This window comes from Bradyrhizobium sp. GW821-FHT13H06 (genome assembly GCF_058803975.1).
Genome location: NZ_JBXAPN010000002.1, coordinates 559,809 through 786,113, shown reverse-complemented (window position 1 = coordinate 786,113; position 226,305 = coordinate 559,809). Strand labels below are relative to the sequence as shown.

The window sequence follows — 226,305 nt, the reverse complement described above, 5'->3', positions numbered from 1 at the left end:
TTCGCCGCATCACCGATGCTGTGCATCAGCACGGTGGCAAAGTCTGCATGCAGGTGCTGCATTCGGGTCGATATTCCAAGCAACAGGACTGCGTCGGTCCTTCCGACATCCCGACCCGCATCAATCGGTTTCCCCCGCGCGCGATGACTGGAGCAGAGATTGAACAGACGATCTCGGATTACGTGCGCTGCGCGCTGCTCGCAAAGGAGGCCGGGTTCGATGGCATTGAGATCATGGGGTCGGAAGGTTATCTCATTAATCAGTTCGCGGTGCTGCGAACCAACAACCGTACCGATGAATGGGGCGGATCGGAGGAGAACCGCCATCGGCTCGCGGTGGAACTCGTCAAACGCTCGCGAAGCGCCACCGGCGACGACTTCATCATTGTCTACCGAATCTCGGCGTTGGACCTCGTCGAAGGAGGTGCAACCGGCGAGGAGATCGATCGGCTTGCCCAACGGGTCGAGGCCGCGGGCGCCGACATTCTCAACACCGGTATCGGCTGGCATGAAGCGCGCGTTCCCACGATTGCTTACGTCATTCCGCGTGGCGCATGGCGTTTTGCGGCATCGCGTCTGAAGAAAGCGGTCAGCATTCCGGTAGTGGCATCAAATCGCATTAATACGCCGGATACCGCAGAAGAAATTCTGGCGGCGGGCGATAGCGACCTAATATCAATGGCCCGCCCGATGCTTGCCGATCCGCACTTCGCCAGGAAGGTGCGGGAGGGCAACGCCGGCAAAATCAACATCTGCATTGCCTGCAATCAGGCCTGCCTTGACCTGATCTTTTCCGAGCGGACCGCGAGTTGCCTGGTTAATCCGCGCGCCTGCCGCGAGACTGAGTTTGAGGACGGCCCGGCTCAGACCTCGCGCAGGATCGCAGTGATTGGCGCAGGCGCGGGCGGTCTCGCAGCTGCCGCGGAAGCCAGCCGACGCGGGCACAAGGTAACCCTGTTTGAGGCCGCTGATCGCATAGGCGGGCAACTCAACCTTGCCCGAGCAGTCCCGGGCAAGGTCGAGTTCGACAAAATGCTGAGTTATTACAGCGGCCAAATCGCCGATGGCGGCGTCGATCTCCGGCTGAATTCGGCGCCGGCGGTCAGTGACCTGAAAGATGCACGGTTCGATGCCGTCGTTGTCGCCTGTGGTGTCCATCCTCGCGTCCCGGAGATTCAAGGCATCAATCATTCGAAGGTGATATTTTATAACGATCTATTGAGTGGCAAACGCCACGCGGGGCGGCGAGTGGCCATCATCGGCGCTGGAGGTATCGGTTTCGATGTCGCGGAATACCTCTGCCATTCGCAGCCTGATGAACCGCCAAAATCACGGGCGATGGATATTCGTGAGTTTCAGCAGGAGTGGAATGTCGATGCCAGCCTTACGAAAGCTGGAGGGCTATCGGGCGATCCGCTGGCGCCAAAGCCAAGTCCGCGCGAAATTACGATGCTGCAGCGCAAGAAGACGCGGCCTGGCCTCGGTCTCGGCGTCTCGACTGGTTGGATCCTGCGTAGCAGTCTTGAAAAACGCGGAGTCAAGATTGTCGGAGGGGTGACCTATCAGCGAATCGATGATCTCGGGTTGCATTTCCTGGTCGACGGCGAGCCAAGTACGCTCGCCGTCGATACGATCGTAATTTGCGCCGGCCAAGTATCCAACCGCGACATGCTTGCCGAACTGCTCGAGACCGGAATCGAGACGCATGTCATCGGCGGCGCCAAGGAAGCTTTCGAACTCGACGCGATGCGCGCGGTCGAGGAGGGCGCGCGGATCGCGCAAGCGCTTTGAAGGGGGTGGGAGCCTGAGATGAGTTCGCAAAGTAGCCGGCCGAGTTACGGGTTCACCGACGACGAGCTCTCCACGATCCCGACAGTGTACCGACCCGATCTGTTCGCCGGCCAGACCATCATCGTCAGCGGCGCGGGGAGCGGACTCGGGAAGGCGATCGCATTCCTGTTTGCGAGGCTTGGCGCCAATCTGGCAATCTGCGGGCGCGATGCTGAGAAGCTCGCCCGCGTCATACCGATTCTAGAGGGCCTCGGCGCCCGCGTCTTCAGCAGAAGTCTCACGATCCGCGATCCCGATCAAGTCAACGAATTCGTCAAAGACGTCTGGGATCATTTCGGCCGTCTCGATGTGATGGTCAACAATGCTGGTGGACAGTTCGCCCAGATGGCCATTGACTTCAAGCCAAAGGGCTGGAACGCAGTGATCGACACCAATTTGAATGGATCGTGGTGGATGATGCAAGCCGCGGCGCGCGAATGGATCGATCGCGGCAAGACCGGTAATATCGTCAATATTGTCGCGTTGATCTGGCGAGGCCTGCCAGGGATGGCGCACACTGTCGCGGCGCGCGCCGGCGTGATTTATGCGTCCAAGACCGTCGCGGTCGAATGGGCGCCGCACGGCATCCGGGTGAACTGTGTCGCGCCGGGCGTCAATGAAACCACGGCATTTGGCAGCGTTAGCGATTCTGACCGCTACTACAATCCTGCATCGCCGCGTTCGCGTTTGACAAATTTAACGGCGTCGATCATGTCGCGGGCGTCGTGGGCAAGGTGTAGCGTCTCGCCGCCATCGATGTACCAGTCCTCGCCGGTGACGAATTGACCGAGCGGCGAGGACAGAAAAATGATTGCTGCAGAAATATCCTCGACGCTGCCCATGCGTCCCAGCACGTTACGGTTGAGCCTGACCCAGTCGTCCGGCGGTATCGGATAGCGGCCAAGCGCCTCAGTCTTGATGGTTCCGGGTGCGACGCAGTTTAGGCGAATACCGAACTCGGCCCACTCGTAGGCGAGCGTTCGCATCATCGCAGTAACGCCGCCGCGCGCTGCCGCAGTATGCACGAAGCCGCCAAGGCCGCTGCGGATACAGGCGGTTACGAACACAATCGATCCGCCATGCGCCAACATGAAATGGTCCGCGGCAGCCTTGGTTACCTGCCACGAGCCGATCAGGTTGTTGCGGATCACGGTCTCAAAGCCCTTGTTGCTGAGTTCGCGGGCTGGCGTCACGAATTGTCCGCCGGCATTATTGACGAGGATATTGAGCCCGCCGAACTCGGCTTTGATCTTCTGCATCGCGCGTTCGATCAGGTCGGGCTCGCGAATGTCCGCCGACACGGCAAAGGCCTCGCCACCCGCGTCGCGGATTACCTTTGCAGTGCTCTCTATCGGATCGATGCGGCGCCCGAGAACGGCGATGCGGGCCCCGCAGCGCGCCATCTCAATGGCCGTGGCGCGGCCCATTCCTGTGCCGCCGCCGGTGACGAGTGCGACCTGACCCTTGAGAAGGTCCGGCGCGAAACGCGTTTTTGAAGGACTTTCGTGCATCACCAATCCCATGCCTGAAAATGCTTTTGCGTTCGGTCAGGTTTAGGATATTCTAACATACGTTCGAATACATAAAAAGGCAGATCGATGTCAGACAATGATCCTATTCGTTACTCGGTCGAGGATGGCATCGCGACGATTACCATCGATCGGCCCGCGCGTAAAAACGCCTTGTCGGTTGAGGCGATGAACGGTTTGACCAATGCCTGGGAGCGTGTCGAAGGGGATTCCCAGGCGAGGGTGGTGATCCTGACCTCGGCTGACTGCGGCGTATTCTCCGCCGGTCTGGACCTCAGGCAGGCAGCTGAGATCAGGGCGCGTGACGGTGTCGATATACTGACCCTGATGCGCGATCCGATGCAAACGGCCATGCGCACCGTTTCAAAGCCGATCATCGCGGCGATGACTGGGTCGCTGATGGCGGGCGGGATGCTGCTGGCGCTTAAGTGCGACCTTAGGATAGGCTTACGCGGAACACGAGCCGGGATTACCGAGGTCAAGATGGGGCGGGGATCGCCGTGGGCAGTGCCGCTGCTCTGGATGTTGCCGCAACCGGTGCTGATGGAACTCGTCTTGACCGGCGAGACCCTGCCGATCGAGCGGCTCGCGGAATATGGCTTCGTCAATTATCTGGAAGAAACACCCGACGCTGTTCGTGCGAGTGCATTGCAGCTTGCGCGCAAGATTGTGGAAGGCGCACCATTGTCGGTGAGGGCGGCCAAGGCCAGCGTGTTGGCCGCGATGGACCTCGGCTGCGAGAAGGGACTCGTTGAGGCCAACAGACTTCATGTCGAAACCTACGCAAGCCTCGATGCCATTGAAGGCCCGAGAGCCTTTGCCGAGAAACGCAAACCGGTGTGGCAAGGTAAATAAGGCAAGGCAGATGAGGATTGTGCCGAATGATGTCCGCTTTCATGCTTTCAAGTCGATAGCGGATACCAATCCTTCCGACAATTTTTCCTTAGCCCGCAAGGTCAACGATGAGCACACACCACGTCGGCACCCCGAATCGCTCGGCTTATTTCGGCGAAGAACATGAATTGCTGAGAGCCCAGCTACGGCGTTTCGTTGAAGAGGAGATCAAGCCACACGCGCTTAAATGGGAACAGGACGGCATGGTGCCGCGCGAAGTGCTGCGGCGCATGGGCGAGCTTGGCTTTCTCGGTATCCGCTACCCAGCCGAATATGGCGGTTCCGATATGGATACGCTGGCGACAGTCGTGTTAGCCGAGGAGTTGGGACGATCGTCGTTCTCGGGCGTGGCGATCACGGTGCTGGTTCATACCGATATGGCGTCGGTACATCTCTACAACGCCGGCTCGCAGGCGTTGAAAGACCACTTTATGCCGGATGTCATTGCCGGAAAGAAGATCGTCGCGGTCGGGGTTACCGAGCCCGGCGCGGGCTCCGACGTGAAGGGCATTCGGACCACCGCGCGCCGCGACGGCGGCAGCTACGTGCTCAATGGCGCCAAGATGTTCATTACGAACGGCGTGCACGCGGATCTTTATTGCATCGCCGCCAATACCAATCCGGACATGCGGCCTTCCCAGCGTATCTCGATGCTGCTGGTAGAGAAAGGCACGCCCGGATTTCGTGTCGGACGTGCGCTCGACAAGCAGGGCTGGAGATCCTCGGACACGGCTGAGTTGTTGTTCGAGGATTGCCGGATTCCCGCCACGAACCTGCTTGGCGAGGAAGGGCGTGGCTTCTACGCGATCATGCGAAATTTTCAGAACGAGCGGATCGTGATCGGCGCGATGGCGATGGGCGAAGCACTAGCTGCGATTGAGATTACATTGGACTGGGTTACGCAGCGGCAGACCTTTGGCGCGCCGCTATGGTCCAGGCAAGCTATCCGTCATCGGCTGGCGATGCTGGCGGCCAAGGTCGAGGCAGGACGGCAACTTGTCTATCACGCTGCATGGCTGGTAACGCAGGGGATCGATGCCACCAAGGAAGTATCGATGGTCAAGGCTTATTGCGGCGAGCTCGTCAACGAGGTGATGTACACATGCCTGCAGTTTCATGGCGGCATGGGTTACATGCGCGAGAGTACGATCGAGCGAATGTCACGCGACGCGCGCGTTCAGTCGATCGGTGGCGGTGCCACCGAGGTGATGCTGGAGGAGGTTGCCAAGCGAATGCGTTAAAGGCGCACACAATCGGTCGTTAGTCGTCCGTTAAGAAGCCGATCTGAGCGCTGATTTTGGGGCGATGGCTGCGAAGAGTGCAGTCAGAAGGAGTCGCCAAAAATCCCTCAGCCAGGCGAGGATACGGCGGAAGTTGTGTCCGACGGCGGAGAGGACGACATTGGCGGCATCTCCTGCGCGGCCTTTGAGATAGCAGCGGCCGAGGTGGCCTTCGGCCTTCAGATGACCAATGATGGGCTCGATGGCGGATCGGCGTCGCAGCTCGCGCTTGATGACGCCGAAGACGCCGCGCTTCTGGCCTGAGATGAAGATGCGGCGCGGGTTCTCCGTGCCGTGGCCACGGTATCCCTTGTCGACATAGGCGCGCTCGATCGCGCATCCGGTAAGCCTCTCGGTGTCTTTGATGACGTCGCGGAGGGTATGGCCATCGTAGGGATTATCCGGCAACGCCCTGGCGTGCAGCACGAACACGCCGCCCGGGGCGCGGCGGTTGGTGGTGACGATGGAGGCCTTCACGCCGAACTCGTAAGGCGCGCTGGCCTTGCCCTTGCCGATGCACTCGACCTCCGGGGCATGGAAGGAATAGAGCTTCCAGCCGCGCTGGCGCTGCTGCTGGGAGCGGATTTGCGCGGCACGGCCGAGCGGAAGTGCGAACGCCTCTTCGAGTGCCATCCGTCCTTCGATCTTGCGGCGGATATCGCGGATGATCCGGCCCAGCCGACTGCGCAGGATGCGCAACTGTCGCTGATGCCGCTTGAACTGCTTGGCATGGGCATAGCGGCCCGCCATCATCGCGGCGGCCTTGGCGATCCGCAGATAGGACTGCCGCAGCTTGACGCCGTGCCTGCTCGCCAGACGGTTCAACCCCCGGATGGCCGCATGCAGCAGCTTGGCGTCGGTCGGGAAGGTGATGGCCTTCGGCTGCACCGTGGTGTCGACCGTGACCCGCTTAAGGTCGTTGCTGCGCAAGGCGCCGGTGCCGTGCGCCACTCGCAGGCTCTCGGCCAACAGCCGCTCCAGCTTGTCGCCGAGCCGCTTGCGCCAGTGGCTCAGGTCAGAGCGCTCGTGGGGGAAGGTGTGCTGGAAGAACTCCTCGCCGGTGAAGTACTGGAAATACGGGTCGTGGACCCAGCGCTCGCACACGCCCTCATCGGACAGACCGTAAATGTGCTTGAGCAGCAGAAGCCCGATCATGAAACGGGTCGCGATCCCCGGCCGGCCGTGTTCGCTGTAGAGCGGCGCGATCTCGCCATCGATCCAATCCCAATCGATCTTGCCCGCGAGCAAAACCAGCTCGTGCTTCAGATTGATGATCTGGTCGAGCCGTGCCCGGAACAGATCGTTCGATCCCGTCGTCTGCTGCTTCTTCGGCCGCATCGTCCCCTCCGATGCAGACAAGGAATCATGCTTCCCGCTTCGAGGGAATCCTGAAAGCGAAATTGCAGGGTTCTGACGCCCAAGGCATCAAGACCTTGCAATCTGCAAACGCCCCTCAGTCCAAATCGAGATTCCCGATCAGTAGCTTAGGCCTTCTTCACGGACGACTCGTTAGTGTGGCAAAATACCATCGAAGATTAACAACGTGGTGCGGTCCGCCAAGTCTTGCACCGAGCTATTTTTTCGCGCATCAAACCACTCAACTGTCCAATTCATAGCACCAAGAATAAACCTGCGTAGGGGAACAATCAATATCTCCGGGCGGATTTCGCCGGCACGCTGCGCATCCACCAGCATGTCATCCCAATATTTGCCATAGGCGCGGCGCAGTGGACGATGTCGCTTCTTGATGCGTTCGGGCAACTGCCCGTAGACACGCATATTGGCGGAGGTATAGTCGCTCTCTTGCAGCAGGGTGACGAGATGAGCTTTGATCGCGGCGCTGATCTTGTTCCGGTGCGACCCCTTGCCAAGGTCATTCACCCTTGCCTTTACTGCATCGAATATGCGTTGCAACCCGAGTTCGAGGATTTCGTCCAATATCGCGGTTTTCGAATCAAAGTGGTAATAGATGCTGCCTGCCTTCATTCCCGCCTTGTCAGCGATCTGTCGAAGTGTGGTTGCGGAATAGCCCTGCTGCCGAAAAAGCTGTGCTGCGGCCCGAAGGATAAGGTCACGTGAACCCTGCGATTTCGGCGGCACGGAAAGTGCGACTTTTTTACGCTTGGGCTCGCGCTTGGCAACCCGCTTCATTCCCGATGAAGATTTCAAATCTTGCTCGCTTAAACCCGAATGGCATCACCGTACAAAGCCCAGCTTTTGCACCAGATGAGTAATGCCCTTGTAATAGACCAACAAGGCTGTTCGGGCAACATTGCGAAGCTCTGAAACTACTTTCAATGGGCGGCCAGAGAACGACGCAAACCTCGCACGATACATCATGACGATCCGACCGTAATAGGCGGATCGGCCTCTTGCAAGCGAGCCGGGCCTTGTCCCATTGGTATGGCCGGCTACAACTCGATATCGCCGGCCAGCAGCCGCTGGGCTATGGTGCGTGCCAGGATTTCGTTGGTGCCGTCGGCAATGTTGATGATTCGCAAATCCTGCAAGGCATGGACGAGGCCCACCTCGTTGGTGAGGCCCATGGCGCCGTGGGCCTGTATCGCCTGATCGACAGCCCGATAGCCCACCTGTACGGCGTAGGCTTTGGCCATCGACAACTCCTTCACAGCCCGCTCGCCATGATCGAGCAGCATCGCGGCGTTGAGTCCCATCAGATGCGCGGCGTGAAGTTCAGTGGCGGCGCGCGCGAGCGGGAACGAGACGCCCTGATACTCGGCGATCTTGGCGCCGAATGCCTCACGCTGCTTCACATAGTCGAGCGCCTTCTCGAGCGCCCAGCGGCCCTGACCAACCGCCCGCGCCCGAAGGTCATCTCAGCCGCTGCTACCTCAAAGGCCGCGCCGGCGACGCCGCCAACGCCGTCCTCTCAGCCGTCGGTACATGTGTGGACGCCGCATCTTCTCCTGGCTCAGGGAACTCTTGAGCCTGTTCCTGGGGCTGCTGTGGCGAACGCTCGCCTCTCCAGCCGAGTTCAATCCAGCTTCTTAACGGACGACCAACAAAACGAATCTGCGCGCCTCACACGACAGATCACAATCAGACCAGCAGAAAGTGGAACAGCCCCTTTGCTACAGGATCTTCCGGCGCGGCCTGCCAACTCACGGCTTCGACGCTTGCCATCCTGCGCCCTCTTCGCAAGATCGCGGCCCGCACATTCAGCGTCTCTGCAACCGCGGGCCGCAGATAGTCAATAGTCAGATTGATCGGCTTCGGACCCCACTTCTCAATGTCTTGCCAAACGGCGACGGATGCGACCGCCTCCATGACACTAGCGACGATGCCGCCATGATAGTAGTTCATCACCGGATTTCCGATATAACTTTCGGTAAAGGGCATTCGGGCAGTGACCTGACCCTCGTCGGTATCGACGATGGTAAAGCCGAGGAACCGGAAGAAGGGCAACTTCATCAGCAAAGTGGTAGCTTCCTCGGGCGTCATTCCGGTTTCTCCGGTCTCGTCTGGACATCGAACAAGCTCCTCTCGCCTCGGGTTAGAGCAAAGGTGGCAGAGCCGCGGGCGACTTCGTCTCCCTTGCCGTCATCGAACCAGACGATGCCGGAATTGAAGGCGATGTGGCGAGTTTGGTGGTAGCATTTCGCACGCACCAGCACGTCAGCGTGGGATTGTGCTCGTCGCAGGTAATCGACGCGCAAATCGAGCGTGGCCATGGTGCTGATGTCGCCAATGGTGATGAAATTGGCCAACCCGAATACGCTATCTAGCAGCGCGGTCAGTACTCCGCCGTGCAGAAGCGTCGCCGGCTCGTCGATGCAGAACATCGGATTAAACGGCATGCGGACGGTCACGCCGTCTGGTCCGTGTCCCTCAACCCGCAAGTTCATGTGCGTGATGAACCCTTTGGCCTTGGTTATCCAGAGCGTGGTGATTTGCTCAAACCGTTGCTGTTCTTTGAGGGGCATCAGTGCGGCCTTCGTTGATAACTGGTAAAGGAGATGCTGCAATCGCAGTTTCCTGGATTCCCCGAATGACCCTGTGATTGATGAGGATTTCCCCCAACCTCGATCGTTCGGCGGAGATGCGGATCTCGCACTTGGTGCTCGCAACCCAAGTCGATCGCTGTCTCATTGAACATCGCTAAGATGGCACAGTCGAAATCGGAGAGCGTGAAAGCGATACGCTGGATGCCATGAATGCAGCTCTCAGCGGCCTTCATGCGTGACCTGCGGAACATGCCCGAGATGTCCTTCAAATCGCTGATCGCGCAGAAGGACGGTTTTGCGCCAGGGAAAATCCTGGCGTGCACCTGCTGGTCGCGATTCATGTTGTCGAAACCATTCATGAACCCCTCGATCCGCGCGGTGCCGCTGGTCAGGTTCTCCTGACCAGGATCGCTCCGCATCGCCGGCATGATTCGGTCCCCGGTGTTTAGACGGGCGACGGGATCACCCATGCCGCCGATCTCCGCGTTCGCGTTTGGCAAACATTTCGGTGCTAATCATATCTCGAGCATCGTGTCCAAGGTGAAGGGTTTCGCCACCGTCCACATACCAGTCTTCGCCGGTGATGAATTTGCCTAGCTTCGACGCAAGAAAGACGATCGCACCAGCGACGTCCTCGGATCCGCCCATGCGGTTGAGAGCGGAACGGTTAAGTTCCATCCATTTTTCCGGCGGGATCGGATAGCGGCCGAGCGCTTCCGTTTTGATCGTGCCGGGTGCTACGCAATTGAGCCGAATGCCATATTCGGCCCACTCGGCGGCGAGCGTCTTCATCAGTCCGGTCATGCCGGCACGCGCCGCGGCGGTGTGAGCGAAGCCGGCCAGGGCGGTGCGGCTGACCGTTGTCACGAAGACGATTGAGCCGCCGTGGTCGAACATGAAATGGTCGGCCACTGCGCGTGTCATCTGCCATGACCCGATCAGATTGTTACGGATCACCGCCTCAAATCCCTTGTTGGTGATATCGCGCGCGGCGGCGACATACTGCCCACCTGCGTTGTTGACCAGGACGTTGAGCCGCCCATAGTGCTCCTTGATCCGACGCATTGCGGCAGCAATACTGTCTTCCTCTCGAATGTCACCCGAAATCACGAGTGCTTCGCCGCTCCGGGCACGAATCATCTCGGCGGTCTGCTGCAGCGGCTCGTCGCGGCGGGCGAAGAGCACAAGCTTCGCCCCGCAGGATGCCATTTCGAGCGCAGTAGCGCGGCCCACGCCCGAGCCGCTTCCGGTGACGAGTGCAACCTGACCGATCATCAAGTCAGGGGCAAAGCGACGCTCGATTTCTTCTGCCATCTCCGCTCCCCAGCTCAATTCTTCAATAGCTCGCCGGAGATGATAAGCTTGCGCACCTCCTGCGTTCCGGCACCGACCTCCAGCAGCCTGCCGGTGCGGTAGAGCCGGTTCACCTCGGTGTCGCGCATAAAGCCTGAGCCGCCATGGATCTGCACCGCGCGGTCGAGAACGAAGGAGGTCGCGGCTGCTGCCTTGAAGATCGCTGCGGCCGTAAGCTTGTGAATCTCGCCACGGCCGCCTTCGCCTTGCTCGAGTCCCTCGCATTTGGCTGCCGTGCGGAAGGCCAGCGTGCGAGCGGCCTCGATCTCGGTGTACATCTCGGCCAGCATTGCCTGGACCATCTGGAAACTCGCGATCGGCTTGCCGAACTGTCGGCGCGTCTTGGCGTATTCGATGGAGATCTCCAGCGCCCGCCGCGCGATTCCGATGGCGTTAAAGGATACGATGGCGCGCTCAAGGTCGAGACCGGACATGGTGACCGCCACGCCACCGTCCAACTTACCGACGAGGTTTGCAGCCGGCACTCGGCAGTCCTCAAACACCAGTTCGCCCGTCGGTGAGCCGCGAAAGCCCATCTTGTTGAGCTTTTGCGCTACCTTGAACCCCGGCGTGTCGGTCTCGAGGATGAAGGCGGAGATGCCTTTGGCGCCCCTCTCGGGCGATGTCTTCGCATAGACGAGAACGATGTCGGCGATCGGGCCGTTGGTGATGTAGATCTTCGAGCCATTCAGGACGTAGCTGTCCTCATCCTTGCGCGCGGTGGTGCGCATGGAGCCGAGCGCGTCCGACCCCGCACCAGATTCGGTCAGGCCGAGCGCGCCAATAAGCTTGCCCGAACAAAGCCCGGGCAAATACTTACGGCGCAGAGCGTCGTTGGCATTGCGGTAGATATTGTTGACGCAGAGATTGTCGTGCGCCACCTGGCTGAGCCCGATGGCAGCCGATGCACGTGAAAGCTCCTCGGTGATGATGCAGGCAGAGGTGAAATCAAGGCCCGCGCCGCCGAATTCGGGCGCTACGTTCAGCCCGAGATATCCCATCTCTCCGAGCTTGGGAAACACCGAGGGCGGCAAGTCGTCGGTTTCGTCCATCTCCGCGTTCAGATGAAGGAATTCGGAGTAAAAGAACTTGTAGGCTTGGTCGGCCAACTCAGCCTGTTCATCGGTCACGAAATGGCTGGGAGGGCGAGAGAATTTCCGAAGGTGCTCTTTCATCTCGTCTACCTCAGTCGCGCAGAAGTTCTTCGGCGATAATGATCTTTCGCACTTCGCTGGTACCGGCGCCGATCTCCAGGAGCTTGTTGGCGCGATACAACCGGTTGATCTCGGTATCCTGCATATAGCCCGAACCACCATGGATGTGGCAGGCCTCGGTCACCGCGCGGTTGAATGCCTCTCCCGCATAAAGACAGGCAGCGGCGGTCAGTTTGTGGATTTCTCCCCGACCGCCGCCGCCTCTGGGAAGCCCGACACAAGCCGCAAGGGCCCTGTAGCCGAGGGCACGGGCGCTTTCCACATCGACATAGATCTCGGCGAGCTTCGATTGCACCATCTGGAAGCTGGCGATGGCCTTGCCGAACTGCTGGCGCAGCTTGGCGTAGTCTAGCGCCAGTTCGAGCGCCCGTTCGGCCATCCCGACGCACAGCGAGGCGACCATCGCTCGCTCGAGGTCTAACCCGCTCATCACCACCGAGACGCCCGTGTTCTCTGCGCCAATCAGGTTGGCGGCGGGAATGCGGCAGTCCTCGAACACCAATTCGCCGGTCGGGGAGCCGCGGAAACCCATCTTGTCGAGCTTCTGCGCTACCTTAAAGCCCGGTGTATCGGCTTCGAGGATGAAGGCGGAGATGCCCTTGGCTCCCTTCGACTTGTCAGTCTTGGCATAGACCAGAACCACATCGGCTATTGGGCCGTTTGTAATATACAACTTCGAGCCATTCAGAACGTAGCTGTCGCCGTCACGCACTGCGGTGGTGGCCATCGAACCGAGCGCATCCGATCCCGCGCCGGGTTCGGTGAGACCTAACGCGCCCACGAGCTTGCCCGCGCAAAGGCCGGGGACGTATTTTCTGATCTGCTGCTCCGAGCCGTTGCGCAGAATGTTGTTGAGGCACAGATTGTCATGCGCGCCGTGCGATAGGCCAACGGCTGGATTCCACTTGGATATGATTTCGGTTACCAGCGCTTGGGCAAATTCGTCTTGGCCGCTGCCGCCCAGTTCCGTAGGCGCGGTGATGCCCAGCAGACCAAGCTCGCCCATCTGGCTGAATAAATCCTCCGGCCACCACTCCTCGGCGTCCATTTTCTGTTGCAGAGGATGGAGCACGTCACGGGCCACTCTCTCCACGTGATCAACGATCGCCTGCTGTTCTTCGGTGAAGTCGTAATTTGCCCGGACAGCCGCCAGCTCACCCGGTGATGGACCGCTTGATGCATCCATAATTCGTCCCTCCCTGGCGAAGCCTGTGCAAATTCGGCCCACGCGGCGCGTAAGATGACCGCTGGCAGCATACGCACGCCGTTGACCAAAATCAAACATATGTTAGAAAAGTGTTCAAGTAGCAACCGTATGCCGCGGCGGGGGGCTGGTAGGGAGGTTTCGCCACCAGCCAGCTTTGCGACCCTGGGAGCGTAGAATGATGATCGACGTAACCGATTTGGACGACTTCGAAGAGGGGGTCGACGAATTCTCTCGCTTGGCCGACACAACGGCCGCGGCTGCCATGATGGACGATGCAGGTCAGTTCTTTCCGTATTCGCTGAGAAGAAATGTTCCGTTGGACATGAATCCGTAGGTTGGAGGGGACCATGGCTGAACGAATCGTGCGCATCGGCTGCGCTTCCGGTTTTTGGGGCGACACGCCCGAGGCGATCGGGCAGTTGGTGACCAAGGGCAATCTCGACTATCTGGTCTTCGACTATCTGGCCGAGGTCACGATGTCGCTTCTCTCGCGCGCGAGAGCGAAGACCAGCGACGCGGGCTATGCACCGGATTTTGTCCAGGCTCTCGCGCCATTCCTCGCCGAGATCAAGCGTCGCGGCATCAAGGTGGTCGCCAATGCCGGCGGGATCAATCCACGCGGATGCCGCGACGCCCTCGCCAAAGCGGCCGAAGCTGCGGGCGTGAAGATCAGTATCGGCGCCGTGCTAGGTGATGACCTGATGGACCGCGCACGCAACATGCGTGCGGCAGGGGTGACCGAGATGTATTCGGGTGAACGGGTTCCCGAAGAGCTCATGAGCATGAACGCCTATCTCGGCGCGCGGCCAATCGCAGCCGCGCTCAATGCCGGCGCCGAGATTGTGGTCACAGGGCGCTGTGTGGACAGCGCAGTCGCGCTCGGGCCCCTCATCCATGAATTCGGTTGGCGCGACGATGATTGGGATAGGCTTTCCCAAGGGTCGCTCGCGGGCCATCTCATCGAGTGCGGGCCACAGGGCACGGGTGGCAATTTTACCGACTGGGAGGATGTGCCGGGCTGGGACAATATGGGGATGCCGATCGTCGAAGTCGGGCCCGATGGCAGTTTCGTCATGACCAAGCCAGAGAATACCGGAGGGCTTGTTGTGCCGGCGTCGGTGGGCGAACAGATGCTCTACGAGATCGGCGATCCGCGGCGCTACATCCTGCCGGATGTGATCTGCGACTGGTCGCAGGTGACGCTGGATGAAGCCGGCAAGGATCGAGTACTGGTGAGAGGCGCGCGCGGACTTGGCCGCACGCACACCTACAAGGCCTCTGCAACCTACGCCGATGGTTGGCGCGCGATCACTACGATGACCCTTGCCGCAATCGACGCGCCAGCCAAGGCGGAAAGAGTAGCTGATGCAATTCTCACCCGCTGCCGACGCTTGTTTCGCCAACGCAATTTTGGCGATTTCCGCCAAGTCAGTGTCGAGATCCTGGGTACCGAGGCGGCCTATGGGCCCAATGCCCGCGCCCGCACTCGCGAAGTGGTCATGAAGATCGGTGCGGCCCACGACCAACGGGCGGCGCTGGAAATCTTCGCCCGCGAGATCGCGCCCATGGCGGTCTCCTCCGCGCAGGGACTGACCGGCTTCTTTGCCGGCCGGCCCAAGGTGCAGCCGGTTGTACGGCTATTCTCTTTCCTGCACGGCAAAGCCGAAACGTCGGTCACAGTCGAGGTGGACGGCAAGGCGGTACCGCTTTCACTCGCTGCCGATGCGGTGACGGTCGCCGCAGCGCAGGCAGCGAAGGATTTTCCCGTAGCAGATCCGGGGCCGGAAGCGGTGAAGGTGCCGCTGGTGGCGCTGGCCTGGGGGCGGTCGGGCGACAAGGGTGACATCGCCAATATCGGCGTCATCGCGCGCAGGCCTGAGTATCTTACTTTTATCCGCGCCGCGCTGACTGAAGAGAGGGTGAAGGACTACTTCGCCCATCTCTGCAATGGACGCGTCGAGCGGTTCGAGGTGCCGGGCATTCATGCACTGAACTTCTTGTTGCACGAGTCGCTGGGCGGCGGGGGCATCGCCTCGGTGCGGATCGATCCGCAGGGCAAGGGATTTGCCCAGATGCTGCTGGACATTCACATCCCCGTACCCGCTGATCTGGTCAGGGCGCATGGCCTGGTGCCAACTGCCGCCGCGGCGGCGTGAGCGATTTAGCGCCATGGGTATCATCAAGCTGCTTGTTGCGAACCGAGGGGAGATCGCTGCGCGGGTCCTGCGTACCGCCCGTGCTGAGGGTATGCAGACCGCGGTCCTGCGTCACCGAAATGAGGAAGCGGCTCCAGCCCATTTTCTTGCGGACCATGTGGTGGAGATCGACGGGCCGACGCCGATCGCCGCCTACCTCGACATCGGGCAGATAGTGGAGGCTGCGGCGGGTATCGGGGCGGATGCGGTGCATCCTGGCTACGGCTTTCTGGCCGAGAACGCCGCCTTCGTGCGGGCGCTGGACAAGGCCGGCATCATCTTCGTCGGCCCGAACGAACAGGTGATCGATCTGATGGGAGACAAGGTGCGAGCCCGCGCCTTCGTGGCCGAGCGTGGTTTTCCCGTAGCACCGTCGGCGATTGAGGACGAGGACCCGGCAACCTTTGTCGAGCGTGCCGGCGCGGTCGGCTATCCGCTACTCGTCAAGCCTTCGGCAGGGGGCGGCGGCAAAGGAATGCGCATCGTCCGCGAACGTGAGTTCCTCGAGACCGAAATTGCCACCGCCCGCCGCGAGGGCGAGCGCTATTTCGGCGACGGACGATTGTTCGTCGAACGCTACATCGAACGTCCGCGCCACATCGAAGTCCAGGTTATGGGTGACGGTCAGGGCAATGTCATCCATTTCTGGGAGCGCGAATGCTCGGTACAGCGACGGTTTCAGAAGATCATCGAGGAAACGCCCTCGCCGGCGTTGTGCCCGGAGCAGCGCGCCGAAATCTGCGAAGCTGCCACCGGAATCGCGCGGGCAGCGAACTATCGCGGAGCTGGAACCGTGGAGTTCATCTATGCCCCCGACGGCACCTTCTATTTTCTTGAGATGAATACCCGCCTTCAGGTCGAGCACCCGGTGACTGAGATGGTCACCGGCTTTGACCTGGTTGCCGAGCAGCTGCGCATCGCTGGCGGCGCGAAGCTAGGAATTGCCCAGTCCGACATCCGGCAGACCGGCCATTCGATCGAGCTGCGCATCTGCGCGGAAGATGCGTCGGCGGGTTTCCGCCCGGCGATCGGAAAAGTTCTGCTTCTGGAAGAACCGACGGGTCCGGGTGTGCGTGTCGACGGAGGCATAATGGAAGGAAGCGCGGTGACAGCCGACTTCGACCCGATGCTGGCCAAGCTGATCGTGCATGGGCGCGATCGGGCAATGGCGATCGCCCGCGCGCGCAACGCAATGAGGGACTATGTGATCCTCGGGGTGACAACGAACACCGGCTATCTCGATGCGATCCTGGCCCATCCCCGCTTTCTCTCGGGCGATGTCTCGACCGCGTTCCTGGCAGAGGAGGCCGCGGCACTGACCGCGCAGGCGGAGGGAAGCGGTGCGGCCGACGTCCTGATGGCCGCGGCCGCGCTCTCGGACGCGCGGCTGGTTCGGAGGGCTGCAAGGATTCCGGAGATCCACCGCATGATGGGGGCGTGGAGGAATTGATGCGGCGCATACTCCAGATTGGCCGGCGCGAGCAGGAGGTTTGGTTGGAGCAAACCTTGGAGGGCCACGTGCTGCATGTGGGTGAGCGGGCACTTTCCTGCTCGCTCGCGCCGGCGGGCCGCAAAGGTGCATATGTGCTGACGCTTCAGGGCCAACGCTTTCCACTACGTATCGCCGTTGGCGAGGCGGCGAGCTTCATTCATCTGGACGGCCGTGCCTACGAGATCGGACTGGTCGATCCTGTGGAGCGGCTGGTCGCAGGTAACGCCGGAGCCAGTCAGCACGAGGTGAGGGCTCCAATGCCGGGCGTCGTCGTTTCGGTCAACGTCGCGCCAGGCGACAGCGTCTTGGATGGTCAGCCGCTGATGGTGATCGAGAGTATGAAACTGGAGATGACGCTCTGCGCGCCGCGCGACGGGATAGTTGCGGAACTCCCTTTCGCAGCCGGCGACAAGTTTGGGTTGAAAGCCATCCTTGCACGTCTTGAGCCGATGGAGGAGGGCTGATGCGCCGGATCGAAAGTCAGATCAACACCAGCTCCGCAGAGTACCGTAACAACTACGCCGCCATGACCGGACGGCTCAAGGAGTTTCACGCACGGCAGAAGGCCGCGCGTTATGAACGGCCGCAGCGCGACCTGGACCGGCTCAAGCGCCAGAACAAGCTCACCGTGCGCGAGCGCCTCGAGTTGCTGCTCGATCCCGGTACTCCGTTTCTGGAGTTCTCGACGCTCGCGGCATGCCGCGCCTACGACGGCTCGGTTCCCGGCGCCGGAGTGGTCACTGGCATCGGCATCGTCTCCGGCCGCGAGGTCGCCATCCATGCCAACGATGCCAGCGTCAAGGGCGGTGCCTGGTATCCGCTCACGGTGAAGAAGATCGTGCGCCTCCTGGACGTGGCGATCGAGAACCGGTTGCCGGTCGTTCACATCTGCGACAGCGCTGGCGGCTTTCTTCCGCTCCAACACGGCGTGTTTCCGGACCGCTACCTGGGCGGGCGCATCTTCCGCAACCAAACGATCCTAAGCCGGATGAACGTGCCGCAGGTGGCCGTGGTTGGCGGCCACTGCACGGCGGGTGGGGCCTATGTCCCCGCGCTCAGCGACTACAATATCATCGTTGAAGGCAACGGTGCGATCTTCCTCGGAGGGCCTCCACTGGTGAAGGCAGCCACTGGAGAGGAGGTTGGCGTGCAGGAGCTTGGCGGCGCGGTGATGCACACCTCTGTGTCAGGCACGGGCGACTATCGCGCAACCTCCGAGCAGCACGCTTTCGCACTGGCGCGCGAGATCGTCGACCAATGGACACGACCCGAAAAGACGGCGATCGAGACTGCGCCGCCCGAGCCGCCTCACTACGATCCGACAGAGCTTTACGGGATCATACCGAAGGACCGGAAGACCCAGTTCGATATGCGGGAAGTGATCGCGCGCATCGTCGATGGCTCGCGCTTTCACGAATACCAACCGCACTACGGCACCACGATCGTGTGCGGCTTTTCCCATATATGGGGCTTCAAAGTCGGGATTCTCGCCAATAATGGCGTACTGTTCAACGACAGCTCGCTCAAGGCGGCGCATTTCATCCAGCTCTGCAATCAAAACCGCACTCCGCTGGTGTTTTTGCAGAACATCACAGGTTACATGGTGGGGCGCGAATACGAGGAGCGCGGCATCACCAAGGACGGCGCCAAGATGCTGATGGCGCAAGGTGGCTCGGTGGTGCCGAAATTCACGGTGATCGCCAATGCCTCCTACGGAGCAGGCAACTACGGCATGTGCGGACGGGCTTGGGACGCGCGCACGCTGTTCATGTGGCCGCAGGCTGAAATCGGCGTGATGGGCGCCGAGCAGGCCGCCAACACGTTGGCCGACGTAAAGATCCGCCAGTTGCACCTCGAGGGGCGGAAACTGACCGAAGAAGAGATCGCGGCGATCCGCGAACCGATTCTGGAAAGCTACAATCGCGACGTCGAGGCTTATACGTCGACCTCGGAAATCTGGGACGACGGTATCCTTGACCCGGTCGATACGCGCAACGCGCTCGGAATATCGATCTCGGTGGCGTTGAATGCGCCAATCGGAGACCCGCATTACGGCATATTCCGGCTTTAAGGCAACGGGCGATGGTTGACCGCTTCCTTCGATCAGTCTAATTCTAACAACTGTTAGATATGGCTGGTGGGATGAATCCGGACGGACCAGTAACTCCGGCGGAAAGGAGAAAGCTGTGATCACAGGAGGTCTAGGCGTCGGAGGCGTGCCCCTTCAGAAGCCACGAACTTGCGAAAAGTAGGAGGTCTCGCCGCCTGCACCGCTCCGGCAAGTTAGTAGTGCGCGCCGCGAGGCTGCGGCACGATCAATCTGCACAACGGAATCGAAGTCTAGGCAGAACCTGATCTGTGGCGACGGCTTAACAATCTGAGATGGACTAGTGGGACGGCTGGTTTCATCACTCAACACCGCTTCAGAACGCTTCGTCCGAAACCGCGCAACGCAGAAGACGCGCGTGGCGCTTCTGCGCGAGCGGATGGCCGAGGCAACAGGTGGCGGCCGGGCCGACATGGTCGAGCGTCACCGCGCTCGCGGCAAGTTGCTGGTGCGCGAGCGCATCGACCTCCTGGTCGATCCCGGCTCGGCATTTCTGGAGCTTTCCAGCCTCGCCGCTTGGGGACAGTATGGTGGCGAAGTGCCGGGTGCAGGCGTCGTCACTGGTATTGGAATCATCCACGGCCTGCCCTGCATGGTGATCGCGAACGACGCTACGGTCAAAGGCGGATCATTCTATCACGAGACAGTGCAGAAACACATTCGCGCGCAGGAGATCGCCGAGCAAAACCGGCTGCCCTGTCTCTATCTCGTTGACTGCGGCGGCGCCTATCTGCCCGAGCAGGACCGAGTATTTCCTGGAGGGCGTGATTTCGGCAACGCCTTTTACCGGCAATGCAACATGTCGGCATCGGGGCTGCCGCAGATATCGGCAGTGTTTGGCGGCTGCACGGCTGGCGGAGCTTATATTCCCGCACTCTCCGACGAGGTTATCATGGTGCGCGGCAATGCTCGCATTCATCTGGGTGGCCCCTCGATCGTCAAGGTGGCGATCAGCGAGGAAGTCGATGGCGAGACCCTCGGGGGGGCCGAGATGCATAGTCGCGTCTCGGGCGTGAGCGATCATCTTGCCGAAAACGAGCATCACGCGCTCGCACTCATGCGCGATATTGTCGCTAGTCTGGGGCTGAAACGTCCAACCGCGGCCGCAGCTCCACCGCGGCGTCCGCTTTATGATCCCGAGGAGCTTCTGGGTATCGTTAGCGCCGACCGCAAGGAGCCCTATGACGTGCGCGAGCTCCTGCTGCGCGTGATCGATGCCGGTGAATTCCACGAATTTAAACCCGATTGGGGTGCGACGCTGGTCTGCGGCACTGCGCGAATTTACGGCTATCAGGTCGGCATCCTGGGCAACAACGGCGCGCTTCTGTCGGATTCTTCGCTCAAGGGCGCGCAGTTCGTCTCAATGTGCGACCAGAGGAATCTGCCCCTTGTCTTCCTGCACAATGTCACAGGTTTCATGGTCGGCACCGAAGCCGAGCGCGGCGGCATCGCCAAGAACAGCGCCAAGCTGGTTTATGCCATGTCGGTGGCCAAGGTACCCAAACTTTCGGTGATCGTGGGCGGCTCCTATGGTGCGGGCAACTACGGAATGTGCGGCCGCGGATTTGCGCCGCGCTTTCTGTTCGCCTGGCCGACGGCAGAAGTTGCCACCATGTCAGCGGACATTGCAGCAAATGTGATGATGGAATTGCGCCTTCAAAAAGGAGGCGAAGAGAAGCAGATGCAGACGGAGCTGGAGAAGATCGAGGTCGCAGTGCGCGCGCAATATGCTGAACAATCCAATCCTTATTATGCAACCTCGCGGCTGTGGGACGATGGTCTGATTGAGCCGGGCCAGACTCGCGACGTCCTCGGGCTGTGCCTCGCCATCGTTACCTCAGTGCCCGAGGCCGGGCGCCACACGCCCGTCTTCAGAATGTGAGGCAATGCAAGCATGAGCCTTGGCATAAACAAGACCGTGACCGTGGACGTGGATACCCGCGGGGTTGCGACGCTGACGCTAAGCCGTGCGGAGAAGCACAATGCGATCAATGGCGAATTGATCGCCGACCTGGGTGCAGCAGCTCAGATACTGGCGGACGACCCCGCCGTGCGCATCGTGGTACTGACCGGTGCAGGCAAGAGTTTTTGCGCAGGCGGCGACTTCAACTGGTTCGCTTCGAATGTGGAAAAGACACGCATTGAGCGGGTGGCGCAGAGCGCATCGCTGGCCCATCTGCTGCGCAGGCTCGATGCCCTACCCAAGCCGTTGATCGGGCGGGTCAACGGTCCAGCCTATGGCGGCGGCGTTGGTCTGATCTCGGTGTGCGACTACACGATCGGCATTGAAGGTTCGAAGTTCGGTCTTACGGAGACGCGTATGGGCCTGCTGCCATCCAATATCTCGCCCTATGTGGTGGCGAGGATCGGGGTGGCTGCGGCACGCGAGACCATGCTCTCGGGAGCGCTATTCGATGCTGCTCGCGCCGAGCGGCTCGGACTTCTGACCGAGGTCGTTGCACCTGAGGCGCTGGACAAGGCGGTGGAACGCGTCGTCCATGCCCACCTGCAGGCCGCCCCCGGGGCAGTAGCCGGAACCAAGCGGCTCATCGCCTATGTCGCCCGGCATGATCTCGACGCCAACATGATCTATACCGCCGACCGGTTGGCCGACGCCTGGGAGACCGAAGAGGGAGTCGAAGGCATAAACTGCTTTTTGGGCAAGGGCACGCCCTCATGGCGCGTGAAATGAACTTCACGCGCGTCCTCATCGCCAATCGAGGCGAGATCGCACGGCGCATCCAGCGCGCCTGCGCAACACTCGGACTCGAAAGTGTCGCCATTTATTCCGAGGCCGACCGCGATGCCCCCTTCGTAGGTGAGGCCAATGACGCTATCTGCGTCGGCCCGCCGGCACCCTCGCGGAGCTATCTGAACATCGAAGCGATCTTGGAGGCCGCGCGCGCCACCGGCGCGGGCGCGGTGCACCCTGGCTACGGCTTCCTGTCGGAAAGCGCCGAATTCGCTCGCCGCGTGATCGAAGCGGGGCTCGCCTTCGTCGGCCCCTCGCCCGAGGCGATTGCGCGGATGGGTTCGAAGATCGAGGCCAAGGCGGCGGCTGAGGCGGCGGGCGTGCCAATTTTGCCCGGCTATCGCGGTGCGGACCAGTCCGAAGCGCGGCTGCACGCCGAGGCCGAGTGCCTCGGCGTGCCCTTCCTCGTCAAGGCCAGCGCCGGCGGCGGAGGGCGGGGAATGAGGCTAGTTACCGAGCCGGGCGCGGCAGCTGAGGCGATCCGCGCCGCCAAATCCGAAGCGCGCGCGGCCTTTGGCGATGCGACGGTGTTTCTGGAGCGCTACGCGCCTCGCACACGCCATGTCGAAGTGCAGATCTTGGGCGATAGCCACGGTCATGTTGTGCACCTGTGGGATCGCGACTGCTCGCTCCAACGCAACCACCAGAAGCTTATCGAGGAGGCGCCAGCTCCTGGTCTGCCTGCCCCGCTGCGTGAAGAAATGCTCGGGGCCGCCGTGAGCCTCGCCCGCGCCATCGGCTACAACTCAGCGGGCACGGTCGAATATCTCTACGATCCTGCGCGTCGCGAGTTCTATTTTCTCGAAATGAACACCCGCCTTCAGGTTGAACATCCGGTGACCGAAGCGGTCACCGGCATCGATCTCGTCGAATGGCAACTGCGAGTCGCGCGCGGCGAAGAGCTGGCCTTCGCTCAGAAGGACATCCGTTGCGCGGATCATGCGATCGAGATCCGCCTTGCAGCTGAGAATCCCGGCGAGCGCTTTCGTCCCGAAACCGGCACGATCACCCTCTGGGCGCCCCCCGGCGGCCCAGACCTTCGGCTCGACTCAGGGGTCGAGACGGGCAGTGTCGTAAGCCATCACTACGATTCGATGCTCGCCAAGCTGATCGTGCAGGCAGGCGATCGTGAAGGTGCAATCCGCCAGGCCGTTGCTGCGCTCGACAAATTCGCCGTCGGAGGCGTCGGTATGAATATCTCCTATCAGCGCGCGCTGCTCACTCACCCGGATTTCGCCGCGCTGCGCCACCACACCGCAGCGCTCGAACAGCTTTTTCCCGGCGGGTGGAAGGCGCCAGAGCCCGACAATGATAGCCGAGCGCTGGCGGCGTTAGCCCTGCATCAACATTTAGCCGGGACCGAGCATGCCAACCCGTGGCATTCCTTGGGGGCTTGGCGTGTGACCGATCTGGCGGGTCGGCGCGGTGCGGCATGCTATTGGCTAGCTAGGGACGAGCTGGAAGAGCTTTTGGTGGTCGGGCAGGATTTGCGGCTGGAGGTGCGCGGAGCAAATATGGCGCCGGTCTTGATCGATGACCTCCAGCTCCGTGACGGACGATTGACGGGGCGCGTTGCCGGGCGACCGTTTGCCCGTATCGCTTACGTGGAACGTACCGACGAAAGCTGGCGTGTTCACCTTTCGAGCCGTGATGGCATGATGCAGGTCCATTTCCTCACGCTCGAGGATCTTCATGGCAGCGGCGCCGGCGCGGGTTCAGCTGACGAGGATATTCTGAATGCGCCAATGCCCGGCACGGTCGTCGAGCTCAGCGTCAAGCAGTTCGACTTTGTCGAACGAGGTCAGACATTGGTGGTGCTGGAGGCAATGAAGCTACTGCAAAGCTTGGCCGCCCCTTTGAGCGGTACTGTGGAAGAAATCTATTGCTTGACGGGCGACACCGTAACTAGTGGCGCCCCTCTTGTCCGAATAGCGCGGAAGGAAGACACATGAATACCTTTCAAGTCCGAACTGAGGCCACCGCTTTCCCCTTCGGCGAAGAGCTGGAGATGATCCGCGCTCAACTGCGGCGGTTCATCGAGACCGAAGTTATTCCGGCCGCAGATGCGTGGGAGGAGCAAGGCCTGGTACCTCGCGAGGTCCTACGCAGAATGGGCGGGCTCGGCGTTCTGGGAATGCGCTACAATCCCGAGTATGGCGGTGCCGGGCTCGACACGATGGCGAGTGTGATGCTGGCCGAGGAACTGGGCCGCTCCACCTTCGGCGGATTTTCGGCGACGGTTCTGGTCCATACCGACATGGCGTCGCCGCATTTGGAAAACGCCGGGACGCCCGAGCAGAAGGCGCGCTGGATGCCTGCCATCACGAGCGGCGAGAAGATCACGGCAGTGGCCGTCACCGAAGCTGGCGCGGGATCTGACGTCGCAGGTATGCGTACGCGCGCCGTGAAAAGCGGTTCCGATTGGCTGCTGAACGGCACCAAGATGTTCATAACTAACGGCGTGCACGCCGACCTTTATTTTGTCGCCGCCAAGACCGATCCGGGAGCGAAGGGCTCCCGTGGGATCACGATGTTCGCCGTCGAGAAGGGTGCACACGGCTTTTCGGTAAGCCGAGCGTTGAAGAAGACGGGATGGCTGTGCTCCGACACCGCCGAGCTGGTGTTCGAGGATGTTCGCGTGCCTGCCGAAAACGTGCTGGGCGAAGTCAATCGTGGCTTCTATTCGGTGATGAAGAATTTCCAGAACGAGCGGATCGTACTGGGTACGCTGGCAGTGGCTGAAGCGCAAACCGCACTGAACTTGACCGTTGTTTATGTCAAGCAACGCAGGGCGTTCGGCGGTGTACTGTGGGATAAACAGGCTGTGCGCCAGCGCCTGGCGGATTGCCAGACCCAGGTCGAAGCGGGACGGCAGCTCATGTATCACGCTGCCCGTCTGGACTGCGAAGGCCGCGACTGCGTGCGTGAAGTTTCGATGGTCAAGGCTTATTGCGGCGAATTGGTGAACAGGGTTCTTTACGACTGCGTTCAGTTTCACGGAGGCATGGGGTACATGCGCGAACTGGCGGTGGAGCGAATGTCCCGCGACGCTCGCGTTCAGGCCATTGGCGGCGGCGCCAGCGAGGTGATGCTCGAAGAGGTCGCTAAACGAATGTAGTCGTTTGGCCTACACCTGCAACATCTCAGAACGCTCGCGCGAAGTATTTCCAGTCTGATGACAAGCTGGATGGATTACGGCGAGTGAACGAATCGGTCGCTGAGATGCCGACCGACGACGTCCCGATGGAGCGAGCGTCGTTTTCGGCGTGGCCGGGGTGCGGCATGCCGCGGCAGTGAAGGCGCCTTGCTGTTCGCGATCACGGCTGGGTACGATTGACTGCGTTTGCACGCCCGACGCAATGGGGATCACCCTAGGCGCCCATCTGCCAGCGCCGCCACGGCGGCCCTCAGCGTCGCCGCGTCGACCGAACCCGTGATCCGCATCCGAGCTCCGGCAGCAAACTCGATCTCGATCTCGATCGACCCGCCGCTGCTGACCGGCGCGACTGGACAAAGCGTCGGCCCTGATTCCGCGACTACCATCGCCGGTACGAAGCCGGGTTGATGGACAGCATCCTTCGGCTCAGGCCGAAACGACGGTCGCCATCGCAGCAGCAATAAGCGCGAAACGCCGTACCGCCGCGCTGTTGCCGCGACTTGGCGCGGTGCCTGTAAGCTCTCCAGGACGATCTTGAGCTTCTCATCCTCGGACCAGCGCCGCCGCCGGCTCGTGTCCACCACCTCAAGCCGTTCGACTTGGGCGCTGCGCCTATCACATAAGGACAATTCTCAACAACACGCCTCATTTGGCAAGGCGGCCTTCACGGTCTTTCAATTACCCACAATTTCTGACAATATCTCGGTTCTGGCGATGACGAATGAATAATGGTAGCGATTGTTCGTTGCATGGATCGTAAGGACCTGATCGGATATCCTCGGTTTTCCCGGATGGTGGCGCGTGTCCGGAAGATCGACAAGCTATACGGGATTGTCGTCCCGGAAATGGCGGAGAGAGCGGCCGACGAATGGCTCAAGCGCCTCGCCGCCGCGGACATACCGAGCGGACGGGTGAGTGATTTCCAGCTTCTATGTCGCGACGACAATCTCCGGAAGAGCGATTTTTTTTAGAGGTTTGCAGCATCTGAGGGAGTTGCGGACTTCGCGCATGCGCTGTAGTGCTCGCGAAAAATGTCCGTGGCGCTCAGCTTGAGCCTGGTTCTCTGTACCCTAGGGATCCGGAAAGTCGTCGGGCGGCGTCGGCGACCACCTTGCCCAAGACTCCACCCGGGCTTGCGTCCACCCGATTTGCTCGGCCGAAGACTGTCAAGGCCATGCAAAGGCTGTCGGTCACATCGAACACTGGAGCGCTCACCGCCCCATATCCCTCGCCGCCTCCATCAGACATGCAGGCAAATCCACGCGCCCGGGTTTCCTGGATCGCTCGAGCCAAGATGGCGCGATCGTGCGGGACGTTCAGCCTTCCCGATCGCCGATTCTGTTCGAGTTCGCGCTCGATCGCTGTATCGGTTCTGGCGGCATCTTCGAACGAACAGAACAGTAGCCCAGTTGCGGAATAGGTCATCGGGCAATGATGGGTGAGCGCAATCGTCGTAGCGAACTCGTGGCGGGCCTCGATGATGCGGATCATCGTAGGTCCTTTCTCCCCCCAAACTGCCAGCGCGGCAGTTTCGCCGACTTGGTCGACGATTTCGCGTAAGGTCGCCTCCGCGAACCGGAGCGGCTCGAATCTCGAGAACCCCTTTAGGCCCAACTGTAGTGCGATGGGACCAAGGTCGTAGCGCGCCGATACTCCGTCGCGGGTAGCAAGACCGATCCGGATCAGACTCACTAGGTAGCGATGTGCTTTGGCGGACGGCATCCCAGCGCGCTGCGCCAGTTCCGCCAGTTTCAAAGGTCCGTCGGCATGGATCAAGGCATTCAGGATGTCGCCGGCGACTTCAACGGACTGGATCCCGAGTTGAGGCGATTCCGAGGCGCTTTTCCCTGTTTGCGCGCGATTCTCTCTCAGCATGCGACCGGCCTGCCCAAACCGAAGATAATTGTCAAAACAAAAAAGCCCTTGACGTATTTCGAGGAGGAAATATGAATTACAATATAGGAGTTATATTATACAATATAAAATCTAGCTTTCGAAATGGATTGCACTTTGGGAGGGACGTCATGGTTGGAGGAGCAGTCTCCAGTCTCTTGGAAGGAGACGTCGCTTTCGTCACAGGCGCAGCCCAAGGTAACGGAGCTGCGATAGCGCGAGGAATGGCCGCCAGCGGTGCAAGCGTGATCGTTTCCGATCTGAATGCAGCAGGAGTCGCGGCAGTGGCCGAGGCTATAGTGAGCGCTGGCGGGAGAGCTGTCGGCATCGAATTGAACGTGGCGGACCGAGAGGCCTGTCAGGCGGCGGCGGCTCGCGCGGCAGAATTTTTCGGCGACATTTCGATCCTTGTGAACAATGCCGGCATCACTAGACGGACACCTCCCGACGATCCTGCTTTTCTCGACCACTTGGACGAACAGATGGCCATAAACGTCCGGGGCTGCGCCACCATGGCGATCTCGCTGCTTCCCCAACTCTTTCGCACGAAAGGTCGGATCCTCAATATCGGCTCGATCGCATCATTCGTTGCCTACCAGAATTCAGCGGCCTACGCGGCTTCGAAGGGCGCGGTGAAGCAATTGACGACGGCCCTGGCGGTCGATCTCGCCGAGCACGGCATAAGGGTCAACGGTATCGCACCGGGCGTCATCGCCACGCCGATGACCGAAACGACGCGCGCCAATCCCGATGCCATCAATCGCTTTCTCCGTCACACGCCCATGGGCCGAGTGGGCGAACCCGACGAGTTGGTAGGCCCGGCCATCTTTCTGACCTCGCGGCTCTCCTCCTACGTCACCGGCGTCATGCTCCCGGTCGACGGTGGATACCTGGCGAACTGAGCGCAGCGTTCCGATCGAAAGAACAACGCCGACAGCAGGGAAGTTCGATGCCCGAAACTCTTCTGGAATACGATCTCCTCGTCGCCGGATCGGGCGCAAGCGGACTCACGGCGGCCGTAGTCGCGGCCAAACACGGACTGAAGGTCATCGTCGTCGAGAAGGAGGCAGTCTTCGGCGGAACGACAGCCCTCTCCGGTGGCTACCTGTGGGTACCCAATAATCATCTCGATGCGGCTGAAGGCATCAAGGATTCCATGGATGCCGCACGGGCGTACATGCGTCACGAAGCTGGCAATCACTACGACGCGGAGCGGGTCGAAGCCTTCCTCGAAGCCGGGCCGAAAATGGTCTCCTTCATGCAAGACAAGACGGCCGTCCGTTTCGAGGCTTCTCCTCTTTTTTCGGACTATCACCCGGATGCCCCAGGCGGAATGCCTGGTGGCCGGTCGATACTCACGAAGCCGGTGGATGCTAAAGTTCTGGGCGAAGACATCGAGCGATTGCGGCCTCCTCGCCCCGAACTCACTCTGTTTGGTCTCGCCATCGGATCCGGTAAAGAGCTTTGGCATTTCTACAGAGCTACCCAGCGTCTGGAATCCTTCGTCTATGTGGCGCGCCGCCTTACAAAGTACGGTTTCGATCGGCTCCTCAAGGGACGAAGCCAGCTTCTGACGAATGGTAATGCTCTGGCCGCCAGGCTTTTCCGCTCCGCGCGAGATCTTGGAGTCGAGTTGTGGCTGGACAGTCCGGTCAAGGCCCTTCTTCGGGACGAGAATGGGGCCGTGACGGGTGCCGAAGTTCAGACGCCGAAAGGCTCTCGTCATATCGTCGCTCGTCGCGGTGTAGTCTTGGCTTGCGGCGGATTTCCTCTGGATATTGCACGTCGGCAAACGCTCTACGGCCACCGCGCGGATCTCGACGAGCATTGGTCTGCAGCTAGCCCGGGCAATACGGGCGATGGCATTCGTCTCGGGGAGACCGTCGGCGGAAACGCGGTGAAAGGCTATCCGAATGCGGCGGCTTGGGCTCCGACGAGCTTGGTGCCGCGCGAAGACGGCACCAAAGGACCGTTCCCCCACTTCATTGATCGCGGCAAACCCGGAGTGATCGCCGTCACGCGCGCGGGACGTCGTTTCGTTAACGAGTCGAACAGCTATCATGACTTCGTCCAAGGCATGAAACGTGCGTGTTCGTCGGAAAAGCCCGTCGAGGCATTTCTGATCGCCGATCACAAGACCATCCGAAAATACGGGTTGGGCCATGTGAAGCCGGCGCCACTGCCGGTTGGCCCGTCAATCCGTTCGGGATATCTCATCGTCGGCGAAACGCTTGCCGACCTCGCTAACAATGCCGGCATCGAGGTTGGCGAGTTCGAAAGGACCATCGCCAAATGGAACGCCGACGTTCCCACCGGAATGGATTCCGCCTTCGGAAAAGGATCGACAGCGTACAATCGCTTTCACGGAGATCCAGAAGTCAAGCCGAACCCGTGTATGGCGCCGATCGCGAACGGCCCCTTTTACGCGGTTCGCGTCCTTCCCGGTGACATCGGTACCTTCGCAGGCCTACGCACCGACGCTCACGCACGAGTCATCGACGCGAACGGACGTCCGATTCCCGGGCTCTACGCAGTCGGTAACGATATGGCGAGCGTGCTGGGAGGCAACTATTCCGGTGGCGGCATCACGCTGGGTCCCGGAATGACTTTCGGGTACATCGCGGGCCTGCATGCTGCGGGCGCAAGATATTGAACCGGGTCAATCGATAAACAAGGGGGAAATACCATGGTGATACGCAGAGCGCTTCTCGCGGCAGGTCTCATCGCGACAGTGATCCTCCCGGCTAACGCCGAGGACAAGGCGATCCGGATCGGTGCCTTGATGGCGGCAAGCGGTCCTGCAGCGTTCCTCGGCGCTTCGCAGAAAAACGTCTTCGAGATGCTCGTCGAACAGATCAATGCCCGCGGCGGCATGTCAGGCTATAAAGTCAAGCCCTTCTTCTATGACACCGAAGGCAACGGAACCCTCGCGGCACAGCAGTTCAGGCGCCTCGCAGATTCCGACAACGTCTCGGTCGTAATCGGTCCGTCGACCACGGGCGAAAGTCTCGCCATCCGGTCGGTTGCGAACGAGATGAAGGTGCCGCTGATTTCGATGGCCGGCGCCGAAACCGTTGTCGTGCCACCTACACCGTTCGTGTTCAAGACGCCGCCCACCGATCGCATCGTCGCGGAGCATCTTCTGAAATTCATGAAGAGCAAGGGCATCCATTCCATCGGTCTGCTGTCTTCGGCCGACGGATATGGTCAGGCGGGTGCCAGCGTGGTGAAGGAAGTCGCCAGCAAGACCGGAATGAAGATAGTTGCGGCCGAGGAATTCGGACCGCGCGATACGGACATGACTCCGCAAGTTCTCAAGATTCGATCGAGCGGCGCCGACGCGCTTCTCATCTGGAGCGTGAACCCCGGCCCGACGATCATCCTCAAGAACGCCGCCGCCGTCGGCTTCAACAAACCAATCTATAATTCTTATGGAGCTGCAAGCCCTCAGTTGATCGAGCAGGCCGGTGCGGCCGCGGAGAACTCGTTCGTATCTTCCATGCGTCTCCTCGCGCCGGAGAGCCTTCCCGCGGACGATCCCATGCGTGCCGTGGTCAGCAAGCTCGCGGAGGACTACAAAACCAAATACAAGTCGGACGCCACGACGTTCATCGGTCATCCGGCCGACGCGCTCAGGCTTGTAGAGGAGGCGGTGAAAAAGGCCGGCAGCGTTGATCGCGCGAAACTTGCCGAAGCGATGGCTGACGGCATTAGCTTCCCGGGGGCGAACGGCATATTCAAGTTCACGGCCGACAACCACAACGGTCTCGATGCGTCGTCTCAGTCAATGGTCATGCTCAAGATTCAGAACGGGAAGTTCGTCGTGGTGAAGTGATCGGCGCGGCCGACCGCACAGGCGTCACCCGGCTACCCTCCGAAGGATTCGATGGATATGTTTCTCCAAGTGGTGGTCTCCGGCATCGTCGTAGGCTGCGTCTACGGCATGGCGGCGTTGGGTTTCACCATCGTCTACAATGCGACTAAAATTATCAATTTTGCCAACGGCGAATTTATGATGCTTGGAGGAGTGCTTCTGGCGGGACTGGTCGCCGCCGCGAGAGTGCCGATGCCGGTCGGAATTCTGGCCGCGGTTGCCGGATGCGCGCTCGTCGGGTGGGTCCTGCAACGCGGCGTGCTCGATGTGGCGCGAAACTCAGATCCCCTCACGCTCGTCATGTTGACAATCGGGTCGGCATTGGCATTGCGCGGCCTCGCTGCTCTCGCCTTCGGCAGGGATGTCAGCTTCGTGCCGGAATTCGGCGTGCTCCCGCTCGTGCTGCTCGGCAATGTCTACATCCCTAGCCAAGGGTTATGGATCATTATGGTTCTCGTCGTCGTCAGCGCGGCGCTCTGGTACGTTTTTTCCCGGACGATGCTGGGAAAGGCCATGCGTGCCGCGAGCCAGGAACCTCGGGCGGCCGCGCTTTGCGGAATAGAACCCAGGCGGACGGCGGCTCTGTCCATGATCATGGCCGGCTCGATCGGTGGTCTCGCGGGGGCGATGCTCGCTCCGATGTCCGCGGCATTCTACGAAAACGGCATTTTTCTCGGACTGAAAGGCTTTGCGGCCGCTGTCGCCGGGGGATTAGGCAATCCGCTGGGCGCGGTCGTGGGTGGCCTGTTGATAGGCCTCGTCGAGAGCCTCACCTCGGGATTCGTGGCATCTGGCTTCAAGGATGCGGTAAGCTTTGTGCTTCTCATACTCGTGTTGATCCTGCGGCCTCAGGGGCTCGTCGGAAAAGCCGTCGTGCGCAGGGTCTGACGATGACACTGCACAAGACTTCGAGGCTGCGTCGCGACTGGCAGATTTTGGCGTTGGTCGCCGCTTTACTCGCACTCGGCGAATTCTGCGTATCGAGCCAATTTCACCGCTCGATCATCATATTGTCGATGATTCATTCGGTTGCGGCCCTGGGGCTGACTTTGCTTGTCGGCTACGCCGGCCAAGTATCGCTCGGACACGGAGCCTTCGTTGGGATCGGCGCCTACACCGTAGCGTTCTGTCTACAGAGGCTGGGATCGCCTGTCGTGTTCGCACTGGCAGCAGCGGTCGTACTGCCCGGCATCCTCGGATTTTTGATCGCTCGTCCAATCCTGAGATTGTCGGGACATAACCTCGCTCTCGGTACGTTGGCGCTGGGTGCGGTCTTCTACGTGGTAGCAGCACAGGCGCGCGATGTGACCGGCGGGCTCGATCCGGGGATCGTCGATATGCCGAGCATGGCCTTCGCGGGTCTCGCCCACGAGCGCGTGGTCTTCTGGCTGTCGATTCTCGCGCTCTGCCTTGCCGCAGCGGTAGCGGCCAACATCGTCGACGGTCGGTTCGGGCGGGGATTGATGATCCTGCGCTCGTCGGAGCTGGTCGCCGAATGCATGGGCATGAACACGGCGCAGGCGAAATCCATGATCTTCGCCGTTTCCGCCTCGCTCGCTGGCTTGTCCGGAGGGCTCCTAGCGCTCTATCTCCGCTCGTTCAATGCTTCCGCCTTCGGCGTCGGTCTTTCCATCGAGCTTCTAATGATGGTGATCGTCGGTTCATTGTCCACGATCTGGGGAGCCATCTTCGGCTCCTTCGCTATCATGGTCCTGCCAAACCTGCTCGAAGGATTTGATCAAGCCAAGCAGCTCGTCTATGGGGTCGCGATGATCTTGATCATGTTATTTGCGCCTAACGGCTTGGGCGAGACCTTGTTCCGCGTTTTCACGTTCCGGCGGAAGTCGGTATGATGCTCCAAGCGACCCTTGAAATCACTGGCGTTTCCAAAAGCTTCGGCGGCATCGATGCCGTCGCGGACATGTCGTTTTCCATGGCTCCTGGCGAGGTGACCGCCTTGATCGGTCCGAACGGGGCCGGCAAAACGACATTGATCAACCTCCTCACGGGCGTTCTCACCGCTGACCGAGGAACGATACGCCTCGACGGACGCGATCTTGCCGGAACGCCCGCATATGTGCGTGCTAGGGCCGGAATAGCCCGCACTTACCAAACGCCGCAGATGGCCCAGGGCATGAGCGTTCTGATGAACGTCATGGCGGGCGCCTATCGCTTCGGAAAGCATAGCCTGCTGGGTTCTCTGCTCCGCCCCTGGCTTGTCATGGCCGAGAACGAAGAACTTGCCGAACGCGCCCGCACATGCCTCGCGCGGGTGGGGGTCTCCGAGGAGTGGTGGGGACGGCCTGCGGCCGATCTGCCGTATGGCCATCAACGCCGGGTCGAAATCGCGCGCGCGCTCGCGCAAGATCCGAAACTTCTGCTGCTCGACGAACCGGCAGCAGGGCTCAACCGGAGTGAGGCGGACGAACTCGCTTCGCTCCTCGTGGGCATCGCCGCCGACGGCCGTGCCGTCCTGCTGGTGGAACACGATATGGGAATGGTGATGTCGATTTCGTCCCACATCGTCGTGCTGAACTTCGGGCGAAAGCTGGCCGAAGGAGCGCCAGAAACCATCAAGGCCGATAAGGATGTAATCGCTGCATATCTCGGGACGGTCGAGGAACTCGCATGACGGCGCTCATGGAGGTCGACGGCCTGCGGGCGGGATATGGATCGGTCGAAGTATTGCACGGCGTCTCGCTCTCGGTGCGAGAAGGCGAAATCCTGGCGCTCGTCGGAGCGAACGGCGCAGGGAAATCGACGCTACTGAACACTATCTCCGGCTTCATCCGCCCCAGCAACGGCGACATTCTCTGCCGCGGACACTCTATTCTCGGCAGGGCCCCGGCAGTTATCGCTCGTGCCGGGATAAGACACGTGCCGGAGGGGAGAAGGGTCTTCGCCGAACTCGCCGTCGAGGAAAACCTGATGCTCGGCGGGTACGGCCTAGACCGAGAGCGAGTCCTGGAGCGGATGAAATGGGTCTACGAGCTCTTTCCGAGGTTGATCGAACGACGCTCGCAGGCTGCGGGCACGTTGTCGGGCGGTGAACAGCAGATGCTCGCGATCGGTCGAGCCTTGATCGCAGATCCAAAGATATTGATGCTGGACGAGCCCTCGATGGGCTTGGCTCCCCTCGTCGTCGCGGGGATATTCAAGCTCATCGTTAAGCTGCGCGACGCCCACGGGCTAGGCATTCTTCTGGTTGAGCAGAACGCGCACGCGGCGTTACGCATTGCTGATCAGGCATGCGTTCTTTCCCTGGGTCGTGTCGTCAAGCAAGGCACGGGCGCGGCGCTGCTTTCGGATCATACCTTCATCGAAGCATTTTTGGGAGGACGGTCGAGCGTCTGAATGGCGCCCGATCGAACTTTCTTGCCCGGTCTAGGCCGGAAGCCGGCGGGAAAGACGTCAGTGTCCGCGATGGATAATATGTCAAGTCGGCCGTTCTTCACCGCGAAGTCGTGTACCGATGAGCGTGTCGATCATCCTGTAACAAGTCACTCCAATGGCGCCCGATGCGAACTCGATCTCATGATGGCGGACGACCATGAATAGCTCTAATCCGTCTGTGCCGTCGCGCGCGAGCATGAGTGTCGCGGCGGTCCGTGGCTTGGCAGGCTCGGTCATGCGAAGACTCCGCGGATGATGCCAGAGCGGTTAGTGATGGCCGACCGTGCGTGCCGTCGCGGGCGCCTCTTCGACAACCGTGGCGGAGAGCCGCTCCACCGCTTCGGCGAAGTCGCGCACCCGCCGGCATTCGTCGAAACGCGTATTGTCATTGCCGCTGACGCACTTCTAGCGAGTGGGGGAGGTGCCAATGTCGGTTGCTAAGCGTGTGCTCTCAGTAGGTTGTTCATTCGGCCCAAACCGAGGAAGCTGAGTTTTCGTCAGATTCAATGAAGGTTCGAGTGGACAGCTATAAGAATGCACCCTCGACATCGAAGGGGCGAGAGGCCATGGTGCGAAGTGAGAGAGGCTGCTCGCCCGTTTGTGGGCGCCGCGCGGAGCCGTGTTGCTCATGGAGGACCCAAATCGAGGGGAAATCTTATCCTTTCCCCGTATTCGAGTTGATTCTGAGACAGCGCCGTCGTTCGTGGAGATGGAGCGTCTGCACGGCCGGAGGTGACATCGTCATGCAGGGTCGGGAAAACAGCCGGCCAGCCGCCAGATACACGGCGGAGCGGGCGCTCTTTTTATTGCTGTTGTCCGCCGCCTTGAGCCCACGCTGTCGAAAACTCGCGGAAGAGTAACCCACAAAGGGGTTCTCGGGACAACCGCTTCGAAAAGTCGCACTGCCAGTAGGTCCCCTTCCTGAAAGGTCTTATACTCGCTTCGTCCAAGCGAACGCGGCAACCAGCGCGATTCCCGCGTCCATCGTGCGACTTTGCGTCGCACAGACCGGATTGACCACGACGTGACGACCCTCGTCGACTTTCCGGAGAGGGCGATCGAGAAGGCGGTGGAACATATCGACCGACTTTCTCGACAAGTCGATAGCGGGTCGGCAAGTTTGAGATATTCGACGATGCCATCCTGACATCAATGAGACGCGCGGTCCGGTTGATCAGGCTGATCGAAATGTCACCTTGGGATCGCCGCCTCGGGAAACGTTCAACATCGCGTGGCGTCGGACAGAGGCCTGCGCAGACGTCAGTCAAGACCAACGGCAAGCCCGGCTTCACGCGGACGCCGTTATTGCGCAGTGCCACAACGATAGAACCCGGTGGTGGGACCAGAACGATGAAAACGCGCCGAAAAAGAAAGCTACTTTACTTTTCCTTGCCGGCTAAGAGCGACAGCAATTCCCCGGGGCGAAGCGCCTTGCGTCACTTTCTAACACATGTTAGATAAGATCAAGCCCGCATAAACGATCGGGGAGGGAGGGAATGGACAGTTTACCGCGGGCGCCGTTCGGGTTCTCGGAATCCAAGTTGCGCAATTGCGCGACGGTTTTCAAGCCTGACCTCTTCAAAGGAAAAGCGGTCGTCGTTACGGGCGCGGGCAGCGGCCTAGGGCGGGCAATCGCCTGCCTTTTTGCGCGCCTAGGTGCGTCGTTGGCGATTTGCGGTCGCAACGAGGACAAACTGAAACGCGCTGCGGATTATTTGCGCGGCTTCGGCGGCGATGTACTGAGCTGTCAACTGAGCATTCGCGATCCAGAGCAAGTAGCTGGCTTCATCAGCGCGGTGTATGAGCGCTTCGGACGGCTGGATGTGCTGGTCAACAACGCTGGAGGGCAATTCCCGCAACCAGCGCTCGACTACTCGCCCAAGGGTTGGAATGCAGTAATCGACACGAACCTCAATGGGACATGGTGGATGATGCAAGCTGCGGCGAAGAGATGGGTCGCGGCAGGAGAGTCTGGAAACATTGTAAGCATCGTCGCGGACATCTGGCGCGGCCTGCCAGGTATCGCGCATTCCTGCGCGGCGCGCGCCGGTGTGATCTATCTATCCAAATCGGTGGCCGTGGAATGGGCGCCGCACAACATCAGGGTTAACTGCGTCGCGCCTGGATGCTGCGAAAGCAACGGATTCAGCAACTATTCGCCGGAAGGCGCGGCCACCTTCGAGGAATCCAATCCCATGCGCCGATCGGGAGACGAGTGGGATATTGCCGAGGCCGTGGTTTACCTGGCTGCGCCGTCAGGCAAGTTCATCACTGGAGAAGTCTTGACAGTCGATGGCGGTCAGCAGCTGTGGGGTGATCCGTGGCCGACGGGGCGTCCAGACTATTTCAAAATAGGCTAACCACGTTCAACGAGCCGCGAATTGAATCGAACTGGTATGATGGAAGATTGCGTGCCGAAAGAGTTTCACCAAGCGGGACCGGTCCTGCAATGCACCGGCATTGAACGACGCTTCGGCGGTCTTGTTGCCGTGACCGGTGTCGATCTGAGTATTTACCGCGGTGAAATCTTCGGTCTCGTCGGGCCGAATGGTAGCGGCAAAACCACACTGACAAACGCCATTACCGGATTTTATCCGCCTAACAAAGGCACGATCAAACTCGACGGCAAGGACATTACAGGCACGGCACCTCACAAGGTGGCTGGTTTAGGCGTTGCCCGCACGTTTCAGAATCTAGCACTTTTCAATGGCATGAGTGTGCTCGACAATATTCTGCTTGGACGACACATTCACATGCGTCCCGGTGTCATTCGTACGGCGCTGTACTGGTGGTTGGCGCGTCCGGATGAGATGCGAAACCGTGAAATCGTGGAGGAAGTGATCGAGTTCTTGCAACTCGAAAGCGTTCGTCACGAACTCGTCGACGGCATTCCGATCGGAATGAAGAAACGAGTCGAGCTTGCACGCGCGTTGGTGGCGGAGCCGCACCTCCTTATCCTCGATGAGCCGATGGCCGGAATGAACCAGGAGGAGAAGGAGTATATGGCAAGGTTCATTCTCGATGCGCGCGCGGAGCGCGGTGTGAGCGTTTTGTTGATCGAACACAGCATGGATGTGATTACCGGCATCTGTGATCGCGTGCTGGCACTGAACTACGGAGAAATGATCGCAATGGGCAAACCAAAGGAGGTTGTTAAGGATCAGCGGGTCATCGAAGCCTATATTGGTGTCGGTCATGCGGCATGAAAAAGCCGTGAGCGTGCAAATATGTGCAGCAGACGATACCTTACCGCGGCTTCTAGCTCACAACGCCGCTCAGCACGGCAACAAAATCGCGATGCGGGAAAAGCATCGCGGCATTTGGAAGGAGATGACGTGGTCGGAATATTTCAATGAAGTGCTGGTTTGCGCTGCTGGCCTTGATTGCCTCGGTGTCCGGCCGGGCGACGCGGTCATGGTCCTTGGCGATAACCGCGCTCGTCTTTACGCAGGCATGACTGCATCGTCAATGCTGGGAGCGTACGCGATGCCAGCTTACCCGGGGACGACACTGGACGAATTGCGCCATTTCGTCGGTGAAGTGAAGCTTGTGGCGGCGCTCGCCGAAGACCAGGAGCAGGTCGACAAATTTCTAGAGCTGCGAGAGGCTGGCAGTGCGATCGAATATATCGTCTACGAGGACAAGAGGGGTCTTAACTCCTATGACGCGCCGGGGCTCCTGTCGTGGGAGGAACTTCACGATAAAGGCAAGACGAACCTTAAGGCAGATCCACAACTGCGCGAGCGAATCGTCAATCGCGTAACGCCGGACGATCCGGCGATATTCCTTCATTCGTCAGGCACGACCGGTAAACCCAAGGGGATCGTGCTCAGCCACAGAAATGTCATCGCCGCAGTTCGCAATGCATATTCTGGCGGGGCATTCAATTATGGTGAAGAGGTTCTCGCTTACTTGCCGATGGCATGGGTCGGAGATTTTGCCCTGACCGTTGCTGCCGCAATCGCTTTTCGCTTCACGGTCAATGTACCGGAAAGGCAGGAAACCGTCTTGCGCGACATGCGCGAGATAGCGCCAAGCCTTTATCTCGCCGCGCCGCGCAGCTGGGACAACTTGCTGACCTCCATTCAGGTCGGAATCGAAAACTCCACTCCGTTGAAGAAATGGCTCTACCATTTTTTCACGGACAGAGCGATTGCCTGGGAAAGGCGAAAGCTCGACGGGCAAACGGGTAGCCATCTGGAATGGCTGGGCCGGTTGCTGGGCGAACGCATTGTCTTCGGACCGGTAAAAGACCTGTATGGTCTCAGCCGACTAAAGAGCGCGTTCACGGGCGGCGAGGCCATTGGGGAGGATACGTTTGTCTTCTACCGTGCGCTGGGGATCAAGCTGCGGCAGCTCTATGGCCAGACCGAGAATGCGGCCTTCAACGCCATCCAGGCGGCCGATGAAGTCAAGCTACATACCGTAGGCAGAGCGCTTCCTGGGGTTCAGGTCAAGGTGACAGGCACGGGTGAAATACTGCTGAAGGCAGAAAGCGTGTTTCGCGGGTACTACAACAATCCCATGGCAACCAAGGAAGCGCTCAAAGACGGTTGGCTGCATACAGGCGATGCCGGGTATCTGGAAGACGATGGCCACCTTGTCGTGCTGGGGCGTGTGTCAGAGGTCGTCCATACCAAGAGAGGGGAGCGTTACGTCCCCAACTACATAGAGAACCGGCTGAAGTTCAGCCCATACATAAAGGACGCAGCCGTTTTCGGAGCCGGTCGGGACGAATTGACAGCCATCGTTTGCATCGACCTGGAGGCCGCCGGGCATTGGGCTGAGACCAACGCTGTGCCCTATGTCTCGTACGCGGACCTGTCGCAACGGGCCGAAATGGCTGGTCTGCTCCGCGACGCGTTTCATCGAGTCAACAAAGCACTTCCCGAATCACTGAAGCTGCATCGGTTCGTCAGCCTTCACAAAGAATTCGACCCGGACGATGGAGAGATAACACGCACCCGCAAGCTCCGCCGCGCTGTTGTCGAAGAGCGATACGCATCGGTTATTGCCGCGCTTTATGATGGATCGAAAGAAATCCATGTCAAAGCTGCGGTGACGTACGAGAGCGGCGAGGTCGGGCTGGTGGAGCGCACGCTGGTAATCCGGGAGGTCTAATGGACATCGCATACCTCAGTGAGCTCGCTGTAAATGGCGCATTGACCGGATTGCTTTATTCGCTTTTCGCACTTGGGCTCGTGTTGATCTACAAATCTTCATCCGTTCCCAATCTTGCCCAAGGCGCATTGACGATGTTGGCCGCATACGTCGTGCTGGCCTTGTCCCGGCAGCTGGGTTTCCCATTGTGGCTGGCAATTGTCGCGACGACCATCATCATGTTTTTCGCCGGTCTTGGTGTGGAGAAGGTGGCATTGCGGCGCATGGCAGGACGTCCGATCGTCATGATCCTGATGATGACGCTCGGTCTCGACATCTTCATACGAGGTTCGACCTTGGCAGTCTGGGGCGGCACCTCCCGTTCGATGGAGCTGGGCATCAGCTACGATCCCTTGTTTCTTGGACCGATACTGCTGAGCCGCATCAATCTGGCTGGAGCCGGTGTCGCGATCGCACTTTTTGTGGCATTCCTTCTGTTCTTCCGAACACGCCACGGAATCCGATTGCGTGCAATCTCGGACGACTACATCGCTTCTTGGTCGATCGGGATCTCTGTTGAGCACGGCGTAGCTCTGTCATGGGGTATGGCTTCGGTGGTCGCCGTTGCGTCGGGTGTGATTTGGGGAGAGATCCAGGGCGTCGACCAGTCGCTTTCGCAGCTCCTCCTGAAGGGACTAACGGTGGCCGTCCTGGGCGGTCTTGACAGTATTGCCGGCGCGATTCTTGCCGGGATTTTCCTTGGGGTCGTTGAGAACGTAGGCTCCTCCTATCTCGATTCAATAGTGGGAGGAGGTAGCCGTGATCTGATCGTTGCTGCTGTGCTGATCTTCACCGTCATGTTGCGTCCGCATGGACTCTTCGGACGCCATGACATCGAAAGAGTGTGACGCATGTTCTATCCTCTCGCGGGCGTTCGTCATCAAAGCTATCTATCGGACAGCAAGCTATTCCCGGTGCCAACGGACCGGAACCTGCTTATTGTCCTTACTATCGCTGGCATCGGTGCGCCGTTCCTGTTGAGTTCGTTGTATTTGAACAGCTACCTTCAGCCTTGGTTGATCTGGACGGCGCTGGCGCTCGGCCTCAATTTGGCGACAGGATGGGCGGGGCAGCTGCATCTGGGATACGCTGCGACCATGGCGGTGGGCGCCTATGCGGCCGTCCACGCAGCCAGGTTCGGCATTCCCTGGGAATTTGCTCTTCTGATCGGTGGCCTCGCCGCATCCTTGATAGGAAGCCTGTTTGCGTTCGCGGCCCTGCGCGTGAAAGGGCTTTATCTCGCGATCGTGACGCTTGCGATGCAGTTCATCATGGATTGGGTGCTAAATCACTCGCCTGTGATATCTGGCGGCTCACATGCCTCGCTCCAGTCCCCTCGTTTTGCGCTTCTTGGGCAGGAAATCGCTTCAGGCAGAGGGTTATATTACGTGGCGCTCGGATGGTGCGCGTTGGTGACCGTTTTCATGATGAACCTGCAGCGAACCGCCTTGGGACGGGCCCTGGTTGCCGTGCGCGAAAAGGACTATGCGGCTGCAATCCTTGGCGTGAATAGCTTCTACTACAAGCTGATTGCGTTTTCGACATCCTCGTTCATCGGTGGGATTGGCGGCGCCCTTCTCGTTGCGACGTTCTTTTTCCTGGCTGCGCCTGAGCAATTCGGGGTCAATGTTTCGATTCAGGTGCTTGCCATGATCATCGTCGGAGGGCTCGGCAGCATCATCGGCACGTATTTTGGAGTGGCATTGATTCTCCTTATGCCGGGAATTGCCAACGAAATCCTTGCAAACGCTGCAGCTCTCTTTCGACTTCCACTCGGCAATGAAACGCTCGCTCATATCCCCACAGCCGTTTACGGCGCATTGATCGTCATTTTCCTGCTGGTTGAGCCTCTGGGGCTCGGAAAGCTCTACGCCAATATTAGGGACTATTTCCTGGTCTGGCCCTTCGACCAATTCAAGAAATAGGGTCAACATGAAAACAGAAGACGTTCACAAAAGCGGCCCGATCCTGTCGATGAACAGCGTGGAGGTGCTTTACAATTCGGTCATGCTTGCCATCAAGGGCGTGTCGATCGAGGTGCCGCACGGAGGAATGGTCGCGCTTCTTGGATCCAATGGAGCCGGGAAGAGTACCACATTGAAAGCCATAAGCGGCCTCCTGACCGCGGAGCGCGGAAAGGTAAGCCGGGGCGAGATCCGCTTTGATGGCAAAGTGATCGGCGACAGTCTGCCTCAGGAGCGGGTCGAACTCGGGATTTGCCATGTGATCGAGGGACGCAGGGTTTTCGAACATCTAACTCCGGATGAGAACCTCGAGGCGGCCGCTCCGATGTCATTGTCGAGAGGGCGGGTCGCCTCGGAAAAAGCTCGCATCTACAACTACTTTCCGCGGCTGGGCGAGCGAAAGTCCTCGCTTGCGGGATATCTTTCGGGTGGTGAACAGCAGATGCTCGCAATCGGGCGAGCCTTAATGACGCAACCGCGCCTGCTGATGCTGGACGAGCCAAGCCTGGGTCTGGCTCCGTTTCTGGTGGCCGAGATTTTTGAAATCATCAAACGCATCAATCGCGATCATGGCCTGTCCGTCCTGCTTGTCGAGCAAAACGCGCTCGCGGCTCTCGATATCGTCTCGCATGGCTATCTGATCGAGAACGGGCGTGTCGTCATGCACGACACAGCAGAGAGGCTCAAGGCAAACTCCGATATTCAGGAATTTTACCTTGGGGGTGGCCAGGCCAGGAGTTTTCACGACATCAAGCACTATCGCAGACGCAAACGCTGGCTCAGCTGATCAGGACGAAACGGTTCAGTTGTGAACGGAGGAGACTCGTAATGCGATTTTCGAAATGTTCTGCAGCTGCGGCAATCGCCAGCATCGTGGCGCTTTCGATAGCTCCGCAGGCCCGTGCCGAACAACCGCTGAAGCTCGGCGTCTGCTACGATTTGAGCAAGGCCTACACGTTCGCAACGCCTCAGGTATCGCAGGCGGCACAGGATCTGGTCGCGCTCACCAATCTCAAGGGTGGGATCGGCGGCACTCCGATCGAAGTCATCGTGCAAGACCACGGCAATGAGCCGCAACGCGGCATCGAATGCTACGAAAAACTCAAGCGTGAAGGTGTCTTCATTTTTGATACGCTGTCGACCCCTGTCTCAATCGCCATGTTGCCGCGAGTTATGCAGGACAAGAACATTCTCATCCAGGCACTGGTTGGCCGCGGCGACGCCGTGGATGGCGCGGTGTTCGGGTGGGTTTTCCCGCTGGGACCTACCTATTGGGGACAGGTCGCTAACGATATTGCCTACTTGAAACAAGTGCACACCGGCAACCTCCGCGGTGTCAAAATCGGCTTCGTCTATCTCGACTATCCGTTCGGTCAGGAGCCGATTCCGATTCTCCAGACGCTGGCTAAGGTGGAGGGCTTCGAGTTGAAGCTCTATCCAGTGCCGCTCCCTGGCAACGATCAGGCCGGCAGCTGGACCCAAGTGCGCCGTGACCAGCCTGACCACATCATCAGTTGGCTGTTAGCGGGAGCGCATGTCGTGGCATCCAAAGAGATGAAGCGCAACGGTATCCCGATGGACAAGTATATCTCGGTCAATTGGCTGAACGAAGTGGATATTGCCAATATCGGTCCCGAGGCAGCCAAGGGGTTGAAACGGGGCACCAACGTTGCGGGTGGGCAGGATGTTCCGGTGATTCAAGAGATCATTGCTGAACTCTATAGAAAGGGCAGGGGCAGTGGGCCAGAGAAGAACCTCAAGGATGTCTACTACAACACGGGACTAGCGATGTACTCGATGATCCTTCAAGGCGCCCGCCAAGCTGCCAAATTGCACGGCACTCCGATTACCTCTGCAGCAATGCGGGAAGGGCTGCAAAACATCACAAACTATGACGCCAACGGGCTGATGGCACCGGTAACTGTGACATCGAGCGACCACGGCGGTGGCGGGAAGACGCGCGTCGAGATGTGGGATGGTGAAAAATGGGTGCCCCAGACAGAGTGGATCGCAGCCTATACGGATCTGATCTGGGAAGTAGTGAGAAAAAGTTCCTCCGAGTATCACAACTAGGGCTTGCCGACATGACAAACGACCAACGTGTCGAACAAAAAGCCCTGAGGGAAAGCAGAGAAGGCACAATGCAAATTCGAAACCAGCAGATTGGGAGGTGAGAATGTCAATCGGAAAAGTGATAAAGGACTTGGTGGTCGCTGCCGCCTTCAGTGCCGCAGCCTCGTCGTACGCTTTGGCTCAAGATAGCACCCTTAAATTCGGCTTGTGCTTCGATCTCAGCAAATCCTACACCTTTGTTTCGCCACAGGTCGCGCAAGCTGCGCAGGACCTCGCCACCCTCACGAACATGAAAGGTGGCATTGATGGGCACAAGATCGAGATCGTGGTCCAGGACCACGGCAATGAGCCGCAACGCGGCATCGAATGCTACGAAAAGCTCAAACGTGAGGGCGTGTTCGTATTCGACATGCTGTCGACACCGGTGTCGATCGCGGTATTGCCGCGTATCATGAAGGACAAGAACATTTTGATGCAGTCGTCAGTCGGACGCGGTGATGCCGTTGACGGCTCGGTGTTCACTCAAATCTTCCCCGTGGGTGCTACCTATTGGGGGCAGGCCGCCAATGATATCGCCTACATCAAACAACAGCGCGGCGGCGATTTGAAGGGGGCCAAGATCGGATTTATCTATCTCGACTATCCCTTCGGTCAGGAGCCGATCGGTGTCCTGAAGACGCTTGCTGAACGCGAAGGCTTCGAATTGAAACTTTATCCGGTGCCCTTGCCTGGCAGCGATCAGACGAGCGCGTGGACACAGGTAAGGCGCGACCGGCCTGATTTCATGATCAGCTGGCTGCTCGCGGGTGGACATGTCGTGGCGGCCAAGGAAATGAAGCGCAACGGATATCCGATCGAAAAGTATATTTCGGTCAACTGGCTCAACGAGGTGGATATTGCCAATATCGGTCCCGACGTTGCCAAGGGCGTCAAGCGTGGCACAAACGTGGTCGGCGGTCAGGATATTCCCATCATCAAGGAAATAATGGCCGAGCTTTACGCGAAGGGTAAAGGCAGTGGCCCCGAGAAAAACCTGAAAGATGTGTATTACAATTTGGGTCTCGCCAACTACTCGGTTGCCTTTGAGGCTGCACGGAATGCCGTCAAACAAGCCGGTTGGCCGGTGACCGCCGCGTCAATGAAGGCTGGCTATGAGAGCCTTAAGAATTTCGATGCCAATGGCCTTCTCGCCCCTGTGACTGTCACTGCTCAAGATCATGGTGGCGGAGGCAAGACAAGAATCGAGATGTGGGACGGTCAGAAGTGGGTGCCGCAGACCGGCTGGCTGGCGGACTATCAGGACCTGATCTGGCAGATCGTGAAAACGAGTTCATCCGGATTTAAGGTCGAGTAATCCGGAGATCCCGTTGGCTCAAACCCTACGCGTCGGCGGGTGTAATCGCCCCTGGGCGGCGGACAAGACATCCGCCGCCGAACTGCCCATCTTCAGCGCGAAAGCCAGTGAACTCCATGATTGATAGTCCAATCGAAGTCAGCGTCGACGAGGCTATTGCTACCGTTCTTATCAATCGTCCCGACCGCAAGAACGCGTTATCTGTGGCCGCGGCCAATGGACTGACCGATGCCTGGGACCGGATCGAAGCGGACAGCAATATCCGAGCGGTAATTCTAACCTCTGCCGATTGTGGCGTCTTCAGCGCAGGGCTTGACCTCAAGGAGGCCGCCGAGGTCGCTCGCAACGAGCAGGTCGATATCCTGTCCAAGATGCGCGACCCTTTCCACGAGCGCATGTGCGCGTGCTCCAAGCCAATCATTGCCGCGATGACCGGCTCGCTGATGGCGGGCGGAATGATGCTATCGCTGATGTGCGATCTGCGCGTCGGTCTCAAAGGAACCAAGGCCGGCATCACGGAGGTCAAGATCGGTCGTGGCTCGCCGTGGGCCGCTCCAGCTCTCTATATGCTACCGCAGGCGATCCTCATGGAGATCGTTCTCACCGGTGATCTCATGCCAATCGAGCGGTTGCACGATTATGGTTTCACCAACTATCTTGAAGATACACCAGACGATGTGCGCTCTCGTGCCAAGGATTTGGCTAGGCGCATCGCCAACGGTGCGCCATTGTCTGTCATTGCGGCCAAAGCCAGCGTTCGCACGACAATGGACCTCGGATGCCGCAAGGGACTGGTAGAGGGTAAACGCCTTCACGAAGTTGTCTATGCCAGCCAAGACGCAATTGAAGGTCCTAGAGCTTTTGCCGAAAGCGGAAGCCGGTCTGGCAGGGTAGGTAAGGGCGGCCGCGATCTTGGAGCCCTATCGAGAGCTCAGAACGCAAGGTTCCTTGAGCGCGTTGCTTATTTTAGAAACTAGCGGGGGCGATCGCAGTGGGCAGTGTTGCGTTTGAACTTCCCGAACACGTCATTGAAGTGCGCGATGGCGTCCTGCGTTTTGTCGATTCGCAGGTCGTGCCGCTGATCGATCGGAATCGCACCCTTCTCGAAGATCAGCGACGGCTGTATGACGAAACCGGTCGATACTCTGCCGAAGTACGCACCTTGATCCAAAAAGTCAGGATGCTTTCGGCCGAAGCCGGCTTCTATGCGATGTGCGCACCGGCGGAAATCGGAGGAGGGGGGCTGGGGCATCTGGTCTACTACGTGGCCTGGGAGGCCATATATCGCCGGCTCGGAGGACAGGGCGTCATCATTCCCTGGGTCATTGCTCACTGGGCCTTCGGACCCAGCCGACTGCTCACTCAGGTCACGGAGGAGGCCCGCGAGAGATGCCTGGCGGGCATGATGGCCGGGAAGACATCAATGTGCTTTGGTCTCTCCGAGCCGGGAGCCGGCTCAGACGCCAGCATGATCAAGACGCGGGCTGGCAAGACCGGAACAGGCTGGAAAATCACTGGCCGCAAGCTCTGGACAACAAACGCGCCCACCGCGGAATGGTGTGTCGTTTTCGCCATCACCGACGTCGAGAAAGCCGCGCGAAAGGCTGGAGGCATCAGCGCATTTCTCGTTCCAACCGATGCACGAGGATTCCATGTTGAGAGTGTCGTGCGCTTGTTTGGTCACGCCGGGGGGCACGAGGGCGCTCTCGTGCTTGAGGATGTCGACGTGCAGCCCTGGCAATTGGTCGGCGAGATCGACCAGGGATTCAAGATCGCACTTTATGGAGTCTCGCTGGGTCGGGTCTACAACGCCGCCCGGGCTGTCGGACAGGGAAGATGGGCGCTGGAAATGGCTATCGACTATTCGCAGCAACGTGAGGCCTTCGGTGCCAAGATCGCGGAGTATCAAGCCGTCTCGTTCCCGATAGCCGAGGCAGCCACGGAATTGCATGCCGCGCACCTGATGGGATTGAATGCAGCGATGCTCCTCGACCGCGGCGATAAGGCGCCGAAGGAGCTTTCAATGGCAAAGGCCTATTCGGTACAAGCCGGATTTCGCGCCGTGGATCGCGCAATTCAGACACACGGCGGCATGGGATTGACGAACGAAATCGGTCTTGTTCACGCCTGGCAAGACCTTCGGATCGTCAACATTGCCGACGGCACCAATGAAATCCTGACGCGGATGATTGCCCAGCGATTACTGGCAGGCGACGTCGATCTCTAGGCCCAAGCGGAAGTTGACGTGTCCGCCGTCGGTTCCCGCGGCCAAACCGGTCAGGTGAACCGCAGTTGCACCTCCATGGCGATGGTTCCGCCCGATGTCATTGCCCACAGCTCGGCGCCCGCGCCACCGTCGACCGGGCGTCCGGCGACGTCGAACGGCACGGCATCGAACAAGGGTGCGCGCGCGCGTTGTGTGAACGAGGCGATAGTCCTGCTCGCATTGTTGTCGCGAGCGAGATCGATGAGACATTGCTGCGAATAAGGGCCGTGCACCACCAACCCGGGGTAACCTTCCACGGTCATCGCGTAAGTCCGATCGTAGTGAATACGATGCGGATTGAAGGTCACAGCAGAATAGCGGAAGAGCGATACCGGATCCGTCGTGATCTGCCGCGCCCACGGTAGATCGGCGGGCGGCGTGTCTCGCTTCGGTATCCCGCTTTTCTCCCCCGGCTTCACCGCGTCGCGAAACACGGTGTAACTCTCCTCCACGATCGCGAGGCCGCGTGGCGAGAATATGCGCCGCGTTTGCGTGGCAAAGAGGAGAGGGCCCGTACTGCCGGAACGCAAGGTCATGTCCGTCAGCTCCGTCTCACGTTTGAGGGCGTCTCCAACGAGGAGCGGATGATGAAATGTCAGACTCGTACCCGCGTACATGCGTCGCGGGAACGGCACGTCGGGAATGACGCCTCCCGAAGTTGGCAGGCCATCCTCGCCCAACGTCGCCCTGCGCGCGAACGAATGGAAATAGGCGAGGTGCCATCCGGGCGGAATCGCTTCACCCTTGGTGGGTACCCGATCGTCTCGATCGAAGGCAGCCACGAGCCCGAAGAGCGGCGCTCGCGTGGCTTCGTCTTCTTCCACGATCTTCGTGCCTATGTGCTTGCGCAAGCCGTCAATGTCGATTTCGGCGGCCATCATCGTTCTCCCGGGCTGGGTACAGGCATGTCAGGTCGCGGGCGCTGCGAGAACGAATCCGGGCAGCGTGAGGCCGGGTTTTGCTTTCTCGAAAACGAGGCGGACGGGCATGCCGATCTGGAGCCGTGTGTCCGCCGGCGCATGCAGTCGCGCCAGCATGCGCACGCCTTCCTCCAGATCGACCGTCACCAGCGTGCAGGGCAGGTCGGACCTGTAAGCGTCGTGAAACGGATGATGCGTAATCGTCCAGCTGTGAACTGTACCTTGCCCCGATGCCTCGACCCACCGGCCTTCGAAAGAATGGCATGCATCGCATAGCGGCCGGGGATAATGCCGGACCTTCCAGCAACGTGCGCATTCCTGGAGCAGCAGCTTCCCCTCGTTAAGGCCGTTCCAGTAGGGCATCGAGTCGGGTGTCGGCTCGGGCACGAGCTTCGAATAGGTGTCGCCGGTCATGCCGTCAGCCTCTCCTCATGATCGCGATCGACCCGTCGCCCATGTCGCCGTAGCCGGAGACGAGACCCAGCTCGGCGCCGCTTACCTGGGCCTTTCCGGCACTACCCCTGAGCTGCTTCACGAGCTCGACTACATGATTCATCCCGACCATGTGCGCTTGGGACAGCAGGCCGCCATGCGTGTTGACCGGCAGCTTGCCGCCAAGTCGTATGGCGCCGCTCTCGACGAACGGCCCGCCCTCACCCTTCTTGCAAAAGCCGATGTCTTCCAGCTGGCAGAGAACGACATAGGTGAAACAATCGTAGATCTCGGCCACCTGAATTTCCCGAGGCGTAACGCCCGCCATCGCAAACGCCTTGGGTGCGGCTTTGGCAATGCCCAAACGCGTCATGTCGGGACGCTGGGTGATCGAACTCGGAGAGTCGGGATGTCCTTCGGCGACGCCCATGACGAGGATCGGCTTCTGGCGCAAATCTCTGCTGCGCTCGGCAGCGCTGACGACGATTGCAGCACCGCCATCGCTCTCGAGACTGCAGTCCAGCAACCGCAGCGGATCGGAGATCATGCGCGAATTCTGATGATCTTCGATCGTGACAGGCTTCGTCATCATCGCATTGCCGTTCAGGGTCGCGTTGTGGCGTGTCGACACGGCGATCTCGCCGAGTTGGCGGCTTGTCGTGCCGTAGAGCTCCATATGCCGCCGTGCCATCGGGGCGTAGAGCTGCGCCGGCGCGATTGCCCCGATTGGCATCTCGAATTCGCCGACTACCTTAAACTGTGGCATCTGCTGCACGCGTGTGCCGATACGGCCTGCAGACGAGCCGTTCCGTCCGATCGGCAGCAGGACATGATTGCAAAGACCCGCACCGATCGCCAGGAGCGCGGCTTGAATTCCGGCCACACAACTCGCGCCTCCGAGAGGCGTCGTGGCCGAAAAGCGAAGATCCTCGATGCCGAAGTTCGTCACGAAATCCTCGGCGACGACCGCCGAATTCGAATAGGGAATGATCCCGTCTATGTCTCTTGGCGACAGTCCGGCATCCTCGATGGCCTTCAGGGAGGCTTCGAGCTGGAGAGCGAGCACGCTTTTTCCGGAGTTGCGGCCGTAGGCCGTCTCGCCGACGCCGGTTATGGCGACCCGTTCCTTCAATGCCATCTTTCGTCTCCTCGAATGCACTGCGGGGCAGTTGTCCTAGCGACGGGCGAATCTTGGCGCGATTTCATTCGCAAAAAGCTTCTGCGAGCCGAGAACCTGGCCGCGCTCGTGAATGCCCTGCGGAATGAGCAGGAAACACTCGTTCACCGGAATACGCCTTAGCGGTGGGCTCATTGGCGATCTCAAAGCCTTCGATCTGCAGGTGGTGCTCGGGATATCCGAAACCGGTATAACCGGCTTGTTCCGCGACCCGGACGTCCTCTGCGATCTCTTGCAACATGCACTGATAGAGCTTGGACCGTTTGCCGGCCATGCCAGCTTTGAGCTCCTGCGGCCGGCCAATCGTGCAGTACATGAATAGATTGAAATCCACGGAGCGATCTCCTTGACGCCGGTCGTGGGAAGTAAGAATATAAACCGAACAAACGTTAGAATTGTTGCGCCATGAAGTCAAATATGAGGCTGTCGGCGGCCTGCACAATCGTGAGTTGAGGCGCGGTCGGGATCGCGAATTCTTGTGCGATGTCGAGAGGGCGACGGGCAAGGTTTGTTGCAGCGCAACTAGCTTGGCGCAAAGGAGCGCGCACGGAGGAGGACGCTCATGGATTTGAGCTATGGTCCCAAATATCGAGCGCTGCAGCAGGAGGTTCGCAGCTTCGTGAGAAGCCACGGCCATTTGTCGCCGCGAACGGGTGGCGGCCGCAAACGGCCTGACAAGCGGGCGCTGGAGTGGCAGCATCTACTTCTCCAGCACGGATATTTCGCGCGCAATATCCCCAGGGAGTATGGCGGTTTTGGGTTGCCGCTGGACGTGATGGAGCTGGCGATCATAGCCGACGAGTTTTCTTCGGCCGGTGTTTCCCCTGGCATCATGAACCAAGGGATATCGATGCTCGTTCCGACCCTCCTCGAGGTCGGATCCCAAGAGCAGTGCGCGAAATGGGTCGGTCCGACCATCCGCGGCGAGGTCATCTGGTGTCAGGGTTACTCAGAGCCGGGTTCTGGCTCGGATCTCGCCGCCGCAAAGACACATGCGCGAGTCGAGGATGGTCATTTTATCATCAATGGCCAAAAAATCTGGACTAGCTCGGCTCACTTCGCCGACATGATGTTCCTGCTGTGCCGTACCGAGACAGAAAAGGGCAAGCATGGTGGACTCTCATACCTCTTGGTTCCTATGAGCAGCTCTGGCATCGACGTTCGCCCGTTGGTAACAATGACGGGGCGCGCCGAATTTAATGAGACGTTCCTGACTGATGTGCGTGTTCCAATCGACCAGATAGTGATGACGCGCGGCGACGGCTGGCACGTCGCAAATGTGACCCTAAAGTACGAGCGTCTCCTTCTCGGTGATCCCAACAAGCTTACTTATCGGCTCGCCCGGGTTATCGAGCTCATGAAGAAGACTTCTCTGGAGGGTGTGCCGACAATTCAAATTCCGGAGTATCGTGATCGGCTTCTCAGGATTCAGGGTGAAGTCCTGGCGTCGAAGTTCCACGGTCTCCGGTTGTTGAGTGAGCAGGCCAAAGGCGAAGAATCCGGCGTCAGGCGCCTGATCGTCAAGCTGAACGGCACCATGGTCGCGTATCGTCTCTCCTCGCTCGCCGTCGATGTGCTTGGCGCAGCCGGTCTGCCATATGAGCCGAAGGGCGAGGCGTTGGAGGACGATGAGGCCACGACGTGGCAGATCGACAACATGTACGATATCGGTCTTATCATCGGCGGTGGTTCGTCCAACATTCAGAGGAACATCATCGGCGAGCGCGGGCTTGGCTTGCCTCGCGAGCCCTCGGCCAATATCAGATCTGGCCCTAAGGAATGAGCCATGGAGTTTGGTCTTAGCAACGAGCAGCGGATGCTCGAGAACTCGCTGCGCGGCCTTCTCGAAGAAGAGCTTTCTATCGGAAGGTTGCGTAAGATTGCCGAGATCGGCATGGGATTTGATGCGACGCTGTGGGAGAGCTTGGTCGGGCAGGGTATCGTAGGACTTCTGGTCCCGGAGCGATTCGGCGGTAGTGGACTAGCCTTGCTGGATGCCGCCGTTGTTGCCGAAAGCCTGGGCTATCATGTGGCACCAGTGCCTTTCCCGGCGAGCGTGGTCATGGCGCCGCTGGCGCTGATGTCTGCAGGCAGCGAGGCGCAGCAAGCCGAGTGGCTTCCCAGGATGGCGAGCGGCGAAGTTAGAACAAGCGTCGCATTCGCTGGCGGAGTCGGACAAACAGGTGACGCCTCGGTGCAACTCGACGGCGATCGGATCAGCGGGCTTCTGACTGGAGCTCTTGATGCCGGGGCCGCATCTCACGTCCTCGTATTTCTGCCCGATGGTCGCGCAGCTCTCGTCGATGCCCTTGAGACGGGAGTCGCCATCGATATGCGCGGAAGCCTCGATCGCACCCGTCCGGTATCGAGCTACGCGCTCAATGATGCAAGAGCGATCATTCTGGACGCCGGCAATGATGCCCGGGTAGTCGCCGCCCGTGTGGTTGATGCAGGAAGAGTTGTCCTCGCGGCAGATACACTGGGGGCAGCGCAGTCCATGTTCGACCGAGCGCTTGCTTACTCGAAAGAGAGGGTTCAGTTCAATCGCGTCATCGGTTCCTTCCAGGGCGTCAAGCATACCCTTGCAGATCTAGTGACCATGTTGGAGCCGTGTCGAGCGTTGGTCTGGTACGCAGCGCATGCGCAAGATGCAGTGCCCGAGGAAGCTCGCATCATGGCGTTGCAAGCCAAGGCCCATCTGGGCGAGGTCGGCAGGGAAATTGCGCGTCTGACCACGGAAGTGCATGGCGGGATGGGATTCACCGACCTGCTTGGCCTGCACTATTGGTTCAAGCGCGTTGCGTTTAATCGTCAGATGTTGGGAGCGCCGGAGCACTGTCGGCAGGAGGCTGCAGCCGTGCAGGGTTGGCTGACCGTGTGAGTTAGAAATCTGGCAATTCGGTTCGGTCGGCGCTCGCCGTTGCCGGACCGCCGGACACCCTTCAGCGCCAGAGAGGCAAGATGAATATCCGTCCACCCGTCGAGGATTGGGCAACAGACTTCGATCATCTCGACCCGCGATGGATCGAGGACCCTTTTCCAATCTGGGCCGAGCTGCGCAGCTCTTGCCCCGTTGCGCATACGGATCGGTTTCAGGGGGTATACTTGCCTACCCGCTACAAAGACATTCGCAAGATCGCATATGACACCGAAGCTTTCTCGTCGCGCCGTGTGCAAGTGCGCACCACCCCGCCACCTGTAAAATCGCCGGCGCCGCCCATCACCTCCGATCCCCCACACCATCGCCTAGCGCGCATGGTACTGTTACCGCCTTTCACCCCAGCAGCCATCGACAAGCTGATTCCCGAAACGCGCGCCATTTGCAACGAGTTGATAAACCGGTTCGCCGGAAAGAACCAGTGCGACGCGGCGCTCGACTATGCCCAACATATCCCTGTGCTTGTGATCGCGCGAATGCTTGGTCTGCCGGCGGATCATGGTGAAAAATTCCGCGACTGGGTGCATGGGCTGGTCGAGGTGGCAGTTCTCGATGACGAAGCGATGGTGCGCACGCTGGAGGAAATGACCGCCTACCTCCTTGAACAGGTGCAACGGCGCCGAAAGACCCCATCTGAAGATCTCATCAGCTATCTTGTTGCTGCTCGTGTCGACGGGCAACCTCTTACGGACAATCACATTCTGGGAACTCTGCGCCTGCTCCTTATTGCCGGCATTGACACGACGTGGAGCGGGATCGGGGCCTGCTTGTGGCATCTGGCCAGAACGCCCAAAGACAGGCGCCGGCTTGCAGCGGACCCCGCCCTGATGCCTACGGCGATCGAGGAATTATTGCGAGCCTATTCGCCCGTGACGATGGCACGCATGGTAACCAAGGATACCGTTGTTGAGGGCTGTCCGTACAAGGCGGGTCAGATGGTGCTGCTTTCGTTCCCCGCTGCCAATCGCGATCCTGCAATGTTTCCTGATGCCGACAAGGTCATCATCGATCGCAAGGAAAATCGACACGCCGCCTTCGGTCTCGGCATTCATCGATGCATCGGATCGAATCTGGCGCGCATGGAGCTGACCGTGGCCGTCGAGGAGTTTCTCAAGCGCGTTCCCGAGTTTCATCTGGCGGACCCCAAGGCCGTACGATGGTCGGAAGGTGCTGTAAGAGGGCCCCGCGTGCTGCCCTTGAGGTTTGAATAGAAAGATGACCGCGAAAACGGGATGGCTTTTGGCTTGGCGTGATCGACCATAAAAGGGAAGCGCAACATGAACTCTGAATTGTGTGACAGACTCGGTATAGAGTTTCCGCTGTTTGCCTTTACCCACTGCCGCGATGTCGTTGCGGAAGTGACCAATGCCGGCGGGTTCGGCGTCCTTGGCGCGGTCGGTTTGACACCGGAAAGTCTTGAGATCGAAATGGATTGGATCGACAAGAAGGTTCGAGGCAAGCCGTATGGTATCGACCTGCTGATCCCCAACAAGATGGAGGACAAGTCAGGTGCACTGACCGACGATCAGCTTCGCGAACAGATCCCTGCGGGTCATCGCAAGTTCGTCGAAGATCTTCTCGATCGGCATGGAATCGACTCATCTGATCTATGGAAAGGCGGATACGACGGCCGCTCCTCGGACAACATGCGGGAAGCTGGTGCCCTAAAGCTCATTGACGTTGCCTTCAAACATCCGATCAAGCTCTTTGTGAACGCATTGGGTGTGCCGCCAAAATCGGTGATGGACCGCGCTCGAAAGAAGGGCGTCATGGTCGGCGCGCTGACCGGGGCAAGGGAGCACGCTGTCAAGCACGCGCAGGCAGGAGTCGATATTTTGGTGGCCGCGGGCGGAGAGGCTGGAGGCCATTGCGGAGAGGTCGCAACGATGGTGCTGATCCCCGAAGTGCTTCAGGCGATCGAGCCCTACAAGAATATCTATGTCTTGGCGGCGGGCGGCATTGCGACTGGCCGGCAGATGGCGGCTTGTATGGCCATGGGGGCTGCGGGCGCCTGGACCGGTTCCGTGTGGCTGACCACGACAGAGGCGGAGACGACACCTACTGTCAAAGAGAAAATGTTGGAGGCGACCTCGCGTAACACGGTCCGCTCTCGCAGCCGAACCGGCAAGCCAACGCGCCAGCTGCAATCAGCGTGGTCGGATGCCTGGGGTACGAAGGATGCACCTGATCCGCTTCCCATGCCGCTGCAGGGACTGCTCAGTCGCCCGCCGTTTGCGAAGATCGATAAACTTGCGGAAGGCGGCCACAGCGGCGCAAAGGAACTTGCTGCCTATTTCGTGGGCCAGGCAGTCGGTCTCATGAATGTTGAGCAGTCGACGCGATCCGTAGTTATGGATTTCAAACGAGACTTTGTAGAAGCAGTCGAGCGGTTAACGTCGACCTTGAATGATTGATTGAAACAGCATAGCCGCGTCATACAAACTGTAGCAACTGCTTTCGGCTCAATTCTGAAACACTTCATCGAAACGTGTAGAGTCAAGAGCCGTATGCTGACGATCCATCTGCCAGTCGACTTGCTTAGGAGGTTCCTTCGTGAGCGCTAATGAGGATGCTGGTCCAACCATCGAGCGGATGCGTGAACGTTTATTGATTGCGCCATTTCATCGTTGGCTTGGGCTCAACTTGGTTGGCCTAAATGCAGGCGAACTAGCGCTCGAAATGCCTTGGCGCGACGAAATAGTGTCCAATCCGAAACTCAGCGCGGCGCATGGAATAGTCTCCGCTTTAATTGACTTGACGGGACTATATGCAGTGCTGGCATTTGGGGGAACAGGGCGTGCAACCGTCAATCTGCACGTCGATTTCCATCGACCGGCTACCCCAGGCCTACTGCGCGCGATCGGCCGTCCAATTAAGTTGGGGCGTCAAATCAGCGTCGCTGAAACGCGTGTAGTTAGTGCTGAAGGCGAGCTTTTAGCTACCATAGATGAGTTGGATAATTGCGCTCAGACCGAGATGCGGATGTTGCAAGATGTCCGATCACACTTCGCCGAAACAGGAGATGGGCGATCTCCGCGTTCCCGTAGAAATTCACTCGCGAGGAGGCCCCTCCATCCACTGGTTGGGAGACAGCAGTAAACGTCGTGTCATTATTCCCATGTTCGTCAAGTGGAAGCCTACGAGATCACGCCCCGGCGTGATCGTCCTCAGCTTCCGGCGATAAACTACCGGAGCACAAAGATGGAAACCGAGATGATCGATAGAACGTCCGCGGCGGCGACGCTGGACTGGGACGTTATCATCGTTGGAGCCGGCCTGTCCGGCTTGTATCAGCTACACTGCCTGCGCGATCGGCTCGGGATGAACGTCAAGCTGTTAGAAATGGGCACTGGCGTCGGTGGGACATGGTACTGGAACCGTTATCCCGGTGCGCGCTTCGACAGTGAAAGCTACTCCTACGCCTACTCGTTCAGCCAGGAACTTCTGGACGAGTGGGACTGGAGCGAGCACTTCGCCGCCCAGCCGGAGACCGAGCGCTATTTGAATTATATGGCCGACAAGTTCGATCTGCGCCGCAGCATCAGCTTCTCGAGCAAGGTGGCCGCGTGCCATTATTGTGAGGACAGCCGCTCCTGGAATGTGATCCTTGAGGACGGTTCGCGCCATAGCTGCCGCTTCCTCGTCACGGCGGTCGGCCCGCTCTCGGCCCCGACCTATCCGAATGTGCCGGGGCGGGAGAGTTTTGCCGGCGAGGCCTACCACACAGGACTGTGGCCGAAAAATTCGGTGACCTTCGAGGGCAAGCGCGTCGCGGTGATCGGCACGGGAGCGAGTGGGGTGCAGGTGATCACCGAGATCGCCAAGACCGCCAAGACGCTGACGGTGTTCCAGCGCCGCCCCAACTGGTGCAAGCCGCTGCACAACCGGCCGATCTCGCAAGAGGAGATGCCGCGGCTGCGCGCATGGTATCCCGAGATGTTCTCGTTATGCGACCAGACCTCGGCCGGATTCCTGCATACGCCGGATGGCCGCACCACATTCGAGCTGTCACCCGAGGAGCGGGAGGCGTTTTGGGAGAAGCAATATCAGACACCCGGTTTTTCGATGTGGGTCGGCGGCTTCAAGGACATGATGACCGACCGCCGCGCGAACGACGAAGTGTCGAAATTCGTCGCCAGAAAAATCCGCGAGCGGGTGCATGATCCCAAGGTCGCCAATCTCCTGATCCCCAAGGATCATGGGTTCGGAACGCGTCGGGTGCCGCAGGAATCCTGCTATTACGAGGTGTTCAACCAGCCGAACGTGGAATTGGTCAGCATTCTCCATAACCCGATCCGGCGCATCACGCCGACGGGAATTGAACTCGCCGACCGCAGCTTGGAGGTCGACATTATCGTGTATGCGACCGGGTTCGATGCGATCACGGGCAGTTTCGACCGCATCGACATCCGTGGTCTCGGCGGCAGGAAGCTCAAAGAGAAATGGCGAGAGGCGCTCGAGACCTTCCTCGGAATGATGGTGGCGGAATTTCCGAATATGTTCATGTGCATCGGGCCGCATTCTGCCCTCGGCAACATTCCGCGCTCGGCGGAGTACAATGTTCTCTGGGTAGCCGACTTGATCCGGTTTCTCCGCGAACGCAGCTACACCTATGCGGTACCCCGCGACGAGGCGGTCGAGGATTGGACGAATTTCGTACTAAAGACCGGGGAGGGCTTGCTGTCCAATGAGGTGGATAGCTGGATGACGGCATCAACCAGAATGTCGAGGGCAAACAAAAGCGCATTGTCGCCCGCTACAGCGGCAGCGCGCCGGCCTTCCGCAAGAAGGCAAATGCGGTCGCCGACGGCGGATATAGCGAGCTTATCTTGGCCTGAACGGCAAGCCGACGCATACCAAAAGGGTTAAGCCAATGAGTTCAAGATTGTGCGGGAAGGTCTGGATTGAGCGTTCGATGTTGCATCATTTCATGCGTAACTTCGCCGAAGCAGTAGGATGGCTCTCCGCTACGGTTGTTCAAGAGACGCCCGCGATGGCACAGCCGCCCAAGACAGACCGCATTGGCATCATCCGCGGAGTCCTCGCATGACCGAGCCGGTTACGCCACGGGCCGCCGCGACGCTTATGCTCGTCCGCGATGGAGCAGACGGAGTTGAACTATTTATGGTCGTTCGCCACCATGAAATCGAGTTCGCATCGGGGGCCTTGGTGTTCCCTGGCGGTTCCGTCAATCCCTCCGACTTCGACCCGCGATGGCGCAGCCTAGCCGAAGGCGCAGATGAGGTCAGCGATGAGATGCTTGGCCTTATGGCAGCTGCGGCGCGCGAAGCTTTCGAAGAATGCGGGGTTCTATTCGCACGCACAACCCACGGTGGCCCGCTTATCGACGGTGCGCGCGTCAAGGCACTGGGCAGCGCCTACCGCCAGGCGATTGAGAAGGGGACGCTTGGCTTTGCCGACATGATCGAACGGGAAGGGTTGGTGGCGGCTTTGGACCAACTGGTGCCTTTCGCTCATTGGATCACGCCGCCGCACATGCCGAAACGCTTCGACACGCATTTCTTTCTCGCCGAAGCACCGGTTGATCATATCCTGCGGCACGATGGTCGCGAATCAGTCGACTCTGTCTGGCTCACACCCGCCCGGGCACGTGATGACGCCGAAGCGAATCGGCGGACGGTGCTTTTCCCGACGCTATTAAACCTCGAGAAGGTGGGCCGTCATCAAACCGTCACAGAAGCGATTGCCGCGGCGCGGAGTGCGAAGGTTGTGACGGTCAGACCCGAACCGCGCGCGACCGAAGAGGGGAGAATTCTGCGTATTCCGGTGGCGGCAGGATACGGTGCGGGAGAGTTCCTGATCATCGGCGACCCTGGCAAGAACGCGCGCATCTTCAGGCTAGATGCGGACAGTGAAGCATGATGCGAGATGGGCCAAGGTGTGCACGTAATGCAGGACGAGGTCTGGACCGAGGTCGTTGAAGGACGATCCCAACCGCGCCCTTCTGATGAAGAGAGCGGGGCGCTGGTGTATTCGCACCTGCGAAGGCAGTCCCAGCCGATGATCCGCTTTTACTCCGGCGACGAGTCTCACATGACCTACGAACCTTGTAACTGCTAACCAAATTCAATCGTTAGACCAGACTTTGTCTCTACTACGAACCCGCTAGCGTCGTTTCCCCCCGTCGAGGATAACGCTGGAAATGTCGTCGTCGTTGCCTCGAAGTGGGTTTTCGTGGAGCGATCAGTGGCTCGAGAGGGCTTTCTCGATTAGATCGACAAGCTGCCGGGCAACTTGTTCGCCTGTGAGGGGCCCCTCCGGCGTGAACCACCGGGTCATCCAGTTGATAGATCCCATGAAGAAAAACACCGTCAGCTTTGGATCGACGAGGCGCACCGTGCCGTCAGCGATACCCTCCGAGATCAGTTTTCGGAAGCCGCGGTCGAACTTGTCGCGACGCTTGCCAATGATGGCCTTGTTCTGCTGCTCCAGCGCATCGTATTCGCCGAGCACAGCGAAAGACCCCATCTCGCTGGTGATGGTCTTGACGTATTTGTCGATAAGCAACAGAATTTTTTCGAGGCCGGTCTTGCCATGCTCTTCGCAATACCTCATCGCCTCGTCGCCGAAGTCGAGCGACATCATGTGGCATTCAAAGAGAATTTCTTGCTTATTTTTGACATAGTAGTAGAGCGCAGCTTTCGTAACGTTTAAGGTCTTCGCCACGTCCTCGAGCGAGGTGTTGTGATAACCGCGAAGGCTGAACGCGCGGCCGGCCTCACGAAGCAGCGCACCCCGCTTGAGCGAGAACTGCTGTTCTCGGCTCAGGACGACGCTTTTCCAGGCGGAGGCATGGCGGCCGCGCCTTGCCGTCGATGCTTTCTTCATGAGAGCATGCCGAGTATCCGGGGAATATAAGAACGATTCGCGATGCTTAGGTCTCCATAGTCAAACTATTGCCTTAAAGTCAATTCTTGGAACGTCAGGCCGAAAGGCTGCGTGCGATGATTTGTTTCTGGATATCGCTGGTTCCTTCATAGATCTTGCAGACCCGAACGTCACGATAGTAGCGCTCGACCGGAAAATCCTTCAGGTAGCCATAGCCGCCGTGGATCTGCAGGGCGTCCGAGCAGACCTTCTCCGCCATCTCCGAAGCAACGAGCTTGGCAATGGCCGCTTCCTTGGCGCACGATGCTCCGGCTTCGAGAAGCCGCGCGGCGTGGATATAATATTGCCGCGCGACGTCGACCTGAGCAGCCATCTCCGCGAGATGGAAGCTCACCGCCTGTAGTTCGACGATCGGCTTGCCATAGGCCTCACGCTCGTTGGCGTAGCGGATCGCAGCGTCGAGCGCTGCCTGAGCAACGCCGACCGCCTGCGCGGCGATCGCAATCCGTCCGTCAGACAGGCCGCCCATGACGATCCGGTAGCCACCGCCGACCTCGCCGAGCACGTTCTCCGCCGGAACGCGAAGATTGTCGAGCTGGATCTGAGCGACATGGGCCGTGCGCTGGCCGAGCTTGTCCTCCACACGCGCGATATTGTAGCCAGGTGAGGTAGGGTCGACGATGAAGGTTGTGAAACCGCGTTTGCCGGCCTGCGGATCGGTGCGAGCGAGCACGATGGTGGTGCCGGCCTCGCTCCCGTTGGAGATGAACTGCTTGGTGCCGTTGAGAATGAAGTGGTCGCCGTCGCGGCGCGCGGTGGCGCGAAATGCGGAGGTATCCGATCCGGCTTGCGGCTCAGTGAGAAGAAACGCGCCGATCTTCTCGCCGCGCAGCATCGGCGGCAGATACTTCTGCTTCTGTTCTTCGTTGCCGCGCAAGGCGATCGTATAGGCGGTGACGTTGTGGACGTGGAAAATGGTGCCGACACCCGCGTCAGCCGAGGCGATCTGCTCCAGCGCCAGACAATAGGCCACAAACCCCGCGTTCGAGCCGCCATATTGTTCGGACGGAAGCATGCCCATGAAGCCAAGATTCGCGAGAGCCTTCAATTCGGCGTGCGGCCACGTCGCGGTGCGATCGCGTTCCGCTGCCGTGGGGGCGATAGCGTCGGCCGCAACATCGCGCGCGACGTCGCGAACCATCGTTTGCTGGTCCGTAAGGAACGAAAAAGATTTGCTCTCGGCCCGTGCCATCCCGGATCCCCCTTTTGCCCGTCGTCATCGGAGATTGTCAGCGTTGTTGGAGCGACGTGGCTTCGCGATCGCGCGAAACCCGTGATAGACGTTGCTCACGGAGAGCTGCAGATCTTCCGTATTCAACCACATATTAGGATATTTGACGCTGTGGTCAATTCATATTCGATGCTTTGCCTTTTCGGCTGCGTTTGGTGCCATTGCAGGTCGAAAGGTCGAAGACCGCTTCGTCGAAAGGCGCGCCTGAATGCGCCCGATCACGAGCTTCCTCCAACGCGGGAAGCGCCTGCTGCTTGCTGCAACCGGAGTCCGTGTTCTCTTGATGCGTTCGCGCCGGAGTGTTCGGTCGGCTTGGTTGCGTCGTGGTGCGTTGCAGGCTCCTGAACGGACTTGACCCAAATTGACTGTGGAGTTAAAAATAATGCTCATTGGTCATAAAATCCGCGAAGGATGGATCGATTAAGGGCGAGCGCTGCTCGGTCGAAATGCCGCATACCGTGGGGAGGATGAATGTCGCAGGATTGCGTTGGTGAAGGGGCACGCGTGTTGAGCGCTGTTTCGCCTCTCTATTCAGCATCGCGGAACTGTGCGGCGCAGAATGTCGCGGTTCTCGTCGCCGACCGTATCCGGATGGCTTTCGGTGGCGTCGTCGCGCTTGACAATGTGTCCATCGCGGTCGGGGCGGACGAGTTGCTCGCGGTGATCGGGCCGAACGGTGCCGGCAAGACCTCCCTGATGAATTGCCTCAGCGGCTTCTATCGGCCGCAGCAGGGCGAGGTGCGATTCAATGGCTCGCTGCTGTCCGGTATGGGCGTCCACCATATCGTGAAGGCCGGCCTGGCCCGAACCTTCCAGGGGACGCATATCTTTTCGAACATGACCGTGATCGAAAACATCATGGTCGGTCGTCACATTCACATGAAGAGCTCGATTCCGTCGGCGTTCTTTTACTTCGGGCCTTGCAGGCGCGAGGAGATCCGGCACCGCGAGGTCGTCGAGGAAATCATCGAACTGCTCGAAATCGAATCCATCCGCCATCAGCCGGTCGGTAGCCTCGGCTATGGCTTGCGCAAACGCGTCGATCTCGGTCGTGCCCTGGCGCAGGAGCCGAGTATCCTGCTGATGGATGAGCCGATGGCCGGGATGAATACCGAGGAGAAGGAGGACCTCGCGCGCTTCATTCTCGACGTTCGAGAGGCGCGACGGATCCCGGTGGTGCTGGTCGAGCACGACATGGGCGTCGTCATGGATCTTGCTGACCGGATCGTCGTGCTCGATTTTGGCTGCAAGATTGCGGAGGGGGCTCCGCTGGAGATTCAGCAAAATCCTGCGGTGCTCAAGGCGTATCTGGGCGAAGGAAATCGCTGATGCTGCCGATGCGTACCATTCCGCAACTGTTGCTCGAGCGTGCCAGCGCGGCACCGGACCGGCTTGTCGAGCGGCACAAGTATCGCGGCATTTGGCGCGAATACACCTATGGTGACGTCCTCGAGAAGGTGCGTTCCTTCGCCCTCGGCCTTGACGCGATGGGCATTCGCCGTGGCGAGACCGTGGCCATTATCGGCGAAAACGAGCCGGAGAACTTCTGGGGCGAGTTTGCGGCGTTCTCGATCGGATGCAAGATCGTCTCGCTCTATCCTGACATCACTGCGGACGAAATCGAATACCTCCTCAACGATAGCGATGCGGTCTGTCTGGTAGCGCAGGATCAGGAGCAGGTAGACAAAGGGTTCGCGATTCTCGATCGCGTTCCGCACCTTCGCCAGATGATCTACTGGGACGATACCGGGATGTGGTCCTATCGTCACGAGCGCCTGACGCCGTTCGAGAAGGTGGTTGAGGCCGGACGCGCGCGCCACGCCGAGGATACCGATCTGTTCCGACGCGTGGTCGAGGCAGGTCGACCCGACGACGTGGCCGTGCTGTCTTATACCTCCGGCACCACCGGGCGGCCAAAGGGCGTGGTGCTGACCCATCGCTACCTCGTCGACAACGCGCATCGCGTCATCGGGGCGACTGGCATCAAGCCCGGCATGGAATATCTGACCTATATTGCCCCGGCCTGGGCGACGGAGCAGTTCTTCGGCGTCACCATCGGCCTCCTGCTGCCGCTGGTGGTGAATTTCCCGGAAGCGCCCGAGGAGGTTCTCAACAATATCCGCGAACTCGCGGTCGAGGTGATGGTGTTCGCCCCGCGCCAGTGGGAGAGTCTCGCCGCCACGATCCAAGGCCGGATGCTCGATGCCGGCCGGATGCGTAGGGCAATCTACGCCTGGGGTGTCGATATCGGCCACAAGGTCCACGTCGCGCGTCTCGAAGGCAAGCCGATCCCCTTCGGCGCGCGGCTTGCGCTGCCGCTCGCGGAAGTGCTGGTGTTGAAGCCGCTGCGGGACAAGCTCGGCCTCACGCGCATCAAGCTCGCTTTGTGCGGCGGGTCCACGATGGCGCCGGATGTGTTCCGCCTGTTCCATGCCATCGGCGTGCCGTTGCGCAACATCTATGGCACCACAGAGATCGGGCTTCTGACCCTGCATCAGGGCGATCGATACAATCTCGAGACGGTGGGGCACTGGCTGAACGCGCACCCCGAATCCGGCGCGTCGCTGGAATGGAAGGTCTCGCAGCAGGGTGAATTGCTTATTCGCGGCGGAAGCTTCTTCCAAGGCTATCACAAGAAGCCTGACAGCGTGGCCCAGCGCGTTGAGGAAGGATGGTATCGTACGGGCGATGCGGTGTCGGTCACGGACGGCGGCGAGCTCGTATTCCTCGAGCGCCTCGATGATCTTCGACAGCTTCGCTCCGGCGAACGGTTTCCGCCTCAGTTTATCGAGACCCGGCTGCGTTTCAGCCCGTTCATCAAGGATATCATGACGCTAGGCGATGATACGCGCGACTATATCGGCGCGCTGATCAACATCGACATGAGTGTGGTGTCACGATGGGCGGAAGACCGAAACATCAGCTTCTCCACCTTTACCGATCTTTCGCAGAAGGCTGAGGTAGCCGAATTGATGCGCGGCGAGATTGCGCGCGTCAATACGTTCCTGCCCGAGCATGCGCGGGTCCGTCGGTTCGCCAACTTCCCCAAGGAGCTCGATCCGGATGAAGGCGAACTGACCCGCACACGCAAGCTGCGACGCGAATTCCTCGCCGAACGCTATGCCGTGCTGATCGAGGCGATGTACGACGGTCGGGATGATCAGAAGCTCGACATTGCAGTGACATATCAGGACGGGCGAAAGGGTACGCTGTCTGCTCACGTCGCCATCCACGACGTCGTCAAAGGGGGCAAGTCGGCAAACGCCGCTGAACCGTTGCGGGCCATCGCATGATCGATTTCGTCAACTATTTCATCAACGGCGCGCTGGTTGGACTGCTCTACGCCCTCATCGCCATGGGATTCGTGGTCATCTATCGAGCGTCGAAAGTCTTCAATTTCGCTCAAGGCGAACTTGTCGTGTTCGGCGGCTTCATCGTCTGGTGGATGGTCGCCTCGCTGGGCCTGCCACTCTCGATCGGCATTCCGCTCGCGTTCGTTGCGGCGGCGCTGTTCGGACTCCTGGTCGAGCGGGTGTTCTTTTCCCGCCTTGCCGGTGAATCGGTATTTGCCATGGTCATGGTCACCATCGGACTGTTGATCCTGATCCGCGGCTTAATCCTCGTGCTGTTCGGCCCGCAGGTGCGCTCGTTCCCAATCATCTTTCCGCTTCAGCCGGTGATCATCGGGGAGATTCTCATCCCCCGCTCGCTTCTCATCGGCGGCGCAATCACGGTCATCGTCGGCTTCGGCCTGTCGTGGTTTTTCAACCGCACGCGGGCCGGGTTGCGCATGACAGCGGTGGCCGAAGATCATCAGGTGGCATTGTCGATGGGAATTTCAGTGAAGCGCTCTATCGCGTTTGCGTGGATTCTCGGCGCCGTACTGTCGACGCTCGGCGCCATCATCTTCCTTAGCGGAAAGTCGCTGAACTTTCTTGCCTCCGACATCGGCCTTGCGGCGTTGCCGGTGGCGCTGCTGGCGGGTTTCGAGGCGATCGCCGGGGTTCTGCTGGCCGGCCTTATCGTCGGCATCATTCAGGGGCTCGTGACCGCCTACCTCGATCCGATCGTGGGCGGCGCGATCGGCACCGTGTTTCCATTCATCATCATGCTGCTCATCCTCTTTATTCGGCCGACCGGAATGTTCGGCTGGAAGACCATCGAAAGGGTCTGACCGATGGATCCGGCAGGCGTATTCGCCACCAGCTTCGAACGCGACCAGGCCTTGATCCGCACCCGAGGGCAATGGGTCGCGCTCGTTCTGTTTCTCGTCGCGCTGGTCGTTCTGCCCCATGTTCTGGGGCCGCGCCTCGTCGCCATCTCGACCAACATGCTGATCATGGCCGTGGTCGTGATCGGTCTGCAGATCAACATGGGATATGCGGGCCAGATCAATCTCGGCCAGGCTGCCTTCATGGGGGTCGGCGCCTACGCCACCGGTGCGCTGGCCATCAAATTCAATCTGCCGTTCTGGCTCAGTATTCCGCTCGGTGGCTGCGCCGCCGCCGTATTCGGGTTCATCTTTGGCCTGTCGGCGGTTCGCATCAAGGGCTTCTACCTGGCGCTCACCACCATCGCGGCGCAGACCTTGTTTCATTTCCTCATTCTCAATCTGCCGCAGTCATGGTTCGGCGGATCGAACGGGTTGACGCTGGAGCCGGCGCAGATCTTCGGCTTCAGTTTCGTCAGTGAGACCTCGATCTACTATCTCTGTCTGGCTGCGACCGCGGCGATGGTGCTCGGCGCCTACGGCATTGTGCGCAGCCGGCACGGGCGCGCCTTCGTCGCAGTCTGTGATGACGACGTTGCTTCCGGGTTGATGGGAATCAACGTCGTGCGGACCAAGGCAACCGCCTTCCTGATCGGCGCGTTCTACGCGGGGATCGGCGGGGCGCTGTGGGCTTACTACGTGCGTTTCGTCGCCGTTGATCAGTTCACGCTGTTCCATTCGATCTGGTTCATCGCCATGGTCATTGTCGGAGGCCTTGGCTCGATCACCGGAGCATTGGTCGGCGTCTTCGTCATCAAGGCAATTCAGGAAAGCTTCGTTACACTTGGTCCCAGCATCGTTGCGGAATTTCCCTCGCTTGGTGGCGACGTGGTATTCGCGCTGATGAATGTGTTTCTCGGCGGGATCATCGCCGCGTTTCTGATTTTCGAGCCGCGCGGGTTGATGCACCGCTGGAATATCCTGAAACGATCCTATCGCCTTTGGCCGTTTCCCTATTGAAGGCCAGGGCCGATCGGAGTTTTGAGAACATTCATGGGAGGAACTGAAAAGATGACAATTTCGAAGCATATCAAGATCGCCGGGGCGGCCGCCGCGCTCGGTTTGCTGACGATCTCGGCGCCGGCCAGTGCCCAGACTACCTACAATGTGGCGTCGCTTGCCGATTTCACCGGTCCCTATGCGGACGTGATGAAAGACTTGATCGGTGCGCGCCGGCCGGTCATCGACTGGTGGAATGCCGAAGTCGGCAAGAAGATCGGCGTCAAGCTCGGTATCAAGGATTACGATCATCGTTATGATGCGGCGCAGGTGGCGAGCCTGTGGCCCGGCATCAAGGCCGAGCTCAACCCGATCATCGTGCTCGGGGTCGGCGGACCCGACGTCGCCGCGCTTCAGGGGCGGCTGCCGTCCGACAAGATCCCGATGGTGATGTCGACTGCCGCGTATGGTTTTGCCTGGAAGCCAGATCCGTGGATCTTCAACCAGCGTCCGACCTACAGCCACGAAGCCGCGGCGTTCTTCGACTGGTTACGTCAGAAGCGCGGTGGCAGCGGGCCGCTGAAGGTCGCGATCATTTCGTCGGAAGCTTCGCCCGCCTATGTCGATCAGCACAAGGGCGTCCAGCGCTATGCGGCCGACAATCCCGACAAGGTCGAGGTCGTCGAGGTTGTGTTCACGGAAGTGCAGCCGACCGACCTCACTACCCAGGTCAACCGCGTGACCCGCAAGGGTGCCGAGGTGATCATGATCATGACGAACACGGCCGCTGTGGTCGCCACCAAGCGGGCGCTGCAGTCGCTTGGCAAGAATGTGCCGATTGTCGTGAGCTCGCACAACGGACTGGCGGAATCCGGTCGCGCGATCGGCGACATCAAGCAGATGGAGGGCGATTACGAGGTCTATGCGATGGCCGCGCCCACTGACGCAAAGACGCCGGGGCGTGAGTTTTTCGAAATGCTTCAGAGCAAGTACGGCCTCAAGGCGAAGTGGACGGTTTCTGCCGTGCAGGGTCTTGGTCAGGCGTTGATCGCGATGCGGGCCATCGAAGCTGCAGCCAAGAAGGTCGGTCCGGACAAGATCACCGGCGAAGCGATCCGCGAGGCGCTTCTGTCGACGACGATCTCGGCGGACGATACCTTCAAGATTCTCGGCAACACGAAGTTCTCAAACGAGGGGCCGTTCCCGACGCAGGGGCTGGTCGCGAGCATCGCCACCATCAAGGACGGCAAGTACATGGAGGCCGCGGCGGGCGTGCCGGTGCCGTCCATTAACAAGTGGTGAAGTAACGCCATCCGGCCGGGTCCCGCGGGCCCGGTCGGATCCCCTCGGGAGGCTTGCGTTTTGCTCGAACTGAACAACGTTGAAGTCATCTACAGCGATGTCATCCTGGCGGTGAAGGGCATCTCGCTCGCCGTGCCGGATGGCAAGTGCGTTGCGCTGCTCGGCGGCAACGGCGCCGGCAAGTCCACGACCCTGAAGGCGATTTCCGGCATCATACGCGTCGAGGATGGCCGGGTGACCTCCGGCAACATCAATTTCGACGGCAAGAGGATCGACAAGGCGGATCCGACCGAAGTCGTTCGAAGCGGCATCATCCACGTGATGGAGGGCCGCCGCGTGTTGCGCCATCTGACCGTTGAGCAGAATCTGCTGGTCGGCGGCCACATGGAATCGTCGGGGCGCGAGGTGCGCAAGCGCCTCGATAATGTTTACGATCGCATTCGCCGGCTTGCGGCGCTCAAGGATCGCATAACCGGCTATCTGTCCGGCGGCGAACAGCAGATGGTCGTGATTGGACGCGCGATGATGGCCAATCCAAAGCTGATCATGATCGATGAGCCATCGCTTGGTCTTGCGCCGCTGATGATCGACGAGGTCTTCGAGTTGCTGAAGGACCTCAAGGCAAGCGGAACCACGCTTCTGATCGTCGAGCAGAACACGCGGGTTGCACTTGAGATCGCCGACTATGGTTACGTCATGGAGAATGGGCGGATCGTCCTCGAAGGCGCCGCAGAAGAGCTGCGCAACAACGAGGACGTGCGGGAGTTCTATCTCGGACTTGACCTCAAAGGCGAGCGCAAGAGCTATCGCGATATCAAGCATTACCGACGTCGTAAGCGGTGGCTCGGCTGAGGCGCTGCGTGCTGTTGCCTTGCGGGGTTATCCGTCCTTCCGGTCGACCACGAATGGAGCCTCAGCCGGCAACTCATCCGTACCAACCACCTCGATACGATCGGCTTTCAGGCGCGACAGCGCGTTGAAGCGGGCCGGCACCGCAGCCAGGACGGCGTCGCGGTCCGCGTCCGGCAGCAGCGAAAGCCGCACCGTGATTTCTTCCCGCAGTTGCGGGCGCGTGACGATTGCTTGCGCGCGGCCGATTCCTGGAACGGCAATTGCGAGGTCTTCGAGCTGGCGGGGATAGATGAAGATCTCGCGCGCCTTCACGGCATGGCCGACGCGTCCTTGCAGCATACCGATCCGCCGCACCGTGCCGTCAGCATTCGTTGCCGTGGCGGCGGCGACATCGCCGGTCCCGAACCGGATCAGCGGCCAGCCCGGCGTCAGCGTGGTGACCACGATCTCGCCAGGCTCGCCCTGCGGGAGCGGGACCCCCGTCGTCGGGTCGCAGATCTGTACGATACGATCCTGATGGATCTCGTAGCCGCCGTCCTGCGCTCCATTTTCGAAGCCGATCACGCCGAAGTCCGCTGTCGCATAGACTGCGAAGGTCCGGATGCCGTACCTGGCTTCCAGGCGGCGGCGCTTGCCGAGCCAGTCGCCGAGTTCGCCGCCGAGCAACGCAGTTTTGACCTTCCAGCCTCCGGGGAGCGAGTGACCCGTCGCCTCGACGGCTTCTGCAAGCGTCATAAAGAAGGCTGTCGAGGCGCAGATGCAGGTCACGCCAAGGTCGATTGCCAGCTTCGCCTGCAATTCGCTGCCGCCCGTGCCCGCTGGAATCACCGTCGCGCCGACGGAGCGCAGTCCCTCGTCGAGCAGAAGGCCGGCCGGTACGAGATGATAGGACCAGGTATTGAGCACTCGATCGCCGGGGCCAAGGCCGGCAGCAGCAAAGGCCGTACCGAAGCCACAGCCGTCGCGATCGTGCGTCAGTTGAGGTTCGTTGATGGGGCCGGGTGAGACAAAGATGCGGACGATATCTTGGTCCTTCGCAGCGAGAAACCCGCCGAATGGTGGCCGTCGGCGCTGCAGGTCGACCAGTGCCTCCTTCTTGAATACGGGCAGCCGCGACAGATCGTCCAGGGTTTTTAGGTCGGCCGGAGCAAGGCCTGCACGATCGAATATCTCCCGGATAGTGGGTGCAAGCTGGTAGGCGGCATGTTGAATCCGCTGCAGGCGTGTGAAGCGCGTGTCCTGGCTCATTACCGCCTCCTCTTTGCGTTCCCGGCTTGCTTTTCCTATTTGCCGGTGAAGCGTGGTTTGCGTTTTTCCTCAAATGCGGCAAGTCCCTCCTTCAGGTCGTGGCTGCGGGCGTGGACTTCGCTGGCGAGAAGTTCTTGTCGCAATGCTATTGCGGAAGGTTGCTCCAGGCCATCATCGACCAGGGCCTTCATGCGACGAAGCACGAGCGGACTCTTGTTGACGAGCTTGGCGACCAGCGCTTGGGTCGTCGGGATCAGCTTATCGTCATCGACGACCTCGTTGACCAGTCCGGCGGCGACAAGCTGTTCGGCTGGCACGAACTCGCCGGTGTAGAGCAGATATTTTGCGCGGGTCGAGCCGATCTTGCGCGGCAGTCGCACCGAACTGCCGCCGCCAGGCAAGAGACCATAGTTTGCATGCGCGTCGCCGAGCTTGGCCGAGCGCGCCGCGACAACGAGATCGCAGCACAGCATCAGTTCCAGGCCGCCGGCCAACGTCAATCCGTTCAGCGACGCAATGACCGGCATCGGAAACGTCTCGAGCCGGTTCATGACGAGGAGAACAGTATCGAGAAAGCGACTCAGCGCCGTTTCGTCGTCTCCCGCTTCGCCGCGTACGAATTTGAGGTCAGCGCCGGCGCAGAACGCGCGCCCCGTTCCGGTCAGCACCACTGCGCAGACGTCCGACAGCTGAGCCTTGTCGAGCGCCGCGTTGATGCCCGAAACCACTGCGGGAGTGATGGCATTGAGTGCATCCGGCCGGTTCAGCGTGATCCACATCGCGCCGCCCCGAATTTCAGAAATCACCGATTCCACCGCGCTTCCCTCTTAATTGACTTTGAAGTTAGTTGATTATTTCTCGGGTTATGTTACAGACTGGAGGGACTAATGCAAGCCGGGTCACTGCCATAAGTGAGCATGAGATGAGCCTTCCCCTCGCTGGAATTCGGGTGATCAGTCTGGCCGAACAGTATCCGGGGCCGTACGCAACCTTGTTGCTGAGTGACCTGGGCGCGGAGGTGATCCTGGTGGAGCGGCCGGGGGCGGGCGACCCTGCACGGCAGTTTCCGGCCTTTCATGGCGCGCTCAATCGCGGCAAGCAGTCGGTGGCGCTGGATCTCAAGAGTGCCGAAGGCAAGCTGAACCTGCGCAGGCTGGTGGCTTCCGCCGACGTGCTGATGGAAGGATTTCGTCCGGGCACCATGGCGCGCCTCGGGTTCGGCCATGAAGCAATGGCGCAGCTCAATCCAGGCCTTGTCTATGTCTCGATCTCCGGCTTTGGGCAGGATGGGCCGTATCGCGATCGCCCAGCCCACGACATTTCCTATCAGGCGCTCGCCGGGTTTCTCTTTCGCCACGCCGAGCAGGGTTCGGTAGAAGACCCGGGAAGCATCGCGATCGGCGATCTGTCCTCCGGCATGTTCGCTGTGGTCGGCACGCTGGCGGCACTGTTCGAGCGGGCACGTACAGAAAAAGGCAAATACGTCGATGTCTCGATGACGGATGGCCTGGTGTCCTGGATGTCGGTGATGCTCGGTCCAGTGATGAACGGCGCGCCGCTCGCTGACATCGGCGCCGAGCCGGCCTATGGCGTCTTCAAGTGTGCCGACGGTCGTCTTCTCACACTGTCGATCGCTCACGAAGACTGGTTCTGGCGGCCGCTGTGCGAGCTGCTCGGCATGCCTGATGCGGCGGGCTTCAATCGTGGCGAGCGGGTCGCGCGCGGCGATGCGTTGCGAAGCAAAGTCGCTGGCGCGCTGGCGACGCGCGATCGAGCCGATTGGGCGGAGAGGCTGGACGCCGCTGGGATTCCGTGGGGGCCGGTGAACTCGTTGAGCGAGGTGACCGCCGATCCACACTTCCGTGCGCGCGGGCTATTCCGCGAGGTGGCGGAGGGCAATGGCGAGCGACGCTATCACGTGGCGCAGCCGCTGATTTTCTCCGGCGAACATCCTGGTCCGCGTTCCGGTGTGCCGGGCCTTGGCGAGCATACCGAGCAGGTCCTGCGCACGCTGCCGGAGCTGAAGGACTAACAGGCAGAGACAAGAGAAGATCATAATCCTCTGGGAGGGTGGGATGAGCGAGATCTATGTGGTCGGCGTTGGCATGACCCCGTTTGGACGCATGCTGGATACCGATATGAAGACTCTGTCGCGCAGTGCGGTGGATGTCGCGCTCGGCGATGCGGGATTGCAGAAAGCTGACATCGAGGCGGGGTTTTTCGCCAATGCGTCGCAAGGACACATGGAGCGCCAGCACATGATCCGCGGCGAGATCCTGCTGCGCGAAATGGGTATCGGCGGCATTCCCGTGGTCAATGTCGAAAACGCCTGCGCCAGCGGTAGCACGGCGTTCAACCTTGCCGTGACCTTCCTCAAGGCGGGTGAGGGTGATGTTGCGCTCGCGCTCGGCGCCGAGAAGATGTTTTCGACCGATCGTAAACTGATGTTCGAGGCGTTTGACAGTGCCTGGGACGTCAGCCGAGATGGTGAAATACGGGATAGGCTGCTGGCGCTCGGCGAGGGTGTCGAGGTACCGGAAGGCTCGACCTCGGACAAGCCCTACAGCGTGTTCATGGATGTCTACGCGGCGTTCTCCCGTCAGCATATGAAGCGGTTCGGCACAACGCAGCGCCAGCTTGCAGCGGTGGCGGCGAAGAACCATCGGCACTCCGTGGAGAATCCGCTGGCGCAGTTTCGCAATGCCTATTCGGTCGAAGAAGTGCTGAATGCCCCGCCGATCACCTATCCGCTGACGCTTCCGATGTGCTCGCCAATATCCGACGGTGCGGCGGCTGCGATCCTCGTCACCAAGGCCGGGTTGAAGCGGCTCGGCTTGGACGAGTCGCGGGCAATCCACGTGCTGGCATCGGTTATCCAGACCGGTAGCGATCGTGATCCGTCCGAAGTGGAGCGGCACTGTACCGCGCTCGCGGCGAAAACGGCCTATAACAAGGCCGGTATCGGCCCCGAGGACGTCTCTGTCGCCGAGGTGCATGACGCGACGGCCATGGGCGAAATCATCCAGATCGAGAACCTCGGATTCTGCGATTTTGGCGAAGGCGGCATCATTTCGGAGCGCGGTGACACTGCGCTCGGTGGACGCATACCGGTCAATCCGTCCGGCGGGCTTGAATCCAAGGGACATCCCGTCGGTGCCACCGGCATCGGGCAGGTACATGAACTGGTGGCGCAACTGCGCGGCGAGGCCGGGCCGCGACAGGTCGAGGGGTCGCGCATTGCGCTCGCCGAAAACGGCGGCGGCCTTCAGGGCATCGAAGAGGCAGTAGCCTGTATCACCATCCTTGGCCGCTGATACAGAAGATCGAGCAGGAGGGGCGCTCATGCAGTTGGATGGAAAAGTTGCGATCGTGACCGGCGCTGCGTCGGGGCTCGGGCGGGCATCGTGCGTCACACTGGCGAAAGCGGGCGTGCGCGTCGCCGCCTTCGATCGTGACGAGTCGCGGCTCGCCGATCTTTGCCGGGAACTGGGGAGCGCGGCGTTCGGGCGTGTTGTCGACGTTGCCGACGAGACCAGCGTCAGCTCCGGCGTCGACGCCGTGCTCGAAGCATTCCAGGCTGTTCATATCGCCGTCAATTGTGCCGGCGTCGCCGATGCAGCCAAGACCGTATCAAAGGGGCAGCCGTTTCCGCTGGCGACCTGGAATAAGGTTGTCGGCATCAATCTCACCGGCACCTTCAACATCATCCGCTTTGCGGCGTTGGCCATGACCCGCAACCAGCCAGAGGGCGCGAGCGGCGAACGGGGCGTCATCATCAACACCGCGTCCGGTGCAGCGTCGCAAGGGCAGGTGGGACAGGCGGCCTACAGTGCCAGCAAGGCCGGCGTGGTCGGCCTCACCTTGCCTGTCGCGCGTGATCTTGCTGAATACGGCATTCGTGTCGTCTCCATCGCGCCTGGGCTGTTCGACACCGGCATGGTCGCCGGCATGCCGCCGAAGGTTTCGCAGTCGATCGTCGACCGTATGATCCTTTATCCGAACAGGATGGGGCAACCCGACGAGTTCGCCAGTCTGGTCAACCACATTGCCGAGAATGCCTATCTCAACGCCACGACGATCAGCATTGACGCAGGCGCGCGAATGCAGCCGCGCTAGACCCGGCCGCTTCTGGCCCCTTCCCGGAAATTCCAAAGGGTTCAATGACCGCCGCCGATCACTTTTGGACAGGATGCGCAGAATTCAAAGTCGTGATGCCGGCGAACTCGAGTTGCGGTCGCAGCGCCGATGCCGCGGCTGCCGCCGGTGACAAGAATGATGCCATCAGTGCTCATCGGCGTGGTCCCCTAGCTCAGGCATGCATTTCGCGCGATGCTTCCCGCGGCCGGAGGGCTCTTGCGCCGATAAAAGGCTTCGCTAGTGATCAGCGGCTTGGATTCGCCAATTGTCATGCGCGTTTTGATCGGTTCGGGTCCGAGCGCTGAAAACAGCGGGGAGAAAACACTGCCATTCTTCAGCGTGCCGAAGGCGGCGATGTAGAGCTCCGGCACCCGTTCAAGCAGCGAGAAGACGCGTTCGCCCTTCCTTACTCCGTGCTGCACCAAAGTGTTGGCGAAGCGGTTTACCTCCGAGCCAAGCATAGCTGAGATCGCGGATCGCGCCGTCGCGCGCGATCCAGCGCAGCGCGAACTTGTCGCCTCGACCCGCCCTCACATGACGGTCGAGCGCTTCATGGGCAATGTTGAGGCCGCCGGGAAGCCCGTCGGGCAGCGCGCGCGCCCGGTCCGAAGAGAAAGTACGTGCGTAGCCGTCATAGTCGCGCAGGTTGGCCTCGCGGTAATCGTCCAGCGGTTTGCCGATTCGTGCCCATTCCCGCCTGGATTTATTGGAGCTGGAGGAGCTTGCTGATATGCCGTCGTGGTCATGGCTGGACTCTAAGTGTGGGCAGCTGGCGCACGCGCCATTCAAGATTGGCTTTCGGACATGGAGGTGTGTTGATCTGGGTCTATTCCGGGCCCAGTCGTCAGCAGCGCTGGTCCCTCGGCAGCAATGGGCGGTGCGGTCTTGACTTGAGAATCTTGAGGGGGCGACTGGACGGACGGTCATGGTGGTCCTTGCTCTCCTCTGCGAGCGGTGATCTCACCGGACTTATCATGACCGCTGCAGCCTCTCAGCTTTTGCAGAAGCTCCCGCACTACCGCGAGCGGCAGCGCAATCAAGCAGGAATGTTGAGCCTGCCGGTCCTCTGGCCCAGCCTTGGGACACGAACCGGGACCCCGCCCCGCGAAGAAATCTTCATGCCTCGCTCGGGCGATCCTGCATCTCGAAGAAGGGTGAGGCGGCTTCATCTGGGAAGATTTCATCCGCTTCCGCCGATCAGCTTTGCTGCTGGAGAAAGCGGCTCGACATCTCTCTCCCATGGGCTCGCAATAATTGATTGAGTTGAGAAATCACGGGACGATGATTACCATGCATGGTGCAAGGCATGACAGCTTCTGCGAAACACTGCCGAGCAGAAGGCCTGCGAGCTGCCCCCGCCCCCGCCGTCCGAGCACGATCGCGTCCGCATGTTCACGTTCGATGGTCTCTATAAGCACCTTCGTCGGGTCTCCGCCCCCAGTCATGGTCTTAATATTCAGTGCGCCATGATTCTGAGCGACCGCCTTTGCATTCGCCAGAATTCTGCGACTGAGTTCCTCCAATGCGTCACCCTCAGCCACCCGGAGCTGATCAAGCAGCCTGAGGTCCTTGTTGGAGAATACGTCTTCACTGACGTGCACGATCAACAATTTCGCGTTGAATGCTTTCGCAAGGCCAGCCGCAGCCAAGACAGCCCGCTCCGCGCCTTCGGAGCCGTCAGTCGCTGACATAATGAGCTTCATTGTCATGATGGCACCCTCCAAAATCGCGCGTGTGCGAACTCATTTCAGGAACTGTCTGAACCGCCGAAGCGAAAACATGAAGAGGATCGCTCCGATCGCGAACAGCGCGGCGAACTGCGGCCAGACCACGTCTAATCCGGCGCCACGGAAAAGAATCGACTGCGCCATCATGACGAAATGCGTATTCGGCGCGGCAAGCATGACGTACCGTATCAATTCGGGCATGCTTTCGCGCGGCGTCAGTGTGCCCGAGAGCACTTGCAGCGGGAGAAGCGCCAACATCAGCAGCAGACCGAATTGGGGCATGGAACCGGCCTGCGTCGCAAGGAAGATCCCAAGGCTGGCGGTCGCGAACAGATAGAGCGTCGTTCCAGCTATGAAGAGGGCAAATGAGCCCTCGATCGGAATGGCAAGCAGTCCGTGGATGACGAACATCAGCGAAAGCGCGGATGCCGCCAACACGACCAGTCCCATCGACCAGATCTTGCTGACCATGATCTCAAAGGGTGTCACCGGCATGACCAGCAAATGCTCGATGGTCCCGTGTTCTCGCTCGCGGATGAGAGCGGCGCCGGTCAGAACGATCGACAGCATGGTGATGTTCGACATGAAGTGGCTGATGGCACCAAACCATGCTTTCTTAAGTTCCTGATTGAAGCGGGCCCGCAACGACAGGTCGATCGGCAGGCTGGCGGCGCTCCGGTAGCGTTTGAGAAATTCGCTGACTTCGCTGGTCACGATCGATTGGACGTAGCCGGCACCCGTAAACGCCTGCGAGATGCGGGTGGCATCGACGTTGAGCTGGATGGTCGGCGATTTTCTGGCCAGGAGATCGCGCTGGAAGTTCGGCGGAATGTCGAGCGCGAACGTGTCGATGCCGGCGTCCATGCGACGATCCATCTCCGACTGTGTAATGAGCTTCGGGATCGAAAAGTAGGGCGGATTGAACGCGGTAATGATGCGCGAGGATGCCGGAGACTGGTCCTCATCGACAACCGCGATCGCGGCCCGGTTCAGGGTTTCCGGCAGCGCGTTCGCCCCGGTGTAGATCGACATCGAGAATGCGTAGATGATCAGCACCAGCATCATCGGATCCCTGGCGAGGCTGCGCAATTCCTTGATGCCGAGCTTGAGGATATTGGCCAGGCGCATGATCAGTTCGCCTGCTTTCTGAGGAGGGCCGCGCCCGCGCCGAGCAGCACCGGAATGGCGATCAGCAGCGGCACCAACTCTCTCCACAGGTCGGCAAAGCCGAGGGCCTTGGAGAAGGTCCCGCGCGCAATGGTCACGAAATACGTGGTCGGGTAGATCCGGCCAATGACAGCGCCTGCTCCCTGAAGCGATGATACCGGATCGATCAGTCCAGAATACTGGGTGGCCGGTATCATGGTGAGCAGCGCCGTCGCAAACATCGCCGCAATCTGGCTCTTCGTGAGGCTCGATATAACGAGCCCCATGCCTGTCGTGGCGCTCACATAAAGCAGGGCGGCCAGCATGAAAGTGAGAAAGCTGCCCGTGAATGGGACGCGAAAGATGACAACCGCGAACGCCGCCAACAGCAGCGCGTTGAGCAGGCCAATCCCGACATAGGGAAGTTGCTTGCCGGTCAGGAACTCGAGGCGGGTGACGGGCGTCACGTAAAAGTTGATGATCGATCCGAGCTCCTTCTCCCGCACCACGCTCAGGACGGCCAGCATGGCGGGTATCATCAACAGCAGAAGCGGGATCACCGCAGGCGCCATGGCCACCAGACTTTCGACGCTTGGATTATACCGGTAACGGAGCTCGAGCTGGAAGTCACCGACAGCGGCACGTCTTCCGAGAAGCTCGCGGGCCTCCTTCATGAGCCAGTCCGCATGCATGCCCTGCACGTAGCCGCGCACCGTTTCGGCCCGGGTGGGCATGGCCCCGTCAATCCAGGCGCCAACCTCGACCTTGCGGCCGCGCTCCAGATCGCGCGCGAAGCCCGGAGGAATTTCGATCGCCAGGCTGAGTTCGCCGCTGCGCATGCGTCGATCGAGCTCGGCGTAATCGGCAATCGGTGCCTTCTCGGTGAAATAACGGGAGCCAGCGATCTGTAACGTGTAATCGCGGCTGATCGTCGTATCGTCCCGATCGAGGACGGCAAAAGACAGGTTGTCGACGTCCAGGTTGAGGCCATATGCCATGACAAACATCAGGACGATGCTGCCGAGGGTGGCGAGCGCGGCACGGATAGGGTCGCGTCGCAGCTCGAGCGCCTCACGCAAGGCGTAAGCCATCATGCGCCGCAGGTCGAAGAATTGCCGCCGCCGCTCAGCGCCGCGGTTCGGGACAGGGATGCGACCGGGTTCAGCTGAGATGGCTGGCCCGGCACTGGACGACCGATCGGCCTTCGCACCCGTTACGTCTTCCAGATAGGCGACGAAGGCGTCCTCGAGCGTGGCGGCCGCGCGGCGCTTGACAATGGCAGCCGGCGTGTCGCTGACGAGCACCTTGCCGGCATGCATCAGCGCGATGCGGTCGCACCGCTCGGCCTCGTTCATGAAATGGGTGGAAACGAAGATCGTGACGTTGTCCTCACGCGAAAGGTCCGACAGGATCTGCCAAAAGCTGTCACGGGCGATCGGATCGACGCCTGAGGTCGGCTCGTCGAGAATCAGCATCTCCGGGGAATGGATCATCGCCACCGCAAGCGACAGGCGCTGGCGGATGCCGAGCGGCAACGCGTCCGGAAACGCCTCCATGACATCTGTGAGATCGAATCGCTGCGCCATCTCATTAACCCGCGCGGGAATGGCGTCCGGCGGCAGGCTGAACAGACGCGCGTGCAGATCGAGATTCTGCCGGACCGTCAGCTCGGAATAGAGCGAGAAGGTCTGTGACATGTAGCCGACGCGGCGGCGAACCGCCATGTCGGTGGGGTCGACCTCGCGGCCGAACAGCCGCGCTGTGCCGGAAGTTGCCGGCAACAGGCCGGTCAGCATCTTCATGGTCGTGGTCTTGCCGCAGCCGTTCGAACCCAGGAAGCCGAAGATCTCGCCGCGGGTGATCCGGAAGCTCACATGGTCCACCGCGGTAAAGTCGTCGAAGCGCATGGTGAGCTGCTCGGCCTCGATGGCCACCTCCTTGCCGTCCTCGGCAGGGCGCGGCGGAATGATGACCTCCTTATGTCCCCGACGCTTTTCTTCCGGCAAAAGCGCAATGAAGGCATCGTCCAGCGTGGTGGTGTTGGTGCGGTTCAACAGATCCTGGGGCGTCCCCGTGGCCAACACCCGGCCGGCATCCATCGCCACCAGCAAGTCGAAAAGGGCCGCTTCCTCCATATAGGCGGTCGAGACGACGACGCTCATGCCGGGGTGATCGGCACGGATGTCGGCGATCAGCTGCCAAAACTGGCGGCGCGACAGCGGATCGATGCCCGTCGTCGGCTCGTCGAGGATCAAGAGGTGGGGATCATGAATGAGTGCGCAGCAGAGGCCGAGCTTCTGCTTCATGCCGCCCGAAAGCTTGCCGACCGGCCGATCCGCAAAGGGGGCCAGATCGGTCCTTTGCAGAAGCTCGCCGATTCGGCGCTCCCGCTCTCGCTTGCCATGTCCGAAGAGGCGCCCGAAGAAATCAACGTTCTCGAACACCGACAGGGTCGGATAAAGATTCTTGCCCAGGCCCTGCGGCATGTAGGCGATCCGCGGACAGGTCCGCCTGCGGTGCGCAGTATCCGCCATATCGCCGCCGAGCACCTCGACATGCCCGTCTTGGATGACCCGCGCGCCAGCAACCAGCGACAGCAGGGTGGACTTGCCGACGCCGTCCGGCCCGATCAGCCCGACCAGGCACCCCGACGGCACGTCGATGGAGACGGATTCGAGCGCCCGCGTCGCACCATATGACAGCCCCACCGACGCGAGCTGCGCAACCGGCACCGTCGTTGGGGTGATAACGCGGGCTGGCTGATCACTCATGGCGCCAGCTTGCCCTGGAGAAACGCTGGCCATGTGGCCTGAGGGTCGAGTTGCACATAGGCCATCCCGGGAAGGCCTGTCTTCACGTCCCGGATGTATTTCTGCAGCAGCTCGGGTGAGATCTGAGCCTTGACCCGGAACATCAGCTTCTGACGCTCCTCCTCGGTCTCCACCGTCTTCGGGGTGAACTGGGCCACGTTGGCGACGAAGGTGACTTTGGCAGGAATGACATATTGCGGTGCGGCATCGAGCACGAGCCGCACCTCGGCTCCTATCTTGACGCGGCCGGCCTGCGCCGTTGGCAGAAAGAACGTCATGTAGACGTCGCCGAGATCGACCAGGTTGAGGACCCGCCCCCCAGCTGCGAGAACCTCACCAAGCTGAGCCACGCGGTACTGCACGCGGCCATCGCGCGGAGATTTCAGGGTGCTGTCGTCGATATCCGCCGAGATGCTGTCGATGGCGGCGCGAGCGGCGGCAGTGGCAGCCTCGGCATCGACCACTGCAGCTTTCGCGGTGCTGATGGCCGCATCGGAAGCGGCAACTTGAGCTTGTGCCGCGCTCACTGCGGCCATGGCCGTTTGCGAAGCGGCGCGGTCGTCATCGAGAACCTGCTGCGAGACAGCATTGGTCTTGATCAACTGCTCTGACCGGGCGCGCTTTTTCTCCACCTGGTCAAGTTGCGCCTCACGCATGGCGACGGTCGCTGCCGCCGCGCTGCGTTCGGCCTGCCGCTGGGTCACGAGGCTCTTGGCGGTATCGACACCGATGGTCGCGCGTTGCAGTTGCGCCTCCGCCTGGCGGCGCTGCGCTTCCAGCTGATCGGTATTCATTCGCACGAGCACTTGGCCCGCCGTAACGAAATCGCCTTCGTTGACCAGGATCTCTTTGATGCGACCGGGTATCTTGGTGGAAATGTCGATCTCGATCGCCTCGATGCGGCCGTTGCCGGCAGCGATGCCGGCGGGCAGATCGTGATTTGCGAGCTTCTGCCAGCCGTAATAACCGCCGCCGGCTACCATGATGGTCAGAAGAACCAAGCCCCAGCGTTTCACGGTGCTTGTCACGGCGACACCCTTCTTCTTTGCCTGGCCACGAAACAACGTGCTGCTGGCCTGCGGTTGGGCGGCCTCTGCAAGCCTGCTCGCAGCATCGCTTCTGCTCGCGCTCATCAGCCAACCTGTAAGGAGGGCGGCCTATTCAATAGGGGCTGAACCAGATGGCTGGTTCTTGCGCAGTGCATCGACTACATGCCAGCCTTCGCTGAAGTACCGCCACCAGGATTGCTGCACGAAATCCATCTGGCACTTCAGTGCTTCCGCAGGAGTCGCTGACTCGGCGAGCTTCTTCAGGTAATCCGCCTGATCCTGGAGACAGGAGGCCGTGAATCCCAACGCTTCCTTTGATAAGGCGCCGTAGAGGTTCCTCGGCACCCCATTGAACGATTTTACCCAGTCAGGAGTGGCGAAAGAAAATGTCGATGCTGTGTGTTCATTTTCCATAGCGGATACTCTCTCGTCCATGAGCGAAACGCGATCACCTTATGGCCTCGCGGACGGTCGGATTTTGATTTAGGTCAACAGGTGTTGACGAGATCAAATGCTATGGATTCGCTTGGACGAGGATAATGCCGAGGCTCCCCATGCCCCCCAAGGCGAGATCGTAATCCATGGTTGGATCGCGCGACCGTATCCTGAAAGCCGCAATCACGCGATTTTCGAAAAGATCGTACGAGCAGGCCAGCTTGCGCGACATCGCAGCCGATGTGGGGGTTGATGTCGCCTATGTGCACCGTTGCTTCGGCTCCAAAGAGCGTCTGTTTGCCGAAGCGCTGAAGGCGTCGGCGCAGATCGATGAGCGGTTCACAGGCCCTGCGGATGGCGTGGCGGGCTCACTCGCAAGGTACGTCGTTTCGGAGCGCCCCCGCAGGGGGCATGCACTCGATATTATCATTCGCTCGCTTGCCAGCGGGAAAGCCGCGCCGCTGCTTCGCAGATTTGTTTTGGATAGCTTTGTCGATCCGCTCGCTGAAGAGCTCGATCAATCGAATACTGTGCCAATCGCAGTGATTGCCGCCCTGTTGGCTGGCGTGTCCATCTTCAGGAACGTGCTTCGGATGGGGCCGCTACTGAATGCACCGAGCGCCGAACTCGAAGCCCTTATCGCAAATGCCATCCGGGGCATGATGGATGCCGCCGATCCGGCGACGGCGGCAACCATGAAACTGGAAAGAACTCCCTGATGATCGCCACGACCTCGCTCACTCCGGTCAACGCCGGTCAGATCGGTACCGGTCAAGTCGGGTGGGGCCTCCATGAAGCTGCGATCAAAGCCGTCGCTTCGCGAAGAAAACGCATAACAGCGCCTTTCCGGATCGATCGACGAGATGATCCGCGGGGCCCTCAGCGCGACGATGACAGGAGGTCTTTCGCCGGCCGCGCAGGCACCCGCCTTTCCACGATTGGTCGATTCATCTGGCAATGGCCCCGGGCAAGTAGGCACGCCAGCCCGCACGATGCGCGTTGCCGGGCGACCACCGCGGGGAAGAGTCAAAAGCAGCAACGCAACTTGTAGGCGCGAGCCGGAGGATTGCCGGGATCAGGAGTTGAGTGCAGTGAGGAAGAGCTCTGGTTGGTCAACGGCGTCTGGACGAACCGAAATGCCGGTTTGGCGATATCTTCTGGTCGTCGGCGGAGCATTGCTCGCGCTCCTTTTTGCCGCCGACGCCATGCTGCCGCGGCCACCGACGGAGGAGATCCATGCTTCCGGATCGCAGCTTCCCAAAATCCGGATCTACTCCGAACGCAGACGACCCGAAGCGGTCGTCGTTGATACCAGTCGGCCCACGATCGTGCCCGACGTCACGGCGACGGCAGATGCGCCTGCCGCTGCGGCGGTCCTTGGCTCGCCGAATCCTGGTATCCGCGAGAGTTTCGCACGGCTGCTCCCACCCGCACCGAAGCAGGCGGATGCTGCGCAGCCAAAGACACGGCGGACTCCTTCGCACCCTGGGCGCAAGGTCGTCACGGGCCGCTACAAGCATCCGTTAAGACACGCGACACAGCATTCCGCATTCGGGTCGCTTGAGAGCGGCTGGTGAAACGTTTTACCGTAACGCGCGTGCATGCAGATCTCTTTCGGAGGAGCCACACTATGTCGCAGATCAGCGGCGACGTCTCTGAGTATCGGGGCTACACATTGAGCTTGGTGCGGCACGCATCTGGGTGGCGGGTTCAGATCTATCCGGGTGGTCAGCTTTTGCGCACTGATCCAGACAGCGTCTCTGCGGTCGGGCGAGAAGAAGCGTTGGCAAGAGCGCGTGCAGTGATCGACCATCATCTGTCCACTTGAAGTTGCATCAGACATCCGATTGGTGGCCCTCCATTGCGTCGGTAGACGCAGGCAACTGCATGCGAAGTGCGTTGTTCGCGTCAATGAAATCAATCCAGCGCTATTTTGACGCCTTCCGCTTTGCGTGGCTCGACAAAAGGGCGCGCGATCGCTTGCAAACAGCGGGTTAACGCTCTCCATCAGTGCGACACGCGCCAGACTGCCCGACTGAGCTCGAGCTCTTCGAGCGCCTGCCCAACGGGCTTCCGCTGATGGCGCGTGCGACGGCGTTGCAGCCGAATCTGACGGCCGCCTTCGATTTGCATGCGCCGATTGTCGAGCAGGTTTCGACAATGCGCACGACGCCGGTTCTGACGATCGGCATCGGCCCTTCCTTCACGATGTGCTTGATGCTTCTGCGTTCGGGCCGCGTTTCTAGGAGCCTGTCCAAGTAGTCGCTGGTCAAGTTGGGGCGAGTCTGATTCCTTACGGGGCTATGAGCAAGGATTTTCGCCCCTGGAAGATTGACGAGGCGCAGCTTCTGCCGCCGAGCGTGCAGGACTACGTACCCAAGGATCACCTATCGCGGTTGATCGTGGCGCTGGTGCGGGAGGAGCTTGATCTTTCGGCGATTTCCAGCAGCTACCGCGGCGTGCTCGGCCAGCCGCCGTTCGACCCGCGGATGATGACGGCGGTGCTTCTGCATGGCTATGCGAGCGGCATCTACTCGTCGCGACGGATCGCCATGGCGGCGGTGGAGCGTACCGACTTCATGATGATTGTGGCCGGCGACCCGCCGGACTTCCGCACGATCTCGGAGTTCCGCAAGCGGCATCTCGAGGCCTTGGCGGGGTTGTTCGTGCAGGTGTTGAAGCTCGCCGAGAAGGCCGGTTTGGTGAAGCTCGGGCACGTTGCGCTCGACGGCACCAAGATCAAGGCGAATGCGTCGAAACACAAAGCGATGAGCTACGAGCGGATGAAGAAACGGGAAGCGGAGCTTGAAGCCGAGGTCGACCGCTGGCTGAAAGCCGCCGAGGCCGCCGATGCGGAGGAAGACAAGCTCTACGGCAACAAGATGCCAGATTGGGTGGCCGACAAGCAGAAGCGGCTTGCGAAGATCCGCGCCGCCAGGGCGGAGTTGGAGGCGGAAGCCAAAGCCGCCGCCGCCGAAGAGATGCGACGCCGCGAAGAGGCGGAAGAGCAACGCAAGAAAGAAGGCCGCAAGAGGACCGGCAAGCCACCGGCGCCGCCAAAACAGGAGCCCGGCGGCAAGGCGCAGCGCAACTTCACCGATCCGGAGAGCCGCATCCTGAAGACCAAGGACGGTTACATTCAGGGCTACAACGCGCAGGCCGCAGTCGATGCGACGGCGCAGATCATCGTCGCGCACACGCTCGACAACAACGGCAGCGACCAGGCGCAGTTCGCTCCCTTGCTCGACGGCATCAAGGCCAATCTCAAGCGCAATCCGGACGAGGTATCGGCCGATGCCGGCTACTGCTCGGCGGCCAATCTTCGCACGCTCGGCCGGCGGCGGATCAACGGCTACATCGCGACTGGGCGGCAGAAGCACGGAGCCACGTCCGCCACCACCAAGCGGCCGGCCAAGCCCGGCTCGCTGCTCGCCCGGATGAGCGCCAAGCTCAGGCGCGCCGGCCATCGCAGCCGCTATCGGTTGCGCAAGCAAGTGGTCGAGCCGGTGTTCGGCAGAGCAAGCAGGCGAGAGGCTTCCGCCAGTTCCTGCTGCGCGGAATCGAGAAGGTGAAGGCCGAATGGGCGCTGATCTGCACCGCCCACAACCTCCGAAAGCTCGCGCTGGCTGCCGCATGAGCGCCGTCATGCTATCGTCGCGGCTACACCATCACTAAACAGACAGGCTCCTAGCTCAAACAGCATCATGGAGCTCGGCAAACGAACACCGCCGGCCCGAGCCAAGCTAACCTATCGATCTGGCTCGTACACATCGTAGCCGGGCGCAAGCCGCTTCCACGAAAGGCTTGCCGGACGGAACCGCCAAGGCCGATCCCCTTCCAACCGAGATCATCTCGCCGACGGCGGCGACGGAAGAGATGGTGACGATCCGAACAGCAGAGCCGGTGGCCGGCCCGATACCGCGCTCAAACCGCCGTTTCGTCAGGAGCGGCCGATAGATTTCCGGCAAAGCGGGAAATGGCGTGTCGGATTGTCTCGGCGATCGCCAGCACCCTGTCCAGGCAGCGGAACCTGAGGGCCGGCGACGACGATCGAAAGCCGGCGCTGGCGAATCGGCAGTGGAAGCTCGACGCCCACGAGATCCTTGCTGAAATCGCCATTGCTGAAATGGTAGCCGCGCGCCGCCGAACGCCGAAGTTCCGCCTCGACGGCGTCGCTGCTCATCGGGGTCGTCGGCGAGTAACGCTCGAAGCTGATCTTGCGATAGAGCGCCTGCCGTTCGGCCGGGGTGTATTGCGCGAGGATCGCGCGGCCGCTCGACGTGGCGTGTATCGGCAGCCGGTACCCTTCGCGGGCGAAGTAGCGGATCGGCTCCTCGGACTCGACGACATGGATGAAGATCGCATGGGTTCCGGCCGGGGCCGCGATAGCCGTCGTCTCGCGCGTCTTGTGTGCTCCCCGGCCAGCTCGAAGACGAGCTGGAGCGCCGCCTCTGGCAGGGGCTCCGCCTTCGACACGGACTGCGCCATGGCCAGCCAGCGCGGGCTTCTTCACCTCCTCCAGCGGCGTGGTGCGGGCGAGCAGCACGATCTTGTCGGCGACCTGGGCGGTCGAGATCCAGACCTTCTGGCGGTCGACGACGTAGCGGTCGCCCTTCCGCACGGCGCGAGTCTTGAGCTGCGTCGTGTTGAGTCCGGTATTGGGCTCGGTCACGGCGAAGCAGGCCTTCTCCTTGCCCTGCACCATCGGCGGCAGCATCCGCCGCTTCTGCTCCCCCGTGCCATGGACGAGCACGGGGTTGAGCCCGAAGATGTTAATGTGCAGGCAGGAGGCGCCGACATGCCGGCCCCGGATTCCGCGATCGCGCGCATCATGATCGCGGCTTCGGTGACGCCGAGCCCGAGCCGCCATAGGCCTCGGGGATGCAGATGCCGAGCCAGCCATCCGCAGCGAAGGCGGCGTAGAAATCCTCGGGGAAGCCGCCTTCGCGGTCGCGCTTCAGCCAGTAATCGTCGCCGAAGCGTCGGCAGATGGCGGAAATCGCCTCGCGGATCGCTTCCTGCTCTTCACCTCCATCCCGCTTCCCAAACTGCCCGGTTGACTCGTTAATAACTTTATGCTGAAAGTTATTTCATGGATGTGAAATCAGCAAGTCGAACCCTCGACCTTTTTGAACTCTTCGCGCGTGAGCAGCAGCCGCTGTCGCTGTCCGAACTTGCGGCGGCGCTGGATGCGCCGGTGTCGAGCTGTTTCAACCTGGTGCGCGCGCTGAAAACGCGCGGCTTCCTGTTCGGGGTGGGCGGGCGGAAAGGCATCTATCCGACCCGAAAGATGTACGACGTCGCCTCCGCCATTGCGGCTGGCGAGCCCTGGCTCAAGCGGATGATGCCGCGTCTCGAGCGACTGCGTGATCTGACCGGGGAGACGGCCATCCTCGGCAAGGAGGAGGGCGGAGCGGTCATCTACCTCGCGGTGCTCGAAGGCCGACAGAACATCCGCTACACCGCTCGGCCCGGCGATCTGAAGCCGCTGCACTCCAGCTCGATCGGCAAGGCCCTGCTTGCCGCCAAGCCCCCGAAGGCGCGTGCTGAGGCGATCGCCAAGCTGCGGCTCGATGCGATGACGGAAAACACCATCATCGACCGCGCGCGCCTGGCTGACGAGATCGAGCTCACAGCGTCGCGCGGCTACTCCATCACCCGGGGTGAAAACGTAGCTGACGTCATGGCGGTTGCGAGCACGGTCAGGTTCGGCGGCGACGTGTACGGGATCGCGGTGGCCGGACCCATGCACCGCATGACCGAAGAGGTCGAGGTGCAGCAGCGTCGCCTTATGGAGATATGCCGCGACATCGAGAGGGACTCTTGAGCGATCTGGTTGTAGCCGAGTTTGCCGATGGCATGCTGCGCGTGACGCTGTCACGGCCCGAGAAACGCAATGCGTTGAGCGATGCGTTGATCGCAGCGATCGGAGCGACTTTCGAGGAATGGTCAGCACGCGAGGATGTGTCGCTCGTGGTCCTGACCGGCTCAGGCGACAAGGCGTTCGCCTCGGGCGGCGACCTCAAGGAACTGGACGCGCTACGGGGCGAGGCGGAAGCCCGCGCCTTTGCAGCGCGCACCCGCGCGGCTTTCGACTGCATCCGTCGTTTTCCCGTCCCCGTGCTCGCCGTTCTCAACGGCGATGCGCTCGGCGGCGGTGCCGAGCTCGCCATGGCCTGCGATCACCGGATAGCGCTCGCCCATGCGCGCATCGGCTTCCTGCAGGCGAAGCTCAACATCGCGACCGCCTGGGGCGGCGGCACCGACCTGTTCACGCTGGTCGGGCCGAGCCAGGCAGTGCGAATTCTTGCCTCGGCGCAGATCTTCTCCGCCGCGGAGGCACAGCACGCGGGCCTTGTCGATGCTGTCGCGCCGGCCGGTGACCAGGGTGCCCAATTCCTCGCTAGCTACATCGGTGAGATGATGCAGCGGCCTCAGGTCATGCGGGCAATCAAATCACTCGCCATCATGCATCGGTTTGGCGGCTCGCCGGACGAACGCGCAAGCCGCGAAGGCGCGCGCTTCGCAGCCGCCTGGGTTCATGACGATCATTGGGCGGCCGTCGCGAAGACGGCCTTTGGGAGACGCTGACAGGAGACCCCGTTGACCGCATTGCTCAAGCAGGCCGCCCCGCAAGAAGATCTGCCGCACACGCCGTCCGGCATCGAGTTGCCGCTCGTTGCCGTGGCAAAGGATCATTCCATCGATGACAGCCTTCCCGGCGAATATCCGTACACCCGCGGAATCTTTCCAGATGGCTTTCGTGGCCGGCTATGGACCATGCGACAATATGCCGGCTTCGGCAGCGCCGAGGATTCGAACGAGCGCTACAAGTTCCTGCTCGAGCAGGGCCAAACCGGGCTCTCGGTTGCGCTCGATCTCCCAACGCAATGCGGTTACGATCCCGATGATCCCATCGCCCGTCCCGAAGTAGGCAAGGTTGGCGTTTCTCTGTCGAACCTCTCCGAGATGGAGATCTTGTTCGACGGAATCGATCTGGCGAAGATATCGACATCCTTCACGATCAACGGCACCGCGGCGATCATCTATGCGATGTATGTCGCCTGTGCGGACAAGAAGGGCGTTCCACGTGCCAAGCTGACCGGCACAATCCAGAACGACATTCTGAAGGAATATGTCGCGCGCGGCACCTGGATCTTCCCGGTCCGCCCGTCGATGCGGCTGATCGCCGATTCGATCCTCTACGCCAACGACGTCACGCCGCGCTTCAATCCGATCTCGATCGCTGGCGCGCATGTCCGCGACGCCGGCTCGACGGCCATCGAGGAGATGGCGTACACGCTGGCGAATGGCTTCGCCTATGTGGACGAACTGATTGCGCGTGGCGGCGACGTTGCCAAATTCGCCAAGCGACTGAGCTTCTTCTTCTACGTCCATATGGACTTCTTCGAGGAGGTCTGCAAATTCCGCGCAGGCCGCAGGCTCTGGGCGAAGCTCCTGAAAGAGCGCCATGGCGTCACCGATGACAAGGCGCTGATGTTCCGCTTCGGCGTCGTCTGCGGCGGTTCGTCGTTGACCGCGGCGCAGCCCTTCAACAACGTCATGCGGGTTGCGGTCGAGACCATGGCCGCCGTATTGGGCGGTGCGCAATCTATCTTTACCGCGGCTTACGACGAAGCATTCCAGATCCCGACGGAGTTCGCGGCCGAGCTTGCGCTGCGCACGCAGCAGGTTGTGGCCTACGAAAGCGGCATCGCCAACTCCGTCGACCCCCTCGGCGGCAGCCATCTGGTTGAGTTCCTGACCGACCGGATGGAAGAGGAAATGCGCCGTGTCATGGATGAGATCGACGCCTATGGCGGCGTCGTCAAGGCGATCGAGGATGGCTGGATGCAGTCACGGATCGCCGAGCGGGCGCTGGAGCGCAAGAAGAACGTAGACGGCGGCAAGACCGTCATCGTCGGGGTCAACGCCTTCACCAAGTCGAACGAGGGCGCCTCGACCGGCGAGACATTCCAGCTCGACCCGGGCGCGGCGAAACGCGTGCTCGACAAGCTCGAAGCTGTTCGCGCCAGCAGGAACAATGCTGCGGTCGAGCGCGAACTTGATCGGCTGGCGCAGGCAGCCGAGAACGATCGCGAAAATCTGATGCCCTATCTCGTGGATTGCGCACATGCCTACGTGACCGTCGGGGAGATGGTCGAGCGGCTGAAGCGTCGGTGGGGAAACTTTCAGGAGCCAATCGGGATATGACCGAGACATCCGAAGCTGCGGTTCTAAAGGGCAAGCGGATTCTGATCGCCAAGCCCGGGCTCGACGGTCACGATGTCGGTGCCAAGGTGATTGCGCTGGCGCTGCGCGATGCAGGGGCCGAGGTGATCTACACGGGCTTACGCAAGACGCCCGACCATATCGCACGCATCGCGGTGGACGAGGACGTCGATGCGGTGGGTCTGAGCGTGTTGTCGGGCAGCCACCGCGATCTCGTCCAGCAGACCCGCGCGAGCCTCGAGGCCATCGAGGCGGGCGATATCCCGATCTTTCTCGGCGGCACCATTCCGGCCGAGGACTGGCCGGACCTCTATGCGCTTGGCGTGCAGCGCATCTACACGAGCGAGATGCCGCTTGCCGACGTGATAGCCTCCATTGCCGAGACATTGAAATGAGCGGACCTCTCGCCGGCATCAGGATCCTGGAGATCGGCCACATGCTGGCCGGTCCCTATTCGGGGTTGCTGCTGAGCGATCTGGGCGCCGACGTCATCAAGATCGAGCCGCGCGAGGGCGATATCGGACGCAAGGTCAGCCCACACTTCATCGGGCCGCACAACGAATATTTCGCCAGCCTCAACCGCAACAAGCGTAGCGTCGTGATCGACCTCGCCTGCACGGAGGGGCAGGCGCAGTTTCACGAGCTTGCGCGCAGCGCCCGGGCTCTCATCACCAACCTCCGTCCGTCCGCGATCAAGAAGCTCGGTCTCACCTACGACGCGCTGCGCTCGGTCAATCCGAGGCTGGTCTGTGTGGCGCTGACCGGTTTCGGCATCGACAGTCCCTATGCCGACCGGCCGGCCTACGACTACGTCATCCAGGCGATGACCGGCGTCATGCAGTTGACCGGCGAGCCCGAGAGCCCGCCGACCAAGACGGGCTATTCGGCGGTCGACAATTCGGCAGGCATCATGGGCGCGCTCGGTCTGGTCGCCAAGCTCGTGGAAGGAAAGGGCGGGCAGGTCGACGTCGCCATGTATGACGTCATGCTGTCGCAGCTCAATTACATCGCGTCCGCCTGGCTGAACTCGAGCGCCCGGCCGCGCCGCTATGCGCAATCGGCCCATCCCTACATGGTGCCGGCGCAGGTGTTCCCGACCGGAGAAGGCTGGCTGACGCTGTTCATCACCCATGACGATTTCTGGCGCAAGTTCAGCCTCGAATGCGGTCGGCCGCAATGGCTGACCGACGAGAGGTTCGCGACGATGGAGGCGCGTCGCGCCAATCGCGACGCCGTCGTCGCCGCCATCGCGGAGGTGCTGCGGACCTCGGGGGCGCGCGATTGGACGTCGCGGCTCGCACCGCTCGGCGTCGTCGCGGCGGAAGTGAGCACGCTGGAAGATGCGCTGGCGAGCGAGCAGGTCCAGGCGCGGCGCATGGTGGTGGACATCCCAGCCGGCGATACGACCATCCGCTCGATCGGAAACCCGCTGAAGATCGCCGGGCAAGCCGAGACGTTCCGGCCGCCACCGCTGCTCGGCGAACACAACGAGCTCCTGGCCGAGATCGTGCCGTCATGACTGCAGTCACGGGCAAGCAACGCCGCTCGATGGCGCGCGCACTGAGCCGCGCGGCGGATGCTTCCGTGGCTGAAGTGCTCGCGAGCGCGCGGGGAAGCATGGGTGTCTGCCGTTGGATCGGCGTCACCGGCCCGCCAGGTGCCGGAAAGAGCAGTCTGATTGCGGCGCTTGCCCGCCATCGTCTTGGCCGCGACGGGAATATCGCCATTCTTGCAGTCGACCCGACCAGTCCGGTCAGTGGCGGCGCGATCCTGGGCGATCGCATCCGCATGGAGGATCTCGCGCACAACCCGCGTGTGTATATCCGCTCGCTCGCGAGCCGAACCAGCCATGACGGTCTTGCCGACAACCTGCCTGACATCCTCGAGATCGTGGAGAATGCCGGCTTTGCGGAGGCCATTCTCGAAACCGTCGGCGTGGGCCAGGTCGAATACGCCGTCAGGCATGTCGTGGATACGACCTTGCTGGTGCTGATGCCTGGTGCGGGCGATCAGATCCAGGCCATGAAGAGCGGCATTCTGGAAACCGCCGACATTTTCGTCGTCAACAAGGCGGACCAGCCCGGCGCGCGACAACTCGCCGTAGTACTCGCATCGGTGCTGAAGCTCAAAGCGTCGGACGGCCAGGGCACGGGCGACGGCTGGCTGCCGCCGATCGTCTCCACCTCGGTTCAGGATCCGGCAAGCGTAGCGGCGCTCGCCGAAGCCATCGACCGCCATCAGGCCTGGCTGGCGGGTCGTCAAGACGTCGGCAAGCGTCTCGAAAAACGTCGCGCGCAGCATGTCGAAAGCCTCGTCGTGCGGCGGGTCGCCGAGGTGCTGGACCAGCTGCCGGTCGAGTTGCTGCACGCGCCTTTGGCATCGCTGTACGAAGCGGTGGTCGGGCGCCTGACCGAATCAGCGCCATCGAGCGGTGTCGCGAGGGAGCCTAAAGAAAGGACCATCCTTTCAAGATAGCAGACCAAACAAAAAGCTCAGCAATTCAAAGGGAGGAAATGACATGACTGCAAGAATAACTCGACGCGCGGCCCTTGGGTTGATCGCCGCGCCCGCCGTCCTGGGCTTGCCGCGCGTAGCGCGCGCGGACGTTCGCACCTTGAAGATCTCGCACCAGTTTCCAGGTTCGGGGCCCGAAGGCGGCGACTTCCGTGACCGGCTGTGCAAAAAGTTTGCGAAAGGCGTCGAAAAGCGCACCAACGGGGCTCTGAAGTTCGAGATCTATCCGAACTCATCCCTGATGAAGACGTTTGCGCAGTTCGATGCGCTGAAGAAGGGTGCGCTCGATCTCAGCCTCTATCCGACCACCTACGCCGGCGGCGAGATCCCCGAGTTGAACATCACATTCATGCCGGCGGTGGTGACGAGCTACGAGAAAGCCTACCAATGGAAGACGGCGCCGATCGGAAAGGAACTGACCTCCATCCTTGAAGCCAAGGGCGTCAAGCTCATCACCTGGATGTGGCAGTCCGGCGGCATCGCCTCACGCGGCAAGCCGATCACCAAGCCCGACGATGCCAAGGGACTGAAGGTCAGGGGCGGCAGCCGAGAGATGGACATGATGTTCAAGGCGGCCGGTGCGGCCACCAGCAACATGCCGTCTAACGAGATCTACATCTCCCTGCAGACCGGCACGATCGACGCGGCGGCCACGAGTTCGACCAGCCTGATTTCCTTCAAGCTCGAGGAACTCAGTAAAGGGCTGACCTCAGCCGGCGGCCGCAGTTTCTTCTTCGTCCTCGAGCCCATTCTGATGTCGAAGACGGTATTCGACTCGTTGCCGCCCGATCAGCAGAAAGCGATCGCAGAGGTCGGCGCGGAGATCGAGCCGTTTGGTCTTGACGGCTCTAAGGCTGACGATCAGCGCTTGTCCGACGTTTATGCCAAGGCGGGCGCCCAAGTCGTCGAGATGGATGCTGCCGCACTCGAAGCATGGAGAGCCGTCGCGCGCGAGAGCGCGTGGAAGGATTTCGGCGGCCGATCGGCGAACACGGCGCGCGTCCTGAAAATGGCGGAAGAGGTCTGATCGTGCATCGGCCGCCGGCGCTTACGGAGCGTCGCCCGCCGCTGCTCGGCGCGATCATCTCGGCCTGCGACATGCTCGATGTCGCGTTGGTCTGGGGCTGCGCGCTGGCGACCATCGGGGCGGGCCTGGTGCTGACCTACTCGGTCGCGGTGCGCTATCTGCTGCATTCCTCCACCGACTGGCAGGACGAGATGGCCGTGTTCCTGCTGGTCGGGGCGACCTTCCTGTCGGCCCCTTACGTGCAGGCGATGCGCGGCCATATCACGATCGAGGCCGTCGGCGAGCTCCTGCCGCGCGGCATCGAGCATGCGCGCGCCTTCGTCTCGGACATCGTCTGCTTTGCCTTCTGCGGCTTCTTCACCTGGCAGTGCTGGCTGCTGCTGCTGGAGGCGGTCGAGGACGGCCGCGTGACCGATTCGGCCTGGGCGCCGCCGCTGTGGATTCCCTATTCGTTGATGACGGCGGGGATGACGCTGCTCTGCCTGCGATTCGTCCTTCAGATCGTCGACACCCTCGTATCCAGGAAGAGACCATGAGCCCGCTTGCGATCGGCACGCTCTACGGCGGCGTGACTCTGCTCGTGCTGTTTGCGGGCGTGCCGATCGCTTTCGCGCTTGGGGCCGTGGCGATCGCCTTCATGCTTGTCTTCATGCCCTTCTCTTCACTCGGCATCGTCGCGCAAAACGTCTATCAGGAGGTCGCCAATATCACGCTCCTGACCATTCCGCTGTTCGTTCTCAAGGGAGCAGCGATCGGGCGGTCCCGTGCCGGCGCGGATCTCTACAATGCGCTCTACGTCTGGATGAACCGCATTCCGGGCGGACTCGGCGTCGCCAACGTGGTCGCCTGCATGCTGTTTGCGGCGATGGCCGGGTCGAGCGCAGCGACGTGCTCGGCCATCGGCAGCGCCGGCATTCCAGAATTGCGGCGACGTGGGTATTCGCCCGGCTTTGCAGCGGGTCTGATCGCCGCCGGTGGTACGCTCGGCATTCTGCTGCCGCCTTCGATCACGATGATCCTCTATGCGGTTGCCGCCGAGCAATCGCTCGGCCGGCTGTTCCTGGCCGGACTGCTTCCGGGTATGCTCTTGAGCGGCATGTTCGCGCTCTATGCCGTTCTGCGTTACCAGAAGGAATATCGCGATGCGGAGCACGCAGGACAGGAGCACGCGATCCTGCGCCGGGATACCTACTCCATCCGTGACCGTATCGCGGCGCTACCGCGCATCCTGCCGTTTCTCATCCTTCTGATCGGCGTGATGGGCGCGCTGTATGGCGGCTTTGCCAGCCCCGGCGAGACTGCCGGGCTCGGCGCCGTTCTCGCGCTCGTGTTGATCGCCGCGATCTATGGTGCGCGGAATATCATGGACTTCCAGCCGCTGCTGTTCGCCTCGGTCCGTGAATCGACCATGGTTATCATAATCGTCGGCATGTCCCTGCTTTATTCCATGGTGATGAGCTATCTGCACATCTCTCAAAGTGCCGCCGAATGGATCGTGGCGCAGCACTTCTCGCCATGGTTGCTGCTCCTGGCCATCCTGCTGATGGTCGTGGTGCTCGGCTTCTTCCTGCCGCCCGCCAGCATCATCCTGATGACCGCTCCGATCATCCTGCCGCCGCTCAGGAGCGCCGGCTTCGACCTGGTGTGGTTCGGTGTCGTCATGACCGTGGTCATGGAGATGGGGCTGATCCATCCGCCGGTCGGGCTCAATTTGTTCGTCATCAAGAATATTGCCCCGGACATCTCGTTCGGCGACGTCGTGTGGGGCACATTGCCGTTCGTCGCGATCATGTTTGCAGCCGTTCTTCTCATCTGTGCGTTTCCCGGCATCGCCATGTGGCTGCCGACGATCCTGATGGGCTAGAGCCATGATTTGGCTCTGACTCATGTGTGGAACGGCCCGGGCTGCAAGATCTTTCTCTGGTTGAACAAGGGATGACGGTGCAGTCATATGTTCGGCCTGTGAACGCGGCGCCTGGTCGCTGGCCACGATGGTATCCGTGGAAGCAATCGCCCAATCAATTTCTCGCGCTCGAAGCGCAGTGAGTCAGGCGGTCTGATTGCTACCGGGAATGTCGTCATTCGGGGTTCATCCAGATTTGCACCTTGCTTCCTCGGCAGCTTTCTTCTTCCGCCGGAGAGCTCTTAAGATTAGGATTTCAGCATTGCGGCCGGCGCCTGATAGATGCTGCCTCTGACCAGCAAGGCCCAGATGGTGCGCGCAATCCTATTGGCGAGCGCCACCGATACGACCTTGACCGGCCGTCTTTGCAGCATGGTCCGAATCCAGAGCGGGACTTTCAACCCTCGTTTAGCCAGCTTGATGATTGAGGTCGCACCAACAATCAAGAGCGTCCGTAGTTGCTGATTTCCACGCTTTGATATCGCCCCGAGGCTTTCTTTCCCGCCGCTCGACTGTGCCCTCGGTGTTAGCCCCGTCCAAGCCGCAAAATCTCGTGCAGTCGCAAAACCGCGAGCATCCACGACCGATGTCCGAACGGTAGCGGCGATGAGAGGGCCGACACCGGGAATGCTCATCAGACGCCTCGCATCGGGGTCCTTTCTGACGGCAACCAAAATCTCTCTGTCGAGCTTCTCTATGCGGGTTGTAAGCAGCTCAATCTGTTCAGCGAATTGGATCAGGGCAAAGCGGGCGGCGCCGGGGATCCTATTGTCTTTTTCGTCCCGGAGAAGCACCAGGAGTTTTGCGATGCTTGCCATGCCTGTGCCGGCGATAATGCCCAATTCGGCCATATGAGCACGCAGGGCATTTGCAGTCTGGCTGCGCTGCCTCATCAGCATCTCTCGCGTTCGCAAAATCATGCTGGCTGCTTGTTGTTCGGCAGTCTTCACCGGTACGAATCGCATTGTCGGGCGGGTGACCGCCTCACAAATCGCTTCTGCATCCGCCACGTCGGTCTTGTTTCTTGACGTAAGGCTTCACGTAGGCTGGCGGCATCATGCGGACAGAGTGGCCCAGCGCCGCGATCTCGCGTGCCCAGTGATGTGCACTCGCACAGGCCTCCATACCTATGGCGAAGCTGCGGCAAGAGCCCTCCCGCATGCGGTACAGGTCGCTGATCGTTGGCATTTGATGGAGAATGCCAGTCGGGCCTTCCTCAATGCCATCCGCAAATCGATGCGCCAGATCCGCAGCGCAATCGGGGCGACAACCATCAATCCCAAACTGCTCAGCGCGGCAGAGCGCCTGCAGTATGAAGGATATCTTCGCCGCGAAGAGACCAATGCGACGATCTTGGCGCTGTCGAAAGGCGGAATGCCTATCAAGCAAATCGTACGCCAGATTGGTCATAGCAGGAAGCTGGTTCGTCAGGTGATCCGCGGCGAACGCCACGATATCTTCCGGACCCGGCAGAGCTCGCTCGATCAGCACCTGCCATGGCTCGACGACCAATGGGCCGCCGGCTGCCGAAACTGCGCTGAACTTTGGCGGCGCCTAAAGGCGCGCGGCTTCCGAGGCTCTCTTCGTGTCGTCGCAGAATGGGCAACACGCAGGCGGCGGGTCGAAAAGGCCGACGCACAAAACCTTCACCGGATCCCGTCGGCCAGAACGATCGCTCGTCTCATGACGATTGGACGTCCGCTGGATTTGCGCAAGTCCTGTGGGGAGCACACTGCAGCAGTGGTTGAGGACCGCGACAGCCAACAGACAAGCCCGCCGGCAGCTTTGTCGTCCGGCTCCGAACGGCGATACCCTTCCGGAGCCATCGCCGTGATCTTCAGCGGGAAATTTCCGTCTCGTCCGGAACCCGGCAAATCACCGCGATGTGCCCCGTGCCCCTGGCTCGCGCAGGGAAAGTCCAAAACCAGCGATGGAGAGGCCGTAAAGCATCACATCGACGCAGACGACGAGGTCGGGATCGATTGCTATCTCCGTGAGCCACATGACGATCATCCAGAAGGCGCAGAACAGACCGGTCAGGCCGCCGGCCATGAGCCAGGCCCTCCTCTCGTCCTTGGCGCCGAGCGTTGCGGCGATCCATATCCGCAGGGCGGCCGAGGCAAGGAAGACGGTGCAGAACAGCAGGAAGATCTCATTCGGGATTGCGGTCGAATTCCTGTAAAGGATGGCTCCGAGGCCCATATACAGTAGTCCGCTCACGATCCAATCGAGATAGAGAGTCGGCCAGCCGATCCGGATGACGGCGATGCAAAGCATCACGCCGCCGAAAGTTGCCGAAATGCCGGGGACATAGTCGGGGAGTTTCCTTCCGGAGACCGGATCCATCAAAGCCAGTGTTGCGAGGCTCATCAGAACCACGCCGAGCACAGCTAGCCGAAGCCAGTCGGCGGGCCCTCTGAAGCGTTTGGCCGTGCGCTCCTGTCGTGCAAGCACCGCTGTGCGCACGGCGAAGAGATGCTTGACGCCGAATGGAGAGGATAATGGCCTGTCGGGCTCGGTCGTATCCGAAACGAGTTGCTGAGTGCGGCCGAATGGCGGCCGTGCACCTTGGCTGCCATATATCAATCTGAGAACCTGGCGGCGAAGAAGCGCCATCCGGGCATCGAGTTTTGCCGAGCTGAGAGTGGACATGGTTGGCCTTTTCGAACGGAGCGGAGAACGGTCAACGGAGACGGCGGCTGAGGACGACGCCAAGCGCAAGGCCAACGCCGAGTGCAGTGAGCGCCGTCAATCTGGGGTGCTAGTCCAGCTCTTCGGCGAACTCGTCGAGCGTGTCGTTCAGCATCTTCAGGAGCGCGTCGACGTCATGGAGGTCATGCTTGTTGCCCGCCCGTTGCTCCTCCACGCGAGGCGAGGAAGTTGAACTGCCTAGCTCGGCCGCCGTTCCGCGGGCGCGGGCGTCTATCTCCGCGCGCAGGGCTGCGATTTCACTCTTAAGGCTCACTGTCTTCTCCGCGATTTGTGCGCAAGAGGAAGGCCTCTCCTGCCGAAGGGGAGAGGATCGAAAACGAGTCCTCCACCCGGGCCGAGCGTATCGGGACTACTGTGTCGCGCCCTTGATGGACTTGCGGATCGCGTTGTATGTGTCGGCGAGGCGCTGCTGGGCGTCGGCATAGTTTCGCGTTACAGCCTCCCATGCTTCGCGCGAGGCAGCCTCGAGCCGCCCGACCCGTGCCTTTGCCTCATCGACCTGGGCCTTGAGGGCGTCAATGCGGGCGTCGATGTCTGCTCTCTGCTTGGCGGCGAGCTTGCTGGCGTCAGTGCGCAGCTCATCGATCGATTTCTGCCATGCCTTCTGGCGGGCGTCGAATTCAGCCTCTAGCACGGCCTGACGGGTAGCGAGATCGGCCTTTACAGTATCGAGATATTCACCCACCTTGGCTTGGAACGCGGTCGAGCGTTCGTCGAGCGCTTTACGCGCATCGGCGACCTGAGCATCCGTCCAGGTCCTCGCATTGGCCGCGGCTTCCTCGGTCTTGACCCGATAAGCCTCCCGCGTGTCGCGAAGCTCCTTGAGGGTGGCGTCGGCCTTTGCACGGACATCCGCCTGGCGCTTGGCAAGATCCTGCTCCAGGCTGGCGATGGCGGCGTCGAATTCGGAGAGTCGGTCCTGCGACCACTGTATCGCCCGTCGGGCCGACGACGGCTGGCTGGAAGGAGCGGATTGCGAGGCCTGATCCTGCGCAAAGCCGGACGGGGCTGCGAGCAGCATGACCTCTGCAAGGATTGCAAGGCAAGAAGCCCAAGAACGTGATCTCATGTCATGTCTCCTTTGGAGAGCGAAAATAGGACAGTTGCGAGTCGAAGGGACCGCGTTAGAGCAGCTTCGAGAGCGCCTCTTTGATCTTCTGGATTGTCCGGTCATGAACGGCCCTGGCCTCGGCAAGCCCGCTCTTCACGGCGTTCCAGGATTGGTCGCCGGCATCCTTGACCTCACCGATCCGGCTCTGGAATTTTTCGGTCTCGTCCGACAGGCGCTTGAACGTGGCGTCGAACTCGCCCCGCGCCTTATCCACGATCTCAGTCGCTTGTTTGCGCAGGACCGTGAGGGATGCCTCCCACGACTGACGCTGGGCCTGTGCGCGCGCGGAGACGACACCGCGTACTGTATCCGCCTGATCTCCGGCAGCCGACAGGAAAGACTGGAACGCCGATTCGACATCGATCCACTCGGCCTCGATCGCGTTCTGAACTTCCTGGGTGCTGCGCTTAACGGCACCGGCCCCCGTGCGCAGGTCGTCGTAATATTTCTGCAGATTGACCTGAGACTCTTGCAAGCGTGCCAGCGCGCGGTCGGCCTCCTTGCGTGCGCTCTCCTTCAAGTTGGCGGAGGATTTCTCCACTTCCGATATGATCGTGTCCAAGTCATCGAGCCGCTGTTTTGCCCAGGCAACGCTCTCATGCGCATAAGATTGTTCGGTCATTGTGTGCTTCCTTGCTTGTTTGAGGTTAAAGAACGATGGAATGCTCCGAACCGGTCGCGTTTCTCACGTGTCATTGGGAAAGCTGGACTTCCAGGAAATTGCTGCGACAGAGGCCGCGGATCATCTCTTCGATCTGGCGGGCGCCACTGTCCTGGACTCTCTTCCAGCCCATGCCGCGAAGCAGGATGCCACGAAGAAACCTGAAGCTGATGATCGCCGTGACGATCGCACTTATGCGCAGCCGAAGCGCCTCGCCTTTGAGGGCGCCTTTGCAAACATCGCCCGCGAACTCGACGAGATGCTCCAATAAGGGCACGATCGCCCGCTCATGGATCAGGGCGAAGGCCTCGTCATTGTCATAGGCGCACCGCGCCACAAACATCGTCCACGCGTGCGGCTCAGCATCCCTCAAAAGGAAATGTAGCAGACGTACCAACGCTTCCTCGAAGCACGCAGCTTTATCGCCCATCTGCGGCCCTTCCAGGATGCTGGCTATTTCCTTGAAACGAACATGGGCATACTCCGCGATTGACTCTGCGGCCGCCAGATACAATTCCCTCTTCCCTCCGAAATGGTAAGGAATGGCCGAGAGATTGGCTTTGGCGGCTTTCGCCAGCGCGCGCGTGCTCGCTCCTTCATATCCGACAGCACCGATCACCTCGATCGCAGCTTCAATCAGTCGAGAACGCGTTTTCGCGCTGCGCATTTCGTGTCCGCTGGGGGCCGCTGCGTCCGTTTTCATTCGCCTCTTCCCTTTTCCTGCGATAGAAGTTAATTCACTCGAATGAACTTTTCAAGGATCGACATCGCGTGGATGCGCCAGTTGCGTCACGTCAGGACCGGGCAGATCAATTTATACATTCATCGCAAGGCGATAGGTGGATCTCGATTAGTGAGGCTCGTGCCTGTCTTTGTCGAGGAGAGCGCCTCAACGACCGAGCCTGTGGATCGGGTGGACGCGTGCGGCGAATGATCATCAGAGAATCTTGCTTCTTTGGAGCCGGAACGCCCGTTCCGCGCCGGCCCCTGGGAGACGTCGCTCGGACGATTCCTCACAGTCGGTCGATCGTCGGTGTGATGCTCGACGACGTGCAATTCGCGGCAGCTGCTCCACGGGCAAGGCGGGCGGTCGGAGCATGCGGATTCGCTCGTCGTCGCCCTGAACGTCGAGGCGGTCCTGTGCCATGCCTTTCAAGATGTAGCAGCAAAGGACAAGTAAGAAATGCTTAACGCTCCCCGCGGCAGCACGCTGCTGGCTCTGCTCGTGCTTCTTACGGCCTGCAGCGAAAAGGTTGCGGACGAGCAGCGCGCAGCCAAGCCCGTTTCCTCGCCGGTGACGAGAGTCGAGCTTGTCGATATTCCCATCACCTACACGGTCCCGGGCTCCGTCGTCTCCGACGGACGTGTCGACGTGTCCTCGCGTGTGGTGGGCTTCATCGAACAGCTCGACGTGCGGGAGGGGAATAAGGTCTCTCGCGGCGATCTGCTCGTGCGCATCGACCAGACCGACATCGACGAGGCGATACGTCAGGCGCAGGCGGGTGTTCGCGCGAGCCAGGAGGATCTGGAGGATGCGGAACGGGACGTGGAGAAATACGGCAAGCTGATCCAGACCGGCGCGGTGGCGACCGAAACGCTGCGCAAGGCGAAGGTGAGGCTCGATATCGCCGGTGCGACGCTCGACAAGACGCGATCGGCTCTCGCCGCCGCCGAGGCGCAAAAGGGCTATGCCACGATCACGAACCCCGTGGACGGCGTCATCGTCTCCGTCGCCAAGCGACGCGGCGAGATGGCGACGGCCGGATCCACCATCCTGACTGTGGAATCCCACGAGGTCCTGTTGTTCAAGGCGTTCGTCGCCGAAAGCAGCCTTGCTCTGATCGACCCGAAGACGCCGGTCACGGTCCGGATCGATACGTTGAAAGACACCCCGTTCCGCGGCAGAATCCGAGGCATCGTGCCTTCCGGCGATGACATCACCCGCCGCTACGAGATCAACGTCATTCTCCCGAACGACCCGTCTCTGGTGCCGGGCATGTTCGGCCGCGCGCAAATCCTCCTTGGTATGCGGAAGGCGCCGGCCGTCCCGCGCAACGCTGTGGTTCGTCGCGGCGGGCTCGATGGCGTGTTCGTGCTCGACGGCAAAGTGGCGCGGTTCCGTTGGTTGCGCATCGGGCGAGAGCTCGACGACTCCGTCGAGGTTCTCGCCGGACTGTCGGGCGGGGAAACTATCCTTGCCGCCGGCAATGATGCGGTGCGCGATGGCTCAGGGATTGAGGTGGTGGAGAGCGTACGATGAGCGAGCGTCACCTGAACATCACCGGGCGTCTTGCCCAGATTTTCATCACCTCAAAGCTAACCATCGTCTTCATCATCGCAGTGGCGCTGATGGGTATCCTGGCGGTCCTGCGGACGCCGCGCGAGGAAAACCCGCAGATCGTGGTGCCCGCCGCGCTGATCACCGTCAGCCTGCCGGGAGCCTCGGCCGCTGAGGTCGAGGATTTGGTTGTGATGCCCCTTGAGGGAATCCTAAGCGAGATAGGCGGCGTCGATCACATCGAGAGCACGGCGCAGAACTCTCTAGGCACGGTCCAGGTGCAGTTTAAGGTCGGCCAGCCTAAGGAGGAGTCGCTGGTCAAGCTCTACGACCGCGTGCTTGCGAGCCGCAGCCGCCTGCCGACCGATGCCGGAACGCCATTTGTGCGCAGCATCGATGCCGATGATGTGCCCATTCTGACCTTCACGTTGGCTTCGTCCCAATACGACGACTACGCCTTGAAGCGGGTCGCCGAGCGCATGGCCGAACGGCTGCGCAGCACCGATAACGTCTCGGTGGTCAGTATTCAGGGCGGCCGGGGGCGGGAAATCGCCATCGAGCTCGATCCGAATCGCCTGCAGGCTTTCGGCGTGACGCTCAGCCAGGCCTACGCCGCTTTCGGCGCGAGCAATCTGTCCGAGCCACTGGAGCCGACGGTGCGCGACGGCAAGGTCGAGGCCATCAAGCTTTCCGCTTCCTTCGCATCCGTGGAAGACGTCCTGAATCAGGTCGTCGCCATTTACAATGGTCGCCCGGTCTATGTGCGCGACGTGGCGACCGCGACCGACGGTCCGCCCTCCGAGGTCACCACCTTCAGCCGGTTCTCGTTCGGACCCGGCGATCCGCGTTTTGGCCAACCGGACTCGGCGGATCTGCCGGCGGTGACCATCGCCGTCGCCAAGAAGAAAGGCGCCAATGCGGTGGTGGTGGCCGATGCCCTGATTGACCGCGTCGAGCGCATACAGGCTTCCCTCGTGCCCAAGGACGTTCAGGTGATCGTCACACGCAATGACGGCGAGAAGGCCAATGCCGCCGTAAACCTCCTCCTGGAGCATCTTCTCATTGCTCTGGCGACAGTCGGCCTCGTGCTGATCTTTTTCCTCGGCTGGCGCGAGGCGACGATCGTCATGGTCACGGTGCCGCTCATTCTGTCGATCACGCTTGCCGCCGACCTGCTCGGGGGCGTTACCATCAACCGGGTGACTCTGTTCGCGCTCATCTTGTCCCTGGGCCTCCTGGTGGACGCAGCCATCGTGGTCATCGAGAACATCCATCGCCACTACGGCTCCAAGCGGTCACGCGCCGGCAAGGAAGCGATCACGGTTCAGGCGACCAACGAGATTGGCAGCGCCACCAACCTTGCAACCGTCGCGGTCATGCTGGTGTTCAGCGCTCTGTTCTTAATCACCGACATGGCCGGGCAGTACTTCTATCCGATCGCCTACAACGTACCGATCGCCATGGCGGCGTCCCTGCTCGTGGCCTATATCGTCACGCCCTGGGCGGCCAATCGCTGGCTCCACCGCCACGTCGTGCAAGAGGAGGATGCACATACGCAGGAGGCGACCCATGGAGAGCCCGGAAAGCTGGAGCGTCTTTACCTGCGGCTCATCACGCCTTTGCAGCAACGCCGGTTCATGCGACTGACCTTCGGGAGCGTCATCCTCGTCCTGATGGCGGCCTCCATCATGCAGGGGGCCTGGCAGTTTGTCCGTCCCGCCGGAGTGGGCGGGGCGGTCTCGGCGCTGGGCGTCCCCCTTGGCTTCCTGCCGAAGGACAACAAGAACACTTTCAACATCGTGATCTCCATGCCGGAAACCGACCCCGTTGAAATCACCGACAAGTTCGCGCGCGAGGTCGCGACGCTGCTCTCGACGGACAAGAGCGTCCTCAACTACCAGACCTGGATCGGGCAGGCCGGCGTCGAGGACTTCAACGGCTTGTTCAAGGGGACAGCCGGGCGCACGGGCACCTACGTCGCCGAAATCCGCGTGAACTTGATTGACAAGCATCACCGCTGGGAGAGTTCAATCGACATTGCCCGCAAGCTGCGGCCGAAGGTCGATGCCATCCGGGCGTCCTATCCCGGAGCGAAGGTCTCGCTCGTCGAGGACCCGCCGGGCCCTCCCTTGCGCTCCACCGTCCTCGCCGAACTGTACGGCCCGGATTCGAAGGGGTTGCGGACATTATCGGCAGATGTCGTCAAAGCGTTCGCTGCGACCTACGACATCGTCGACCTCACCAATACCGAGCCGTTCGATGTCGTCGAACACCGCATGGTGCCGGATAAGGAGAAGGCGGCGCTATCAAGGGTTTCTACGGCGCAGATCGCCGAGGCGCTGTCGCTTGTTTACGGCGGAAAAATTCTCAGTCGCGCCCATCTGCCTGACGAGAAAGATCCAGTCGATGTCAGGGCCTACGTGCCGCGCCGCTTCGCGGTGGACCCGACCCGCCCCGACCGTGTATTCGTCGGCAATGCTGACGGCAAACCGGTGCCGCTCTCCGAACTGGTTGAAGTGCGCCCCGCGCCGGCGGACCGGCCAATCCTGCATCGCGACAACGAGAAGGTCACCTTCGTCGGCGCGGAACTGTCGAAATCCGTGCCGCTCTACGCCGTGCTCGACCTTCAGCGGCGGCTCGACGGCATCACCGCGCCTGACGGCCGGTTGCTGAAGACCAGCAATCTCGGTTTCAACCGCGACGCGCCCGACACCATCGATGGCTACCGGCTCTTGTGGGGCGGCGAGATGCGAATGACCCTTGACATCTACCGCGATATGGGGATCGCGCTCGGCGGCGCCTTGATGCTGGTCTACCTGCTTCTCGTCGCCTACTACCGCTCCTTCCTGATCCCGATGATCGCCATGTCGTCGGTGCCGCTTGGCATCATCGGCATCTTTCCAGGACACTGGCTGGTGGGTGCGGACTTTTCGGCGACTTCCATGGTCGGCATCATCGCCCTGTCCGGCGTCGTGATCCGCAATTCGCTGCTGATCATCGACTTCATCCAGGACAATCTCAAACACGGGATGCCGCTCGATGTCGCCGTCAGGCAAGCGGGTGCCGTGCGCCTTCGTCCGATCCTGCTGACGACGCTCGCGATCGTCCTCGGCTCGGCGATCATGGTCAGCGATCCGGTTTTCGGCGGGCTCGCCATCTCGCTGATCTTCGGAACCGTAGTTTCGACCGTGCTAACGGTCTTTGTCGTGCCGATCCTCTACGATCTCGATGCGCAGCGACGGGCCCCGAGTGCGCGCAGGGTGGGCGCGAATGTCACAACCCCTGGATCGGAAGCCAATCATCACGAATGACCGAATCTGGCGGCGTTGCGCGGCTCTCAATCTCGGCCACGATTTCATTTCGAGGGAGGGGAGGGCTTGGATCGCAGCCGGTCGGAAGCGGCGTTTGCAACACGAGGGGAGATGGCTGATGCCAAACGGTATGATTCTGGCAATGGTGGCACTTGGCTTGACGATGCTCACACCTTCGGATGTGGCCGCCCATGGTGCTTTCACCGCCTCACTTCAGGACGAGCCGCGTGGCGATGGCTCTGGGATCGACCGGAGAATCATCGAGCGCGAGCTTGGCCTGTTCCGCTCGGCGCAGATTTCACTACGCCGGGCGATGGAGATTGCGGAAGCGCTGCATTCCAGTTCCAGGACGATGGACATCAGCTTCGATGGCGGGACAGATGCATCTGTCTTTCGCGTCAGGACTGCAAAGGATTCCCTCATCTGGGAAAACACGATCGATGCGCAGTCAGGAACGGTAAGGGGTGACGAGATCACTTCAGCCGTGCAGGACCTCCACGCGAACGATCGCGTCGACCTCGCTGCCTTCAGGAGCATACGGCAGAGCATGTCGGATGCGGTGTTCATCGCCGAGGTTTCGACCTCGGGACGGGCGATCGGTGGAAGCTTGACGCATAAAAATGGTAGGCTGAATTTCGTTATCATCCTCCTCAGCGGCGACGACTTGAAGCGGGTCGTTCTCGAACCGCCAAGGCCCAATCGCTGGAAGCCGGTTTCCCATCGTTTACGACAGCGGGAGCTGCGCAAGACTCACCTACGAGGAACAGGGCAAGGGCTGACATGTTCGAGCATGCAGATAGATGTTTCTTGCCGGCATTACCGCGGGCCAGATGTGCTGTTTGTTTGCGAACAACTTCCAGCGTCTGATTGGTGAAATCGGCGCCTCCAGCTTTTTTGCAGCGGTCTTCCGAGCCTAGTGAGCGATGAACAAGGGAATTGCGGTACTCTTTAGCAATGATCGCGTGACCCCACCAAATAAAGCCTCCCGCGACCGAGAGTGACTGTAGGCACCGAGCACGAGCAGGTCGGCGCCGAGCAGCAAGGCGCGATCCATGATCGTTCCAGCAATCGACCTTCCGTCCGACCGCACTTGTTCCACCGTGACGTTGATCCCATGCCGGCTGAGGTACAGCGCGATGTCGGCACCGGGCTCTTGCCCATGGTTGGTATTCGCCTCTGCGTCGACAACGATGATCGATACGGTGCGGGCCTTCTGCAGCAGCGGTATCGCGTCCGTGATCGCCCGTCTCGCCTCACGGCTGGCGTTCCATGCTACAACAACATTCTCGGCGATTGTCCCGGCAGTCCAGCCATTCGGCACGATTAAGACCGGAACTCCCGTGGCGAGCAGCATTGTCTCGGCGGACCAGTCGTCAGGGAGTCCGCCGGGCTTCGGATGGCCGACCAGCACGAGATCGGCGTGCAGGGAGTGAAAGAGTGCGTCATCAGAGGTGTCAGTGGCGCGGATCATCCGAAACTCGAAACTGATGCCTTCACGTCCGGCTTCGTTTTCGAATCTTTCGCTGGCGGTTGCCGTGGTCCTGAATTCTTGAGCCCTTTGTCGTTCAATCAGCGCGCGAATGGCATCGCGGCCACGGATAAAAGATGCGCTCGGATCAAGAGTCCGACCAAGGGGTACGACAAAAATACCGACAAGATGAGCGTGATATCTGAGAGCAAGCCTGACCGCATAGGTGGCGCGAATAAGACTGGCCCGGGACACATCTACGAAGACTGCAATGTTTTTAAGAGGCATGGCGAGCACCTTCAATCAACATTGCCTGGACCACGACACAGTTTGTATGAGCCAGATTTGGCAGTATGCGGCTCACAGATTCGAGAGGCCATCGAGGAAGGCGAGCACCTCTTCTGTGAACGGGTCGTTGACGTCCCCCGCCACCATGTGTGCGGCACCATGGACGTCGACGTAGCGGGCGTTGGGCACGCGACCGACGAATTCGCGGGCGATGTCCTCCGATACCAGCTCGCTGGAGCCGCCACGTACCAGCAGAACCGGAATTCGCAGCCGCTGTGCGGCAGCGGTCAAGCGTGCTTCACGGTCACCGTCGGCGCGCGCCGACATTCCACGCACGAAGGCCGGGTCATAGTGCCAACGATAACGTCCGTCCTTTCCAAGCTTGAGGTTTCTGTTCAAGCCATCGAGGTTTTTCGGACGGGGCCTGTGCGGAAGATAGGCGGCAATGGCCTCTGAGACCTCCTCGAGCGTAGCGAAACCGTCGTCGATGTGCGCGGCCATGAACTTTCGGACGCGTTCGACGCCGGCGGGCTTGATGCGCGGCGTGATATCGACCAGAACCAGAGCTGCGGTAACGGAGGTGTCGGCTTCCCCCGCGGCAATCAAGCTCGCCATTCCGCCGAGCGAGGCTCCGATCAGCACGGGTTTCGCGGGAAGGCCGGCGGCGAGCTGGCGCACGTCATTTGCGAAGTGATCGATCTCGTAGGCGCCGTCGGCCGACCAGCCGCTGTCCCCATGTCCGCGCTGGTCTACAGCAACAGCGCAATAGCCACGGTCCGCGAGGACTGCCGCCGTGCGCTTCCAGGCGTGCCGGGTTTGTCCGCCGCCATGCAGCAGTAGCGCGGGGGGAAGATCCGACGTGCCCCAGACATCGCCAATGAGCTCGACGCCGTCCGACATGCGAAAGCGGCGCTGGAGGGGAACCGATCTAGACGGATCAAAGGACGTTCCCATGTCAGATCACATTTCCTTTGCGATGAACGACGGGTTGGTCAAGGATGTTTTCAACGTAGTCGAACAGTCGCATGCAGGCTGCAAGGTCGTCGGCATGAGTACTGCCGAGGACACGCTCCTGGATGGAGTCGCTGATCCGCAGAATGCGCCGCTGTAGTTTGCGGCCGGACTGGGTCAAATAGATGCCGCGGACACGTCGGTCACCCTCTTGCTCGCGGCGCTCGATCAGACCACGTTGCTCCAGCGCATCGAGCAAACGTACGAGAGATGGCCCCTGAATCCCAAGCGCCTCAGCGAGTTCCCTTTGGCGCACGCCTTCGCCCAAGCGTCCGACATAAGCCAACGGCCGCCATGTCGCGTCGGTCAGGCCGTATGCTCTGAGCTCGTCGTCCACGGCCTGTCGCAGACGTCTGGCAATGTATGCCAAGCGGAAGCCGAAACTATGTACAAACACGGAGTCATCCATCTAATTTAGATAGCAAGCTAACTATCCGTTTTCAAGAGGGCAGGCGAAGCAGCGGCTGCCCGCCGACAGCGATATGCGCGCCTTCGGTCGGAAGGGTGATCGCAGAATGCAAGGATCCAAATGAGACGGGAGAATCGATTGACGGCTTGTGATCTTCTGTCCGCAGTGGCGATGCTCGCGGGTGCCGTAGCGGGAGTGGTTGGAAAATGAAGGCGACGTAATCTCCAGCTTGATCCAACAAGCGATTCCGGCGTTAGAGCTCCGGTGGAGATCACGCCATGACAGATTATCACGACCGCCTGCCTGCCGCAGTCCGAAATCGAGACGACGGAACGGCTTTTCGACAACTGGTTCGACCCGATCGAGAGCAATCTTCGCGACCGGGCTCGCGAATTCCTGCAAGCGATGTTCGAAGGTGAGCTTGACGAGGTGCTGTCGCGCTCGCGCTACGCCCGACGGGCGAGACCGGCGAACGGCGATTCGGAGGCCACGCTCGCCGTCACTGGTCACCGCCACGGGCATCGGTCGCGCTCCCTGCTGGGGACGTTCGGGAAAGTGGAGATCGCAGGGCCGCGCGCGCGGCTCAACACGGCCGACGGCAAGACCACCGAGTGGAAGAGCCAATCGCTGCGGGCCTACCAGCGCCGCACGCTGGCTGCCGACGCGCTGATCGCCGGCTGCTACCTGGCAGGCACCAACACGCGCCGTGTGCGCCGCGCGCTGGGGGCCTTGTTTGGCGGCGCGGTCGGCAAGGACACGGTGAGCCGGACCCGGCGCAAAGTAAAAAGCGACTGGGATGCTTGGAATGGCCTCTCGCTGGCCGAGGAGCCGATCGTGCGATAGTGTCCTGAACCAGAAGTTCGCAATATCGCGTTGTGTTCGGCTGGGGCATTGTGGCGGCAGAAGCGCTCGATGGAAGCGAGGATGTCATCGGCGGATTTGCTCCACCGGAACGGCTTGGGATCGGCGTTGTGTCGGTCGATGAACGAAGTGATGTCGGCCCTAAGGGCAGCGACACTGCGATAGACGCCGCGCCTGATCTTTTTATCTGTGAGGAGCGCGAAGAAGCGCTCGACCTGATTGAGCCATGACGAACTGGTCGGGGTGAGGTGCACATGCCAACGCGGCCTTTTAGCCAGCCATCGCCGGATCAGCGGGGTCTTGTGTGTAGCGTAGTTATCCATGACGAGATGGACATCGAGTTCTCGTGGCACGGCGGCCTCGATCTCGTCGAGGAACTTGCGGAACTCGGCGGCACGGTGGCGTCCGTAGCACTTGCCGATGACCCGTCCGGTCGCAATGTCGAGGGCGGCGAACAGCGATGTGGTGCCATGCCTTTTGTAGTCATGGCTCCTTCGGGCCGGCTGGCCGGGACGCATCGGCAGCATCGGCTGACTGCGATCCAGCGCCTGGATTTGGGACTTCTCATCCACACACAGAACAATGGCGTGCTCTGGCGGCGAGACGTAAAGACCTACGACATCGCGCACTTTGGTCACGAAGTTCGGATCGGTCGAGAGCTTGAACGTCTCCATCCGATGCGGCTGGAGGCCAAAGGCCCGCCAGATGCGTTGCACCGTCGACACCGACAGGCCGCTGGTTTTCGCTATGTCGCGGGAACTCCAATGGGTGGCGTTTTCGGGGCAGCTCTCCAGCGTCTTGATGATCACCGATTCAATCCGGGCATCGCCAATGGTGCGCGGCGCCCCCGAGCGCGGCTCGTCGTGCAGCCCGGCCACGCGCCGCTCCACAAAACGCCGCCGCCACTTGCCCACCGTCTGCCGGTCCAGGCCCAGCTTGGCCGCCACTTCCGTGTTCTGACCGCCTTCCGCGCAGGTCAGCACGATCCGGGCTCTCAAAGCCAGCGCCTGCGCCGTCTTCCGCCGCATCGTCAGCGACTGCAGTTCGGCACGCTCGTCATGGATCAATATCAGGGGCGCAAGTTGCTGGGCTGCCATCAGATCCTCCGTCGCTGTTGCAGCCAACATCTCTCCCACAGCGACGCGAATCTACTGCGAATCTAAGATTGCGAACTTGTGACTCGGGACAATAGATCCTCGACGGCACCGTGGTGCGCGTGCGGCTCGACCGCAAGGCGACCGCCATCTCGCTGCTGGTCGTCATCGGCGTGCGTGCGGACGGTCAGAAAGTGTTGCTCGCGATCAAGAGTATGGGCGGCGAGAGCACCGAAGCCTGACGTGCCGTGCTCGACGATCTTATCCGCCGTGGGCTGCGGCGGCCCGAGTTCCTCATCGTCGATGGCGCGCCCGGGCTGGAGGCTGCGATCGCCGTCGTGTGGGATGGCGTGCCAGTACAGCGCTGCACGGTCCACAAGCACCGCAACCTGCTGGCGCACGCGCCCGAGCGCCTGCATGAGGAGATCACCGCCGACTACAACGACATGATCTACGCGGCGACGCCCGAGGAGATCGAGGCGGCCGCAAGGCCTTCCTCCGCAAATGGCGGCTCAAGCATCGCGCGGTGGCCGACAGTCTGCAGGAAGCCGACGACCGGCTCTTCTCCTTCACGCGGCTGCCGCCAAGTCAATGGAAGAGCGCGCGGACCACCAATGCCATCGAACGGCTGCACGAGGAGTTCAAGCGGCGGATCAAAACGCAGACCGTGCTGCCTTCGGCGGACACGGCAGCGATGTTGTTCTGGGCGCTGCTCGCCTCCGGCCAGATCAACATGCGCAAAGTCGACGGCTGGAAAACGCTCGCCACAAAGCCCATCAATCAGCCAATTGACCTCGCCGCATAATCAGATAGCCTCACGTCGCTGGAGATCGCGCTGCGATCCCAACCACACCGGGCGGCACCCTCAAGGTCCACAGGATATACATTGTCCAAGGCCCCATAAGGACGCGGAACATCGCTTCGACGGGACAAGATGGCTCATGGGCGAAACGGGTCATGAGTAGTTACTACGGAGTACCTACATTTCAACGGAGAGTCGCTTCCACTAAGATATTAAGCGAGAGACGGATTCTTGGCAATCGACTGCGGCTCCGCAATCCCAAGGCAAGTGTTCAGGAGACGAAGAGATGATTTTGGTGATTGGCGCGACCGGCAATATCGGGTCCGAAGTGACGCGGCAACTCGTGGCGAAAGGCGTGGGGGTCCGTGACAGGGCCAAGGCCGAGGCCGTGCTGGGAACGAAGGTGGAGTTGGTGGCGGGCGATCTTTCCCGCCCTGAAACGGTGGCCGCCGCCATGAACGGCGCGGACAAGCTGTTCCTGGTTACACCGCTTCATCTCGATCAGATCGCCATGAAATCCGCAGCGATTCAGGCGGCGAAGCTGGCCGGCGTGAAGCATATCGTCATGTCGACGGGCATTGGCGCGGGGCCGGACGCCGGTGTCGAAATCGGACGCTGGCATGGAAAGAACCAGGAAGAGGTGAAGGCGACGGGCGTCGTGTACACTTTTCTCCAGCCGACCTTCTTCATGCAAAACATGCTCATGTTCGCCGGCACGATCCGTGAGCAGGGTGCCTTCTATATGCCTCTGGGCGATAGTAAGGTTAGTTGGGTCGATGCCCGCGACATTGCCCAGGTCGGCGTTGTGGCCCTGACCGAGGCCGGACACGAGAACAAGGAATATCCGATCACCGGTAGCGAAGCGGTCAGCTGCGCGAAGATGGCCGCGATTTTGTCCGACGTTCTTGGCAAAGGCGTCAACTATGTCGACGTCCCGCTCGCCGCGGCAAAGGAAGGGATGATGTCGGCCGGGATGCCGGAGAAGCTGGCGGACCTGATGAACGAGCTCTACGCTCTGGGTCCGGCCGGTCATCTGGCCTATGTCGCCGATACGGTCGAAGCGGTGACAGGGCGCCGCCCGCGCACCTTCCGTCAGTTCGCCGAAGATCACGCTGCGGCCTTCAAGGGATGAAATCTGCGGTGCGAATGTTCACGAAAACTCGGCCGCAGCAGATCGCGGCTTGGATCGTAGGTGCGCCTTGAGCAGGCTACCCACGCTCTTCGTGCCCCATGGCGGCGGCCCCTGTTTTTTCATGGAGTGGAATCCGCCCAACACGTGGGATCGGATAGCGGCGTACTTGCGCCAAATTCCGGAGGACGTCGGCGCACGCCCGAAGGCCATCGTGTTGATATCAGGTCATTGGGAGGAAGAGGTCGTTACAAACCAGAACAATGCGTTCCCGCCGCTCCTTTATGATTACTACGGCTTCCCGCCGCACACATATGAGATCAAGTTTCCGGCCGCTGGCGCCCCGGGGCTGTCCGCTCGGATCGCCGCCTTGCTGGGTGAGGCGGGCATTGACTGGAAATACGATCACAGCCGGGGCTTTGATCATGGCGTGTTCATCCCCTTGAAGGTTGCGTTCCCCAATGCCGATGTCCCGATCGTGCAGGTCTCGCTGCTGGCGAGCCTTGATGCCAAGGATCATATCCGGCTGGGGCTGGCGCTGGCCCCCTTGCGCGACGAAGGCGTGCTGATCATCGGCAGTGGCATGACCTACCACAACATGCAGACCATGATGGCCAGCATGCGCGGTGGCGGCAAGCCCGTTTCTCCAGACCCTGGGTCGCAGCGCTTCGATGGGTGGCTGGAGGAGGTTCTCACCAGGGCCACGCCCGAGAACCGCATCGATGCGCTTGCTGCCTGGGACAAGGCGCCCGCCGCCCGTGACGCCCATCCACGTGAGGAACACCTTCTGCCGCTTCACGTCGCGGTCGGCGCGGCCGGTACTGATCCGGGACGCAAGACGCTGACGGATGTCGTCATGGGGGCGGTCGAATCGGCATTCCGGTTCGGGTGATGTTTCGGGCCATCGCGGCCCGTTCGGCCGAACCAAGTCAAACGGCTATCGCACTGACGCCGTCATGAGATGCTGACGATCTCAAATCTCGACGGTCAGCAAGTGTCTCTCTCGGTCAAAGCCTACCGCAGTCTGACCGAACTGCTCGACAACATGGACCGCAGCTTTTTCGTATAACGGTGCGACCAATCATGTGGGACGAACTCGGTATTGGTCCCTGCGACGATCCAAAGGCGGTCCGTCGCGCCTACGCGGCGCGCCTGAAGAAGCTCGATATCGACCAGGATCCCGCTGCCTTTGCGCGCTTGCGCGAGGCGCTCGAATGGGCCTTGGCCGAGATCGATGACTGAGCTTCGCGGCAATTTCAACGATCCCGTGCTCGATCGTCCGAACCGGACACCGGGCAGGTTGTACGGAATGATTTTGGTCCCTTGCAGCCGATCGGCGACGTGTCATCAGACCCGGTTCGTCGAAGGTCCGACGCGCCGGCGCCAGACGACGTTTCCACGGCAGAGCTGGAATGGCTCGACTTCTCGACTTCCGAGCGTACAGTGCTCGACGCGTTTGAGGGTGCGTTTGGGCGGCGCGACGCCGCCGCGGCCTTGGGTCTTTTCAATAGCGCAGCGCTTCCGCTGCCGGATGCGTTGGTGCAGATCGATAGGCTGTTCGAGCTGCTGGTGGACCGATACGACGGTCGAGCTCGGCCGCATTTCAGCGTGCGGATCGCGCGCAGCGGATGATCCGCTGGAATACGCCGCTCCAGCGGCACATAGCTGAAAAATCCTTCCGAGCGCTGATCTTCCCCGCGCATCGCCTGCCCCAACCCAAAGGAATCGAACAGATGCACAGAATCACACTCCAACCATCACGCAAAACGACTTTTTCAGCATCCTGCTCTAGACACCTATGGTCTCAAGGACGTGATCCATCAAACAACCTGATCCGCCGCGCTCCCGGTAAAGACTCGCAGCGCCTCAAGCGTATGACCGCCCTCTGGGACGACGGATTCCTCGCGAGCCTCGTCGCAGCTTAAATGCCTTCACCCGACTCCCCTGGGCGCAGGGGGCGGTCGCAAGCCTCTTCCAGCGCTGCTTGCGATGGCTGATCGCCAGCCGCTATTTCGTTGACGGCGTCAAAATTTGTACGGTCGCGGTTTGACCGACGATCAGAGGTGTCTCCGCAGCGGCCTCTTTCAGCTTGATGCGCACGGGTACGCGCTGGGCGAGACGAACCCAGGTGAACGTGGGATTGATGTTTGCTAACAGACCGGAGCCCTCCGTCCGCTCCCGGTCCTCGATACCGCCCGCGATGCTGTCCACCGTGCCGTAAAATACGTTCGGTCGGCCCATCATGTGGATCATCGCCGAATCTCCGATTTTGATGTTCGGAATTTTGGTCTCCTCGAAATAGCCCTCCACACGTATGGAATCCGTGTTGATGAGGGCCATGACCGGCTTTCCACTCGCGACATAATCTCCTGGCTGCAAGGAGAGATTGGAGATGACGCCGTTCACGGAAGCCTTAATCTCGGACCGCTCCAGGTTGAGTTTCGCCAGATCCCGGTCCGCCAATGCCTGCCGACAGGCCGCTTCGGCTTGGTTGGCGGCCGTCCGATCTAGTTCGACGCGCTGACGCGAAGCAAACTCCCGCAGATCCTGTGATCGCTCGACCTCTCGCCTTGCTTGCTCGAGCACGGCTTGCCGACCGGAAACGGCGGCTTCGGCCTGCTCCAGGGCAAGCACGAACCGCTGCCTGTCGACCCGGAACAAGACATCGCCCTTATGGACAATCGTGTTGTCGTGAACGAGGACGGCGTCGACCAGGCCGGATACATCCGGCGCGATCTGGACGACGTCCGCGCGCACACGAGCATCACGCGTCCAGGGTGCTTCGATGTAGTAGTTCCACAATCCGACGGCGACAACCGCGGCAGTTGCCACGACAATCATCGTCAGGATAACTCGCCCTAAGCCCGGAGGGTAGTTCATGGAGCGACAAGCATTCGCGTGAGGGAAAAGAAAATGCCGAGAATGATGGCGTAGACCGCGAGGTCAAAGGCGGCGCGGTGCCAGACCAAGGCGTAGAAGCCTGTTTGGCTTGCCACATGGCGCACAACCAGGCTCGTGATGTAGGCGGCCAACATCAAACCAAAGAAGCCCGGGACATAGAGGCCGTAAATGTTGAGCTCAGGAGGCATCGCCTACTCCGCGGCCACTGCCGGCAGATCGAACGCCCCGCTGCCGTAGCATTTTGATGTCGCACTGGCCGGCCCGTTGGCCAGCGGAAACAGAGACCGTCTTAGACCAACCAGAGCATCCAGCGAGGTCAGACGAATCTGCCCCCGCGCGCTCGACAACACAGCCCACAGCGTTCGATCGATATCGTTCAGCAGACTAGGGGACGGAGACACGCGCTCACGATCGATAAAACGTTTACGGAATAGCGCTGCTACGCCCTGGAAGATCGCATCGAGCGACTCCCTCGCGTCGGCGGACAGGACCCTGCGATTCCGCTGCAGGGTGATGATATTGTATCCGGTTCGTAATTCGGCGAGTGCGTCGACGAATGTGAGTGTGGAAGATTGGTCCGAAGCAAGCCGGGGAACGAGCTGGACCAAGCGATCGAGTGTTCGGCTGTTCAAGGCTGCGTGGTCGAGCACGCGCGCACCCGATGCGAGTTCAGCGAGATCGGCCCAGCCGGCGTGAATCAGGCGGTGTGCCGCAAATTCGGCGCCGAAGGGCTTCGTGAGCAGTGTCCAGACCTCCGCAAAAATGAGTCCTGCCACGATGGCGATCCCGTTTTCTGCATAAGAAACGAAATCAGCGCTGTACCGCCCTTGCAAGGCGAGGTCGCCTGAGAGCCCTGTCGTCAACAGAAGCGAGATAAGCGACAATTCGGGGCGCGACGTGAGTGCTGCGGCTAGCAGCAGGGGCGGCGCAAGCACAAATACGATGAGCTCGAAATCGCTGATGCGCGGAAGAATGGCAAAGAGATAAAGGCCGGTCAGAGCATAGGCCACGACGCTCCAGATCAGCATCTTGCGCATGAACGGGGCGGGTCGGTCGAGACCGCCAAAGAAACAGCATGCGATGGCAACGAATGCCACGCCGTTGGCGCCGTTAATCCAGCCGCTCCAGATCCAAGCCAGACCTGCAATGAAGGTCGCCATCACGGCCGAGCCAACGGAGAGGAGAATGAGTCCGTGATCATAGTGTAGTTCGCGCCCGATGATCGGTCGATGACGGAGCATCAGCCTCCGACCTGTCGATTTCGAGCCTTGGGCGATTTGGCCCTGCAAAATTAGGCAATCCTGCCAGAGATCGATAAGTTCGCTCAGCCTCGCAATGAGGCTCGCTTGCACAAGCCGTGGCCAAAGGGCTTCATCGCCAACAGCCGGTTCCAATCGCCGCAGATAGTCGCGAAGCTCATCCGGAATTCGGTCAGTTGCCGGATCCGGAGAGGTTTTGATCCACGACGCGATCCTCCTGGTGGCCTCATCCAGTTCGGGCGGAAGTTCTTTCAGCTCAAGGCGAAGCGCATGCAACCGATCCGCGATCGAGGAGAGGAGCGGCAACATGAGGAGAAGGCGGCCCTTCAGTTCCAGTGCATACTGCCTTACGTCGCGGCCGCTGGCGCTACGGGAAAGCTGGCTGACCATAGCAGTCAGGGGAGAAATATCCGCGGCCAGTCGCTGGCGGGTCAGGGGCGTCTCGGGTTTCGTCTCGCCTGAAAGCAGGATCTCCTGAGCCCAGGACGAAGCATCGTCCAACCATCTGGCGATGGAGGCCTTGAGAACGGGCCCGATATTTGTTGGAAACAGCACTGTATTGATAACAGCCGCAACGACTATACCAACGATGATTTCCTCGCTCCTCGCCACAGCGACATCGAAGATGGTTTCTGGTGCGTTCACGGTGGGTAACACGGTCAGGGGAAGCGTGTAGCCGGCGAGAAGGTACGGATAGTTGCGCGGCGTGCGGTCATGGAGAGCGATGTAGAGAAAAGCCCCGGCCCAAAGCGCGATGGCGAGCATCAAAAGCTCCGGCGCATTGACCAAGAGAGGAACCAGAATGACTGCGCCTGCTGCCCCCAACAGGGTCCCAAGAACGCGATCGAATGCTTTCGAGACCGTTGCTTCCGAAAAAGGGTTTGCTACCACATAAACCGCAGTCATCGCCCAATAGGGCCGCGGCAAGCCAGCGGCAAAGGCGATGTAGAGAGCCAGCATCGCAGCGACGAAGGTCTTTATTGAAAACAGCCAATCGCGCCACGACGGCATTGTCATGGGATCGCCTTCGTAAGAAGCGGCGCGGGCTGCGTCCTTGAATTTTCGTCCGCGCGATCGATGGCCCGAAAGACCCTGAGCGTTGCTTCCACATCCGCATCGCTCACATCGCTCAACACTTCCTCACGCAATTCGCTCAAGGAGCGTTCTATTGCGACCGCCAACGGTTCGCCGGCGGGTGTCAGCCAAATCAGGTTGACGCGCCGATCCTCGCGATCGTCCCGGCGCTCAATCAAATTCAGCGTGCTGAGCTCGTCCAGCAGTCGGACAAGCGAGGTTCCCTGGATGCCGACATAGTCCGCAAGCGTAACCTGCCGTACCCCTCCGAGCCGCCTGACCCAAAGCAGCACGGTAGCCCGGGCTTCCGAGATCTGATGCTCGACCAGCACGCGCTGAGCGAGCCGCCGCCATTGCCGACCAGCTTCCAGCAGGGTCGAGGTCAGGCAGAAGCGGGGAGGTCCCAGATCATTCATGGCACTTCCTTCGCATACGGATGACGTGGATACAATTAAATCTTCTCTCATCTATTGACAAATCTATAATTGATATGTCATGTAATTATGTGTCTTGATTGATATCTAAGGGCGGGCCCCATGAGTTCCCCCACCAATCGTCGTCTCTTCGGAGCGCTGATCGGCCAAACCGCGCGGCAATGGCGGCGGGCCGTTGACCGGGAACTTCAACCCTACGGCCTGACGGAAGCCACCTGGCTGCCGCTTCTGCGTGTCGCCCGCGCCCCGGAGCCGATGCGCCAGAAAGATCTCGCCGAATCGCTGTCGCTTGATGGCTCTTCGGTTGTCCGTCTTCTCGACAACCTCCAATCGATGGGCCTGGTCGAGCGCCGGGAAGGCACCGATCGCCGGGCCAAGGCGATTCATCTTACGGCGCTCGGAGAAGCGACAGTCGAGCGCGTCGAAGGAATTTCCCGCCAGGTGCGGGACCGCGCGCTGGCCGGTTTTACGGATGAAGAGGTGGTGCGGATGTCGGCGATGCTCGAACAGATCTGCTCCGCGCTCAACCCCACGAGCAGGGAGCAAGCCGCATGAACCTGCATGTCGCCAATCCGGCTTCGCGCGGGCGGGAAGTTCAACCGCTCGATGTCCTCGAGCCGGGCTCTGAACAGCCCAAATCCGCAAAAGCGAGCCGCAGGCGGATGCTCCTCGCCGGCCTTGGATGTGTGCTCGTGCTCGTCGGCGGGTTCTACGCCATCCAATGGCTGCGCTGGCGGGCGACCCATGTGTCGGAAAACGATGCACGGGTAGAGGGTGAGGTCGTCACCATGGCCAGCCGGCTCGACGGCTGGCTGGTGGCGCGGCCGGTCATCGAAGGGGATCCGGTCAAGAAGGGCCAGGTTGTGGCACAGATCGACGACCGTGATGCGCGTCTGAGGCTGCACGCCTTGGAGGCCAGCCTTGCCGCGGCGGACGCACAGATCCAGCAATCGATCGCGCAACGGGATACGACGGAAAAAATCACAGGAGCCGCGGTGGACGATGCGCAGGCCCAGATCGTCGCCCAGGAAGCGACCGTTGCAAGCGCCCAGCATCAGCTCGAGCTTGCCGAAGTCAACTTCAACCGAGAGGACCAGTTGCTGAAGTCCGGCAATACGCCGAAGAAAACCTGGGATGAAGCGCAGTCGACCTTCCTTCAGCGGCAGGATGACCGGCGCCAGGCCGAAGCGCAACTGCTATCGCACAAAGCGGCCCTCGAGAGCGCGCAGGCCCAGCGCGGTCAGCTCGCGGTTCTTGATCGGCAGATCGATGTCCAGCGCCAGCAACGTCAAACCCTCGCCGCGCAAGCCGACCAGCTCCGCCAGGAGATCGCCGACCGCCGTCTTGTCTCGCCGGTCGACGGCATGGTCGACAAGACGCTGGCCGAGGTCGGCAACTTCGTCCAGGCCGGCCAATGGGTGATGATGGTCCACGACCCCGACAACGTCTGGGTGGAGGCCGAAATCAAGGAGACCGCCATCGGCAGCGTCGCCGTCGGCCAGCCCGTCGAGGTCACTGTGGACGCCTATCCCGATCTCGTGCTGCACGGACGCGTGTTGCGGGTCGGCAACGCCGCGACCAACCAGTTCGCGCTTCTGCCGAGCCCCAACCCGTCGGGCAACTTCACGAAGATCACCCAACGCGTGCCGGTGCGCATTGCCCTGGACCGCCATGATGCGCGCCTCAAGCCGGGGTTGATGGTGGAGGTCTCCATCGATGTCCCCCATTGAAGTCCAGGCCGAGCGGATCGGTCCCGCTTACCGCTGGCTCGCTACCGCCACGGTGATGCTTGGCACCATCGCAACCACGGCCACCGCCACGATCGTCAACGTCGCCATGGGCGACATCATGGGGGCCTTCGGGCTCGGTCAGGACCAGGTCCAATGGCTCTCGACCGGCTTCCTCGCGGCGATGACCGCCACCATGCTGATCACGGCATGGATGCTGGACCGCTTCGGCTTTCGTTCCACCTTCATCGGTGCGCTCGTGGTCTTCATCGCCGGCTGCATCCTGGGAGCTGCAAGCAGCAGCGGCGCCGAGGTCATCTTGGCGCGTGTCCTGCAAGGCGGTGCGTCAGGCATCATTCAGCCCTTGGCAATGGTGGTCATGTCGCAGGTTTTCCCGCCCCACCAGCGCGGGAAGGCGATGGGCATCTATGGCGTCGGCATCGTGCTCGCGCCGGCACTCGGCCCGACCGCTGGCGGCATCCTGGTCGATCAATACGACTGGCGGGACGTATTTCTCGTTGTCGTGCCGTTTTGCATCGCCGGTATCTCCATGGCGTTCTTCATTCTGCCCGGCCGGGAGAAGCGTGCGGAAGCGCTGCACCGCCGATTCGACGCGATCGGCTTCGCGCTTCTTGTGATCGCCCTGACCTCCGTGCTGACCGGACTGTCCAATGGGCAACGGGAGGGGTGGGACTCGAATTTCATTCTGACCATGTTCGCGACCGCCGCCGTGGCCGCGGCCACTTTCATTGGATACGAACTCTACACGCCGGATCCTTTGCTCAGCCTGCGTGTCTTTGCCGTCGGTCGCTTCGCGGCGGGCTGCCTCGTGGCGTTCGCGCTGGGAGCGGGCATTTACGGCTCGACCTATATCGTTCCGCTGTTCGTCCAATCGGTGCAAGGCTATACGCCGACACGCTCGGGATTGCTGCTGATGCCGGCCGGCTTCATCCTGGCTCTCGTCTTTCCGGTCGCGGGCCAGCTCAGCGACCGTCTGTCACCTCACATTCCCATCATCATCGGATTGGTCCTGTTCGGTCTTTCGTGCTGGTTCTCGGGCGGGGTCGATGTCGATACGCCGTTCTGGACGCTTTCGCTCCTGGTCGTGCTCGGCCGAGTCGGCCTCGGCGTGATGCTCCCGGCGCTCAACGCCGGCGCGTTGCGAGCCCTGCCACAGGATCGCCTGGCGCAGGGGTCAGGCAGTCTCAATTTCGTGCGTCAGCTCGGCGGGGCTTTCGGCGTGAACCTCCTGTCGGTCTTGATCGATCAGCGCACGACCTTCCACGGCGAGGCGCTGGCCCAGGCTTTGACACCGGCCAACCCTGCCGGGATCGAGGTGCTGACCCGACTCGCAATCATCTTTTCCCATTGGGGCAACCCGTTCGGCGCCCGACTGCCGACGGGGGTCCACCCGGGCAGCATGGCTTTCCTGGAGACGGTCCTGGTGCCAAAGGCGCGGCTGTTCGCCTATCAGGACGGCTTTTACGTCGTCGCCATGCTGTTTTTTCTTGCCGTCATCCCGGCATTTGCCATGCGACGCGGGAGCACCGCGATCGGCGGGTAACCGTTATGGGGCCGCCGCGCCTGGCAAAAAAAGCGAAACAAAAAGCCACGATGGACACAGATTATCTTCTCCCGCTGCAAGACGATCTCACGAGGAGAGGTCGCGCGCGGGGCCTTTCGCTGATCCCAACCTTTATCGTCGTGGCGGTGGACGCGACCGGATTGGGAATCATCCTGCCGCTGCTTCCATTCTACTCGGAACGGTTGGGGGCCACGCCGCTCGTGATCGGTGCCCTGGTCTCCGTCTATGCCGTATGCCAGCTCGTGGCCGGCCCCGTGGTCGGAATGCTATCGGACCGCTATGGACGGCGGAAAGTTCTGGTCGTCAGCCAGATCGGAACGCTGGCCGGATTCCTGCTGCTCGCGGTTGCCAACAGCCTGACATTGGTATTCCTGGCGCGAATCGTCGACGGACTGACCTCCGGCAACATCTCCGTGGCCTATGCCTATGCAGCCGAGCACTCGACACCCGACACTCGCAAGCAGGCGCTCGGAGCAACTTCTGGCGCCATTGGCACCGGTCTCCTGGTCGGGCCGGCGCTGTCTGGATTTCTTGTCCAATACGGCAGCACGGCGCCGGTCTGGGCGGCCGCCCTGCTGTCGCTGATCAGCATCCTGGCGACCGTCGGTCTGTTGCCGGCGGATGCCTCCGAGCGGCTCTACATGCAGCGCATTTCCAAGCGGAAGGCCGCGCGGACCATGCTCGGGATGCGCTATGCATGGGGTATACTCGGTCTTCTGATCATATTTTTCTTCGTCAACTCGATGTTTCTGTCCCAGATCGCGCTGTTCCTTTCGGCGCGCTTCAGCTGGAATGGGCATTCCTTCGGAGCCAGAGAGCTCGGCTGCGTCTTCGCCTATGCCGGCTTCATCAACATGATCGTCCAGGGCCTTCTGATCACCCGCGCCAACGCACTGGCATCCGACCGAACGATCGTCGTAGCCGCGTTCGCGTGCATGGGGACCGGCTTCTGCGGAATCGCCGTCACAACCAGCGTCGGTCTGCTCGCGGTCTTCCTCACGATGATCAATCTCGGCGCCATATTCATCCGCGGCACCCTGACCGCCGAGCTGTCGCGAAGTGCTGCCATCAATCGCCAAGGCGTGATGATGGGCCTCAATCAATCACTGATGTCAGGTGCCAACATCGTGGCTCCCCTCATGAGCGGTGCTTTGATCGGCCATCGCTTTTATGTCGCTTGGGCTCTCACGATGGTCACCATCGTGGCCGCAGGCGCCCTGATGGCCGCCGGGGTGCTCCAGCCTCCTGGTGCGCAAAGCCGGAATATGGAAAAGTCTGACATGTGTGTCGGATCGGTCTGACGGTACACTTGATGTGTCCGATGCCGCGGCGAATGGTGTCGCTTTGCCAAAACCTCGATCGTCGCTTACTTCGAGCAGAGAAAGATATGACAGCTCCAATCGAGATTGATCATCTAATCCTGGGAGGCGGCGCGGCCGGGGCGGCCGCGGCCGCCACGCTCCGGCTTCAGGATCCATCGGCCTCGATCATGGTCCTTTCGGCTGACGATCGGCCGCCTTACTATCGGCCAGCGCTGTCGAAACAGTTCCTGGTCGGAAGCTGGCCCGAGGAGAAGACTCTTCTCCATCCGGCCGAGTTCTATCGCGAACGGCGGATTGAGCTGGTGCTGAACGCGGAAGCAGTCTCACTTGACACGGCAGCCCGGATCGTCTGGTCGTCGCAGGAAAAATCCATCCGCTACGATCGCCTCCTGATCGCCACCGGGGCGCGGCCCACGCATCTTGCCATATCAGGCCAGAATAAGGCGAATTTATCGATCGGGACACTAGATGGTGTGCATCACCTGCGCGGCATGACCGAATGCGCAGCGATCCGGCGCGAGATCGCAGCCGGCGCAAAACAAGCCGTGGTGCTGGGCGGAAGCTTCCTCGGCGTGGAAATCGCGATGTCGCTGCTCGATCTCGGTCTCGACGTCACAATCATCGAATGCCGTGACCTCCTGCTCCCCCACCTCGAGTCGGGACGGGTGTCGGACTATTTCAGGCGCCACGCGGAAGAGCGCGGTGCAAAGCTGCTGTTGTCGGACACCGTCGCTGCCATCCATGGAGCGGGGCGGATCAATGAGGTCGTGACCGCCTCCGGCCTGGCTCTGCCCTGTGACCTCATGGTGGTCAGCATCGGCGTAGAGCCGGCCACCGACTTCCTGAAGGCAACCGGCATCAGCCTCGATGCGGGCCTTGTCGTCGTCGACGATCAGCTCAGAACCAGCGCTCCATCCGTCTTCGCCGCCGGCGACGTGACGAGCTTCCTTGACCCGGTTTTCGCCAGCCGTCGGCACATCGAGCACTGGGATAGTGCGGTCAAGCAGGGACGGTTGGCTGCGCACAATATGCTCGGGCACCGGCTGCGCTATGACGAGGTGTCCTACTTCTTCTGCGACATCGGCGATATCAGCTTCAGCATGCTCGGCGCGCCCGAGGGCACTCGTGAGCGCATCGCGCGGGGATCGCTGGCCGACAAATCGCTTGCTCTCGTCTATCTCAAGGACGACGTGCCACGCGCGCTCTTCTCGGTCGGCCGGCCTGTGGAGGAAACGCGCAGCATCGAGGGGCTGATCCGTTATCGAGTCAATCTGCGCGAGGTGAAGGAGAGGCTTCACGATCCCGGTTTTCCGCTCGATGCCATCCCGACCCAGACGGTGCTAGTGTTGCAGGGCGGTGGTGCGCTGGGAGCATTCGAATGCGGCGTCGTGAAGGCGCTGGAGGAGGAGCAAATCTTCCCGGACATCGTCGCTGGGATCTCCATCGGCGCGCTCAACGGGGCTATCATCGCAGGCAATCCACGCCATGCCACGCAGGCACTGGAAGCCTTCTGGTCGGAGATCGCCGTCGCTTCACCCGCAGCTCTGGGAGAGGACGCCGCGCGTGCCGTTGCGTCCATGGGGGTTTTGACGTTCGGCGTACCTCATTTCTTTCGCCCACGCTGGATACCGTCCTTTTCGGCGCCGATGACACCGCCGGCCGGTTGGACCAGCTTCTATGACGTCGGTCCGATGCGTGAAATGATCGCCCGCTATGTCGACTTCTCATCGCTGAAGGCGAGCCCTGTTCGCCTGTTGGTCGGCGCGGTGAACGTCACATCCGGCGAACTCGAGGTCTTCGACAGCTATGTGGACGATCTGACGCCCGATCATGTGCTCGCCAGCGGCAGCCTGCCGCCGGGCTTCCCCTGGACCGAGATCGACGGCAAAGCCTATTGGGATGGCGGCATCGTCAGCAATTCGCCGCTCGACATCGTCATCGACCGCTGCGGGCCCGACGGCAAGCGCGTCTTCATCGTCGATCTGTTTGCCGGACAGCGTCCATTGCCCACCAACATGATGGAGGTGATGGCCCGGCGCGATGAGATCGTCTATTCCGAGCGTGTGCGCAGCGACTTGCGTTTGCGCGAGCTCGTCGGCGGCTATCGCAGACTGGTCGAGGGCATCCTCGATCTGGTCGATCCCGCGATTGGGAGCAAGATCAGGCAGCGGCCACTCTATATCGAGCTGATGGGAGATGGCGCCGCCACCAGCATCACCCGTTTCGTGCGCGAGGGCCGAACCGGCGAGTCCTCATCGCGCGACTACGACTTTTCCGACATCTCGATCGGCTATAATCAGGAGCAGGGCTACGCGCTGGTGAAGGATACGCTTGCCAGGCAAGGCCCTCCAGGAGACGACCTATCCGCGGCATCACGCCGTCCGCTGCCTCGTGGTTCGCTGCCGTCAATCGGCGAAAGTGAGCGTCTGGTGGGTCCTCGTCACCATGAAGATCGAGAAGACAAAAAAACACAAATGAAGTCGAAATGCGGCGTCTGCGGACGGACCGGTTTTCCGAAGTAATGCGTCGTCCGTGAAGAGCGGCTAAGCGACTGAGCCAGAATCGCATTCGTCGTTGTGGACGGTTTTGGGATTGCAGGATTTTGATGTTCGGGCATCGGAACCCTGCAATTTCATTATTTCATTCTCAGGATTGATCGGGATAGGGGGACGTCTCGCGACGCCACCCCTCCCACAGCACCTCCTGCCTTTTGCCTGAAGGGTGGAAAGCTCGGCCCCGAAAATATGTTCATGGATATGTTGTCGACGATGGAGCGGGGAGAGCAGTAATGCCGGGCGAAAGTGCGAGGCTGGAAGCGTCCGCGCGAAACGATGCGTACGATGTCTATAGGAAGATCGAAGAAGCCGGACTGACATGCGGGTGCCGGCAACATCAGCGTACGCTTCGGCGATGACATGCTGATCAGTCCCACCGGGGCCGAAGCCAGCACCATTCGTCCCGAAGATTTCGTCCCGACAGATCTGGCGGGACAGGCGCTTTCGCCTGGTATTCCTTGAAGCGAATGGGCGATCCATGCAGGCTTGTACAAGGCTGGCCGGGGGAGCGCCGTGATCCACGCCCATCCGGACTATTGCTCTGCGCTGTCCTGTCTGCGCCAGCCGATACCCGCTTTCCACTATATGGTGGCTGCGTTCGGTGGATCGCAAATTCCGTGCGCTCCTTATGCGACATTCGGTACAGTCGCCCTTGCAGAGCGGGTCGTTGCAACACTCGAAGGCTTCACGGCCTGCTTGATGGCCAACCATGGAATGGTCTGTGTCGCAGAAACCTTGTCCAAGGCGCTGGCCAAGACCATAAAACTGGAAATGCTGGCGCGGCAGTTCTGTTTTGCCAAAGCGGCAGGTCATATCGAGCTTCTGGACGAAGCCGAAATGCGGACCGTGCGGCAACGTTATCAGAAATACGGCAAAGCGGCTCTGGAGGCTTATTGAAAGTCATGAACGCCTACGAGCTATGGAGCAGAACTTGTAGAAAGCCACGGCGTTCCGGCACATCATTGCCCCCGCACCTCCCCCGGCAGGAACTCGCCCGACGATGCCGGGGGCCCATCGCCGCGGAAGCGAAGTACCTTCGAATGCTGGACTCTAGTTGTGACACCGACCGCATGGAGGTTCGAGGGGCTTGTTAGTCGTCACGGAAGAACATTCTGAACAAATCTCAGTCACTGTCGTTTCCGCGAAGTAGCTTGTGATCTCTTGCCAGTTCAGGAAACTCCGGCCTCGTCATCACATCCCACGCCAGAAGAATCGTTCGCATGATTGCTTCGGCATCCGGCACGAGTTCAAAGTTCGTCTTCCCGCGTGCCCATTCGTTCACGAGGCCGCTCACCGTAGCCTGAAATGCCAAAGCCGCCGAGGCCGGCGTCCAGGGTGCCGGCATCTTGCGTGTGCGTGCCACCGCCTCGAAAACAGTTTGGAGCGATGCGCGCAGTCGCTGTTCGAACAAATTGCCTCGGTTCGAATCCTCGGCATCCGTGCTGTCGAGATTGAGTAGAACTTTGAGAAGGCGCCGTTGGCGAGGATCAGCCTGAAGTCGCTTGAACGTAGCCGATATGACCTCGGCTAAAGCATCCAGGGGCGCCAGCGTCGTGTCGGCGGAGAGGCGTTCCGCGAGTTCCTCCATCGGCATCCGCATCTCTTCGCGAATTGCGAACAGCAGGCCCTGTTTGTTGCGGAAGTGCCAATGCACGGCCCCGCGGGTGACGTCGGCCGCGCAGGCGATTTCATCGAGGGAGACAGACTCGTAGCCCTTTTCGAGAAAGAGCATTTCAGCGGCCTTCAGGATAGCCCGCTTGGTTTCTTCCGCTTGTTCTTTGGTCCGTCTCATTCTTTGAATCAATTAGCCTTTTCGAGTAGATCGGGCATTCTATTTACATACATACGGATCGTTTGTATAAACCTGCTGCGCCCTTTACCCGATGCAGCCCTTCGGAATCGACCCTCATGTTTCCATCCTCATCAAAAGCGGTACTTTTCGGAATAGGGCTTACCGCAGCTTGGAACATTCCTTCAGCCATTGCTCAAACGGGGCCAGTTGCGCCTCCAACGATCGGAGTCTCCAAGGCCGGGGTCATGGCAATCACGGAGACCACCGAGATCAACGGGCGTATGCTGCGCCGAACCGCGTCGATCTCGTTGCCCGCGTGACAGCCTTTATCGATGAACGACATTTTGCCGAAGGCGCCGAAGTCAAGAAGGAAGACCTTTTGTTTAGTCTTGAGCGGGCTCGTTGCTCGACAGTTATTCCGCCAGCAACAATGCCTTCATGATCGTCAGACTCAATCCGTTCGAGGATCGCAAGGCAGCGGCGGACAAAGCGCAAATGTTGATCGCGCAAGTGTTCGGTCAGGCCCAGAATATCCGGGCGGCTACCGTCTTTCCGTTCAATCTGCCGCCGGTCGTCGGACTGTCGACCAGCGGCGGCTTCGAATACATGCTCGAATCCCTTGACGGTGCCGACCCGACGGCGCTCGGTAGCGTGGCAAAGGGGCTGCTCGATCAAGCCAATCAGGATCCACGTCTTACGCGGGTCTTCAGTACCTATAGTGCAGCTGCTCCCTCCCTGTATCTCGATATTGATCGGGAAAAGGCGCAAGAACTTGGGGTCAGTATCAATGACATCTTCGCCGCGCTGCAAGCCACGCTTGGCGGCTTCTACGATTTGAATCTCTTCGGCCGTACCTGGCAGGTCAACCTGCAAGCCGACGCTACGGGCCGAAGGGATATCCCGGCTCTTTGGGACATCTATGTTCGCAATGCGAGTGGCACGATGGTCGCTCTACAGTCGATCGCGGAGCTGAGGACGATAACGGGGCCTGCGGTCATTACCCGCTACAACAATTACCGTGCCGTCACGGTCAACGGCTCGGCAGCGCCGGATGTCTCGTCCGGAGACGCCATGAATGCGATGACCCAGGTCTCAGGCCGCGCATTGCCTCCTGGTTATGCCTTCGAATGGACCGGAACGGCCTATCAGGAGCAGAAAGCCAAGGGACAGACGTCAATCATTCTCGCCCTCGCTCTGTTTTTCGCTTACCTCTTCCTTGTCGCCCTGTACGAGAGTTGGACCATTCCTGTCCCGGTATTGCTGTCCGTTTCACTTGGCGTGTTCGGCGCCTTCGCTGGTCTCGTGCTGGCGAACGTAACGCTCGATCTCTATGCGCAGATCGGTCTCGTCGTGTTGATTGCGCTCGCGGCCAAGAACGGCATTCTGATCGTCGAGTTTGCCAAAGAGCAACGCGAGCACGGTCTCGGCATCAAGGAAGCAGCCATACTCGGCGCAAAACTGCGCTTCCGCGCGGTGATGATGACATCCTTTGCCTTCATCCTCGGTCTTGTGCCGCTGGTCTGGGCCATTGGCGCATCGATGATCGCCCGGCGTAACGTCAGCACGCCGGTATTCGTCGACATGATAGCCGCTAGCACGCTGGGGATTGTCCTGATTCCCATGCTGTATGTCACCTTTCAGACCCTGCGCGAAAAACTCAAGGCAAGGTTCAGCAAGGCCGATCGTGAGCATCATTCCGACGTCACTATCACCTCGTGAAGCGCTGATGTTCCTTCGTGAAATCACAATGATCGGATGAAGTTCAGGCGATTTCCTCAGTCATGGATGCGTCGAATGAGAGACAGTGGAATCGAAAACGTAATTGAACGCCGTCGGCAGCTGTTTGAAAACAGGTTTCGCGGCAGCAACGATTGGCTGAGATTCCTGTTTCTCGGCGGAATTCTCATCGCACTTAGCACCGTCGCCCTCATCGATGCACTCGTCGCAGCTCAACATCTGCCGGGCCATCTAAGCGGTAGCTCGGCGATATTCGGCGGAATTGCAGTCATATTATTCGTCACAAGAATCGCGAGAGGAGCGCTCTACGTTGATTGGTTGCTGGGCGGTGCATCCTGTCTGCTCGCCGGTCTGTTTCTTTCCAGGGATGAGAACTTCACGCACGCGTCATCGCTGCTCTACGTGTTCTCCCTAATGTTCGCGAGTGGCGTGGTCCGAATCTGGATCGGTTTGACAGCTTCTCCGGAGGAGGGCGCAAGTTGGATTTTGTGCTCTGGGTTGGTCGCCATGCTCTGCGGCTTCTGGATCACCTTCGCATGGTTCTTCGTCATGTCGACGACGATCGCGCCACTGATCTTCGTTTTCGATGCGTTGTTCGGGGGGATTGCGCTCGTTGGGTTCGGTATCTCCCTTAGGGAGGATCGATGAGCATGGCGGCGTCATTCCGTTTTTCCAGTTCAAAAAACCGTCTCTTCACTCGCGCTTTCTTGTGCGCTTTCGATATCGCGTTGTGTTCGGCTGGGGCATTGTGGCGGCAGAAGCGCTCGATGGAAGCGAGGATGTCATCGGCGGATTTGCTCCACCGGAACGGCTTGGGATCGGCGTTGTGTCGGTCGATGAACGAAGTGATGTCGGCCCTAAGGGCAGCGACACTGCGATAGACGCCGCGCCTGATCTTTTTATCTGTGAGGAGCGCGAAGAAGCGCTCGACCTGATTGAGCCATGACGAACTGGTCGGGGTGAGGTGCACATGCCAACGCGGCCTTTTAGCCAGCCATCGCCGGATCAGCGGGGTCTTGTGTGTAGCGTAGTTATCCATGACGAGATGGACATCGAGTTCTCGTGGCACGGCGGCCTCGATCTCGTCGAGGAACTTGCGGAACTCGGCGGCACGGTGGCGTCCGTAGCACTTGCCGATGACCCGTCCGGTCGCAATGTCGAGGGCGGCGAACAGCGATGTGGTGCCATGCCTTTTGTAGTCATATCCGTGCCCCGGCCGAATACGGCGATCACTTCAGCCGTGCCGTGCGGCACGATGCCGGCGACAATGGCCGGCAGGCCGAAGCTCACGACAGCCGCGCTCGTGTCGACTGCGCAACCCCGGCCAGCTCCGGCGCCACGAGCGCTCCCGCTGCATCTTCTCACCTCAAACTGGAGACCCAGCCACATGATGACCATGCCGGAAATTGAACGTTGCCTGCGTCGCCGATGGTTGTGGGCCGAACCGTGGCTGGTTAACGCATGCTCTTTCAAATCGTCTGCCTCGCCACCTTCAAAGCCGAAGCGCAAGCACGAGGGGGCGGAATGGCGCGCGGCTCTTTTCGCCATCGAATTTCCGTGGACCAATCCAGAAGTGATAAGGACGACGGCAGAGCAATGCGGCTGGAACTTCGTCAAAGGTTATTGGAATTTTATCGAAGATCTGCGCCCGCGTTTCGAATGGACTGTCGATCGACGACACCAACGGTTTTGTGATTGATGCTTCCGCGCTTGGCCAGCGTTTCTGGCGCACGCCCCGAAATCAAGATGCGCATAGCGACCGGCAGTGCCGTCAATCCGTTCGGAACAACGGGGCCTGAGACATTCTGCTGGGCAACTTACTGGCCGCTGTGGCTTGTCACGTCCAATGTGAAGCTGGGCGAAATGGCATTCAACCCGAGATTTGGTAACTGCTCGATCACATTGCCAGCAGCGAGGCCGCCAATTGCGATAGATTCTTTAAGCTATAGGACCAATGCCGGCCTCAAATTCTAGCTGGCAGCTTGTGAACCGCGCCTCCGTTGATTCGTTGATTCGGATCAAAGCGGAGGATGGCGTTCACTTCATTCTCTCGTGTAGATTTTGAAAAGAGGGTAAAGTAAATGATCGACCCTGGATCCGAAGTTATGCGAAAAGAAATAGAGTCGTTTTCCCAGCGTTTGCGTGCTTTGAAAGAGGCCCTTCGCGAGCGCGGCAAACTTTCCAATGCGAATCAGGCCCTCCTGGACCAGATTCAGCAACATAGGGAGCGGCTGGAAGTGAAATGCTCCAACGCCGAAAGAGCTGGCAATTGGGACTCTATCGGAGAGGAGTTTGATAGAGATTGGAATTCCCTTGTCGCCGATGTGGCGATGCTGGAGAACCGCTTATACGAATAACGGTTCTAGCGATGCATGTAACCTGACCTGCTCCCCTGTTTGCCTTGGGTCGGACAAGCCGGTGGCGATCGTCTCCTACGATGAAAAGCCGGGGATTCAGGCATCGCGACGACGGTGCCAGATTTGCCTCCCGTACCAGGCGTCCATGCGCGATTCTGAGTATCGACGCCATGGCACGCTCAGCCTGTTGGCGGGGATCGATCTGCTGACGGGGAAGGTTCACGCTCTTGTCAGAGACCGCCACCGCAGCCGCGAGTTCGTCGAATTCCTCAAGCTTCTCGACGCGGCCTATCCGGCCGGCACGGCGATCAAGCTGATCCTCGACAATCATTCCGCACAGATATCGAGAGAAACCAAAGCCTGGCTCGACACACGACCCGCAGGCCGCTTCGAACTTACCTTCACGCCCAAGCACGGTTCCTGGCTCAACCTCATTGAGGGCTTCTTCTCTAAATTCGCCCGCTCCGTCCTGCGTCACATCCGGGTGACATCAAAACACGAGCTCACGGAGCGCATCATGGCCGGCATCGACGACGTCAATCGCCACCCCATCATCCATACCTGGTCCTACAAGCTCGCTGAGGCTGCTTGATATGATTCGAACCACGAAAACGCTGACCTGGCTAGGAGCCAGACATCGGGCTGCTGACCCTCTCCTATGACAACCCGGGCATCCTGATCAGGCAGATCTTGAAGAAGTTTGACCAGCTCCCGCACCTTCATCGTGACCTCACGCTAAAACTTTCACCTGGTTGGCAACATCAGCGCATGAGAACGACAACTACCGAAGTCTGGGAATGCTTTACAGCAGCGTGTCGTCACTCCATCACTGCGTGCTCTGGCCCTGCCGTTTGCTTGCGCAGAGCGGCCTTGGTCGATCCGATCATGATGGCGAGCGGGATCGAGACGAGGATGAACAGCATGACGAGTTGATAGTCTTGTGAGAATGCGATGATCTGCGCCTGAACGGCGACCATCTTGTCCGCCATGGCGCGTCCAGCGTCGGTGGACAGGTTGATGATGCCCCTGACGTCAGGCATCTGCAGGGCGTGGTTGAACGGGTTGATGTGTTCGGACAGGATCGCATAAGTGCGGCGCGTTCCCTGGGTGAGTTGGGCGATCACGATCGAGATCCCGATCGAGCTTGCGACATTGCGCAACAGCGTCAGCATCGAGGTGCCGTCGGTGCGCAGATGGTTTGGAAGCGTTAGAAACGAAACGGTCGATAGCGGCACGAAAACGAGGCCGAAACCGAAACCCTGGAAGACGCTGACGGTCACAATCTCCGGAACTTGAGTCATTTCGGTCCAGCCCGTCATCTGGAACAGCGAGCCTGCCGTCAGTGCCAGTCCCGAAATGATCAACGTGCGCGCCTCGAAGTAGCGCATGAGGCGACCGACCATCATCATGGCCAGGAAAGTGCCGAAGCCGCGGCTCGCAAGCAACATGCCGGCGGTAATGATCGGATAGCCGATGACGTTCTGCAGGTACGGCGACGCCAGCGCCATGGTGGAGTACAGCACCAGCCCCATCACAGTCATGAAGATGCAGCCGGTCACGAAATTGCGGTCCTTGAACAGCGCGAACTGGATGAACGGACGCGAGGTCGTGAAGGAGTGGGCGAAAAAGTAGTAGAAGCCCACGGCCGAGACGATGAACTCGCCAACGATTTCGTTGGATTCGAGCCAACCCAGCTGCTCGCCGCGGTCAAGCGCGAGCTGCAGTGACCCGATGGCGACTGCGAGTGCCGCGAAGCCGAAGAAGTCGAACCGCAAGGTGAGATCCTTCTTGGTCTCGTCCATGAAAGCCATCAGGCCGAGCACCGTCAGTGCGCCAAACGGAAGATTGACGAAAAACACCCAGTGCCAGGAATAGGTTTCGGTGAGCCAGGCGCCCAGCGACGGCCCCATGATCGGGCCCATCATCACGCCCATGCCCCAGATCGACATCGCCTTCGCCCGCTCCTGAAGCGTGTAGGAATCGAGCATGACGGCCTGCGACAGCGGCACCAGCGCCGCGCCGAACACGCCCTGCAGCAGGCGGAACAGCACCATCTGATTGATGTCTTGCGCCAGCCCGCACAGCACCGACGCAAAGGTGAAGCCGGCCGAGCAGATGATGAAGATGCGCTTGCGCCCGTAGCGGTTGGCGATCCACCCCACAGGCGCAGTCATGATGGCGGCAGCCACGATATAGGAGGTCAGCACCCAGTTGATCTGGTCCTGCGATGCCGACAGCGTGCCCTGCATGTAAGGCAGGGCGACGTTGGCGATCGTGGTGTCCAGCGCCTGCATGATCGTTGCGGTCATGGCGCAGATCGTCACCATGTTCCGGCGCAGGCCCGGAGGCAGCGGACCCGACATGACGTCAGTCCTTGTCCTGGTTGGCGGTCGCCGACAGGCCGAGCAGGCCGGCGAGCGTACGCTTGTGACCGGTGTCGATGGTGGCATAGACGCTCATGCCGGCCTTCAGCCTCTTCACGTACTTGTCGTTCTCGTCGAAATAGATCCGCACCGGCACGCGCTGCACCACCTTGACGAAATTGCCGGTGGCATTCTGGGGCGGCAGGATCGCAAATTGCGCGCCAGTGCCGGGCGCGAGTGAACCGACCGTGCCCCTGAACACATGATCAGGGAATGCGTCGACCTCGAGCGTCACGCTTTGTCCGACCGCGACGTGGGTAAGGTCGCTCTCCTTTGGATTGGCGTCGACCCAGGGATGAGCAACGTCGATGACGGAAAACACCGGTGAGCCCGCGGCCACGAAGCGGCCAAGCTGGATCTGGTCCACCTGCGTCGCGATACCCGCCATCGGTGCGCGCAGGACCGTGTGATCGAGGTTGCGCTCGGCATCCTCCAGCTTCGCCTTGGCCTGGGCATAGGGCGGAAACTGCTCCAGCGGCAGTTCGGGATTGCCGAGCAGTTGCGTCCTGGCGTTGGAGAGCTGCTGCTTGATGAACTGCACTTGTGCGCTCGCGGTCACCATCGCATTGGCCGCGTTGTCGAGGTCGAGCTGCGACCCGAAATTGTTCTTCACGAGTTGCTGCTTGCGTTCGACATCGCGCTGCTTCAGATCGACGCCCTGCTGGGCGAGATCTAGCATCCGGCCATAGATATTCACGTTGGCGACCAGATTGTCGTAGCTGGTTTTCGCCTGGGCGAGCTGGGCCTTAGCCTCGTCTACTGCGAGGCGAAACGGCACGGGGTCGATCTCGAACAGCTCGTCCCCCTGCTTCACTGTCTGGCCTTCCCTAACCAGCACCTTGATGATCTTGCCAGAAATGTCGGGTGTAATCAGCACCTTCTGGGCGCCGACATAGGCATCATCGGTGCCGACATAACGTCCGCCGTGCAGATAAAAAGTCAGTCCGCCGAGTGCGGCAGCAATGGGCAGCACCACCAACAGAAGAGAACGCCGATAACGGCGCAGACCCGCCATCGTACGGCGGCGCGGTTCGGCAGCGGTCTTCCTGGTCGGCTTACCGTCGGGCGGCGCGGCCTTCTGCTCAGGCGCGAATTTGACGACCTGATCAGCCATAGCGGGGCTCCTTGCGTACCTGCGCGGCGCCGGCATTTTGAATTGCGTTTCGCACGTTGTCCTTGATTGTTTCGAGTTGCGCTAAGAGACGGTGGGCTTCCGCCGGGAGAATGCCGTCGAGCGCGGTGGCCGTGAGTTCGGATCGCAGACCGCTCAATTTCCCGAGCAATTGACGTCCAGCTTTCCGAAGATAGAGCCGGTTGATGCGACGGTCGTTTGCGTCTCCGCGTCGCTCGATCCAATCGTTCTCGCACAGCTTGTCAACCAGCCGCGTCAACGTGATCGGCTGCATCTCCATCTGCTCGGCAAGTTCCGCCTGGCTCATACCCTCGTTCCGTTCCACCTTGGCCAGAACTGCCCATTGTGCCCGGGTGATACCGAAGCGCGCGGCTTGCTTGTCTGCATAGACGCGAAGCACGCGCTGCAACTCGGCGAGGGTGAACAGGAAATACTGGTCTACGGAACCACGGGTCATAAGCTCAATCTCCAATAACTAACTTATATTATAAGCTAGCTCATATGTAACGGTCAAGCGCCGGCACCATACAAAATGCGAGGACGTCCAGGCGGGATGAGAGCCAAAGGGGGCAAAGCGATAGTGCGCTGGCGATGACGGACGTCTGCCCAGCAGGAATTTTGTCGATCATTCCCGTCTCGGGATGGGCGCTCCAGCCGCCGTCAGGTGCTCGGCCAAGAATGATTGAATCGCCGCTGCCGGACGCCGCCCTGCGGTCAAGCACTTGCTTGCGCGCAAAGCAGGAGGATTGATACGCGGCCCTACCGTGATCGGCAAAGTGAACGATGGCCGGGTCCCACCTCGCAAGGCGTCCCCTCGCGAAGAATTGCCGCAAACCAATGGAGGACCCCTGACCGCGAGCGATCGATTCCCATCGTCGTGCAGGCCCCCGTACGCAACGCGCCGCGGTGCGCATAACCGACTACGTCTTTACTTTGCCTTCAAGATATTGCCTCGCGTCTGCCACCGCAACGATCGACTCTGCGACCTCGTCGGGAATTTCGCAGCCGAAGGCTTCTTCGAAGGCTATGATGAGCTCGATTATGTCAAGGCTATCGGCACCCAGATCCTCGATAAACCGCGCCGACTCGGTGATCTTTTCCGGCGCAACATTCAAATGCCGGCCAACTATTTCTCTGATCCGATGGCTAAGACTATCCACGGCTGGGGTCCCCGATCCGGCACCATCGAACATTGCCGCGCATTCCGAAAACACGTCAAGGGACAAAGCAGTTCCCCGTAGCCGCCACAAATGAAAGCCGCGGTGAAGCCCAGGGGGGCATTGATCGACGCTGAAGTGGGCCACGCGCCTCGGATCCGCCGCCACTGCGATGCCGACGATCAATGCCAACTGATGAGGACGCTGAGCCGCCCCACGGAGCCGGATCATAGGGAAGCAAAGGAATCTATCATGGACGCCTTGCTCTGGGCGGTTCGAGAACAACCTCTTTCAGGTGATCGCTGCTAACGATCAGGACAAGGAAATGCAGCTTGCCATCCTTGTTCAGAAGACTTGCGCCAATAGCCTTTCCGTCGGCAGCCCTCTCCGCGATAAGCACGGCGTCCGACAATTTTTGCCGAACGCCCTCCAGGGCGACGAAATCATTCCGATCGTTGGCATCGAGATTCTCCAGGGACAGGACAGTTTCCCGGCCCGCAACGTCTCCGGTTTTCCCATCGATTGCATTTTCCCAGATCCGAGATTTCCTGGTCGTTCTTACCTTGTAAACGGCCGATCCCGACGAGCTATCGAAGGTGACATCCGCAGCCCTCGATCCGGCGTGCAGTTTCTCCGCGATCGCAATCGCCCGCCGCAAGGGCACTTTGGCTGCGCGGAAGAGCTCGAGTTCACGTCTAGCCGCATCATTGCCGGTATCCTCGTTGTCGACTTGAGCTGCAGCTTGCTTCTGCAAGAGAACCGGGGTGGCGTCGGGCCAAGCGATCGCCCGCGACGGCGAGAGCGCCACGAGCGGCAGGAGAGGGATGAGATACAGGATTGCCTTTGACATCAGTCATTTCCGCGGTGATCGAGTCTGACCCAATCAAGCCAATCGCTTCCGCATGGGCTCGCTCCATTGCGGCATCTTATATGCAAGCCTATCATAAGCTTGCTTGTTTAAGCAAAATAGCCTATTGATGTTCGGGCCTAAAAAGTCGGGCCTTGGGTGCGGCGCTCGCCCAGTCCATCGTCCAATGAAAAATAGGTGGAAGCGATGAGGGATGCGCCCATGAACCAGAAAGCCGAATTCAGCCCGGTATCAATTTTCACGCTAATTGGCGCTGGGCTGGTCTTCGCGATTGCCATCGCAATCCTGGTCTTGCTTGTATCCTGTTTGTATGAGCCGATCGCCAATCCTTAATTCGCGCAACAGCTCAGCCGGCCTCTTTGTTTGCGGTGGGAGCGAAACCCTGCCACTTCCGGGGTGACGAGCAATGGCTGGGGTCGAAGAGATTGGCGATGAAAGGCGTTGCACAACAATCGAACGCATTTCGAAATCCGAATCCCAGGTCGGCATGGCCAGGACATATGATCGAAGCAGGAAGCGATGCCGCGCTCTCTGTGGATCGTTTAGTCGGGCAACAACTCGGCGGTATCGGGTAGCTACATGACGCCAACGATGCTCACCGGGCACCAGGGCCACCCGATCGCGGCGTCGATCGAAGGGGATGAGCAGGCCTTCCCGGTCGTCCTGGCGCACGGCGGAGGGCAGACCCGTCGCGCTTGGAAAGCTGTCTCAAAACTGTTGGCGAGTCATGGATTTCGCGCGATCGCGATCGACATGCGCGGGCATGGCGACAGTTCCTGGGCCACGGACGGAGCCTATGATATCCGCGATTTTGCAAGCGACCTTGTGGCCATTGCGCAAGCCAGCGCCCGAAAGCCAGCTCTAATTGGTGCTTCGCTTGGAGGGCTGGCAGGCATTGTCGCCGAGGGCGAGCTCAGCCGTGACAGTTTTGCATCGCTCACGCTGGTCGACATCACCCCGCAAATGGAGCCGGAAGGCGTGGCCAGGGTGGTCGGCTTTATGGCCGCGCATGCGCGCGAAGGCTTTGCATCGCCGGAGGAGGCTGCGCACATCATCTCTCAATACTTGCCGCACCGACCAAGCCGAAAGGCTTCGCCGGGGCTTCAGCGGTATCTTCGTCTGGGGGAAAACGCGAGGTACTACTGGCATTGGGATCCCGCATTTATCGAAGGCGTAATGCAGGCTCGAATAGCGGACGTCGAACTCATCGATCGTCGGCGTGCGACTTTGAGCGCCGCAGCTTCACAATTGCGCTTGCCGGTGCACCTGATCCGGGGAGGGTCAAGCGATCTGGTCTCGCCCGAGGCCGTGGCGCATTTCAGGAGCCTGGTTCCACACGCCGAGTATAGCGACATTGCGGAAGCCACACATATGGTGGTCGGAGACAAGAACGACGCCTTTGGCCAGGCCATCGTTGAATTTCTGGTTCGTACGCACGGGGCTGAGGTGGCCCGGTGAGTTCGGAGCAGACCAAGCCTTACGATCTCGAGCAGTTGCGCGAGCGCCTGCAGGTCGCGCCCTTCCATCGCTGGCTGGGCCTCAATCTGGTTACCCTAACCCGGGATGAGCTGATCCTCGAAATGCCCTGGCGTGACGAGATCGTGTCCAATCCCAAGATCGCTTCCGCGCATGGCGGCATTCTTTCTGCATTGATCGACCTGACGGGGTTGTACACTATTCTCGCATTTGGAGGGACAGCGCGCGCGACCATTGATTTGCACGTGGATTTCCACCGACCTGCAACACCCGGCCCGCTGCGCGCAATTGGTCGACCTGTCAAAATTGGGCGCCAGATGAGCGTTGCCGCAACACGAATCGTCAGTGGCGACGGCGCCCTACTGGCGAGTGGGAGAGGCGCTTATGTTGGCGGCTAGGCTGGCTGCGATGCGCGGCTTTTTGCGTTCGACCAAGATGCCACTCGCTTTGCATCGGAGCCAACAAGCTGATCGCGCGTCAGAAGCTTCGGTGCCACAGCAACTTGCTCTCGGGTGCCTGGGTCGAGATCCCGGCTCCAACGCTCGACTCGCCCGGCGGCTTGACAAACTATGTGCATGCGACGTGCATGGCCTCAGCGACAAGCGCCGAGGCCCGCGGAACGTTATGCGGCGCCGTCGCGTCACAAGAAAAGATACTCATCGAGAATAAAGGGAGACAAAAATGACTGCCATTACCGACAAACTCGCCGCTGCTTCTATTGCGCTCACCTTGTTCGGTCTCTCGACGTGCACCGCGCTGGCGCAGAAGAGGTATGACACGGGTGCCACGGACACTGAGATCAAGATCGGCAACATCATGCCCTATAGCGGCCCGGCATCCGCCTACGGCGTAATAGGCAAGACCGAAGAAGCTTACTTCAAGATGGTCAACGACCGCGGCGGCATCAACGGTCGCAAGATCAATTTCGTGACCTATGACGACGGCTACTCGCCCCCAAAGGCAGTCGAACAAGTCCGCAAGCTCGTCGAAAGCGACGAAGTGCTGCTCGTTTTCAATCCGCTTGGCACACCCTCGAATACCGCGATCCAAAAGTACCTCAATTCCAAGAAAATCCCGCAACTGTTCGTGGCGACTGGCGCCACCAAGTGGAACGATCCGAAGCATTTTCCCTGGACCATGGGTTGGCAGCCGTCCTACCAAAGCGAAGCCCAAATCTATGCGAAATGGCTGATGAAGGAGAAGCCGGATGCGAAGGTGGCAATTCTCTATCAGAACGATGACTTCGGAAAGGACTACGTGAAGGGCACCAAGGACGGCTTCGGGGCCAAGGCTTCCAGCATCATCATGGAAGAAAGCTATGAGGTCTCCGAGCCCTCGACCGACTCCCATATAGTCAAGATCAAAGCCGCCAATCCCGACGTCCTGCTGATCTACACGACGCCGAAATTCGGCGCGCAGACCATCAAGAAGACCGCTGAGCTCGGCTGGCGGCCGCTGCAGATCATCACCAACGTGTCGGCCTCCGTTGGCAGCGTGATGCAGCCCGCGGGCTTCGACAACGCTCAGGGAGTACTGTCGGCGGCCTATGCCAAGGACGCAACTGACCCGCAGTGGGCCAGCGACCCCGGCATGAAAAAGTGGGCCGAATTCATCGACAAGTATATGCCGGGCGCCGACAAGACTGACAGTGGCCACGTCTATGGTTACGGGGCCGCCCAGACTTTGGCGAAGGTGCTTGAAATGTGCGGCGACGATCTAACACGCGCCAATGTCATGAAGCAGGCAGCGAGCCTGAAGGATTTTACCCCTGACACTCTTCTGCCCGGCGTCAAAATCAACACCGGGCCTGCCGACTTCGCGCCGATCAGCTCGCTTCAGCTGATGAAGTTTAGGGGCGACAAGTGGGAGCTGTTCGGCGACATCATCAATGGTGACGTCGCGACAGAATGATGGTCGACGAAACGCAGCAACGAGCCCGCGCGGGCAATCACCGGAGGCTCTTTGCTAATGGCTCGGCCATCTTCTTCCATGCGTCGCCCCGTGAAATGCTTGCGACCCGAGCGGAACATGGGAGGCAGACTACTGGTTTCCAGATTGACCGATCTAAAATTCCGGAATTCAATCCCAGGTGTGTCGATTACCGCCGATACGGCGCAATCTGGGGAATGCGGCCCCGGCCTTATTGCCCCCTGTCCTCAGGGCCGGGGCCGTTTTCGCTCCAGGAAGATCAGGTGCCACTCTTGCCTGGTCGCTGATCCGGCCTCGCGTCTTGCAACCCGTCGTACCCGATTGGAGTGCGTCGGTCAGGGTAGTCTAGCGCCAAAGCGGACACCGCTACCTGAGCGTAGGAGGGTTGGTATGATGTCCACCGGTGCCCACTTCGAGGATCTCAGTGCAGCCGTTCGCTATGCGCTGGAGACAACCCGAGCGACTGCCGCCTGCCCATTCCATCCGGATGTCACGATTCGCGTCGGTGATGACGCCGCCGAGCGCCACGCTCTTGAACGCGCCAAGAGGATCATCAAGAGGGATGGAACGCGTTGGGACTGGGAGGCCCTCAGGGAGGAATTCAAGCGTCAACTCAGCAAAGCCGCAGACGGCCAGTGTCCTCGGTGTTTGGGGAGGGGTGACTGATCGGGCTTGGTCTTGGTGGGCAGTGCCCCCGTAGGTTGCAGCCATCCGAGTCCCTAGCAAGAACGACCGTTGGAGCAACCCCTTTTGTTCGAACCATTGCCTGCGCCCAACAGCGACGTCGCGGAGCCAGCGTTGAATTGGCTCAACATCGCAGCTAATTAATTAGGTTGTCACCACGGTCGGGGCTGCGTGAAACAGGTCATTTTGAGGAGCTGTCCTGAGCGCAAAGATCGATCTGTTTTCGGTCTGCTGTGTGAGATTGGAATTATATCGGTATTTCAATTATATATGAGTTCGTGGTTTTATTCGGAATGGCGCGCCATTTGCGTACAAAACCACGAACATTTCCGTTCTCGTTCTGTCTGCCGGCAATGGCGGCCTGGAGAATGTCCTTGCTGCCGATGATCCGGATGGCTTGATCATCAACACCTCGACCGCGTTGCGGAGCCGGCTTATCCGTATCCGTCCGAGCTAGGCCGCGGACAGGGGCTCAGCGATTCCATCGCTTGAGGAGTTGGGGGTCTTCCTTGTGCATCCTGATGAGCTCCGTCAGGTTTTCGATGCCGAAGTCGGTGAACGCCATGACTTGATCGTCACCTATGCCGTAAACCCATATGACGCCATCCTCTGTGTCCATTCCGTTGGCCACGTCCCAGAGCCAGTCCTCGTCTTCGCCGAGGTCTTTTGCGACGCGAGCGATGGTGAAGACGGCGTGAACCTTGTTGACGTGCATGGCTACGCCGCCTGGGCGGAAGACCTCGACGCAGGAGGCGTCCAGTTCCAGGGCAACAACTCGTGCAGGCGGTTCTGCGGCATGTCGGCGATGCACGCGAAGACGTCGGCAAGCCAGGCTTTCGGGTCGATGTCGTTGAGACGCGCCGTCATGATAAGCGTGGCCATCACGGCAGCCCGCTCGGCGCCGCGATCAGAACCGGCGAACAACCATGCCTTTCTTCCCAGAGCAAAACCACGCAACGCTCGCTCCGCTGCGTTGTTCGTCATGCAGATCCTTCCGTCGTGGACAAAGCGGGCAAAGCCCTCCCAACGGTTGAGCAGATAGTTGATCGGCTTAATCACGTTGGACGAACGTGAGAGCCCGGCAGATTCCGCCCGCAGCCAAGCCTCAAGGTCGGTCAGCAGCGGCGCGCTTCTGTCTTGGCGGACCCGCAGCCGCTCCTCAGCATTCAACCCATGGATCTCGCGCTCGATCTCGAACAGCTGGTCAATTCGACGAACCGCTTCCAGCGCAATGGGCGAGATCGCCGTCGCCGATCTTCCGCGGCGAGCGTTCTGGGCGATGTCGGCAAGTTCGAAGAACGCCCTCCGGCCATGTGCCCAACAGAAGGCGGGCGTGGCCGGCAGCGCTTTGCGTCCGGGATCGAAGAGAGCGTTGAACCCGCTATAGGCATCGGCCTGCAGGATCCCGGCGAAGGTCTGAAGATGCCGCGCGGGATGCTCGCCGCGCCGATCGCGCGAAGCGTAGAACAGTGCCGCCGGTGGATCTCGCCCGCCGAATGGCCGATCGTCGCGAACATAGGTCCAAATCCGCCCGGTGTCCGTCTTTCCCTTCGCCAGGATCGGGATCTTGGTGTCGTCGCCATGGAGCCTATCGGCGGAGAGCACATAGGCTTCGATCAATTCAAAGATGGGTCTGACCGCGAACGCTCCGGCGCCGACCTGGTCCGCCAGCGTCGAGACCGACAGGTCGATCCCCTCGCATTTGAAGCGCTGGCTCTGTCGGTTCAGCGGCTGATGCTGGCCAAATTTGTCGTACAGGATCGTCGCCAGAAGCTGCGGTCCGATATAGCCCCGTGACGTGGCATGGAACGGCGCCGGCGGCTGCGTGATCGCCTCGCAATCCCGACAACTGAACTTCTCCCGGACTGTGTCGATGACCTTGAACCGGCGTGGGATCTCCTCCAGCGTCGAGGTCACGCTTTCGCCGAGCTTCGACAGCCGCGCCGACCCGCAGCAGGGGCATTGCGTCGGAGCCGGCAGGACCACGCGTTCTCGCTCGATGTCGTCGGGGAAGGGCTGACGCACCGGCCGCTTGCGCTCAAACGAACGCACCGTCTGCGTCTTCCCGGCCGCCTTCTCGGCGGCCATCTCATCCTCTGTCGCGCCCGCCTCGAGTTCCTCAAGCTCAAGCTCCAGCTGATCGAGCAGCCGTGCCGACCGCTCGGAGCGCGTGCCATATATCGTGCGTCGTAGCTTCTCGATCTCGAGCTTGAGATGGGCAATCAGCGCTTCGGTGCTCGATTGCTTCGCCTGGGCATTGGCCGCTTCAGCAAGCCTGGCTTCCGCCGCAAGCCTGGCCGCGCGTTCGGCCAAAATCATTGCATGCGCGGCGGCAAGATCGGGCGGCAGGTCGGCGCTGGAGTCCATGGCCAGATGGAATCACATTCGCTGCCAAACTCAAATAACAAAGTCTCAGCCTACGCTGGTCGGACGCCAGGTCTCTTGGGGATTGCGCCAGTCGATGCCGGACAGCAGATAGCTCATCTGCGCCTGCGAGATCGACACCACGCCGTCCGCCAGCGACGGCCAGACAAAACGACCTCTCTCAAGCTTCTTCGTAAACAGGCATGCTCCCTGGCCGTCATGCCAGATCACTTTCAACAAATCACCCCTGCACCCGCGGAAGCAGAACAAATGACCACTCAGCGGATCGCGGCGCAGCACCTCTTGCACCTGCAACGACAATGAGGCGAAGCCTTTGCGCATGTCGGTGTGGCCCGTCGCCAGCCACACCCGAACTCCCGTAGGGACCGGAATCATTGCGGATCCAGAGCCTCGATGATCCGGCGAAGCGCCTCAACGTCGATGCCCGCATCAACAATGACGCGCCGCCCGCCAGCCAGCTCGATCTCAATCCGACGCTCCGTCGAATGTGCGGTCGCGCTCTCCGAGGAGGCCGCCACCGACGCCACCGGCCCGCCCTCGGCCATAACTGCCCTGACAAACCCAGCCTCGGATTTGGTCCGGTTCGCTGCGAAGGCTCTTCGCCAGGTCACCAGCAGAGAACGTGATAAGCCGTATCGCCGCGCTGTCGCCGCAACCAGGCGCGGCTCGGATAGGCTTTCCAAAACAATCCGCGCCTTCTCCTCCTCAGACCAGCGGCGCCGCCGGCCTGTATCAACCACTTCAAGTCGATTCAGCGCGCTGTACGTATGGCTGTCCATACGTACAGTTCTCAACCATCAGGCCAGCCCGCCGCAAGGCGGCTCTCCTCGGAGGCTTACGCTTATCCAGCAGCTTCAGAATCCGCTTGTCGGTGGCCTTCGTATAGATCGGCTGCTTGCCGGGCCGCGGCTTGTCTTGCAGCCCTTCAAGGCCGTGATCGGCATAGCGGTGCCGCCAAAGGCTAACAATCCGCGGCTGAACGCCGACTTCTTTGGCGATCGAGCGGGTGCTGCGCCCGTCCGCCGCCAACAGAACTATCCGCGCCCGCTTCAAATCGCGCTGCAACGTCACAGGTGAGCGACAACACGCCTCCAGCACCTTGCGATCTTTCCGCGAAAGGTGGACTTCTCTTGCTTCGGGTACCATCCATATCTTGAATCACGACTCACGATCTAAGAAAAGTGGGTACTACAAACTATACATCCGGCCAGTCGAGCGGCGCTGGCAGGCTGCAGGCACCATGTCAGGTGGCGAGCAGAAAATGCTCGCGGTCTGCTGGGCGATCACTGCCAAGCCGAAGGTCCTCATGCTCGATGAGCCCTCGATGGGCTCGCCCCGCTTGTCGTCGCCGAGATGTTCCGACTCATCGTTCGCCTTCGCGACGATTACGACCTTGGCATTCTTGTCGAGTAAAATGCCAAGGCAGCCCTGCGCATCGCCCCGATGAGGCCTGCGTTCTATCCTTCTGAGGGGTGACAAATCGCGGAGCCAGCGCAGCCCTTCTTCGCGATTCACGCGTGGTCGAGACGTTTGGCGGGGCGCGTCAGCGTAACCTGACGAATTACCATGGCTTCGCTTATTCGCGGCGGACGGGGGTCAACAATTTCCGCGCGATGCTTGCCGGCGTCTCGCTGCCGGGGCGATACCAAGTGATTGCCCAATTCATCGCCCCAAGTAGCCCGAGTCGGAAGATGCGCCGGTCGATCCCTGCCGGCAATGGAAGTTCCGCGATCAGATTCTTAAACACAGCTTCGTAACTGTCGCGGAGAGTGACCACCTGTTCCGGAAGGCTGGAGACCGACAAGTGTGAGATCAGGACCGCTGCAAAACGATTCTTATCCAGCAGACCTTGCAAATGAGCAATGCAGGCTGCTTCCAGGCGAGCCCACGGATCCCCTCGGCCCGCCAGAGCCATTTTCACTGCGTCCAGCGACTGCGACACGGCGAAGGAATAGACGGCGGTGAACAATTCCTCTTTGGAGGGAAAGTGATGATACAGCGACCCCGGCAGGATGCCGACCGCGGCCGCTATGTCACGTATTGACGTGTTCTCGTAGCCCTTGTTGCCGAACAGCCGCGCTGCTTCGCTGATCAGCACCTGGCGACGGTCTTCAGAAAAGTCATGCCGGTTGTCGTCAGTGTGCGGACGGCGGGGCGCTTTTGCGCGTCGAGTTTGCGGAGCAGGGCGGGCGCGTCGGCTTTTTGCGATCATCGGTTTCGTTCGGAGCACCTAGCGGGGCATGTCATGTCCTACCTGACGAGTTCAGTCTCGTCGAGGCGGATGTGGTCGTGTCCGGGCTTCTATGAGCCGGATACCGCATCAGGTTTGAAGCTTCACGGCACTCACCTTACTAGATCTATGGCTCTTACCTGCTTCCGTCCTGCATTTCCGAATGCTACCTCGCATATCGACCACCCTACCATCGCAATGCGGGAAACCAAATTGGAAGACTGGAAGTGCCAAACAAACGATTGTTTCGCTAGCTTTAGTAGTATAGTAGGGGGCTAACAATAGACCTGATCAAGAAGGAGGGAAGGAATATGGGAGCTTGGGAGGCAAAAGGGCCGGCAAAGGGCGCTTGCAAGTCGTGGCGCGACCTCTATCCGGAGCTTGCCGAAAAGGTCACCAAAATAAGGGCGCCGTCCGGGCGTGGCATCGCGTGGGAAGGCACTGAGATCTGGGCTTATCGCGACCGGCCTGCCAATATTTCGGAGTGCCTTGCCGCGAATATTGCGCGCTGGCCCGATCGCGAGGCTTATGTTTTCTATCCCGGCGGCCAGAGGATGACTTGGCGTGAAGTCGGGATACAGGTCGATCGCGTCGCCGCGCGGCTTCGGCAAGACTTTGGTTTCAAAAAGCGCGACCGGCTATGCCTGTTGACGGCAGGGTGCCCGGAATACGTCATTAGCTATCTTGCAATCATCAAGCTCGGCGGTGTCGCCGTGCCGGTCAATCTCGGGCTCACTGTTGAGGGGTTGGTAGCGCAGACCAACAAGGTCGGGGCCAGGGGGCTCGTGGTTTCGCCGGACGTCTGGAACGGCAAGCTCGAGTCGGTGCGAGCCGGTCTCGACAGCGTGCAAGCGGTGTTCATCACTGGCATGGAAGCACCGTCGGGAACGCTCGCTTACTCTGTGCTGACCCGCGCCGGCATCGATTCGGTGCCGCACGAGGCGATCGATGAATGGGACCTGTGCGCGATCTCCTTCACTTCCGGCACAACCGGCGTGCCCAAGGGCACGATGGCCATGCACATCAATGCGCTCGGCTGTGCCCAGAACGTCGTGATCGCAGCCACGGGGCTCGACGAGAACGATGTCAACTTGTGCATGCCACCGCTGTATCACAACACTGCCGTTTACGCCGACTTCTTGCCCGCGCTGCTCAGCGGCGGGAAATGCGTGATCATGGCGGCCTTCGCGCCACTCGACGCCATCAAGCTCATAGAGGCCGAGCGGGCAACGTGGGCGGTGGCGGCGCCGATCATGCTTTGGATGATGATGAATCATCCGGAATTTCGAAATCATGACTGTTCGACGATGAAGAAGATCATCTTTGGAGGTCATGCGTCATCGGAGACGTTCATCAACCAGCTCAACCGGGAGTTCTCACCAATTTCCATGGTGAACGCCGGCTCGGTTTCGGAAAGCACCGCGTTGGGCTTCGCGCTGCCCACCGAAGACGCGATCCGCAAAATCACCAGTTGCGGCCTGGCGACGCCGAACACCGACATCGCGATCTTCGATGATGCCGGCAATGAAGTCCTGGAACCCAATGTTATCGGCGAAGTCGCGTACCGCGGCCAGCAGACGAACGCGGGATATTGGGAGGAGCCCGGGAAGACCGCCGAGGTCTTCCGACGCGATGGTTTCGTCCTGTCGGGCGACTGGGCCAAGATCGACGAGGAGGGATACCTCTGGCTGCTCGATCGAAAGAAAGACATGGTCGTGCGCGGCGGTCAGAACGTCTATTGCATAGAGGTCGAGAACAAGTTGTACCTGCACCCGAAAGTGCTCCGGGCGGCGGTGGTTGGAGTGCCCGACCACGTCTTCTCGGAGCGCCTGAAAGCAGTGGTGGTGCTTAAGCCCGGTCAGAGCGCGACGGAAGAAGAGATCCGTAGCCATTGTGCGCAACATCTCGCCAAGTACGAGATGCCTGAATATGTGGTTTTCGCGAGCACTCTGCCGACGAACCCGGCAGGGAAGACCCTCAAGACCGCTCTGGTCGATTCCTGGGGTGAATCGGACGGCGCCACTGCCCCCGCGCGTTTCGCCGCCTTCTGCGCAAGCATGCCGCCCGCGCTGATGGATATGCCGCATCTGAGGGTTGACGGAAGCCCTGTCACGCCTCGTGAGGCGCTCTCGGAACTGGAGCAGGGCACGGTGAAGGGACAACGCATTGCTCGGACCATCGAGGAGCAGGGCGTCTCCGCGTTGACAAGACCAAACGAAGCTAGATTCCAGAAATAAGCTCAAGAACTAGGTCTGCGGAAGCGCGACAATGCCGGCTGAGTCCCGCATCGTCGCGCGCCGCGCTGGAAGGTTGTGGGAGTTCCCTTTGATGCTGAACGTTGACTTCTCCGATTCCAAGACAAATGCCGACCCGTTCCCGCTCTTCGTGCAACTGCGGGAGAACGATCCGGTACATTGGTCGCCAGCCATGAAGGCATGGGTTATTACACGCTATGAGGATGTGAAGCGTGTGGCGATGGACTACTCCGATATGTCGGCGGACCGATTGGGTCCGTTCTTCGCAGCCGTGCCCGCCGATCGTCAGAGCTCCTACGCTCATCTGATGACCTACCTCGGAAAATGGATGGTCTTCCGTGACCCGCCCGAGCACACGCGTCTGCGCCGACTGTTCACCAAGGCGTTCACCTCGCGCTCGGTCAAGGCGCTTGAGCCCAATGTGGAACAGATCGTCGGGATGCTGTTCGACCAGATGGAGCAAAAGTCGCGCTCGACCGGAGTTGTCGACTGGATCGCCGACTTCGCCTATCCCTTGCCGGCAACCGTGATGATGGATCTGCTCGGCGTGCCAAGGGAGGATTTGTATCTCGTCAAGGACTGGTCCGATGACATTGCCCTCTTCATAGGGACCTCGCGTGCGACGGCCGATAAATATCTGCGCGCCGAAGCCGGGGCGAAAGCGATGGCGGACTACTTTCGCGGCATCCTCGCGAAACGGGCGGCCGACCCGCAGGACGACATTATCAGTCAACTCGTGATGGCACGTGGCGAACGCGAGGCGCTGACGGACGATGAGGTGATTGCCACTTGTATACTTCTGCTGTTTGCCGGGCACGAAACCACGACCAATCTGCTTGGTAACGGCTTCTACTACACGATGAAGTTCGCGGACCAGTGGAAGCGCGTCAAGGACGATCCTTCACTGATCGAGCCGGCGGTTGAAGAATGGCTCCGATACGATGGGCCAAGCGGCGCGGTGGGGCGTGTCGTTACGAGAGACTTCGAGCTCGGCAACAAGCGGCTGTTGCAAGGTCAGCGGCTGTTCGCCTTCATCAATTCCGCCAACCGCGATCCCGAAGTGTTTGCGGAGCCGGACCGCTTCGACATCAGCCGATCGCCAAACGTGCACTTGACGTTCGGTCAAGGCATTCACTTTTGCCTCGGCTCGCCGCTCGCCAGACTAGAGGGGCAGTTTGCGCTGCGCGCCTTGATCGAACGGTTTCCCGGAATCACGCTGGCGACTGCGGCCGCTCCGGAGTGGAAAGATTCGGTCACTCTGCGAGGCATGAAATCGCTCCCGGTACGTTTGCGGTGATCCGCAGAGTGTGGAGATGACTCTGATGAGAAAGACAATGCCGGAAGTATATGTGATCGGGACCGCCTGCACCGCATTCGGCAAGAAGCCCGAAACGAGCTTCAAGGAATTGACGCGTGAAGTCTATCTTTCCGTCTTGAACGACGCAGGAATGGAGGACGGTCGCGACATCGTAATGTCATGGTTCGGAAATTGCGGAATGGGCTCATTTGGGCAGCGCAATATTCGCGGGCAAGTCTGCCTCTCGCCGCTGGTTCGGGATGGTCTGTTTCCCGAGCGCGTTCCGACGATGAACGTTGAAGGTGGCTGCGCTACTGCGTCCCAAGCATTCCATGGCGCCTGGAAAGACATCGCGTCGGGTGATGCTCAGTTGTCACTCGCCATCGGAGTCGAGAAGACGTTTATTCCGGATGACCCTGCACGGACCCAGGAGATTTTCGATGGCGGCATCGATCGCCTGGATCCGGACGAGTGGCTCACCTATTATGGTGAAGCCGGAAGAGCATGCGGCAAGCCTTTCACGCCTGGCGAGAAGCGCGGCACAATCTTCATGGATACTTATGCGATGCAGGCGGCGTATCACATGAAGCGTTACGGTACGACACAACGACAGATAGCGGCGGGTGCGGCCAAAAACCACAATCACGGGAGTCTCAACCCACTTGCGCAATACCGCTTCAAGGCAACGATCGACGAGGTGCTGGCTGATCGTGAAATCAGCTATCCGCTGACACGAAGCATGTGCGCGCCGATCGGCGACGGTGCTGCAGCTGCGCTTGTTTGTTCGAAGGACTACCTTGCTGCATTGCCGGGACGGGTGCGGGACCGGGCGGTCAAGGTTCGGGCCAGCACGATGTCGGGCGGCAAGTACCGGTCGCTCGAGGAGCCCGGGCTTTCACGCATTGCGGCGGACAGGGCTTACAAAATGGCCGGACTCTCGCCGTCAGATATCGATGTCGCCGAAGTTCACGATGCGACATCGTTCTGCGAAATCTATCAAGTCGAGATGCTTCGGCTTTGCCCAGAGGGGCAAGGCGGCGCCTATGTCGCATCCGGCGCAACCACGCTCGGTGGCGAGCGCCCCGTAAACCTCTCAGGGGGACTCGTCTCCAAAGGACATCCTATCGGGGCCACGGGCTTGTCGATGATTCACGAGCTCGTTCTGCAGTTGCGCGGAGAGGCGGGGGAGCGGCAAGCGAAGAAGGCGCGAATAGCGCTTGCCGAAAATGGCGGCGGCGTCATGGGCTTTGACGAAGCGGCCTGCGCGATAACGATCCTGGAAAAGCCCGATTCCATCTGATTTAAGCTCATCGTTACCGCAAGGGAAAACTGCAGGCGCGTCTTTTCGAAATTGCATGACGAATTCCGCCCGATGATACGCGAGAAACAACACTTATTTGGTTTCATAGTAGTAGCGTCGGGCATTTGGGCGACCTCTTTGATGAAATAGGCGACGGATTTTTGGCGCCTTGGGAGGAAGGCAAACGGACGAGCGGTTGTCCATGTTGCAATGGCCGGCTTTACGTCGGAATACCCGGCTGGAATAAATTGGAATCCGCAGGCAGAGACGCTCGGGGGCCCGGCAAACCCCTTCCGAATCGGAGATTCGGCTTTTCAAAGGCAGGGGTTTGGCCCTATCTTCCGCGAGTGCCGGAAGGCGGGGCCCCGGCCCTTCTCCGGCCGGGAATCGGAGGCAGCGGGGAGGGGAAGAGAGATGCTGATCCTGCAGAACTTCGAGGTGATGTACAGCGACGTCATCCTGGCGGTGAAGGGCGTCAACCTCGACGTTCCCGAGCGCAGCTGCGTTGCGCTCCTCGGTGCCAACGGCGCGGGCAAGAGCACCACGCTCAAGGCGATCTCGGGCTCGATCGAGACCGAGGACGGCAAGATCACCGGGGGCACGGTCCACTTCGGCACCCGGCTCATCAACGGCCTGTCCTCGGAGGTGCTGCTACGCGAGGGGCTGGCGCTGGTGGCCGAGGGGCGGCGGGTGCTGCCGCATATGACGGTCGAGCAGAACCTGATCGTCGGCGGCCACATCCTGCCCTCGGGGCAGGCGCTGCGCCACAACCTCGAGATGGTCTACGAACGTTTCCCGCTGGTGAAGGGGCTGCGCTCGCGCCAGGCGGGCTATCTCTCGGGCGGCGAGCAGCAGATGCTGGTAATCGGCCGGGCGCTGATGGCCGACCCCAAGCTCGTGATGATCGACGAGCCCTCGCTCGGCCTCGCGCCGATGATGGTCGAAGAGATCTATGCCAACCTCGCGCGGCTCAAGGCCGACGGGCTGACGCTGCTGATCGTCGAGCAGAACGCGGGCGCGGCGCTGAGCGTGGCCGACCACTGCTACGTCATGGAGAACGGGCGCATCGTGCTGGACGGTTCGGCGCGCGAGATGGCCGAAAATGAGGACGTGCGCGAATTCTACCTCGGCCTCGATTCGGGCGGTAAGAAGAAGAGCTTCCGCAACATCAAGCACTACCGCCGCCGCAAGCGCTGGCTGGGCTGAGCGGCCGCGGCCGCCGCCCGATGCGCCGGGGGGAGGCGGCACCACATGGAAATGCACCCGCCCCTTCAGACGCGCCCCGTCCGGGGGGAGGCGCCTGTCGCGATGCCCGGCCTGCGCCTCCGGTCGCAGCCCGCCCCGCCCCGGCGGGTCGGGCGGCCCCGGAAACCGGACCAGCCCGGGCCGGGGGCGGCGACCGTCGCCCGGGCAGCGGATGCGGCCCCCGGCCCTGGCGGCCGTCTCCGTTGCGGGGGTCCTGCAACGCCCCCCGCAACCGCAAACGCCGCCCGGCTTCCCGGGCGGCGCGGCTCTCTGGCGGCGGGCGCGGGGTTACTTCAGCTTCCACTGCACCAGCGCATAGGGCGGGGTCGCGTCGGGGTGGGGCTCGAACACCGCCTCGACCTCGGCGCCGATCGGGATCTCCTGGCGCGGATCGCCGAGGAGGTTGCCCAGCATTCGCACGTTGCCCGCCTGCGGCAGCTCGACCAGCACCGCGATGTAGGGCCCCTGCTCCTTGAGCGCGGGGTGGACGGGGTGCCACAGCCGGGTCCAGGAATAGATGCGGCCCTTCGGCGCGATCGTCACCCATTCCATGTCGAAGGATAGGCATTCGTGGCAGAGCCACTCCGGCCCCCACTGCCAGGTGCCGCAGGCCTTGCAGCGCTGCACGCGCAGCTCGCCCTTCAGCGTGCCTTCCCAGTAGGGCCTGTCGAGATTGTCGTTCTCGACGACCGGGGTCGGCATGTCCTTGGGAAGATAGTAGCTCACAGCATTTCCTCCGAACCGAAGACCAGGCTCGTGACCGGGCTGACCATGGGCCCGGCGATGACGGCGGCGGTCCGCGCCCCCTGCACCTGCGAATCGGCGGTCCCGCGAAGCTGGCGGACGGCCTCGATCTGCAGCTCCAGCCCGTGCATGTAGCAATGCGCGAGGTTGCCGCCGCTGGTGTTGAGCGGCATCTTCCCCTTGCCCACGATCAAGTTGTCAAGCGTGAGGAAGTCGTTGGCCTCCTCGGGCTTGAAGAAGCCGTGCTCGGCCAGCGCCATCAGCACGCCGCCGGTGAAGTTCTCGTAGGACTGGACCACATCCATGTCCTGCGGGCCGAGTTTGGCTATGTTCCACAGATGCTTGGCCACCGGGCCGAAGTTGGCCGAGGGGTAGTTCGGCATGTTGTAGCCGCGCGCCGCGGACCGGTGGTCGGAGCCCTGCGCCTGCGCCAGCAGATAGACCGGCTTCTGCTTGAGGTCGCGGGCGCGTTCGGCCGACATCAGGATCAGCGCCGCCGCACCGTCGTTCTCCATGCAGCAGTCGTAGAGCTTGAAGGGCTCGGCGATCCAGCGCGAGTTCTCGTAGAGATCATCGGTGAGCTGCACCCCCCGCATGACTGCGCGCGGGTTCGACTGCGCGTGGTGGTAGGAGGCCTGGGCGATCGCCTTGAGCGCGTCGCGCCGGACCGCGTGCTCGTGCATGTAGCGCGTGACCTTCATGGCGAAGCGCTGCGCCGGCGCGATCACCCCGTAGGGGGTGCTGAGCGCCATGTCGCCCGAGACGGTTCCCCCCGCCGCGGCCTGGCCGAAGCGGCGGAACTGGCCCTGCGCGAGCGAGCGATAGACGACCACGACATCGGCGAGCCCGGCCATGATCGCCGCCGCGCCGTTGCCGACCGCGCCCGCGCCGCCGCCGCCGCCGCCCCCCCATTGCAGGTTTGAGAAGCGCAGCTCGGGCGTGCCGAGCGCGGCCGCGAGGCGAGAGGGGTCGCTGCGCTCGTCGGCGTAGGAGGCGAAGCTGTCGATCTCCTTGGGGCTGATCCCGGCATCCTCGGCGGCGGCCAGGATCGCCATTAAAGCCATCTTGAATTCGGGATCGGGCGACTTGCCGTGCTTGTAGTAGTCGGTCTCACCGATCCCGACCACCGCGACCTTGCCACGAAGGTTTCGTTCCGCCATGATTTCTCCTGTCCCCTGTCCCATGTCCGTCATTGTCGGCGCGCCGCGCGGGGCGCGCTATTCCAGGCCCTGCGCCAGCGGCCGGACGCGCTGCGCCATCTCGACCAGCGTCTGGCCGATCCGTTCGCCGCGCCGGTCGCTGTACTGGCCCGAGAAGAGGGTCGCGGTAGCGACCAGCAACGGCACCCCGCGCTCGTCGGTGATCGCAGCCGAGATCGAGTGCAGGCCGTTCACGAAGTCGCCGGCGTCGAGCGTCCAGCCGCGCTCGAGCCCGGTCAGCACCTCCTGATAGTAGGTGTCGAAGGTGAGCGGGCGGATCCAGTGCACCTCGTCGAAGTAGCGGCGGATCTCCTCCCGGCTGAGGTTCAGCTTGCCCGCCATCGCCCGCCCGGTCGAGCCCACCAGCAGCGGTAGGCGCTGGCCCACGGTCATGTGCACCCGCGTCTGGCGGGCGCTGGAGGTGACCATGATGAGCAGCATCCGGGTGTCCGACACGCGCCGCCACAGCGACATGGTGATGTCGTGGGCGTCCGAGATCTCCTGCATCGCCACACGGATGCCCGACAGGTCGCCGCCCATGATCGCGTTGCTGGAGGCGAGGTCGAGCAGCCCGTAGCCCAGGCGGTAGCGCTTGGTCTCGGGGTCGTAGCGGACTAGCCGCTCGGCCGCCAGCGTCTGGAGGATGTTGAAGCAGGTGCTGGTGTTCAGCCCCAGATTCCGGGCGATGCGGCTGCCGCGCATGGCGCCCTGCGCCTTGGCCAGCAGGCGCAGGATGCGCACCGCGCTGACGACCGCGCCGACCGGCTTGCCCACCATCACCTGGACTGGGGCGTTGGCCGCTTGGCGCGTGCCGGCCGCCGCACCGCTGCCGTCGGTTTCGCGGAAATCGGGTTCGAGCATGACCGTCCTTGCCGTTGTGGAGATCACGCGCCCGTCCTAAGCCCTGAGGGGTAATCATCGGCGCGTTAGTAGCGCGTTAGTAGAAGGTGTCGCAGCGGATGTCGCCGGCGGGCAGCCGGCCCTCGAGCAGCAGCACCCGCTGCACCGCCTGGATCATCGGCGGTGGGCCCGCGACATAGGCCACGCGGCCGGCATAGTCCCCGGCCATGGCCGCGCGCATCGCGTCGTGGGCAAGGCCCTGCATCACCTCGACTCCGGGCACCGCCCAGCCTGCGGGCGCGGCCGCGCCCTCGTCCGAAAGAGCGACCACGATGCGCAGCCAAGGCCCCGCGGTCTCGACCATGGCGCCGAGCGGGGCGAGGCTCGCGAGATCGGCGGCGCGGCGCATGCCGATCACCAGCAGGCCGCGGTGCGTGGCGAAGTGCCCGGCGCGCGCCGCCGCCCCCATGATCGAGAGGCCCAGCGACAGGCCCGAGCCGCCGACCACGCAGATCAGGTCGCCCTCGCGGACGGGATCGAAGGTGGCAAGGCCCAGCGGCCCGAACATCTCGACCGCGTGGCCCACGACACCGGGGGCGAAGAGGCGCTCGGTGGCGGGCCCGCCCGGCTTGCGCTTGACCACCAGCAGCACGCGGTCGCTGCCGCCCGCGACCGGCGGCGCGGCGAAGCTGAAGGCCCGCCCGCCGGGGATTGCTGGGAAGTAGAACAGCCCGAACTGCCCGGCGGCATAGCGCATCGGCCGGTCGAGGCCGAACTCGATCTCGAGCAGCCCCTCGCCGATCAGGTCGGCCCGCAGGATCCGCGCGGCAAACCGGCCGGGGCGGGTCTCCGCGCGGGCCAGCGCGCCGCTGGCACCATTGAGCGCAAGCTCGAGCGAGCGGCCGGCGCCCGCCTCGCCGGCCGCGCACTGGCAGAGCAGCGCCTCGTCCTCCTTCGGCTTGCGCCCGTAGCCCGGGGCCTCGGGCCAGAGCTTCTCGACGCTGCCGGAGGTCACCTTGGCCTTGCACAGCCCGCAGCTTCCCGAGCCGCAGCTGTATGGCACGTCCGCGCCTTGGCGCAGCGCCGCCTCGAGCAGCGTCTCGCCGGGGGCCGCCTCGAAGGCGGCGGCGCCGCTGCGCCCCTTCACGGTGACGGGCACCGCCCGCCGCTCTGTTATGCCGCTCTGCACCGCTCGTCCTCCCAGTCCGAAGGCCGACGCCGCTGGCGGCACCGGCCCAGGCCCCGCGCCGGGCGCGCCCCAGCACCGAGATCAGTCTTCCATGTAGGCGTATTTCAGTTCCTGCTCGAACCAGACGAAAACCTGGCCGTCCTCTACCTTGGTGCGGTAGGTCTTGATCGCCTCCTCGGCCATTCCGACCGGCTCGCCGGTCTCCATGTCCCATTGCCAGAGGTGCTGCATGCAGGTGATGAGCTTGCCGTCGCAGGTGCCGAAGGCGAGCTGGGCCTCCATGTGCGGGCAGAGCGGGGGATAGGCGTAATAGCCCGTCGCGTTGCGCGCGATCAGGATGCCGACGCCATCGACCTCGAATTCCTTCATGTCGTTCTCAAGCACGCTGTCGGCGCCTTCGACCAGCTTCCACGTCATCGCTTGTCCGACCTCCCAAGGGGCCCGTCAGGGCCCGCACGACCCATTCCCCGCCCCTGCGCACGGTCCACGCCGGAGCGGCGGCAAGGGCTCTCCCAGCCGCCGTGCGGCGCGGGTTCCGATCCTGCCGCAGAAACAACTTGACCAAAATTTGTCGCCGTGACAAGAATTATCTCAATAAAGAATAGCTTTCTCTATGGAGGAAATAAAGATGGACGAGACCAACGTTGATCTCTTCGCCCCGGGCTACCTGGCGAACCCCTATCCCACGCTGAAGCGTCTGCGCGAGGAGAAGCCGGTTTACTGGGACGATCAGGTGAAGGGCTGGGTGGTGACGCGGCATGCGGACGTGAAGAACATCCTCGGCCGCGCCAACGATTTCTCGAACTCGCGCATCCGCCCGTTCCTGAACTACATTTGCAAGCAGGGCATGACCGAGCTGGCCGAGGTCGGCGAATCGGTCACCGAATGGGTGGTCTTCCTCGACAAGCCGCCGCACACCAAGGTGCGCATGGTGCTGAACCAAGCCTTCCTGCCGGCGATCCCGGGGATGGAGGGCTTCGTCCGCGACAAGGTGAACGCGCTGCTCGACGGGCTCGAGGGGCGCGAACGCTTCAACCTGCTCGACGACTTCGCGGTGCCGCTGCCGACGGCGGTGATCGTGGCGATGTTCGGCCTGCCCTCGGAAGACGCCGAGAGGGTCAAGCACTGGTCCGACGAGCTGGCCGCCTTCATCGGCGGGGCCCGGCTCGACCCCAAGCGGGCCGAGCGCTCGACCGAGGCGATCCGCGAGATGCGCAAGTATTTCGCCGCCGTGATCGAGGACCGCAAGAAGAACCGCGGTACCGACGTGATCTCGCGGCTGATCGACTTCAGCGAGGCCCAGGCGGAGCCGCTGACCGACGAGCAGATCCTGCAGACCTGCACGATCCTGATCTTCGCCGGTCACGAGACCACGACCGACCTGATCGGGACCGGCATCTACAACCTGCTGCGCAACCCCAACCAGCTCAAGCTGCTGCAGGAGCATCCCGAATACATCGAGAACGCCATTGAGGAGCTACTGCGCTTCGACAATCCGGCGGCCTGCTTGGTGCGGGTGTCGCTGGTAGATGCGGAGATCGGCGGGCAACAGATCAAGGCGGGCGACCGGCTGTTCTGCATGATCCTCGCGACCAACCGCGACCCTTCGGTCTTTGCCGAGCCCGACAAGCTGGACGTGACGCGCAAGCCCAAGGGCTCGCTCCACTTCGGCTATGGCGTGCACCTCTGCCTCGGGGCGCCGCTGGCGCGGCTCGAAGGGCGGATCGCGATCACTGAGTTCCTCAAGCGCTACGGCGAGGTGCAGCTCACCGACGCCTCGCCCTCGTGGCGCGAGGCCTATGTGGTGCGCGGCGTGAGCTCGCTCGAGCTGCGCAATCCCCAGGCCATCGCGGCCTAGTGAGGCAAGGCACGCCCGCCCCGCCCCCGCGGACGATCCGCGGGAGCGGGGCGGCTTCGCCCTCCCCAGTTGCAATCCCGAGGCGGACATGACCGAATACAAGCACATCATCGTGGAGAAGACCGACGCCGTCGGCTGGATCACGATCAACCATCCCGAGCGCTACAACTCCTTCGATCACGCGACGATCCGCGAGATGGGCGACGCCTTCGAGGCCTTCGGCTTCGATCCGACGGTTGGCGTGGTGGTGCTGACCGGGGCGGGCAAGGCGTTCTCGGCGGGCGGCTATCTGGCCGACCTCGCCAACTTCAGCGTCACCAAGGCGCGCCACCTCTTCGCCTCGGCGGGGCGCACGCTGAACCTCATGCGCCATATCCCGCAGCCGGTGATCGCGATGGTCAACGGCTTCGCCGTGGGCGGGGGCAACGAGCTGGTGATCTGCTCGGATCTGGCGATCGCCTCGGAGGAGGCGCGCTTCGGCCAGACCGGGCCGCGGATCGGCTCCTCGCCGGTCTATGGCGCGACCAACCTGCTGGCGATGACCATCGGCGAGAAGAAGGCGCGCGAGGTCTGCTACATGTGCCGCCAGTACACCGCGCAGGAAGCGCTCGAGATGGGCTGGATCAACAAGGTTGTGCCAGCCTCCGAGCTGCGCGCCGAGGTAATCCGCTGGTGCGAGGAACTGCTCGACAAGAGCCCCGCTTACATCGAGCTGTCGAAGGTCACCTCAAACGTCTGGTGGGACATGCTGGCCCCCGCCATGACCCATGCCCAGCAGACCCTGCTGCGGCTGGCCGGCGGCGAGGAGATGACTGAGGGCGCCAGCGCCTTCATGGATAAGCGCAAGCCCGACTTCCGCAAGTTCCGCAAGTAGCGCGGGCCGGGGTCGGCGGGGCGGGCGGCGGCGGGCCGCGGCGAAGGACGGGGGAAGGGACCAATGGTACAGCGACTGGAAGGCAAGATCGCGCTGGTGATGGGCGCGGGCTCGATCGGCCCGGGCTGGGGCAACGGCAAGGCGACGGCCGCGCTCTTCGCGCGCGAGGGCGCTAAGGTGGTGGCGGTGGACCGCGACCCCGCGGCCGCGGCCGAGACCGCGCGGTTGATCCGCGAGGAGGGCGGCGAGTGCCTCGAGGCGGTGGCCGACATCGCGGTGGCCGCCGATGTCGAGGCGGTGGTGCAGAAGACCATCGACGCCTGGGGCCGCATCGATGTGCTGCACAACAACGTCGGCATCGTCGGGCTCGGCAACGCGCTCAAAGTCACCGAGGCGGCCTGGGAGAAGTCCTTCGCGGTTAACTCGCGCGGGCTGATGCTGAGCTGCCAAAAGGTGATCCCGCACATGGTGGCGCAGGGCGGCGGCTCGATCATCAACATCTCGACCATCGCCTCAGTGCGCTACCTCGGCTTCTCCTACGCGGCCTACGACGCCTCGAAGGCGGCGGTGAACGCGCTGACGCGCTCGATCGCGGTGGACTTCGGGCCCAAGGGCATCCGCGCCAACACGATCCTGATCGGGATGATGGACACGCCGCTGGCGCGCGGCGGGATCGAGGCCGCGGGCCGCGACATCGACGCCATCTATGCGACCTACACCGACAAGATCCCGCTGCGCCGCATGGGCACCGGCTGGGAGACGGCGAACCTCGCGCTCTTCCTCGCGTCGGACGAATCCTCCTACGTCACCGCGGCCGAGATCCCGGTGGACGGCGGGCTGATCGCGCGCTGCCTGTGAACGGAGGCGCGCCCCGCCGCGGCGGGGTGCCACCCGCAACACCGAGGTCCGGTCGAGATGATCCCCAGAACCATATTCCGCGAAGAGCACGAGATCTTCCGCAGCTCCGTGCGCCGATTCATCGAGGCCGAGATCGTACCCCACCACTCCCGCTGGGAGAAGGAGGGCAAGGTCTCGCGCGAGGCATGGCGCAAGGCGGGGGCGGCGGGGATCCTCTGCTGCGCGATCCCCGAGGAATACGGCGGCATGGGGGGCGACTTCCTGCACAGCGCGGTGGTGATCGAGGAGATGGCGCGGGCCGGCGCCTCGGGCCCGGCTTTCTCGCTGCATTCCGACATCGTGGCGCCCTACATCCTGAAATACGCCAGCGACGAGAACCGCCGCCGCTGGCTGCCGAAGATGGCCGCCGGCGAGGCGCTGGCCTGCATCGCCATGACTGAGCCCTCGGGCGGCAGCGACCTGCAGGCGATGCGCACCACCGCCCGGCGCGAGGGCGACGAGTTCGTGATCAGCGGCCAGAAGGTCTTCATAACCAACGCCCAGGGCGCCGACGTGATGGTGGTCGCCGCCAAGACCGATCCGGCGGCGGGCGGCAAAGGCATCAGCCTGCTGCTGGTCGAGAAGACCCGCGAGGGCCTGTCTCTGGGCCGGCTGCTGGACAAGATCGGCAGCAAGGCTATGGACACCTCGGAGGTGTTCTTCGACAACGTGCGGGTGCCGGTCGGCAACCTCATCGGGGTCGAGAACAGGGGTTTCGTCCACCTGATGACCGAGCTCGCTCAGGAGCGACTGATCCAGTGCGTGCGCGCGGTGGCCATCGCCGCCGCGGCACTCGAATGGACAATCGACTACACACGCCAGCGCAAGGCCTTCGGTAAGACCATCGCCGACTTCCAGGCTACGCAGTTCACGCTGGCCGAGCTGCACACCGAGATCATAATTAACAGAGTCTTCGTCGACCGCTGCATCGAGCTGCACCTTAAGGGCGAGTTCGACGCGATGGACGCGGCGGTGGCCAAGCTCAGCAGCGTCGAGATGCAGGGCCGCGTGCTCGACCGTTGCCTGCAGCTCTTCGGGGGCTGGGGCTATATGGTGGAAATGCCAATCGCCCGCGCCTTCGCCGATGCCCGCCAGACCCGGCTGGCCGGCGGCGCCATCGAGGTGATGAAGCACATCGTCGGCCGCAACTTAGTAAAGCAGTGAGAACCTAAGGGGCATCGCACCGCGGGGAGGCCGGCGCCGGGAACAGTGGAGGAGCCGATGGCCATCGACTATGACACGTTAAAGCACTGGAAGATTCCCGACGTCGAGCAGAAATACTCGTCCAAGGACACGATCCTCTACGCACTCGGCCTCGGCATCGGCCAGGATCCGATCGACCCCGAGCAGCTTTGCTACGTCTACGAGGACGGGCTGAAGGTGCTGCCCACCCAGGCGGTGGTGCTGGGCTATCCCGGCTTCTGGCTCAAGGAGCCGGGCACCGGGGTGGACTGGAAGCAGCTCCTCCACGGCGAGCAGGGGATGCGCATCCACCGCCTGCTGCCGGTCGAGGGCCACGTCATCGGCCGCACCCGCGTCGAGGAGGTCGTGGACAAGGGCGAGGGCCGCGGTGCGCTGGTGCTCACCATCCGCGACATCTTCGACGTGGCGACGGGCGAACTTCTGGTCAGCCTGACGAGCACGACCTTCGCGCGCGCCAACGGCGGCTTCGGCGGGCCCAGGGTTGCGGCCCCCGCCCCCCATCCGATGCCCGAGGGCGCGCCCGAGCACGCCTTCGACTGGAAGACTGCGCCGGGGCAGGCGCTGATCTACCGGCTGAACGGCGACTACAACCCGCTCCACGCCGACCCCGAGGTGGCCAAGGCGGGCGGCTTCCGGATGCCGATCCTGCACGGGCTAGCCAGCTACGGCATCGCCGGCCACGCGATCCTGCGGATGTTCTGCGGTAACGATCCATCGCGGCTGCGGCGGCTGGACGTGCGCTTCTCCTCGCCGGTCTATCCCGGCGAAACGCTGCGCACCGAGGCCTGGGCCAGCGCCCCCGGCACCGCCGCCTTCCGCGTCCGCGCGGTCGAGCGCGACCAGGTGGTGATCAACAACGGCCGCGCCGACTTCGCCACCTGACCGGAGCCGACAGGACATCCCATGAACAGACCAGAGACTTCCGGCAGCCTGCGACAGATGGACCCGACGGCCCCGATCCTCGACGTCAAGGGGATCAGCCTGCGCTTCGGCGGGGTAAAGGCGCTGTCCGAGGTGTCGATGCGCGTCGGCCAGGACGAGATGGTGGCGGTGATCGGGCCGAACGGCGCCGGCAAGACCTCGCTGCTGAATAGCCTCGCGGGCTTCTACCGCCCGCAGGACGGCGACATCACGCTGTTCGGCAACTCGGTCCTCGGGCGGGCGCCGCACCGCATCGCGCGGGCGGGGATGGCGCGGACCTTCCAGGGGATTCACGTCCTCTCGACGCTGTCGGTGATCGAGAACATCATGCTGGGCTGCGGTTTCTACGCCCGCAGCTCGCTGGCCGCGTCCTTCTTCTACCATATCTTCACCGCCCGCGAGGAGGTGGCGCTGCGGGCCAAGGCCGAGGAGATCGCCGATTTCCTCGACCTTGGCCTCGTCCGCCACCAGCCGGTGGGCACGCTCGGCTACGGGCTGCGCAAGCGGGTGGACCTCGGCCGGGCGCTGGCGCTCGAGCCGAAGATCCTGCTGGTGGACGAGCCCATGGCCGGCATGAACGGCGAGGAGAAGGAGGATCTGGCGCGCTTCCTCGTGGACATCCGCGAGCTGTGGAAGATCCCGATCGTCATGGTCGAACACGACATGTCGGTGGTCATGGACCTGTCCGACCGCATCTATGTGCTGAACTTCGGGCAGGTGCTGGCGCATGGCAGACCGGCCGAGATCCAGGCCAACCAGAACGTGATCGCCGCCTATCTCGGCGGATCCTACAAGGGGGGGGGCGCGTGATGAAGCCGGTGAAACCCCAGACCATCCCGCAACTGCTGCTCGACCGCGCCCGGCGAACCCCCGACATGGTGGCGCAGCGCCACAACCGGCTGGGCGTCTGGGTGGAGTTCTCGTGGTCGCGCGTCGCCGACGAGGTGCTGGCGCTGGCCTCGGGGCTCGTCGACATGGGACTGCAGCCGCGCGAGACCGTGGCGATGATCGGCGAGAACGAGCCCGAGCATTTCTGGGGCCAGGTCGCGGCGCAGACCGCGGGGGGGCGGGCGGTCTCGATCTACCCGGATTCCTCGCCTGCCGAGGTGCGCTACATCCTGCTCGATTCCGAGGCGAGGTACCTTCTCGCCCAGGACCAGGAGCAGGTGGACAAGGCGCTGGAGATCCTGCCCGAATGCCCCGGCATCGAGGCGGTGATCTACTGGGACGAGCGCGGACTGTGGTCCTATGACAACCCGCTGCTGTACACCTACCGCAGCGTCCAGGACCGCGGCCGCGAGCGCCGCCGCAGCCACCCCGGCGAGATCGAGGGCCGCGTCGAGGCGGGCCGTCTCGATGACACCGCCACGCTCTGCTACACCTCGGGTACCACGGGCGCGCCCAAGGGCGTGATCCTGACGCACCGCTACATCTTCGACAACGCCGCGCGGCTGAACAACGGCTTCGCGATCCGGCCAGGGGCGCAATACCTCAGCCAGATTCCGCTGGCATGGGCGCTCGAGCAGATCTCGGGCGTGGTGCTGGGCATGGCGGTGCCGCTGGTCGTCAACTTCCCCGAACAGGCAGAGACCATCCGCAACGACACCCGTGAACTGGCGGTCGAGGTGATTGTCTTCAGCCCCCGCCAGTGGGAGGGGCTGGCCTCGGGGCTGGAATCGCGGATGCTCGACGCGGGGCCGGTGCGCCAGTGGCTCTACCGCAAGGCGCTGGCGGTCGGGATGGCGCGGGCCACGGCGCGGCTGGACGGGCGGCGGGTGCCGCTCTGGGCGCGGCTGCTGCATCCGCTTGCCCAGGCCGGGTTGCTCTGGCACATCCGCGAGAATCTCGGCCTCAGCCGGGTGAAGTGGGCCATGTCGGCGGGAACCGCGATGGCGCCCGAGATCTTCCGGCTATTCCATGCGCTCGGCGTGCCGCTGCGCAACATGTACGGCACCTCGGAATACGGTCCCGTCACGCTGCATCAGGGCGAGGCCTTCAACGTCGAGACGGTGGGCCGCTTCCTCGTGGGCGACCCCGACCTCGGGCCGCCGCTGGAATGGAAGCTCGGCGAAGCCGACGAGCTGCTGCTGCGCGGGGGGGCGGGCTTTGCCGGCTACCACAACAAGAAGAAGGCGACCGCCGAACGCTTCAAGGACGGCTGGTATGCGACCGGCGACGCGGTGAGCGTGACGCGCGAGGGCGAGATCATCTTCCTCGAGCGGGTCTCGGACATGCGGGTGCTGGGCGACGGCCACCGCTACCCGCCGCAGTTTATCGAGACGCGGCTGCGCTCGAACCCCTTCATCAAGGACGTGATGGTGATCGGCGACGAGCGCCACGGCTACGTCACCGCGCTGGTCAACATCGACGAGGAGATGTGCTCCTCCTGGGCCGAGCGGCGCAACATTGGCTTTGCCAACTTCACCGACCTGTCCAAGCGCCCCGAGATCTGCGAACTGGTGGCCGAGGGCATCCGCAAGGTGAACGCGGTGCTGCCGCCGAAGTCGCGGATCGTGCGCTTCGCCAACTTCCCCAAGAACATCGACCCCGATGACGGCGAGCTCACGCGCTCGCGCAAGCTCAAGCGCGAGTTCATCGAGAACCGCTACAGGGACATAATCGCCGGGCTCTACACCGAGGGCACCGAGATGGTCAGCACCTCGATCCCGATCACCTACCAGGGCGGCGACAGCGGCATCCTGCATGCCGACGTGCCGATCATCACCGTAGTGGCCATGCTCGGGGGCCATCTGCGCGCCCATCCCGTCGCCCGCGCCGAGAAAACCCCGAGGAGGGACGCAAGATGACGCTGTTTCTAACCCTCGCCATCAACGGTGCGCTGCAGGGCTTGCTCTATGCCATTGTCGCCATCGGTTTCAGCGTGATCTACCGCGCGAGCAAGGTGTTCAACATCGCGCAGGGCGAACTCGTAGTGCTGGGCGGGTTTCTCGTCTGGATGACGGTGACGGACTGGGCTCTGCCGCTCTATCTGGCGCTGCCGCTGGCGCTGGTCCTGGCGGTGGCGGGCGGCGGGCTGATCGAGCGCATCTTCTTCAAGCGGTTGGTCGGCGAGCAGGTCTTTTCCATGGTGATGATGTCGATCGCGCTGCTGATCTTCGTGCGCGGCTTCATGCTGGTGGTCTTCGGGCCGCACGTGCGGTCCTTCCCGGCGATTTTTCCGCCCAAGCCGATCATCTTCCAGGGCGTGCTGATCATGCAGCCGCTGCTCTACGGGGGGATACTGACGGTGCTGATCGCCTTCGGGCTGAGTTACTTCTTCAACCGCACCCGGACCGGGCTGAGCCTGACCGCGGTGGCCGAGAACCACCGCACCGCGATGGACCTCGGCATCTCGGTGCGCCGCGCCTCGCAGATCGCCTGGATCCTCGGGATGGCGCTGGCGACGGTCGGCGCGGTCGTGGCGATGAACGGCAACTCGATCAACTTCCTGGCCTCGGGGATCGGTTTCATCGCGATCCCGGTGGCGCTGCTGGCGGGGCTCGAGGCGATCACCGGGATGCTGCTTGCCGGGGTGCTGATCGGCGTCACGGAGCGACTGACGGCCACCTACCTCGACCCGCTGATAGGCGCGAACTTCGCCTCGGTCCTGCCCTATCTGCTGATGCTGCTCATCCTGACCTTCCTACCTTCGGGCTTCTTCGGCTGGAAAACGATCGAGAGGATCTGACCCATGTTTCGCAATCCTGCGGGGATCTTCCCGCTCACCTACCGGCAGGACATGGGGCTGGTGCGTAGCCGGCCGCAGATGGCAGTACTGCTGGCCTTCATCGTGCTGCTGATCCTAGGCCCGCTCTACTTCAGTCCGAGAATGCTGGCGATCATGAATACCTCGATGATCATGGCGGTGGCCGTGCTGGGGCTGCAGATCAATCTCGGCTATGCCGGGCAGATCAACCTCGGGCAGGCGGCCTTCATGGGGGTGGGGGCATATGCCGGCGGTGTGCTGGCCAATGTCAGCGGGCTTAGCTTTATCCTGGTGATCCCACTGGCGGGACTGGCGTCGGCCGCCTTCGGCTATCTCTTCGGGGCGGTGGCGGCGCGGATCAAGGGCTTCTACCTGGCGCTGACGACGCTGTCCGCGCAGTTCGTGTTCCACTTCGTGGTCATCAACCTGCCCGCCGAATGGGCCGGCGGGGCCAAGGGCCTGGCGCTAGCCCCGGCCTCGCTCCTCGGCTTCCAGTTCAACACCGAGGGCAGCCTCTACCTGCTCAACCTCGCGGTGCTGATGCTGATGGCCTACGGCGCCTTCAGCATCGTGCGCGGCCGCCACGGGCGCAACCTGATCGCCGTGCGCGACGAGGACACGGCGGCGGGCATTATGGGTGTGGACGTGGTGCGCACCAAGGTCAATGCCTTTCTGCTAGGCTCGTTCTTCGCCGGCGTGGCGGGGGCGCTCTGGGCCTATTACCTGCGCTATATCTCGGTGGACCAGTTCACGCTGTTCAACTCGATCTGGATGATCGGCATGATCATCGTCGGCGGCATGGGGTCGATCACCGGCGCGCTGATCGGCGTGGTGGTGGTGCGAGCGATCCAGGAGGGCATCGTTTCGCTGGCCCCGGTCGTCGCCGATGCCATCCCCTCGCTTGGGGGGGAGCTGATCTTCGCCAGCTACAACATGGTGCTTGGCATCCTGATCGCGGTCTCGCTGCTGATCGAGCCGAAGGGGCTGATGCACCGCTGGAACACGATCAAGTCGTCCTATCGGATCTGGCCGTATCCCTACTGAGGGGGACAGCCTGCCCCGTGCCCGGCGGGAACACCGGGCAACGCAACCAAAGGGAGGAAAACAATGGGAATTTCGAGACCGAAGCTGGCGGCGGGGCTGCTAGCCGCGTCGCTCATGGGTGGGGCGGCCGGTCTGCCGGCGCTGGCCGAGACCCAGATCATGTTGCCGGGATGGTCCGACTATTCGGGCCCCTATGCCGACATCATGCGCGGCTGGGAGGGCGGCCGCGTCGCCGTCGTCGGCTGGTGGAACGCCACCAAGGGCAAGGAGCTGGGCGTCAAGCTGACCTACAAGGGCGTGGACGGCCGCTATGACCCGGCGCAGATCGCCAGTCTCTGGCCGGGCGTGCTGAGCGAGTTCAAGCCCGTGCTGATCTTCGGGATGGGCGGGGCAGACTACGCCGCGATGAAGACGCGCCTGCCCCAGGACAAGGTGCCGATGATCTCGCCCACGGGCGGGTACGGCTTCACCTGGGCCGAGAATCCCTGGTCCTTCAACCTGCGCCCGACGCTGGCCCACGAGGCGGGAATGTATGTCGAGTGGCGGCGCAAGGTCGAGGGCCTGAGCAGGCCGCTCAAAGTGGTCGTGGTAGCCTCCGAGGCGGCGCCGGCCTGGGTGGACACGGTCAACGGCATCAAGTCCTTCGCCGCCGGCAACCCCGACAAGCTCAAGGTCGTGGATGTGATCTGGACCACGCCGCAGCCGACCGACCTGACCAGCGACATCTACGCCGCGGTGGCCAAGGATATCGACGCTGCGATCGTGATGACCAACTCGGCCGGTTCGGTCGCGGTCAAGCGCGCGCTCGACAACGTGGGCTCGGACGTGCCGCTGGTGCTCGGCGCGCACAACGGGCTGACGGCGACGGGAGCCGCGATCGGCGGGCTCAAGAAGCTGACCAACACCTTCGAATGCGCGGCCATGGCGGCGCCGGTGGCCGGGACAGAGGCCGTGGCCTTCTACGACGAGCTCAAGGCGGGCTACGGTCTCAAGACCGCCTGGGACAGCGCCACCATCCTCGGCGTGAGCCAGACCCTATTCATGGTCAACATCCTGACGGAGGCGATCAAGCGTAACGGCGTTGACGGCCTCACAGGGCAGAAGGTGCGCGAGGTGATCCTCGACTACACCGTTCCCGCGGCTGACATGAAAGGCTTTACCAGTGATATGAAGATGAACAACGAGGCCTCGTTCCCACTGGCTGGACTCACCGGATACTGCGCTACTGTGAAGGACGGCTCGTTCACGGTGCTGGACGGGACTGTCCAGATCCCGTGGATCAAAAAGTGGTAATGCCTCGGCGGGTCGCGCTGTCCAAACGACCGCCACTCGTCTCAACTATTCTTCGGATGACGGCGTCTGCCAGATCATGCTTACATAGGGAGGTGAGAATGGGAATTTGGGTTTCGGTTTTGGGAAAATGTTGACTACGTTGGCGGCAACTTTGGCCAGTGTCGCTGCGAGCGGAATGGCATGGGCAGAGACCGCGCATAACGTCGTAGGCTGGGCGCGGATCTCTCCGGGCCCTATGCCGACGTGATGCGGGACTGGGACAGGGGTCGTACATCCGTCATAAAGCGGTGGAACCAAAGCTAATGAACTCGATGTCAAGATCGACTACACGTGCGTAGATGGTCGCTAGGGCATGACGGGAGATGAACATACTCGCCGAATCAACCTCCGTTCCCGCGTCGGTTAAATGGTGACCGGGAGCATTAGAGCGTCCTTCACGGCAACTCGCGGGAACGGGCATCTTCGACGACGATTCCGCCGTGCACGGGACGCATGACGTTAGAGGCTCGCGGATCATCGTGAGCAAGAGAGAGATGATGAAATTTCGAGAGAGCCGCAGTATTGAGCTGCCGTTTGCCGAACCGCCCTTGTTTGCAACCGTAATCGAGGTCGCGCCGGGCATTTTGTGGACGCGGATACCCCTTCCGTTCCGGCTCGACCACGTGAATATCTACCTGATCGAAGACGACGGCGGGTGGGCGGTCCTCGATACGGGGGTTGACGATGAAGCAGCGCGCGCTGCCTGGGAGGCGCTCCTGGCCGGACCGTTGGCGGGTAAACGCCTGACCCGCCTGATCATTACTCATTTCCACCCTGACCACATTGGTCTGGCGGGGTGGCTCTGTCAGCGCTTCGACCTACCGCTGCTGACTAGCCAGACGTCGTATCTCGGCTGTCTCAACATATCGCTCAGTCCGGGCGCGCTGGATGCAAAACCGTATCATGATTTCTACACCCGCCACGGCCTGGATCCGGTGACCACGGCACGCGTCTCGAACGACGGACATCAATACCTGAAGATGGTAGCCAAGTTGCCGCCGACATTCACGCGTGTCGTTGCCGGAGATACGCTGGCGATCGGGGGTCGTTTCTTTTCAGTGCTGACCGGCGACGGTCACGCGCCCGAGCAGGTGATGCTTTACTGTCGTTCGGAGAACGTCTTCCTTTGCGCTGATCAGGTCATAGTAAAGATCACACCCAATGTCAGCGTGTGGGCAGTTGACCCCGAGGGAGATCCGCTCGGGCTCTACTTGCGTTCACTGGCTGCGATAGCCCGCGACATTCCCACGAGTCCGTTGGTGCTACCCGGACACCAGTTGCCGTTCCGGGGGTTGGAGGAACGCTGCCGCCAGCTGGCCGACCACCATCAGGACCGCTGCGATCTGATCGAGGGCGCCTGCCGCCACAAGCCGCAAAGCGTTGCGGATCTGGTGCCGGTGCTGTTTCCCCGTCCACTCGATCCGCACCAGCTTGGATTTGCATTCAGCGAGGTTCACGCTCACGTAAATTATATGCTGCGACTTGGCGAACTGAGGCAGCAAAACGAGCCGCATGGTACAGTTCAATTCACGACAAGCCGGTGCCCAAACAGAAAATGATGCGGGTCATTGATCTTGACGTGAGACACACCCGCAAGAGCGAACCGCTGCTGCTCAGCCATCAGGGCATTTTCCCGGCGGTGACGCTGTCGTTCAATTTGACGCCCGGAGTCTCGCTCGGGCAGGCGGTCAGCGCCATCCAGGCCATGACCGAACGCCTGCAGGTGCCGGCGCCGCTGAATTCCTCGTTCGAAGGGACGGCGCAGGCCTTCCAGGCCTCGCTGTCATCGATGCCCCTGCTGTTGGCCGCGGCGATCCTCGTCGTCTACATCGTGCTTGGCGTGCTTTATGAAAGCTACATCCACCCGATCACGATCTTGTCGGCGCTGCCGTCGGCCGGCGTCGGCGCGCTCTTGCTGTTGATGCTGCTGCACTATGATCTGTCGGTGATCGCGATCGTCGGTATCGTCCTGTTGATCGGTATCGTCAAAAAGAACGCAATCATGATCATCGACTTCGCGTTGCAGGCCGCGCGCATCGAAGGCAAGCCACCGCAGGAAGCAATCCATCAAGCGTGTCTCTTGCGCTTCCGCCCGATCATGATGACCACGTTTGCGGCGATGTTCGGCGCAGTGCCCATCGCTTTCGGTACCGGCGGAGGCGCGGAACTGCGCCAGCCGCTGGGTATCGCGATCATCGGCGGTCTGTTGGTGTCGCAATGGCTGACGCTGTACACGACGCCAGTCATCTATCTCTACCTCGAACGGTGTCCCGTTGGCTGCGCCGCGCCTATCGGCCGTCGCGAGTCGCGACGCCGCGGCCAGCCGCGCGCGCAGCCTGTGCAGTAAAATGCGCGCTTACGAACAACTGAACGCTCAAGGCTCCGCCGCCGACCAGGACGCCCGGACGGTCCTTCAAGCTTCAAGCACCTCAAGCCGGCCGACTGCCCCAACTACGAGCCGTCCAAATGGAACGTCTTTTTGCCGTCCAATCCCATCCCAAACCTCCGCTCAACTTGGAGGCTTCTTCGTACAATTAATCTAGCCCTCGAAGCCAGGGTGGTCCCGTCGCGGGGTTGGTTGGAATTGAAGGTGGCGTAGTCTCCGAGGTGATCAACCTCGAATCATCCGGCGTTGGAGCGCCGGACCGGAGACCACGCCATGAGCAGCAATATCACGAAGACGCATGCCCCGCAGTGTAGAGGAGAGACGGCTCCCCAGCTTTTCGACGATTGGTTCGATCCGATCGAAACTGCGGTGCGGGAACGCGCGCGGGAATTCATTGAAGAATTGATCCGCAGTGAGCTCGATACGGTCCTTGCCCGTCCGCGCTACGAACGCAGCAAGAAGGCCGATCATGAGGGAGCGCCCGGCATGACGGGTCATCGGCACGGCAGTCGGCCGCGATCGTTGACCGGCAGCTTCGGGCCGATTGAGATCGCAGTGCCGCGCGCGCGGCTGAATACGGCCGACGGCAAGACGACCGAGTGGAAGAGCCAGGCGCTGCGGGCCTACCAGCGCCGCACGCTGGCCGCCGACGCGCTGATCGCCGGCTGCTACCTGGCCGGCACCAACACCCGCCGTGTGCGGCGCGCGCTCGGCGCCCTGTTTGCTGGCGCCGTCGGCAAGGACACGGTGAGCCGGGTGTGGCGCAAGGTGAAGAGCGACTGGGACGCGTGGAATGCCCGCTCGCTGGCCGAGGAACCGAGCGTGCGGCTGATCCTCGACGGCACCGTGGTGCGGGTGCGGCTCGACCGCAAGGCGACCTCGATCTCGCTGCTCGTCGTCATCGGCGTGCGCGCGGACGGTCAGAAAGTGTTGCTCGCGATCAAGAGCATGGGCGGCGAGAGCACCGAAGCCTGGCGTGCCGTGCTCGACGATCTCATCCGGCGTGGGCTGCGGCGGCCCGAGTTCCTCATCGTCGATGGCGCGCCAGGGCTTGAGGCTGCGATCGCCGCCGTGTGGGACGGCGTGCCGGTCCAAATGGCGGCTCAAGCATCGGGCGGTGGCCGACAGCCTGCAGGAAGCCGGCGACCGGCTCTTCAGCTTCACCCGGCTGCCGCCGAGCCAGTGGAAGAGCGCGCGCACCACGCCATCGAGCGGCTGCACGAGGAGTTCAAGCGACGCATCAAGACGCAGACGGTGCTGCCATCAGCGGACACCGCGGTCATGTTGTTCTGGGCTTTGCTCGCTTCCGGTCAGATCAACATGCGCAAAGTCGACGGCTGGAAAACGCTCGCCACAAAACCCATCGATCAGCCAATTGACCTCGCCGCATAATCAGATAGCTTCACGATGTCGGAGATTGCGTCACTTCGAATTCCAACCACATCCCGGACGGCACCGCCAGGGTATCGGCTTAGCGCTTACGAACAAGGCGGCATCCGCATCGATCTGAGCGGCATGAGTCGGCAAGCCGAAATAGATTGCCTGAAAGGCGCTGGCTGCGCAAAAACGAACTGTGCGAACAGGTCGTGAAGACGAGGAAGTCTGACCCCAACCCACAGTTTCATGTCTCGATCGAGAATCCCTGTTGCCGACCGCGCTTCTTGCCGAATTGGGTGATCCGCTCATCGTAAGTCACTAGCGGGCAGCTAAGATCGATCGCCGTGGCGATCAGTAGCCGATCCGCAGGATCACGGTGTTCAAGATGATGAAGCTGGTAGCTGCGGGCGGCCGCGCGATGCGCAAGTGGCACGCTCTCAATGCCTGGCCGATCGAGAAAACGATCGATCCAAGCATCCACGGGAACGTCGAGCTCGATCCGCCCCATGTCGACAAGCAGGGCGATTTCCCAAGCCGTGACGGAGCTGAGAAAAACGGTACCTCCGTTCCGCCAGCAGTTATCGATCAAAGCACGGGTCGAATGACGTAAGCGCTCGTTGCCGCTGTCGAGCCATAAGGCGATGTGCGTGTCAAGCAGAAGGGCTTCAGTCATCGCTCGATTTCCCTGCCGGTCTCGGCGTCAGGCATGACGTCCAGTGCCGGTGCGGTCAGGTCCACGCCTTCGGCAATCCGCAAGGACTTCTTATGCGCGCCGAACAATGTTCCGGTGCGTGCGCCTTGTTCCAACAGCCGCCGCATGGCTAGAGCAACCGCCTCGGTCTTGTTGCCGCCCGTCATTTTCTCTGCGGCTTCCTCGACAAGCGCCACAACCTCTGGACGATTTATGGTAATCACAGTCGCCATAACTGTATCCAATCATTACACCATTAATGATATACTGCTCATGACGAAAATGCAAGTTGCCGGCGAGATTATGTCATCTCGCCTTGAAGCTGCCGAGCGGCGCGGCGCTCAGGAGGGCGCGTTGCGACGAAATCTCGCCCGCTCGAGCCGCCATGGTAACGCCGTCACCCAGGGGTGAGACCGAGCTGCTTGCGAACGCCTACAGAGAACGTATTTCGGAGTGGGAAGATCACGACTACCTCCTCGAGGATTGAAAACGGTGCCGGGCGCCTTGCACACAGAGCATCCTGCAACCCTTCGGCCAGAGTGACGAAGCTCTCCCCACCGAGCACGACATGGGCGTGCTCAAACCCGGAATAGGCCAGCCGGAAGTGATGAAGTGATAGAGGCGATGATCGAGCGGCGCGCCCGCGATGGTGACGCCCAGCTCGCCCACGTCGGTGAAGTCGGACAGGCGAACCTGGCCCACTTCGCGGGTCTGGCCGAAGATGACCTCCTCGCCGTGGATCGCCCGCCAGACGCGCATCCGGCGCTCCAGCGTGCGGCGGATTCCAGCTCCGAGCTCAGGATGGCGCCGGAACATCTCCTCGAAGATTGCAACCGGCCGCACGCCGGGGGCGGCCTTGAGCATTGGCACCACTTCTGTCTCAAACACATCGGCCAACGGGTCCGGCCGGCGACGGCCGCGCCCACCCTTCTTCTGCGATGGAAGCCTTTGATCCTTCTCGAAGCGATACGCGGTCGAGGTGCTGAACGCCGGCGCTGGACGGAAGAGGCGAAGCTTCGGATCGTCGAGGAAAGCTTTGCGGGTTTCCGACAGGCCGGCTTCGCCATTTCTTGGTTACTGGAGCTGGCGGACTTTGCCGCGGTGCCAAAATCGTAATCGCGACCAGGTTCGTCTTTGTCGGGCGGTCCAACTCCATCTCGCGCCATTTCGGCCCAGAATGCGTTGGGCTTTCTACTTCCGCGCTATGTTTCGCCAAGCTGCTAGACTAGTCTTACTGCGTCATAAATTTTTCCGCCGATGCCGGGCCATTGGAACTGCGCAGCATGGGCATCGCGGCAACCTGGCCACGATGGCGACGATCAGCCGTCGGCGCATCGTGGCGATCGAGTTTGGGATGTGCCGTTCGGGACGCAGCGGCGGAGCCTGTGGATTTGTAATCGTCGGATAGCGCAGGTGGCGAGAACTGCCGGGCGCGACCAAGTCCTGAGGGGAATCGTATCCCGTTCGGAGATCAGGAATCCGTAAGCGGCGATACACAAGATGCTTTGCGCGATGTTGTGCGTGAGTATGCACTGGAAACGCTGTCCGATGGAGACGCGGTCCTGGTCATCGACGAAACCGGCTTTCTGAAGCAGGGCAAGGCATCGTGCGGAGTGGCGCGCCAGTACTCCAGTTACTCCTGCCTCGCGGGTGGAGGAATTTGACTGACCTCACCCGGAGGAATTTGAAGTGACCCGCGGGGCTCGCAGCCCGGCCGCGGCGGCCAAAAGATAAGACGATCGCTTCATATTGCTCCTCATTCGAATGATGACACGCTGATAGCTGCAAGACGGGCCGGGCGGGCCCCGGATCCCCGGAACCTTTGATAATGGTCGTGCTGGACGGAACTTGCCAAAGGCCTCGGTTCAGGGTGTCACTGTAGCACTTATTAAAAAGACCTTGGCGTCCCCAGTCATAGACCGCGGTCTGGCCGATATTGAACCGCTCGGCCACCTCGCGGGTGGTGAGCAGTCCGCGCCGGCGCAGTCGCTCAAAGCGGCTCGGAAGCTTGTAGGCGAAGCGTATAAAGGCGATCTTTTTCAAGTTGAATGGCTTGCCTCCTACGTTCGTCGGCCGCGGTTATCGAAAGCGGCATGGTGTTGATCAATCATCACGGTCTTGCGCTTCCCAGGGTGCCGTTCGGCGGAATCAAGGATTCCGGCTACGGCTCCGAAGGAGGTCTTGAGGCCATCGAGGGATATCTCAACGCCAAGTTCGTAACCCAGGCGAGCGCCTGAGCCTGCGACGGTATCTTCCTGAAACGGATCAGCCGACGGAAATGCCTCCGTTTACGCTGACGATCTGGCCGGTGATCTTCGATGCCTCCGTGCTCGCCAGGAACTCGATCAAGGCCGCCACATCGTCTGGATCGGGGATCCCAAGATGGGCTGCACGTATCGCCTTCTCGAACAGCTTTGCGCTGAAGCCATTAGACGTGACGCGGTCGTAGGTCAGCGTTCCCTGGATCAGCGACGGCGTGACCACGTTCACGCGGATGCCACGCCGTTTTGCCTCCAGCGCGAAGGTGCGAGAGAACATCGCAATGCCCGCCATGGCGGCACCGATCACGGATCGCCTGGAGTGGGGCACCTTCGCGGCATCGGAGGCGACATTGACGACCGCGGCGCCATCGGACAGATCCGGCAGGGCCAGCCGGCAACAGTAGATGGTCGAAAGCAGCCAGTGTCGGATCGCGCCATCGATCTGGTCCAATGTGCTTTCATGCAGCAAGGTCGGGATGAACTCGCCGCCGGCCGAATTGATAAGCACATCGATCGAGCCGCCCAGGGCCGATCTTGCTGCCGAAAAAAGGCTCAGGGTGCCGTCCTGTGTCGAAACATCCGCAGCGATGAAGCGCACTTCGGCCGTCGGATGTTTCGACACGATAGCCTGACGCGCCGCCGCGCCACGCGCCTCGTTGCGCCCGTTGATGACAATGATCGCCGGCAGTCGGGCGAGACGGTACGCCGTTTGAAGGCCGATGCCTGACGTGCCGCCGGTAATCAATATGCGCAGCAATTGTCTTCTCCTCGGCCCATCGTCCTCAAGCGGGCGGGGGCTCAACGAGAATAAGTCGCGATCCGGCCTGGACGGTCTGCCCCGCGCTGCACGCGACGTCCTTGACTATTCCAGCCACTGTCGTCTTCAGCGGCAGGAACAATTTCATGGATTCGAGCACCGCAACCACTTGTCCCGCTTCCACCACATCGCCAACGTCTACGTTGACCTCGGCAACAATTCCCGGCATCGGGCTCAGGATCGCGCCGGAGCTCGAGCCGCCACGCTTCGCCGACGCCTTTTCGATGTCTGTGACCACCGTAAATGTGTAGCGCTCCTCGCCAATCGCGACGGAAAGCTGCGATGCTTCGCGATGAAACTGCACGTGGAGGACTCGGCCGTCGACGGCAATCTCGGCCGATATGCCGCGCCGCCGTACCGTTAGCTCGATCGCTCCGTCGACATCGAGAACGCGATATCGTTCATTGCCGAGGGCCTCGATCGTCAGGCCATGGTCGGTCTGATCTTCCTGAACGGTCAGACGGTTTGCGGCAAGGCCGCCGGCCGGGGCCAGCGTGCGGAAGCCCGCCAATGTCTGCCAGGCAGATACGGTCTCGGGCGCGTGATCCGTTGCAAACAGGATGCCGGCGAGGGCTCGGGCGAGGCGTTCCTCCGAGCGTTGCGCCTTCCAGCCCTCAGGGAAAGCATCGTCGATGAAACACGTTGTGGCTAGGCCTTGCGCAAACAGCGGATGTTCGACGGCGCCGATCAGGAAAGGGATCGTGCTAGCGGGGCCGACGATGACGTAGTCGCGCAGGCCCGCGGACAGACGCGCCAGGCTTTGCTCGCGGGAATTGCCGAATGCGATCGCCTTTGCCAGCAGCGAGTCGTAATAGAGCGTCACTTCACTGCCTGACGTGACGCCGCTGTCGATTCGGATCGTCCCGGGCTCACGATAAGCGCTGATGCGGCCGACATCGGGACGAAATTCCTGATCCGCCCGTTCCGCTGTGATCCGGGCCTCGATCGCATGACCGCGCTCGCGGATATCGTGCTGGTTGGCGGGCAGGGGTTCGCCGGATGCTATTCTGATCTGCCATTCGACCAAGTCGAAGCCGGTAATGGCCTCGGTGACCGGATGTTCGACCTGAAGGCGGGTATTCATCTCTAGGAACCAGGGCTCGTCCTGGCCCTCCTCGAGGATGAATTCGACCGTGCCGAGATTGTCATAGGCAATGGCGCGACCGAGCGCGATCGCGCGGTCCAGCAGTTTGGCGCGGATGGCGGCGGGCAAATTGGGCGCGGGCGCTTCCTCAAGCAGCTTCTGATTGTTGCGTTGAACCGAACAGTCGCGCTCGAAGAGGTGTACGACATTGCCGTGCTTGTCGCCGGCGATCTGAACCTCGAGATGGCGCGGCCGCAGCACGAGCTTCTCGATGAGCAAGGCGGGGTCGCCGAAGGCGGCCTCCGCCTCGCGCCTGGCAATCTCGAGGGCGGGGCGGAGCTCGGTCTCGGAGAACACGCGCCGCATGCCGCGGCCGCCTCCGCCGGCAGACGCCTTTACCATCAAGGGGAAGCCGATTCGCCTTGCTTCCGCGATCAGCCGATCGTTCGACTGGTCGTCGCCGACATAGCCGGGTACGCTCGGCACGCCGGCGCGCGCGGCGATGATCTTCGCGCCGATCTTCTGGCCCATCGCTGCGATGCGGTCGCTAGAGGGGCCGACAAAGACGAGTCCGGCCGCCGCGCAGAGCGATGGTAGTTCAGGCTTCTCCGACAGGAAGCCATAGCCGGGGTGGATGGCTTCGGCGCGCGCGCGGCGTGCGGCTTCCATGATGGCCTCGGGCCGCAGATAGCTGTCGCGGGCAGGGGAGGGCCCGATATGGAACGCCTCGTCGGCCATGGCGACATGAGGCGCGTGCCGGTCGGCATCCGAATAGACGGCGATCGAGCGGATGCCGAGGCGCCTGCAGGTGCGTGCGATACGGACGGCGATTTCGCCCCGGTTGGCGATCAGGAGAGAACGGATCACTGGTTTTACATCCGATAGACGGGACGATGTTCCGGAAGTTCGACTTCCTGCGATGCGAGCGCGAGGCAGAGGCCGAGGACGTCCCGGGTTTGATCGGGCTCGATGATGCCGTCGTCCCACAGCCGCGAGGTCGCGTAATAGGGCGTGGATTGCTGTTCGAATTGCTCGCGGGTCCGGCGGTCCACTTGCGCGATCTCGGCTTCGTCGGCGGCCCCTCGGGTCAGGCTGGCCCGGCGCAGATCGGTGACCACGGTCGCCGCGACGTCGGCGCTCATGGTCGCGACCCGGGCGTTCGGCCATGCGAAAAGAAAGCGCGGCCGGAAGCCGCGTCCGCACATGCCGTAATTGCCGGCGCCGTAGGATCCGCCGATGATGACCGTGTATCGCGGCACCCGCGCATTCGACACCGCGTAGACGAGCTTGGCCGAATGCTTGGCGATGCCGCCGCGCTCCGCTTCGGTCCCCACCATGAATCCGGTGATGTTCTGCAGGAAGACGATCGGTGTCCGGCGCTGGTCGCAGAGTTCGATGAAATGGGCGCCTTTGACCGAGGATTCCGAGAACAGCACGCCGTTGTTGGCGAGAATGCCGACCGCTTCGCCATGGATGTGCGCGAAGCCGCAGACCAGTGAGGAGCCGTAAGTCGGCTTGAACTCCTGGAAGTCGCTGCCGTCGACGATGCGGGCGATCACCTGCCGGACATCGTAGGGCTGCTTGAGGTCCGTCCCGACGATCCCGGCGATCTCGCCGGGATCGTAGATCGGATCGCGGCCCGGCAGACGCGCCTGGCCGGCCTTGCGCGGCCAGTTCAGCGCACCGACGATGTCGCGCACCTTGCTGATCGCCTCGAGTTCGGTCTCGGCGAGATAGTCGGAAACGCCGGAGATGTTGCTGTGCATTTCCGCGCCGCCCAGCGTCTCGCCGTCGACGATCTCGTTGATCGCGGCCTTGACGATCGGAGGACCGCCAAGATGGATGCGTCCGGTGCCGCGCACCATCACCACCTCGTCGGAAAGCGCGGGGATGTAGGCGCCCCCGGCGGTGCAGCCGCCGAAAACCGCCGAAATCTGCGGCAGGCCTGCGGCGGACATCCGGCACTGCTGGAAGAACGTTCCGCCGAAATGATCGCGGTCGGGGAAGACGCGGTCCTGTTCGGGAAGGAATGCGCCGCCGCAGTCGACGAGATAAAGGCACGGAAGCCTGTTCTCCCAGGCGATCTCCTGCGCGCGCAGGTGCTTCTTCACGGTCTCGTGGAAGAAGGAGCCGCCTTTCACCGTGGCGTCGTTGGCGATGATCATGCAGGGGACGCCGGTAACGACGCCGATGCCGGTGACGATGCCGGCCGAAGGGACCTCGTTGCCGTAGAGGTCCCAGGCGGCGAGCGGAGACAGTTCGAGGAAGGGCGAAAACGGGTCGACCAGATGATCGATGCGCTCGCGCACCGGCACCTTGCCGCGTTCGATGTGTCTGGCCCGCATCTTTTGGCCGCCGCCGGCAAGAACCCGGCGGTGGCGGTCCCGAAGCATGTGCAGCAGCACGGAGAAATTCGCGGCGCGCTGGGCGAATTCCGGGCCGCTGCTCACGGTGTTTTCAATAACCGGCACTTCGTTTCTCCTGCCGCATTGGGATTGTTCTCCTTACTGAACCAGCGGGCAGTTGCCCTCGTTCAGCGGCCGCACCGCTTCCTCCGCCGGAATTTCCTTGATGAGCTTGTAATAGTCGTAAGGCCCCTTGGATTCCTCGGGCTTCTTGACCTCGAAAAGATAGAACGGCCGCAGCACGCGGCCATCCTTGCGGATTACCGCCGAGGGCAGGATCTGATCGGAGATCTTCAGCGCGCGCATCTCTGCGGCGACCTTCTCGGAATCGGTGGTGCCTGCGGCCTTGATCGCCTTCAGGTAATGCGTGACCGCGCTGTACACGCCGGCGTGAACCATGGTGGGCATGCGCCCATCCATCCGGCTCGCGAACCGCTTCGACCATGCGCGCGTGCCGTCGTTGAGGTCCCAGTAGAAGCTTTCCGTCAGCAGCAGGCCCTGCGCCGTCTTGAGGCCGAGCGAATGAACGTCCGACAGGAAGGTCAGCATCGCCGCGAGCTTCTGCCCGCCGGCCACGATCCCGAATTCCGAGGCGCCTTTCAGCGCATTGATGGTGTCGTTGCCGGCGTTGGCGAGACCGATGACCTTCGCCTTGGAGGATTGCGCCTGCAGCAGGAAAGACGAGAAGTCGGACGTACCCTGCGGGTGACGCACGCTGCCGAGCACCTGACCGCCGGCATCGGCGATATAGCGGCGCGCGTCGGCCTCCATCGCGGTGCCGAAGGCGTAGTTGGCGGTGAGGAAGAACCAGGTGTCCCCGCCGGACTTGGTCACCGCGCTCGCCGTGCCCTTGGCCAGCGCGACGCTGTCGAACGTCCATTGCGTTCCCATCGGCGAGCAGGCCTTGCCGGTGAGGTCGGAACTGCCTGCCGCCGAGAACAGCACAAGGCGCTTGCGTTCGCGCGCGATCTCCTGCACGGCCAGCGCCACCGAGGAAACGGGGACGTCCACGATCGCGTCGACGCCCGCGGTATCGTACCAGCGCGCGGCAATCGCGCTGCCGACGTCAGGCTTGTTCTGGTGATCGGCAAAGATGACCTCGATCGGCCGACCCAGGACCGTGCCGCCAAAATCCTCCACCGCCATCCGCGCTGCAATCACCGAGCCCTGACCCGACAGGTCGGCATAGATGCCCGACTGGTCATTGAGCACGCCAATGCGCACCGGCTTCGTATCCGTCTCGGCATTTGCCGATGCCATCAAGAGTCCCGTCGCAAGAGCAACCAAAATCGACCACTGCCTCATCTCGTTTCTCCCAGATCCGACCTGGCTTGCTGCCGGCCGTTTGATGGGCTATACCTACCAATCGTTAGGGAGCTTAACAAGGGCAAATAAATGCTGCGCGCCGGCCAAACTTATAAAGAGCTCTACGACACGTTCCGTTGGACGATTCCCGAACGCTTCAACATCGCGCAAGCGATCTGCGACCGCCACGTGGGGCAGGAGCGCACCGCTCTGATTTTTGAATCCACGCAAGGCGCCAGCACGCTCACGTTCGAATATCTGCAGGAGCAGTCACGCCGGCTGGCGAATGCGCTGGCCGCACATGGAATTGAGCGCGGCGACCGCATCGGAATCCTACTGCCGCAATGCCCGGAGGCACTGATTACGCATCTTGCGGCCTATAGGCTCGGCGCAGTCGCCTTGCCTCTGTTTACTCTTTTCGGCCCCGACGCGATCGAATACCGCCTGAACGACAGCGGCGCCAAGGCGGTCGTCTCGAACAGCGAAGGTGTCGAAAAACTCCTGCTGCTGCGCGAGCGTCTGACAGCGCGTCCGGCGGTCATCAGTATCGACGACCGCGTGGAGGGCTCAGTGCTGAGCTTTGCCGGCTTGATCGAGGCGGCGTCATCCGAGCACAGCATCGCCGAAACGGCGGCCGAGGATCCCGCCATCATCGTCTATACCTCGGGAACGACGGGAAATCCCAAGGGCGTCCTTTATGCTCACCGTACTCTGCTCGGGCACATGCCCGGCGTCGAGTTTCCTCACGATTTCTTCCCGCAGCCGGGCGATCGGATGTGGACGCCGGCGGACTGGGCCTGGGCCGGCGGGCTGATGGATGTCCTGCTGCCGTCGCTGTTCCACGGAATCCCGGTGCTCGCAAAACGGCTGAAGAAGTTCGATCCCGAAGAAGCCTTTGCGCTGATCAGCCGTCACCAGATACGCAACGCCTTCATGCCGCCGACAGCGCTGAAGATGATGCGTCAGGTCGAGCGGCCGCAATCCCGGTTCTCCTACGCGATGCGCTCGATTGCGAGCGGCGGCGAGCGGCTGGGCGAGGAAATGCTTTCCTGGGGCCGCGATGTGTTCGGCCTGACCATCAACGAATTCTATGGGCAGACCGAGGCAAATCTCACCGTCGCCAATTGCGCCTCCATCATGCCGCTCAAGGAGGGATCGATGGGGCGGGCCGTTCCCGGCCATGTGCTCGAAGTCGTCGACGACCAAGGCCGGTCCGTGAAGCCCGGAGAGACGGGATCGATCGCCGTCAAGGCGCCGGATCCGGTGTTCTTTCTGCGCTACTGGAACAAGCCCGAGGCGACGGCCGAGAAATTCTGCAATGGCTGGCTGTTGACCGGCGATACCGGGCACCGGGACGAGGAGGGGTATTTCTGGTTTCACGGCCGCAATGACGACGTCATCATCTCGGGCGGCTACAGGATCGGTCCCACCGAGATCGAGGACTGCCTGATGCAGCATCCCGCGGTCGCGCTGGTTGCCGTCATCGGCGTCCCCGATAAGGTGCGCGGCGAGGTGGTCAAGGCCTTTATCGTCCCTCGCGAAGGGCCCAAGGTGGATCAGGCCCTGCAAGCCGACATCCAGAGTTTCGTCAAGGCGCGGCTGTCCGCGCATGAATATCCGCGGCAGATCGAGTTTCGCGACAGCCTTCCCATGACAATTACCGGCAAGATCCGCCGCAAGGATCTGCGGGACGAAGCGGGCGGCAAATCCTCATGAATCATACGACGATCGTCATCGACCATCCGATCACCGGCGTCATGCGCCTGCGCATGGCCCGGCCGGACGAAATGAACACGCTGACCCTGGAACTCCTCGCCGAATTCGAGGAGGCGATCGACAAGGCCGTCGCCGATCGCGCGCGGGTCTTGATCGTGACCGGCACCGGCCGCGTGTTCTGCGCCGGGGCGCATCTCAAATATTTTGCCGGCGCAGAGCGCATCTTCACCGAGCGGTTCGACGTGCGTGACCGCTATTTCGAACGCATCGCCCGATTGTTCGACAAGATCGAAGCGATCGGCATTCCCGTGATCGGTGTCGTCAACGGCTATGCCATGGGCGGCGGCTTCGAACTCGCGCTAGCCTGTGATTTCCGCATCCTGGCGACGACGTGCAAGGTCGGCTTGCCCGAGGCGAGGCTTGGCGCCACGCCCGGCGCCGGAGGGGTGCAGAAGCTGGCCCGCCACATCGGGCGCGGCAAGGCGCTCGAATGGATCATGCTGGCGCGCCATGTCGATGCCGCCGAGGCGAATGCGGCCGGTCTTGCGACAAGGCTAGTCGCGCCGGAAGCTCTCGAATCGGCCAGCCTCGAGCTGGCGCGGGAGCTGATGGATCTCAGTCCCATGGCGCTGGCGCAGTGCAAGGCGTCCGTTCACCTCAGCGGTGACGTGGATCTGCGGAGTGCCCGGCGGTTTGGCGTGGAGGCGCTGTCTGCCCTCGTGGGCAGCGCAGACTGGCAGGAAGGGATGAGCGCCTTTGTGGAGAAGCGTCGGCCGAGATTCGCGCCGACCCAGGAGCGGAACGGCTGATGGGACTTCTGTTCGATGAATTCGACGTCGGCCAGCGCTTCGAGACGCCGGGTCGCACCATTACCGAGGCCGACATCGTGGCCTTTGCCGGCCTCACCGGCGATTATAATCCGGTGCACATGGACGAGGTCTTCGCCGCGGCGACGGATTTCGGCGGCAGGATCGCCCATGGGCCGATGGGCATCGGCATTGCCTTCGGACTTGCCTCGCGGCTGGATCTCATCGATGGTACCGTCATGGCGCTGCTGGGCGTGACATGGGATTTCAAGGCACCAATGTATCCGGGGAGCACGATTCGGGCCGTCATCGATGTCGTCGAAAAGCGCGACGTCAGACAGCCGGACCGCGGCCTGCTTGGGCTGGACATCGCGATCGTCGATGAGCGCGGCACGACCCTTCAGCAAGGTTCTGCCCGGCTGTTGATGCGGCGGCGGCCGCACGAGAAAGCAAGATGGGGCCTTGTCGAGGGCGGGAGGACCGACAATTAGGCGGTCAACGGCACGTGTCGCAAATCGCGCTCCCGAACCTCCGACTGCCGATCAAGGCGGCGCGGCACGGGAAATTCTCGCCGCCGCCGCATGGCTGTTGCGTCATCGGGGCTATGAGGCAACGACGACGCGTGCCATCGCGGAGAAGGTCGGGATCAAGGCCGGAAGCATCTACCATCATTTTCCCTCGAAGGATGCGATCGTCGAGCAGGTGGTCAACGAAGGCGTGCGCGTCGTGCACAGGGCGGTCAGCGCAGCGCTCGAGGCCCTGCCGGCGAATGTCGATCCGCGCGGTCGGCTCGAAGCCGCGGTCAAGGCCCACTTGTTGTCATCGCTACAGAACAGCGACTACACGTCGGCCAGTATCCGAGCCTTCGCCTTCTTGCCGGCAGAACTTCGCAAGTCGTGCCGCACCGAGCGCAGACGCTATGAGGATCTGTGGCGCGACATCGTGCTGGACGCCGCCAAGGCGGGCTACATTCCCGACGACATATCGTTGGACGTCGTCCGACTGATGCTGCTTGGCGCCGTCAACTGGGCCGGCGAATGGTATCGGCCCAATCGTGTTCCGATCGAGGAGATAGCAGCAAGCTTTGCCAAGATGGCTTTTGGAGCAGGGCGCCAAAAGAATGCTAACGCTCCGAAGGGGCGCGCGATGTCAATCGGCGCCCAAAAAGGGCTCTGACGCATTTTCGGTGCAGCTCCTCTTATTCGGCGCCGATTAATCTGGCTTGAAGCAGATCGAGTTTCCCCCGGCCGTACATTTGACGTCTGACGAGCTTGAGGCGGGTGATCTGCCCCTCGGTCTGTCCGTTGGACCAGGGCGAGGTGATCGCTGCTCGAACCGCCGCTTCATCACTCGTTACGCCGCGGCCGGCCGCACGCAATCGCTGTGCAACGTTATGACATTCGCGATCCGGACAGCCGTTTCGTCAAACGATTCTGGCGGACCGTCAATACGCCTATTATCAAAGAGGGCCGGTTAGTCTATCTTCTGCATCAGGTCGAGGACATCACTGCACAGTTCTCGGCCCGGGATCACATCTTTATCGACGATGAATCCGAAAGCCTCATAAGCGTCGCGTTCGAAAAATCCTGGCGGTTTGTCGACTTGCGCACAATCCCAAAACACTTCTACGCGATCGGCTGCGAGTTCATTTGGAGCTATGTTTAAGAAACGGAGAGCGGGATCTGTTCCACCTTGCCAACAACGCGATCTCAAATCTCCGCACCGAACTGGGAAGCTGCTCGGGACCGTAAGAGATGCACCCGGCACTTATGTCTTGCAACGGTGAGGCCCGTGATGGACGCTGGCGTACTCAAGAACAGAACCTTCGACGAGCTTCAGATCGGCGACAAAGCTTCGCTGGTTCATGTCATTGAGGCGGATGATATTACCTTGGTTGCCGCGGTCTCGGGTAAACCCGGCACATATGGATCCGAAATACGCGGCCAGGATATCTTCGGCCACATTGTCGCGCATGGGATGTGGACGGCGGCGACACACGACCCGCAGGCCGCTTCGAACTTACCTTCACGCCCAAGCACGGTTCCTGGCTCAACCTCATTGAGGGCTTCTTCTCTAAATTCGCCCGCTCCGTCTTGCGTCACATCCGGGTGACATCAAAACACGAGCTCACGGAGCGCATCATGGCCGGCATCGACGACGTCAATCGCCACCCCATCATCCATACCTGGTCCTACAAGCTCGCTGAGGCTGCTTGATATGATTCGAACCACGAAAACGCTGACCTGGGAGCCAATGATACACCATGCTCGGCATCGCGGAACTCGAAGCTGCCAACATGGTGACGCGCTGCGACAACGATCCGCCAACTACTTGGCCTCATCCAGCCTGCGTCAATCGAGCTGTGGCTGCGCGCAAGTGATCCGCACCCTAGTTAGATTAGTGGGCAATGAATAAAGGAATCGAGACAGTCTTCAGGAATGATCGCGTTACACCACCAAATAGAGCCTCGCGCGACCGCGAGTGACTGTAGGCGCCGAGGACGAGCAGATCGGCGCCTATCAGCAGGGCATGGTCGGCAATTGCTTGGGCGACCGACCTGCCATCTGATCGCGCTTGATTGACTGTCACATTCACCCCATGCCGACTGAGATAGAGCGCGATGTCAGCACCGGGCTCTTGCCCGTGCCTGGCATTTCTCTGCGCATCGACCACAACGACAGAAACAGCGCGGGCGTTCTGAAGCAATGGTAATGCGTCTGTGATTGCCCGTCTTGCTTCACGGCTGGCGTTCCATGCAATAAGGACGTTTTCGCCAATTGTTTTGGTGCTCCAGCTATTCGGCACGATCAAGATGGGAACACCCGTGGCCAGCAGCATTGTTTCGGCAGACCGGTCGTCCGGAAGCCCACCGGGCCTGGGATCTCCGATCAGCACGAGATCTGCGTGCAGGGAATGAAAGATCGCGTCATCGGAGGCATTGAGATCGCGGATAATCCGAAACTCGAAACTGATGCCTTCGCGTCCGGCTACACTCTCGAATGTTCCGTTAGCGGTGGTCGTCGCCCGGACTTCCTCGGCTTCGTGTTGGTCGATCAACGCGCGAATTGCATCACGGCCGCGGACGAAGGATGCGCTCGGATCATGAGTCCAGCCTGGAGGGACAGCAAAGATACCGACGAGATGCGCGTGATATCTGAGAGCAAGCCTAACGGCATAGGTCGCGCGAGCGCGGCTAGCTGGGGAGTCGTCTATGAAGACCGCAATGTTTTTGAAGGGCATCAAGGACCTTTGATCAGGACAACCGCCGGAATCGAGCTTTCGCCTCAATCGATCTACCATTTGCCAGCGCGCTACTCACGGGTGCCGCAGGCTATCGAGGAGTAAGCGCTCCTTTCTACGCACCTATGCAGTTGAGCGCGGGGATGGGATGAGGTGTCCACCATGAGCGAGGTCGACACCATCGATGATCACTCCAGAAGAACCTTTGAGACTTGAGACGGTCGGCGTGTTGCGCAATGGCCGGCGTCGCTATGATCCGGCCAGCAAACAGCGGCTGGTCGAGGCCTGTCTGCAGCCTGGCGTGTCGCTGGCGGGGCTGGCGTTGCAACACGGCGTGAACGCGAACCTGCTGCGCAAGTGGGTGGCCAAGCGACAACTTCAGAACGGGGATGGCCAGCCGGAGGCGCGGGCGCCGATTGCGCCAGCCTTTATTCCGGTTCGCGCGCCGTCGCCGTCGCCAACTCGATCTGCTGGCGCGATCGCGGTTTGCGCGACGGAGCGATCCTGTGCAGGGCGGCTGACGGCATCGATGCCCAACGGCGTGACGCTTTCGCTGGAAGGCGGCGACGCGGCGCCGCGGTCGGATACCTTCTGGCCGATCGTTTCCCGCGACGCGCCGCGATAACGGGCACCGTCGTTACCATCATCGTGCTCGCGATCGCCTACTCGCTGTCGCGAAACGAGGTGTTGTTCGTTACTGTCGGCTTTGCGCTCGTCACCGCGATCTACTTCCTGGTGGCCCTTGGCTGGGCGCTCTACGTGCCGGAACTCTTTCCGACCGACCTGCGGATGCGCGGCACCGGCGTCTCCAATACGGCGGGCCGTCTGGCGACGATTGCGACGCCCTACGTCGTCGTCCCCATCTTCAACTCTTACGGGCTTCCGGGCGTGCTCGGCCTAGTCGGTGTGGTCATGGCAATCGCCTGCGTGGTTGTCCTGGTGTGGGGACCGGAGATGGCGAAGAAACCGCTGTGAGGGCCGCGGCATGGCACCCGGTCTGCGCCAACGACTGAAGGAAGATCGCCTGGTTTCGGCACCGGGCGTCTTCGACATGATCTCGCTCAAGCTCGCGGATTCGATGGGCTTCGAGCTTCTCTACATGACCGGCTATGGGACGGTCGCCTCGCTGCTGGGGCTGCCCGATGCGGGGCTTGCCACCTACAGCGACATGGTGGGCAGGGTGGCCGCCATGGCCGGCATGGCGAAGACGCCGCTGATAGCGGACGGCGACACCGGTTATGGCGGACTGCTCAACGTCCGCCACACCGTGCGCGGCTATGAGGCCGCGGGCGCGGCCGGCATTCAACTCGAGGATCAGGAATTTCCGAAGAAGTGCGGGCACACGCCCGGACGTCGCGTCATCCCGGCACAGGACATGGCGCGCAAGATCGAAGTCGCCGTCGAGAGCAGGCGCTCCGACGACTTTCTCATCGTCGCGCGAACCGACGCACGCTCCTCGCTGGGTCTCGACGAGGCGTTGCATCGGGCCGAACTGTATGCAAAGGCCGGCGCGGACATCCTCTTCGTCGAGTCTCCGGAAAACGAGGAGGAGATGCGGCGCATCGGCGGCAGTTTCGACCTGCCGCTAGTCGCCAACATGGTCGAGCGCGGGCGCACGCCGCTCATGACGCGACCGCAGCTCGAGGCGCTCGGGTTCCGTCTGGCGATCTTCCCTACCGCCGGGTTCCTTGCCGCTGCCGCGGCCATGGAGCGCGTCTATGCGGCGATACGCGACACGGGCTCGTCGGCGCCCGTTGTAGACCAGCTCTACGATTTTGGCCGCTTCAACAAGCTTATCGGGTTTGAGGATGTCTGGGCCTTTGACCGCGCGCACGCCGACTAGCAGGAACGCACAGGACGCATCGGTCGCCCGCGCTTTCGACGGTTGACGCATCGCGCGCGCAACGGTATGAGAATGTCCGGACAAACTAACAAAGGTGGATGATGACAGCGCAAGGCAAGCGCCGCATTCCGACTCCGATCGGTCGCTATCTGGAGGATTTCGAGGTCGGCGACATCTATGTGCACCGCCCGGGACGCACGATTACCGAGAGCGACAACATCAATTTCTCGCTCATGACAATGAACCAGCATCCCATGCATTGCGATGCTGCCTATGCGGCGAAAAGCGAGTTCAAGCGGCCGCTCGTCAACAGCGGACTGACGCTGGCCGTCGTCCTCGGCATGACGGTCAACGACGTGAGCCTGAAGGCGATCGCCAATCTCGGCTGGAAGAACATCAACCTGACCGGCCCGGTCTTTCCCGGCGACACGCTCTATGCCGAGTCGGAGGTGCTCGAGAAGCGCGTTTCGAAATCGCGTCCGACGCAGGGGATCGTCACCGTCGAGACGCGCGCGTTCAACCAGGATGGCAAGCCGATCATGAATTTCGTGCGGTCGGCGCTGATCCCGATGCGAGGCCACGGCGTCGGTGATGAGTAATTGGAGGGGATGATCTCCGCCGCAAGTGCGGGGACCAAGAGGGAGGAACAGGTGTCCACTATCCAGAACATCAATTCTGGCGCGCGGCTCGATCGCTTGCCTATCGCGCGCCTGCACTGGCGCATTCTCGGCCTCGTCGGCGCCGGCGCCGCGCTCGATGCCATTGACATCTATCTTGCCGGCGGCGTCGTCGCCGCCATGCTGAAGGAAGGCTTCTCGACGACGCAGCAGAACGCCGTCTTCATTTCATCGACCTTCTTCGGCATGCTGATCGGTGCGGGCTTCGCCGGTTATCTCGGTGACCGCATGGGGCGGCGCTACTCCTACCAGTTCAATCTGGCGCTGTTCGGGGTCGCCTCGCTCGCCGCCTGTTTCGCACCCAACATCACCGTGCTGACCGTGCTGCGGTTCATCATGGGGATCGGCATGGGCGCCGAACTCGTCGTCGCCGCCGGCACCTTATGCGAGTTCATCCCGCCGGCCGATCGCGGCCGCTGGATTTCGATGCTTGGCATATTGACGAATTCGGGCCTCTTGATCGCCTCCAGCATCGGCTACGTCGTGATCCCGAATTTCGGCTGGCGCTACATGTTCGCCATCGTTGGCGTCGGCGCGCTGATCATCTGGGTCATGCGCAAGAACATGCCGGAATCGCCGCGCTGGCTTGAAGCGGTCGGGCGGCTTGAAGAGGCGGAAGCCACCCTGCAGGCGTTCGAGCGGGAAGTCGGGGCCGGCCGCGAATTGCCCCAGCCTTCGGTCGTGCGCACGCGGCCCGTGGTGGCCACGCCGTTTTCCGCAATGTTCCGCCCGGGCATGATAGGTCGCACGGTCACCGCAGCACTCACCGTCGTCGCGGTGAATGTCTCGGTCTATGGCTTCGTCGCCTGGCTTCCCACCTTCATGCTCAAGCAGGGCATGACCATCGTGCAGTCGCTGTGGTTCACGACGCTGATGTCGTGCGGGAGCGTCGCCGACGCGTTGGTCGGCATGGCCGTCGGAGATCGTTTCTCGCGCCAGAAATCGATCCTGGCGACATGCTTCGCAATCGCCGTGCTCGGTCTCATCTATCCCACTCTGCGCGATCCGACGGGAATTGCGGTCGCGGGCTTTGCGCTGGTGACGGCGATCTACACGCTCGTCACCCTCGGTCTGTATGCCTATGTGCCGGAGCTCTTTCCCACCGAATATCGCCTGCGCGGCACCGGCGTCGCCGGAGTGTGCGGCCGGGCGGCTTCGATCACGACGCCCTATCTCGCGATCTGGCTGTTTGAGGAATTCGGCGTGCGCGGCGTGCTGTGGATGGTGATCGCGGTGCTGGTGGCTCTGAGCACCGCGATCCTGACCCTGCGCATCGAGACCGCGAAATTGTCGCTTGACGACAACGTAGCCCTCACGGGCGAGGACGAAACACTCGCGGCAGCCAGTGCGGCGCTGCGCGACTAGCAGGATTGGAGGAGTTGAACATGAACGTCGTCGACAAGAAGATCCATTCCGATCAGAACAAGTCGATATCCGATCGGCTGGCTGTTTTCGCGCTCGGCCTTTCCATTGATGCGGTCCCGGAAAAGGTGCGTGAGCGGGCGAAATACCTGATGCTCGATGCCATCGGGATCGCCTATGCCTCGCACGGCTTCCCGTTCGGCCAGGCCACGATGGAGGCGATGCGCACGCTGGGGGCGGGTTCGTCTCCCGTGATCGGCTTCGGCCGTTCGCTCAGTCCGCGTGATGCGGCCATCATGAACGGCGTGCTCGCGCACGGGCTCGACTACGACGACACTCACAGCCCGGGCGTTATTCATGCCACGGCGTCGAGTTTGCCGCTGGCGCTCGCGCTCGGCGACCAGCTCAAGGTGTCCGGCCGTGATCTTCTCCTTGCCTATGTTGCCGCGATGGAAACTTCGACGCGGCTGGGGTCGGTCGCCAAAGGCGGTTTCCACCAGGTCGGATTCCATCCGACCGGCCTGATCGGCATTTTCGGCTGCACGCTGGCGGCATCCCGTCTTCTCGGGCTCAACGCCGAGCAGGCCACCATGGCGCAGGGCATCGCGCTGTCGATGGGCGCGGGCAGTCTCGAATTTCTCGAGGACGGCGCCTGGACCAAGCGCATGCATCCGGGCTGGGCGGCTTCGAGCGCGATCACGGCGGCGACACTGGCCAAGCACGGCTTCGTCGGTCCGCGCGCCGCCTATGAGGGGCGTTTCGGTCTGTTTGCTTCACATCTCGGCCCGCTGATGGCCTCTGCCGACATGTCGCTCGCGACCGAAAAGCTCGGACAGATTTGGCAGATCGAGGAAGTTGCGATCAAGCCGATTCCAGCCTGCCACTTCACGCATGCAGCGGCCGAGGCGGCGGTTGCGCTCAGCAAGTCGGTCAAGCCTGCGGACATCAAGAGCGTCGATGTGCTCGTGCCGGCCGAAGTGATCAAGACCGTCTGCGAGCCGGAGGCAAACAAGCGCGCCCCGGCCAACAGCTACGACGCCCAGTTCTCGATCCCGTACATTGTTGCGACCGGGCTGCTGCGCGGACGCTTCACGCTCGACGAGCTCGAAGACAAGGCGATCGGAGACGGCGAGGTTCTGGCGCTGGCGCGACACGTCAATTTCGCCGCCGATCCCGCCTCGACCTTCCCGAAGCATTACACAGGCGAGGTTATCGTCACCCTGGCGAGCGGCGAAAAGATCCGTCACCGCGAGGCGATCAACCGCGGATGCGCCGACCGGCCGCTGACGAACGGAGAGATCGAGGCGAAGTACTTCGACAATGCCAGCCGCATCCTGAAGCGGGATCACGCGGAGCGGGTGCGCGACGCCGTCGTCGCGCTCGACGCCGGTTCCGCGGTTGGGCTGGGCGACGTTCTCGCGAAGGGCGCCTGATTTTAGATGGAGTGTGCAATGAACACGTTAAGTGCGGAGCGGGAAGCCGAGGAGAACATGATCCTCGACTCCGTCGACAAGTTCCTCGAAACGGACGTGAGGCCCTATGCTCACGATCTGGAAGCGAGGGACGAGTATCCGACCGACATCGTGGAGAAGATGAAGGCCATGGGCCTGTTCGGCTGCCTGATCTCCCCGGAGTACGGCGGTCTGGGACTTTCCGCGACGACTTATGCCAAGATCATCGAGCGGATTTCGGCGGTGTGGATGTCGGTTTCCGGCATCCTCAACTCTCACGTCATCATGGCGAGCGCGGTGCAGCGCAACGGCACGAAGAAGCAGAAGGACTACTATCTGCCGCGGTTTGCCACCGCGGAGTTGCGTGGCGGCATCGCGCTGACAGAGCCGGACTGCGGCACCGATCTGCAGGCGATCCGCACAACGGCGAAGCGGGAAGGCGACCATTATGTCGTGAACGGCGCCAAGACCTGGATCACGAACTCCTATTACGGCAATTGTTTCGCCTTGCTCGTGAAGACGGATCCGACGGCGGCGACGCGCCACCAGGGCATGAGCCTGCTCATCGCGGAGAAGGGACCCGGCTTCAACGTGGCGCGCAAGCTGCCGAAACTCGGCTATCGCGGCATCGACACCTGCGAGCTCTTCTTCGAGAACTATCGTGTTCCCGTCGAGCGCCTGATCGGAGGGGTCGAGGGCCGCGGATTGCAGCAGATCCTCAACGGTCTCGAGCTGGGCCGGATCAATGTCGCCGCACGCGGCGTCGGCGTCGCCGCTGCGGCGCTCAAGGAGTCGGTGTTCTACTCACAGGCGCGCAAGACGTTCGGCAAGCCGATCTGCGAGCATCAGGCGATCCAGCTCAAGCTGGCGGAGATGGCGACGCGCGTCGAGGCGGCGCGCCTTCTGACCCAGCGCGCGGCGGAGACCTTCGACAAGGGCGAGCGCTGCGACATGGAAGCCGGCATGGCCAAGTATTTCGCGACCGAGGCGGCGGTGGAGAATTCGACTGAAGCGATGCGCATCCACGGGGCGTATGGCTATTCCAAGGAGTTCAACGTCGAGCGTCTGTACCGCGACGCGCCGCTTCTGGTGATCGGCGAGGGAACCAACGAAATGCAGCGGATCATCATCGCCCGCCAGCTGATCGCAAGGAATCCGGCATGACGGGCCATCTGCCGCTCGCGGGCGTTCGCGTACTTGCGGTCGAGCAGTACGGCGCGGGACCGTTCGGCACCCAGCACCTCGCCGATCTCGGCGCCGAGGTCATCAAGATCGAGAACCTCGCCGAGGGTGGCGACATCGGCCGCCAGATCGGCCCGTTCTTCTTTGCGCCGGGGGACAGCCACTTTTACGAGGCGTTCAACCGCAACAAGAAGTCGATTGGGCTCGACCTGAAGAATCCCGAGGGCAAGCAGGTCTTCCTTGATCTCGTGAAGACGGCGGATGCCGTGATGGATAACCTCCGCGGCGACCTCCCGGCCAAGCTCGGCCTGGATTATCCGGCGCTGTCGGCGGTCAATCCCAAGATCGTCTGCGTGCATCTGTCGGCCTATGGCCGGACGGGCTCGCGCGCGTCCTGGCCGGGGTACGACTATCTGATGCAGGCCGAGGCCGGCTATCTCTCGCTGACCGGGGAGCCGGACGGGCCGCCGTCGCGCGCCGGTCTTTCGCTGGTCGATCTTTCCACGGGCACGACTGCAGCCATGGCGCTGCTCGCGGGCGTGATCGATGCCATGAAGACCGGCCGGGGCCGCGATCTGGACGTCAGCCTTTATGACACGGCCCTGCATCAGGTCGGTTACCTCGGCACCTGGTATCTCAACGGCGGCGCGGTCACGCACCGGCAGCCGCGGTCGAGCCACCCCTCGCTGACGCCAAGTCAGCTGTACAAGACGAAGGACGGCTGGATCTTCATTATGTGCCAGAAGGAAAAGTTCTGGCGGATTCTGTGCAACGCGCTCGGGCGTCCGGAATGGATCGAGGATGCGGACTTCGCGACCTTCGCGGCCCGGCTGAAGAATCGGCCGCGCGTCAACGCCGCCCTTGATGAGGCATTCCGGGCCAAGACCACCGACGAATGGATGCGCGAGATCGCCGGCCAGGTGCCGGCGGCGCCGGTCTACGACGTCGCCCAGGCCCTCGACAACGGCTTCGCGCGAGAGCAGGAGCGGGTCGTCGAATTCCATCACCCCGTGCACCGCGCGATCAAGGGCATCGCTTCGCCCGTGCGTGTGTCGGGTGCGATACTGCCGACCGAGGCCGCGCCGGCCTTGGGACAGGATACCGATGACCTCCTGTCGAAAATCGGCTATTCGGGCGCGAGGTTGGCTGACCTCCGCAAGCGGGGGGCGATCGGCTGACGGGAATCGGACGGAAGCATGACTGGACTGGCGCCGCAACCGCGCTACCGCCAGGTGGCGCAAACCCTGATTAATGAGATCCAGAGCGGACGCTATCCGGTCGGCGACATGATGCCGACCGAGATGGAACTGTGCGCCCAGTTCGGCGCGAGCCGCTTCACGGTGCGCGAGGCGATCAAGCAACTTGTCGAAATGGGGCTTGTAAGCCGACAGGCAGGAGTCGGGACCAAGGTGCTGGGCGTCGAGCCGCGTTCGAACTACCGGCAGGTCATGCAAGGCATCGCCGATCTCCAGCAATACACGGCCGATACCGAACTGGAGATCGTCGATACGGCGATGGTCAGCGTCAAAGGCGCGCTGTGCGAGTTGCTTGACGCCCGCGCCGGCGAGCATTGGCTTCGTATCGAGGGCCTGCGCAGGCTACCCGGCCGCAAGGCCCTGCCGATCTGCTTCACCGAGATATACATTCATCCAGCCTTCCGCGCCGTTCGCGATCTCGGCGGCCGCTCCACCGTGCCCATCTACATGCGGATCGAGGAGCAGTTTGGCGAGCAAGTCTCGGAGATCCAGCAACAGATCAAGGCGGCTTCGCTTTCCAAACGCATCGCAGGACTGCTGGCGGCCAAGTCCGGCGCGCCGGCCCTTATTGTCAGTCGCACCTATCGCAACCGTCGCGGCGAGATTGTCGAGGTTGCGATCTCTACTCATCCCGCCGATCGATTCAGCTATTCGCAGACGTTCCGACGGGACCGCCGCGGAACGACTTCTCCGCAAGGATCCGAAGATGGCTGCTGAACGGAGCTTTCTTTTCGTGCCGGCTGATCGGCCTGAGCGATTCGCCAAGGCGCTGGCAGCCGGCGCCGATCGCGTCATCATCGATCTTGAGGATGCCGTCGCTCCTGGCGCCAAGGATGTCGCGCGTGAAAATCTGCTCGCCTGGCTGGAATCGGCGGAGGCTCGCGAAGTTCTCGTCCGCGTCAATCCGCCGACAACGGCGTGGTATGAAGAGGACATGCGAGCGCTCGCGCATTTGTCCCATGTCGCCGGTCTCATGCTTCCCAAGGCCGAGAATATCGACGCCATTGCCGCGACGCGCGCCAGGATGCGGTCCGAAGCAAGCCTGATCGGCCTTGTCGAGACGGTACGCGGCTTCGCTGGACTGCGGGCCGTGGCGCAGGCGCCGGGAATGACACGGCTTGCCTTCGGCTCGATTGACTTCTGCCTCGAGACCGGGATCCAGGGGCAGGGCGCGGAGCTCGATTTCGTCCGGGCGCAGCTCGTTGTTGAAAGTTGCCTTGCCGGGCTTGCCGCGCCGATCGAAGGCGTGACGATCGATATCAGGTCGCTCGACACCCTTCAGGTCGACATCGAGCGGGCTCGCCGGTACGGCTTTGGCGGCAAGCTTTGCATTCACCCGAGCCAGGTGGGGCCGATCAACACCGGCTTTTCGCCGAGTGCGGAAAGCATCGACTGGGCGCGCCGTGTCATCACTGGGGCCAGGTCCGGCGCCGGTGCCGTGACGGTGGATGGCAAGCTCGTCGATAGGCCAGTTGTCATGCAGGCTGAGAAGATCCTGGCCCAGGCCCCGGATCGCGGATCATCGAGGGTTCTGTAGGAGATAGAGAACGCAAAGGGTGTCTGCCGGTAAATTCAACTCTTGAGGTCGCTCCACATGATCCGGAATTCCGGCGAATCATCGCTGGAGCCCTGCAGCAAGTGGAAGCATTCTTTCATCGGTGCGTTGAAGCTGGCCAAGCAAGCGGGGAGTAAAGTCTGCGACCATACCTAGCCTCCAGCCCAGCCAGCATCTAAAATCACATTCGCCCCAAATTCGGAATTCAGCGGTGCAACGAAGGACTATCATCGTGCGACGGATACCCATTTCCGGTCGGATAAGCCCTGGGGTGCGACCGGCAAGTCATTGATTGTCCTCAACCCGTGGCTGTCTCTTAATCAGCGGGTCCCAGGTTCGAGCCCGGGTGCGGCCACGAAGGAAAGAGCCTTCTTCTTCAATAAGTTATAGGAGCACTCGCCGAGAACAAAACGGTCTCGTGCGAGTTTTTATGGTCGAACGTCACACGGCCAGATTGCTGTACGACTTCTCCTCTGTTTCTGTTCGCCCTAAGCGCTCACGCCACCATACTAAGGACAAACAGCGGTCCGTCGTGTCGGTGGTTGCGTATGATTCGTCCCTGGGCACCAACGCTTCGCGACACTTGGTCTGGCTGGCCGCTATTGATCCCCGGCAAAGTGCATGCCGCATTCACACGGCAGGGCGCTGGAGCTTCCGACTGCAGGAGCCAAGGCCAAGAGTTTTGGCGCTTGCTCAGAAAAGCGCCTCTGTGCAAGAAAATTGGTTCTCGGAACCGCAATAATGGGAATCGCAATGTGACAGCCTCTCTTGACGGCGAAATTCGCAACGGACGCCATCAGATGCAGGTCCGCGTCTATTTTGAAGATACAGACTCCGGCCAAATTGTTTATCACGCGAATTTTTTGCGCTTCATGGAACGCGGCAGAACGAATTACTTGCGCCTGCTCGGAACCAATCAGCACGCGCTGCTCCAAGAAGCGCGGAACGATGCGCCCGGCTTTACCTTTGTTGTCCGTTCGATGACAATCGATTTTCTAAAGCCGGCGGTCTTGGACGACGTGCTTGACGTCGTCACGCTACCGCAAGAGGTGAGAGGCGCGTCCATTACCTTGCTGCAGGAATGCAGGCGCGCAGACGATCTCTTAGTCACGGCGCGTGTACGCGTGGCCTTTATCTCAGGCGGAAAGGCACAGCGCATCCCGAAGGCGCTGCGGCTTGCTATGGAAGACCATAGGTAAACCTGCTCGCCATTCACGCCTTAGCCGTCCAGCGACCCAATGAAAGCAACCCGTTAGGCTTCTGTTGCGACATCGTCAAACCAGTGTTCGCGGATCAACGCATTCACGAAGTCTTCGGGATAGGCCTTGGCCTGATCGACCTTGCGGTGATACTCGCCGGGGAACTGCGCGCACAGGGCGCGGATGCCATCGCGGATATCCTGATGGCGGTCGGTGCTCTTTGGCGACATTTCTATGGTTTTCCTTGCAGTTTGAGACTTTTTCCGCAGCGAGCATTTCAGACGCTCAGATGATCTGTGTTTTCGTGCGGAAGCGCGCGACGTGATGGCTGACACCCTTCGCCGGTCTCCCATCCCTGCGCGGGACCGAACTTCGCCCAATGCAGGGGATCGCGATTTTCCGGTCCGGCGCTTGCCTAGCGCGTCATGACACCAGATCCTTTCCATGCACCGCGCGCGCAAGTGCCTCGCGCTGGTCCGGATGGGCAATAGCGATCATCTTTGCGGCGCGCTCGACAAGGCTGGCACCGCGCAGATCCGCGATGCCGTGCTCGGTTACGATGATGCAGGGATCGCTGCGCGCCACGGTGACCGGTCCGCTCAGCCGCGGAACGATCCGGCCAACGGTCCAGGCCATCGAGGGAAGGGCAACAATGGGAAGCCCCCGAGGGGAAGCGCCCGCTGCTCGCAGGAAATCGTTGATGCCGCCAACGCCCCCGACGTAGGTGCCGCCGGCGACCTCGGAGTTGACTTGCCCGGTCAGGTCCACCTCGAGCGCGGAGTTGATCGCGACCAGCCCCTCGATCCGACGAAGGCCGTCGCGGCCATGGGTATAGTCCGTCCCGCGCAGTTCCAGGGCCGGGTTGCGATGGGCCAACCGGCGCAGCGCGGCCCCGCCTATAAGGATGCCGCCGATCGAGATGCCGCGATCAACAGACTTGCGGGTATTGGTGATGACGCCGGCATCAGCGCCTTGAGCTCGGCCTGCGCGGCGGCCGGCATCGGTGGCATGGCGAACCCGATGGCCTCGGCCTCGTCTGAGGCGACGATGCCCGCGCCGCCGGACACGGTGACGCAGCCAAGCGTCGCGGATCGTGGCTGGATGCGCTGGTGGGCGACATAGGCCACGTCCATCAACTGTTCGCTGTCGCGCACCAGGATCGCGCCATGCGCCCGCAGGACCGTGTCGGCGACCAGCGCATCGCCGGTCAGCGAGGCGGTGTGCGACGCCGCTGCATGCGCGCCGATGGCGCTGCGCCCTGCTTTGAAGACGATCACCGGCTTGCGCGCGGCACGCGCGGCGTCAAGGCCCTCCAGCAGCGAGCGCGGCGCGTTGATGCCTTCGAGATAGGCGCAGATCACGTCTAGCTCGTCGCTCTGCGCCATCCATCCTATGGCCTCGCCCACGGTGATGTCGGCCTCGTTGCCGGTCGCGATCAGCACCGAAGCGCCCAGACCACGGTCGCGCGCGATCACTGCAAGATGGGCGCCGAAGGCCCCCGACTGGCTGGCGATGCCGATATTGCCAGGCAGGGGCAGCCCGTTTTCGAGCGACGACGAAAAGGTGCCGAAATAGCGGTGGTTCACGTTGAAAGCGCCCAGCGTATTCGGCCCGAGAACCCGCATCCCGTAGCCGCGGGCGATGGTGAGGATGCGCTCCTGCTCCTTTGGAGCCATAGGCGATCAGGGCATTCTCGCAAAGCCCCGCCTCGATCGCCAGCGTCGCCTCAAGAAGATGCACCTCGAAGCTCGCGCCACCGATAAACGTCCCGCCGAAATAGCGTGGTTGCAGCCCGAGATGTTCGGTCGGGCACAGCGCGGCCCAGAGATGCTGGTTGCTTGCCGCAAAGACCCCATCAATGTCAGAAGGCAAAAGGCCCGCATCGGCAACCGCGCGCAACGTGGCCATGCCCATCAGTTCGATTGCCGAAATCCCCGACGCATGCCCCAATCCCGCCGTTCCCAGTCCCGCAATCACGGTCTTTCCCCGCAGATGCTTCATCGGCCATCCGCCTTCACCAGATCGAAGATCACGCGCGCGCTTCCCCCGTGGTCCTCGATCCACGCCTGGACGGCGGCTCCGATCGGCGGAATTTTCCCGGCACGCAGGACATCATCCTCGGGCCTTCCTCCAGCGTGACCAAACGACGTTGGTTGCCACTCGCCTGTCTGCAAGTAACGGCGGAAGCGTAAACGATCCCTCCGCCTGACGCCTCCACCCATTCGAGATCGCAGGCGCCCGAATGATCGGCGATCCAGGGCCAGAACACATAGGCGCCGGTTGAACGAGATCGCTGAATCATCAACAGCCCTCGCGCCAGCCATGCCTCTTAGGCGGGCTGGGCGCCCATTTGGCTTTCCGTTGAAGCGGGACGACAGTCATCTCAAATTGCCGCTTGTGTGACCAGTTTCGAGATCAGATACGAGTCGATTGCTTCCGACCCGCCTTCGCTTCCGAAACCCGAGTCCTTGACTCCGCCAAGCGGCAGTTCCGGCAATCCCGGAAGGGTATGGTTGATGGCGAGCATGCCGACCTCCAGTTCGGTTTGGAACCTCTGCGAGTTCCCGATAGATGAGGTGAACGCATAGGCGGCAAGACCATAGGGAAGACGGTTCGCCTCGGCGATCGCCTCATCGACCGTATCGAAGGGCGACAGCATCACGACCGGCCCGAAGGGTTCCTCGTTCTGGATACGCGACGAAAGGCTGACACCCGTCAGAATTGTCGGGGCCTGGAAGAACCCTGCCTGCGGTGTTGCGTCACCGGCCGCGAGAACCTGCGCTCCCTCCCGTAGAGCCTCCTCGATCAGGCCGGCGACCGCCTTGACCCTGCGCTCGCTGACGAGCGGTCCCATCGAAGTTCCGGGCTCCAGTCCCGATCCGGTCCGGACCTTCTTCACGTGCTCGGCCAGCGTCTCGGCGAAGCGATCGTAGATGCCCCGCTGGACCAGAACGCGGGTGGGAGAGATGCAGACCTGTCCCGCATTGCGGACCTTGAAACCCGCTACGGCTGCGACCGCCGCCTCGACATTTGCGTCGTCGCAGACAACCACCGGATTGTGGCCACCCAACTCCATCGTTATGCGCTTCATGTGTTTGCCGGCAAGCGCCGCGAGTTGCTTGCCCACCGGCACCGAGCCGGTGAAGGACACCTTGCGGATCACCGGATGTGGGATGAGGCAATTCGCGATTTCAGGCGGATCGCCGTAGACGATATTGAGAACGCCCGGGGGAAGCCCGGCATCCAAGAGCGCCTGTGCGAGCGCCGCCGGCGAGGCTGGGGTGTCTTCGGGCGGCTTGGCGACAACAGTGCAGCCGACCGACAGCGCCGGACCGAGCTTGCGCACCAGTTGCGACATCGGGAAATTCCACGGCGTAAATGCCGCGACCGGGCCCACCGGCTGCTTGAGCACCATTTGCGTGACATTTGGCGCCCGCGCGGGAATGACCTGGCCATAAGCACGCTGGCCTTCGCCGGCGAACCAGTCGAGCAGATCCGCCGACGACATGACCTCGGCGCGCGCCTCGGCAAGGGGCTTGCCCATTTCCATGGTCATGCGCGGCGCGAGCGTGTCGGCGCGCTCGCGCAGCAGCATGGCGGCGCGGCGCAGGGTGCTGCCGCGCACATAGGCGCCCGCGTCTCGCCAGGCCGGGAAGGCGCTGCCTGCAGCCTGCACCGCCTCTTCCAGATCAACAAGTTCGGCGAGCGCGTAATGGCCGATCACTTCCGCCGTCGCCGGATTGTAGACGGCGGTTCGCCGCCCGAGGCCGCCATCGCGCCAACGTCCGGCGATCAGGAGTTGAGTGTCAGGATAAGTCGTTTCCATGTTGGTCCCCAAGGTGCCGCTTTCGTGGCGCCTTCACCTAAGCCGCTTACATGCCGGCCAGAATCGCCCTGCCAACGATCTTGCCGCTGGCGAGGCTGTTCAGCACGTCCTCAGCCTCGTCCAGCTTGTAGCAGGTCGTCGGAATCGGATTGATCACGCCCTTGCGGGCCAGATCCATCAGCTCCGAGAACTCTTCGGGCGAACCGGCATAGTTGCCACGGATTGTGAGAGAGCGCAGGGCAATGAGGGGAAGCGCCCAGGGGGCAGCGCCGCCGAAAAGCCCGACGATGACGTATGTTCCGCCCTTGCCCAGGGCGTTGAAGCCGAGTTCGGCCGTCACTTCGGCGCCGACGAAATCGATCGCCGCAACAGACGCCTCGCCGGCCGCGGCATGAATTTGCGCCACCGCATCCGAGGCGCGGGGATCAATTGCCGCGCACGCTCCCGCGGCGACGGCCGACGCCCGCTTGACAGGATCGATGTCAACGAAGACCGGAGCCTTGGCACCCAACGCTTGCAGCAATTGTGCGCACATCAGCCCCAGCCCGCCAGCACCGATCACCAGAAGAGCGTGATCCTTCAGCGTGCTCTCGACTTTCTTGAGCGCGCCATAGGCCGTAAGTCCTGAACAGGCCAGCGGTGCGGCTGTTTCGGGAGGGATGCTTCCGATGTCATAGAGATATTTCGGATGAGGCACGCGGATCTGCGTGGCATAGCCGCCGTCGGCGTGAATACCGAGAAACTTTGGCGTCAGGCACAGTTGCTCTTCCCCCGAGACACAGGTCGCGCAGTTGCCGCAACCGATCCAGGGATAAACCACATAGGTCTTTCCAGTGTTGATCTTGCCCGCATCCGGACCCTTGGCGACCACTTCACCTACGGTTTCGTGCCCCATCACCCGCGGCAGTTCAATCCCGCGCTTCGCGAATTCCAGTCGGCGGCCGTGACCGAGATCGTAACCGCCATCGCGGATATGCAGGTCGGTGTGACAGACACCGGCGGCGGTCACGGCCAGGACGACTTCGGTCCCCCGAGGGGTCAGATCCGGCCTGTCATCCGCGCGCAGGGGCTGGCCAAATTCATGAACGCACTGACAATGCATGATCATATTCCTCTATCTCAGCGCGCATCACGATTGTTGCCTTGTGGATGCGCGGTCATTGGAATCCGGCAAGAAACCATCGCTCTTTTTCGGACGAACAACGCTTCCGCCTTGCCGTTAGGCGATGTCCAACCCTCGCTTCCCCAGCGGCAAACTGCCAGCAGTAGCGGATTCGCAACGGGCACAGATGACGTCAGTTGGCGGTGTAGCCACCGTCGACCACCATTTCCGCACCGTGCACGAACGAAGATTCGTCCGAAGCAAGGAACAGAACCGCCTTCGACACTTCAATCGGCTGGCACGGCCGGTCGAAGAGCGTAGCGCCCATGATCGCCTTGCGGGTCTCGGGGTCGCCGTGCAGTAGACCCTTAGTCATGGGAGTGTCGATGACACCGGGATGAACCGAGTTCACACGAATACCGAACTGGATCAAATCGACCGCGCAGGATTTCGTCAGAAGCCTGACTGCCCCCTTCGAGGCGATGTAGGCGCCCGCTGAGGGCGCGCCCACGATGCCATAAATCGACGAAATGTTGATGATCGACCCACCGTCACCTTTCATCAGCGGCACGAAGGCCCGAATGCCAAGCCATACGCCGCGTACGTTCACGGCGAAGATGCTGTCCCACTCTTCGTTCGCAGTTTCATGCGCGGGTTTCAGGATGAGAATGCCTGCGTTGTTGACCAGGATGTTCAGTTTCCTGGCTTTTGACTTGACAGTATCGACGGCGGCCACCCAGTCGCTTTCTTTCGTGACGTCCAGTGTCAGGAACTCGGCCTTGCCACCTTTCGCAACGATGCCATCGACAACCGACTTTCCCGCTGTCTCGTCGCGGTCGCAGACGAAGACATACCCCCTTCGGCCGCCAGAAGCTCTGCATGGGACTGGCCCATACCCATCGCGGCGCCGGTGACGAGTGCGACCTTGTCTTGAACTCGTTTCATTGGTTTTCCGCCTTTGATTTCCACAATCATTCATGCCGAAAGGCATTATTTGGCTTTCGGCGCGGTGGGCGAACTCAGGCCACTTCTTCCGTCGTTTGATCGAAGATCATGGTCTGATAACCGCTATCCTTCACCTCGTTGATTGCGGTGCGGTAGTTGCCGAGGCCCGCCAGGTAGAACATCACCGCGTTTTTCTTGCCGGGGATGTTAGCGCCGAAGATCCAGGATTCGGCTTTCGGGAACAGGGTCAAGTCGGCAATTGTGCGGCACAGACCCACCCATTCGTCGCGCGCCGCCGCGGTCGGCTCGATGGAATTCAAGCCTTTGGCCTCCATCATCTCGATCACATCGGAGATCCATTCCACCTGCGTCTCGATGCTGGGCGGAAGGTTGGTGAAGGGACCGTTGGGGCCGAGGATCATGAAGAAGTTCGGGAAGTCCGTCTCCATCATACCCAGATAGCCAAGCGGGCCATCTTTCCAAGTTTCGCGCAATGTGACGCCGTTCCTGCCGCGCATGTCGATCCGGGTGTAGTTGCCGTCAACGGCATCGAACCCGGTGGCAAGGATGACTACGTCCAGTTCATGCTCTGCCCCGCTGGCAAGCCGAATGCCGGCTGGGGTGAATTCCGCGATCGGGTCGGCCTTCACATCGGCCAGCGTGACATTGCCGCGGTTGTAGACGTCGTAATAGTTGTTCCCACAGAGTGGACGTTTGGCATAGATGTCCTTGGGCGTCAGCTTCTTGGCGGTTTCGGCGTCTTTCACGATCTGGGCGATCTTCTTCTTAATGAAGTCCGCCGCCGCGTCATTGGCGATCTGGCTGGTCGCGATGTCGCAGAAAGTTCCAAACATGAAGTAGAAGCCACCGCCCCGGTTCCAAGCAGCCTCGAACACGCGCTCACGTTCCTCGGGCGATGCGGTTTCCGCCGGAATTGTGCTTTCCTGGAAGCCGAAGGCCACGCCCGACGACTTCACCTGCTTCCAGATTTCGTCGTAGTTGGCCTTCTGGCTTGCAATGGTATCCTGATTCTGCGGGGTGTTGCCGATCGGAACGACATATTGCGCCGAACGCTGGAACACGGTCAGGTGCTTGGCGATCGGCGCGGTGGCAGTGATCACCTGAACGCCGGTCGAACCGGTGCCGATGACACCAACACGTTTGCCGGTCAGGTCCACGCCTTCGGGCCATGCGCCGGTATGCAGGATCTTGCCCTTGAAGGTTTCGATTCCCTTGAACTTCGGGAGGTTCGTTGCCGACAAAAGCCCGAGGCCGGTGATCAGATACTTGGCCGTGACGGTCTGACCCTTGTCGGAGGTCACCTTCCACAGGCCGGCTGCTTCATCGAAATGCGCGGCCGTGACCTTGGTGTTGAATTCGTAGCTGCGGCGCAGATCGAGGTGATCGGCCACCTCATTGAAGTAGGACAGGATTTCCGGCTGGGTCAGGTAGCGGGTCTTCCAGCGGCCCCGCTGCAGCAACTCCTTGTCAAAGGAAAAGCGGTAGACGAAGCTTTCGGTATCCGACAGCGCGCCGGGATAGCGGTTCCAGTACCACGTCCCGCCGACATCGCCCGCGCTGTCATAGGCCTTGACGTTCATACCCTGTTCGTTGCGCAGCTTGTGCACGGAATAGAGTCCGCCGAACCCCGCGCCGACGACGACGGCGTCATAATCCGCGCCCTTGGTCTTGCTGACATTCATGTTCATGTGCTTCTCCCTAAGGGGACACGACACCAGGATGCGATACCGCAGGCGATGGGTGCGCGCCCGAAATGTTGGCTGGACTCCGCCCGGATGCCCTCGGGCATGCGCGGGCGGATTTGTGTCAGAGCGCCTTGTACCAGGCTGCGATCTTCGCAAGCTCGGCGTCGGCTTCCGGGGCCCTGCCAGACAGGGCGGGGAAGACATGCTGCATGCCGGGCACGACCGAGAGCTGCGCCCTCACGCCCGCTGCCTTCACCTTGCTGAAAAGCCTTTCCGAATCGCTCTGGAGCGTCTCGGCGCTGCCGCAGGTGATGTAAATCGGCGGGAAGCCGGAGAAATCGTTCTCCAGCGGGTTCGCCAGCTTGTCCAGCGGATCGGTCTTGCCGCCCAGGAACATTCCGGCCATCCCTTCAAGGATGGCACGGCTGACCAGGGCATCGGTAGCCGCGTTCGTCTTCAGCGTGTCGCCGCGCAGCGCCATGTCGAGCCAGGGCGAATAGGCGATGACCGCGCCCGGCAGCGGCAGACCGAGATCGCGGAACTTCAGCACGCTGGAGACGGCGAGGTTGCCGCCGGCGCTGTCGCCTGCCGTCAGGATGTTCTTGGCCTCGTAACCCTTGGCAAGCAAGGCCTTGTAGGCCGAAACGGCGTCTTCGATCTGCGCCGGGTAGGGATGCTCCGGCGCGCGGCGATAGTGCAGGATCACCGCCGTGACGCCGAGCGCCTTGGCCAGGTGCCCGGCCATCTTGCGGTGGCTTTCGGCCGAGCCGACGGCGAAGCCGCCGCCATGGGTGTACTGGATGACACGGGTCTTTTCCGCGCCTGCTGGCAGCGCCCAGATTGCCTCGACGCCGCCGACAACGTCGCTCTTGTAGCTGACATCCTCAGGCTCAAGCGCGGGCTGGCCCCATTCGTCGAACATGCTGCGGAGATTCAGGATGGTAAGATTTGGATTTGCGACCATCTGGTCGGTCCAACTCTGATAAAGCGCACGCAGAACGTCGGCTTCCTTGGTGATCATCTCTTTTCTCCTCCCAGAGATCTACCGGTTCGACTCGCATCCCAACTGCGCGGCCGACCTACTGTTTCGGCATGGCAAGTCGGGAGACTGTCCCATCCATCTCTCTGGAAGTAGGACGCGCCAAAGCGACCTGTATTGAACGTTCTTGCCCGACTTGTTGCATTTTCTTGCCGTGCGGACGGGGGCGGAACATTCCGGCCAGCCCGCGCGAGCGCGTCGAATGCCAAACCGGGGGAAGCTGCTTGGGCAATCTGGGTGTTGCCATTGCGAAGCCGCGGGCGGATATTTGTGTTCCGCTATGCGGAATAATATTCCGCAACTTGACGCGAGCCGCGACTTCACTAGTGTGAGAAGGGGTCGTACCTTTTGGGGGAGCGAGGCCAAGGAACCAGATGAGGCCAAGTAAGGAGCACAGCCCTGATCTGGAGCAGGACCGCAATTTTGTGGTGGCTCTGTCGCGCGGGCTGGAAATTCTGCGCGCCTTCGGCCGCGAGGGCGAGGCGCTCGGCAACCGGGATTTTGCCCAGCGCACCGGGATGTCCAAGTCCACCATCTCTCGCCTGACCTATACGCTTCACAAGCTGGGATATCTCAGCCATGATCCAGACACGGCCCGCTACAGATTGGCCCCGCCGGTCCTGACACTAGGCTTTGCCTGCCTTGCCGGTGTTCCCCTTAGGCAATTGTCCAAACCGCTGATGCAGGAAATGGCCGATTACACCGGGATGCCGGTGGCGATGGTCGCCGGTAACAAGATGTCGATGGTTTATGTCGAGCGATGCAAGGGCACGAATGCATTGACCCTGGCCATCGAGGTGGGCGCCCATGTCAAGATGGCGGCCACCGCCGCGGGTCGCGCCGGCGTTGCCGCCCTGGCGACGAATGGGCACCCCGAGATTCTCGAGGAGCTCCGCGACCACGAGGGCGAGAACTGGAGGCTGGTCGAGCCGGGCATCGAGGCCGCGATCGAAAGCTACCTCAAGCGCGGCTACTGCACCTCGTACGGCGAGTGGCGGAACGACGTGAATGCCGTCGCGGTGCCGCTTGTACCGCGCGATGTTTCGCCAGTCATGGCCTTCAACTGCGGCGACCCTTCGCATTCCCTCACGCGCGACTGGATCGAGAGTGACGTGGCGGCACGCATGGTTTCACTCGTCCGGCGCGTGTCGGAGTTCGCCTCGTGATGACCCGCCTCGCAACCGGTTCGGCAGCGCGCGACAGCGTCTCCGGGTTTGTGCGTCCCGACGCTCCGGTGCGGCTTGCTCCCGGCGCGGGAGCGCCGGATGGCCCGCCGAATCTCGAACGGGGCATTCACTCGCCGGGTGGGGCCACGATCCCCGCAGAGGCCCGAAGGGGCAGCAGGACGGGAATGGCCCTAGTGCCGCCGGATAGGATTCCTGAGTGGATTCCGGGCGTGCAGACCTTGGATTCCTCGCACCAGGACTGGAGCGGCGTCACCCTGAAGGGCTATCACTACCACCGTCAGTCGGCGGCAATCCCGCCGATGCGTGACTACATGATTGTCGGCTACGGGGGCAGCCGGACCTCGATGCGTCGAACCGTCGGCAGAGCATGCGAGGAAAGGGATGTCGGCCCCGGACGGGTATCCCTCCTGACCCGTGCGGAACAATCCACTTGGGCCTGGCGCGATCCGATCCAGGTCCGCCACATCTATCTTGGCCACGAGGGAATCGAGGCCGCGGCACAGGGCGTATTCGATCGCGATCCGCTCTCGATCGAGATCGCTGACTGCGTTTCGGCGGAAGACCCCCTGATCGTGAACTGTTTCGACATGCTCGAAGCCGAACTGAAATGTGGCGAGTTTGGCCAGCGCCTGATGGTGGACTCCGTGCGCAGCCTGCTGGCCGTGCACCTTCTCCGGCACTACGCCAACGTCCGCCTGCCTTATGACTCCGACGCGGGCCTCATGCCGACGCAACGGAAACGGGTTGTCGATATGATCGAGTCGCGTCTCGCCGAAAACATTAGCCTCGACGAACTTGCCGATGTCGCAGGGATGAGTAGTTTCTATTTCTCCCGCAGATTCAAGACACATTTCGGAATATCCCCATATGCTTACGTCATCCGCGCGCGGGTAGCCAAGGCGCGGGAAATGCTGCGCCATCGCAAGGTCCCACAAAAGGTCATCGCTCTCGAATGCGGATTTTCGGACCAAAGCCATTTCTGCCGTACGTTTCGGAAAATAACCGGCATCTCGCCAAGCGAATACCAGAGCGAGGCGTGATCTCGTTTGGGATGTTGTGCCGTCTGTGCTGATTGGAACGTCTTGATCCGGCGGGCCTGCCGGCGGTGCCGGCGCCGGGCTTGACCTATCACTACACCTCGGTGCGGCCGCCGCGGGGACCTTCACCGCCGGCGCTCCTGCGCCAATCTCAACCTGAGCCTCTAGCCCCTACTGGATGAACGTCAGGGGTCACAGCAACCTCCGCGACGACATCTTGGTCATCGGCGGAGCATCGCCTGAGTCCCTTGTTCAAACAGGAGTCGGCCGAGATCACAAAGGGCGGCGACAGAGACCTGGGGCTCGCCAAAGGTCAATGCTGCGCAGGTGGCGGGATCCAGCATCCATGCAGCCACGACGATGCCGGCGCCCTGCTCGCCCTCGACGAGGACGACATCGGCCCCGCGTCGCCTTTCGGAATAAAACAGTCTGACGGGACGACCATGGAGAGCGTGCCACCGATAGTGGATGGTCGCTTCCTGTCCGACACGGGTAGAATAACCCCGCGATGGCAATCGGAAAAAAGAACTCGTTGTTCAGCGGCGACGAGGGCAGCGGCGAGACGTGGGCGATCCTGTCTTCGCTTCTGAACACCGCGCTATGCCGCGCTCGGCATAGGGCTGTCTCGATTAACGAAGCCAGGACTGCCCAATTCTCGGCACCCTCGTCGCAACCGGCAAAAAGGGAGTTCTTCGCATTGAGCTTGATCGGCCGCATCGCACGCTCGACAGCATTCGTGTCCATCTCGATGCGCCCATCATCAAGATAGAGCGTCAGGCCGTTCCAATGACGCAGCGCGTAACGCAAGGCCTTCGCCGTGTCGCTCTTCTGCGCGAGGTGATCAAGCTTGGCCTCAAACCACTGCTTCAAGGCTGCAGCCAGAGGTCGGGCATGCGCTTGTCGCCCCGCGCGACGCTCGGCAGCAGATCGGCCGCGGAGTGCCTTCTCGATCGCGTAAAGCTGGGCGATGCGCTCGAGAGCCTCCGGGCAACCGGAGCTGGCGCTGGAGCAGCCTCGCGCTCGATCTTCACAAACTGGCGCCTCAGATGCGACCAGCAGAAGGCGAGCGTCCCGGACAAGGCGTCCGCACGCGTCTCTCGGGTCATGGTCTTGTAGGCCTGATAGCCGTCGCAGTGGATGATGCCGCGATAGCCCTCAAGCAACCGCAAGCCATGAACGGCGCCGCGGCCCGGTGCATAGGCATAGACCACCCCAGGCGGATCTGGTCCGGCCCAGGGCCTGTCATCGCGTGACAGCGCCCAGAAGTAGCCGGTTTTGGTCCTGCCGCGCCCCGGATCCAACACCGGTGCGGGGGTCTCATCGACACAGAGCTTCGAAGAGGCGAGCAGAAGCTGGCGCAGACGATGCCACAAGGGCTTCAATTCCTGGGCGGCATAGCCGACCCAGAAGGCGAGCGTGGAACGGTCCAGCGCTATTCCATGCGTCGCCAGCATCTGCGCCTGGCGGTAAAGCGGCAAATGCCAATGATACTTGGCGTCGATCACATGCGCGACCAGCCGCTCAGTGGGCAATCCACCCCTGATCAGTCGCTCGGGAGCGGCGTGCTGGAGGACGACGCCGTGACAGGCGCGGCAGGCCAGCTTGGGTCGGCGGGTGACGATAACGCGATACTACGCCGGTACGACGTCCAGCCTCTGGCTCTCATCGTGACCAATCTCAAAGAGGTCGCCCTCACAAGACGGGCAACAAGTCTCCGCTGGCATCAGGGTTTCGACGATGCGCGGCAAATGCTCCGGAAGCTGACCACGGTTGGCTCTGCGCGCGGCAGCTCTCTTCTCGCAAACTCTGGGATTGGCGCGATCCTCCGTTGCTTCGAGAGCCGCGACGGCCTCTTCGATGTCCTCCAAAACAAGCTGTAGCTGATCAGCGTCCAGCTTTTCCGAGGATCGACCGAACTGCGCATCCTTCGCAAGCTTGAGCAACCCCTCGAGCCGGGCGCAGCGCTCCAGCAGAGCCGCGGCAAAGGCACGCAACTCGGCCGGATCGCTCGGCAGCTCATCAGGCAAATCACTCACGCGCCCGAGTCTGCCATGCTTTGTGCTCCGATGCAGCGAAGATTTGTATCTTTACGCAAGTGCTTTCGGCTGCGGGATTCGAGGCGCGTGCATCCGCGTCCAATCCATGCCGGCCAGAAGCGCGGACAGCTGGGCGGCATTCATCCGCATTACGCCGGCCACGATGGGAGGCCATTTGAAGCCGCTGCCATCGAGCCGCTTCCAGTACATCACAAGGCCGCTGCCATCCCAGACGACAATCTTCACCCGATCGGCGCGCTTCGCACGGAACACCACCGCCACGCCCTTCATCGGGTCATGGCCCAGCGTCTCCTTCGCCAACAGCGCCAAGCCCTCCGCACCTTTTCTGAAGTCCACAGGTTGCGTCGCCACGTAAATCATGAGGCTCGCGGGCGGCGTCAGCATGAACGTGTCCGTCGAAGCGCCAAGAACACATCACTCAACACAGCAAGGCCAGACGTGCCTCGCACCTCCACTCGTGCCCCCTGGAGCTCAACCGTCACAACGGCTGCTGCCGGCGACCCGGTGGGCTCTGCGGCCGCCGATAGCGCCGATTCCGACACCACCGGCACGAACGACAGCGTGTCCGCCGAAGCCGGCAGCACCAACTGGCCCAAACGCGCCCGGCGCCGCCAGTCATGCACCTGCTGGGGCCGGCAGCCATGGCGACGGGCGACGTCGGTGACAACCGCCCCCGGCTCAAGGCTTTCCGCGGCAATCTGTGCCTTCAAATCGTCCGGCCACCGCTTGCGACCTGCGCCAGCATACACTTCGATACGCGGCGACAACGGTCGTCTTATGTCGTCAGAATGGTCGTCCATTGTGAGCACCCTTGCTGAAGATGACTCTTCTAACGGTGCTCTCAAGACTCCGCACAAAAAATCCCACGGGCCTCGGCGCTACGCTTACGTTCGATTTGTCCGTGGTTCGATTCCTGTAGTCGACGAATCGACGAATCGCGATCTCCATGCGCATCGCGTTTGCCGCGCAGAGCCCAGGACTGGGCACCTGCTGGATCGGGTTCTCGAAACTGCTGAACAGCAACAAGGCGCTGCTCGAAAAGCTCGGGGCAACCCAGCGTTCGAGATCGCCGAGGCCATCGTGGTCGGCTATCCCATTGCTGATCCCACTGTCATGTACCATCACATACGTGATGTTTGCGGCAGCTCGCCTTGAACGGCTGACGTGATCCCGCGAACATGCAGGCAAGCCGAAGGTGGGAGTGAACCATGCCGGAACTGACGCAGAGACTTGCGGGTCACATCGCAGGCTATCATGACGCGCCGCTTGATCCGGCCGCGCTGACGGTCGCCAAACAATGCGTGCTCGACTGGTTTGGTGTGACGCTCGCCGGATTGGAGGAGCCGGTCGCCCGAATCCTGCGTGAAGAAATTTCGATCGACGCTCGTGGCCGGTCGTCGGTTGTCGGTTGCGCACTGCGCTGCGGAACAGCAGACGCGGCGCTTGTCAACGGCGCTACTTCGCATGCGCTCGACTATGACGACGTCCACCCGCTGATTGGGCATCCGACGGCGGCCATCCTGCCGGCGGCGCTTGCGGTCGGCGAGGCGGAAGGCCGCTCGGGGATCGACGTGCTGCGCGCTTTCCTAGCCGGTTACGAGGCCGCCGGCTTCATCGGGTCGCTGGTGATGTCGTCGCATTACGCGCGCGGTTTCCACTCCACCGCGACGCTGGGCTCGTTCGGTGCGGCTGCGGCGGCCGCATTGCTCATGAACCTCGATGCGGCTCAGGTCGCCACCGCGCTCGGCCTTGCCGGAACGCAGGCCGCCGGCTTGAAGTCGATGTTCGGCACCATGGCGAAGCCGTTCCATGCGGGCCGCGCCGCGGCCAACGGCGTGCTCGCCGCCCGGCTTGCCAAGCGCGGGTTTACCGCCAATACGAACGTGCTTGGAGTGGCGCAAGGTTTCATCGCCACGCAAAGCGATGCCGATCCGTCGAAAGATGCGCCGATGCCGCGGCGAGGATGCATGGTGGTCGATACGCTCTTCAAATACAACGCCGCCTGCTATCTGACCCACTCGACGATCGAGGCGGTCAGGATGTTGCGGGAGAAGTTGGCCTTGCGCGGACCGGAAATCGCATCGATCGAGGTACATGTGGCGCCCGGCCATCTCTCGGTCTGCAACATTCAGGCACCGCGAACCGGCCTCGAAACGAAATTCAGCCTGCGGCACACCGCAGCGCTTGCGGCTTGCGGCCGGGACACCGCCGCCATCGGCACCTACTCGGATCAGAACGCTATCGATGCGACGCTGAACGCCGTCAGGGGGCGCGTGACTGTCCATGGCGACCGGCCGCAGGGCCATGACGCCCATGTCGTCATCAAAACGCAGGGCGGCAAGGTTGCGGAAACCACTCTCGACGTGGGTATCCCCGATCGCGACCTTGGCCGCCAGGGCGATCGCCTGGCCGGCAAGTTTCGCAGCCTAGCCGTCCCTGTGATCGGAGACGCCCGGGCGGACCAATTGCGGCGCAACATCGCTGCACTGGAGACGCTTCCGGACATCGGGCCGATCATGGCGAACTAGATATCGAGCGGGATCGGGTATCCGCCATGAAACTTCATGTCGAAGCGGACATCGGAGGGACTGGACCCTATCTCCTGCTGGTTCACGGCTTCCTGTCGAGCCGTGCGCAATGGCGGGCCAACCTTGAGGGCCTGAAGACTTTCTGCCGTCCGGTGGTGGTCGAGTTGTGGGGGCACGGCCGCTCGCCGGCGCCGGATGATCCGCACGCCTATCGGGTCGGAACCTATATCGACGCCTTCGACGGTATCCGGCGCGATCTCGGCGCGGATCGCTGGCTGGTATGCGGCCAGTCGTTCGGCGCCGGCCTCACCATCCGCTACGCGCATCAACATTCGGCTCATGTAGCCTGCCAGATCTTCACCAACTCGATGTCGGCGCTGGCGGCTCCCGGCGAGCGGGACGACGAAGCAGGGCGGCTGAAGCGAGCCGATGCGCTGGAGCGGGACGGCCTGGCTGCGATCGAATCCCTGCCATTCCATCCCCGTTTCGCGACGCGCTTTCCACCCGGGGTCATGGGCGAGTTGCTGGACGACGCAGCGCGGATATCCCCAGCGGCTATCGCCAACGCGATCCGCTACACCGTGCCGCAATTGTCGGTGACCGATTGCCTGGGCGCGCTTAAGGTTCCGACGCTATTGATCAACGGGCGGTGGGAAAAGCCATTCCAGCCGTTGCGCACCCGCGCGGCCCAGTTGCTGCCGTCGCTGGCTGTCGTCGATCTGGATGGCGGGCATTCCATCAATATCGAAGCGGCCGAGCAGTTCAACGAAGCGGTAGCGCGCTTTGTCGGCGAATGCTCAGGGATCATCGACGGCAAGTGAAACGCACTTGCGATCGTTCCATCACATCCGTGATTCTATTCCTGAAACGCTTCATTCCGGTAGACGGTGCCCAGCGAGGTTGTCACAGTCGGCCAACGCAGTGCTTCCAGGCGCGCGTGAAAGAGGAGCGGGCGAAATGGACATCGTCACCGATCTGAAAGCGCGCGCGAAGCCTTGGCCGCGCGGCAACAGATTCGAAGACTTCGCCGTTGGACGCGTGTTCCGGCATCATTGGGGGCGAACGCTCACGGTCGCCGACAACACGCAGTTCGTGACCCTGACGCTCCACTACAATCCGCTTTATACGAACGCCGACTATGCGCGCGCCCATGGCCACGCCGATCTCGTGGTCTGTCCGCTATTGGTGTTCAATACCGTGTTCGGACTGACGGTCGAGGACCTCAGCGAGGGCGGCGGTCCCTTTCTCGGCGTCGACAAGTTGACCTATCACAGGCCCGTCATTGTTGGCGAAACGGTCTACGCGGAGAGCCAGGTCATCGCCGCTCGCGAGACCGATAGTCGTCCCGACTACGGCATTGTCACCTGGCACACCAAGGGCTTTTGCGAGAAGGGCGATCTGGTCATCGACTTTCAACGCACCAACCTGGTGAGGAAGCGCAAATGACAACATCATCCGAAGCGGCCGCCACAATGTCCGGCGATGGTCGCGGCTACATGACGGAAGAACGCATACTGATCCGCGACACCGCGCGCGAGTTCACGATGAAGGAAGTGCTGCCGGTCGCCAATCGGCTCGACCCCCAGCAGGGCACGATTCCCATGGAGTTGCGACAGAAGATGGCGAACATGGGCTATTTCGGCATCCGGGTTCCCGAGGAATATGGCGGGCTTGGACTGGGCGCGTTCGAATACTGCCTGGTGGCGGAGCAGCTCGCCCGCGGATGGATGTCGGTCGCCTCGATCATGGCGCGCGGCCAGGCTGGATGGTTGCGGCTGGGTGGGAAGCTGAGCCCGAAGAACGCCGACCGGATGCGGCGGGCCGCACGCGGCGAGTTTTTGCAGGCGGCTGCCCTATCCGAACCCGGCACCGGTTCCGACCTCGCCTCGATTTCCTGCCGAGCGGTTCGCGACGGCGATCATTGGGTGATCACCGGCAGCAAGTACTGGTGCACATTCGCCGATGGCGCCGATTACATCACGGTGTTCGCACGCACCGCGCCTCCGCCATCGGCGGAGAAGCGCTTTCTCGGGATTTCCGCGTTCATGATCGAGAAGCCGCGCGGCTCTCTGCCCGAAAATTGCGAGGGCAATCCGATCCCGAAGATCGGCTATTTCGGCTGGAACACCTATGAACTGTCGTTCCAGGGCACCCGGGTGCCGGCCGATGCGTTGATCGGGGAGGAAGGCAAGGCGTTCTACCTCATGGCACACGGCCTTGAAGCGGCGCGCGCGCACACGGCCGCCCGCTCAATCGGGCTGGCGCAGGGCGCGCTTGAGGACTCGATCGCCTATGCCAAAGAGCGAAAGCAATTCGGCATGCCGATCAGCGAATTCCAGGCCATCCGCTTCAAGATCGCGACCATGGCCACCAAGATCGAGGCCGCCCGTCAGCTGCTGTACTACGTCTGCGGCGAGATCGATCAGAACAGGCGATGCGACAGCGAAGCGTCGATGGTGAAATACTTCGCCTCGGAAATGGCCGAAGAAGTGACCTCGGAGGCGATCCAGATCCATGGCGGCGCCGGTTACACGAAGCTTCACGCGGTCGAGCGCTATTGGCGCGACGCCCGGCTGACCAAGATCTTCGAGGGTACCTCGGAAATCCAGCAACGCATCATCTCAGACAATCTGCTCGGCCGCTCGGTAACCGAACGCCGAATGATCGAGCAGGCGTTCGAGCACCTCCGGTAGGAGCGGTCCCCCATGAGTAACATCAGCAGCAGAACGTCGCCGGACAATTATTTCGAGAATTTCGCGGTTGGGCAGGTGATTGCCCACGCACGCGGCAAGACCGTCACCGAAATGGACAACGTGCTCATCACCAACATGGTGATGAATACCGCACAGGGTCATTTCAACGAGCACCTGATGCAGAAGTCGTCGGGCATCGCCGGCTTCGACACCCGCATTGTTTTCGGCGGAATCAATTTCTCGATGGTGATCGGGCTCGCCGCCCAGGACACCGGCGAGCAGGTGCTGCAGGAGCTCGGCATGGACAAGATTCGCCTGAAGACGCCGGTGCACCACGGCGACACGCTCTATGCTTTTACCGAGGTGCTGGAGAAGAAGGATGCCGACCGCGCCGATGCCGGCATCGTCCGCTTCAAGCATTACGGCATCAACCAGCACGACAAACTGGTCTACGAGGGCGAGCGCACCGTTCTGATGAAGCGCCGAAACGCCTGGGGCTCCCGGTAGGCCGGGCAAGCAGACAAACTACTCGAGATCGGAGAAACACCATGACGAAACCCGTACGCCCCAAGCGGCTCCGCCGCTGCCAGCTCTCGGTGCCCGGCAGCTCGGAAAAGATGATGGCGAAGGCCGCGGCCCTCGACCTCGATTATGTCTTTTTCGACCTCGAGGACGCGGTGGCGCCCGACCAGAAGAAGGCGGCGCGGGGCAATATCGTCAAAGCACTCAATACGCTGGAGTTCGGCCGGACCGTGCGCTGCGTCCGCATCAACGATACCGCGACCCGCTTCTGCTACGGGGACATCATCGAGGTGGTCCAGGGCGCGGGCGAGCGACTTGATCTGATCATGATCCCCAAGGTGCTCGACGCCGACGATGTCCTGTTCGTCGACAAGCTGCTTTCGCAGTTGGAGAAGGATCTCGGCCTCAAGAACAGGATTGGCCTCGAATGCTTGATCGAGGAAGTCGAGGGCATGATGAACATCGAGCGCATCGCGGCGTCGACGCCGCGGCTCGAAGCCCTGATCTTCGGGATGGGCGACTACTCTGCAAGTCAGGGCGTTTCGGTGAAGGCGATCGGCGGCTCCGGCGGATATCCGGGCGATATCTGGCACTACCAGCGCCACCGACTGGCGATCGCCTGCAAATCGTTCGGGCTCGACCCTGTCGATGGTCCCTTCGCCGACATCAGGGATCCGGACACTTATCGGGAGGAATGTCGGCGCGCGATGACGCTCGGGCTGGTCGGCAAATGGGCCATCCACCCGTCGCAGGTCGAGATTGCGCAGGAAATATTCTCGCCGACCCCGACCGACGTCGATCGTGCCCGTGCCATGAAGGCGGCGTTCGACGAAGCGCTCGCCAAGGGACTGGGTGCGGTGATGTATGAGGGCAAGATGATCGACATCGCATCGATCCGTATCATCAACAATGTGGTCGAACGCGCCAATCTGATCGGCATGTGATCATCGTCGCGGCGCGCGTCGCCGCATCATCTTGCAGGGGCACCTTTCCGATGTCGCATTCATCTGGTGAAGCCGCAAGCGGCGCCGCACCGGCAGGAGCACTTGAGGGCATCCGCGTGATCGATCTGACCCAGATGCTGGCCGGGCCTTATTGTACAATGATGCTTGCCGACCAGGGCGCCGAGGTCATCAAGATCGAACCGCTTGAAGGTGAGGGCACGCGCGCGGGCGGTCCCTTCCGGGACGACGACAAGCTGCAGGCCTATGGCGGCTATTTTGCCAGCATCAATCGCAACAAGAAGAGCATCGCACTGGACTTGAAGCGACCCGAGGGCAGGGCGCTTGTGCTGCGCCTGTGCAGGAGTGCCGACGTCGTCGTGGAGAATTTCCGCGCCGGGGTGATGGAAAAACTGGGCCTCTCCTATGAAACGCTGCGCCAGGAGAATCCGCGATTGGTCTACGCGTCGATCCGGGGATTCGGCGATCCCCGCACCGGGCGCAGTCCCTATACTGACTGGCCGGCCTACGATCCGGTCGCTCAGGCGATGGGTGGCATCATGGGAATAACGGGCCCTGATGTGGATACACCGCTGAAGGTCGGCCCCGGCGTGGGTGATCTGGTGCCGGCCGCGATGGCGGCCTATGGCATCTTGTGCGCCGTGCTGCGAGCGCAGAAGACCGGCGAGGGTCAATATGTCGACGTGTCGATGGTCGACGCCGTGCTGTCGCTGTGCGAGCGCATCGTACACCAGCGCTCGTTCCAGGGGACTAATCCGCGTCCCGAAGGCAACCGGCATCCGCTGCTGTCGCCGTTCGGGATGGTCAGAGCGCTCGACGGCTGGGTGACGATTGCCGCGCATTCGGACGAGTTCTGGAAAACACTGTGTCGCCTGATGGGACGCGATGACTTGATCTCCGATCCGCGCATGGCCGACCGGCATGCGCGTGTGGCCAATCGAGACGCGGTCTACGAGGCGGTCGGAGAATTCACCGGCCGTCACACCAAGCAACAATTGAAGGAACTGCTCGGCGGCAAGATCCCGTTCGGACCTGTCTATCAGATCGACGAAATCGCGGAGGATCCTCATTTCGCCGTCCGTGACATGATCGTCGAAGTCGAGCATCCAGGTTGCGCGACGCCGGTCACGATCGCAGGCGTGCCGATCCGCATGACGGCAACGCCGGGGTCCGTTCGCCATCGCGCGCCGCTGCTCGGCGAACATACCGATCAGATTCTCGGAGACATCGGTTGTGCAACAGAGGAAATCTCCAGCTTCAAGCAGGCGGGGATTGTCCGGTAGCAAGTGGCCAGAGCAGGACCGCGAAGTCTAGCGCATGCGCAGATGGTAACGCATGACTCGGAGAATTTCCTCGCGGCGTTCCTCGATCCGTGCCATCGGTCCACCGACGCCGATAGCCAATGGCGCTCGGTTGGGCTGATCGGGGACAATCATTCCGATGACGTTTGCACCAGGGATCATCTTACCCCGGCTTTCGGCAAAACCCTGGCTGCGAATGATCTCGATCTCCGCCATGAACTCCCGCTCGTGGACGCGATGGGCACTGGCTTCGGCGTCGGCATTGTTGCGGCGAACGATGGCGCGGACTTCGTCGTTGGGCTTCCGAGCCAGGAGCACGCGTCCAAGTGCGGCGCACGTCATCGGCCGCAAAATCCCGACCTGCGCCGCGAGCTGGATCGGGTACATGGCCGGTACAATGTGGACGTACTGCAGGCTGGGGCCATTCTGCAGGCCCAGCAGCACCGTCTCCCCGGTCGAAGTACCGATCGATTCCATGATGTCGGTCAGCGGACCGCTCTTGAACATGCTTTGCTGTATCCAGCTGCCAAGCACCGCGACGCGAAAGGTCGGCTGGAACTTCCGGGTTTGGGGGGTGTAGTCGAGATAGCCCAGATCGAGCAGGCTTTGTAGCAGCATCGTCGTGCTCGACTGCGGCAATCCAAGATCGCCGGCAATTTCACCGACGGTCGCGCCGCGTTTCTTTTCCCGGAAATATTCCAGGATCGCGAGCGTTCGCTCGGCCGACTTGACCGCCGATCTCTGTCCTGCCTTGCCCTTCGACGTCATTGACTGCGGCGAACTCTCGCCCTGTAAAGCCTGTCCGAACCGGGGATCTATACCTGATCCACGTTTAGAACATAAATTCTCCGCCGTTAATATGGATAACCTGGCTGGTGACGTAGTTGCCGCTATTTCCCGCGAGGTAGAGGCAGGTCTCTGCGATGTCCTCCGATTCTCCGGGATGCTTGATCGCAAGGCGTGCCATCACCCGGCCACCGTATTACTGGGTGCACTCAAACAGGCAATCGCGCGGCCAATGTTCTGGCCCGACCCGGTGATGAGCGCCGTTCGACCTGTCAGGCGTCCATCGATCATTCCTCATTCCCTTCAATGATCGATACGTACCGACCGACTAGTCTTGTTTGCCGCCGATTTCTCCGGTCATGACGCCATCCATGAGCTTGTAGGCCTGGCCGTCGAACTGCATGAGCTGCAGCTGTTCGATCGGGAAGAAGTCGTTGGGTCCGGTCGTGATGGAAATGCCCGGTAACAGCATCCCGATCCGGAAATCCTTCAGGCTGGCCGCTTGTCTCATGACATTGGCCCGGGTCAGGTCGTCACCGCATTGCTTCAAGACCTGCACCAGTGTCTGAGCGACGGCATAGCCGTAGACGGTGTTGGTATCGGTCTTGTCACCGTCGGGAAGGTACTTGTCCATAAAGGTGCTCCATTCCTTCACGCCCGCGTCGTCTTTCCAAGCGGGGTCGGCGGGGTCCTTGAGGTAAGCACTCGAAAGGACACCCTTCGCATTTTCGAAGCCGGCCGGCCTGAGCACGCTTGCCACCGAGCTTGAGGTATTGCCGATGAAATAGACCGGCTTCCAGCCAAGTTCCGCGATCTTGCGGATCGCCTGCGCCGCTGCCTTAGGCGTCGTCCAGGACACGAACAGGTCGGCCCCCGAATTTCTGAGCCGGGCGATCTGCGAATCCAGCGTCGGTTCGGCTACCTCGTAAGACGCATCGGCGATGATCATGTCGGCTCTTTCGCCGAGGCCATCGCGCAGCCCTTTCATTTGGTCCTTGCCGGCATCGTCGTTCTGCCACAGGGCAGCGATCTTGGCGTTTGGATAATGCTGCAGGATGTATTTGGCGTAGACACGGCCTTCGCTCTGGTAGTTGGGCTGCCAGCCCATGGTCCAGGGGAAATTTTTCGGATCACCCCATTTCGTTGCGCCGCTCGCGACGAAAAGCTGCGGCACCTTCTTCGCATTCATGTATTTCTGGATGGCCGAATTGGACTGGGTACCGAGCGACTGAAAAATCAACAGCACTTCGTCGCCTTCAACGAGCCTGCGGGCCTGTTCGACGGCCTTTGGCGGACTGAAACCGTCGTCGTAGCTGATGAAATTGATCTTGCGGCCATTGATTCCGCCCCCGTCGTTGATCTTGCGGAAATAGGCTGCCTGGGTCTTGCCAATCAGAGAGTAGGAAGACGCCGGACCGCTGTATGGCATGATGTTGCCGATCTTGATCTCGGTGTCGCTGGCGCCGGGATCGTATTGCTTCTGCGCGAGGGCGGATGTGTTGACGCTGACTGCGGCGAATAGTGCTGCGGCGAGGGTCACCTTGAAGGATCTTGGCGTCATGTCACCTCCACGTCTAAGGTCGTTGCCCGTTTAGCGCGTTTGGTTTTGGAGAGTTACGGCAGAGCCAGGATGGATCAAGGGGCTTCGCCTGGTTCGGGTGCATTCATCACGAATGTGATGGCAGCGGGCTGGATGCCGGCGAAATTGCCTACCTTTCGCGTGCTGCTGACCCGCTCCCCTGTTTCTCCTCAATCGTCATCCGCCAAATGCTCGATGACGTAGTCGCGGACGATATCGCGCAGGGCGTCAGCATCCCAATCCCTGCGGCCCAGGATCGCCTGCTGACGCCATGGGCCGGGATCGCCAGCTGCCTCCGCGCGCATCCAGCCGGTCTTGCGTTGCTCATCGCCGAGCAGACCTTCCAGGAACAGGCCTGCATTCCTGGCAATACGCTCTTGGCAGAACAGCGGACGTATCCGCTTCTTCATCTCTCCAAGCGACGCCGCCCACAGCGCAAGCGTCTCTTCAATCGACGCCGTCCGCGTCCACGATCTCCGAATCATGGTTGCCCATGGATTCAGAACCGATCATAAAACGCAACTGTAATGCTAGTCACGGCGCGCGTACGTGTGGCGTTTATCGCAGGCGGAAAGGCGCAGCGCATCCCGAAGTCGCTGCGCCTTGCTATGGAAGGGCACAAATAAATCCATCCCTCGTTCATCCCATCGTCTTCCAGCGACCCAATGAAATCAGGTCGTTAGACTTCTGTTGCGACATCGCCAAACCAGTGTTCTCGGGGATCGTCTATCACGCCAACTATCTGCGCTACATGGAGCGCGGACGCACCAATCATCTGAGGCTGATGGGCGCCGAGCAGCAGGCGCTGTTCGAGCAGGTCGAGACGGAGGGCGCAGGCTTTGCCTTCGTCGTCCGCTCGATGCATCTGGATTTCCTCAAGCCCGCACGAATGGACGACGTGCTCGACGTCGTGACCTGGCCGGTCGCGGTGAAGGGTGCGTCCATCATGCTGGCGCAGGAGGTGCGGCGCGGCCACGACGTGCTGGTGAAGGCCGAGGTCCGCGTTGCCTTCATCAGCGGCGGTCGCGCCCAGCCGATTCCGAAGTCGATACGCACGCTGATGAAGGCCGATCTGATTTCGTGATCGCCCGATAAGTGATCGCCTGATTTGTGGTGGCCTATCGACTCCGCCAATCGGGGCGATAAATTCACGGCCCGACCAACCGATGAGGCCATCATGTCGCGCCCGCCGCTTCCACCCTTCACCCGCGAGACCGCTGCGCAAAAGGCCCGCATGGCCGAGGACGCCTGGAATTCACGCGATCCGGTCCGCGTGTCGCTCGCCTATACCGAGGACAGCCGCTGGCGCAATCGTTCCGAAGTCCTTCAGGGCCGCGAGGCCATCGTCGCGTTCCTCACCCGCAAATGGGAGAAGGAGCTGGACTACCGGCTGATCAAGGACCTCTGGGCCTTCGACGGCAACCGTATCGCGGTGCGCTTCCAGTACGAATGGCACGATGCCGGCGGCCAGTGGTATCGCTCCTACGGCAACGAGCAGTGGGAGTTCGATGAGCACGGCCTGATGAAGCGGCGCGAGGCTTCGATCAACGACATCGCGATCGCTGAAAAGGATCGCCGGTTTCACTGGCCTGCGCCGGGGCCAAGGCCTGCTGACGTAGCGGGGCTCGGGACCGATCCGTTCTAGAGTTTTACAAGCGGTGCTCTTTCACCCTCTCCCCTTGTGGGAGAGGGTGGCTCGCCGCAAAGCGGCGAGACGGGTGAGGGGTCTCTCTCCGCGCACTCAATGACAGCGAACTCGCGGATGGATACCCCTCATCCGGCGCTTCGCGCCACCTTCTCCCACAAGGGGAGAAGGGAAGAACAGCGCACGGCGGGCTCCGCGGCTAGGTGCGCTTCGCCAGGAACCTCGTGATCGCGCCACCGAGTTTCGCGTTGTCCAGCGGCTGCCCCAGCGATGCCCTCGCCGTTGCAACGACGTCATCCGGCGCCTTGCCGTCGCGCAGATCGCAACACACCTGTGCAAACTCCACGTCGAATTCCGGATGCGACTGCACGGTCAGCGTCGTGCCGTTGGCGTAGAGCAGGCCGGCGTGCGGGGTGAACTCGGACGACAGGATCGTCAGCGCGTCGCTCGGCGCCTCGATCACCTGGTCCTGATGCGAGCAGGGAACGGCGATTGTTTCGCCGTCGATCACGCCGTTCTCCGGCAGCACCTGATAGACGTGCCGGCCGATGCCCCAGCCCTTCTCCGATTTTCGAACAGTGCCGCCGAGCGCCTGTGCGATCAGCTGATGGCCGAAGCAGACGCCGACCATCGGTGTCTGGTTGACGTAAGCCTTGCGCACGAAATCCTCCAGCGGCGCCATCCAGTCCAGCGCGTCATAGACGCCGGCGGCCGCGCCGGTGATCAGGATGGCATCCACCTTGCGTGGGTCGGGGAGCGTATCGCCATTCGGGATGCTGACCACGTCGACCGTGGTTGTGGGGTCCGCAGCGCGCATCATGCGCGCGAACATGTCGGGAAACGAGCCGTGGCGTTCGCGATGCTCTTGAGGAACGAGCCCAGTCTCGATGATCGTGATGCGTGCCATGTGCGCCTCGGGTAGAAGGTTGCGCGTGTGATCGCAAGCTCAGTCGCTTTCTGCACCATGTTGCTGGTGCGGCGCTGTGCGCTCGAGCAGCGCGCTCTCCTTGCGGACCTCGTTGAGAAAGGCCTTGGCCAGACGCGACAGCGGCTCGGCTTCCGACCACAGCATATAGGCGACCGCCTGCGTCGTCGGCGTGAACGGACGGACGACGAGGCCGCTGCCGCCGTTCTGCCGCGGCGAGAACGGATCGACCACCGCAGCGCCGACGCCGGCGGCCGCGAGCACGCAGGCCGTGTTGCAGTAGCGCACCTCGACAGTCGGCCGGAACGGCGCACCGGCACGGGCAAAGCTGTCGCGCACGGCTTCGCCAAGCCGCGTGCCGCGCTCGAGCCCGATGAAGGGCAGGCCGGAAAGATCGGATGCGGATATCACCGGCCTGTCGGCGAGCGGATGCTGCGGCGGCACCACGCACACCATCTCGCCGGTATGGACCACCTCATGCGCGATGCCGGGATGATGCGTCAGCCCGAGGGCGAAGCCGAGCTCGGCGACGTGGCTGAGCACGCCTTCGATGATACCCTCGTAGCGACGGACGTCGAAGAACACGCGCGTCTCCGGGCGACGGCGCAGGAAGCCTGACAGCGCGGCAGGGATGATGCTGTAGGCGAGCGGCGGGGTCGCCACGATGGCGAGATGTCCGGAGCGGTTCTCGCGCAGATCGCGCACGCGGTTCTCGAGCTTTGCGTGCAAGGCGAAGATCGCTTCGCTCTCCTTGTAGAGCGCCATTGCTTCGGCGGTCGGAAACAGCCGGTTGTTGACGCGCTCGAACAGCGCGAAGCCGGCCTGCGCCTCCATCGTCTTCAGCGCGTTGCTCACCGCGGGCTGCGACAGCGCCAGCTCGTCCGCCGCCGCAACCGTGGTGCGGTGGCGGATGACCGCACGCAGAATTTCGAGCTGACGCAGGTTCATATCACTGCCGATTATACTCAGGGCCAAAACATCATAGCAAAGCGAATTGATTTTGCAGCCCCGCTCGCCCGTAATGGCAGCGGATTTGCGCGTCGCATCAAGGGGTTCATTCGCCCATTGAGGCAGCACTGCGCACAGATTGGAGGCAAACTTGGTTCGTGTCCTTCGCGCCGCCGCCGCTCAGATGGGGCCGACGCAAAAAGCCGATACGCGCGAGCATACGCTGTCGCGGATGCTCGACATGCTGGAAGAGGCGGCCGGCCGCGGTGCGAGCCTCGTGGTGTTTCCCGAGCTTGCCTTCACCACCTTTTTCCCGCGCTGGCTGCTCGAAGGCGAGGTTCTCGACCAGTATTTCGAGCGCAGCATGCCGAACCCGGCGGTGGCAAGGCTGTTCGAGCGGGCGCGTGCGCTGCGCGTGGGCTTCTATGTCGGCTATGCTGAGAAGACGCCTGACGGCCGGCGCTACAACTGCTCTATCCTGGTCGATCGCGACGGTGAGATTCTCGGCCGCTACCGCAAGGTGCATCTTCCCGGGTCGGTCGAGCCGCGTCCGGGAGCGCGCTACCAGCAGCTCGAGAAGCGCTATTTCGAATATGGCGATCTCGGCTTTCCCGCCTTCCGCGCCGGCTCGTCCTGGGCCCACGCCATCATGGGCATGATGATCTGCAACGATCGGCGCTGGCCGGAATCCTGGCGCGTGCTCGGCCTGCAAGGCGTCGAGCTCGTCTGCATCGGCTACAATTCGGCGGCCTATGATCCAAACGGTGGCACCACCGAAGACGGCGCCTTGCGCACCTTCCACTCGACGCTGGTGACCCAGGCCAACGCCTACATGAACGCGACCTGGGCGATCTCGGTGGCCAAGGCGGGCGAGGAGGACGGCTCCGGGCTGATCGGCGGCTCCTGCATCGTCGATCCCAACGGCCGCATCGTCGCGCAGGCCCAGACGCTCGCGGACGAGGTGATCGTCGCCGACATCGACCTCGACCTCTGCCGCCAGGGCAAGGACAAGATGTTCAATTTCGCCGCCCACCGGCGGCCCGAGCAATACAGGGTGATCACCGAGCGCGCCGGCGTCATCGAGCCGGCCGTTCTCGACGCAGATTGATTTCAAACGGCCGATCGCACCGTTGGCAAAGGAGCTGACATGACACGCCTCTCGCATTTGCTTGCCTTCGCAGCGTTGGCTGCCGTGACGTCGGCGCAGGCGGCCGAGCTTCCGGCGGAGATCAAGCAGGCCGGCACGCTGAAGCTCACGGTCAATTCGACCTACGCGCCGATGGAATATCGCGATCCCGCGACCAACGAGCTGGTCGGGCTCGATATCGATCTCGCTAAAGAGCTCGCCAAGCGGCTTGGCGGTCTCAAGATCGTCTGGAGCGAGACGCCGTTCGCCGAGCTGATCCCCTCGCTCCAGACCAAGCGCGCCGATTTCATCATCTCCGGCATCTCCGATCGCGCCTCGCGGCGCGAGACTGCCGATTTCGTCGACTACCTCGCAACCGGTCCGCAGTTCTTCGTGATGGCGGAGAGCGGGGCCAAGGATGCGACCGATCTCTGCGGCAAGAAGGTCGGCACCACCCGCAGCACCAGCTTCCCGGTCGAGATCGAGAAGTGGAGCAAGCAGAATTGTGAGCCGGCCGGCAAGCCGGCGATCCAATATGTTCCGGGCGAGAACTCGATCGACGTCCGCAACCAGCTCAAGCAGGGCCGCATCGACGCCGCCGTGCAGGGCAGCGAGACGCTGCCTTACGCGCAGACGCAGGAGGCTGGGAAATACCGCGTGGTCGGCGAGCCCTTTGCCAAAGGTTACCAGGGCATCATGTTCCGCAAGGACGATGCGGCCCTGCGCGAGGTCGTGACGGAGAAGCTCGCGGCGATGATCGCCGATGGCACCTACAAAGGCATTCTCGACAAATGGGGCTTAGGCGCCAACGCTGTCGCCCAGCCCATGCTGAACGCGGCGCCGCAATGAAGCCGGCTCCGGCACTCGCGGACGGATTTCCCGATCTGTCGGGAATGCAGATCGCGCGCGAGCCGCACTGGTTTCGCTGGTTCAGCGCGGGCCTGATCGTCCTCGTGCTGGCGGCGATTGCGCGTGCGTTCGCGGCCGGCCAGATCGAATGGTCCTATGTCGGCCGCTTTCTGACAGCGAAGGTCATTCTCGAAGGCATCGTCAACACCATGGTGATGGCGGTGCTGGCGATGGCGCTCGGCATCGTGCTCGGCATCGTCGTCGCGATCATGCGGCTGTCGCCCAATCCGGTGTTGAAGACGGTGGCGGCCGGCTACACCTGGCTGTTTCGCGGCACTCCGCTGATCCTGCAATTGCTGCTGTGGTTCAATCTCGCGCTGGTGTTCCCGACCATCGGCATCCCCGGCCTGTGGTCCGCACGCGCCGTCGACGTCATGACGCCATTCCTCGCCGCCTTGCTTGGGCTCGGCATCAACCAGGGCGCCTACACCTCCGAAGTGATGCGCGCCGGCATGCTGTCGGTCGATATCGGGCAATATGAAGCGGCGCAGGCGATCGGCATGGGGCGGCTGCGCGCGCTGCGGCGGATCGTGCTGCCGCAGGCGATGCGCGTGGTGATTCCGCCGCTCGGCAACGAGTTCATCGGCATGGTGAAGGCGACCTCGCTCGCGAGCGTGATCCAGTATCCCGAACTGCTGCACAACGCCGAGAACATCTACTACGCCAATTCCCGCGTCATCGAGCTCCTGATCGTCGCCGGGCTCTGGTACCTGCTCGTGGTCTCGATCCTGACCCCGCTCCAGATGCTGCTCGAACGCCGCTTTGCGCGCGGCACATTGCGGCTTGCGCGATGACAGGGCCTCTCGTCGCGATCCGCTCCATCAGCAAGAATTTCGGGGAGTTCCAGGCTCTCAAGAACGTCTCGCTCGACGTCTGGCCCGGCGAGGTGATGTGCCTGATCGGCGCCTCCGGCTCCGGCAAGACCACGCTGCTGCGCTGCATCAACCAGCTCGCCACGATCGATGCCGGCGGCATCTGGCTCGACGGCGAGCTGCTGGGCGTGCGCGAGCAGGGCGGACGGCTGCGTCGGCTCACCGAGCGCGAGATCGGTCGGCAGCGGCTGAAGACCGGCATGGTGTTCCAGCGCTTCAATTTATTTCCGCACAAGACCGCGCTGGAGAACATCACCGAGGGCCCGACCCAGGTTCAGGGGCGCAAAGCCGATGAGGTGCGCGCGGAAGCGATCGAGCTGCTCCGTCGGGTCGGACTGTCCGCGAAGGCTGACTGGTATCCGGCACAACTCTCCGGCGGCCAGCAGCAGCGCGTTGCGATAGCGCGGGCGCTCGCCATGAAGCCGATGCTGATGCTGTTCGACGAGCCGACCAGCGCGCTCGATCCCGAGCTCGTCGGCGAGGTGCTCGCGGTGATGAAGGAACTGGCGAAGAGCGGCATGACCATGATGGTGGTCACGCACGAGCTTGGCTTCGCGCGCGAGGTCGCCGACCGCGTCGTCTACATGGATCAGGGCGCGATCGTCGAGCAGGGGCGTGCGTCCGACGTATTGGGTGCGCCGCGCGAGGAGCGCACCAAGGCATTTCTTTCGGCTGTGATCTGAAACATGGGGGCGTGGTGATGAAGAGATTTTTGGTTGCGACGGCGTTCCTGGGCGCCATGCATGCGTCGGCGATGGCGGCTGAATTGCCAGCGGAGATCGCCAAGCGCGGCAGCCTCAAGGTCGCGCTGGTGCCGAACTATCCGCCGATGGAGTTCCGCGATCCCGCCACCAACGCTCTGTCCGGCTTCGACATCGATCTCGGCGAAGCCATCGGCCGCAAGCTCGGCGTCAAGATCGAATGGCAGGAGACGAGCTTTGCCGAGTTCATGCCGTCGATCTCGACCGGGCGGGTGGATGCCATCCTGTCCGGCTTCACGGACTATGCCAGCCGGCACGAGGTTGCGTCCTTCGTGGATTACTTGCGGAGCGGTCCACAGTTCTTCGTGCAGGCGTCGCGCAAGGCCGAGTTCAAGGATGCGACAGCACTCTGCGGCAAGAAGGTCGGCGCCAGCCGCCGCACCATGTTTCCGGCGCAGATCGCGGCCTGGAGCGAGAAGAATTGCGGCGGCAATCCGATCCAGTTCGTCGGCACCGACGGCTCGGCCGATGCGCGCACCCAGCTCAGGCAGGGCCGCATCGATGCCGCCGCCCAGGGCAACGAGACGCTGCCCTACATCATGGACCTCGAGCCCGGCACCTACGCGACGGTGGGCGAGCCCATCGCGCAGCAATTCACCGGCATTGCCCTGCCGGCAAAAGAGAAGGCACTGCAGCAGGCCATGCTCGAAGCGGTCGACGCGCTGATCGCTGACGGCACCTACAAGACCCTGCTCGCCAAATGGAAACTGACTGACAACGCACTCGAAAAGGCGACCATCAATGCTGGACAGTAAGGCACTCCGGAGCATTCCGCTCGTTCCGGCCAACACTGCGGATCCCGCGCCGGAATATCCCTGGCCCAAGCCGTACACATCCGCGATGTTCCTGTCGTTCGACGTCGACGCGGAGAGCGCCTGGACCAGCAAGGACGCGATGCATGCGCAGCGGCTGATCACCATGAGCTATGGCGGCTTTGAGGCGCGCGTCGGCACGCCGAAGCTGCTGGAGCTGCTCGACCAGCTCGATCTCAAGGCGACGTTCTTCGTCACGGGCTGGTCGG

206 protein-coding genes and 24 pseudogenes (2 of these 230 running past the window's edge) are annotated in these 226,305 nt (G+C 61.6%); 144 read left to right on the top strand and 86 right to left on the bottom strand.

Translation table 11 applies throughout. From position 1 onward, the window contains the following. On the top strand, positions 1-1,790 hold the 3' portion of the coding sequence (locus AC1RQP_RS10635; RefSeq protein WP_492936875.1) for an FAD-dependent oxidoreductase. The gene continues 277 nt to the left of window position 1, outside the view; the window shows 1,790 of its 2,067 coding nt (coding positions 278-2,067); its start codon lies beyond the left edge, outside the window; the stop codon is at positions 1,788-1,790. A gap of 18 nt (positions 1,791-1,808) precedes the next feature. Further along, positions 1,809-2,462: pseudogene (locus AC1RQP_RS10630) on the top strand (SDR family NAD(P)-dependent oxidoreductase); the annotation flags it as partial. Positions 2,463-2,488: 26 nt separating this feature from the next. Here AC1RQP_RS10630 and AC1RQP_RS10625 read toward each other — a convergent pair. Then, positions 2,489-3,352: an SDR family oxidoreductase gene (locus AC1RQP_RS10625; protein WP_492936874.1), complete on the bottom strand. Its 864-nt coding sequence runs from the start codon at positions 3,350-3,352 to the stop codon at positions 2,489-2,491. Between the two features lie 75 nt (positions 3,353-3,427). On the opposite strand from AC1RQP_RS10625, the gene AC1RQP_RS10620 reads away from it, so the two are divergent. Both AC1RQP_RS10620 and AC1RQP_RS10615 read left to right on the top strand, forming a co-directional pair. Beyond that, positions 3,428-4,213 (top strand): enoyl-CoA hydratase/isomerase family protein, encoded by a 786-nt coding sequence (locus tag AC1RQP_RS10620; RefSeq protein WP_492936873.1) that lies wholly within the window; start codon positions 3,428-3,430, stop codon positions 4,211-4,213. 107 nt (positions 4,214-4,320) lie between these two features. Continuing rightward, positions 4,321-5,493 carry an acyl-CoA dehydrogenase family protein gene (locus AC1RQP_RS10615; RefSeq protein ID WP_212234223.1) on the top strand — a complete coding sequence of 391 codons (1,173 nt, stop codon included), beginning with the start codon at positions 4,321-4,323 and terminating at the stop codon, positions 5,491-5,493. Positions 5,494-5,523: 30 nt separating this feature from the next. Here the strand turns inward: AC1RQP_RS10615 and AC1RQP_RS10610 are convergent, their stop codons facing one another. The 3 genes and pseudogenes from AC1RQP_RS10610 to AC1RQP_RS10600 all read right to left on the bottom strand — a co-directional run. Then, complete coding sequence (locus AC1RQP_RS10610) at positions 5,524-6,870, bottom strand: IS5 family transposase (protein ID WP_492936872.1); 1,347 nt, start codon at positions 6,868-6,870, stop codon at positions 5,524-5,526. Between the two features lie 171 nt (positions 6,871-7,041). Beyond that, positions 7,042-7,701, bottom strand: coding sequence for a TetR/AcrR family transcriptional regulator (locus AC1RQP_RS10605; RefSeq protein WP_492936871.1), 660 nt, complete (start codon positions 7,699-7,701; stop codon positions 7,042-7,044). Between the two features lie 242 nt (positions 7,702-7,943). Further along, positions 7,944-8,345: pseudogene (locus AC1RQP_RS10600) on the bottom strand (acyl-CoA dehydrogenase family protein); the annotation flags it as partial. A gap of 14 nt (positions 8,346-8,359) precedes the next feature. Between AC1RQP_RS10600 and AC1RQP_RS10595 the strand changes: the two are divergent. Further along, a pseudogene (locus AC1RQP_RS10595) lies at positions 8,360-8,544 on the top strand (IS5/IS1182 family transposase); the annotation flags it as partial. Between the two features lie 48 nt (positions 8,545-8,592). Here AC1RQP_RS10595 and AC1RQP_RS10590 read toward each other — a convergent pair. Genes AC1RQP_RS10590 through AC1RQP_RS10565 form a run of 6 tightly spaced genes read right to left on the bottom strand, consistent with a single transcriptional unit; the run spans position 8,593 to position 13,250 of the window. Further along, positions 8,593-8,994, bottom strand: a complete 402-nt coding sequence (locus AC1RQP_RS10590; RefSeq protein ID WP_492936870.1) for a PaaI family thioesterase — start codon at positions 8,992-8,994, stop codon at positions 8,593-8,595. Then, a complete protein-coding gene (locus tag AC1RQP_RS10585; protein WP_492936869.1) occupies positions 8,991-9,518 on the bottom strand; it encodes a PaaI family thioesterase in 528 nt (175 codons plus the stop codon). The genes AC1RQP_RS10590 and AC1RQP_RS10585 overlap by 4 nt, the downstream gene beginning before the upstream one ends. Beyond that, on the bottom strand, positions 9,476-9,967 hold the full coding sequence (locus AC1RQP_RS10580) for a Clp protease/crotonase-like domain-containing protein (protein WP_492936868.1): 492 nt from the start codon (positions 9,965-9,967) through the stop codon (positions 9,476-9,478). Before AC1RQP_RS10580 ends, AC1RQP_RS10585 begins: the two co-directional genes overlap by 43 nt. After that, the gene (locus AC1RQP_RS10575) at positions 9,960-10,811 is read right to left on the bottom strand and encodes an SDR family NAD(P)-dependent oxidoreductase (RefSeq protein ID WP_492936867.1); all 852 of its coding nucleotides are present in this window, start codon (positions 10,809-10,811) and stop codon (positions 9,960-9,962) included. Before AC1RQP_RS10575 ends, AC1RQP_RS10580 begins: the two co-directional genes overlap by 8 nt. 14 nt (positions 10,812-10,825) lie before the next feature. After that, complete coding sequence (locus tag AC1RQP_RS10570) at positions 10,826-12,025, bottom strand: acyl-CoA dehydrogenase family protein (RefSeq protein ID WP_492937141.1); 1,200 nt, start codon at positions 12,023-12,025, stop codon at positions 10,826-10,828. A 10-nt stretch (positions 12,026-12,035) separates the two neighbouring features. Next, the gene (locus tag AC1RQP_RS10565; protein ID WP_492936866.1) at positions 12,036-13,250 is read right to left on the bottom strand and encodes an acyl-CoA dehydrogenase family protein; all 1,215 of its coding nucleotides are present in this window, start codon (positions 13,248-13,250) and stop codon (positions 12,036-12,038) included. A 196-nt stretch (positions 13,251-13,446) separates the two neighbouring features. On the opposite strand from AC1RQP_RS10565, the gene AC1RQP_RS10560 reads away from it, so the two are divergent. The 9 genes from AC1RQP_RS10560 (at position 13,447) to AC1RQP_RS10520 (ending at position 24,935) form a co-directional block, all read left to right on the top strand. Beyond that, positions 13,447-13,605, top strand: coding sequence for a hypothetical protein (locus AC1RQP_RS10560; protein ID WP_492936865.1), 159 nt, complete (start codon positions 13,447-13,449; stop codon positions 13,603-13,605). Between the two features lie 13 nt (positions 13,606-13,618). After that, entirely contained in the window at positions 13,619-15,427 is a 1,809-nt protein-coding gene (locus AC1RQP_RS10555) for an acyclic terpene utilization AtuA family protein (RefSeq protein ID WP_492936864.1), read from the top strand. Positions 15,428-15,440: 13 nt separating this feature from the next. Continuing rightward, positions 15,441-16,916 (top strand): acetyl-CoA carboxylase biotin carboxylase subunit, encoded by a 1,476-nt coding sequence (locus AC1RQP_RS10550; RefSeq protein WP_492936863.1) that lies wholly within the window; start codon positions 15,441-15,443, stop codon positions 16,914-16,916. After that, positions 16,916-17,422 (top strand): acyl-CoA carboxylase biotin carboxyl carrier protein subunit, encoded by a 507-nt coding sequence (locus AC1RQP_RS10545; protein WP_492936862.1) that lies wholly within the window; start codon positions 16,916-16,918, stop codon positions 17,420-17,422. The genes AC1RQP_RS10550 and AC1RQP_RS10545 overlap by 1 nt, the downstream gene beginning before the upstream one ends. Next, positions 17,422-19,029 carry an acyl-CoA carboxylase subunit beta gene (locus AC1RQP_RS10540; protein WP_492936861.1) on the top strand — a complete coding sequence of 536 codons (1,608 nt, stop codon included), beginning with the start codon at positions 17,422-17,424 and terminating at the stop codon, positions 19,027-19,029. The genes AC1RQP_RS10545 and AC1RQP_RS10540 overlap by 1 nt, the downstream gene beginning before the upstream one ends. Before the next feature lie 319 nt (positions 19,030-19,348). Continuing rightward, positions 19,349-20,947: an acyl-CoA carboxylase subunit beta gene (locus AC1RQP_RS10535; RefSeq protein ID WP_492936860.1), complete on the top strand. Its 1,599-nt coding sequence runs from the start codon at positions 19,349-19,351 to the stop codon at positions 20,945-20,947. A 12-nt stretch (positions 20,948-20,959) separates the two neighbouring features. Further along, positions 20,960-21,757, top strand: coding sequence for a crotonase/enoyl-CoA hydratase family protein (locus AC1RQP_RS10530; RefSeq protein ID WP_492936859.1), 798 nt, complete (start codon positions 20,960-20,962; stop codon positions 21,755-21,757). Continuing rightward, a complete protein-coding gene (locus AC1RQP_RS10525; RefSeq protein WP_492936858.1) occupies positions 21,742-23,769 on the top strand; it encodes an acetyl/propionyl/methylcrotonyl-CoA carboxylase subunit alpha in 2,028 nt (675 codons plus the stop codon). The genes AC1RQP_RS10530 and AC1RQP_RS10525 overlap by 16 nt, the downstream gene beginning before the upstream one ends. Beyond that, the gene (locus AC1RQP_RS10520) at positions 23,766-24,935 is read left to right on the top strand and encodes an acyl-CoA dehydrogenase family protein (protein ID WP_492936857.1); all 1,170 of its coding nucleotides are present in this window, start codon (positions 23,766-23,768) and stop codon (positions 24,933-24,935) included. The genes AC1RQP_RS10525 and AC1RQP_RS10520 overlap by 4 nt, the downstream gene beginning before the upstream one ends. Before the next feature lie 248 nt (positions 24,936-25,183). Here the strand turns inward: AC1RQP_RS10520 and tnpA (AC1RQP_RS10515) are convergent, their stop codons facing one another. Then, entirely contained in the window at positions 25,184-25,558 is a 375-nt protein-coding gene (tnpA, locus tag AC1RQP_RS10515) for an IS66-like element accessory protein TnpA (protein ID WP_492936856.1), read from the bottom strand. A 144-nt stretch (positions 25,559-25,702) separates the two neighbouring features. Here tnpA (AC1RQP_RS10515) and AC1RQP_RS10510 point away from each other — a divergent pair, with 144 nt between their 5' ends. Continuing rightward, a complete protein-coding gene (locus AC1RQP_RS10510) occupies positions 25,703-25,945 on the top strand; it encodes a CoA transferase (RefSeq protein WP_492936855.1) in 243 nt (80 codons plus the stop codon). Between the two features lie 73 nt (positions 25,946-26,018). Here AC1RQP_RS10510 and AC1RQP_RS10505 read toward each other — a convergent pair whose 3' ends face one another. Next, entirely contained in the window at positions 26,019-26,849 is an 831-nt protein-coding gene (locus AC1RQP_RS10505; protein WP_492936854.1) for an IclR family transcriptional regulator, read from the bottom strand. A 149-nt stretch (positions 26,850-26,998) separates the two neighbouring features. Here AC1RQP_RS10505 and AC1RQP_RS10500 point away from each other — a divergent pair, with 149 nt between their 5' ends. The 7 genes from AC1RQP_RS10500 to AC1RQP_RS10470 are packed head-to-tail and all read left to right on the top strand — an operon-like array spanning position 26,999 to position 34,095. Further along, on the top strand, positions 26,999-27,769 hold the full coding sequence (locus tag AC1RQP_RS10500; protein ID WP_492936853.1) for an SDR family NAD(P)-dependent oxidoreductase: 771 nt from the start codon (positions 26,999-27,001) through the stop codon (positions 27,767-27,769). Positions 27,770-27,816: 47 nt separating this feature from the next. Then, positions 27,817-29,520, top strand: a complete 1,704-nt coding sequence (locus AC1RQP_RS10495; protein WP_492936852.1) for an FAD-dependent oxidoreductase — start codon at positions 27,817-27,819, stop codon at positions 29,518-29,520. Between the two features lie 33 nt (positions 29,521-29,553). Next, positions 29,554-30,702 (top strand): ABC transporter substrate-binding protein, encoded by a 1,149-nt coding sequence (locus AC1RQP_RS10490; RefSeq protein ID WP_492936851.1) that lies wholly within the window; start codon positions 29,554-29,556, stop codon positions 30,700-30,702. A gap of 51 nt (positions 30,703-30,753) precedes the next feature. Next, positions 30,754-31,629 carry a branched-chain amino acid ABC transporter permease gene (locus AC1RQP_RS10485; RefSeq protein WP_492936850.1) on the top strand — a complete coding sequence of 292 codons (876 nt, stop codon included), beginning with the start codon at positions 30,754-30,756 and terminating at the stop codon, positions 31,627-31,629. A gap of 2 nt (positions 31,630-31,631) precedes the next feature. Next, positions 31,632-32,594 (top strand): branched-chain amino acid ABC transporter permease, encoded by a 963-nt coding sequence (locus tag AC1RQP_RS10480; protein ID WP_492936849.1) that lies wholly within the window; start codon positions 31,632-31,634, stop codon positions 32,592-32,594. Beyond that, positions 32,591-33,373, top strand: coding sequence for an ABC transporter ATP-binding protein (locus AC1RQP_RS10475; RefSeq protein ID WP_492936848.1), 783 nt, complete (start codon positions 32,591-32,593; stop codon positions 33,371-33,373). Before AC1RQP_RS10480 ends, AC1RQP_RS10475 begins: the two co-directional genes overlap by 4 nt. Continuing rightward, positions 33,370-34,095, top strand: coding sequence for an ABC transporter ATP-binding protein (locus tag AC1RQP_RS10470; RefSeq protein ID WP_492936847.1), 726 nt, complete (start codon positions 33,370-33,372; stop codon positions 34,093-34,095). Before AC1RQP_RS10475 ends, AC1RQP_RS10470 begins: the two co-directional genes overlap by 4 nt. A gap of 81 nt (positions 34,096-34,176) precedes the next feature. Here the strand turns inward: AC1RQP_RS10470 and AC1RQP_RS10465 are convergent, their stop codons facing one another. Next, positions 34,177-34,371, bottom strand: coding sequence for a hypothetical protein (locus AC1RQP_RS10465; RefSeq protein WP_492936846.1), 195 nt, complete (start codon positions 34,369-34,371; stop codon positions 34,177-34,179). A 1,259-nt stretch (positions 34,372-35,630) separates the two neighbouring features. On the opposite strand from AC1RQP_RS10465, the gene AC1RQP_RS10460 reads away from it, so the two are divergent. From AC1RQP_RS10460 to AC1RQP_RS10415, 10 genes are all read left to right on the top strand, one after another. Then, entirely contained in the window at positions 35,631-36,494 is an 864-nt protein-coding gene (locus tag AC1RQP_RS10460; protein WP_492936845.1) for an SDR family oxidoreductase, read from the top strand. Positions 36,495-36,545: 51 nt separating this feature from the next. Then, on the top strand, positions 36,546-37,340 hold the full coding sequence (locus tag AC1RQP_RS10455; protein WP_492936844.1) for an ABC transporter ATP-binding protein: 795 nt from the start codon (positions 36,546-36,548) through the stop codon (positions 37,338-37,340). Then, positions 37,330-39,255 (top strand): AMP-dependent synthetase/ligase, encoded by a 1,926-nt coding sequence (locus tag AC1RQP_RS10450; protein WP_492936843.1) that lies wholly within the window; start codon positions 37,330-37,332, stop codon positions 39,253-39,255. The genes AC1RQP_RS10455 and AC1RQP_RS10450 overlap by 11 nt, the downstream gene beginning before the upstream one ends. After that, the gene (locus AC1RQP_RS10445; protein WP_492936842.1) at positions 39,255-40,142 is read left to right on the top strand and encodes a branched-chain amino acid ABC transporter permease; all 888 of its coding nucleotides are present in this window, start codon (positions 39,255-39,257) and stop codon (positions 40,140-40,142) included. Before AC1RQP_RS10450 ends, AC1RQP_RS10445 begins: the two co-directional genes overlap by 1 nt. A 3-nt stretch (positions 40,143-40,145) precedes the next feature. Further along, entirely contained in the window at positions 40,146-41,219 is a 1,074-nt protein-coding gene (locus AC1RQP_RS10440) for a branched-chain amino acid ABC transporter permease (protein ID WP_188103029.1), read from the top strand. A gap of 7 nt (positions 41,220-41,226) precedes the next feature. Further along, positions 41,227-42,045: an ABC transporter ATP-binding protein gene (locus AC1RQP_RS10435; RefSeq protein WP_492936841.1), complete on the top strand. Its 819-nt coding sequence runs from the start codon at positions 41,227-41,229 to the stop codon at positions 42,043-42,045. A 41-nt stretch (positions 42,046-42,086) separates the two neighbouring features. Beyond that, positions 42,087-43,331, top strand: a complete 1,245-nt coding sequence (locus AC1RQP_RS10430; protein ID WP_492936840.1) for an ABC transporter substrate-binding protein — start codon at positions 42,087-42,089, stop codon at positions 43,329-43,331. Between the two features lie 103 nt (positions 43,332-43,434). Next, positions 43,435-44,685 carry an ABC transporter substrate-binding protein gene (locus AC1RQP_RS10425; RefSeq protein WP_492936839.1) on the top strand — a complete coding sequence of 417 codons (1,251 nt, stop codon included), beginning with the start codon at positions 43,435-43,437 and terminating at the stop codon, positions 44,683-44,685. A 116-nt stretch (positions 44,686-44,801) separates the two neighbouring features. After that, positions 44,802-45,662, top strand: coding sequence for an enoyl-CoA hydratase/isomerase family protein (locus AC1RQP_RS10420; protein WP_492937140.1), 861 nt, complete (start codon positions 44,802-44,804; stop codon positions 45,660-45,662). A gap of 14 nt (positions 45,663-45,676) precedes the next feature. Continuing rightward, a complete protein-coding gene (locus AC1RQP_RS10415) occupies positions 45,677-46,912 on the top strand; it encodes an acyl-CoA dehydrogenase family protein (protein ID WP_492936838.1) in 1,236 nt (411 codons plus the stop codon). Between the two features lie 50 nt (positions 46,913-46,962). Here AC1RQP_RS10415 and AC1RQP_RS10410 read toward each other — a convergent pair whose 3' ends face one another. From AC1RQP_RS10410 to AC1RQP_RS10395, 4 genes are all read right to left on the bottom strand, one after another. Beyond that, positions 46,963-47,829 (bottom strand): HTD2 family dehydratase, encoded by an 867-nt coding sequence (locus tag AC1RQP_RS10410; protein ID WP_492936837.1) that lies wholly within the window; start codon positions 47,827-47,829, stop codon positions 46,963-46,965. Positions 47,830-47,859: 30 nt separating this feature from the next. Then, positions 47,860-48,285 (bottom strand): Zn-ribbon domain-containing OB-fold protein, encoded by a 426-nt coding sequence (locus AC1RQP_RS10405; RefSeq protein WP_492936836.1) that lies wholly within the window; start codon positions 48,283-48,285, stop codon positions 47,860-47,862. 4 nt (positions 48,286-48,289) lie between these two features. Continuing rightward, complete coding sequence (locus AC1RQP_RS10400; RefSeq protein WP_492936835.1) at positions 48,290-49,441, bottom strand: thiolase family protein; 1,152 nt, start codon at positions 49,439-49,441, stop codon at positions 48,290-48,292. 64 nt (positions 49,442-49,505) lie between these two features. Beyond that, on the bottom strand, positions 49,506-49,814 hold the full coding sequence (locus AC1RQP_RS10395) for a hypothetical protein (protein WP_492936834.1): 309 nt from the start codon (positions 49,812-49,814) through the stop codon (positions 49,506-49,508). A gap of 228 nt (positions 49,815-50,042) precedes the next feature. Between AC1RQP_RS10395 and AC1RQP_RS10390 the strand changes: the two genes are divergently transcribed. The 7 genes from AC1RQP_RS10390 to AC1RQP_RS10360 all read left to right on the top strand — a co-directional run bounded on the left by AC1RQP_RS10390 (position 50,043) and on the right by AC1RQP_RS10360 (position 58,301). Then, positions 50,043-51,263, top strand: a complete 1,221-nt coding sequence (locus AC1RQP_RS10390; protein WP_492936833.1) for an acyl-CoA dehydrogenase family protein — start codon at positions 50,043-50,045, stop codon at positions 51,261-51,263. A gap of 3 nt (positions 51,264-51,266) precedes the next feature. Further along, positions 51,267-52,361, top strand: a complete 1,095-nt coding sequence (locus AC1RQP_RS10385) for an acyl-CoA dehydrogenase family protein (RefSeq protein WP_492936832.1) — start codon at positions 51,267-51,269, stop codon at positions 52,359-52,361. A gap of 80 nt (positions 52,362-52,441) precedes the next feature. Beyond that, positions 52,442-53,629 (top strand): cytochrome P450, encoded by a 1,188-nt coding sequence (locus tag AC1RQP_RS10380; protein ID WP_492936831.1) that lies wholly within the window; start codon positions 52,442-52,444, stop codon positions 53,627-53,629. A gap of 66 nt (positions 53,630-53,695) precedes the next feature. Then, the gene (locus AC1RQP_RS10375) at positions 53,696-54,832 is read left to right on the top strand and encodes a nitronate monooxygenase (RefSeq protein WP_492936830.1); all 1,137 of its coding nucleotides are present in this window, start codon (positions 53,696-53,698) and stop codon (positions 54,830-54,832) included. Positions 54,833-55,010: 178 nt separating this feature from the next. Then, on the top strand, positions 55,011-55,517 hold the full coding sequence (locus AC1RQP_RS10370; protein ID WP_492937139.1) for a hotdog fold thioesterase: 507 nt from the start codon (positions 55,011-55,013) through the stop codon (positions 55,515-55,517). Between the two features lie 102 nt (positions 55,518-55,619). Further along, on the top strand, positions 55,620-57,287 hold the full coding sequence (locus AC1RQP_RS10365; RefSeq protein ID WP_492936829.1) for a flavin-containing monooxygenase: 1,668 nt from the start codon (positions 55,620-55,622) through the stop codon (positions 57,285-57,287). 177 nt (positions 57,288-57,464) lie between these two features. Further along, positions 57,465-58,301: an NUDIX hydrolase gene (locus AC1RQP_RS10360; protein WP_492936828.1), complete on the top strand. Its 837-nt coding sequence runs from the start codon at positions 57,465-57,467 to the stop codon at positions 58,299-58,301. Between the two features lie 321 nt (positions 58,302-58,622). Here the strand turns inward: AC1RQP_RS10360 and AC1RQP_RS10355 are convergent, their stop codons facing one another. After that, positions 58,623-59,267 carry a TetR/AcrR family transcriptional regulator gene (locus tag AC1RQP_RS10355; protein WP_492936827.1) on the bottom strand — a complete coding sequence of 215 codons (645 nt, stop codon included), beginning with the start codon at positions 59,265-59,267 and terminating at the stop codon, positions 58,623-58,625. 94 nt (positions 59,268-59,361) lie between these two features. Next, entirely contained in the window at positions 59,362-60,519 is a 1,158-nt protein-coding gene (locus AC1RQP_RS10350) for an acyl-CoA dehydrogenase family protein (protein WP_492936826.1), read from the bottom strand. 546 nt (positions 60,520-61,065) lie between these two features. Between AC1RQP_RS10350 and AC1RQP_RS10345 the strand changes: the two genes are divergently transcribed. The 6 genes from AC1RQP_RS10345 to AC1RQP_RS10320 are packed head-to-tail and all read left to right on the top strand — an operon-like array spanning position 61,066 to position 67,921. Further along, positions 61,066-61,887 carry an ABC transporter ATP-binding protein gene (locus AC1RQP_RS10345; protein WP_492936825.1) on the top strand — a complete coding sequence of 274 codons (822 nt, stop codon included), beginning with the start codon at positions 61,066-61,068 and terminating at the stop codon, positions 61,885-61,887. Next, positions 61,887-63,851, top strand: coding sequence for an AMP-dependent synthetase/ligase (locus tag AC1RQP_RS10340; RefSeq protein WP_492936824.1), 1,965 nt, complete (start codon positions 61,887-61,889; stop codon positions 63,849-63,851). Before AC1RQP_RS10345 ends, AC1RQP_RS10340 begins: the two co-directional genes overlap by 1 nt. Next, the gene (locus AC1RQP_RS10335) at positions 63,848-64,732 is read left to right on the top strand and encodes a branched-chain amino acid ABC transporter permease (protein ID WP_188102993.1); all 885 of its coding nucleotides are present in this window, start codon (positions 63,848-63,850) and stop codon (positions 64,730-64,732) included. The genes AC1RQP_RS10340 and AC1RQP_RS10335 overlap by 4 nt, the downstream gene beginning before the upstream one ends. Positions 64,733-64,735: 3 nt before the next feature. Further along, positions 64,736-65,788: a branched-chain amino acid ABC transporter permease gene (locus AC1RQP_RS10330; protein ID WP_492936823.1), complete on the top strand. Its 1,053-nt coding sequence runs from the start codon at positions 64,736-64,738 to the stop codon at positions 65,786-65,788. Between the two features lie 51 nt (positions 65,789-65,839). Beyond that, a complete protein-coding gene (locus AC1RQP_RS10325) occupies positions 65,840-67,069 on the top strand; it encodes an ABC transporter substrate-binding protein (RefSeq protein WP_492936822.1) in 1,230 nt (409 codons plus the stop codon). A 60-nt stretch (positions 67,070-67,129) separates the two neighbouring features. Next, the gene (locus tag AC1RQP_RS10320) at positions 67,130-67,921 is read left to right on the top strand and encodes an ABC transporter ATP-binding protein (RefSeq protein ID WP_492936821.1); all 792 of its coding nucleotides are present in this window, start codon (positions 67,130-67,132) and stop codon (positions 67,919-67,921) included. Positions 67,922-67,948: 27 nt separating this feature from the next. On the opposite strand, the gene AC1RQP_RS10315 is transcribed toward AC1RQP_RS10320, so the two are convergent. Next, on the bottom strand, positions 67,949-69,169 hold the full coding sequence (locus AC1RQP_RS10315; protein ID WP_492936820.1) for a phenylacetate--CoA ligase family protein: 1,221 nt from the start codon (positions 69,167-69,169) through the stop codon (positions 67,949-67,951). 35 nt (positions 69,170-69,204) lie between these two features. Next, positions 69,205-69,984, bottom strand: a complete 780-nt coding sequence (locus tag AC1RQP_RS10310; protein WP_492936819.1) for an enoyl-CoA hydratase/isomerase family protein — start codon at positions 69,982-69,984, stop codon at positions 69,205-69,207. Between the two features lie 107 nt (positions 69,985-70,091). On the opposite strand from AC1RQP_RS10310, the gene AC1RQP_RS10305 reads away from it, so the two are divergent. Genes AC1RQP_RS10305 through AC1RQP_RS10295 form a run of 3 tightly spaced genes read left to right on the top strand, consistent with a single transcriptional unit; the run spans position 70,092 to position 73,285 of the window. Next, the gene (locus tag AC1RQP_RS10305) at positions 70,092-71,201 is read left to right on the top strand and encodes a CaiB/BaiF CoA transferase family protein (protein WP_188102985.1); all 1,110 of its coding nucleotides are present in this window, start codon (positions 70,092-70,094) and stop codon (positions 71,199-71,201) included. A 58-nt stretch (positions 71,202-71,259) separates the two neighbouring features. Next, the gene (locus tag AC1RQP_RS10300) at positions 71,260-72,483 is read left to right on the top strand and encodes a thiolase family protein (protein WP_492936818.1); all 1,224 of its coding nucleotides are present in this window, start codon (positions 71,260-71,262) and stop codon (positions 72,481-72,483) included. Positions 72,484-72,511: 28 nt separating this feature from the next. Beyond that, complete coding sequence (locus AC1RQP_RS10295; RefSeq protein WP_188107520.1) at positions 72,512-73,285, top strand: SDR family NAD(P)-dependent oxidoreductase; 774 nt, start codon at positions 72,512-72,514, stop codon at positions 73,283-73,285. Between the two features lie 41 nt (positions 73,286-73,326). Here AC1RQP_RS10295 and AC1RQP_RS10290 read toward each other — a convergent pair whose 3' ends face one another. The 7 genes from AC1RQP_RS10290 to AC1RQP_RS10260 form a co-directional block, all read right to left on the bottom strand. Next, positions 73,327-73,461 (bottom strand): hypothetical protein, encoded by a 135-nt coding sequence (locus AC1RQP_RS10290; RefSeq protein WP_283818149.1) that lies wholly within the window; start codon positions 73,459-73,461, stop codon positions 73,327-73,329. Between the two features lie 12 nt (positions 73,462-73,473). Beyond that, on the bottom strand, positions 73,474-73,767 hold the full coding sequence (locus AC1RQP_RS10285; protein WP_492936817.1) for an AMP-binding protein: 294 nt from the start codon (positions 73,765-73,767) through the stop codon (positions 73,474-73,476). 810 nt (positions 73,768-74,577) lie between these two features. Then, complete coding sequence (locus tag AC1RQP_RS10280) at positions 74,578-75,015, bottom strand: universal stress protein (RefSeq protein WP_492936816.1); 438 nt, start codon at positions 75,013-75,015, stop codon at positions 74,578-74,580. 33 nt (positions 75,016-75,048) lie between these two features. Continuing rightward, positions 75,049-76,161, bottom strand: coding sequence for an ABC transporter permease (locus tag AC1RQP_RS10275; RefSeq protein WP_492936815.1), 1,113 nt, complete (start codon positions 76,159-76,161; stop codon positions 75,049-75,051). A gap of 2 nt (positions 76,162-76,163) precedes the next feature. Next, positions 76,164-78,950: a ribosome-associated ATPase/putative transporter RbbA gene (gene rbbA, locus AC1RQP_RS10270; protein WP_492936814.1), complete on the bottom strand. Its 2,787-nt coding sequence runs from the start codon at positions 78,948-78,950 to the stop codon at positions 76,164-76,166. Then, positions 78,947-79,972: an HlyD family secretion protein gene (locus AC1RQP_RS10265; protein WP_492937138.1), complete on the bottom strand. Its 1,026-nt coding sequence runs from the start codon at positions 79,970-79,972 to the stop codon at positions 78,947-78,949. Before AC1RQP_RS10265 ends, rbbA begins: the two co-directional genes overlap by 4 nt. A gap of 174 nt (positions 79,973-80,146) precedes the next feature. Further along, on the bottom strand, positions 80,147-80,452 hold the full coding sequence (locus tag AC1RQP_RS10260; RefSeq protein WP_492936813.1) for a phasin family protein: 306 nt from the start codon (positions 80,450-80,452) through the stop codon (positions 80,147-80,149). 167 nt (positions 80,453-80,619) lie between these two features. Here AC1RQP_RS10260 and AC1RQP_RS10255 point away from each other — a divergent pair, with 167 nt between their 5' ends. From AC1RQP_RS10255 to AC1RQP_RS10245, 3 genes and pseudogenes are all read left to right on the top strand, one after another. Beyond that, positions 80,620-81,192 (top strand): TetR/AcrR family transcriptional regulator, encoded by a 573-nt coding sequence (locus AC1RQP_RS10255; protein ID WP_244646244.1) that lies wholly within the window; start codon positions 80,620-80,622, stop codon positions 81,190-81,192. A gap of 1,360 nt (positions 81,193-82,552) precedes the next feature. Then, entirely contained in the window at positions 82,553-82,735 is a 183-nt protein-coding gene (locus tag AC1RQP_RS10250) for a hypothetical protein (RefSeq protein WP_492936812.1), read from the top strand. A gap of 41 nt (positions 82,736-82,776) precedes the next feature. Then, positions 82,777-84,110, top strand: a pseudogene (locus tag AC1RQP_RS10245) (IS1182 family transposase). Positions 84,111-84,413: 303 nt separating this feature from the next. Here the strand turns inward: AC1RQP_RS10245 and AC1RQP_RS10240 are convergent. After that, the gene (locus tag AC1RQP_RS10240) at positions 84,414-84,986 is read right to left on the bottom strand and encodes an IclR family transcriptional regulator (RefSeq protein ID WP_492937137.1); all 573 of its coding nucleotides are present in this window, start codon (positions 84,984-84,986) and stop codon (positions 84,414-84,416) included. Then, a pseudogene (locus tag AC1RQP_RS10235) lies at positions 84,975-85,542 on the bottom strand (acyl-CoA dehydrogenase family protein); the annotation flags it as partial. The pseudogene AC1RQP_RS10235 and the gene AC1RQP_RS10240, both read right to left, overlap by 12 nt. Positions 85,543-85,565: 23 nt before the next feature. Between AC1RQP_RS10235 and AC1RQP_RS10230 the strand changes: the two are divergent. Genes AC1RQP_RS10230 through AC1RQP_RS10190 form a run of 9 tightly spaced genes read left to right on the top strand, consistent with a single transcriptional unit; the run spans position 85,566 to position 94,110 of the window. Then, on the top strand, positions 85,566-86,300 hold the full coding sequence (locus AC1RQP_RS10230; RefSeq protein WP_492936811.1) for an IclR family transcriptional regulator: 735 nt from the start codon (positions 85,566-85,568) through the stop codon (positions 86,298-86,300). Continuing rightward, positions 86,297-87,064: an enoyl-CoA hydratase/isomerase family protein gene (locus tag AC1RQP_RS10225; RefSeq protein WP_492936810.1), complete on the top strand. Its 768-nt coding sequence runs from the start codon at positions 86,297-86,299 to the stop codon at positions 87,062-87,064. The genes AC1RQP_RS10230 and AC1RQP_RS10225 overlap by 4 nt, the downstream gene beginning before the upstream one ends. A gap of 12 nt (positions 87,065-87,076) precedes the next feature. Beyond that, complete coding sequence (locus tag AC1RQP_RS10220; RefSeq protein WP_492936809.1) at positions 87,077-88,687, top strand: acyl-CoA mutase large subunit family protein; 1,611 nt, start codon at positions 87,077-87,079, stop codon at positions 88,685-88,687. Then, complete coding sequence (locus AC1RQP_RS10215; RefSeq protein ID WP_492936808.1) at positions 88,684-89,100, top strand: cobalamin B12-binding domain-containing protein; 417 nt, start codon at positions 88,684-88,686, stop codon at positions 89,098-89,100. The genes AC1RQP_RS10220 and AC1RQP_RS10215 overlap by 4 nt, the downstream gene beginning before the upstream one ends. Continuing rightward, positions 89,097-90,224, top strand: a complete 1,128-nt coding sequence (locus AC1RQP_RS10210) for a CaiB/BaiF CoA transferase family protein (protein ID WP_188107506.1) — start codon at positions 89,097-89,099, stop codon at positions 90,222-90,224. The genes AC1RQP_RS10215 and AC1RQP_RS10210 overlap by 4 nt, the downstream gene beginning before the upstream one ends. Beyond that, positions 90,221-91,180, top strand: coding sequence for a GTP-binding protein (locus tag AC1RQP_RS10205; protein ID WP_188107505.1), 960 nt, complete (start codon positions 90,221-90,223; stop codon positions 91,178-91,180). Before AC1RQP_RS10210 ends, AC1RQP_RS10205 begins: the two co-directional genes overlap by 4 nt. A gap of 43 nt (positions 91,181-91,223) precedes the next feature. Continuing rightward, positions 91,224-92,246, top strand: a complete 1,023-nt coding sequence (gene dctP / locus AC1RQP_RS10200) for a TRAP transporter substrate-binding protein DctP (RefSeq protein ID WP_492936807.1) — start codon at positions 91,224-91,226, stop codon at positions 92,244-92,246. Between the two features lie 2 nt (positions 92,247-92,248). Beyond that, complete coding sequence (locus AC1RQP_RS10195; protein ID WP_311972255.1) at positions 92,249-92,782, top strand: TRAP transporter small permease; 534 nt, start codon at positions 92,249-92,251, stop codon at positions 92,780-92,782. Continuing rightward, complete coding sequence (locus AC1RQP_RS10190) at positions 92,779-94,110, top strand: TRAP transporter large permease (protein ID WP_188107502.1); 1,332 nt, start codon at positions 92,779-92,781, stop codon at positions 94,108-94,110. Before AC1RQP_RS10195 ends, AC1RQP_RS10190 begins: the two co-directional genes overlap by 4 nt. 287 nt (positions 94,111-94,397) lie before the next feature. Here AC1RQP_RS10190 and AC1RQP_RS10185 read toward each other — a convergent pair. Then, positions 94,398-95,280, bottom strand: a pseudogene (locus tag AC1RQP_RS10185) (IS110 family RNA-guided transposase); the annotation flags it as partial. Between AC1RQP_RS10185 and AC1RQP_RS10180 the strand changes: the two are divergent. Continuing rightward, positions 95,278-95,847: pseudogene (locus AC1RQP_RS10180) on the top strand (ISL3 family transposase); the annotation flags it as partial. The pseudogenes AC1RQP_RS10185 and AC1RQP_RS10180 sit on opposite strands and share 3 nt — an antisense overlap. 177 nt (positions 95,848-96,024) lie before the next feature. On the opposite strand, the gene AC1RQP_RS10175 reads toward AC1RQP_RS10180, so the two are convergent. From AC1RQP_RS10175 to AC1RQP_RS10155, 5 genes are all read right to left on the bottom strand, one after another. Further along, the gene (locus AC1RQP_RS10175; RefSeq protein WP_188107501.1) at positions 96,025-96,765 is read right to left on the bottom strand and encodes a hypothetical protein; all 741 of its coding nucleotides are present in this window, start codon (positions 96,763-96,765) and stop codon (positions 96,025-96,027) included. A gap of 145 nt (positions 96,766-96,910) precedes the next feature. Beyond that, positions 96,911-97,114 (bottom strand): hypothetical protein, encoded by a 204-nt coding sequence (locus tag AC1RQP_RS10170; RefSeq protein ID WP_202988808.1) that lies wholly within the window; start codon positions 97,112-97,114, stop codon positions 96,911-96,913. Positions 97,115-97,210: 96 nt separating this feature from the next. Continuing rightward, positions 97,211-97,882, bottom strand: a complete 672-nt coding sequence (locus AC1RQP_RS10165) for an MbeD/MobD family mobilization/exclusion family protein (protein WP_202988807.1) — start codon at positions 97,880-97,882, stop codon at positions 97,211-97,213. 103 nt (positions 97,883-97,985) lie between these two features. After that, positions 97,986-98,594, bottom strand: a complete 609-nt coding sequence (locus tag AC1RQP_RS10160) for a sll1863 family stress response protein (protein ID WP_188107499.1) — start codon at positions 98,592-98,594, stop codon at positions 97,986-97,988. 70 nt (positions 98,595-98,664) lie between these two features. Further along, entirely contained in the window at positions 98,665-99,336 is a 672-nt protein-coding gene (locus AC1RQP_RS10155; RefSeq protein WP_188107498.1) for a CerR family C-terminal domain-containing protein, read from the bottom strand. 522 nt (positions 99,337-99,858) lie between these two features. Between AC1RQP_RS10155 and AC1RQP_RS10150 the strand changes: the two genes are divergently transcribed. The 3 genes from AC1RQP_RS10150 to AC1RQP_RS10140 all read left to right on the top strand — a co-directional run bounded on the left by AC1RQP_RS10150 (position 99,859) and on the right by AC1RQP_RS10140 (position 105,096). Beyond that, on the top strand, positions 99,859-100,893 hold the full coding sequence (locus AC1RQP_RS10150) for an efflux RND transporter periplasmic adaptor subunit (RefSeq protein WP_492936806.1): 1,035 nt from the start codon (positions 99,859-99,861) through the stop codon (positions 100,891-100,893). Beyond that, positions 100,890-104,222, top strand: a complete 3,333-nt coding sequence (locus tag AC1RQP_RS10145; protein WP_492936805.1) for an efflux RND transporter permease subunit — start codon at positions 100,890-100,892, stop codon at positions 104,220-104,222. The genes AC1RQP_RS10150 and AC1RQP_RS10145 overlap by 4 nt, the downstream gene beginning before the upstream one ends. A 118-nt stretch (positions 104,223-104,340) precedes the next feature. Next, on the top strand, positions 104,341-105,096 hold the full coding sequence (locus AC1RQP_RS10140; protein WP_492936804.1) for a PepSY domain-containing protein: 756 nt from the start codon (positions 104,341-104,343) through the stop codon (positions 105,094-105,096). A 39-nt stretch (positions 105,097-105,135) separates the two neighbouring features. Here AC1RQP_RS10140 and AC1RQP_RS10135 read toward each other — a convergent pair whose 3' ends face one another. The 3 genes from AC1RQP_RS10135 to AC1RQP_RS10125 all read right to left on the bottom strand — a co-directional run bounded on the left by AC1RQP_RS10135 (position 105,136) and on the right by AC1RQP_RS10125 (position 107,386). Then, complete coding sequence (locus AC1RQP_RS10135) at positions 105,136-105,987, bottom strand: universal stress protein (protein WP_492937136.1); 852 nt, start codon at positions 105,985-105,987, stop codon at positions 105,136-105,138. A 63-nt stretch (positions 105,988-106,050) separates the two neighbouring features. Next, complete coding sequence (locus tag AC1RQP_RS10130; protein WP_492936803.1) at positions 106,051-106,932, bottom strand: alpha/beta fold hydrolase; 882 nt, start codon at positions 106,930-106,932, stop codon at positions 106,051-106,053. A 1-nt stretch (position 106,933) separates the two neighbouring features. Continuing rightward, positions 106,934-107,386, bottom strand: a complete 453-nt coding sequence (locus tag AC1RQP_RS10125) for a MarR family winged helix-turn-helix transcriptional regulator (RefSeq protein ID WP_492936802.1) — start codon at positions 107,384-107,386, stop codon at positions 106,934-106,936. Between the two features lie 315 nt (positions 107,387-107,701). Here AC1RQP_RS10125 and AC1RQP_RS10120 point away from each other — a divergent pair. Continuing rightward, positions 107,702-108,238: pseudogene (locus AC1RQP_RS10120) on the top strand (transposase); the annotation flags it as partial. Between the two features lie 59 nt (positions 108,239-108,297). Here the strand turns inward: AC1RQP_RS10120 and AC1RQP_RS10115 are convergent. Then, a pseudogene (locus AC1RQP_RS10115) lies at positions 108,298-109,356 on the bottom strand (IS630 family transposase); the annotation flags it as partial. 110 nt (positions 109,357-109,466) lie between these two features. Here AC1RQP_RS10115 and AC1RQP_RS10110 point away from each other — a divergent pair. The 6 genes and pseudogenes from AC1RQP_RS10110 (at position 109,467) to AC1RQP_RS10085 (ending at position 112,916) form a co-directional block, all read left to right on the top strand. Then, positions 109,467-109,595: a hypothetical protein gene (locus tag AC1RQP_RS10110; protein ID WP_368736620.1), complete on the top strand. Its 129-nt coding sequence runs from the start codon at positions 109,467-109,469 to the stop codon at positions 109,593-109,595. Positions 109,596-109,601: 6 nt separating this feature from the next. Then, positions 109,602-110,158 (top strand): annotated as a pseudogene (locus AC1RQP_RS10105) (transposase). Positions 110,159-110,441: 283 nt separating this feature from the next. Further along, positions 110,442-111,287 (top strand): SDR family oxidoreductase, encoded by an 846-nt coding sequence (locus tag AC1RQP_RS10100; RefSeq protein WP_492936801.1) that lies wholly within the window; start codon positions 110,442-110,444, stop codon positions 111,285-111,287. A 67-nt stretch (positions 111,288-111,354) separates the two neighbouring features. Then, entirely contained in the window at positions 111,355-112,176 is an 822-nt protein-coding gene (locus AC1RQP_RS10095) for a DODA-type extradiol aromatic ring-opening family dioxygenase (protein ID WP_492936800.1), read from the top strand. Between the two features lie 191 nt (positions 112,177-112,367). Continuing rightward, positions 112,368-112,526: a hypothetical protein gene (locus AC1RQP_RS10090; RefSeq protein WP_188105399.1), complete on the top strand. Its 159-nt coding sequence runs from the start codon at positions 112,368-112,370 to the stop codon at positions 112,524-112,526. Positions 112,527-112,607: 81 nt separating this feature from the next. Continuing rightward, complete coding sequence (locus tag AC1RQP_RS10085) at positions 112,608-112,916, top strand: hypothetical protein (protein WP_188105397.1); 309 nt, start codon at positions 112,608-112,610, stop codon at positions 112,914-112,916. 375 nt (positions 112,917-113,291) lie between these two features. Here AC1RQP_RS10085 and AC1RQP_RS10080 read toward each other — a convergent pair whose 3' ends face one another. The 4 genes from AC1RQP_RS10080 to AC1RQP_RS10065 are packed head-to-tail and all read right to left on the bottom strand — an operon-like array spanning position 113,292 to position 116,934. After that, on the bottom strand, positions 113,292-114,125 hold the full coding sequence (locus AC1RQP_RS10080; RefSeq protein ID WP_244646047.1) for an efflux RND transporter periplasmic adaptor subunit: 834 nt from the start codon (positions 114,123-114,125) through the stop codon (positions 113,292-113,294). A gap of 35 nt (positions 114,126-114,160) precedes the next feature. Continuing rightward, positions 114,161-114,373, bottom strand: a complete 213-nt coding sequence (locus AC1RQP_RS10075; RefSeq protein WP_188105390.1) for a DUF1656 domain-containing protein — start codon at positions 114,371-114,373, stop codon at positions 114,161-114,163. Between the two features lie 3 nt (positions 114,374-114,376). Continuing rightward, positions 114,377-116,461 (bottom strand): FUSC family protein, encoded by a 2,085-nt coding sequence (locus tag AC1RQP_RS10070; RefSeq protein ID WP_188105389.1) that lies wholly within the window; start codon positions 116,459-116,461, stop codon positions 114,377-114,379. After that, positions 116,458-116,934 carry a MarR family winged helix-turn-helix transcriptional regulator gene (locus AC1RQP_RS10065; RefSeq protein WP_188105387.1) on the bottom strand — a complete coding sequence of 159 codons (477 nt, stop codon included), beginning with the start codon at positions 116,932-116,934 and terminating at the stop codon, positions 116,458-116,460. Before AC1RQP_RS10065 ends, AC1RQP_RS10070 begins: the two co-directional genes overlap by 4 nt. Positions 116,935-117,054: 120 nt before the next feature. Here AC1RQP_RS10065 and AC1RQP_RS10060 point away from each other — a divergent pair, with 120 nt between their 5' ends. The 6 genes and pseudogenes from AC1RQP_RS10060 to AC1RQP_RS10035 all read left to right on the top strand — a co-directional run. Next, on the top strand, positions 117,055-117,507 hold the full coding sequence (locus tag AC1RQP_RS10060) for a MarR family winged helix-turn-helix transcriptional regulator (protein WP_188105385.1): 453 nt from the start codon (positions 117,055-117,057) through the stop codon (positions 117,505-117,507). Next, entirely contained in the window at positions 117,504-118,682 is a 1,179-nt protein-coding gene (locus tag AC1RQP_RS10055) for an HlyD family secretion protein (protein ID WP_202988782.1), read from the top strand. Before AC1RQP_RS10060 ends, AC1RQP_RS10055 begins: the two co-directional genes overlap by 4 nt. Beyond that, on the top strand, positions 118,669-120,243 hold the full coding sequence (locus AC1RQP_RS10050) for a DHA2 family efflux MFS transporter permease subunit (protein WP_188105383.1): 1,575 nt from the start codon (positions 118,669-118,671) through the stop codon (positions 120,241-120,243). The genes AC1RQP_RS10055 and AC1RQP_RS10050 overlap by 14 nt, the downstream gene beginning before the upstream one ends. Before the next feature lie 5 nt (positions 120,244-120,248). Beyond that, the gene (locus tag AC1RQP_RS10045) at positions 120,249-121,565 is read left to right on the top strand and encodes an MFS transporter (protein ID WP_492936799.1); all 1,317 of its coding nucleotides are present in this window, start codon (positions 120,249-120,251) and stop codon (positions 121,563-121,565) included. Positions 121,566-121,651: 86 nt separating this feature from the next. Beyond that, the gene (locus AC1RQP_RS10040; protein ID WP_188105378.1) at positions 121,652-124,108 is read left to right on the top strand and encodes an FAD-dependent oxidoreductase; all 2,457 of its coding nucleotides are present in this window, start codon (positions 121,652-121,654) and stop codon (positions 124,106-124,108) included. Positions 124,109-124,474: 366 nt separating this feature from the next. Then, positions 124,475-125,038 (top strand): annotated as a pseudogene (locus tag AC1RQP_RS10035) (class II aldolase/adducin family protein); the annotation flags it as partial. Positions 125,039-125,264: 226 nt separating this feature from the next. Here AC1RQP_RS10035 and AC1RQP_RS10030 read toward each other — a convergent pair. Beyond that, on the bottom strand, positions 125,265-125,933 hold the full coding sequence (locus tag AC1RQP_RS10030; RefSeq protein WP_188105373.1) for a TetR family transcriptional regulator: 669 nt from the start codon (positions 125,931-125,933) through the stop codon (positions 125,265-125,267). A 399-nt stretch (positions 125,934-126,332) separates the two neighbouring features. Here AC1RQP_RS10030 and AC1RQP_RS10025 point away from each other — a divergent pair. Both AC1RQP_RS10025 and AC1RQP_RS10020 read left to right on the top strand, forming a co-directional pair. Continuing rightward, a pseudogene (locus tag AC1RQP_RS10025) lies at positions 126,333-127,652 on the top strand (efflux RND transporter permease subunit); the annotation flags it as partial. A 75-nt stretch (positions 127,653-127,727) separates the two neighbouring features. After that, the gene (locus tag AC1RQP_RS10020) at positions 127,728-128,318 is read left to right on the top strand and encodes a hypothetical protein (RefSeq protein ID WP_188105371.1); all 591 of its coding nucleotides are present in this window, start codon (positions 127,728-127,730) and stop codon (positions 128,316-128,318) included. A 106-nt stretch (positions 128,319-128,424) separates the two neighbouring features. On the opposite strand, the pseudogene AC1RQP_RS10015 reads toward AC1RQP_RS10020, so the two are convergent. After that, positions 128,425-128,874 (bottom strand): annotated as a pseudogene (locus AC1RQP_RS10015) (IS630 family transposase); the annotation flags it as partial. Here AC1RQP_RS10015 and AC1RQP_RS10010 point away from each other — a divergent pair. From AC1RQP_RS10010 to AC1RQP_RS09995, 4 genes and pseudogenes are all read left to right on the top strand, one after another. Continuing rightward, a pseudogene (locus AC1RQP_RS10010) lies at positions 128,874-129,080 on the top strand (hypothetical protein); the annotation flags it as partial. The pseudogenes AC1RQP_RS10015 and AC1RQP_RS10010 sit on opposite strands and share 1 nt — an antisense overlap. Then, entirely contained in the window at positions 129,058-129,369 is a 312-nt protein-coding gene (locus AC1RQP_RS10005; protein WP_188105369.1) for a hypothetical protein, read from the top strand. The pseudogene AC1RQP_RS10010 and the gene AC1RQP_RS10005, both read left to right, overlap by 23 nt. Before the next feature lie 382 nt (positions 129,370-129,751). Further along, positions 129,752-130,027 carry a hypothetical protein gene (locus AC1RQP_RS10000; RefSeq protein ID WP_188105367.1) on the top strand — a complete coding sequence of 92 codons (276 nt, stop codon included), beginning with the start codon at positions 129,752-129,754 and terminating at the stop codon, positions 130,025-130,027. Positions 130,028-130,088: 61 nt separating this feature from the next. After that, entirely contained in the window at positions 130,089-130,619 is a 531-nt protein-coding gene (locus AC1RQP_RS09995) for an IS630 family transposase (protein ID WP_188105365.1), read from the top strand. A gap of 226 nt (positions 130,620-130,845) precedes the next feature. Here the strand turns inward: AC1RQP_RS09995 and AC1RQP_RS09990 are convergent, their stop codons facing one another. The 5 genes from AC1RQP_RS09990 to AC1RQP_RS09970 all read right to left on the bottom strand — a co-directional run bounded on the left by AC1RQP_RS09990 (position 130,846) and on the right by AC1RQP_RS09970 (position 135,589). After that, positions 130,846-132,390: an MDR family MFS transporter gene (locus AC1RQP_RS09990; RefSeq protein WP_492936798.1), complete on the bottom strand. Its 1,545-nt coding sequence runs from the start codon at positions 132,388-132,390 to the stop codon at positions 130,846-130,848. A gap of 4 nt (positions 132,391-132,394) precedes the next feature. Next, positions 132,395-133,564: an HlyD family secretion protein gene (locus AC1RQP_RS09985; RefSeq protein ID WP_492936797.1), complete on the bottom strand. Its 1,170-nt coding sequence runs from the start codon at positions 133,562-133,564 to the stop codon at positions 132,395-132,397. Further along, entirely contained in the window at positions 133,557-134,039 is a 483-nt protein-coding gene (locus tag AC1RQP_RS09980; protein WP_188105360.1) for a MarR family winged helix-turn-helix transcriptional regulator, read from the bottom strand. The genes AC1RQP_RS09985 and AC1RQP_RS09980 overlap by 8 nt, the downstream gene beginning before the upstream one ends. A gap of 463 nt (positions 134,040-134,502) precedes the next feature. Further along, positions 134,503-134,742, bottom strand: coding sequence for an acyl carrier protein (locus AC1RQP_RS09975; protein WP_492937135.1), 240 nt, complete (start codon positions 134,740-134,742; stop codon positions 134,503-134,505). A gap of 247 nt (positions 134,743-134,989) precedes the next feature. Beyond that, positions 134,990-135,589, bottom strand: coding sequence for a PepSY domain-containing protein (locus tag AC1RQP_RS09970; RefSeq protein WP_492936796.1), 600 nt, complete (start codon positions 135,587-135,589; stop codon positions 134,990-134,992). 219 nt (positions 135,590-135,808) lie between these two features. Here AC1RQP_RS09970 and AC1RQP_RS09965 point away from each other — a divergent pair, with 219 nt between their 5' ends. From AC1RQP_RS09965 to AC1RQP_RS09950, 4 genes are all read left to right on the top strand, one after another. Next, positions 135,809-135,940, top strand: coding sequence for a hypothetical protein (locus AC1RQP_RS09965; protein ID WP_492936795.1), 132 nt, complete (start codon positions 135,809-135,811; stop codon positions 135,938-135,940). A 246-nt stretch (positions 135,941-136,186) separates the two neighbouring features. Then, the gene (locus tag AC1RQP_RS09960) at positions 136,187-137,065 is read left to right on the top strand and encodes an alpha/beta fold hydrolase (RefSeq protein ID WP_492936794.1); all 879 of its coding nucleotides are present in this window, start codon (positions 136,187-136,189) and stop codon (positions 137,063-137,065) included. Continuing rightward, a complete protein-coding gene (locus tag AC1RQP_RS09955) occupies positions 137,062-137,481 on the top strand; it encodes a hotdog fold thioesterase (RefSeq protein WP_492936793.1) in 420 nt (139 codons plus the stop codon). Before AC1RQP_RS09960 ends, AC1RQP_RS09955 begins: the two co-directional genes overlap by 4 nt. A 283-nt stretch (positions 137,482-137,764) precedes the next feature. After that, entirely contained in the window at positions 137,765-138,994 is a 1,230-nt protein-coding gene (locus tag AC1RQP_RS09950) for an ABC transporter substrate-binding protein (RefSeq protein WP_492936792.1), read from the top strand. Positions 138,995-140,168: 1,174 nt separating this feature from the next. Here the strand turns inward: AC1RQP_RS09950 and AC1RQP_RS09945 are convergent. The 5 genes and pseudogenes from AC1RQP_RS09945 to AC1RQP_RS09925 all read right to left on the bottom strand — a co-directional run. Beyond that, complete coding sequence (locus AC1RQP_RS09945) at positions 140,169-140,411, bottom strand: hypothetical protein (protein ID WP_492936791.1); 243 nt, start codon at positions 140,409-140,411, stop codon at positions 140,169-140,171. 2 nt (positions 140,412-140,413) lie between these two features. Next, on the bottom strand, positions 140,414-142,063 hold the full coding sequence (gene tnpC / locus AC1RQP_RS09940; RefSeq protein ID WP_492936790.1) for an IS66 family transposase: 1,650 nt from the start codon (positions 142,061-142,063) through the stop codon (positions 140,414-140,416). A gap of 45 nt (positions 142,064-142,108) precedes the next feature. Beyond that, a complete protein-coding gene (gene tnpB / locus AC1RQP_RS09935) occupies positions 142,109-142,429 on the bottom strand; it encodes an IS66 family insertion sequence element accessory protein TnpB (protein WP_492936789.1) in 321 nt (106 codons plus the stop codon). Between the two features lie 23 nt (positions 142,430-142,452). Continuing rightward, a complete protein-coding gene (gene tnpA, locus AC1RQP_RS09930) occupies positions 142,453-142,860 on the bottom strand; it encodes an IS66-like element accessory protein TnpA (RefSeq protein WP_492936788.1) in 408 nt (135 codons plus the stop codon). 22 nt (positions 142,861-142,882) lie between these two features. Continuing rightward, positions 142,883-143,227, bottom strand: a pseudogene (locus AC1RQP_RS09925) (helix-turn-helix domain-containing protein); the annotation flags it as partial. A gap of 94 nt (positions 143,228-143,321) precedes the next feature. On the opposite strand from AC1RQP_RS09925, the gene AC1RQP_RS09920 reads away from it, so the two are divergent. Further along, positions 143,322-143,528 (top strand): hypothetical protein, encoded by a 207-nt coding sequence (locus AC1RQP_RS09920; RefSeq protein WP_492936787.1) that lies wholly within the window; start codon positions 143,322-143,324, stop codon positions 143,526-143,528. Between the two features lie 129 nt (positions 143,529-143,657). On the opposite strand, the gene AC1RQP_RS09915 is transcribed toward AC1RQP_RS09920, so the two are convergent. Then, positions 143,658-144,293, bottom strand: coding sequence for a TetR/AcrR family transcriptional regulator (locus AC1RQP_RS09915; RefSeq protein ID WP_492936786.1), 636 nt, complete (start codon positions 144,291-144,293; stop codon positions 143,658-143,660). Between the two features lie 329 nt (positions 144,294-144,622). Here AC1RQP_RS09915 and AC1RQP_RS09910 point away from each other — a divergent pair, with 329 nt between their 5' ends. From AC1RQP_RS09910 to AC1RQP_RS09895, 4 genes are all read left to right on the top strand, one after another. Further along, positions 144,623-146,548 carry a class I adenylate-forming enzyme family protein gene (locus AC1RQP_RS09910; RefSeq protein ID WP_492936785.1) on the top strand — a complete coding sequence of 642 codons (1,926 nt, stop codon included), beginning with the start codon at positions 144,623-144,625 and terminating at the stop codon, positions 146,546-146,548. Between the two features lie 91 nt (positions 146,549-146,639). Next, positions 146,640-147,863, top strand: a complete 1,224-nt coding sequence (locus tag AC1RQP_RS09905; protein WP_492936784.1) for a cytochrome P450 — start codon at positions 146,640-146,642, stop codon at positions 147,861-147,863. Positions 147,864-147,888: 25 nt separating this feature from the next. Further along, entirely contained in the window at positions 147,889-149,163 is a 1,275-nt protein-coding gene (locus AC1RQP_RS09900; protein ID WP_492936783.1) for a thiolase family protein, read from the top strand. 414 nt (positions 149,164-149,577) lie between these two features. Continuing rightward, positions 149,578-150,369, top strand: coding sequence for an ABC transporter ATP-binding protein (locus tag AC1RQP_RS09895; protein ID WP_492936782.1), 792 nt, complete (start codon positions 149,578-149,580; stop codon positions 150,367-150,369). Between the two features lie 327 nt (positions 150,370-150,696). On the opposite strand, the gene AC1RQP_RS09890 is transcribed toward AC1RQP_RS09895, so the two are convergent. From AC1RQP_RS09890 to AC1RQP_RS09870, 5 genes are all read right to left on the bottom strand, one after another. Further along, positions 150,697-151,134: a Zn-ribbon domain-containing OB-fold protein gene (locus tag AC1RQP_RS09890; protein ID WP_492936781.1), complete on the bottom strand. Its 438-nt coding sequence runs from the start codon at positions 151,132-151,134 to the stop codon at positions 150,697-150,699. Further along, positions 151,131-152,312 (bottom strand): thiolase C-terminal domain-containing protein, encoded by a 1,182-nt coding sequence (locus AC1RQP_RS09885; RefSeq protein ID WP_492936780.1) that lies wholly within the window; start codon positions 152,310-152,312, stop codon positions 151,131-151,133. The genes AC1RQP_RS09890 and AC1RQP_RS09885 overlap by 4 nt, the downstream gene beginning before the upstream one ends. 57 nt (positions 152,313-152,369) lie before the next feature. Then, entirely contained in the window at positions 152,370-153,212 is an 843-nt protein-coding gene (locus AC1RQP_RS09880) for an IclR family transcriptional regulator (RefSeq protein ID WP_492936779.1), read from the bottom strand. A 76-nt stretch (positions 153,213-153,288) separates the two neighbouring features. Further along, positions 153,289-154,338 (bottom strand): 2Fe-2S iron-sulfur cluster-binding protein, encoded by a 1,050-nt coding sequence (locus tag AC1RQP_RS09875; protein ID WP_492937134.1) that lies wholly within the window; start codon positions 154,336-154,338, stop codon positions 153,289-153,291. Between the two features lie 123 nt (positions 154,339-154,461). Beyond that, positions 154,462-154,797 carry a Rieske 2Fe-2S domain-containing protein gene (locus tag AC1RQP_RS09870; protein ID WP_492936778.1) on the bottom strand — a complete coding sequence of 112 codons (336 nt, stop codon included), beginning with the start codon at positions 154,795-154,797 and terminating at the stop codon, positions 154,462-154,464. 211 nt (positions 154,798-155,008) lie between these two features. Between AC1RQP_RS09870 and AC1RQP_RS09865 the strand changes: the two genes are divergently transcribed. From AC1RQP_RS09865 to AC1RQP_RS09805, 13 genes and pseudogenes are all read left to right on the top strand, one after another. Further along, the gene (locus tag AC1RQP_RS09865; protein ID WP_492936777.1) at positions 155,009-156,238 is read left to right on the top strand and encodes a cytochrome P450; all 1,230 of its coding nucleotides are present in this window, start codon (positions 155,009-155,011) and stop codon (positions 156,236-156,238) included. A gap of 88 nt (positions 156,239-156,326) precedes the next feature. Then, positions 156,327-157,112: an enoyl-CoA hydratase-related protein gene (locus tag AC1RQP_RS09860; RefSeq protein WP_492936776.1), complete on the top strand. Its 786-nt coding sequence runs from the start codon at positions 156,327-156,329 to the stop codon at positions 157,110-157,112. Positions 157,113-157,175: 63 nt separating this feature from the next. After that, on the top strand, positions 157,176-157,970 hold the full coding sequence (locus AC1RQP_RS09855) for an SDR family NAD(P)-dependent oxidoreductase (protein WP_492936775.1): 795 nt from the start codon (positions 157,176-157,178) through the stop codon (positions 157,968-157,970). 57 nt (positions 157,971-158,027) lie between these two features. Beyond that, positions 158,028-159,173 carry an acyl-CoA dehydrogenase family protein gene (locus AC1RQP_RS09850; protein WP_492936774.1) on the top strand — a complete coding sequence of 382 codons (1,146 nt, stop codon included), beginning with the start codon at positions 158,028-158,030 and terminating at the stop codon, positions 159,171-159,173. Positions 159,174-159,230: 57 nt separating this feature from the next. Beyond that, positions 159,231-160,094 carry a MaoC/PaaZ C-terminal domain-containing protein gene (locus AC1RQP_RS09845; protein ID WP_492936773.1) on the top strand — a complete coding sequence of 288 codons (864 nt, stop codon included), beginning with the start codon at positions 159,231-159,233 and terminating at the stop codon, positions 160,092-160,094. 21 nt (positions 160,095-160,115) lie between these two features. Further along, the gene (locus AC1RQP_RS09840; protein ID WP_492936772.1) at positions 160,116-160,943 is read left to right on the top strand and encodes an ABC transporter ATP-binding protein; all 828 of its coding nucleotides are present in this window, start codon (positions 160,116-160,118) and stop codon (positions 160,941-160,943) included. Then, the gene (locus tag AC1RQP_RS09835; RefSeq protein ID WP_492936771.1) at positions 160,943-162,940 is read left to right on the top strand and encodes an AMP-dependent synthetase/ligase; all 1,998 of its coding nucleotides are present in this window, start codon (positions 160,943-160,945) and stop codon (positions 162,938-162,940) included. The genes AC1RQP_RS09840 and AC1RQP_RS09835 overlap by 1 nt, the downstream gene beginning before the upstream one ends. Continuing rightward, positions 162,937-163,821 carry a branched-chain amino acid ABC transporter permease gene (locus AC1RQP_RS09830; protein ID WP_492936770.1) on the top strand — a complete coding sequence of 295 codons (885 nt, stop codon included), beginning with the start codon at positions 162,937-162,939 and terminating at the stop codon, positions 163,819-163,821. The genes AC1RQP_RS09835 and AC1RQP_RS09830 overlap by 4 nt, the downstream gene beginning before the upstream one ends. Before the next feature lie 3 nt (positions 163,822-163,824). Continuing rightward, entirely contained in the window at positions 163,825-164,883 is a 1,059-nt protein-coding gene (locus tag AC1RQP_RS09825) for a branched-chain amino acid ABC transporter permease (RefSeq protein ID WP_492936769.1), read from the top strand. 63 nt (positions 164,884-164,946) lie between these two features. Next, entirely contained in the window at positions 164,947-166,176 is a 1,230-nt protein-coding gene (locus AC1RQP_RS09820; RefSeq protein WP_492936768.1) for an ABC transporter substrate-binding protein, read from the top strand. A 536-nt stretch (positions 166,177-166,712) separates the two neighbouring features. Then, on the top strand, positions 166,713-167,774 hold the full coding sequence (locus AC1RQP_RS09815) for an MBL fold metallo-hydrolase (RefSeq protein ID WP_492936767.1): 1,062 nt from the start codon (positions 166,713-166,715) through the stop codon (positions 167,772-167,774). A 44-nt stretch (positions 167,775-167,818) separates the two neighbouring features. After that, positions 167,819-168,562: pseudogene (locus AC1RQP_RS09810) on the top strand (efflux RND transporter permease subunit); the annotation flags it as partial. Between the two features lie 312 nt (positions 168,563-168,874). After that, a pseudogene (locus AC1RQP_RS09805) lies at positions 168,875-169,993 on the top strand (IS256 family transposase). Positions 169,994-170,222: 229 nt separating this feature from the next. Here the strand turns inward: AC1RQP_RS09805 and AC1RQP_RS09800 are convergent. From AC1RQP_RS09800 to AC1RQP_RS09790, 3 genes and pseudogenes are all read right to left on the bottom strand, one after another. Next, positions 170,223-170,651: a type II toxin-antitoxin system VapC family toxin gene (locus tag AC1RQP_RS09800; protein ID WP_492936766.1), complete on the bottom strand. Its 429-nt coding sequence runs from the start codon at positions 170,649-170,651 to the stop codon at positions 170,223-170,225. Next, positions 170,648-170,902, bottom strand: coding sequence for a hypothetical protein (locus AC1RQP_RS09795; RefSeq protein WP_492936765.1), 255 nt, complete (start codon positions 170,900-170,902; stop codon positions 170,648-170,650). Before AC1RQP_RS09795 ends, AC1RQP_RS09800 begins: the two co-directional genes overlap by 4 nt. Positions 170,903-171,159: 257 nt before the next feature. Beyond that, positions 171,160-171,656 (bottom strand): annotated as a pseudogene (locus tag AC1RQP_RS09790) (IS21 family transposase); the annotation flags it as partial. Between AC1RQP_RS09790 and AC1RQP_RS09785 the strand changes: the two are divergent. The 3 genes and pseudogenes from AC1RQP_RS09785 to AC1RQP_RS09775 form a co-directional block, all read left to right on the top strand. Then, positions 171,618-171,785: a hypothetical protein gene (locus tag AC1RQP_RS09785; protein ID WP_492936764.1), complete on the top strand. Its 168-nt coding sequence runs from the start codon at positions 171,618-171,620 to the stop codon at positions 171,783-171,785. The pseudogene AC1RQP_RS09790 and the gene AC1RQP_RS09785 sit on opposite strands and share 39 nt — an antisense overlap. 383 nt (positions 171,786-172,168) lie before the next feature. Next, positions 172,169-172,300: pseudogene (locus AC1RQP_RS09780) on the top strand (transposase); the annotation flags it as partial. Between the two features lie 450 nt (positions 172,301-172,750). Further along, positions 172,751-172,906: pseudogene (locus tag AC1RQP_RS09775) on the top strand (aldehyde dehydrogenase family protein); the annotation flags it as partial. Between the two features lie 28 nt (positions 172,907-172,934). On the opposite strand, the gene AC1RQP_RS09770 reads toward AC1RQP_RS09775, so the two are convergent. From AC1RQP_RS09770 to AC1RQP_RS09755, 4 genes are read right to left on the bottom strand one after another with little or no spacing between them, the layout of a single operon-like run. Beyond that, entirely contained in the window at positions 172,935-173,687 is a 753-nt protein-coding gene (locus tag AC1RQP_RS09770; protein ID WP_492936763.1) for an SDR family NAD(P)-dependent oxidoreductase, read from the bottom strand. 25 nt (positions 173,688-173,712) lie between these two features. Next, positions 173,713-175,698, bottom strand: coding sequence for an acetyl/propionyl/methylcrotonyl-CoA carboxylase subunit alpha (locus AC1RQP_RS09765; protein ID WP_492936762.1), 1,986 nt, complete (start codon positions 175,696-175,698; stop codon positions 173,713-173,715). A 5-nt stretch (positions 175,699-175,703) separates the two neighbouring features. Then, positions 175,704-177,302 carry an acyl-CoA carboxylase subunit beta gene (locus AC1RQP_RS09760; RefSeq protein WP_492936761.1) on the bottom strand — a complete coding sequence of 533 codons (1,599 nt, stop codon included), beginning with the start codon at positions 177,300-177,302 and terminating at the stop codon, positions 175,704-175,706. A gap of 33 nt (positions 177,303-177,335) precedes the next feature. Further along, positions 177,336-178,496: an ABC transporter substrate-binding protein gene (locus AC1RQP_RS09755; RefSeq protein ID WP_492936760.1), complete on the bottom strand. Its 1,161-nt coding sequence runs from the start codon at positions 178,494-178,496 to the stop codon at positions 177,336-177,338. A 135-nt stretch (positions 178,497-178,631) separates the two neighbouring features. Here AC1RQP_RS09755 and AC1RQP_RS09750 point away from each other — a divergent pair, with 135 nt between their 5' ends. From AC1RQP_RS09750 to AC1RQP_RS09720, 7 genes and pseudogenes are all read left to right on the top strand, one after another. Beyond that, on the top strand, positions 178,632-180,257 hold the full coding sequence (locus tag AC1RQP_RS09750; protein ID WP_492936759.1) for an acyl-CoA synthetase: 1,626 nt from the start codon (positions 178,632-178,634) through the stop codon (positions 180,255-180,257). Beyond that, on the top strand, positions 180,254-181,066 hold the full coding sequence (locus AC1RQP_RS09745; RefSeq protein WP_492936758.1) for an enoyl-CoA hydratase/isomerase family protein: 813 nt from the start codon (positions 180,254-180,256) through the stop codon (positions 181,064-181,066). Before AC1RQP_RS09750 ends, AC1RQP_RS09745 begins: the two co-directional genes overlap by 4 nt. Beyond that, positions 181,066-181,554, top strand: coding sequence for a MaoC/PaaZ C-terminal domain-containing protein (locus AC1RQP_RS09740; protein ID WP_492936756.1), 489 nt, complete (start codon positions 181,066-181,068; stop codon positions 181,552-181,554). Before AC1RQP_RS09745 ends, AC1RQP_RS09740 begins: the two co-directional genes overlap by 1 nt. Next, a pseudogene (locus AC1RQP_RS09735) lies at positions 181,526-181,756 on the top strand (helix-turn-helix domain-containing protein); the annotation flags it as partial. The gene AC1RQP_RS09740 and the pseudogene AC1RQP_RS09735, both read left to right, overlap by 29 nt. 9 nt (positions 181,757-181,765) lie before the next feature. Beyond that, complete coding sequence (locus AC1RQP_RS09730) at positions 181,766-182,239, top strand: TetR-type transcription factor C-terminal domain-containing protein (protein ID WP_492937133.1); 474 nt, start codon at positions 181,766-181,768, stop codon at positions 182,237-182,239. Between the two features lie 207 nt (positions 182,240-182,446). Next, complete coding sequence (locus AC1RQP_RS09725; RefSeq protein WP_492936755.1) at positions 182,447-182,728, top strand: hypothetical protein; 282 nt, start codon at positions 182,447-182,449, stop codon at positions 182,726-182,728. A 329-nt stretch (positions 182,729-183,057) separates the two neighbouring features. Beyond that, positions 183,058-183,279 (top strand): annotated as a pseudogene (locus AC1RQP_RS09720) (IS630 family transposase); the annotation flags it as partial. A 181-nt stretch (positions 183,280-183,460) separates the two neighbouring features. Here the strand turns inward: AC1RQP_RS09720 and AC1RQP_RS09715 are convergent. Continuing rightward, on the bottom strand, positions 183,461-184,303 hold the full coding sequence (locus AC1RQP_RS09715; RefSeq protein WP_492936754.1) for a universal stress protein: 843 nt from the start codon (positions 184,301-184,303) through the stop codon (positions 183,461-183,463). A 184-nt stretch (positions 184,304-184,487) separates the two neighbouring features. Here AC1RQP_RS09715 and tnpA (AC1RQP_RS09710) point away from each other — a divergent pair, with 184 nt between their 5' ends. The 12 genes from tnpA (AC1RQP_RS09710) (at position 184,488) to ybgC (ending at position 194,828) form a co-directional block, all read left to right on the top strand. Continuing rightward, positions 184,488-184,928, top strand: a complete 441-nt coding sequence (gene tnpA, locus AC1RQP_RS09710; protein ID WP_492936753.1) for an IS66-like element accessory protein TnpA — start codon at positions 184,488-184,490, stop codon at positions 184,926-184,928. Beyond that, positions 184,829-185,278, top strand: a complete 450-nt coding sequence (locus tag AC1RQP_RS09705) for an MFS transporter (protein WP_492937132.1) — start codon at positions 184,829-184,831, stop codon at positions 185,276-185,278. The genes tnpA (AC1RQP_RS09710) and AC1RQP_RS09705 overlap by 100 nt, the downstream gene beginning before the upstream one ends. Before the next feature lie 10 nt (positions 185,279-185,288). Beyond that, a complete protein-coding gene (locus AC1RQP_RS09700; RefSeq protein WP_492936752.1) occupies positions 185,289-186,146 on the top strand; it encodes an isocitrate lyase/PEP mutase family protein in 858 nt (285 codons plus the stop codon). Positions 186,147-186,244: 98 nt separating this feature from the next. Then, complete coding sequence (locus AC1RQP_RS09695; RefSeq protein ID WP_492936750.1) at positions 186,245-186,745, top strand: MaoC family dehydratase; 501 nt, start codon at positions 186,245-186,247, stop codon at positions 186,743-186,745. A gap of 51 nt (positions 186,746-186,796) precedes the next feature. Next, on the top strand, positions 186,797-188,188 hold the full coding sequence (locus AC1RQP_RS09690) for an MFS transporter (RefSeq protein WP_492936749.1): 1,392 nt from the start codon (positions 186,797-186,799) through the stop codon (positions 188,186-188,188). Positions 188,189-188,208: 20 nt separating this feature from the next. Continuing rightward, a complete protein-coding gene (locus AC1RQP_RS09685) occupies positions 188,209-189,618 on the top strand; it encodes an MmgE/PrpD family protein (RefSeq protein WP_492936747.1) in 1,410 nt (469 codons plus the stop codon). 18 nt (positions 189,619-189,636) lie between these two features. Then, positions 189,637-190,800 carry an acyl-CoA dehydrogenase family protein gene (locus AC1RQP_RS09680; RefSeq protein WP_492936746.1) on the top strand — a complete coding sequence of 388 codons (1,164 nt, stop codon included), beginning with the start codon at positions 189,637-189,639 and terminating at the stop codon, positions 190,798-190,800. Continuing rightward, the gene (locus tag AC1RQP_RS09675) at positions 190,797-191,996 is read left to right on the top strand and encodes a CaiB/BaiF CoA transferase family protein (RefSeq protein ID WP_492936745.1); all 1,200 of its coding nucleotides are present in this window, start codon (positions 190,797-190,799) and stop codon (positions 191,994-191,996) included. The genes AC1RQP_RS09680 and AC1RQP_RS09675 overlap by 4 nt, the downstream gene beginning before the upstream one ends. Positions 191,997-192,014: 18 nt before the next feature. After that, positions 192,015-192,791: a GntR family transcriptional regulator gene (locus AC1RQP_RS09670; protein ID WP_492936744.1), complete on the top strand. Its 777-nt coding sequence runs from the start codon at positions 192,015-192,017 to the stop codon at positions 192,789-192,791. Continuing rightward, positions 192,781-193,611 carry an HpcH/HpaI aldolase/citrate lyase family protein gene (locus tag AC1RQP_RS09665; protein WP_492936743.1) on the top strand — a complete coding sequence of 277 codons (831 nt, stop codon included), beginning with the start codon at positions 192,781-192,783 and terminating at the stop codon, positions 193,609-193,611. Before AC1RQP_RS09670 ends, AC1RQP_RS09665 begins: the two co-directional genes overlap by 11 nt. Next, entirely contained in the window at positions 193,593-193,766 is a 174-nt protein-coding gene (locus AC1RQP_RS09660; RefSeq protein ID WP_492937131.1) for a TetR family transcriptional regulator C-terminal domain-containing protein, read from the top strand. The genes AC1RQP_RS09665 and AC1RQP_RS09660 overlap by 19 nt, the downstream gene beginning before the upstream one ends. A gap of 618 nt (positions 193,767-194,384) precedes the next feature. Then, positions 194,385-194,828 (top strand): tol-pal system-associated acyl-CoA thioesterase, encoded by a 444-nt coding sequence (ybgC, locus tag AC1RQP_RS09655; protein WP_492936741.1) that lies wholly within the window; start codon positions 194,385-194,387, stop codon positions 194,826-194,828. Positions 194,829-194,881: 53 nt separating this feature from the next. Here ybgC and AC1RQP_RS09650 read toward each other — a convergent pair whose 3' ends face one another. The 8 genes from AC1RQP_RS09650 to AC1RQP_RS09615 all read right to left on the bottom strand — a co-directional run bounded on the left by AC1RQP_RS09650 (position 194,882) and on the right by AC1RQP_RS09615 (position 203,428). Continuing rightward, on the bottom strand, positions 194,882-195,163 hold the full coding sequence (locus AC1RQP_RS09650; protein ID WP_492936740.1) for a hypothetical protein: 282 nt from the start codon (positions 195,161-195,163) through the stop codon (positions 194,882-194,884). A gap of 88 nt (positions 195,164-195,251) precedes the next feature. Beyond that, on the bottom strand, positions 195,252-195,713 hold the full coding sequence (locus AC1RQP_RS09645) for an acetyl-CoA hydrolase/transferase C-terminal domain-containing protein (protein WP_492937130.1): 462 nt from the start codon (positions 195,711-195,713) through the stop codon (positions 195,252-195,254). Positions 195,714-195,724: 11 nt separating this feature from the next. Beyond that, complete coding sequence (locus tag AC1RQP_RS09640) at positions 195,725-196,504, bottom strand: hypothetical protein (protein WP_492936739.1); 780 nt, start codon at positions 196,502-196,504, stop codon at positions 195,725-195,727. 707 nt (positions 196,505-197,211) lie between these two features. Beyond that, on the bottom strand, positions 197,212-198,654 hold the full coding sequence (locus tag AC1RQP_RS09635) for an NAD-dependent succinate-semialdehyde dehydrogenase (RefSeq protein WP_492936738.1): 1,443 nt from the start codon (positions 198,652-198,654) through the stop codon (positions 197,212-197,214). A gap of 46 nt (positions 198,655-198,700) precedes the next feature. Next, on the bottom strand, positions 198,701-199,756 hold the full coding sequence (locus AC1RQP_RS09630) for an alcohol dehydrogenase (RefSeq protein WP_492937129.1): 1,056 nt from the start codon (positions 199,754-199,756) through the stop codon (positions 198,701-198,703). 193 nt (positions 199,757-199,949) lie between these two features. After that, entirely contained in the window at positions 199,950-200,735 is a 786-nt protein-coding gene (locus AC1RQP_RS09625) for an SDR family NAD(P)-dependent oxidoreductase (RefSeq protein WP_492937128.1), read from the bottom strand. A gap of 40 nt (positions 200,736-200,775) precedes the next feature. Continuing rightward, positions 200,776-202,410: a flavin-containing monooxygenase gene (locus AC1RQP_RS09620; RefSeq protein WP_492936737.1), complete on the bottom strand. Its 1,635-nt coding sequence runs from the start codon at positions 202,408-202,410 to the stop codon at positions 200,776-200,778. Between the two features lie 118 nt (positions 202,411-202,528). Then, complete coding sequence (locus AC1RQP_RS09615; RefSeq protein ID WP_492936736.1) at positions 202,529-203,428, bottom strand: alpha/beta hydrolase; 900 nt, start codon at positions 203,426-203,428, stop codon at positions 202,529-202,531. Between the two features lie 392 nt (positions 203,429-203,820). On the opposite strand from AC1RQP_RS09615, the gene AC1RQP_RS09610 reads away from it, so the two are divergent. Together AC1RQP_RS09610 and AC1RQP_RS09605 are read left to right on the top strand one after the other, a co-directional pair. Next, a complete protein-coding gene (locus tag AC1RQP_RS09610) occupies positions 203,821-204,612 on the top strand; it encodes an IclR family transcriptional regulator (RefSeq protein ID WP_492936735.1) in 792 nt (263 codons plus the stop codon). After that, positions 204,612-205,673, top strand: coding sequence for a helix-turn-helix transcriptional regulator (locus AC1RQP_RS09605; RefSeq protein WP_492937127.1), 1,062 nt, complete (start codon positions 204,612-204,614; stop codon positions 205,671-205,673). The genes AC1RQP_RS09610 and AC1RQP_RS09605 overlap by 1 nt, the downstream gene beginning before the upstream one ends. Before the next feature lie 618 nt (positions 205,674-206,291). On the opposite strand, the pseudogene tnpC (AC1RQP_RS09600) reads toward AC1RQP_RS09605, so the two are convergent. The 3 genes and pseudogenes from tnpC (AC1RQP_RS09600) to tnpA (AC1RQP_RS09590) form a co-directional block, all read right to left on the bottom strand. Next, positions 206,292-207,706, bottom strand: a pseudogene (gene tnpC / locus AC1RQP_RS09600) (IS66 family transposase); the annotation flags it as partial. 51 nt (positions 207,707-207,757) lie between these two features. Next, the gene (gene tnpB, locus AC1RQP_RS09595; RefSeq protein WP_011931031.1) at positions 207,758-208,111 is read right to left on the bottom strand and encodes an IS66 family insertion sequence element accessory protein TnpB; all 354 of its coding nucleotides are present in this window, start codon (positions 208,109-208,111) and stop codon (positions 207,758-207,760) included. Then, on the bottom strand, positions 208,105-208,527 hold the full coding sequence (gene tnpA / locus AC1RQP_RS09590; RefSeq protein WP_188107530.1) for an IS66-like element accessory protein TnpA: 423 nt from the start codon (positions 208,525-208,527) through the stop codon (positions 208,105-208,107). The genes tnpB (AC1RQP_RS09595) and tnpA (AC1RQP_RS09590) overlap by 7 nt, the downstream gene beginning before the upstream one ends. 408 nt (positions 208,528-208,935) lie before the next feature. On the opposite strand from tnpA (AC1RQP_RS09590), the gene AC1RQP_RS09585 reads away from it, so the two are divergent. The 7 genes from AC1RQP_RS09585 (at position 208,936) to AC1RQP_RS09555 (ending at position 215,715) form a co-directional block, all read left to right on the top strand. Then, a complete protein-coding gene (locus AC1RQP_RS09585) occupies positions 208,936-210,255 on the top strand; it encodes an MmgE/PrpD family protein (protein ID WP_188107529.1) in 1,320 nt (439 codons plus the stop codon). Positions 210,256-210,281: 26 nt separating this feature from the next. Further along, positions 210,282-211,076, top strand: a complete 795-nt coding sequence (locus tag AC1RQP_RS09580) for an alpha/beta fold hydrolase (protein ID WP_188107528.1) — start codon at positions 210,282-210,284, stop codon at positions 211,074-211,076. A gap of 136 nt (positions 211,077-211,212) precedes the next feature. Further along, positions 211,213-211,701 (top strand): MaoC family dehydratase, encoded by a 489-nt coding sequence (locus tag AC1RQP_RS09575; protein WP_188107527.1) that lies wholly within the window; start codon positions 211,213-211,215, stop codon positions 211,699-211,701. Next, positions 211,698-212,948, top strand: coding sequence for an acyl-CoA dehydrogenase family protein (locus AC1RQP_RS09570; RefSeq protein ID WP_202988812.1), 1,251 nt, complete (start codon positions 211,698-211,700; stop codon positions 212,946-212,948). Before AC1RQP_RS09575 ends, AC1RQP_RS09570 begins: the two co-directional genes overlap by 4 nt. Positions 212,949-212,960: 12 nt before the next feature. Next, positions 212,961-213,455, top strand: a complete 495-nt coding sequence (locus AC1RQP_RS09565; protein ID WP_188107526.1) for a MaoC family dehydratase — start codon at positions 212,961-212,963, stop codon at positions 213,453-213,455. A 41-nt stretch (positions 213,456-213,496) separates the two neighbouring features. Continuing rightward, positions 213,497-214,414, top strand: coding sequence for an HpcH/HpaI aldolase/citrate lyase family protein (locus tag AC1RQP_RS09560; RefSeq protein ID WP_188107525.1), 918 nt, complete (start codon positions 213,497-213,499; stop codon positions 214,412-214,414). Next, positions 214,411-215,715 carry a CaiB/BaiF CoA transferase family protein gene (locus AC1RQP_RS09555; RefSeq protein WP_492936734.1) on the top strand — a complete coding sequence of 435 codons (1,305 nt, stop codon included), beginning with the start codon at positions 214,411-214,413 and terminating at the stop codon, positions 215,713-215,715. Before AC1RQP_RS09560 ends, AC1RQP_RS09555 begins: the two co-directional genes overlap by 4 nt. 27 nt (positions 215,716-215,742) lie before the next feature. On the opposite strand, the gene AC1RQP_RS09550 is transcribed toward AC1RQP_RS09555, so the two are convergent. The 3 genes and pseudogenes from AC1RQP_RS09550 to AC1RQP_RS09540 all read right to left on the bottom strand — a co-directional run. Continuing rightward, entirely contained in the window at positions 215,743-216,501 is a 759-nt protein-coding gene (locus AC1RQP_RS09550) for an IclR family transcriptional regulator (RefSeq protein WP_188107523.1), read from the bottom strand. Between the two features lie 346 nt (positions 216,502-216,847). Continuing rightward, on the bottom strand, positions 216,848-218,080 hold the full coding sequence (locus AC1RQP_RS09545; RefSeq protein WP_188104193.1) for an ABC transporter substrate-binding protein: 1,233 nt from the start codon (positions 218,078-218,080) through the stop codon (positions 216,848-216,850). 191 nt (positions 218,081-218,271) lie between these two features. Beyond that, positions 218,272-218,583 (bottom strand): annotated as a pseudogene (locus AC1RQP_RS09540) (IS701 family transposase); the annotation flags it as partial. A gap of 185 nt (positions 218,584-218,768) precedes the next feature. On the opposite strand from AC1RQP_RS09540, the gene AC1RQP_RS09535 reads away from it, so the two are divergent. Both AC1RQP_RS09535 and AC1RQP_RS09530 read left to right on the top strand, forming a co-directional pair. Beyond that, entirely contained in the window at positions 218,769-219,182 is a 414-nt protein-coding gene (locus AC1RQP_RS09535) for a YbgC/FadM family acyl-CoA thioesterase (protein WP_492937126.1), read from the top strand. Between the two features lie 93 nt (positions 219,183-219,275). Then, positions 219,276-219,743 (top strand): nuclear transport factor 2 family protein, encoded by a 468-nt coding sequence (locus AC1RQP_RS09530; RefSeq protein WP_197969098.1) that lies wholly within the window; start codon positions 219,276-219,278, stop codon positions 219,741-219,743. Positions 219,744-219,942: 199 nt separating this feature from the next. Here the strand turns inward: AC1RQP_RS09530 and AC1RQP_RS09525 are convergent, their stop codons facing one another. Further along, positions 219,943-220,650, bottom strand: coding sequence for a type 1 glutamine amidotransferase (locus AC1RQP_RS09525; RefSeq protein ID WP_492936733.1), 708 nt, complete (start codon positions 220,648-220,650; stop codon positions 219,943-219,945). A gap of 39 nt (positions 220,651-220,689) precedes the next feature. Beyond that, entirely contained in the window at positions 220,690-221,616 is a 927-nt protein-coding gene (locus tag AC1RQP_RS09520; RefSeq protein ID WP_492936732.1) for a LysR family transcriptional regulator, read from the bottom strand. 151 nt (positions 221,617-221,767) lie between these two features. Here AC1RQP_RS09520 and AC1RQP_RS09515 point away from each other — a divergent pair, with 151 nt between their 5' ends. The 6 genes in view from AC1RQP_RS09515 to AC1RQP_RS09490 are tightly spaced (at most 39 nt apart) and all read left to right on the top strand, a layout consistent with a single transcriptional unit that may run on beyond the window. Continuing rightward, complete coding sequence (locus tag AC1RQP_RS09515; RefSeq protein ID WP_492936731.1) at positions 221,768-222,724, top strand: N-carbamoyl-D-amino-acid hydrolase; 957 nt, start codon at positions 221,768-221,770, stop codon at positions 222,722-222,724. A gap of 39 nt (positions 222,725-222,763) precedes the next feature. After that, positions 222,764-223,591 (top strand): ABC transporter substrate-binding protein, encoded by an 828-nt coding sequence (locus tag AC1RQP_RS09510; protein ID WP_492936730.1) that lies wholly within the window; start codon positions 222,764-222,766, stop codon positions 223,589-223,591. After that, the gene (locus AC1RQP_RS09505) at positions 223,588-224,445 is read left to right on the top strand and encodes an amino acid ABC transporter permease (RefSeq protein WP_492936729.1); all 858 of its coding nucleotides are present in this window, start codon (positions 223,588-223,590) and stop codon (positions 224,443-224,445) included. Before AC1RQP_RS09510 ends, AC1RQP_RS09505 begins: the two co-directional genes overlap by 4 nt. Then, positions 224,442-225,206: an amino acid ABC transporter ATP-binding protein gene (locus AC1RQP_RS09500; RefSeq protein WP_492936728.1), complete on the top strand. Its 765-nt coding sequence runs from the start codon at positions 224,442-224,444 to the stop codon at positions 225,204-225,206. The genes AC1RQP_RS09505 and AC1RQP_RS09500 overlap by 4 nt, the downstream gene beginning before the upstream one ends. A 17-nt stretch (positions 225,207-225,223) precedes the next feature. Then, positions 225,224-226,039 (top strand): ABC transporter substrate-binding protein, encoded by an 816-nt coding sequence (locus AC1RQP_RS09495; protein WP_492936727.1) that lies wholly within the window; start codon positions 225,224-225,226, stop codon positions 226,037-226,039. Continuing rightward, positions 226,026-226,305, top strand: the start of a protein-coding gene (locus AC1RQP_RS09490; RefSeq protein ID WP_492936725.1) for a polysaccharide deacetylase family protein. It continues 605 nt past the right edge of the window; the window shows 280 of its 885 coding nt (coding positions 1-280); it begins with the start codon at positions 226,026-226,028; the stop codon falls past the right edge of the window. Before AC1RQP_RS09495 ends, AC1RQP_RS09490 begins: the two co-directional genes overlap by 14 nt.

Excerpts from the sequence above, each read along its gene's own strand:
- AC1RQP_RS10065 (WP_188105387.1), bottom strand. The coding sequence starts at position 116,934 with ATGAATGATCTGGGACCTCCCCGCTTCTGCCTGACCTCGACCCTGCTG.
- AC1RQP_RS10130 (WP_492936803.1), bottom strand. The coding sequence starts at position 106,932 with ATGGGAACGTCCTTTGATCCGTCTAGATCGGTTCCCCTCCAGCGCCGC.
- AC1RQP_RS09970 (WP_492936796.1), bottom strand. The coding sequence starts at position 135,589 with ATGTCAAAGGCAATCCTGTATCTCATCCCTCTCCTGCCGCTCGTGGCG.
- tnpA (WP_492936788.1), bottom strand. The coding sequence starts at position 142,860 with ATGGACAGCCATACGTACAGCGCGCTGAATCGACTTGAAGTGGTTGAT.
- AC1RQP_RS10100 (WP_492936801.1), top strand. The coding sequence starts at position 110,442 with ATGATTTTGGTGATTGGCGCGACCGGCAATATCGGGTCCGAAGTGACG.
- AC1RQP_RS10005 (WP_188105369.1), top strand. The coding sequence starts at position 129,058 with ATGATGACCATGCCGGAAATTGAACGTTGCCTGCGTCGCCGATGGTTG.
- AC1RQP_RS10155 (WP_188107498.1), bottom strand. The coding sequence starts at position 99,336 with ATGAAAACGGACGCAGCGGCCCCCAGCGGACACGAAATGCGCAGCGCG.
- AC1RQP_RS10560 (WP_492936865.1), top strand. The coding sequence starts at position 13,447 with ATGATGATCGACGTAACCGATTTGGACGACTTCGAAGAGGGGGTCGAC.
- AC1RQP_RS10460 (WP_492936845.1), top strand. The coding sequence starts at position 35,631 with ATGGACAGTTTACCGCGGGCGCCGTTCGGGTTCTCGGAATCCAAGTTG.
- AC1RQP_RS09990 (WP_492936798.1), bottom strand. The coding sequence starts at position 132,390 with ATGTCGGGTCCGCTGCCTCCGGGCCTGCGCCGGAACATGGTGACGATC.
- AC1RQP_RS10335 (WP_188102993.1), top strand. The coding sequence starts at position 63,848 with ATGATCGATTTCGTCAACTATTTCATCAACGGCGCGCTGGTTGGACTG.
- tnpA (WP_492936753.1), top strand. The coding sequence starts at position 184,488 with ATGATCACTCCAGAAGAACCTTTGAGACTTGAGACGGTCGGCGTGTTG.
- AC1RQP_RS10385 (WP_492936832.1), top strand. The coding sequence starts at position 51,267 with ATGGAGTTTGGTCTTAGCAACGAGCAGCGGATGCTCGAGAACTCGCTG.
- AC1RQP_RS10370 (WP_492937139.1), top strand. The coding sequence starts at position 55,011 with ATGCGTGAACGTTTATTGATTGCGCCATTTCATCGTTGGCTTGGGCTC.
- AC1RQP_RS10495 (WP_492936852.1), top strand. The coding sequence starts at position 27,817 with ATGCCCGAAACTCTTCTGGAATACGATCTCCTCGTCGCCGGATCGGGC.
- AC1RQP_RS09575 (WP_188107527.1), top strand. The coding sequence starts at position 211,213 with ATGGACATCGTCACCGATCTGAAAGCGCGCGCGAAGCCTTGGCCGCGC.
- AC1RQP_RS09570 (WP_202988812.1), top strand. The coding sequence starts at position 211,698 with ATGACAACATCATCCGAAGCGGCCGCCACAATGTCCGGCGATGGTCGC.
- AC1RQP_RS10390 (WP_492936833.1), top strand. The coding sequence starts at position 50,043 with ATGGATTTGAGCTATGGTCCCAAATATCGAGCGCTGCAGCAGGAGGTT.
- AC1RQP_RS10360 (WP_492936828.1), top strand. The coding sequence starts at position 57,465 with ATGACCGAGCCGGTTACGCCACGGGCCGCCGCGACGCTTATGCTCGTC.
- AC1RQP_RS09510 (WP_492936730.1), top strand. The coding sequence starts at position 222,764 with ATGACACGCCTCTCGCATTTGCTTGCCTTCGCAGCGTTGGCTGCCGTG.
- AC1RQP_RS10575 (WP_492936867.1), bottom strand. The coding sequence starts at position 10,811 with ATGGCAGAAGAAATCGAGCGTCGCTTTGCCCCTGACTTGATGATCGGT.
- AC1RQP_RS09840 (WP_492936772.1), top strand. The coding sequence starts at position 160,116 with ATGAACAGACCAGAGACTTCCGGCAGCCTGCGACAGATGGACCCGACG.
- tnpB (WP_011931031.1), bottom strand. The coding sequence starts at position 208,111 with ATGCTGACGCCGCCCGCGAGCCTCATGATTTACGTGGCGACGCAACCT.
- AC1RQP_RS09985 (WP_492936797.1), bottom strand. The coding sequence starts at position 133,564 with ATGGCTGATCAGGTCGTCAAATTCGCGCCTGAGCAGAAGGCCGCGCCG.
- AC1RQP_RS09700 (WP_492936752.1), top strand. The coding sequence starts at position 185,289 with ATGGCACCCGGTCTGCGCCAACGACTGAAGGAAGATCGCCTGGTTTCG.
- AC1RQP_RS10450 (WP_492936843.1), top strand. The coding sequence starts at position 37,330 with ATGCGGCATGAAAAAGCCGTGAGCGTGCAAATATGTGCAGCAGACGAT.
- AC1RQP_RS09715 (WP_492936754.1), bottom strand. The coding sequence starts at position 184,303 with ATGCCCTTCAAAAACATTGCGGTCTTCATAGACGACTCCCCAGCTAGC.
- AC1RQP_RS10540 (WP_492936861.1), top strand. The coding sequence starts at position 17,422 with ATGCGCCGGATCGAAAGTCAGATCAACACCAGCTCCGCAGAGTACCGT.
- AC1RQP_RS09825 (WP_492936769.1), top strand. The coding sequence starts at position 163,825 with ATGTTTCGCAATCCTGCGGGGATCTTCCCGCTCACCTACCGGCAGGAC.
- AC1RQP_RS09635 (WP_492936738.1), bottom strand. The coding sequence starts at position 198,654 with ATGGAAACGACTTATCCTGACACTCAACTCCTGATCGCCGGACGTTGG.
- AC1RQP_RS09625 (WP_492937128.1), bottom strand. The coding sequence starts at position 200,735 with ATGAATGATTGTGGAAATCAAAGGCGGAAAACCAATGAAACGAGTTCA.
- AC1RQP_RS10090 (WP_188105399.1), top strand. The coding sequence starts at position 112,368 with ATGTGGGACGAACTCGGTATTGGTCCCTGCGACGATCCAAAGGCGGTC.
- AC1RQP_RS10590 (WP_492936870.1), bottom strand. The coding sequence starts at position 8,994 with ATGACGCCCGAGGAAGCTACCACTTTGCTGATGAAGTTGCCCTTCTTC.
- AC1RQP_RS10465 (WP_492936846.1), bottom strand. The coding sequence starts at position 34,371 with ATGACCGAGCCTGCCAAGCCACGGACCGCCGCGACACTCATGCTCGCG.
- AC1RQP_RS10160 (WP_188107499.1), bottom strand. The coding sequence starts at position 98,594 with ATGACCGAACAATCTTATGCGCATGAGAGCGTTGCCTGGGCAAAACAG.
- AC1RQP_RS10315 (WP_492936820.1), bottom strand. The coding sequence starts at position 69,169 with ATGAGCCAGGACACGCGCTTCACACGCCTGCAGCGGATTCAACATGCC.
- AC1RQP_RS09835 (WP_492936771.1), top strand. The coding sequence starts at position 160,943 with ATGAAGCCGGTGAAACCCCAGACCATCCCGCAACTGCTGCTCGACCGC.
- AC1RQP_RS10330 (WP_492936823.1), top strand. The coding sequence starts at position 64,736 with ATGGATCCGGCAGGCGTATTCGCCACCAGCTTCGAACGCGACCAGGCC.
- AC1RQP_RS10365 (WP_492936829.1), top strand. The coding sequence starts at position 55,620 with ATGGAAACCGAGATGATCGATAGAACGTCCGCGGCGGCGACGCTGGAC.
- AC1RQP_RS10500 (WP_492936853.1), top strand. The coding sequence starts at position 26,999 with ATGGTTGGAGGAGCAGTCTCCAGTCTCTTGGAAGGAGACGTCGCTTTC.
- AC1RQP_RS09605 (WP_492937127.1), top strand. The coding sequence starts at position 204,612 with ATGACCCGCCTCGCAACCGGTTCGGCAGCGCGCGACAGCGTCTCCGGG.
- AC1RQP_RS10045 (WP_492936799.1), top strand. The coding sequence starts at position 120,249 with ATGGGGCCGCCGCGCCTGGCAAAAAAAGCGAAACAAAAAGCCACGATG.
- AC1RQP_RS09860 (WP_492936776.1), top strand. The coding sequence starts at position 156,327 with ATGACCGAATACAAGCACATCATCGTGGAGAAGACCGACGCCGTCGGC.
- AC1RQP_RS09795 (WP_492936765.1), bottom strand. The coding sequence starts at position 170,902 with ATGGCGACTGTGATTACCATAAATCGTCCAGAGGTTGTGGCGCTTGTC.
- AC1RQP_RS10570 (WP_492937141.1), bottom strand. The coding sequence starts at position 12,025 with ATGAAAGAGCACCTTCGGAAATTCTCTCGCCCTCCCAGCCATTTCGTG.
- tnpC (WP_492936790.1), bottom strand. The coding sequence starts at position 142,063 with ATGGACTCCAGCGCCGACCTGCCGCCCGATCTTGCCGCCGCGCATGCA.
- AC1RQP_RS09610 (WP_492936735.1), top strand. The coding sequence starts at position 203,821 with ATGAGGCCAAGTAAGGAGCACAGCCCTGATCTGGAGCAGGACCGCAAT.
- AC1RQP_RS09500 (WP_492936728.1), top strand. The coding sequence starts at position 224,442 with ATGACAGGGCCTCTCGTCGCGATCCGCTCCATCAGCAAGAATTTCGGG.
- AC1RQP_RS09865 (WP_492936777.1), top strand. The coding sequence starts at position 155,009 with ATGGACGAGACCAACGTTGATCTCTTCGCCCCGGGCTACCTGGCGAAC.
- AC1RQP_RS10530 (WP_492936859.1), top strand. The coding sequence starts at position 20,960 with ATGAGCCTTGGCATAAACAAGACCGTGACCGTGGACGTGGATACCCGC.
- AC1RQP_RS10410 (WP_492936837.1), bottom strand. The coding sequence starts at position 47,829 with ATGGCCGCCGAAATCGACATTGACGGCTTGCGCAAGCACATAGGCACG.
- AC1RQP_RS09545 (WP_188104193.1), bottom strand. The coding sequence starts at position 218,080 with ATGACGCCAAGATCCTTCAAGGTGACCCTCGCCGCAGCACTATTCGCC.
- AC1RQP_RS10165 (WP_202988807.1), bottom strand. The coding sequence starts at position 97,882 with ATGCTGCTCGCAGCCCCGTCCGGCTTTGCGCAGGATCAGGCCTCGCAA.
- AC1RQP_RS09680 (WP_492936746.1), top strand. The coding sequence starts at position 189,637 with ATGAACACGTTAAGTGCGGAGCGGGAAGCCGAGGAGAACATGATCCTC.
- AC1RQP_RS10190 (WP_188107502.1), top strand. The coding sequence starts at position 92,779 with ATGAGCCCGCTTGCGATCGGCACGCTCTACGGCGGCGTGACTCTGCTC.
- AC1RQP_RS10000 (WP_188105367.1), top strand. The coding sequence starts at position 129,752 with ATGATCGACCCTGGATCCGAAGTTATGCGAAAAGAAATAGAGTCGTTT.
- AC1RQP_RS10030 (WP_188105373.1), bottom strand. The coding sequence starts at position 125,933 with ATGAGACGGACCAAAGAACAAGCGGAAGAAACCAAGCGGGCTATCCTG.
- tnpA (WP_188107530.1), bottom strand. The coding sequence starts at position 208,527 with ATGGACGACCATTCTGACGACATAAGACGACCGTTGTCGCCGCGTATC.
- AC1RQP_RS10520 (WP_492936857.1), top strand. The coding sequence starts at position 23,766 with ATGAATACCTTTCAAGTCCGAACTGAGGCCACCGCTTTCCCCTTCGGC.
- AC1RQP_RS10060 (WP_188105385.1), top strand. The coding sequence starts at position 117,055 with ATGAGTTCCCCCACCAATCGTCGTCTCTTCGGAGCGCTGATCGGCCAA.
- AC1RQP_RS09685 (WP_492936747.1), top strand. The coding sequence starts at position 188,209 with ATGAACGTCGTCGACAAGAAGATCCATTCCGATCAGAACAAGTCGATA.
- AC1RQP_RS09910 (WP_492936785.1), top strand. The coding sequence starts at position 144,623 with ATGGGAGCTTGGGAGGCAAAAGGGCCGGCAAAGGGCGCTTGCAAGTCG.
- AC1RQP_RS09850 (WP_492936774.1), top strand. The coding sequence starts at position 158,028 with ATGATCCCCAGAACCATATTCCGCGAAGAGCACGAGATCTTCCGCAGC.
- AC1RQP_RS09870 (WP_492936778.1), bottom strand. The coding sequence starts at position 154,797 with ATGACGTGGAAGCTGGTCGAAGGCGCCGACAGCGTGCTTGAGAACGAC.
- AC1RQP_RS10470 (WP_492936847.1), top strand. The coding sequence starts at position 33,370 with ATGACGGCGCTCATGGAGGTCGACGGCCTGCGGGCGGGATATGGATCG.
- AC1RQP_RS09980 (WP_188105360.1), bottom strand. The coding sequence starts at position 134,039 with ATGACCCGTGGTTCCGTAGACCAGTATTTCCTGTTCACCCTCGCCGAG.
- AC1RQP_RS09675 (WP_492936745.1), top strand. The coding sequence starts at position 190,797 with ATGACGGGCCATCTGCCGCTCGCGGGCGTTCGCGTACTTGCGGTCGAG.
- AC1RQP_RS09495 (WP_492936727.1), top strand. The coding sequence starts at position 225,224 with ATGAAGAGATTTTTGGTTGCGACGGCGTTCCTGGGCGCCATGCATGCG.
- AC1RQP_RS10075 (WP_188105390.1), bottom strand. The coding sequence starts at position 114,373 with ATGCCTCCTGAGCTCAACATTTACGGCCTCTATGTCCCGGGCTTCTTT.
- AC1RQP_RS09945 (WP_492936791.1), bottom strand. The coding sequence starts at position 140,411 with ATGCACGTCAACAAGGTTCACGCCGTCTTCACCATCGCTCGCGTCGCA.
- AC1RQP_RS10285 (WP_492936817.1), bottom strand. The coding sequence starts at position 73,767 with ATGCTTGGCTCGGAGGTAAACCGCTTCGCCAACACTTTGGTGCAGCAC.
- AC1RQP_RS10205 (WP_188107505.1), top strand. The coding sequence starts at position 90,221 with ATGACTGCAGTCACGGGCAAGCAACGCCGCTCGATGGCGCGCGCACTG.
- AC1RQP_RS10230 (WP_492936811.1), top strand. The coding sequence starts at position 85,566 with ATGGATGTGAAATCAGCAAGTCGAACCCTCGACCTTTTTGAACTCTTC.
- AC1RQP_RS09750 (WP_492936759.1), top strand. The coding sequence starts at position 178,632 with ATGCTGCGCGCCGGCCAAACTTATAAAGAGCTCTACGACACGTTCCGT.
- AC1RQP_RS10265 (WP_492937138.1), bottom strand. The coding sequence starts at position 79,972 with ATGGTAGCCGGCGGCGGTTATTACGGCTGGCAGAAGCTCGCAAATCAC.
- AC1RQP_RS10260 (WP_492936813.1), bottom strand. The coding sequence starts at position 80,452 with ATGGAAAATGAACACACAGCATCGACATTTTCTTTCGCCACTCCTGAC.
- AC1RQP_RS10020 (WP_188105371.1), top strand. The coding sequence starts at position 127,728 with ATGAGAGACAGTGGAATCGAAAACGTAATTGAACGCCGTCGGCAGCTG.
- AC1RQP_RS10430 (WP_492936840.1), top strand. The coding sequence starts at position 42,087 with ATGCGATTTTCGAAATGTTCTGCAGCTGCGGCAATCGCCAGCATCGTG.
- AC1RQP_RS09670 (WP_492936744.1), top strand. The coding sequence starts at position 192,015 with ATGACTGGACTGGCGCCGCAACCGCGCTACCGCCAGGTGGCGCAAACC.
- AC1RQP_RS10140 (WP_492936804.1), top strand. The coding sequence starts at position 104,341 with ATGCCAAACGGTATGATTCTGGCAATGGTGGCACTTGGCTTGACGATG.
- AC1RQP_RS09615 (WP_492936736.1), bottom strand. The coding sequence starts at position 203,428 with ATGATCACCAAGGAAGCCGACGTTCTGCGTGCGCTTTATCAGAGTTGG.
- AC1RQP_RS10070 (WP_188105389.1), bottom strand. The coding sequence starts at position 116,461 with ATGACAATGCCGTCGTGGCGCGATTGGCTGTTTTCAATAAAGACCTTC.
- AC1RQP_RS10420 (WP_492937140.1), top strand. The coding sequence starts at position 44,802 with ATGATTGATAGTCCAATCGAAGTCAGCGTCGACGAGGCTATTGCTACC.
- AC1RQP_RS10280 (WP_492936816.1), bottom strand. The coding sequence starts at position 75,015 with ATGACAATGAAGCTCATTATGTCAGCGACTGACGGCTCCGAAGGCGCG.
- AC1RQP_RS10625 (WP_492936874.1), bottom strand. The coding sequence starts at position 3,352 with ATGGGATTGGTGATGCACGAAAGTCCTTCAAAAACGCGTTTCGCGCCG.
- AC1RQP_RS09950 (WP_492936792.1), top strand. The coding sequence starts at position 137,765 with ATGACTGCCATTACCGACAAACTCGCCGCTGCTTCTATTGCGCTCACC.
- AC1RQP_RS09905 (WP_492936784.1), top strand. The coding sequence starts at position 146,640 with ATGCTGAACGTTGACTTCTCCGATTCCAAGACAAATGCCGACCCGTTC.
- AC1RQP_RS10475 (WP_492936848.1), top strand. The coding sequence starts at position 32,591 with ATGATGCTCCAAGCGACCCTTGAAATCACTGGCGTTTCCAAAAGCTTC.
- AC1RQP_RS09585 (WP_188107529.1), top strand. The coding sequence starts at position 208,936 with ATGCCGGAACTGACGCAGAGACTTGCGGGTCACATCGCAGGCTATCAT.
- AC1RQP_RS09550 (WP_188107523.1), bottom strand. The coding sequence starts at position 216,501 with ATGACGTCGAAGGGCAAGGCAGGACAGAGATCGGCGGTCAAGTCGGCC.
- AC1RQP_RS10440 (WP_188103029.1), top strand. The coding sequence starts at position 40,146 with ATGTTCTATCCTCTCGCGGGCGTTCGTCATCAAAGCTATCTATCGGAC.
- AC1RQP_RS09740 (WP_492936756.1), top strand. The coding sequence starts at position 181,066 with ATGGGACTTCTGTTCGATGAATTCGACGTCGGCCAGCGCTTCGAGACG.
- AC1RQP_RS09965 (WP_492936795.1), top strand. The coding sequence starts at position 135,809 with ATGAACCAGAAAGCCGAATTCAGCCCGGTATCAATTTTCACGCTAATT.
- AC1RQP_RS10550 (WP_492936863.1), top strand. The coding sequence starts at position 15,441 with ATGGGTATCATCAAGCTGCTTGTTGCGAACCGAGGGGAGATCGCTGCG.
- dctP (WP_492936807.1), top strand. The coding sequence starts at position 91,224 with ATGACTGCAAGAATAACTCGACGCGCGGCCCTTGGGTTGATCGCCGCG.
- AC1RQP_RS09695 (WP_492936750.1), top strand. The coding sequence starts at position 186,245 with ATGATGACAGCGCAAGGCAAGCGCCGCATTCCGACTCCGATCGGTCGC.
- AC1RQP_RS09745 (WP_492936758.1), top strand. The coding sequence starts at position 180,254 with ATGAATCATACGACGATCGTCATCGACCATCCGATCACCGGCGTCATG.
- AC1RQP_RS09755 (WP_492936760.1), bottom strand. The coding sequence starts at position 178,496 with ATGGCATCGGCAAATGCCGAGACGGATACGAAGCCGGTGCGCATTGGC.
- AC1RQP_RS10355 (WP_492936827.1), bottom strand. The coding sequence starts at position 59,267 with ATGAAGAAAGCATCGACGGCAAGGCGCGGCCGCCATGCCTCCGCCTGG.
- AC1RQP_RS09820 (WP_492936768.1), top strand. The coding sequence starts at position 164,947 with ATGGGAATTTCGAGACCGAAGCTGGCGGCGGGGCTGCTAGCCGCGTCG.
- AC1RQP_RS10480 (WP_492936849.1), top strand. The coding sequence starts at position 31,632 with ATGACACTGCACAAGACTTCGAGGCTGCGTCGCGACTGGCAGATTTTG.
- AC1RQP_RS10295 (WP_188107520.1), top strand. The coding sequence starts at position 72,512 with ATGCAGTTGGATGGAAAAGTTGCGATCGTGACCGGCGCTGCGTCGGGG.
- rbbA (WP_492936814.1), bottom strand. The coding sequence starts at position 78,950 with ATGAGTGATCAGCCAGCCCGCGTTATCACCCCAACGACGGTGCCGGTT.
- AC1RQP_RS10555 (WP_492936864.1), top strand. The coding sequence starts at position 13,619 with ATGGCTGAACGAATCGTGCGCATCGGCTGCGCTTCCGGTTTTTGGGGC.
- AC1RQP_RS09800 (WP_492936766.1), bottom strand. The coding sequence starts at position 170,651 with ATGACTGAAGCCCTTCTGCTTGACACGCACATCGCCTTATGGCTCGAC.
- AC1RQP_RS10505 (WP_492936854.1), bottom strand. The coding sequence starts at position 26,849 with ATGCTGAGAGAGAATCGCGCGCAAACAGGGAAAAGCGCCTCGGAATCG.
- AC1RQP_RS10445 (WP_492936842.1), top strand. The coding sequence starts at position 39,255 with ATGGACATCGCATACCTCAGTGAGCTCGCTGTAAATGGCGCATTGACC.
- AC1RQP_RS09880 (WP_492936779.1), bottom strand. The coding sequence starts at position 153,212 with ATGCTCGAACCCGATTTCCGCGAAACCGACGGCAGCGGTGCGGCGGCC.
- AC1RQP_RS10215 (WP_492936808.1), top strand. The coding sequence starts at position 88,684 with ATGACCGAGACATCCGAAGCTGCGGTTCTAAAGGGCAAGCGGATTCTG.
- AC1RQP_RS10405 (WP_492936836.1), bottom strand. The coding sequence starts at position 48,285 with ATGACCGGCGACACCTATTCGAAGCTCGTGCCCGAGCCGACACCCGAC.
- AC1RQP_RS10210 (WP_188107506.1), top strand. The coding sequence starts at position 89,097 with ATGAGCGGACCTCTCGCCGGCATCAGGATCCTGGAGATCGGCCACATG.
- AC1RQP_RS09520 (WP_492936732.1), bottom strand. The coding sequence starts at position 221,616 with ATGAACCTGCGTCAGCTCGAAATTCTGCGTGCGGTCATCCGCCACCGC.
- AC1RQP_RS09855 (WP_492936775.1), top strand. The coding sequence starts at position 157,176 with ATGGTACAGCGACTGGAAGGCAAGATCGCGCTGGTGATGGGCGCGGGC.
- AC1RQP_RS10340 (WP_492936824.1), top strand. The coding sequence starts at position 61,887 with ATGCTGCCGATGCGTACCATTCCGCAACTGTTGCTCGAGCGTGCCAGC.
- AC1RQP_RS09900 (WP_492936783.1), top strand. The coding sequence starts at position 147,889 with ATGAGAAAGACAATGCCGGAAGTATATGTGATCGGGACCGCCTGCACC.
- AC1RQP_RS10325 (WP_492936822.1), top strand. The coding sequence starts at position 65,840 with ATGACAATTTCGAAGCATATCAAGATCGCCGGGGCGGCCGCCGCGCTC.
- AC1RQP_RS09895 (WP_492936782.1), top strand. The coding sequence starts at position 149,578 with ATGCTGATCCTGCAGAACTTCGAGGTGATGTACAGCGACGTCATCCTG.
- AC1RQP_RS10610 (WP_492936872.1), bottom strand. The coding sequence starts at position 6,870 with ATGCGGCCGAAGAAGCAGCAGACGACGGGATCGAACGATCTGTTCCGG.
- AC1RQP_RS10525 (WP_492936858.1), top strand. The coding sequence starts at position 21,742 with ATGGCGCGTGAAATGAACTTCACGCGCGTCCTCATCGCCAATCGAGGC.
- AC1RQP_RS10400 (WP_492936835.1), bottom strand. The coding sequence starts at position 49,441 with ATGGCATTGAAGGAACGGGTCGCCATAACCGGCGTCGGCGAGACGGCC.
- AC1RQP_RS10050 (WP_188105383.1), top strand. The coding sequence starts at position 118,669 with ATGTCCCCCATTGAAGTCCAGGCCGAGCGGATCGGTCCCGCTTACCGC.
- AC1RQP_RS10255 (WP_244646244.1), top strand. The coding sequence starts at position 80,620 with ATGGTTGGATCGCGCGACCGTATCCTGAAAGCCGCAATCACGCGATTT.
- AC1RQP_RS09665 (WP_492936743.1), top strand. The coding sequence starts at position 192,781 with ATGGCTGCTGAACGGAGCTTTCTTTTCGTGCCGGCTGATCGGCCTGAG.
- AC1RQP_RS10485 (WP_492936850.1), top strand. The coding sequence starts at position 30,754 with ATGGATATGTTTCTCCAAGTGGTGGTCTCCGGCATCGTCGTAGGCTGC.
- AC1RQP_RS09915 (WP_492936786.1), bottom strand. The coding sequence starts at position 144,293 with ATGATCGCAAAAAGCCGACGCGCCCGCCCTGCTCCGCAAACTCGACGC.
- AC1RQP_RS10080 (WP_244646047.1), bottom strand. The coding sequence starts at position 114,125 with ATGATTGTCGTGGCAACTGCCGCGGTTGTCGCCGTCGGATTGTGGAAC.
- AC1RQP_RS10615 (WP_212234223.1), top strand. The coding sequence starts at position 4,321 with ATGAGCACACACCACGTCGGCACCCCGAATCGCTCGGCTTATTTCGGC.
- AC1RQP_RS09580 (WP_188107528.1), top strand. The coding sequence starts at position 210,282 with ATGAAACTTCATGTCGAAGCGGACATCGGAGGGACTGGACCCTATCTC.
- AC1RQP_RS10435 (WP_492936841.1), top strand. The coding sequence starts at position 41,227 with ATGAAAACAGAAGACGTTCACAAAAGCGGCCCGATCCTGTCGATGAAC.
- AC1RQP_RS09960 (WP_492936794.1), top strand. The coding sequence starts at position 136,187 with ATGACGCCAACGATGCTCACCGGGCACCAGGGCCACCCGATCGCGGCG.
- AC1RQP_RS10490 (WP_492936851.1), top strand. The coding sequence starts at position 29,554 with ATGGTGATACGCAGAGCGCTTCTCGCGGCAGGTCTCATCGCGACAGTG.
- AC1RQP_RS09640 (WP_492936739.1), bottom strand. The coding sequence starts at position 196,504 with ATGGCTCCAAAGGAGCAGGAGCGCATCCTCACCATCGCCCGCGGCTAC.
- AC1RQP_RS10290 (WP_283818149.1), bottom strand. The coding sequence starts at position 73,461 with ATGAGCACTGATGGCATCATTCTTGTCACCGGCGGCAGCCGCGGCATC.
- AC1RQP_RS09530 (WP_197969098.1), top strand. The coding sequence starts at position 219,276 with ATGTCGCGCCCGCCGCTTCCACCCTTCACCCGCGAGACCGCTGCGCAA.
- AC1RQP_RS09565 (WP_188107526.1), top strand. The coding sequence starts at position 212,961 with ATGAGTAACATCAGCAGCAGAACGTCGCCGGACAATTATTTCGAGAAT.
- AC1RQP_RS09920 (WP_492936787.1), top strand. The coding sequence starts at position 143,322 with ATGTCAGGTGGCGAGCAGAAAATGCTCGCGGTCTGCTGGGCGATCACT.
- AC1RQP_RS09815 (WP_492936767.1), top strand. The coding sequence starts at position 166,713 with ATGAAATTTCGAGAGAGCCGCAGTATTGAGCTGCCGTTTGCCGAACCG.
- AC1RQP_RS10250 (WP_492936812.1), top strand. The coding sequence starts at position 82,553 with ATGGCGCGTGCGACGGCGTTGCAGCCGAATCTGACGGCCGCCTTCGAT.
- AC1RQP_RS10305 (WP_188102985.1), top strand. The coding sequence starts at position 70,092 with ATGAGCCTTCCCCTCGCTGGAATTCGGGTGATCAGTCTGGCCGAACAG.
- AC1RQP_RS09620 (WP_492936737.1), bottom strand. The coding sequence starts at position 202,410 with ATGAACATGAATGTCAGCAAGACCAAGGGCGCGGATTATGACGCCGTC.
- AC1RQP_RS10055 (WP_202988782.1), top strand. The coding sequence starts at position 117,504 with ATGAACCTGCATGTCGCCAATCCGGCTTCGCGCGGGCGGGAAGTTCAA.
- AC1RQP_RS10565 (WP_492936866.1), bottom strand. The coding sequence starts at position 13,250 with ATGGATGCATCAAGCGGTCCATCACCGGGTGAGCTGGCGGCTGTCCGG.
- AC1RQP_RS09525 (WP_492936733.1), bottom strand. The coding sequence starts at position 220,650 with ATGGCACGCATCACGATCATCGAGACTGGGCTCGTTCCTCAAGAGCAT.
- AC1RQP_RS10620 (WP_492936873.1), top strand. The coding sequence starts at position 3,428 with ATGTCAGACAATGATCCTATTCGTTACTCGGTCGAGGATGGCATCGCG.
- AC1RQP_RS09885 (WP_492936780.1), bottom strand. The coding sequence starts at position 152,312 with ATGGCGGAACGAAACCTTCGTGGCAAGGTCGCGGTGGTCGGGATCGGT.
- AC1RQP_RS10510 (WP_492936855.1), top strand. The coding sequence starts at position 25,703 with ATGGTAGCGATTGTTCGTTGCATGGATCGTAAGGACCTGATCGGATAT.
- AC1RQP_RS10275 (WP_492936815.1), bottom strand. The coding sequence starts at position 76,161 with ATGCGCCTGGCCAATATCCTCAAGCTCGGCATCAAGGAATTGCGCAGC.
- AC1RQP_RS09560 (WP_188107525.1), top strand. The coding sequence starts at position 213,497 with ATGACGAAACCCGTACGCCCCAAGCGGCTCCGCCGCTGCCAGCTCTCG.
- AC1RQP_RS09845 (WP_492936773.1), top strand. The coding sequence starts at position 159,231 with ATGGCCATCGACTATGACACGTTAAAGCACTGGAAGATTCCCGACGTC.
- AC1RQP_RS09505 (WP_492936729.1), top strand. The coding sequence starts at position 223,588 with ATGAAGCCGGCTCCGGCACTCGCGGACGGATTTCCCGATCTGTCGGGA.
- AC1RQP_RS10040 (WP_188105378.1), top strand. The coding sequence starts at position 121,652 with ATGACAGCTCCAATCGAGATTGATCATCTAATCCTGGGAGGCGGCGCG.
- AC1RQP_RS10175 (WP_188107501.1), bottom strand. The coding sequence starts at position 96,765 with ATGGCGCTTCTTCGCCGCCAGGTTCTCAGATTGATATATGGCAGCCAA.
- AC1RQP_RS10545 (WP_492936862.1), top strand. The coding sequence starts at position 16,916 with ATGCGGCGCATACTCCAGATTGGCCGGCGCGAGCAGGAGGTTTGGTTG.
- AC1RQP_RS10580 (WP_492936868.1), bottom strand. The coding sequence starts at position 9,967 with ATGGGTGATCCCGTCGCCCGTCTAAACACCGGGGACCGAATCATGCCG.
- AC1RQP_RS10375 (WP_492936830.1), top strand. The coding sequence starts at position 53,696 with ATGAACTCTGAATTGTGTGACAGACTCGGTATAGAGTTTCCGCTGTTT.
- AC1RQP_RS09830 (WP_492936770.1), top strand. The coding sequence starts at position 162,937 with ATGACGCTGTTTCTAACCCTCGCCATCAACGGTGCGCTGCAGGGCTTG.
- AC1RQP_RS10145 (WP_492936805.1), top strand. The coding sequence starts at position 100,890 with ATGAGCGAGCGTCACCTGAACATCACCGGGCGTCTTGCCCAGATTTTC.
- AC1RQP_RS10425 (WP_492936839.1), top strand. The coding sequence starts at position 43,435 with ATGTCAATCGGAAAAGTGATAAAGGACTTGGTGGTCGCTGCCGCCTTC.
- AC1RQP_RS10350 (WP_492936826.1), bottom strand. The coding sequence starts at position 60,519 with ATGGCACGGGCCGAGAGCAAATCTTTTTCGTTCCTTACGGACCAGCAA.
- AC1RQP_RS10380 (WP_492936831.1), top strand. The coding sequence starts at position 52,442 with ATGAATATCCGTCCACCCGTCGAGGATTGGGCAACAGACTTCGATCAT.
- AC1RQP_RS09630 (WP_492937129.1), bottom strand. The coding sequence starts at position 199,756 with ATGCATTGTCAGTGCGTTCATGAATTTGGCCAGCCCCTGCGCGCGGAT.